This window comes from Curtobacterium sp. PhB136 (assembly GCF_004346855.1).
Classification (GTDB): Bacteria; Actinomycetota; Actinomycetes; order Actinomycetales; family Microbacteriaceae; genus Curtobacterium.
Genome location: NZ_SMGH01000007.1, coordinates 57672 through 288357, shown reverse-complemented (window position 1 = coordinate 288357; position 230686 = coordinate 57672). Strand labels below are relative to the sequence as shown.

Sequence of the window (230686 nt, the reverse complement as noted above, 5' to 3'; positions counted from 1 at the left end):
GCCGTGCCGCTCGCTGAGGATCGGCCGGCCCGGTGTCAGGCGGGCGCGGTCCGAGAGCAGCCGGGCGGCGGAGCCGTGGTCCGGTGCGACGGGCGGCGTCGTGGCTGGCTGGGACTCGCTGGTTGGTGCGGGTCGCTGATCGTTCACGGCAACTCCCTTGTCGACCGATTCGATGACGAGTACGTCTCACGTTGACGACTCTGCTTCCAGCATAGGGCTCGACGTCGCGCGTTCGATGAGTACGCACCGAACCGGTAGGCTCGGTCCTCGTGCACGCCATCGGAATCGACATCGGGGGCACCAAGATCGCGGGAGCGGTCGTCACGGAACTGGGCGAGATCCTCGCCGAGGACCGCGTCGCCACGAACGCTGCGGACCCGAACGCCATGCTGGACGACGTCGTCGCGATGGTCTCGCGACTCCGCGACGGCCACGACGTGGGCGCCGTCGGCGTCGCCGCGCCGGGGTTCATCGACGCGTCGCAGTCGATCGTCTACTACACGCCGAACATCCGGTGGCGGAACGAACCGCTCCGCCAGAAGCTGCAGGAGCGCCTCGGCGACCTGCACATCACGGTGGACAACGACGCCAACGCGGCCGGCTGGGCGGAGTTCCGCTTCGGCGCCGGACGGCTCGTCTCGGACATGACCATGCTGACGATCGGCACCGGCGTCGGTGGTGCGATCGTCACCGAGGACCGCCTGTTCCGCGGCGGCTTCGGCACCGGCGGCGAGATCGGCCACCTCCGCATCGTCCCGAACGGCCTGCCGTGCGGCTGCGGCGCCCGTGGCTGCATCGAGCAGTACGGCTCCGGCCGGGCCCTGCAGCGCATGGCGAACGACGTCGCCGACGCCGGCGGCATCGGTGTCGCCCTGGCCCAGGCCCGCGACGACAACGGCGGCCAGCTGGACGGCGGGCTCATCGGCGACCTCATCCTCGCCGACGACCCCGGTGCCCTCGCGGCGCTCCGTCGGCTCGGTCGGCACCTCGGTGAGGCCTGCGCCTCCCTGTCCGCCGTGCTCGACCCGCAGCTCTTCGTGTTCGGCGGCGGCGTCGCCAGCGCGGGGGAGCGCCTGCTCGACCCGATCCGTCAGGCGTACCTCAACAACCTCCCGGCCCGCGGGTACCACCCGGAGCCGGAGTTCGTGATCGCCGAGCTCGTCAACGACGCCGGTGTCGTCGGCGCGGCGGACCTCGCGCGGATCCACGCCCGCACCGCCTGACGACCGGCGCGCACGCCCCACGCCTCACCCGATACGGAGTCGACGATGCTCTACTGGCTGCTGAAGAACTTCCTGCTCGGCCCGCTCATCCTCACGCTGTTCCGGCCGTGGGTGGTGGGTCGTGAGCACGTGCCGACCTCGGGGCCGGTCATCTTCGCGTCGAACCACGTGTCGTTCATCGACTCGGTGATCCTCCCCGCGGTGCTCGACCGCCGACTGTCCTTCCTGGCGAAGAGCGACTACTTCACCGGACGCGGGCTCAAGGGCTGGGCGACGAAGACGTTCTTCAACGCCATCGGGCAGCTGCCGATCGACCGCTCCGGTGGCAAGGCCTCGGAGGCGTCGCTCCGCACCGGCCTGCAGGTCCTGGCGCGCGGCGAGCAGCTCGGCATCTACCCCGAGGGCACCCGCAGCCCGGACGGCAAGCTCTACCGCGGTCGCACCGGCATCGCGCGGATGATCCTCGAGGGCCGCGTCGTCGTGGTCCCGGTCGCCATGGTCGGCACGCGGGAAGTGCAGCAGATCGGGCAGCGCATCCCGAAGTTCAAGCGCGTCGGCGTCGTCTTCGGCAAGCCCCTCGACTTCTCCCGCTTCCAGGGCTTCGAGACCGACCGCTTCATCCTCCGGAGCGTCACCGACGAGGTCATGCACGCACTCGCCGGCCTCAGCCGCCAGGAGTACGAGGACGTCTACGCGACGAGTGTCAAGGAACGTGCGAGCACGGCACGCGAGAAGGTCATGCGGGAACGCCAGAGCACGCCTGCACGTTAGGCTCTGATGGTCCCGGCACCCCGCCGGGGCAGCCACCATCGCAGAACCAAGAGGTACAGCCTTGTTCGAGTCGACCGACTTCGTCGCCCTGCAGGATCCGGACGTGATCGAGGGCCTCGACTACTGGCGGACGCTCCCGATCAAGCAGCAGCCCAGCTGGCCCGACCAGGCCGCTGCCGAAGCCGCCTCCGCCGAGATCGCGACGCTCCCGCCGCTGGTCTTCGCCGGGGAAGTGGACCAGCTCCGCGACCGCCTCGCCGCGGCCGCGCAGGGCAAGGCCTTCCTGCTGCAGGGCGGTGACTGCGCCGAGACCTTCGCCGGTGCGACCGCCGACTCCATCCGCGACCGCGTCAAGACGATCCTGCAGATGGCCGTCGTGCTGACGTACGGCGCATCGATGCCGATCGTCAAGATGGGCCGGATGGCCGGGCAGTTCGCCAAGCCCCGCTCGAGCGACTTCGAGACCCGCGGCGACGTCACGCTGCCCGCCTACCGCGGCGACATCGTGAACGGCTACGACTTCACGCCGGAGAGCCGCGCCGCCGACCCCCGTCGCCTCGTGCAGGGCTACCACACGGCCGCCTCGACGCTGAACCTCGTCCGGGCCTTCACCCAGGGCGGCTTCGCGGACCTCCGCCAGGTGCACTCGTGGAACAAGGGCTTCGCGTCCAACCCGGCGAACGCCCGGTACGAGCACCTCGCGAAGGAGATCGACCGCGCGATCCGCTTCATGGACGCCTGCGGTGCGGACTTCGACGAGCTGAAGCACGTCGAGTTCTACGCCTCGCACGAGGGGCTGCTCATGGACTACGAGCGCCCGATGACCCGCATCGACTCGCGCTCCGGCCAGGCGTACGACACCTCCGGGCACTTCATCTGGATCGGGGAGCGCACCCGCGACCTGGACGGCGCCCACGTGGACTTCCTCTCGCGCGTCCGGAACCCGATCGGGGTCAAGCTCGGCCCGACCACCAAGGTCGCCGACATGGAAGCCCTCATCGAGAAGCTCGACCCGAACCGCGAGCCCGGCCGTCTGACGTTCATCACCCGCATGGGCGCCGGCAAGATCCGCGACGAGCTCCCGAAGCTCCTCGAGGCCATCAAGGGCATGGACGCGAACCCGCTGTGGGTGACCGACCCGATGCACGGCAACGGCCTCACCACCCCGACGGGCTACAAGACCCGCCGGTTCGACGACGTCGTGGACGAGGTCCTCGGCTTCTTCGAGGTGCACCGCGAAGCCGGCACGTACCCGGGCGGCATGCACGTCGAGCTCACCGGTGACGACGTGACCGAGTGCCTCGGCGGGTCGGAGCAGATCGACGAGGCCACCCTCGCGACCCGCTACGAGTCCCTGTGCGACCCCCGCCTGAACCACATGCAGTCGCTCGAGCTCGCGTTCCTCGTTGCCGAGGAACTGAGCGCACACCCGCACACCGCGCGCTAGCCGCGCGGCACGCCGCACGCTGTCGCTTCCGTCGCCCCGCGCGACGGAAGCGACAGCGTGCGGCCGTCTGCGCCGCGCATCCGCCTGCGCGCTGTCGCGTCGGTCGCAAGTGGTCCGGCAGAGCGACAGTGGTGGTGTGCGCGCCAGCGCCGTACTGTCGCTTTCGCGCACTGGTCGCGACCAGCCACAGCCGGGAGGCCCGGTGCCAGCTGGCACCGGGCCTCCCGTCCGTCTGTGGTCGCGCCCGGCGCCGCACGCGCCGATTGCGACAGTGTGCGGCCGTCTGCGCCGCGCATCCGCCTGCGCGCTGTCGCATCCGTCGCGAGTGCGCCCGGCGCTGCCGCACCCCCGCGTCCGGCGCTGCCGCACCCCCGCGCACGCGCCTACTGGTCGTAGTGCAGCGTGATGGTGTCGCCCTTGTGGACCGTGGCGTTCGCGCCCGGGTCCGTCGCCGTGACGGGCAGCGTCGACTTCCAGTCGTAGAAGCTGCACAGCACGTTCTTGCAGTCCGGGTAGGAGACCTTCAGCCCGAGGTTCTCGAGCGTCGACGTGGCCTGGTTCAGCGTCTTGCCCTGCACGTCCGGCAGCGTGATCGGCGCCGGGCCCTTCGACACGACCAGGTCGATCGCGGTGCCCTTCACGGCGGGGTCGGCCTCGGCCTTCGCGGAGATGACCTGCCCCTCGGGAGCGTCCTCGCTGTACTGCTCGTCCTGGGCGCCGACGGTGAGCCCGACGGCCTCGAGTGCGGCGGTGGCGTCCGCCACGGTCTTGCCGGTGACGTCCGGGACGGCGCCGAGTGACACGGTCAGGGTGACCGGGCCGCGTTCGCCGTAGGTCTTCACCTTGGTCAGGTCCACGGTCTCGCCGTCGGTGTCGCGCCCGGTGGCTGCGATGACGGTGTCCTTCGCGACCTCGGAGGAGAACTGGTACTGCGGGTCCTGCAGGTCGAAGTCGTCGTCGAGGGCGGCTTGCGCGGTGGACACCGACTGCCCGACGATCGCGGGCAGGGTGATCATCTTCGGGCCGTCGGAGACGAGGATCTGCACGGAGGTCCCCTTGCGGACCTCACGCGCGGCGGCGGGGGCGGTCGCGGAGACCTGCCCCTTCGCGACGACGGCGTCGAACCGGGCCCGGGTCTTCGCGGCTGCCTGGAGCCCCTCGGCCTCGAGCATCTGGCGGGCCTGGGACACCGACTTGCCGGCGACCTGGGGGATCCGGACGTTGCCGCCGGGCCCCGGGCCGAAGTACCAGCCGAAGCCGGCTCCGGCCAGGATGAGCACGACGACCACCACGAGGGCGATCCAGCCGCGCTTCCGGCGCTTGGTGGACTTGTCGGCGAGCCGCTGAGCCGCGGGGGAGAGCGCCCCCGGGGCCTGGCCGGTGCGTCGCGGACCCGGGGCGTTTCGTCCGCGGCCGCCGGTCGGGCCGGTGCCACGACCGCCGTCGGGGCCGGCTCCGGACGCCGGGACGTCGGTGCGGGCGCCGATCACCGCGGTGGCGTCGGTGGCGTCCGGGCCTGGAGCGCCGGCGGGGAGGATCGCGGTCGCGTTCTCCGGCCGCAGCACCGCGGTCCGGTACTGGCCGGTCGCCCGCTGCTGGTTGCCGTTGATGTGCTCGAGCATCTCGCGGGCGTCCCGCGGACGGTCGTCGGGGTCGCGGGCGGTCGACCACGCGACGAGCTCGTCGAGCTCCGCCGGCACGCCGGGTGTCGCTGCGCTCGGCATCGGCACGGTGTCGTTGGCGTGCTGGTACGCGATCTGCATCGGCTGCTCGCCCTTGTAGGGCTGCTCGCCGGTGAGCATCTCGTAGAGCATGATGCCGACGGCGTAGATGTCGCTCCGGGAGTCGGCGGCGCCGCGCGTCACGAGCTCGGGGGAGAGGTACGCGATCGTGCCGAGGAGCGCCGCCCCGGTCGCCGTGTTCTGCGTCGAGGCGCGGGCCAGGCCGAAGTCGCCGAGCTTGATGCGGCCGTCGTCGGCGAGCAGGACGTTCTCGGGCTTGAGGTCGCGGTGCACGATGCCCGCACGGTGCGCCGACGCCAGGCCGGCGAGCACGGCGCGGAGGATGTCCGTCGCCTGCTCGGGCGTCAGGGCGCGGTGCTCCTGCAGGAGGTCCCGCAGCGTGATGCCCGGGATGTACTCCATGACGATGTAGGCGGTGTCGCCCTCGGCACCCTGGTCGTAGACGCCGACCAGGTTGGGGTGGGACAGCCGGGCGGCCGAGCGGGCCTCCTGGATGAAGCGCTCACGGAAGGCCTCGTCGTCGGCGAGGTGGCCGTGCATGATCTTGATCGCGACCCGGCGCTCGAGTCTGACGTCGGTCGCGAGGTACACGGTCGCCATGCCTCCACGCGCGATGCGGGAGCGGACGCGGTACCGCTGATCGATCATGCGACCGATCATCGGATCCGTGGCGGCGTTCGTGGTCATCGGCGGCATTCTACGAATCGGGACTGCACGACGACGCATCGGCGCACCGGTCGTGATGCAATCTCGATCTCAGGGATGAGGTCGACCCCGCGACGCGGACGCGTGCGCGCTGCGCTCAGAGCGTCGCCAACCAGGCGGTCGCGGACTTCTCCCACTGGGCGTACGCCTTCGGGTACGCGGAGCGCTGGACGGCCTGTGCGGCATCGGTCACGCTCTTCGTCGACCACCCCGGGACGTCGAGCAACCCGGCCGTCGTCCCCTTGTTCGGGTTGTACCTGCCCCCGAAGAAGAGCTTCGCCGCGTAGGTCGGGTCCTGCAGCTGCGCCGCGGTGCCCCATCCCTGGCTCGGACGCTGCTGGAACAGGCCGACCGAGTCGCGGTCGCCGTGCGGCAGGTTCCGGAGGCTCGACTCCTGCATCGCCGCGGCCAGGGCGATGACGAGCCCGCGGTCCGGGACGCCGAGCGAGCGGCCGACACTGACGATGGTCTCGGCGTTCTGGCGCTGCTCGGCGGACAGGGACGGTCCGGAGGTCGGCAGGACGAGGGTCTTGCCCGCGTAGATCGTGCTCGTGTACGTCAGGCCGTTCGCGGAGAGGAGCGCGGAGACCGACACCCCGTGCGCGGCGGCGATCGTGGCGATGGTCTGCCCGCTGCGGATGGTGACGGACCCCGACGACGACGACGAAGAAGAAGCTGAGGAGGAGGACGAGCTGGTGGTCGCGACGGCGGGCGCCGCCGCGGACGACGAGCCGGCCTTCGGCACCGTCAGCGACTGCCCCGGGTAGATGACGCTCGCGAGCGAGAGCTTGTTCGCCCCGAGGAGCGCCGACGTCGACACGCCGACCCGGGACGCGATGCCCGAGATCGTGTCGCCCGACTTCACGTGGTAGCTCGACGTGGAGGAGCTCGTCGCGCTGGCCGTGGTGACCGCGGGCGTCGACGCCAGGTGCAGCGTCTGCCCGGGGTGGATGATCGTGTTCCAGCCGAGGCCGTTGCGCACCAGGATCTCCTGCGCGGACAGTCCGTACCGGGCGGCGATGCCCGACACGGTGTCGCCCTGCTGCACGGTGTACGTGGTGGGTGCCTTGCGGACCGCGGCGACGGTGGTGACGGTGGTCTGCGCCGGCCGGGCGACCGCGGTGCCGAACACCGAGCGGTGGCCGACGTTGTGGTCCTGGTCGACGTGGCGCTTGTTGTTCGCGCCGTCGTCCTCGTGGCGCGGTTCGGCGTGGGCGACGGGGCCGGTGAGTCCGGCGGTCACGGCGATGGTCCCCGCGAGGACGATCGGCATGGTCGCGAAGCGGGCCGATCGTTGGCGTCGAGCGTGGTCGTCTGCGGCGGTGTCCACGTGGTGCTCCTGTCTCCGGGTGAGCCGTGCGCACGCTGGCGCGCACTCACAGGTGGCACCACGCTGGCATGTCGTGAATCGCAAGTCAACCAGAGAGTCGGATGTGATGTGTGTGACCAATGTGACTCGCGTGTGGATTCCGTTCGGCCGTCCCTCTGGCAACATGGGCGTGTGAGTGCCACACCCACGGATGACATGTCCCTTTCCGAACGCTGGCTGACGGTCCCGGACCTCGTCGACCTCCTCGGCGTGAGCCCCGGCCGCGTCCACCGCCTGTTCGAGCAGCGCACCCTGCTGCCCGCACGCGTCGGTGGCGTGCTGCGGGTCCCGAGCGAGTTCCTCGACGAGGGCGAGCCGCTGCCCGAACTGCGCGGCACGCTCGTCGTGCTCGGCGACAACGGCTTCACCGACGACGAAGCGGTGCGCTGGATGCTCGCGGTCGACGACGTGATCGGCGACTCGCCGATCAACGCGCTGCGCGCCGGCCGCAAGGCCGAGGTGCGCCGCATCGCCCAGTCCCTGCTCTAGGCCCAGTCCCTGCTCTGGCCGGTCCCTGCTCTCGCCGGTCCCGCCCGACGCTCTGGTCGCGGCCGGAGACCGACGGGAGGCCCGGTGCCAGCTGGCACCGGGCCTCCCGTCGGTCTGCGGTTGCGTCTACGCCACGCGACGGCTGACGGTCTCGGCCAGCGACGCGAGCTGCTCGCGCGCCGACGGCGTGAGCGGGGCGGCGTCGAGCGCCGCCTTGGCGCGCTGCACGTGCCGGTCGATCGAGCGCTCCACCGCGGTCACCGCGCCGGACTCGGTGAGGGTGGCCCGGAGCATCTGCACCTGGGCCTCGTCGAGGTCCGGGTCGCCGAGCAGCTCGTCGAGGAGCGCCCGCGAACCACCGGGCAGTGCCTTGCGGGCCGTGGCGATGAGGACGGTGCGCTTGCCTTCGCGGAGGTCGTCACCAGCGGGCTTGCCGGTGACCTCGGGGTCGCCGAACACGCCGAGCATGTCGTCGCGCAGCTGGTAGGCCACGCCGAGGGGGAGGCCGAACGCGCGGAGCCCCTCGAGCTGGGACTCGGACGCGCCGGCGACGAGGGCACCGATGACCAGGGGTGCTTCGACCGAGTACTTCGCCGACTTGAAGACCACGACACGCTGGGCGCGGAGCAGGTGCTCGCTCTCGTCCACGGTCGGCCAGGCCGTCTCCTCGTGGATGTCGAGGTACTGACCGGCGGTGACGTCGAGGCGCATCGCGTGGAACTCCTGGCGGACGATCCGCGCGCGGGCGGGGTCGAGGAGCGCGAGGCCCTCGTCGAAGACCGCGTCGCTCAGCGAGAGCAGCCCGTCGCCGAGGAGCAGTGCGGAGTTGGTCCCGTAGAGGGCACGGTCACCGACCCAGCCGGACTCCTGGTGCTTGGACTCGAAGCGGCGGTGCGCTGCCGGACGCCCGCGGCGGGTGTCCGAGCGGTCCATGATGTCGTCGTGCACGAGGGCTGCCGCGTGGAAGATCTCGAGTGCCGCGGCCACCGTGACGACCGCTTCGGCCGTGGTCTGGCGCGACCCTTCCGCGAGGGGGTCGAACGAGCCCGAACGACCCGCGACGGACTGCCACCCCCAGTAGCAGAACAGGGCCCGGAAGCGCTTGCCGCCGGACAGGAGGTCTCGGGCGAACTCGTCGAACGGAGCCAGGTCCGGACTGATCGCGGCGAGCCGATCGCGCTGCTCGTCGAGCGCCCGATCGATCCGCGCCGAGACGAGGTCCACTAATCGCGTACTCTCAGCCACGATCCCTACCCTAGTGGGTGGCCGAGACATAGAATCGGTCCACCAAATCCACGCGTCGATCCCAGGGACAAGAGGGAATCAAGATGCCACTCTCGGAGCAAGAGCAGCGCCTTCTCGAAGAGATGGAGCGCAGCCTCTATCAGAACGACTCCGACTTCGTGGCGCGCGTCACCCGGCGACAAGGGCGTCCGACGTACACGTCGATCACGCTCGGGGTTCTGGGCGCGCTCGCTGGAGTCGCCGTCGTCATCCTCGGGCTGGTCATCCGCCAGCCCCTGATCGGAGTCCTCGGCTTCGTGGTCATGCTCGCCGGGGTGCTGTTCGCGCTCCGCCCGGGCATGCGCGCGCCGAAGTCCGCCAAGGCACCGCGGGCATCGTCGCCCGGCGGGGCTCGTGGGACCTCCTCCGGTGGCTCGTTCATGGACCGCATGAACGACCGCTGGGACAAGCGGAACGACCCGAGCTAGCTCGCACCACTCCTGAACGGGGTCGGCCCACGCGGGCCGGCCCCGTTCCGCGTGCCCGCCGCGCCGCGCCGCGGCGCGGCGCGCCGCGCCGGCGCCGGCGCCGGCGCCGCGGCCGCGCGCGGGCGCGCGGCCGCCCGCCGCTCGCGTTCCCGTCGGTCGTTTCGCGCGTAGTGAGCTGTTTCGCGCGTAGGGGGTCGGAAGTTTCCACCTCCTACGCGCGAATCGTCTTCTCAGCGCGGGTGTGATGGGAAGGAACGCGCGAGCCGGAGGCTCTGGTCGCGACCGACCGCCGGACTGGAGGCTCGTGGCGGGGTCGCGCCGAGCCTCCAGGCCGGGTGGGGGTTGCGACCGGCGTGTGCTCGTTGCGTCTGCAAGGGGCGACGAGGCCGCTGTCGTACGACAGCGCTTCTGTCGCTGGGCGGCGCTTGCACCTGTTGCGTCTGCAAGGGACGACGAAGTCGTCGTCGTACGACAGCGTGGGTGTCGTTCCGAGTCGTTCCGCCGCGCCCCGCCGCGCACCGCCGCGCAGCAGCCGCGCGCCGCGGCCCCCGCGGCCCCCGCGGCTGCGAAAGTCCTCCACTTTGCTCCACCGCAGCGCTCCGGCCCCGGATCCGCATGGATTCGGGGCTGTTCTGTGTGTGCGGCGCCGTCGGGAGCGCGGGACGCGGCCCCAAAAAGGGTGTCAGGGGCGAATTCGGGTGCGGAACGCTGGGCTGGTGGAGGGAAGTGGAGTACCGTGGGGCTCATCGACAACCGGTGGAGCTGAGGGGAGGCCCCGACGTGCTGCTCGGTACCCATGCCCCGAAGCTCGACGAGAAGGGTCGCGTGATCCTCCCCGCCAAGTTCCGGGACGAACTGTCCGGGGGCCTCGTGATGACCCGCGGGCAGGAACGGTGCGTGGTCGTCTTCAGTGCCCGGACGTTCGAGGAGATCCACGAGCGCATCCGTCAGGCACCGATGACGTCGAAGCGCACCAGGGACTACATGCGCCTGTTCCTCTCGGGGGCCAGCGCAGAGCAGCCCGACAAGCAGAACCGCGTGACGATCCCGCAGAACCTCCGTGAGTACGCGGGGCTCGAGCGGGACCTCACGGTCATCGGCAGCGGTGACCGTGCCGAGATCTGGTCGACCACCGCGTGGGAGGCCTACTACGCCGAAGCCGAAGAGGCATTCGCCGAGAACGACGAGGAGGTGATCCCGGGCATCTTCTGATCCGCGGATCGGGACTCCCAGCCGTCCGCCCTGATGCACCTTCCCCGGTGTCAGGTCGGTATGGATGGGGATCCGGACCCGCGGCCCAGGAGATCGAGGGCTGCACATGGCAGAACAGAACGAACCCCACGAAGAGAACGAACAGCGCGAACCCGAGCGGTTCCCGCACACCCCCGTCATGCTCGAGCGGATCGTGGACCTCTTCACGCCGACGCTCGAGGGCCCGGGCAAGGTCGTGGTCGACGCGACGCTCGGCATGGGCGGCCACTCCGCGGGACTGCTCGAGCGGTTCCCGGAGCTGACGCTCATCGGGCTCGACCGCGACACCGACGCGCTCGGCATCGCGGGGGAGCGGCTCGCCCGCTTCGGTGACCGCGTGCACCTGGTGCACACGGTCTACGACGAGATCGTCGACGCGATCGAGGGTCTGGGCTTCAGCGAGGTCGACGGCGTGCTGTTCGACCTCGGCGTCTCGTCGCTCCAGCTCGACCGGGCCGAGCGCGGCTTCGCCTACAGCCAGGACGCCCCGCTCGACATGCGGATGGACCGGACGCAGGGCATCACCGCGGCCGAGGTCCTCGCCGAGTACGACGAGGGCGAGCTCCGGCGGATCTTCCAGCGCTACGGCGAGGAGAAGCTCGCCGGCCGCTACGCGAAGGCGATCGTCGAGCGTCGGGCGACCACCCCGTTCACGATGTCCGGCGACCTGGTGCAGGTGCTCCACGACGCGACCCCGGTGGCCATCCAGCGCCAGGGCCACCCCGCCAAGCGGGTGTTCCAGGCGCTCCGCATCGAGGTCAACACCGAGCTCAGCGTCCTCGAGCGGGCGATCCCGGCGGCGCTCGACGCCATCGCGGTCGGCGGCCGGATCGTCGTCGAGTCGTACCAGTCGCTCGAGGACCGCATCGTGAAGCGGGCCCTGGTGAAGCGGACCACCTCGAGCGCGCCGGCGGACCTGCCGGTGGAGCTGCCCGAGCACGCCCCCACCTTCTCCCTGGTCGTCAAGGGCGCCGAGCTGGCCGACGAGGCCGAACGCGCCGCGAACCCCCGAGCAACACCCGTGCGACTCCGCGCGGCCGAGCGAATCCGGAAGTGACATGAGCACGAACCTCGCACTCGTCGACCCCGCCGTCGCCCCGTCGCGCGCGCCCCGCCCGTCGCGCGACCGGAACCGCCCGGAGCTCGTCGAGGTCACCCCGACCCGCGCACAGCGCCGCGCACGGCCCCGCATCGCGTACGCCATCGTGGCGGTCGCGGCGCTCGGCCTCCTGCTCCTGGCGCAGCTCGGGATCAGCATGGTGCTCAGCCAGGGCGCGTACCAGCTGAACTCCCTGAGCGCGGAGCAGACGAAGCTCAGCCGCACGCAGCAGTCCCTGTCCGAGGACCTCCGCGTCCTGGACTCGCCGCAAAACCTGGCCCGCAACGCGCAGGCCCTCGGGATGATCGCGAACTCGACGCCGGTGTACCTCGACCCGAAGACCGGCCGCGTGTACGGCACGCCCACCCCGGCGACCCCGGACGAGGCGACGGGCAACACCGCGAACCAGGTCCCGAACTCGCTGCTCGACGACGTCCCCCTGGTCGCGAAGCAGGGTGACACCACCACGAGCAAGGAGAACGGCGCGACGACGGGCACGACGGGCACGGACAAGAGCACGACGAGCACGGACAAGAGCACGACGGACTCGAGCACGTCCACCAAGGACGACTCTGAGAACACGAGCGGGGCCAGCGCGTCGGACACGGGTTCGTCGAAGTCGTCCGTAGAGTCCGACCCGAACCAGCTCCAGGCGCCCTCCACCAGGTGACCTGCGGGTCAGCACTGCCCCCAGCACCACCCGGGAAGGACCGCACCGCGTGACGAGAACGATCCGCAACCGCCGGCTCAGGTACAGCGTCGTGATCATCGCCGTGATCGCCCTCGTGGCGGTCTTCGTGATCCGGCTGGTCGACATCCAGGTCGTGCAGGCCGCGACGCTGAACGAGGCGGCCACCGCCAAGCGCAGCATCCCCGTGACGCTGTACGGCACGCGTGGCTCGATCGTGGACCGGAACGGCACCGAACTGGCCGACAGCGTCACCCGGTACAACATCACGACCGCCCCGCGGCTGGTGAAGGACTTCGAGGGCAAGCTCGGCGGGACCCGCGTCAAGGACGTCACCGTCGAGACCGCCCTCGCCGCGATCGCGAAGGCGTCCGACGGCGACGCGGCAGCGATGCAGAAGGCCATCGAGGCGAACCCGAAGTCCGACTTCGCCTACCTGGTCAAGGGCCTCGACGTGAAGCACTACGAGGCCGTGAAGGCGCTCGACGTCCCGTGGCTCTACCCGCAGCAGCAGTCCGCGCGGACGTACCCGACCGGGGCGACCACGGGCAACCTGACCGGCTTCATGGGCACCGACGGCGCCCAGGCGGGCCTGGAGTACGCGTACGACCAGTGCCTCGCCGGCACGAACGGCTCCGAGACGTACGAGCGCGGTGAGGACGGCGTCCAGCTGCCCGGCAGCACCGTGACGACGAAGGAGGCCAAGGACGGCGGGACGCTGACGACGACGATCGACAGCGACCTGCAGTACATGGCCCAGCAGGACATCGCCGACGCCGCGCAGCAGCTCGGTGCGGTGTCCGCCACGGCGACCGTGACGAAGGTGAAGACCGGCGAGGTCCTCGCGGTCGCGGACTACCCGACGGTGGACCCGAACGACGTCGACGCGACGAAGGACAAGGGGGCGTACGGCTCCCGCGCGCTCGCCGACACGTACGAACCCGGGTCGACGATCAAGGCGGCCATCGCGGCGGCGTTGATCGACCAGGGCAAGGCGACCCCGACCACCGGCGTCGTCGTGCCGTACTCGCGCACGTTCCCCTGGGGCGGCACGATCCACGACTCGGAGTTCCACGCGACCGAGAACCTGACGCTGACCGGCATCCTGCGGGACTCCTCGAACGTCGGCATCACCGAGCTCGGCGCCCGCCTGACCGAGCAGCAGCGCTACGACGTGATGAAGAAGTTCGGGCTGTTCCAGCCGGAGTCGGCGATCGACTACCCGGGGCAGCCGGGCATGCAGTACGGCTCCACGCCGGACTGGGACCAGCAGACGGACATCAACTCGATGTTCGGGCAGGGCATCTCGACGACGGCGATGCAGGTCGCGAGCATCTACCAGACCATCGCGAACGACGGGGTCCGGATCCCGCTGCACTTCGTGAAGGGCTGCACGACGGCCGACGGCAAGACCATCGACGCGCCCGACGTGCAGAGTGAGCGCGTGGTCTCCGCCAGCGCCGCCACGCAGGTCACCGACATGCTCCAGAGCGTCGTCACGGGCGGCACGCTGGTCGGCATGAAGCCGATCTCGGGCTACAACATCGCCGCGAAGACGGGTACCGCCGAGGTCGCGGAGGGCTCGAAGGGCTACGGCTCGGAGCGCATCACCTCGGTGGCCGGAATGGCACCCGCCGAGGACCCCCAGTATGTTGTCACGGTGACGTTCACGAAGCCGCAGACCAACAAGTGGTCGAGCGGAGCGGCTCCGGCGTTCCGCACACTCATGTCCCAGGTGCTCGAGAAGTACCGCGTTGCCCCCTCCACGACCCAGGCGAAGACCTACCCGTCGACGTGGTAGACCAGACCGTCCCCGTGGTGAGGAAGAAGGAGCACTTGTCCGCACGGATCCCCCCGGTCCTCCGGCCCGAACACCCGACCCCGAGGGCCCTCGCCGAACTGGCCAACGCCTTCGGTCTGCGGGTCGTCGGTTCGCTCGACGGCGTCGAGACGACCGGCGTCACGCTGAGCGCGGCCGAGGTCGCGCCGGGTGACGTCTTCGTCGGCGTGCACGGTGCGAACCGGCACGGCGCGGAGTTCGCCGCGGACGCCGCCGAGCGCGGTGCCGTCGCGGTGCTGACCGACGATGCCGGCGTGGCGCTGGCCGAACCGTCCGGCCTGCCGGTGCTCGTCGTCGACGACCCCCGCGCGGCGCTCGGCGACGTGTCGGCATGGGTCTACCGGACGCACCCGGACGAGGCGACCGACCTCCCGCAGCTCTTCGCGGTGACGGGCACGAACGGCAAGACCAGCACGTCGTACATCCTCGAGGGCATCCTCAAGCAGCTCGGCCTGGTCACTGGCCTCAGCTCGACCGCGGAGCGCCACATCGGCTCGCTCAGCGTCACGAGCCGCCTGACCACGCCCGAAGCGAGCGAGATGCACGCGCTCCTGGCCCGGATGCGCGAGAGCGAGGTCCGCGCCGTCGCCGTCGAGGTGAGCGCCCAGGCCCTCAGCCGCCACCGTGTCGACGGCATCGTCTTCGACGTGGTCGCGTTCACGAACCTCAGCCACGACCACCTCGACGACTACGCCGACATGGAGGAGTACTTCCAGGCGAAGCTGCCGCTGTTCCAGCCGGAGCACGGCCGCCGCGGCGTCGTCTCGCTCGACTCCGAGTGGGGTCACCGCGTCGTCGAGGACTCCCGCATCCCGGTGACCACCATCACGGTGCACCCGGACGTCGAGGCGGAGTGGCACGTCGACATCGTCGAGGCCCACGCCGCGTACACCGAGTTCCGGCTCACCGGCCCCGAGGGTCGCGAGCTCACAACCCGTGTGCCGCTCATCGGCTGGCACATGGCCGCGAACGCCGCGCTGGCGATCGTGATGCTGGTGGAGGGCGGCTTCGAGCTCGGCGCCATCGCGCACGCGCTCGAGAGCAACCACCGCCGCTACCCCGACGAGCGGAACGACGAGCAGGACGGCGCGACCGTCTCCGCCATCGAGTGCTACCTCCCCGGCCGCACCGAGCGCGTCTCCGGCGATCGTGGCCCGAGCGTCTACGTCGACTTCGGCCACAGCCCCGACGCCTTCCTCAACACCCTCGCCGCGGTGCGCCAGTTCACCCCCGGCAAGGTCGTGATGCTGTTCGGCGCCGACGGCGACCGTGACAAGACCAAGCGCGGCGACATGGCCCGCGTGGCCGCCGAGGGGTCCGACATCCTCGTCGTCACCGACCACCACCCGCGCTTCGAGGACGCCGCGTCGATCCGGAAGACCCTGGTCGACGCCGCGCGCGACGCCTTCCCCGAGCACGAGATCCACGAGGTCACCCCGCCGGAGGCCGCGATCCGCACCGCCGTCGGACTCGTCGGCGAGGGCGACTCGATCCTCTGGGCCGGCCCCGGCCACCAGGACTACCGCGACATCCAGGGTGTCCGGACCCCGTACTCCGCCCGCGACGAGGCCCGTGCGGCACTCCGCGAGGCCGGCTGGGAGCCGAACGCCGGCCCGGTGGAGGAAGCGCGATGATCGCCCTCTCCCTCGCCGAGATCGCCGCCGCGGTCGACGGCGAGCTCGTCCGCGGTGCCGCCGAGACGGTCGTCGACGGCTCCGTCGAGACCGACTCCCGCCTGGTCGGCCCCGGCAGTGTGTTCTTCGCGCTCCTCGGTGAGGAGACCGACGGGCACCGCTTCGTCCCGGCCGCGGCCGAGTCCGGTGCGGCGCTGGTGATCACCGAGCACGAGACGGACATCTCGGGGGACACCGCGCAGATCGTCGTCGCGGACGGCTACGCGGCGCTCGCTGCCCTGGCCCACGAGGTCGTCGCCCGCGTCCGTGCCTCCAGCGCCGAGCGCACCGCGGCCGACGGCAGCCCGGCACCGCTCCGCGTCGTCGGCATCACCGGCTCGAACGGCAAGACGAGCACGAAGAACATGCTCCGCACGATCCTGTCCGCGCACGGCGAGACCGTCGCGCCGGAGGGCTCGTTCAACAACCACGTCGGCGCCCCGATCTCGATGCTGCGGATCACGCACGACACCCGCTACCTCGTCGTCGAGATGGGCGCGAGCGGCGTCGGCCACATCGCCAAGCTCGTGCGCATCGCCGAGCCCGACACCGGCGTCGTCCTCAAGGTGGGCCTCGCGCACGCCGGCGAGTTCGGCGGCATCGAGGCGACGCAGCGCGCGAAGTCCGAGATGGTCACCGACCTGCCGGCCACCGCGACCGCCCTCCTCAACGTCGACGACGACCGCGTCGCGGCGATGCGCGACCTGACGGCCGCCGAGGTCGTCGGCTTCGGCACGTCCGACCAGGCGGACTACCGCCTGTCCGGTGTGTCCACGGACCGTGACGGCACCCGTTTCACCCTCACCGCGCCTCCCGTCCGGACCGTCGGTGACCACCCGACGGAAAGCGACCGATCTGGGCCCACGCCGCCGGTTCCGGATCGACGCGCCAGCGGCGAGTCGGCCGTGCCGGTGGGGAGAGGCTCGGCAAGCGCACCCGAGACCGTCGACGTCCGCCTCGCCATCCTCGGCGAGCACCACGCGATGAACGCGACGGCCGCGCTGGCCGTCGCGCACCGCTGGGGCGTCCCGCTCGCGGACGGCGCCGCCGCGCTCGCGTCGATGACGCGCGCCGAGCGCTGGCGCATGGAGCTGCTCCAGGGCGGCCCCGAGGGCGTCACCGTCATCAACGACGCGTACAACGCCTCGCCCGACTCGATGTCGGCCGCGCTCCGCACCCTGGCGCAGATCGTGCGTCCGGGGGAGCGGACCATCGCCGTGCTCGGCGAGATGGCCGAGCTCGGGGAGTTCTCCGTCGAGGAGCACGACCGCATCGGTCGTCTCGTCGTCCGTCTCGGTGTCGGTCAGCTCGTGGCCGTCGGCCGCGGCGCGATGCCGATCCACCAGGCCGCCACCCTCGAGGGATCGTGGGACGGCGAGTCCGTGTTCATCGAGGACGTCGACGACGCCGTCCACGCCCTGCAGGAGATGGTCCGCCCCGGCGACGTCGTCCTCGTCAAGTCCTCGAAGTCGGCCGGGCTGCGATTCCTCGGCGACCGCCTCGGAGGTGTCTCCGCATGATCGCCCTGCTCATCGCCGGCGCGGTGTCGCTGGTGTTCACACTGCTGCTCACGCCGTTGTTCATCCGGCTGTTCCACCGGCTCGGCTGGGGACAGTTCATCCGTGACGACGGTCCGCAGTCGCACCACACCAAGCGCGGCACCGCGACCATGGGCGGCATCGTCCTGATCCTCGGCACGGTGATCGGCTACTTCGTCGGGCACCTCGTCGGCGGGGACTCCATCACGCTGTCCGGTGTGCTCGTGCTCTTCCTGATGGTCGGGCTCGGGTTCGTCGGCTTCGTCGACGACTTCCTCAAGGTGCGGCGCCAGCGGAGCCTCGGGCTCGGCGGGTGGGCGAAGATCCTCGGCCAGGTCATCGTCGGCGTGATCTTCGCGACCATCGCCCTCGTCGTGCCGACCTCGACGGGCAAGCCCCCGGCGTCCACGATGATCTCCGCCATCCGGGACATCCCGTGGCTCGACTTCATGGCGCTCGGCACGGTCATCGGGACGATCCTGTTCCTGGCCTGGATCGTGCTGCTGACGGTCTCGACGTCGAACGGCGTGAACGTGGCGGACGGCCTCGACGGCCTCGCGACCGGGTCGAGCATCCTGGCGATCGGCTCCTACGTCATCATCGGCTTCTGGCAGTCGAACCAGATCTGCGGCGGTGCCCGGCTCGACGCCAGCACCGAGCACGCCTGCTACACGGTGACGAACCCGCTCGACCTGGCGGTCGTCGCGGCCGCGGTGTGCGGTGGTCTGATCGGCTTCCTCTGGTACAACACGTCGCCGGCGCAGATCTTCCTCGGTGACACCGGCTCGCTCGGCCTCGGCGGCGCGCTCGCGGGTCTCGCGATCCTCAGCCGCACCGAGCTGCTGCTCGTCCTCATCGGCGGCCTGTTCTTCATCGTCACCGGCTCGGTCATCCTGCAGCGGGCGTACTTCAAGATCACCCACGGCAAGCGCATCTTCCGGATGAGTCCGCTGCACCACCACTTCGAGCTCAAGGGCTGGGCCGAGGTCACCGTCGTCGTGCGGTTCTGGATCATCGCCGGGCTCTGCGTCGCAGCGGGTGTCGGACTCTTCTACCTCGAATGGATCGCGCGCGTTGGCTGATCGTCTGCAGGGCCTCGACAGCTGGTACTCGGACGGCTGGAAGGGCCTCGACGTCGCCGTGCTCGGGCTCGGTGCGACCGGGTTCTCCGTCGCCGACACCCTCGTCGAGCTCGGCAGCAGCGTCACCGTGTACTCCACGGACGCCCCCGCGGACAGTGTCGAGCTCCTCGAGGTCATCGGCGCCCGGTTCGTGCAGACCCCGCTCGACAGCGTCCCCGCGGCGCTGCAGGAGCAGGCGCCCGACGTCGTCATCGTGTCGCCGGGGCTCCCGCCGCACAACGCGACCGTGCAGTGGTCCGTGGCGAACAGCACCGTCTGGGGCGACATCGAGCTCGCCTGGCGCGTGCGCGACAAGGTCGTCCGTGGCCCGGTCGCCGCACCCTGGGTGACGATCACCGGCACGAACGGCAAGACCACCACCACGCAGCTCACCACCGCGATGTACGAGGCCGAGGGGCTCCGCGCCGTGGCATGCGGCAACATCGGCGTGCCGGTGCTCGACGTCGTCCGCGACCCGGACGGCTTCGACGTCCTCGTCGTCGAGCTCTCCAGCCACCAGCTCCACTACATGGCGGACTCCGGCGACGGGGCGGTGCTGCCGCTCGCGTCGGCGTGCCTGAACATCGCCGACGACCACCTCGAGTGGCACGGCTCCGCCGCGGCGTACCGGGCCGCGAAGGCCAAGGTCTACGAGCGCACCGTGCTCGCGTGCGTCTACAACGTCACCGACGAGGTCACCCGCGCCATGGTCGAGGACGCCGACGTCGTCGAGGGCTGCCGCGCCGTCGGCTTCACCCCGGGCATCCCGGGCCCCGGCGAGGTGGGGGTCGTCGAGGACGTCCTCTGCGACCGCGCGTTCACCGAGGACCGCCGGAACTCGGCGCTCGAGCTCGCGACGCACGCCGACCTCGAGCAGGCCGGTCTCGCCAGCCCGCACATGACGATGAACGTGCTCGCCGCGGCCGCCCTCGCGCGTGCCGGCGCCGTCCGACCGAGCTCGATCCAGAGCGCGGTGCAGGCCTTCCGCGCCGACCACCACCGCACCGAACTGGTCGCGACCGGCGTCGACGGCATCACCTGGGTGGACGACTCGAAGGCCACGAACCCGCACGCGGCGACGGCATCGCTGTCCGCGTTCGGGTCCGTCGTGTGGATCGTCGGCGGCCAGTTCAAGGGCGTCGACATCGACGGCCTCGTCGAGCGCTTCGGGCCGACCGCCCGCGGCGTCGTCGTGATCGGCACCGACCGGACCCCCGTCCTGGAGGCATTCGGACGACACGCGCCCGCGGTGCCGGTGCTGCAGGTCGAAGCATCGGACACTGATCAGGTCATGCCCGAGGCGGTCCGGCATGCCGCTTCGGTCGCGAGACCGGGCGACACGGTCCTCCTCGCCCCCGCTGCCGCGTCGTTCGACCAGTTCGGCTCCTACGCGGACCGGGGCGAGCGTTTCGCGGCGGCGGTCCACGAGCACCTGGGAGGCAACGCCGATGGCGACGACACCGACGGACCTTCCGACGAACGCCCGTAGCGCGCGCGTCCAGGGGGCTGCGCGCCGGCCGAACGGTGCGGTCGTCGCGGTGAAGAACGTCTTCGTCGCCGAGTCGAGCACGTTCTACACGATCCTCGGCGTGACGCTGTTCCTCGTCGTCTTCGGCGTCGTGATGGTGCTCTCGTCGTCGAGCGTCGAGCAGTACGCGGCGACGCACGACTTCTTCGGCGCGTTCACGCGTCAGGGGCTGTACGCGATCATCGGCATCCCGCTGATGCTCATCGCGAGCCGCTTCCGGGTCGCGACCTGGCGGAAGTACGCCAGGTGGATCATCGTGATCGGCCTGCTCGTCCAGGCGCTCGTCGTGCTGACGCCGCTCGGCTACTCGATCCAGGGCAACCGGAACTGGATCAAGCTCGGGACGTTCACCGCGCAGCCCTCCGAGATCCTCAAGCTCGCGCTGGTGCTCGGCATCGGCACGATCGTCTACCAGAAGCGCAACAAGCTCGACGACTGGAAGCAGATCCTCATCCCGATCGGCCTCGTCACGGCCGCCTCGATCGGCCTCGTGCTGTTCGGTGGCGACCAGGGCACCGCGATGGTGATGATGATCCTGGTCTTCGGCGCGATGTTCGTCGGCGGCATCCGTCTGCGGCACCTCGGCATCGTGGTCGGCGCGGTCCTCGTGCTGCTGCCGTTCGTGACGATGGCCTCGAGCTCCCGGTCGTCCCGCATCAGCGCCTGGCTCTCCGGCTGCACGGACACCAGCCAGTACCAGGACCTCTGCTGGCAGCCGGTCCACGGCATGTGGGCGCTGGCATCCGGCGGCGTGTTCGGCGTCGGGCTCGGCAACTCGAAGGCGAAGTGGTCGTGGCTGCCCGAGGCGGACAACGACTACATCTTCGCGATCATCGGCGAGGAGCTCGGCCTCATCGGCGCGGTCGTCGTCCTCGCCCTGTTCGTCGTGCTCGCGATCAGCATGGTCCGGATCATCCGCCTCTCCGACGACGCGTTCGTCCGGACGGTCACCGGCGGCGTGCTGGCGTGGATCATCGGCCAGGCGCTCGTGAACATCGGCGTCGTCCTCGGCCTGCTCCCGGTGCTCGGCGTCCCACTCCCACTCATCTCGGCAGGTGGTTCGGCGCTCATCATGACCCTCGTCGCGATCGGCGTGGTGCTGTCCTTCGCCCGCGAACTGCCCGGCAAGGCGGAGCTCTCGAACCGCGACCTGCCCCGAACGAACGGAGCGCTCCGGTGAGCACCTACCTCTTCGCCGGCGGCGGCACCGCCGGCCACGTCAACCCCCTGCTCGCCGTCGCCGACCGGCTGACCGAGCGTTCCCCGGAGGACACCGTCATCGTCCTCGGCACCGCAGAGGGCCTGGAGTCCCGCCTCGTCCCGATGCGCGGGTACGAGCTGCTGACGATCCCGCGCCTGCCGTTCCCGCGGAAGCCGAACGCCGCAGCCCTGCGGTTCCCCGGCGCCTTCTGGCGTGCGGTCAAGCGCACCGAGCAGATCATCCGCGAGCGGGACGTCGACGTCGTCCTCGGCGTCGGCGGGTACGCGTCCGCGCCCGCCTACATCGCGGCGAAGCGCACCGGCACGCCGATCGTCGTGCACGAGCAGAATGCCAAGCCGGGTCTGGCGAACCGGCTCGCCGCGTTCCTGACGAGCCACGTCGGCGTGACGTTCTCGAACACTCGCCTACGGCACTCCCGCGTCGTCGGGATGCCGCTCCGCCGGGAGATCGAGTCGCTCGACCGCCGCGCCAGCCGCGCGGAGGGGCTCGCCGAGTTCGGGCTCGACCCCGCCCGCCCGGTGCTGCTCGTCACGGGCGGGTCGTCCGGTGCGCGGAGCATCAACACCACGATCAACCGCTCGGCGGCGACCATCGTCGGTGCCGGCTGGCAGGTCCTGCACGTCGTGGGCGGCAAGTCCGAGATCGGCCCGAGCGACCTCGACGGCTACACCGTGCTGCCGTACTGCGACCGGATGGACCTGGCGTACGCGGCCTCGGACTTCGTCGTCTCGCGCTCCGGCGCCGGCATGGTCTGCGAGCTCACCGCCGTCGGGCTGCCGAGCGTCCTGGTGCCGTACCCTGTCGGCAACGGCGAGCAGCGGCACAACGCCCGCGACGTCGTCGGCGCCGGGGGAGCGGTCCTCGTCGCGGACCAGGAATTCGACCAGGACTGGGTGACGTTCCAGCTGCTGGGCATCCTGCAGGACCGGGCCCGCATCGCGAGCATGGCGGTCCGTTCCGGCAGCGTCGGCCACCGCGACGGCGCCGACCGGATGACCGACCTGGCCCTCGACGCCGCGCGTGAGCGCGGCACCGGCAGCACCGGCGGCACGAACGGCACCAGCACCGGCAACACCGGCGGAACGAACGGCACCAGCACCAGCAGCACCGGCACCACGGAGGAACCATGACCATCAAGCCGGACCTGACCCAGCCGATCCCGGACGACCTCGGCACGGTCCACTTCGTCGGCATCGGCGGCTCCGGCATGAGCGGCATCGCCCGGATGTTCCTCGCCGCCGGTCACACCGTCACGGGCAGCGACTCCCGCGAGACCGCGACGACCGGCCGGATGCGCGAGCTCGGTGCCGAGGTGCACATCGGCCACGACGCGAGCAACGTCGGCGCCGCGGACACGATCGTCGTCACGAGCGCCCTCTGGCCGGACAACCCCGAACTCCTCGAGGCCCAGCGCCGCGGTCTGCCGGTCCTGCACCGCTCCCAGGCCCTGGCCGCGCTGATCGCCGAGCACCGCCTCGTCGCGGTCGCCGGCGCGCACGGCAAGACCACCTCGACCGGCATGATCGTCACCGCGATGGTCGAGCTCGGCCTCGACCCGAGCTTCGTCAACGGCGGCGTGATCCAGTCGCTCGGCACCAGCTCGGCCCCGGGGAAGAGCGACCTCTTCGTGGTCGAGGCCGACGAGTCCGACGGCTCCTTCCTGCTCTACGACGTCGCCGTCGCGCTCATCACGAACGTCGACGCCGACCACCTCGACCACTACGGCAGCGAGGACGCCTTCATCGACGCCTTCGTCGAGTTCGCCGCGAAGGCGAGCGAGCGCGTGGTCGTCTCGAGCGACGACGCCGGCGCCAAGCGCGTGACGGCGGGCGTCCGAGCCCTCGAGCACGCCCCCGAGATCGTCACGTTCGGGGAGGCCGTCGACGCCGACATCCGCATCGAGCGCATCGTCGAGTCCGCCGGCGTCGAGGTCGACTTCCGCGCTGCGGGCGAGGCGCACCACATCACGCTCCGCGTCCCCGGCCGCCACAACGCGATCAACGCGGTCGGCGCGTTCGCGGTCCTCACCGGACTCGGTGTCGCACCGGCCGACGCGATCCGCGGCATCGAGGCCTTCGGCGGCACCGAGCGCCGCTTCGAGCTGCACGGTGTCGAGCGCGGCGTGTCGGTCTACGACGACTACGCCCACCACCCGACCGAGGTCGCGGCGGCCCTCAAGGCAGCCCGCAACGTCGTCGGCGACGGCCGGATCATCGCGATCCACCAGCCGCACCTGTACTCCCGCACCCGGATGATGGCCGGCGACTTCGCCAAGGTCTACGAGGACCTCGCCGACCACACGGTCGTGCTCGACGTCTACGGCGCACGCGAGGACCCGGAGCCCGGCGTCACCGGCGCCCTCGTCCAGGAGCGCTTCCACGACCAGTCGCACGTCGACTACCTGCCGGACTGGGCCGATGCGTCGGCTCGTGCCGCAGCGGTCGCGCGTGACGGCGACATCATCATGACCCTCAGCTGCGGCGACGTGTACCGGATCATCCCGCAGGTGCTGGCCGCGCTGCAGACCGACGAGGCAACGTCCCGGTGAAGCGTCCCGAGGGCTTCGACGAGCGACCGGCGCAGCCGGCCGCCGGCGTCGAGGGCGAGCGCGCACCGCGTGAGCGACGTGCACCGCGGATCCCGCGGTTGCCCCGCAGGCGCGGGGCCGGGGCGGACGACGGCCGGGAGGCACGGGTCGCCCCGGAGACGCCGGCTGCGGCTCAAGGGCCGGTCGCGTCACCCGTGTCCCGTCCCGCGGGTGGGCTGCCGGACCTGCCCGAGGTCAGCGAGACCGGGTCCGTCCGGACCGACCACGGCCCTGGGACCGACCACGACGCGGCCGCGACCGACGTCGTCGACCTGCTCACCGCCTCCAGGCCGGCCGAGTCGGCGGACGCGACGGACGACCACGAGGCGCCCATCGGTGCCGGGGTCCGCGCCGCGGAGACCGCCCGCGACGCCCGCGTCGCCCGCAAGCGGCGCAAGCTCCTCGAGCGTGCCGAGGTCCGGCGGTTCACCCGCCGCTCCCGGCACCGCCGCGCCGCGTGGGTGACCGCCGGTGGTGTGGTCATCGTGCTCGGCGTGTCGATCCTCGTCGCGGTGTACTCGCCGCTGATGGCGCTCCGGACGATCGAGATCAAGGGCACCAGCCGGGTCGACGACGCCGCGCTCCGCCAGGCGCTCTCCGAGCAGATCGGGACGCCGCTCGCGCGCCTCGACTTCGGTGCGATCAAGAAGGACATCGCCGGCTTCCCGCTCATCGAGAGCTACGTGACCGAGGAAGAGCCGCCGAACACGCTCGTCGTGACCGTCACCGAGCGGACGCCGGTCGTCGCCGTGAAGACCGGGAAGACGTTCGACCTCGTCGACCCCGCGGGGATCGTCGTGCAGTCCGCGCCGAAGCAGCCGGACACGATGCCGCTCGCCGACATCGGGTCGGCGAAGCTCGGGTCCTCCGTGTTCCGGACGATGACCGAGGTGGTGCTGGCGCTGCCCTCCACCGTGCGGGCGCAGGTGTCGGGCGTGTCCGCGTCGACCGCGGACGACGTGACGCTCACCATGAAGGACGGCTCCCGGGTCGTCTGGGGGAGCCCGGACGACTCCGACGCGAAGGCAGCGCTCCTCGACGCCCTCGTGAAGGACCACGCGTCCCGCGACCCGAAGACCGCGGTGGAGTACGACGTCTCCGCCCCGGACAACGGCATCATCCGCGCCCAGTCCTGACGCGCCTCCTCCCGACGCACCCTGCGCCGAGCGGGGGAGAATTGCGGGGCGGGTTCGCGACACGCGGCGTGGCGGGGCGACACCGCGGCGAGCACCCCCGTAGCGTCGATGCAAGCACCACACCTAGCAGCAAAGACCCTGAACTTCAAGTAAAGGTTGAGGGTTCAACCGGAGGCCGGACTGACGTGACCACGAACCACAACTACCTCGCCGTCATCAAGGTCGTCGGTGTCGGCGGCGGCGGCGTGAACGCCGTCAACCGCATGATCGAGCTGGGCCTCCGTGGCGTCGAGTTCATCGCGATCAACACCGACGCGCAGGCACTGCTGCTCAGCGACGCCGACGTCAAGCTCGACGTCGGCCGCGAGATCACCCGCGGCCTCGGCGCCGGCGCGGACCCCGAGGTCGGCCGTCGTGCCGCCGAGGACCACGCCGAGGAGATCGAAGAGGCACTCGCGGGTGCCGACATGGTCTTCGTCACCGCCGGTGAAGGCGGTGGGACCGGCACGGGTGGTGCGCCCGTGGTCGCCCGCATCGCGAAGTCGATCGGCGCGCTCACCATCGGTGTCGTCACGAAGCCGTTCAGCTTCGAGGGCAAGCGCCGCCAGTCGCAGGCCGAGAACGGCGTCGCCGGGCTCAAGGACGAGGTCGACACGCTCATCGTCGTGCCGAACGACCGCCTGCTCGAGATCTCCGACCGTGGCATCTCCATGGTCGAGGCCTTCGCGACCGCCGACCAGGTCCTCCTCGCCGGCGTCCAGGGCATCACCGACCTGATCACGACCCCTGGACTCATCAACCTCGACTTCGCCGACGTCAAGTCCGTCATGCAGGGTGCCGGTTCGGCGCTCATGGGCATCGGCTCCTCGCGGGGTGCCGACCGGGCGATCAAGGCCGCGGAGCTCGCGGTCGCGTCGCCGCTGCTCGAGGCCTCGATCGACGGTGCGCACGGCGTGCTGCTCTCGATCCAGGGTGGCTCGAACCTCGGCATCTTCGAGATCAACGACGCGGCCCGCCTCGTGCAGGAAGCCGTCCACCCCGAGGCGAACATCATCTTCGGTGCGGTCATCGACGACACCCTCGGCGACGAGGTCCGTGTCACGGTCATCGCCGCCGGCTTCGACGGGGGCGAGCCCTCGTCGCAGGTCAAGGAGCGTCGCGCGAGCTGGGTCGACCCCGAGGCCGGCGCGACCGTCCCGGTGTCCGGCGCCGGTTCCTCCGCGATCGAGGACTCCACGAGCGCCTCGCCGTCCTGGGCCTCCTCGGAGCACGAGCCGCCGGCGCAGCGCGCTGCCGACCCGGCATTCGACGGTGACGACGACGAACTCGACGTCCCCGACTTCCTGAAGTAGGGCTCTTGTCGGACGCTCGCACGAGCCTCCAGGACCGGCTGTCCACGGTCCGCGACGGCATCGCCGACGCGGCCAGGGCAGCCGGTCGCGCACCCGACGAGCTCACGCTCGTCGTGGTGACGAAGTACCACCCGGCATCCCTGGTCCGTGACCTCGCCGCGCTCGGCGTGACGGACGTGGGGGAGAACCGCCACCAGGAGGCCCAGGCCAAGGCGACCGAACTCGCCGACCTGGCGCTCACCTGGCACTTCGTCGGGCAGCTGCAGTCGAAGAAGGCCCGCCAGGTGCGCCGGTACGCGCACGTCGTGCAGTCACTCGACCGCGACTCCGTCGTGGACGCGTTCGCGCCGACGGAGCAGGAACCCGAACCACCCGTGATCGACGGGTTCGTGCAGGTGAACCTCACCGACGACCCCGGTCGCGGTGGCGTGCACCCCGACGACATCGACGCCATGGTGGAGCGGATCGCGGCAACGGGCACGATCGCGCTCCGCGGCGTGATGGCCGTCGCGCCCCTGGACGAGGAGCCCCGTCCGGCGTTCGCCCGGCTCCGCGGGATCTCCGAGCGGGTGCGGCTGATCGTGCCCACCGCGACCGACATCTCCGCGGGGATGAGCGGCGACTACGCCGAGGCGATCGCCGAGGGCGCGACACACCTGCGGATCGGGACGGCAATCACCGGAATCCGGCCGAGTGCGCCCTAGCCTCGTGGCAGGGCATCCACGAGCACGCACACCCCTGGAGGAACCATGGCCGGTCCGTTGAAGAAGACGATGGTCTACCTCGGCCTCGCCGACGAGGAACTCGAGTACGAGGACGAGCAGCCGCAGCAGCAGGCACGCGCCCAGCAGCCGCAGCAGCAGCACCACTCCTCGTCCGCCGCGAGCCAGCACGAGGCTCCCGCACCGGCCGCCGCGACGCCCGCCCCGGCGGCTCCAGCCCCCGAGGCCAAGGCCCCGCACACCCACCAGCGCGGCGCCCAGGTCACCCCGCTCCGCCGCTCGCACACGACCGCACAGAAGGCGACCCCGGTCCAGGAAATGAACGAGATCCTCACCGTCCACCCGCGCGAGTACAAGGACGCCCAGTCCATCGCCGAGAGCTTCCGCGACGGGATCCCCGTCATCATCAACCTCTCGCAGATGACCGAGACCGACGCCCGTCGCATGATCGACTTCGCGAGCGGACTGTCCCTCGGCCTCTACGGCAAGATCGAGCGCGTCACCAACAAGGTGTTCCTGCTCTCCCCGGCGCACGTCGCAGTGAGCGGTGAGGCGCCCGAGGTAGAGTCCGACATCGAGGCGTCCTTCTTCGCCCAGTCCTGAGTCGACGCGTCCCGTGGTCAACCCGACCACGGTGCGCCGCCCAGGCCCACCCGCCCCGTGCGCGGTGTCACACGGCACCGTTCACCCGAGACGAGCGAGCCGCACGTGTCCGCGATCTTCACGATCCTGTACTTCCTCCTCCTGCTGTACTTCTTCGTGCTCTGGGGGCGGTTCGCGCTCGACATGGTGCAGGCGTTCAACCGCTCGTGGCGTCCCCGCGGCGGCATGCTCGTCGTCGCCGAGGTCGTCTACTCGACGACCGACCCGCCCATCCGCGCTGTCCGCCGTGCGCTCCCGCCGCTCCGCATGGGAGCCGTGGCGCTCGACTTCGGCTGGTCGATCGTGATGCTCGTCGTCATCATCCTGATGAGCATCGTCCGGGTCATCTCCGCCGCGGTCTGACGTCCCCGCACCCGATCCGGCTGGCCACGACACGCGCCACGCCCGGACACGATCACGGATCGTGCCCTGCGTCGGTGTACGGTGGTCGGGATCGATGCCCGCTCCGGCGGTGCATCCGCACCGGAAGTCGGGCCTGGTACATTCGGGCCCAACGTTTCGGTTCCACACGTTCAGCAGTTCTATTGAGGTGACGGCAATGGCTTTGACGCCGGAAGACGTAGTCAACAAGCGGTTCCAGCCGACCAAGTTCCGCGAGGGCTACGACCAGGACGAGGTCGACGACTTCCTCGACGAGGTCGTGGTCGAGCTGCGCCGTCTGACCCAGGAGAACGAGGAGCTCCGTCAGCGCCTGCAGGCCGCCGAATCGGCGCCCAAGCCGGCCGCTGCCGCAGAAGCCGCTCCCGCTCCGACCCCCGAGCCCGAGCCGGAGCCGGCCCCCGTCGCCGCAGCTCCCGAGCCCGCGCCGGTCGCAGCCGCCGCCCCGACCACCACGGTCCCGGCGGACGAGGACACCGAGGGCACCACGAACCTCCTCACGCTCGCGCGTCGTCTCCACGAGGAGCACGTCCGCGAAGGCATCGAGAAGCGTGACGCGCTCATCGCCGAGGGCCAGGCCCAGGCAGCGCGCCTCGTATCCGAAGCGGAGAGCAAGCAGCGCCAGATCATCGCCGACACCGAGAACACGAACCGTCAGCGTGTCGCGGTGCTCGAGCAGGAGCAGCGCCAGCTCGAGGGCAAGATCGACGAGCTCCGCACGTTCGAGCGCGACTACCGCGCCCAGCTGAAGAGCTACATCCAGGGTCAGCTCAACGAGCTCGACACCTCGTCGGGCACCGAGCAGTCCGGCCTCACCCCCGCGCCGGCCTCGGCGCAGGGCTTCGGCAACTGACGTTGTCCCAGCAAGACCAACGAGCGAAGGTCAGTGTCCGCGCGATCGCGGCACTGGCCTTCGCCGCTGTCGTGGTGGTGGCGGCCGACCAGATCGTGAAGGCGCTGGTCGTCGCGAACCTGCCGTACGGGCAGGTCGTGCCGGTCCTCGGCAACGCGCTGCAGTTCCTCTACGTCCGGAACCCCGGTGCCGCGTTCTCGTTCGCGGTCAACATGACGTGGGTGTTCTCGATCGTCTCCGCTGCGGTCGTCGTCGCGATCATCGTCTTCGCACGGCGCATCCACTCCATGTGGTGGGCGATCGTCCTCGGCATGCTGCTCGGCGGCGCGCTCGGCAACCTCAGCGACCGCCTCTTCCGTGAGCCCGGCTTCGGCCAGGGCCACGTCGTCGACTTCATCTCGACGCCGTGGATGATGCCGGCGATCTACAACATCGCGGACTCGTTCATCTGCGTCAGCATGGTGATCTTCGTGCTGCTGGTGATCTTCGGGGTCAACCTCGACGGAACCAGGACGGTCTCGGACAAGCGCAAGGGCAAGGGCGGCCTGGAGGCCCGTGGGGACTCCGCCACGGACGCTGCGGCGACGGCGACCCCGTCGGTCGCGTCCACCGACGCGGCGGACGCACCCCGAGCCTCCAGTCGACCTCATGGTGACCAGCGCGACTCGCTGGGGCACGACGCGACGTGAGCGAGACGCGTTCCCTGCCCGTCCCGGACGGGCTCGCCGGTGAGCGTGTCGACGCCGCCATCGCGAAGCTCCTCGGGTTCAGCCGGTCGTTCGCGGCCGACGTCGTCGCCGCCGGTGGCGTGCGCGTCGACGGCGTGGTCGTCGACAAGTCCGACCGTCTGCACGCGGACTCCTGGCTCGAGGTCGAGTGGACCCCGAAGGAAGCCCCACGGATCGTGCCCGCGCACGTTCCCGGGATGACGATCGTGCACGACGACGACGACATCGTCGTGGTCGACAAGCCCGTCGGCGTCGCCGCGCACCCCTCGCCGGGGTGGGACGGCCCGACCGTGCCCGGGGGCCTCGCGGCTGCTGGGTTCACCATCGCGACCTCCGGCGCCGCGGAACGCGCGGGGATCGTGCACCGGCTCGATGTCGGGACCTCCGGACTCATGGTGGTCGCGAAGACCGAGCTGGCGTACACGAGCCTGAAGCGGGCGTTCAAGGAGCGCACGGTCGAGAAGGTCTACCACGCGCTCGCGCAGGGGCACCCGGACCCGACCTCCGGCACCGTCGACGCACCGATCGGACGGCACCCCTCGAGCGACTGGAAGTTCGCGGTCACCTCGGACGGCAAGCCGAGCGTGACGCACTACGAGACGCTCGAGGCCTTCCGGTCCGCGACCCTGCTCGAGGTGCACCTGGAGACCGGGCGCACCCACCAGATCCGGGTGCACATGGCGGCCACCCGGCACCCGCTCGTCGGGGACACGATGTACGGGGCCGACCCGGTGCTGGCCGCGGAGCTCGGGCTGACGCGGCAGTGGCTCGATGCGGTGCGGCTCGGGTTCGCGCATCCCCGGACCGGGGAGTGGGTCGAGTTCCAGGCGTCGTACCCAGAGGACCTGCAGGTCGCGCTCGACCGCATCCGGAGCGCGTCGGTCTGAGGCCGGGCCGGCCCGGGGCGGGCCGGGCGTGGGCGGGCCCGGGCCGGGGCTGGCGTCCCCGTGGGCATCGAGTGCGCAGTAGGTGCGCGTCAGCCGCGCTCGGGCCGCATCTGCTGCGCACTCGATCCCTGTGAGGGTGGCAGGTCCGCGCAGGGCCCGGCCCCCGGCTGATCGAGTGCGCAGAAGACGCGGCGTCGGCTGCGCTCGCGCGCCACTCCTGCTCACTCGATCGGGGCTACCTCGTGGACGTGGACGCGGGCACCGGCGTCGGCATCGGCGCTGCCGGTTCGGCCGCGGCCGGCTGACGGCCGGGCAGCAGGAACGCGAGCACCGTCGCGAACGCGGTGATGCCGATCGCCCACCAGAACGCCTGCTGGAACGCCACCGCAGCATCGCCGCCGGCGACCGCACCCGCGAGGACCACGGCGAGCACCGCGGTGCCGAACGCCCCACCGAGCTGCTGCGCGAGCCGGGTGATCGTGCTCGCGTGCGGCATGTCCGGGCGGTCGAGCCCGACGAAGCCGACCGACATGATCGGGATCATCACGGCTCCGAGGCCGAGCCCGCGGACCACCAGGACCAGGGCGATCCACCACTGGTTCGTGCTGCCGTCCGCGAAGGCGAACGGGATCGTGGCCACGAGCACGACGGCGAACCCGACGACGGCGACGACCCGGGCGCCGATCCGGTCGGTCATGCGGCCGGCGAGCGATCGGCTGAGCAGCGAGCCGACGCCCTGGGGGATGAGGAGCAGCCCGGCTCCGAGCGCGTCGGTCCCGCGGAGCTCCTGGAACGACAGCGGCAGGAGCAGCATGCCGCCGTAGAGCGCGGCGCCCATCAGGAACATCAGGGTGGCGGCTGCGGCGAGCGGACGGTGCCGGAGCAGTGCCAGGTCCACCAGGGCTGCGCTCCGTCGGCGGGTGGCCCAGAGCACGAACGCGACGAGCAGGACGAGCCCGGCGCCGAGGGGTGCCCAGACGTCGAACCGGGCGAAGCCGTCCGTCCGGCTGGCGTTGCTCAGGCCGAACAGGATCCCGACGACGGCGGGGGAGAGCAGCACCAGGCCGACGACGTCGAGCCGCGCGGTGCCGACCGGACCGTCGGCGGGCATGAAGAACCACGCGAGGACGAGGCCGGCGACCGCGAACGGCACGTTCACCCAGAACAGCCACTGCCAGTCGGCCGCGCCGAGTATCAGGCCGCCGATGACCGGTCCGAGGATCGGCCCGAGTGCCGTGGGCAGGGAGGCGATCGACATCAGCTTGCCGATGTTCCGCCCGCCCGCTGCCTGCATCAAGAGCGTGGTCAGCAGCGGCATCATCGCGCCGGCGCCGATGCCCTGGACGATCCGGAAGCCGATCAGGCTCGTGGCGTCCCAGGCGAGCGAGCACAGGACGCTGCCGATCAAGAACACGACGAGCGCGCTCATCCAGAGCCGCCGCCCGCCGATGCGGTTCTGCAGCCAGCCGACGATCGGGACGGTGACGCCCATCGCGAGCAGGTAGCCGGTGCTCACCCACTGGATGGTCTCGACGCTCGTGTGCAGGTCGCGGCTGAGGGTGTGCAGCGCGACACTGACGATCGTCGAGTCGAACAGCGGTGCCATCGCGCCGACGATCAGCGCGACGGCCAGTCTGGTCAGGTTCTTGTCCATGATGGAGATACGCTCCCGTTTCTTGTTGGCGTCACCGTACTGCCGCGCGTTAAGATACGCAAGTGGATCTTGCGAAGACGAGACGGCGCGGTGCGGAGCTCGAGGCGGCACTGCTCGACGCTGCGTGGCAGGAGCTCGAACGGAGCGGTTACGCGTCCCTGACGTACGAGGCGGTCGCTGCCCGCGCGGAGACCTCGAAGCCCGTGCTCTACCGGCGGTGGCCCACGAAGGTGGACCTCGTCCTCGCCGCGCTCCAGCACGCCGGGCTGTTCGATCGTCGTACCGTGCCGGACACCGGGACCCTGCGGGGCGACATGCTCGCAGCGCTCCGGGACTTCAACGACGCGCGGTCCGGGTTCATCACCGTGATCAGCCTCTACCTGTCGAGCATCAACGCGGACACCGGGCTGACCCCCGCCGACCTCCGCGCACGCCTGATCGGGGACCGGTCGAGCGTCGGCCGGGTCTTCCTGGAGCGTGCGGCCGCGCGGGGGGAGATCCCCGCACGCGACTGGCCCGACGGGCTCACCACGCTGCCGTCCGACCTGATGCGCCACGACCTCGTGATGACGCTGAAGCGGATCCCGGACACCCGCGTGCTGGAGATCGTCGACGACATCTGGCTGCCGCTCGTGCGGTGAGGAAGCGGTGAGGAAGCGGTGAGGAAGCGCTGAAGGAGCGATGCGGAGGCGCGGTGAGGGAGTGCCGCGGCGTGTCTGTCCGCGGTCGCGGTTAGGCTGTTCGAGTCCCGCAGCAGCTCGTACGAACCGGAGGTTCCGTGGCGGATTCCGACTCCTTCGTCCACCTGCACGTGCACAGCGAGTACTCGATGCTCGACGGCGCGGCCAGGCTCAACGACCTCGTGGCGGAGACCGCCGCGCAGGGCATGCCGGCCGTGGCGGTGACGGACCACGGCAACATGTTCGGCGCGTTCGAGTTCTGGAAGGCCGCCAAGGCCGGCGGCGTCAAGCCGATCATCGGGACAGAGGCGTACATCACGCCGGGCACCCACCGCTCCGACAAGACCCGTGTGCGCTGGGGTGACGGCGGCGGGGACGACGTCTCCGGTGCGGGTTCGTACACGCACATGACGATGTTCGCCGAGAACACCGCCGGCATGCACAACCTGTTCCGGCTGTCGTCGAAGGCCTCGCTCGAGGGCTACTACTTCAAGCCCCGCATGGACCGCGAACTCCTCAGCGAGTACCACGACGGCATCATCGCCACGACGGGCTGCCCCTCCGGTGAAGTCCAGACGCGCCTGCGCCTCGGCCAGTACGACGAAGCGATCAAGGCCGCGGCGGACTTCCGGGACATCTTCGGCAAGGAGAACTACTTCGCCGAGATCATGGACCACGGCCTCGAGATCGAGCGCCGGATCATGACGGACCTGATCCGCCTCGCGAAGGACCTCGGCCTGCCGCTCGTCGGCACGAACGACCTGCACTACACGCACTCCCACGACGCCAAGTCGCACGCGGCACTGCTCTGTGTGCAGTCCGGCTCCACCCTGAACGACCCCAACCGCTTCAAGTTCGACGCCGACGAGTTCTACCTGAAGACCCCGCAGCAGATGCGGCACGTCTTCCGGGACAACCTCGAAGCGTGCGACAACACGCTGCTCATCGCCGAGCGGTGCAACGTCGAGTTCGACACCGCGGCGAACTACATGCCGAAGTTCCCGGTGCCCGAGGGGGAAACCGAGCACAGCTGGTTCGAGAAAGAGGTGGCGAAGGGCCTCGAGTACCGCTACCCCGGCGGCATCTCGCCCGAGGTCCAGGCGCGCGCCGACTACGAGGTCGGCATCATCAACCAGATGAACTTCCCGGGCTACTTCCTCGTGGTCGCCGACTTCATCAACTGGTCGAAGGACCACGGCATCCGCGTCGGCCCCGGTCGTGGTTCCGGTGCCGGCTCGATGGTGGCGTACGCGATGCGCATCACCGACCTCGACCCGATCCGGCACGGCCTGATCTTCGAGCGCTTCCTCAACCCGGACCGCGTCTCGATGCCCGACTTCGACGTCGACTTCGACGACCGGCGCCGCGGTGAGGCGATCAAGTACGTCACCGAGAAGTACGGGTCGGAGCGCGTCGCGCAGATCGTCACGTACGGCACGATCAAGGCGAAGCAGGCGCTGAAGGACTCCTCGCGCGTCCTCGGCTTCCCGTTCGGCATGGGCGAGAAGCTCACGAAGGCGATGCCGCCGCCCGTGATGGGCAAGGACATCCCGCTCACCGGGATCTTCGACAAGGACCACCCGCGCTTCAAGGAAGCCGTCGACGTCCGCACCGTGGTCGAGACCGACCCCGAAGCGAAGACGGTCTTCGACACCGCGCTGGGTCTCGAGGGGCTGAAGCGCCAGTGGGGCGTGCACGCCGCGGGCGTCATCATGTCCAGCGACCCGCTGATCGACATCATCCCGATCATGAAGCGGGAGCAGGACGGCCAGATCGTCACGCAGTTCGACTACCCGGCTTCGGAGTCGCTCGGCCTGATCAAGATGGACTTCCTGGGGCTCCGGAACCTCACGATCATCAGTGACGCCCTCGACAACATCAAGACCAACCGTGGGATCGACCTCGACCTCGAGACCATGGGCCTTGAGGACCCCGAGGCGTACGCGCTCCTGCAGCGCGGTGACACCCTCGGTGTGTTCCAGCTCGACGGCGGCCCGATGCGTGGCCTGCTGCGCCTGATGAAGCCCGACAACTTCGAGGACATCTCCGCGCTCATCGCCCTGTACCGTCCGGGCCCCATGGGTGCGAACTCGCACACGAACTACGCGCTCCGCAAGAACGGCGAGCAGGCGATCACGCCGATCCACCCGGAGCTCGCCGAGCCCCTCAAAGACATCATCGGCACGACCTACGGCCTGATCATCTACCAGGAGCAGGTCATGGCCATCGCGCAGAAGGTGGCCGGGTTCTCGCTCGGTCAGGCGGACATCCTCCGTCGCGCGATGGGCAAGAAGAAGAAGTCCGAGCTGGACAAGCAGTACGCCGGCTTCGAGAAGGGCATGCTCGACAACGGCTACTCGGCCGCGGCGATCAAGACGCTGTGGGACATCCTGCTGCCGTTCTCCGACTACGCGTTCAACAAGGCGCACTCCGCCGCGTACGGCGTGGTGTCCTTCTGGACCGCCTACCTCAAGGCGCACTACCCGGCCGAGTACATGGCGGCGCTGCTGACGTCCGTCGGTGATGCCCGCGACAAGCTCGCCCTGTACCTCAACGAGTGCCGCCGGATGGGCATCAAGGTGATGCCGCCGGACGTCAACGAGTCGATCGGCTTCTTCGCCGCCGTCGGTGAGGACATCCGATTCGGCATGGGCGCGATCCGCAACGTCGGCTTCAACGTCGTCGACGACATCGTGAAGGCCCGCACGGAGAAGGGCGCGTTCGAGTCCTTCCACGACTTCCTCCGGAAGATCCCGATCTCCTCCGCCAACAAGCGGACCGTGGAGTCGCTCATCAAGGCGGGTGCCTTCGACGAGTTCGGGGACAGCCGCCGTGCGCTCGTGGAGATCCACGAGGGCGCGGTCGAAGCCGCGGTGAAGGTCAAGCGCGACGAGGTCCACGGCAACGTCGGCTTCGACTTCGACTCCCTGTTCGCCGAGGTCGCCGAGGAACAGCCGTCGCTGGCGGTCGTCTCGCAGGTGCCGGAGCGTCCGGAGTGGTCCAAGCGCGACAAGCTCGCGTTCGAGCGCGACATGCTCGGTCTCTACGTCTCGGACCACCCGCTCGCGGGGCTCGAGATCGAGCTCGCGAAGCACCAGTCGATCACCATCGCCGACCTCATCGCGGCCGACGACTCGGTCGAGGGGGAGACCGTCACGGTCGCCGGACTGTTGACGAGCGTGCAGCACCGGGTGGCCAAGACGAGCGGCAACCCGTACGGCATCGTCGACATCGAGGACTTCGGCGGCCAGATCGGCGTGATGTTCCTCGGCAAGACGTACCAGGAGTTCGGGCCGTCGCTGGTGGCCGACTCGATCGTCGTCCTCCGCGGTCGCGTGAACGTCCGCGACGACGGCAAGGCGCTGCACGCGGTGAGCATGTTCCAGCCGGCGCTCGGTGACGTGATGGGCTCCGGCCCGCTCACGCTGTCCCTGCCCGAACGACAGGCCACGACGGAGACGGTGACCGAGCTGGCGGCGGTGCTCGGCCGGCACACGGGGGAGACCGAGGTCCGGCTGCGGCTGCTCAAGGACGACGTCGCCCGGACGTTCGAGCTGCCGTTCCCGGTGAACCTGACGCCCGACCTGTTCGGTGAGCTGAAGAGCCTGCTCGGCCCGCGCTGCCTGGTGTAGCGCCCGCGATGGACGACCGTACGATGCCGGACGCCGCTGCCCTGGCGGCGTTCGGCGTCGCGGGGTCGCGGCCCGAACGGCTCGCCGGCGGCCGTGGCCTGACGTGGCGCGCCGGGGACGTGGTCCTGCGGCCGCACGACGGCGCGGAGGAGACCGACTGGCGCGCCGAGGTCCTCGCGACGCTCGGGCACACGGCGGCGTTCCGCACGCCCCGGCCCGTCGCCACCACCGATGGCAGCTGGCGGTCGGGGCGCTGGGAAGCGTGGGAGTGGCTGCCCGGCCGCGCCGACGAGACCCGCGTCGCCGACGTCATCCGCGCGGGCACCGCCTTCCACCGGGCGATCGCGCACCTCGACCGACCTGCCTTCCTCGACCGCAAGGACAACGCCTGGAGTCACGCCGACCGGATGGCCTGGGGCGAGGCCGAGCTCCCGCCGGACACGACGCTCGACCGGCTCGCGGCGGCGTTCCGCCCCGTCGAGTCACCCGCCCAGCTCGTCCACGGCGACCTGCTCGGCAACGTGCTCTTCGCCGAGGGCCAACCGCCCGCGATCATCGACTGGCCGCCCTACTGGCGTCCCGCCGGGTTCGGCGCGGCGGTCGCCGCCGTCGACGCCGTGTGCTGGCACGGGGTGCCGGTCAGCGCGCTCGACGCGCTCGGCGACGGCATCGGCGAGTGGCGCCAGCTGCTCGTCCGCGCCCTCATGTTCCGCATCGCCACCCTGCACCTGCTCGGCTCGTGGGACGCGACCGGCGTCGCGACGCACCGTCCGGTGGTGGACGCGCTGGTCTGACGGCCTGGAGGCCCGGTGCGGGCCCGCCACGGGCCTCCCGTCCGGTGTCCGGTCACGTCTCGTTTGGACCTGGGCTACGAGGCAGGGCGGTAGCGCGCCATCGCGCTCCGCTGCGGGGCGAAGCGTTCTTCGAAGTCGCGCTCGTTCGGGACCCACACGTCTCGCCAGAGCGACTCGTGACGCCTGCCGAGCCGCGCATCGCGCGCCATGCCCCGCTGTGCGGCGACGTCGAGCTCGACGTCACACCAGCCCGTCACGTCGAGGCTCGGGAGCGTGTCCGGATGGAACAGCCCGATCAGGTCCACGACCAGGATGTCGGCGCTGGGGAGCGGCTCAGCGGGACCGAGCGACCTCGTGGTCCAGTCGAAGCGGTGGAACACGCCGGGTTGCGCGGCCCGGTGTGGTGCGAGGACCGTATCGAGCAGTCGTCGTCGGTCGACACCGTCCCAGTCCGTCGACCGCCGATGGGATCGCACCGGGTCCAAGAAGTCGTCACCACGGATCCGCACCGCACCTGCGAGCTCCGCCGCGAGGGTCCTGGCCAGGGTGGACTTGCCGGACCCGCAGTAGCCGGAGATCCCCACCACGAGCGGGTGTCCCAGGTCACGCTGACGCGCCCGGATGAGGTCGACCAGGCCGGTCTGGTCCATCGGCGACTCGACGTCGATCTCGTCGTCCAGCACCAGGTCCTCGGCGTTCACGCCCCGGATGCCCCAGTTCACCTTCGGGGTCTCCGTGATCGTGATCTCGACGCTTTGCGGCGAGATCCCCGCCTCGGACTCGATGCGAGCGAACAGCTCACGCACGAGCGATCGCTTCGTGGCGTCGCTTGGGCCATGACGACACAGTACCGAGGGGGGTTCGCGGAACTTTCGGCGGTCGTCGGCCAGTCGCTCGACCGGGAGGCTCGGTGCGGGCCCACCACGGACGTCCCGTCCGAAGTCCGGGCACCCGATACCGTGGTCCCGTGGCGAGCCAGGACCAGTACGACGCCCTGTGGGCTGAGGGCCGAGCGCGCATGGTCCTTGGCGATCTCCGACCCGACCGGACGCCGACGGATGGGGACCCACGATGGGGGCTCAGCCTCGTCCTGCTCCCGGCCGAGGAGACGGCGCGACGCCTCGCCGGAGTCACGTCCGAGCTGGACGCCGCGTACCGGGGCGGACACCACCTCTACGGGGTGGCGGACCTGCACATGACGATCACGAGCCTCGAGCCGTACCGGGATCGGATCGCGCCGGAGACGGTTCAGCACTACGTCGACGCGATCGATCGTTCGCGCGACCTGCTCGACGTCCGGTGTCGCCTGCTCGGCCTCGGTGGTTCGGCAGCCGGTGTGTTCGTCCAGGGGTTCGACGACGACAGCCTCCTTCCGATCCGCGTGCGGATGCGGCAGGCGGCTGCCGATCTGCACGGTGGGACTGCGCCCCCGATGGCGTTCGTCCGGGACACCGCGCACATATCGCTCAGCGTCCACCGGCAGGCGGGGCCCGAAAACGCAGCCGTCGCCGTCGTGGAGCGATCGCGCCGGCGGGACTTCGGCGACCTCCAAGGCTCTCGGGTCGCGCTGGTGCGGTACCGCCCTCGGGTCGGCTCCATGGGAGTCGAGATGCTGCACACCGTCGGTTAGGGAGCGGACAGGCTCTTGTGCGCAGCCCGTCGGTTGTACAAGGTGGTCGGATGACGGGGATCAGGAACATCGCAGTCGGGTTGCCGGTCAAGAGCAGTCATGTCCTGCTCTCCGAGTCGACGGACACCGTCCGCGGTCTCGTGTTCCACCGTGCCGTGGGTGGCGGCATCGAGTTCGGCGAACGCGCGGACGAAGCGCTCCGGCGTGAGTTCCGGGAAGAACTCGACGTGGCCCTCTCCACCGTGACACTCCTCGGCGTCATCGAGAACATCTTCGAGTTCGAGGGTTCCCCTGGGCACGAGTACGCGCATGTCTTCGCGGTGCAGTCGGAAGAACTGGACCGTGTCCCGCTCAGCGCGGAACTCGTCGTCCTGGACGAGGGCAGTCCGGTGCGGTGGGTTCCGCTCGACACGGAAACACCGGTCTTCCCGGAGGGCATCCTCGAGATGCTCACCGCGGCCGCCGACGCCGACGCCGACGCCGACGCCGGATGACCATCAGCGCTGGAACGATCCTCCCGGAAGCGACCTGATGCCCGGGCCGGCCGTCGAAGTGCCCGAAGGACTCGTCCGCGCGACGACGAACCGCGAAGGATCCGCCGGTACGGCGTGGCTCGCGGAACTGCCGGCGATCATCGGCGGCCTGCTCGACCGGTGGGGGTGCGAGCTCGACGGCGCCCCGATGCACGGTGAGGTCGCGATCGTCCTGCCGGTGCGGCGGGGCGAGACTGCCGCAGCGCTCAAGGTGTCGTTCCCGCACCCCGGCAACCGCAGCGAGCCGGACGCGCTACGCAGCTTCGGAGGGAACGGCGCCGTCCGACTCCTCGATGCCGACGCCGACTCGTTCGCGCTCCTGATGGAACGTGCTGGTCCCGACACGCTCGAGTCGATCGGGACGGCGGAGGAGGCGATCGAGACGGCCGGGTACCTGGCTCGGCGCCTCGCGGTTCCCGCAGGGCCGGCCACACCGGCGCTCGCGGACACGGCCGGAGGGTGGGAAGCGGAGCTCGATCGGCAGGTCGCACTCCTGCCCGGTGTCCTGTCCTCCGCGGTGATCGAGCGGACGAGGAGCACCATCCGGCTGCTCGGGGGCGACACGACCACGACGATGCTCCACGGGGACCTGCACTTCGGGAACGTGCTCAGCGCGGAGCGTGAACCGTGGTTGGCGATCGACCCGAAGGGCTGGCGTGGCAGCGCTGCCTACGACGCGTTCACCGTGGTCGCGGGGAAGCGCGAGGGACTCCGTGACGCTCCCGACCTCGGTCGGGTGTTCCGCGACCGGATCCGCCGGTTCGCGGACACGGCCGGCGTCGACGCTGCGACGGCGCTCGCTTGCGTGCAGGCGCGCGCGACGAGCTCGTACCTGTACCAGCGGCTGCAGCCGGGGGACTGGTTCGAGCTTGAGCTGCTCGAGTTCGCGGTGAACCTGAGCGACTGATCGCCTCGCGTGGAGGGGGTGCGGAGCGGTCAGCCGCGTCCGGTGATCGAGCGGATGCGCGCCACGATCCGGGGGTTCCGTGCGCCGAAGGTGAGGGCGGCGAGGCGGCGCATCGAGACCTGGGCGCGGTGCACGAGGAGGCCGGTCGCCTCTGCGATGTCGGTGACCGCGTGCCAGCGGGCGCGGAGGGCGGTCGGGTCGATCTCGGTCCGCGCGGCCGTCTCGATGGCCTCGACGAGGGACTTGCCGTCCTGCCAGGGCAGGGTCTCGTTCTCGAACCGCCGGAGGATCCGGTCGATGGCGTTCGCGCGGTGGTGCGTGACGGCCTGCGACCACCGGACGTCCTGCGGGATCGGGTCGACGAGGACCCACCGCGGGGCGTTGGCGTTCAGCATCGACAGCTGGCCGAAGGTGGTCAGGGCGCCGAGCGCGACGGCGACGTCGAAGATCTGGCGGGGACGGCCGCCGACGGCGATGAGCGCGCCGGGGAACGCCTGACGCGCTGCGCGGAGCTGCGAACGCGCGACGATGAGCGTGATGACCATGTGCTCGGGCGCGGCGGCGAGGACGGAACGGACGCGGGTCACGACGGCACCGTCGACCTCGGCCGGCAGGTGCAGCGCCGCGCGGACCGCGTCGTCGTCCGGCAGGAACGCGTCCGCGAACACGTCGACGGCGTCCCGGTAGCGGCTGAGGAACAGCGCGATCGCGCCGCCGTAGAACGGGTAGCGCTCGAGCAGGATGCGCTCGTGCTCGAGGCGGAGGGTCGGGCCGCGGTCACCGCTGAAGCTCGTCGACCCGGTGTGCAGGACGAGGGCGTGGTTCGCGAGCGCCGCGGTGTAGCCGTGCTCGTTGATGCGGAGGCAGAAGTCGTTCTCCTCGCCGTAGCCGGGGGAGAAGACCTCGTCGAACAGGCCGAAGCGGTCGATCGTCTCGCGGCGGATGAGGAAGCAGAAGCCCATCGCGACCGGCGCCAGTGAGAAGCGGGGGAGCAGGTACTTCACGCGGCCGTGCAGCTCACGGGTGCGCCGGGGTGCGAGGTTGGCGCGCGGGTTCCGGCGGGCGTAGGGGAACGACGCGATGGTGGCGTTGTCGCTCCGCGCGCAGACCACGCCGATCGAGTCGTCCTCGGCGAGGACCGCGGTCATCTCGTCGAGGAACCCGGGCAGCGGGACGGTGTCGCTGTTCAGGAGCAGGACGTCGTTGCCGGTCCGGTCGAGTTCGAGGACCGCACGGTTGCAGTTGCCGACGAAACCGAGGTTCCGCTCGTTGCGGGTGTACTCGAAGCCGGGGTGGTCGGCGACGAGCTCGAGGAGCCGACGCTCGATGGTGTCCACGTTCGGTCCGACGTCGTTCGCGAGGAGCACCCGGTCCACGGAGAAGTCGACGGTCTCGAGCAGGGCCTCGACGCAGCGTTCGAGCCCCGGCAGGTCGTCGTAGACCGGCACGACGATGGTCACCGGTCGACGGTCAGCGCTCATCGACGTGCCAGCTTCCGCATCACGACGCCCGGACGTGCGAGGACACGACCGACCAGGCCGGAGCGCGACCGGACGCGGCTCGCCAGCAGGCCGACCGCCGCACGGGCGCTCGTCGCACCGAGCGACGCGTAGGCACCGGGCAGCTCGAACCAGTAGCGCGCGACCTGGGGGAGCCGGTAGCCCTCCGTGCCGACCAACGCGACCAGACGTTCGATGGCGGCCGCGTTGTCGCGACCCGCACCGACGACGGTGGCGAGACGGTCCGGAGCAGCCGCACCGTGCCTCCCGGCCGAATCGGGGTCGGCCGCGTACGCGGCGAGAGCGTCGGCGAGACCAGCCGTGTCGTCCGCGTCGAACAGGGCGCCGGTGACACCGGGCTCGACGAGCTCGGCGCTGCCGCCCTGGCGGGAGGCGACGACGGCGCGGCCGAGCGTCATGTACTCGGCCGTGGTGCGGCCGAATGCCTCGATGGTGGAGGGGGTGACGCAGACGTCGGCGGCGTCGATGAAGGGCGCGGTGTCGCGCTGCTCACCCGCGAAGACGACGTGGTCGGCGACGCCGAGCGCGCGTGCGCGGTCGGTGAGGCGCTGGTCCTCGCCGGGGTGCTTCCAGCCGCCGACGAAGCAGACGCTCGCCGTGACGCCGCGCTCGCGCAGCGCTCCGAGCGCGTCGATGACGCGGTGCTGGCCCTTGGACTCCTCCACGCGACCGACGACCGTGATCCGGAGGCCCGGGTCGTTCTCCGGGAACGGCGTGACCGTCGGCGTGTCGGAACGGGTGCGCAGCAGCCGTTCGGCGTCGACGATCGGGTAGGCGACGGAGAGCTTCTCGGCCGGGATGTACTCGGCGAGGTGGTCGCGCATCGCCTCGGAGTTCGTGATGACGGCGCCGGAGAAGAGGCCGATGTCGCCGAGCGTCGCCGCGCGACCGGTCTGGAAGTGCAGCCCGTGGTCGAGGTCGCCGTACTCACGGACGAACCAGGCCTGCGGGATGCCGAGGACCGCGGCAGCGAACGACGCCCACGGTGCGACGAGGGTGTTCGTGACGACCAGGTCGGGGCGGTTCCGCTCGTACTCGGCGATGATCGCGCGGACGGCGGCGTAGTCGACCGTCGCGAACGCGGCTCGTTCCGCCGCCGGAGCCGGCTGCGGACTGGGGAGCGCCCACCCGCGGAACCGCAGCGCCTGGTAGCGCCAGCCGCGCTCGTCGAGGGCTTCGATGAACTTGCCCCTGGGTGCCTTCGTGATGAACGACGGGGTCATCGAGGGGTCGAGTGACTGCCAGTCCTCCACGAACCGGATGAGCGACCGCTCAGCGCCGCCGAGACTCACGGGCGCTGTGGAGTGGTTCGCGAAACTGACGAGCACCCAACTACTCTACAAAGGATTCCCCAATCGTTCTCCAACCAGCCACCCCCAAGTGCGGGGTGGCATACATAGACGGTCGCGAGGCGCTCGACATACGTGTGCGAGAATGTCTCGTCCTGATCCTGATCGGGCCGCCTCGTCCTGATCTGATCGGGCCGCAAGGGCGCGCCCCGGAGGAGCTGTAACCGAAAAGCATGTCCTACCTCAACGAACTCGTGTCGTCCCGCGAGCTCCTCGCGAACCTCACGGCGCGCGAGGTCAAGGGAAAGTACCGCCGTACCGTCTTCGGTCAGCTGTGGTCCCTGATCAACCCGCTCGCGACGATGCTGATCTACACGATCGTGTACTCGTTCATCTTCCGGGCACGGCTCGAGGTGGGCGACCCGAGTGGGCTGAACATCTACCCGCTGTGGCTGATGTGCGGTCTGCTGCCGTGGATCTTCGCGCGCAACGTGATCAACTCCGGGATGACGTCGATCGTCTCCAACGGGTCGCTGATCAAGAAGGTCTACTTCCCGCGGATGACGCTGCCCCTGGCGGCGGTCGGGTCCTTCGGCTTCACGTGGCTCGTGGAGATGGGCGTGCTCCTGATCGTGCTGGCGATCGCCGGCTCGAACTTCTGGCTGTACCTGCCGCTCATCGCGCTGACGATGGTGTTCCTCGCGATGTTCGCCGCCGGGCTCGGCCTGATGCTGTCGATCATCAACGTGCACTTCCGCGACATGCAGCACCTGGTCGGGATCGGCCTGCAGATGTGGATGTACCTGTCGCCGATCATCTATCCGCTCTCGCTGGTGGAGGACGCCGCGAACAAGTCGGGGCACTCGTGGATCATCCACGTCTACAAGCTCAACCCCATCGAGCGGTTCTCCACCGTGTTCCGCAACCTGATGTACGACAACCGGATGCCGAACTGGACCGATCTGGTCGCGTGCGCTCTGGCGGGATGCCTCTCGCTCGCGCTCGGCTACTTCGTGTTCTCCCGCAACGAGAAGAAGCTGGCTGAACTGCTGTGAGCGATGCTGCCGTCACCGTCGACCACGTGTCGAAGCGATTCCGTATGTACAGCGAGCGCAACGACTCGCTGAAGAGCATGGTCATGCGCGGCAAGAAGTCCGTGCACGAGGACTTCTGGGCGCTCAAGGACGTCTCGTTCGAGGTGCCCCACGGCACGACCTTCGGCCTGATCGGCAAGAACGGGTCCGGGAAGTCCACGTTGCTGAAGTGTCTGGCGAAGATCCTCTGGCCGGAGCAGGGCTCCATCACCGCCCGCGGCAAGCAGGCGTCGTTGCTCGAGGTCGGGTCGGGCTTCCACCCGGAGCTCTCCGGGCGCGAGAACGTGTTCCTGAACGGGTCCATCCTCGGCATGAGCCGGAAGGAGGTCACCCGGAAGTTCGACGAGATCGTGTCGTTCTCCGGCGTCGGCCACTTCATCGACCAGCCCGTGAAGAACTACTCGTCCGGCATGTACGTGCGGCTCGGGTTCTCCGTCGCCGTCGCCGTCACGCCGGACATCCTCGTTGTGGACGAGGTACTCGCCGTCGGTGACGCCACGTTCCAGAAGCGCTGCCGTGAGAAGTTCAAGGAGATGAAGGCAGAGGGACGCACGGTCATCCTCGTGTCGCACTCCATGAGCACCGTCAAGGACATGTGCGACGAGGTCGCGTGGTTGAACCGTGGCGATCTCCAGATGATCGGCAAGACCAAGGACGTCGTTGACGCGTACAACAAGACCGTCTGATCCATCCGCACTGCTGCACATGAGCCCCGGCCCGTTCACGGACCGGGGCTCATGTGCATCAAGCGAGCAGTTGATCGAGGTCGGTGCGGTTTGCGTCGAAGTCGAAGTCCCATGCGGAGTTGAAGGCCTCGGATGAGAACTTCCCGGCCGGATGCTCGACGTCCGGCCGGGACCAGAAGTAGTGGATCTCGTCCGCGAGGAGCGATGCGATCAGGTGCTCGTTCCGTCCGGTGTTCGCCTCGTGCGAAAGCACGATGACCTTCTCGAGGTGCTCGGCGAAGATCATGTCGTACATACCGGCCCCGGCGAAGCCGGCGACGACAGCGGCGTTACCGACAACGTGAGCCCTCTCGTCGGCCGCCATCGTGTCCACGTCGACGATCTCGAATCCGTTGTCGGCGAAGTAGCGCTCGACGTCTTCGCGGTTGCGCGGGCCGGGGGTCTCCGGCGTGGACTGACGAGTCACGAACACCTTCCGCCGGTTCTTGCCGTCCGGAGTGACGAGCGCACCGCGGAGGTGCTTCCAGACGTCTCGATTCACGGGGTGGACGTAGTGGCGGCCGCCGTTCTGCCATGCCTGGGAGGCGCTCACGAACCGGTCGACGGTGACGTTGCGGTGCTCCCATTGGATGTCCTCGGGCGCGATCCCGTAGGCCTCGAGGACGGTCCGCTCGAACGACGGGTCCCAGCCGGCACTTGGAGTTCGGTAGAGCGCGCGGAGGGACGGGTCGCGCTCCTTTGCTTCCTTCCATCCCCAGAGCTTCGCGAGTGACTCCGTGATGAAGTGGCCCGCGTCGCCCGGGACAGCGCTGGTCAGGTCGTAGAAGGACCCTTCGAGGTGTGCGCTCTCTTCGTCCCCGGGGATGAGCGCGGCGACGAGGTCGTTGAAGTTCCTGAGTCGATCGTTCCAAGCGCGCCATGGGTGCTTGAAGGAGCTCGGCAAGACGGTTGCGCCGTTGATCGCGAGCATCGCGTCCTTGATCTGTGTCGCTCCCCGGAACTCGCGGAGCGTCAGTTCCGGGTACCGCATGTCCTTCGACGGGATCCGGTGATCCGACATGGTGCCATGGGACATCACGCTGAGTGTGCTCTTGGCCGTGCCCGCGGGGCGAGAGCCGAGCAGACGAACGTTGTTCGCACCAAGGCGCGTCGGGAGGATGCGCATCGCGTCCTCGTCCTTGACCTTGACGAGGTGATCTCGGTTCTTCTCCGTGACCGAGTACCCGTTCGCGTCCTTTGTGACACCGACGGACGCTTGGAGTTCCGCGATCTCAGCGGCGCCGATCCGACGTGAGGTCAGCGACTGGACTGCGGCGTCCCACACCGTCTCGACCGGTACAACTGGGGAGATGAACGAGCCGCCCTCGGCAATGTGGAAGAAGAAGCGCTGCCAGCGCTGCAAGCGGTCCGCGAGCGTCTCAGCCTGCTCGTCGATCACGGCAGCTACCGGACCGACCGACGCGATGTATTCGGTCATCGCGTCGTTCGTGCTGGCCTCGACACTGTTGACGCCTTCGAGGTCCAGCATCGACTCACCGGTGGTGATGACATGGAGGCGGAACTGGAAGGCGGTGCGCCACTCGGCGAGTGACTCGACGGTGCGCTGGCCAGCGATCACGATGACGGGACGCTGGAGGTCCCGCAGTGCTTGTACGTGATCACGGAAGAAACTGTCCGAGTTCGACTGCCGACGACGCCATCCGCGGGCCTTGCCCGCCCCGACTGCAACCATGCACAGAAGGCTATCGGACCGCTGGGACCCGTCTGTCCATCAGAGGATCAATCCCGTTGACGCTTGAGTGCCGAAAGTCGATCGGCGATCTTCGTGATGCGCCTCTCCCGGTACCGCTGTACTTCGGAGCGGAACTGACGTGCGGCAGTCCGCCAATCGTTTCGTTCGCGTTCGGCAACGTCGAGCTGGTTCTGCAACTGAGTACAAACCTCCTGCACGCTCCGGAGCTCTTCGCGGCGCGAATCGAGTTCTGCGCGAACCGATCGGATCTCGCTCTCTCGTTCGACGACGATCTCGTTCGCTGCCGTCAACCGCTGACGTTCCTCCCGGAGCGACTCCGCTGCCGCTCTGTGAGTCGACTCAATCAATTCCTCCTGCCAGAGCAAAACTTCTTCAACTCGTCCCCTTGCCGACGCCTCGTCTCCGATGAAGTGCGAAAGAGACCGCGACGGCGCCGGCGCTCCCGGCCCCTCGGGGTCAGCGAGCGCGACGAAGCGCGTGGGTTCGACCCCGCTCTGGGGCGGTGCCTTGGCATCACCGACGATGCCGTCCCACCAAGAGACTTGATTGGTCTTCCGCTCAGCGCTCGCGGACGTCACCGCTTGTTGGTGAGCACCGGCCTCGATCGTTGTGGAGATGAAGTCAGCAAGCAAGCCAGGGTCCGACAGGAGCGCGGCAGGAAGGATCAGGTCAGCGGCCCCGTACTGGCGAGCTGCACCACGCATCCGATTCCAAGTGTAAGCAGTGTGCGCAAGACCGAACGGAACGAGGCCGATCTGACCGGAGAACACGATTGGGTGATAGCGAGTCGACAGGGAGAACGCCGAAGCGGTCATGACATCTAGCACCGCGCCGGACCGAAGCAGCGGGAGTTCAACGGCGTGCGAGGACCGGGCCGCGATCGAGTTGTGCGAGACGACATCGTCCTTCGAGATCCTGGGGTCGAAGGACCCGGCATGTGGGACGAGGACCGGAGTGCATCCGGTCCTCTCAGCCACCGCATCGAGCGCAGAAGCCACCTCGTCGAAGTAGCGCTCGATGTCGTTGTCGTCGTCGATCCATCCGGGGCGCTCGAAGCTGGCGACGAAGTATCGATCGGGGAGCAACGACCGAACGACGGCCGGCGCATCCTCCCGGGCGAGCAGCAGGGCATCATCGCCCGTGTACGCCACAGTCTCCGGGTGTTCCGTCAACGACAGTGCCGTCTCGAGAGACGTTCGCTCCCGAACTCCGAAGCGGCGAGAGGAATTGATGATCTCCCGGATCACCGGGACATCGGCCGGCCGGTAGGTGGCTCCGAGCGACTGGCTCGTGACGAAAACGGGCCTTCCGAAGTGTCTGGCGACGCGTACGAGCGCGAGTCGCTCGTAGAGCTGATGTACGAAGGTGCTCGTGAGGTTGCCGCCGCCCGCGATGAGCACGAAATCACTGTCGTGTACGGCGTCGTAGACGCTGTCCGCGGGGCCCTCGCCGCGGGCGTATCCGTCGAGGGGAGCGAGCACCTTGTCGAGGTGACTGTCGTGCCAAGCACGCGGCCAGCGGAGTTTGAAGTGGAACCGAGAGACGGCTGAGGTCCCGTGAAGCGCGGAGGCAACGTCGGCGTCAGCTGCGATCAAGGTGACCTCATCGACTCCGCGGAGCCGGAGCTGCGTGATGGCTGCCTCGGTCATTGCTTCGTCGCCGACGTGGTACAGGTCGGGCCAGCCGATGTCGCCCATCACGACCGCGCGGAGTGTCACGACTGGCTCGTCTCGACGCTCGAGCGCGTGACCGACGGTTCAAGTCGAGCCGGATGGGACGAATCCGGAGCGAGGCTCTGACTCAGGACGCGGCGAAGGGCAGGGCCGCCTCGTCGCTCCACGAGGAAGTGGACGCCAAAGGCCAGAAGGAGCGCCACCGCTGTTGCCAAGAACAGCGCAGGTATCCAGCCGAGCTGCTGCGTGTGCTCGATGACCACCCAACCGATCTGTTCATGAAGCAAGTAGAGCGGGTACGTCAATGCCCCGAGGAACGAGAGCCACCTCCAGCCCACTCGCCGGAGTGGACTCATCGTGACTACCGCTACGGCTGCAAAACAAAGCATCACGCACGTGAGCGCGGCCATTGACGGGACGCCGCTGCCCGTCGTCCCGAGGATGCGTTCCGCAGCTTCTGGCGCTGAGGTGGCGAAGGCCATCAGGAGATCTGCGCCCACGGCAAGCCAGCGGAGCGTCGAGTGGCCGTTGCGGACGATGAGGAAGAGCATCATTCCGCCGGCGAACAGTGCAGCGTACTGCCAGACCAAGATGTACGCGACGAAGTCGAAGTGGGTCTTCTCCGCGATGGCTGCCACGACCGGCCATAGGACGGCGAAGGCGACGAGCCGTCGCTCCGTCATCCCGATGAGGATGAAGACTGCCATCAGCGCGTAGAAACGCATCTCTACCCACAAGGTCCAGTAGACCCCGTCGACGTGCGGCACAGCGAAGGCCTCCTGGGCCATCGTCAGGTTGATGAGGACGTCACTCGTCGAGATCCAGTGCGCTCCGTTGATGACGAGGACTCCCGCAGTCACGAGCACACAGGCCCAGTAGGCCGGATAGAGGCGCGAGACTCGAGATGCGACGAACTGGTGCAGGGGACGACCCCAGGCGGTCATGAGGATCACGAAACCGCTGATGACGAAGAACAAATCGACACCGAACACGCCGTACTTCGTGATGTCGAAGACCTCTGGTGCTCGGGAAGCCACGGGCGTTTGCCAAGCATCGGTCTCCCGAGCGGTGAAGTGAAAACCAAGCACGGTGAACGCGGCGACGAAGCGCAGCCCGTCGAGCATCGCGAAGCGCGGTGCTTTGGGTTCGCGTGCGCGACGTCGCGTCATCGCCGGCGGGGAGGGCTCGACCATGCTGTGAAACACCTTCGCTGGAACGTTCAGGGGGTGAGACCCAGCACGGCGCTGCGAACGACAGCAGGTCACCGGATCGGATCCTCGTTGATCCTAGAGGCCGACGGACACCGTCGGTCGCGCACTGCACCGCGAGGATGGCTCGACCTATGCGCGGGTTTGGGTAGAGTGCTAGCGCCCGAACGCCATCTCGATAGGGGAGCACGTGCCCGCCAACCGACGTCCGTTGATCAGCGCTGTGGTCCCCACCTACAACGTCGCGGATTACCTTCCCGCCTTCCTCGATTCGATCGAGGCCCAGACATCCGACATGGCTTCTGTCGAGATCATTGTCGTCATCGACGGTTCGCCTGACGACAGCGCGAGCATCGTCCGCGAGTGGGCATCGCAGCGTTCGCTGAACGTCAACATCATCGAGCAGGAGAACAAGGGACTCTCTGGTGCGCGGAACACGGGTCTCGCCGCAGCACAGGGAGAGTGGGTGACGTTCCCGGATCCGGACGACGAGCTCGACCCCCAGTACTTCGAGGAAGTCGAGAAGTTCCTTCGCCTCCATGGGCGTGCGGATGCACTGCACCCGGTCAACCTGGCCGCGGCGCACCAGCTTCGACTGACGCCCGCTGGTGAGATCGTCGACAACCACCCGCAGCGAACGCGTTTCAAGCTGGGATCGCGAATCGTCGACATGGCGGTGGAGCCGATCATCCAGCTCTCCGTCAACTCGTCCTTCATCCGCGTTGACCTCCTCCGTGAGAAGGGCATCGAATTCGATGGGCGAGTTCGACCGACGTTCGAGGACGGGCACCTGACTGCTCGCTACCTCCTGGAGACCGGGAGCCATCATCTCGGGCTCATGGCCTCAGCGAAGTACCGATACCGCCTGCGGGGAGACGGGAGCTCGCTCGTCGAAGGTGGCTTCAGCAAGCCCGAGAAGTACACGAACCAGGTGGAGTTCGGCTATTTAGATTTGTTGGAGCGCGCCACGGCGCAGCTCGGGCATGCTCCACGCTGGCTCGAGAACACAGTGCTCTACGACCTGCACTGGTACTTCAAGGGTGAGCAGTCTGTGCATTCGACCACCGCGAGCGCACCACCCGAGACTCTCCCGCGCTTCCACGAGCTCGTCGAACGCATACTCAGCCTGCTCTCCGACGACGCCGTGCGGAGCTTTGACGTCACCGGCATGGAGTTCGCCGTGCGTCATGCGCTGATGTACGGGTACGACGACGTTCCGTTGCGCCACGACTGGGTCAAGCTGTCGGACGTCGATGAGCGCCGACAGCAGATGAAGGTCTCGTACTGGTTCACGGGACCTGTGCCGGAAGAGCGGTTCGAACTCGACGCCGAAGACGCCGGGCCCATACACGAGACGGTGCGCGACTACACGTTCTTCGGCCGCGTGCTCATGCGAGAACGGCATCTCTGGTTCCCGCGCGGTCGGCGCTTGGAGATGTGGCTCGACGGGCAGAAGGTGCACTTCACCCGGTGGAACCAGAACGGTCACCCCGACGCGCTGACTCCGGCGCTCATCGACCCGCAGATCCGTGCCATCCGGCGCCGCGTTCGCGCGGACTTCTCTCCGTCCACGGGGCTGAAGGCTCATGCTCGGGCACGAGCCGGCAAGCTCGTTCGAGACCTGCGCAACAAGTGGTCTGACAGAGGGATCACCGACGAGGCCATGCAGTGGCTCGTCCGGAGCCCGAAGATCCGCCGCCAGTTCGAGCACGCCTGGGTGTTCATGGATCGAGACACCGATGCGAACGACAACGCCGAGCACCTGTACCGGTGGGTGCGGAAGAACCGCCCAGAGGTCAACGCCTGGTTCGTACTCCGGCGGGACTCGGCGGACTGGGACCGACTCGAGCGCGAGGGCTTCCGACTTGTCGAGCCGAACACGACGCGTTGGAAGCTCCTGCTCCTCCACGCTGACCACCTTGCGTCGTCCCACGCGGACCACTACGTGACCGATCCCCTCGATCGGCGCCGGTACGGTCGTCATGCCTTCCGCTTCACGTTCCTCCAGCACGGTGTCATCAACTACGACATGTCTCGGTGGCTGAGCTGGAAGGGGTTCGATCGGTTCGTCACAACTACGCGCGCTGAGTTCGATGCGATCGCCGGACACGGTCCGTACTCGTTCTCGTCGCATGAGGTCGTGCTCACGGGCCTGCCCCGGCACGACGCGCTCCAGCAGAAGCGCGAGGAGAGCACGGTCCGCGACCTGATCGTCATCATGCCGACCTGGCGGCAGTGGCTCCTCGGGGACCGTATCGGCACGTCGAACGACCGTAAGCGGATTCCCGACTTCCGATCGACCGAGTACGCGCAGATGTACGAAGCGCTCCTCAATTCGGAAGAACTCGCCGAGCTGGCTCGTGAGACGGGAAAGCGAATCGCGTTCATGCCGCACCCCAACGTGCGTCAGTACCTTTCCGAGTTCGAGCTCCCGGCCCACGTCCAGCTGTTCAGCTTCGCCGACCAGAACGTACAGGACGTGATCGCTCGTGCAGCTGCCTTCGTCACCGACTACTCCTCGCTCGGTTTCGAAGCTGCGTTCGTCGACGTGCCCTTGACGTACTTCCAGTTCGATTCAGAGCGGTTCTTCGACGGAACGCATGTCGGGCGACGCGGATACTTCGACTACGAGCGCGACGGGTTCGGACCGATTGCTCGGGACGTGCCTGCGGTCATCGCCTCGATTCGAGAAGCCGCCGCAAACGACTGGGAGTCGCCGCGTCGCTATCGTGACCGCACGGCCGCAACCTTCCACACTCGCGACGGTGGGTCGTCCGAACGGGTCTTCCAAGCGATGCTCGGCTTGGATCGCCCCGAACACGCTCACGCCGAGGCTCCGCTCGCCGTCACGGTCGAGGAGGACGAATCGGCGACCGAGACGGACCAGCCGGCCGCAACGCAGTCGTGAGTCGCTGAACGAGCGGGGACGGACTCGTGATCTCAGTCGTGGTGCCCGCGCACGACGCCGCTCCCTGGATCGAGCAAACACTCGAGAGCATCCAGGCGCAGGCGGTGCGCGCATGGGAGGTGATCGTCGTCGAGAACGGTTCGGGAGATCGAACGGCTCCTATCGTCAGTGCTCTGGCAGCGAAGGACGATCGAATCCGGCTCGTTCGTTCCAACGCGACGACTGCTGCGGCCGCCCGAAACGAGGGCATTGCGCTCGCTACCGGCGAGTACCTCGTCTTTGCGGACTCCGACGACCTCGTCCCGGACGGCGCCTACAGCGCGATGCTGGCCTCCCTCGAGGCGAGCGGCTCCGACATGGTCATCGGCGACCACCTCAAGTTCTCCCCGACGGCGACGTGGAGTCCCACGAAGCGGTGGTACCCCTTCGACGCCGCGCGCACCGGTCTCGCACCCGACGAGGTCCCCGAATTGCTGTCCGGGCGCGCCTGCTGGAACCGGATGTTCCGGCGCTCGTTCTGGGACCGCGCCGAGCTCCGGTTCCCGGAGATCCCCAGCGTCGACGACATCGAGCCGATGACCCGGGCGTTCGTCGCTGCGGAGACCATCGACGTCATCCCGGACTGCGTCTACCTGTACCGGGATCGCGGGGACACGTCGTCGCTCTCGCTCCGCGATGATGCCGACACCACGATCCGGTACCTCGAACAGGAACTCCGCTGCGCCGAGCTCGTTCAGGACCGTGCAGCCCTCCGCAGAGCACACGCGGAGGTCGTCCTCGACGCCGATGGCTGGGCGCACCTCAGTCGCTTCCTCGCGACGGCCCCGGACGAAGCCGCAATCGGCACCGTGTCCGCGGCGTTCGATGACCTGGTTGCCGTGATCCCCATCGACGGCATCGATGCCGTGGCACCGGTCCGTCGCGCGCTCTGGATGCTCGTCCTCGCCGGGCGTTGGACGGAGGCTGGCGCCTTCGTTCGGGGTTCGCGTTCGGATGACGCTGCCGGGCGTCTGGATACGTGGATCCAGGCCGTGCTCACCGCGGGAACGTCGCAGGCGCACGGAGCAGACGTCGGACTCCTCGTCGAGCAGGGACTCGTTCCGGCGCTCATCAACGACGCCGACGCCGTCCCGGAGGCGTGGCTGGCCGAGCGCGTCGAAGCGCTCGCGTCGCTGCCGTTCGGAGCGCGGGATGCCGCAGAACCGGGCCTCCGCGCTGCGATGGTCGACGCGCTCAGGCGTGGCGACACGAAGTCCGTGGCCGAGGTGTCCCGGCTCCGCCGGTTCGTGCCGCTGGTGGTGAGTCGCGTGGAACCCACTGCCGAAGGGCTCGAACTGAGCGGGACCCTGACCGGGGACGTCGACGTTCCGACCGTGAGCATCGTGCTGCATGCCGGCGGCATCCAGTCCACCGCACCGATCCGGGCGGGGGAGGCCCCGCGCGCTGACGGCAGTCGAGCCTGGTCCGCACGCATCAGTGCGGATGGACTGGACGACGGCCGCTACACCGTGTCGGTCCGGGGAGAGCGCTCCTCGGAGCTGCTGCCCGTCGTGACGGCGAGGATGCCGCTCCCTCCGCTCGACGCGGAGTTCCCGCTGCAGCCGCTCGCGGATCGGAAGAACGGCTGGCGCTTCCTCGTCGACCGACGTCGACCGCCGCGCCGCGGGCTCGCCGGCGTGCTCGGGCGAGTCGGACGCCGACTCCGCTGACCTCAGGCCGCGCCGGCTCCGGCTGCCGTGCGGATGCTGTCGAGCAGGTCGGCATACCGGCGTGAGAGGGCGAACGGAGCGAGACGGCGGCTGAACGCCTCTGCCGCTGCGCCGCTGGCCGGAGATTCAGCGTCCGCCTCCACGATCGCAGCGAGCGAGGACACCGGCTCACGTGTGTCGAACCACCGCAACCAGTCCTCGCCGTCGAACTCGGCTCGCAGGTGCGGCTCGTCCGGGATGACCGCCGGGACCCCGAGGGAAGCCGCCAGGTGGATGCTGCCGGAGTTGAGCACCTGCCGGTACGGGAAGACGGCGAGGTCAGCGGCGCGGAACCACCGCTGGACGTCGGAGTCCGGGACGTAGTCGTACGAGCGGATCGTCCGCACGTCGTCGCCGATCAGGTCGTCGAGTGCCGCACGGTCCTCGTCGCTCGTGCGTCCGGCGAGCAGCAGGACGGGACGGGCGTGGGCGGGGACGCGGGACACCGCCTCGATCAGCACGTCGAGTCCCTTGTACGGCCGGATCTGCCCGAAGAAGAGCACGGCGTGTCGGTCGTCCTCGAGCCCGAAGGACGCCCGGGCGACGGCCCGTGACGACGACGCCGGGTACACCCCCTGGTAGCTCGGGTGCGGGATGTGCACGACCTTCGCCGGGTCGAGCACGTAGTGCTGCTCGGTGACGGAGGCGGTGGCTGCGTTCAGCACGTGGATCACGTCGGCGGATTCTGCGAGCCACTGGTTCAGTTCGAGTTCCAGCGCAACGTGCCGGGCGTCGTGGGGGAGCACGTTGTGGATGGTCCACACCAGACCCGCCCCACGGGAGCGAGCGTCGTCAACCGCGTGGCGGAAGCGCTCGAGCCGCTCCGTCGCCTCGGCGAGCGTGTCGGCCCGCTGCACGATCGGCGCCGTCCAGTGCATGTGGAAGACGTCCCCGTCGCCGAGTCGGCCGAGGTGCTGTTCCAGCTGCTCGAGCCGCAGGCTCTCGAGGACGTTCCAGCCCCGCGCTCTCGGGGCCAGGAGCATGAGGTTCAGGTAGGGGTTGTCGCGGTAGGCGGGGAACACCGCGAGAGATCGAACTGCCACGGCCCGATCCTAGGGCGGAGGAACGGCGGGGTGCCTCGTGAACTGGGGTGGCCGCGGGACTTCCGTTCCCGCGGGTGTGACAGAGAATGGTCTGGTGGGGTGGCTTCGGAACGCGATGATCGGTGCTGTCGTCGTGGTGGCAGCCGGTGCGTCCATGGTCGCCACGCGTCCCCCCGTGGCCGAGGCAACGGCGACTGACGCCAGCCGCACCGACGTGCGTGTCGCCGTGGTCGGGGACTCCCTCAGCGCCGGACGGTCACGCTTCCTGGGCAACGGCCTCGACGACGAGAGCTGGATGACGTACGCGAACGGCGACGGCATCGAGTTCGCGGGCGGCTGGGCGCGTTCGGGGGCGACGCCGGACGAGATGGCGGCCGCCGTGCAGCCGGTGCGGAACGTCGACGTGCTCGTGGTCCTCGCGGGGACGAACGCCGTCCGCGTCGGACGGACGGTCGCTCAGGAAGAGCAGGCGTACCGCACGATCGCGCGCGTCGTCGGCGCTCGCGAGGTGATCGTCTCCGCGCTCCCGCCGTACGACTGGAAGGCCGCCGAGGCACTGCGGTACAACCGGGAGCTGCAACGCTTCGCGACGAACAGCGGGTGGACCTGGGTCGATCCGTGGGTCTTCGCCCGATCGGGGAACGGGTGGGCCGCCGGCGTGAGCGTCGACGGGACGCACCCGGCCGGTCCTGAGCAGTACCAGCGACTCGGGGAGTCGTTCCGGCGGATCATCCTGGAGGACGTCCGCACGAGGGCGCCGTTCCGGGTCGGACGCTGACGCGACCGTCGGAGCGGCGAGGGCGAGCAGGTCAGTCGAGCATCGTCACGGCGTACTCGACCTCGTGCAGCACGGAGCAGAAGTGCTCTCCGTCACGGTCGATCGCGTCGTGCTTCAGCATGACCGTCCCGCACACCGCGCAGTGGGTCGTCCGGGACGACTTGATGGCATCGGTGAGGAGCGACATAGGAGCAGCGTGCTCCGCGCAGATGAACAACGCGCTACAGCAGCCTTGGAACGCGATGAACGTCCCAGCAGCATCGGCCTGGGACGTGACGAAGGGTCAGTGCTGCGCGAGCGCTGCGACGATCGACGACACCGGACTCGCGTGGTCGAACACGACCGCGAACTCCCCGTCCGGAACCGCCTGACCAGCACCCAGCCACACCGCGTTGACCGCGCCGGGCTGCGGCACCCACGGCGCCCCAGCGGCGGCTGAGGACCCGGACCCGACCCACACGGTCACCTCGTCCAGCCCGCTTGATCCTCGGTACCAGGACGACGGCGCGTCGACCTGGACGTCGTGCCCGGCGGACCGGAGCGTCGACGCGAGGTCCGACACGTCGGACGCCCGCGATCCGTCGTGCTTCACCGCCACGCGGAGCGGCGCGGAGTCACCCCGCACGATGACCGGCCGCGACGACCGCACCATCACCCGGTGCCCCTTCGGCAGCCCCGGCTCGACGCCGAGGTACTCCAGCCCCGCGGCGGCGTACCGGGCAGCGGCATCGGCCGCGGGGTAGTGCCCGCGCCACCGCTCGTCGAACAACCGGCGGTTTTCGATCCGGGCATCGTCCCGCCCCGGCGAGCGGCTCTCGTGGTGCACGACGACGGAGGACGGCACGACGACGAACGCCGAGCCGGCAGGGGAGGACGACAGCGCCCGCAGGCACAGGTCCACGTCCTCGAGCCCGTTCGCGTAGACCGGGTCGAACCCGCGCCAGCGCAGCAGGTCGGCGACTCGGAACGCAGCGGCGGCGGCCGTGATCGCCGAGAACCGGCGCGAGGAGGCAGGGGCGGACGGGTCGAGCGCCCGCTCCGCGTCGTACCGCGGGTGGTCGCCGAGGAAGTGCCACGGCAGCACCTTGTCGCCACCGAAGACGGTGCCGGCGGCCTGCACGACTCCGTCCGGGTAGACCAGGAGCGGTTGGGCTCCGAGCACCGACGGGTCGGACAGTGCGTCGACGAGGGGCCGCAGCCACCCGGACGCCACCTCGGTGTCGTTGTTGAGCATCACGACGGTGCCACCGGTGGACCACGCGAGGCCCAGGTCGCTGCCGAGCGCGAAGTTCCGGTTCCGGTCCTCGCGGTGCAGCTGCACGCGCGGCTCGTCGGCGAACCAGGCGCCGAGGATCGCGGACACCGAACGCGGTGACCCGTTGTCCACCACGACGACCTCGACGCGGTCCCCGTCGGCGTCGGCAGCGGTCAGCACGGCCGACACGGCCCGGCGGGTCATCGTCCAGTCCCGGAAGACGGGCATCACGATCGACACGAGCGTGTCGTCGCGGACCGCCCCGGCGAGGGCGTCCCAGTCGATCCGGTGCGGCGCGAGCGCCACTTCCTGCCACGACGCGGGCTGCGCGGAGGACACCCGCCGGGCGTCCCGCACGTTGTCGTAGTCGACCCCGAGAACGGGCACGTAGCGCGGGACACCGAACCGGGTCCCGATGCGGAGCAACCACTCCCAGTCGATCCAGCGGCGCAGCGCCTCGTCGAACGGCCCGACGGCGGCCACCACGGAGCGCCGGACGACGACCGCGTTGAGGTCGATGAAGTTGCCGGCGAGCAGGTCGTCGAGCGTGCCGTCCTCGCCGCGGTACGTCTCCACAGGAGCGGTCGCGTCGTCCGCGTTGTTCGCGCCGACCATCCGCACGCCGGTGTGCACACCGGACACGTCGTCGTCCTGCAGCAGGGCAGCGACGGCGGCCGCCAGGTGGTCCGGCCGCCAGGTGTTGTCGGCGTCGAGGAACGCGACGAACTCGCCGCGGACGGCCGCGAGCCCGGTGTTGCGTGCGGCGCCGGCGCCGCCGTTCTCCCGCTCGACGAGGCGGATCCGCTCGTCGGTGGTGGCGCGGTCGCGGACGAGGTCGGGGGTCGCGTCGCCGGAGCCGTCGTCGACGACGACGAGCTCCCACGACCGGTACTGCTGCGCGAGCACGGAGTCGATCGCGGCACCGAGCACGTCGGCGCGCCGGAACACCGGCATCACCACGGACACGAGCGGCGTCTCGGCGTCACGACGAGCGGCTCCGGTGGCGTACCGGGCGAGCACCTCGTCGGTCGGGGGTCCGTCCCACGTGCTGCGGTAGCGCCGGCGGGTCCGGTGCTGCGCGTCGGCGAACGCGCGGGCAGTGCGGACGGCTGCGTCGCGTGCGGCGGCCCAGGTGGGCGCGTCTCCCGGTCGGCCTGGAGGCACGGGGAGCGTGGTCTCGCCGGTCGCGTTCCGCACGAAGTGCCGGAGTGCGTCGAGGGTGGATGCCGGACGCTCCGCGCTCGGCAGGGTCGCCGCGTAGATCCCCGCATCGAACAGCGGACCGGTCGCGAAGAGCTCCGGCCCTTCCTGGTGCAGGGCGTCGTACCAGGACATCCGGGCGTCGGGCTGGTGCTCGCGCATCCACTCGTGCTCGACGAGCGGGGACAGCGACAGGCCGCGCTGCCCGTCGTTGTGCACGTAGAAGGAGATCGCCTCGTCGTCGGTGGCGAAGCGGCGCCCGGTCTGGGCCTCGAGGTACGCGCGGTCGACGATGCCGAACTCGGCGATCCGGCGAGCCCAGCGATCGAGCCGGTCGGTGACGGTGAGGGGCTTCTCCGGGCCGCGGCCCAGTCGCGCGAGCTTCCGTGCGACGCGGCCGAGCCCGTTCTTGTCGGCCATCAGCGACGACCCGGCAGCCGACCCGCGACCTTCGCGATGGCCTGGCCGGTCCGGAACGACCGGCTCGTGCGGAGCTCGTGGAGTTCGCGCCGGAGCCGGACGACCTCGTCCGCGGCACCGGCGTCCGCGGCCTCGGCAGCGGTGACGTCGAGGGGGAGCAGCGCGGCCCAGCGGCGTTCGACGGCGGCAGCGCGGTCGGCGAGCGGAGCGGTGACCGCCGCGGCGATGGCCGGACCGGCGTCGACGAGTTCGCCGCGCGGCACGACGACGTCGGCATGCGCGTCGACGAGCGGGGCGACGGCATCGGAGCCGGCACGGTGCGCCGCGGAGGACCACGGGGTCCACGGCTCGGGGGACCGGACGACGACGATGTGCAGCGACCTGCGGTTCGCGAGGACGACCGCTGCGGGCGTCGGGTCCACGAGCACGGTGACCGTGACCAGGTCGTCCGCGTTCGGGGCACCGGACGTGAGCGCCCATCCGGCCGGGGCCGGCACGCCGGAGGGGAGCCGGGCCTCCAGGCGGTACCCGTCCCCGAAGGCGGCGTCGAGCGCACCGACCAGGCCGGCCGTCTCCTCGACGTGGCGGAGGTCCACCGCGACCCGGCGGACGGTGCCGGCGGGCACCAGCGCGTCCGCGAAGCGCTCCGTCGCCGTCATGCCGTGCCGCTGGTAGGCGGCGACGGCGTCCGGCAGGAACGGGTAGCGCCGCTCGAGTTCCCGCTGGTGGGCGGCACGGAGGGCGTTCCGGTTGCCGGAGAAGCTCTTGCCGCCCGCGTGCAGGACGAGTGCGCGGTTCGCGATCCGCGACGACCAGCCGTGCGCGGCGATGCGCAGGCAGTAGTCGTTCTCCTCGCCGTAGCCGGGGGCGAACGCGTCGTCGAACAGGCCGTGCTCCGTGATGAGCTCGCGGCGGGTGAGGAAGCAGAAGCCCATCGCGACCGGCATCACCTGGGACACCGGCAGCAGCGGGGCGATCTCGGACCAGACGGCGCGGGTGCGCTCCTCGGTGCGGGCGGCACCCGGCGTGGTCAGGCGGTAGGGGATGCTCGCGATCGTGGCGTTGTCGCTCCGGGCCGTGACGACGCCGGTGTGGTCCTCGTCGAGCACCTCGAGCATCGCCTCGAGGAACCCGGCGGTCGGGACGGCGTCGCTGTTGAGCAGGAGGACCGCGTCGCCGCCGGTGTCGAGTTCGGTCACCGCGAGGTTGCAGGTGCCGACGAAGCCGAGGTTCTGCGCGTTGCGCTCGTACCGGAACGCCTCCATGCCGGCCGTGCGGTCGAGCAGCGCGCGCTCGATGGTGTCGGCGTCGGGGCCGCAGTCGTTCACGAGGAGCACGCGGTGGTGCGTCGTGTCGAGGTGTTCGACGAGGCCGTCGACGCACCGCAGCAGCGACTCGAGGTCGCCGTACACGGGGACGACGACGAGGACGGATCGGGTCATCGGGCGGACTCCTCATCGAGTTCGGTCGCGAGCGCGTGGATCGCGCGCTCCAGGGTGCCGCCGAGCGCGCCGTCGGCGAGCGGGGCGTAGCCGGTCGGTCCCTCGGCGAGGACCCGGCGGACGGCGTCGGCGACGGCGAGGCCGAGCGAGCGGGCGTCGGCGGGGACGGCCGCGAGGTTCGGGTGCAGCGCACCGCGGGTGTCGCGGAACTCGTTCGTCACGACGCGGGCGCCGGAGATCGCCCCGTCGAACGGCGGGTGGCTCGGGTGCGGGCTGTGCTGCAGCGAGAGCACGACGTTCGTCGATGCGATGAAGCGGAAGTAGTCGTCCCAGGGCATCGTGCCGTGCGAGACGAGCTTGACGGCACCGCGACCGCCGTCGAGCTCCACGTCGCCGTGCAGTTCGCCGGCGGAGTGGAACTCCAGGCGGACGTCGTCGTCGGCGAGCTCCTGCACGGCCACGCGGAGCGCCGCGACGCCGAGCCGGAAGAGGTTCCGGTGCTTGCTCGGGCGCCCGTAGAAGAGGACCCGGACCACACGGTCCTCCGCGGGGCGACGGGCGTCGGCCACGCGCTGCAGGAGCTCCTCGTCCAGGTGCGGCGCGAAGGTCAGCGCCTCGGGGACGTCGATGCCCTCGACCTCGGACAGGTAGCGGCGGAGCGGCTCGGAGTTCACGACCATCCGGAAGCCGGCGCGGTACGTGGACGCGGCGACGGCGTACTCGGTCGACCACGGGCTGAAGCCGGGCTCGTAGTCCTGCACGAGGTACACGACCCGGGCGCGGTCGATCACACCGGCCGTGACCGCGACGTCGATCGCGTGCGCGGTCTTCCAGTGCGTGGCCATCCACACGTCCTCGGCGCCGAACACGGTGTCGAGGACGTCCTCGCGGCGGACCACCCGGACGCCGGGGCGCCCGTCGATCCGGGTCTCCGGGAAGCGGTCGGCCACCAGGGCCTCGGCGGCGGCGATGCTGTTGCCCGGCGTCGTCCAGCGGACCATGACGACCCGGACGCGGCGGTCCAGGCGCTGCCCGAGCGCGACCGCGGCGGCGAGGGCGGTCTGTACGCCGGCGAACGCGGCGCCCTCGCGGAGCTCGTCGACGACGAGGACCACCTCGGGCGCGCGGGCCTCGGTGCGGATGCCGGCGATCGCGAGGCTCGTCTCCACGAGCCCCTCGAACGGCTGCGCGGACCGGGGCGCACGGTCGCGTTCGCGTCGGGCGACACCGACGTCGACCCGGGACACGGTGCGCCCGAGTCGCTCACGGATGTCGTTGCGGTAGTGGTCGTCGCGCAGGTACCGCTCATTGACACGGGCCAGGTCGGCGACGAGTCGTCGGGCCTTCTCGAAGTTCATCGATGCTCACGTTACCGGGCGGCACTCCTGCCCTCGGTACGCTGGGGGCCTCATGATGCAGCGAATCGACCTCCGCCGCGGACTGCCCGCCCGCGCCGAACTCCTCCGACTCATGCCGCGCGCCGCCGGGGACGTCTCGCACGCGGTCGACGCCGCACGGGTGCTCGTCGAGGACGTCCGCGCACACGGGGCGGCAGCGCTGCAGGAGCAGGCCGAGCGGTTCGACGGGGGAGCCCCCGAGAACGTGCGGGTGCCGGCCGCCGAGATCGCCGCCGCGGTCGCCGGCCTGACGCCGGAACTGCGCGAAGCACTCGACGAGGCGATCCGCCGCGTCCGGGCAGCGAGCGCCGCGCAGGTGCCGCCCGCATCCGTCACGACCCTGGCCGACGGCGCCGAGGTGCACCAGCGCTGGCAGCCGATGCGCCGCGTCGGGCTCTACGTCCCCGGCGGCAAGGCCGTGTACCCGTCGAGCGTCGTCATGAACGTCGTCCCCGCGCAGGTCGCCGGCGTCGGGTCGATCGCACTCGTGTCCCCGCCGCAGCGGGACCACCGGGGAGCGGTACACCCGACGATCCTCGCCGCCGCCGGGCTCCTCGGCATCGACGAGGTCTACGCGATGGGCGGTGCCGGCGCGATCGGTGCGCTGGCGTACGGCGTGCCGTCGATCGGGCTCGAACCCGTCGACCTGGTCACCGGCCCCGGCAACAACTACGTCGCCGCCGCGAAGCGCCTGGTGCGCGGGGTGGTCGGCATCGACGCCGAAGCCGGCGCGACCGAGATCCTCGTGATCGCCGACGACACCGCCGACCCCGCGTTCGTGGCCGCCGACCTCATCAGCCAGGCCGAACACGACGAGCAGGCCGGCAGCGTGCTGGTGACGACGTCGGCGGCGTTCGCCGATGCGGTGGAAGCCGCCATCCCGGGGCAGACGGCCGTGCTCGGGACCGCCGTGCGCCTCCAGACCGCCCTGGACGGACCGCAGTCCGCCGTCGTCCTCGTCGACTCGCTCGCCGACGCGGCCACCGTGAGCAACGCGTACGGACCGGAGCACCTCGAGATCCAGACCGCCGACGACGACGCGGTGCTCGCCGACATCGACGCCGCGGGTGCGGTGTTCGTCGGACCGAGCACGCCCGTGAGCCTCGGGGACTACCTCGCCGGCTCCAACCACGTGCTGCCGACCGGCGGCCAGGCGCGCTTCGGGTCCGGGCTCTCCGCGTCCACGTTCCTCCGGCCGCAGCAGGTGATCCGCTACACGGCGGACGCCCTCGCCCAGGTCGCGCCGCACATCGTGGCGCTCTCGACCGAGGAACAGCTCCCCGCACACGGGGCCGCCGTGACGGAGCGTGTGAACCGATAGCCTGGGGCCGACATGTTCTGCCCCTTCTGCCGCCACCCGGACTCCCGCGTCGTCGACTCCCGCACCAGCGACGACGGCACCTCCATCCGTCGACGCCGCCAGTGCCCGAACTGCGGTCGACGTTTCTCCACGACCGAGACGGCGTCGCTCAACGTCGTCAAGCGCAACGGGGTGCTCGAGCCGTTCTCGCGGGAGAAGATCATCTCCGGCGTGCGGAAGGCATGCCAGGGGCGACCCGTGACCGACTCCGACCTCGCGGTGCTCGCGCAGCGGGTGGAGGAGATCGTGCGGTCCTCCGGCGCCAGCCAGATCGAGGCGAACGACATCGGGCTCGCGATCCTCGACCCGCTGCGGGAGCTCGACGAGGTCGCCTACCTGCGGTACGCCAGCGTGTACCAGGCGTTCGACTCGCTCGAGGACTTCGAGTCCGCGATCGGGCAGCTGCGGATCGACCACCACGGGGCTGCTGGTTCTGGCGCTTCGGCCGCGTCCGGGTCTGGTTCTTCGGCAGCGTCCGGGGCCCCGTCCGCTTCCGGGGCGTCCGCGTGAGCGGCGTCGCCGAGCGGCTCGTCCGCGGCGGGTACGCCGTCGTCTTCCGGTCCGTCTTCGCGAACATGGACCCCGAGCGCGCCCACCACGTCGCCTTCGCCGTGATCCGCTGGCTGCCGCACGTGCCCTTCCTCTCCGGTGTCGTCGAGCGCTACTCCCGCCCCGCGGCCGCCGACGGCGTCACCACGATGGGCATCCACTTCCCCTCCCGCTTCGGCCTCGCCGCCGGGTTCGACAAGGACGCCCGCGGCATCGCCGGCCTGGGGCTCCTCGGCTTCGGCCACGTCGAGGTCGGCACGATCACCGCGAAGCCGCAGCCGGGCAACGAGAAGCCCCGGCTCTTCCGGCTCATCGAGGACCGCGCCCTGATCAACCGGATGGGCTTCAACAACCGCGGCGCCGCAGCCGCCGCCCGCCGCCTGGAACGTGCACGCCGGAACCCCGGCCGCCCGGTCATCGGCGTGAACATCGGCAAGAGCCGCGTGGTCGACGTCGCCGACGCCGTCGAGGACTACCTCGAGTCGACCCGGCTCCTCGCCCCCTTCGCGGACTACCTCGCGGTGAACGTCAGCTCACCGAACACCCCGGGGCTCCGCGGCCTGCAGGAACTCGACCAGCTCCGGCCGCTGCTCTCCGCCGTGAAGGCCGCCGCCGGACGCGTGCCCGTGCTCGTGAAGATCGCGCCGGACCTCACCGACGAACAGATCGACGCGATCGCCGGGCTCGCGGTGGACCTCGGGCTCGCCGGGGTCATCGCCAACAACACCACGATCGACCGGTCCGGGCTCCGGACCCCTGCTGACGCCGTCGCGGCGATGGGAGCCGGGGGACTCTCCGGAGCGCCGCTGGCCGGGCGTTCGCTCGACGTGCTCCGGCGCGTGCGGGCTGCGGTGCCGTCGGACTTCTGCGTGATCGCGGTCGGGGGCGTCACCTCGGAGGCCGACGTCCAGGCCCGGATCGACGCCGGCGCGACCCTGGTGCAGGGCTACACGGCGTTCCTCTACGAGGGGCCCACCTGGGCCACGCGGATCAACCGGCTGCGCCGGCGCCGCTTGCGGCGCGCCGCGCGCTGACGCGGGCTGCCGCGCGGGGCGCTGGGGCGGGGCGCCCCCGCGCGGGCGGGGCGCGCGCGCCCGCGCGGGGCGCGGCGCGCACGCGCGGGGCGCGGCGCGCCCCGCGCGTGCGTGAGATCGCACTTTGTGTCGCCTCGACGTGAGCAAGGCGACACCAACTGCGATCTCGCGGCCTCGTCGGTCGTCACCACCCACAGGCCGGGAGGCTCGTCGTGGCCCGGCACCGAGCCTCCCGTCCGGCGCCGCGCCACCGCGCGGGCGTGAGATCGCAGTTGGTGTCGCCTCGACGTGAGCAAGGCGACACGAAGTGCGATCTCGCGGCCTCGTCGGTCGTCACCACCCACAGGCCGGGAGGCTCGTTGCGGCCCGGCACCGAGCCTCCCGTCCGGCGCCGCGCCACGCGCGGGCGTGAGATCGCACTTCGTGTCGCCTCGACGTGAGCAAGGCGACACGAAGTGCGATCTCGCGGCCTCGTCGGTCGTCACCACCTGGCGGCCGGGAGGCTCGTTGCGGCCCGGCACCGAGCCTCCCGTCCGGCGGGTGGCCCGCACGCCACCGGGGTGACGCCGCCGCGCGCCGGGCCACTTCGGATGGCGACCGCGAGCGGTCGCGACACCCCGCTCACGTCCGCCGAGCGGTCGCAGATCGTCGCGTGATCGCTCGCCGGGTGACGGTTCGTGACCGGTCGGCGTCCCGCACACGGGGTGTCATGACCGCGCGAGGAACCGCCGGGGACCACGGGGCGCGCACGAAGCACGGACGACGAAGCGCGGACGACGAAGCGCGGACGACGAAGCGCCGCCGGCCCGGGGGCCGACGGCGCTTCGCGCGGAGCAGGAGGGGTCAGGCGGGGTACTGGCCGCGCTTGACCTGGGGCTTGGGGAGGCGGAGGAACCGCAGCTGCCACGCCCGCGTCAGGATGTAGAGGAACGAGCCCTTCTGGAACTCGCCGAACTTCGCGGTGAGCTTGCGGCGCAGCACGAACCAGAGCACCAGGCAGTCGATGATGAACAGCGCGACGAACGCCCACACGAGGAGCAGCGCGTACGAGGCCGCCGCGGTCTGCGACGCCACGAACCCGACGATCAGGAAGATCACCAGGATGGGCATCATCACTTCGCCCACGTTCCAGCGCGCGTCGATGTAGTCGCGCACGAACTTGCGCTGCTCGCCCTTGTCCTTCGCGGGGAGGTAGCGCTCCTCACCGTTGGCCATGCCGACCCGGGCCTTCTCGCGCTCGTTGGTGAGACGCGCGCGGGCGGCCTTCTTGTCGACGGGGGTGTTGCCGACGAGCGGGCGGCGGTTGGCGGCTTCGCGCTCACGGCGCGACGGCGTCGGACGACCCTTGCCCTGTTCGAGCAGTTCCTCTTCCGAGGGGTTGACTGTCGTGTTGGTCTTCGGTGCTGCCTTCGCCACGGTGATTCCTGCTGTCGGTGAGCGGTGCACCGAGGAGCGCCCCGGTGCCGGTGTCCTCTAGATTACCGGGCATGACCGACACCGCACAGTCCGCACCCGCGACCGACCCCCGGCTCCTCGACGCCCTCCGCGAACAGGTGCAGGGTGACCTGCCCCGGACGATCGCCGATCTCGCAGGCCTGGTGCGGATCCCGTCGGTGTCGTGGTCGGCGTTCGACGCGGCGAACGTGCGCCGGAGCGCCGAGGCGGTGGCGGAGCTCGCGCGGGACACCGGTGTGTTCGAGGAGGTCCGGATCGTCCGCAGCGCGGTGAGCGGCGACACGCCCGCGGGCGCGAACGGCGCCGAAAGCGCGGACAGCGCCGAGAGCGCCGAGAGCGCCGACGGCACCGAGCACGACGGCGTCGAGCTCGGCCAGCCGGCGATCCTCGCGGTCCGCCCGGCCCGGAACGGCAAGCCGACCGTGATGCTCTACGCCCACCACGACGTCCAGCCGCAGGGCGACGACGCGCTCTGGGAGACCCCGCCGTTCGAGCCGACGCTCCGCGGGGACCGTCTGTACGGCCGCGGCGCCTCGGACGACAAGGCCGGCGTGATGACCCACATCGCTTCGCTCCGTGCCCTGCACGCGCAGTTCGGCGACGACCTCGACCTCGGCATCGTGCTGTTCGTGGAGGGGGAGGAGGAGTTCGGCTCCCGCTCGTTCCGCACCTTCCTCCGCGAGCAGAAGGAGCACCTCGCCGCCGACGTCATCGTGGTGGCCGACAGCGACAACTGGTCGACCGAGGTCCCGGCGATCACGGTCTCCCTCCGCGGCAACGTCACGTTCAAGCTGACCCTCACGACGCTCGAGCACGCCAGCCACAGCGGCATGTTCGGGGGAGCGGCCCCCGACGCGATGCTCCCGATGGTCCGGCTCCTCGCCTCGCTGCACGACGACGCGGGTTCGGTCGCGGTCGACGGCCTCACCGCGTACGACGCGCCGGTCCCGGCCCGCTCCGAGGACGAGCTCGCCGCCGACGCCGCGCTGGTCCCGGGCGCGAAGCCGGTCGGCACGGGCGACGTGCTGTCCCGGATGTGGTTCCAGCCGTCGATCACGGTCACGGGCATGGACGTCCCGAGCGTCGCGAACGCCTCGAACACGCTGCTGCCGACCGTGTCCGCGCGGGTCTCGGTGCGCGTCGCGCCGGGCCAGGCGGCCACGGACGCGTACGCCGCGGTCGAGCGGCACATCCACGCGCACACGCCGTTCGGTGCCCGCGTGGAGATCAGCGAGCCGGACGCCGGCGACGGCTTCCTGGTGGACACCAGCGGCTGGGCGGTGCAGGAAGCGCGGACCGCGATGGCCGAGGGCTGGGGCGCTGCGCCCGTCGAGCAGGGCATCGGCGGCTCGATCCCGTTCGTGTCCGACCTGGCCGCGGAGTTCCCGGAGGCGCAGATCCTGGTGACCGGCGTCGAGGACCCGGACACCCGTGCGCACAGCCCGAACGAGTCCCAGCACCTCGGTGTCCTGCACCGTGCGATCGCCTCCGAGGCGATCCTGCTGGCTCGCCTGGCGACGCGCTGACGACACGACCCAGCCTGGAGGCCCGGTGCACGTTCTCCACAACGGCTCACTTCGGTCGGTGGGCGTGCTTACAATCGGACCAGGCGCGGTGAACCGCACCGCTGCGAGAGGGAGGCGCGCATGAGCGACACCATCACGAACGAAGCCGTCGTCACGGACGTGGCTGCCACGGCGACGCCGTCGCACGGCGTCCTGCTCAGTGACGCCGCCGCGGGCAAGGTCGCGAGCCTCCTCGAGCAGGAAGGGCGCGACGACCTCCGCCTCCGCCTCGCCGTGCAGCCGGGTGGTTGCTCGGGTCTGATCTACCAGCTGTACTTCGACGAGCGCCTGCTCGACGGGGACACCACGGCGGAGTTCGACGGGGTCGAGGTCGTCGTCGACAAGATGAGCGTCCCGTACCTCGACGGCGCCACGATCGACTTCGAGGACACGATCCAGAAGCAGGGCTTCACGATCGACAACCCGAACGCCCAGGGCAGCTGCGCCTGCGGAGACAGCTTCCACTGATCCGCAGCCACTGACGCGCGAACGCGGGTGGGGAGCGACCGACACGGTCGCTCCCCACCCGCGTTTCTGCATGCCGGACTTCTCACACTCGACGACACCTGCGGTTGACCAGGGAAAACCCCTGTCCGACCCGCGCCGATCCGGCCCGAGGGCGTGTCGGGTGTGCACGAGGCGTCACCAGCTGCGAGTAAGCTAGGAGTGTCCCAACCAAGCTGGGAGCCAGCCATGGGTCACCTCTGTGACCCGACGTCGGTCTCGACGGGCTGAGCCCGCGGCTTCAGTCTTTCCGAGAGGTAACAGTGCGTTCGAATCGCCGTATACGTTGGGCGGCCGTCCCGGTGGCCGTCGGTCTGGTCATCGCACTGGCGGGCTGCTCGCAGCAGCAGCTCAACGGATGGCTCCCCGGCACCGATGAGACGAAGGACGTCACGAACCACACGAGCCGCATCGTCGGCCTGTGGACCACCAGCTGGGTCGTGCTCCTCGCCGTCGGTCTCATCGTGTGGGGCCTGATCATCTGGGCAGCGATCGTCTACCGCCGTCGGAAGGGCCAGACCGGCCTCCCGGTGCAGATGCGCTACAACATGCCGCTCGAGATCTTCTACACGATCGTGCCGCTGATCCTCGTGCTCGGCTTCTTCGCCTTCACCGCGAAGGACCAGGCCGCCATCGAGAAGCCCTTCGCGCAGCCGGACACCACGGTGCACGTCTACGGCAAGCGCTGGGCGTGGGACTTCAACTACATCGACCAGAGCGACCCGTCGAAGAGCGTCTACTACCAGGGCATCCAGGCCCAGGAAGAAGAGAACGCGAACGGCGCGATCGACGAGTCGCAGCTCCCGACCCTCTACCTGCCGGTCGGCAAGAAGGTCAAGATCGAGCTCGACTCCCGCGACGTGGACCACTCCTTCTGGATCATCGACTTCCTCTACAAGAAGGACATGCTCCCGGGGAAGACGAACTACGAGTACTTCATCCCGGAGAAGGTCGGCACCTACCAGGGCAAGTGCGCCGAGCTCTGCGGCGAGTACCACTCGCTGATGCTCTTCCAGGTGAAGGTCGTGTCGCCCGCGAAGTACCAGGCGTACCTCGACACGCTCAAGGACCAGGGCAAGGTGGGCCTGCTCGGCGACGAGTACAACACCAACACGAACCAGCCTGACAACAAGGCGCCCGTCACGGCGTCAGACGACAAGTAGGGGCTCGCCAGATGACAACGTCATTCGTCGGCCAACCGACTGCCACCTCGACGCCGGACTTCCAGGCGTCGAAGGTCGGTCGGAAGGGCAACATCATCGTCCGGTGGATCACCTCCACGGACCACAAGACGATCGGGTACATGTACCTGATCACGTCGTTCCTGTACTTCCTGCTCGCCGGCGTGATGGCCCTGGTCATCCGCGCACAGCTCTTCGAGCCCGGCCTGCAGCTGGTGGCGACGAAGGAGCAGTACAACCAGCTGTTCACGATGCACGGCACGATCATGCTGCTGCTCTTCGCGACGCCGCTGTTCTCGGGCTTCGCGAACGCGATCATGCCGCTGCAGATCGGTGCCCCGGACGTCGCGTTCCCGCGACTGAACGGGTTCGCCTTCTGGCTGTACTTCTTCGGTGGCCTCATCGCCGTCGGTGGCTTCCTCACCCCGCAGGGCGCCGCGTCCTTCGGCTGGTTCGCCTACGCGCCACTCAGTGACACGACGTTCACACCAGGGCTCGGTGGCACCCTCTGGGTGTTCGGCCTCGGCCTGACGGGCTTCTCGACGATCCTCGGCGCGGTGAACTTCATCACGACGATCATCACGATGCGTGCCCCGGGCATGACGATGTTCCGCATGTCGATCTTCACGTGGAACACCCTCGTGACCTCGCTGCTCGTGCTGATGGCCTTCCCGGTCCTCGCCGCCGCGCTCTTCGGCCTCGGTCTCGACCGCGTGTTCGACGCCCAGATCTTCAACCCGGCCAACGGCGGAGCGCTGCTCTGGCAGCACCTCTTCTGGTTCTTCGGCCACCCCGAGGTCTACATCATCGCGCTGCCGTTCTTCGGCATCGTCTCCGAGGTCTTCCCGGTCTTCAGCCGCAAGCCGATCTTCGGGTACAAGACCCTCGTCTACGCGACCATCGCCATCGCGGCCCTGTCGGTCACGGTGTGGGCGCACCACATGTACGTCACCGGTTCGGTGCTGCTCCCGTGGTTCTCGCTCATGACGATGCTCATCGCGGTCCCGACCGGCGTGAAGATCTTCAACTGGGTCGGCACGATGTGGCGTGGCTCGGTGACCTTCGAGACCCCGATCCTCTGGGCGATCGGCTTCCTGATCACCTTCACGTTCGGTGGTCTGACGGGTGTCATCCTGGCGTCCCCGCCGCTCGACTTCCACGTCTCGGACTCGTACTTCGTCGTCGCGCACTTCCACTACGTGGTCTTCGGCACCGTCGTCTTCGCGATGTTCTCCGGCTTCTACTTCTGGTGGCCGAAGTGGACGGGTCGGATGCTCAACGAGCGCCTCGGCAAGATCCACTTCTGGCTCCTGTTCATCGGCTTCCACACGACGTTCCTCATCCAGCACTGGCTGGGCGTCATCGGCATGCCGCGTCGTTACGCGACGTACCTGCCGAACGACGGCTTCACCTGGATGAACCAGCTGTCGACCATCGGCGCGATGATCCTCGGCATCTCGTTCCTGCCGTTCATCTTCAACGTCTACGTCACCGCGCGGAACGCCCCGAAGGTGGCCGTGAACGACCCGTGGGGCTACGGCCGCTCGCTCGAGTGGGCGACCTCCTGCCCGCCGCCGCGGCACAACTTCACGTCGATCCCGCGCATCCGCTCGGAGTCCCCGGCATTCGACCTGAACCACCCCGAAGCGGGTGTGCCGATCGGTGTGGGTCCCGCGAAGGACGCGCCCGATGCCCCGACCTACGACGCCGCGAAGGGCGAGGTGAAGTAAGGCGATGCGCGCCAACGTCAACCTGTTCTGGATCCTCTTCGGGTTCTTCATCCTCGCGGACGCCGCGTACACGGTTTGGTTCGCCCTCGCCCACAACGGTGGCTGGGAGCCGGTCGGCACGGTCGGCATCGGCCTGGTCGGCATCATGTCCGCGTTCATCGCGTTCTACCTCGGGCGGGTGCTGTCCGCACAGGGCGGCGACCTGCCGGAAGACCGCCAGGACGCCAACATCGAGGACGGCGACGCCGAGCTCGGGCACTTCAGCCCGTGGTCGTGGTGGCCGATCCTCCTCGCCGGCGCCGTCGCGATCACCTTCCTCGGTGTCGCGGCCGGCCTCTGGATCGTCCCGATCGGCCTCGTGCTCATCACGGTCACGCTGGTGGGCTGGGTCTTCGAGTACTACCGCGGCAACTTCGGTCACTGATGTCAGCAGCACTGACATCGTCTTGACCCGCACTTGACGCTTCGGGCGGCACCTCCACCGGTGCCGCCCGAACTGCGTCCAGACGACCTTCCCGGACACGGCGCGCGAGAGCGTTCCTGCCAGGGGAATCATCCGGCCCGTGTACGGCTTGAGCCATGCGGACCCCACCACCACGCGAAAGGAGTCACCTCCGGTGACCGACAAGCGCACCCTCATCATCTTCGGCGCGACGGGCGACCTCGCCTCCCGTCTGCTCCTGCCGGGCCTCGGCACGTTCCTGCAGAGCGGCCGTGCCGTCCCCGTGCAGCTGATCGGCACGGGCCGCAGCGAGCGTTCCCCCGAGCAGTGGAAGGACATCGTCACGAAGTCCTTCGCTACGCAGGACGTCAAGGGCCCGGAGGTGGACGCGACCATCGAGTCGACCGAGTTCATCCAGGGCGACCCGACGGACCCGAAGCACCTCGAGGCGCTCCTCGCGGCCGCCGAGAACGAGCCGATCCTGTACTTCGCGCTCCCGCCGCAGATCGCCTCGGACATCTGCGAGGCGCTCGAGCAGGTCGAGCTCCCCGAGGGCACCACGCTCGCGTTCGAGAAGCCGTTCGGCACCGACGTCGCCAGCGCGAAGGCCCTCAACGAGACCGTCCTGAAGCTCGTCCCGGAAGAGCGCGTGCACCGCACCGACCACTTCCTCGGACGCACCACGGTCCTGAACATCATCGGTCTGCGCTTCGCGAACCGTCTGTTCGAGCCGATCTGGAACGCGGACAACATCGAGAAGGTCGACATCTTCTACGACGAGACCCTCGGTCTCGAGAACCGCGCCCAGTACTACGACGAGGCCGGTGCGATGGTCGACATGATCCAGTCGCACCTGCTGCAGATCCTCGGGCTCGTCACGATGGACGCCCCGGCTGCGATCGACGCCGTCGAGTTCCGTTCGTCGCTCGCGCGTGCGCTCCGCTCCACGCAGCTCAAGGGTGACGACCCGAAGATCGCCTCGCGCCGCGCCGTCTACACGGCCGGCACGATCGACGGCAAGGACCTGCCGTCGTACCAGGACGAGGACGGCGTCGAGCCCTCCCGCAAGACCGAGACCCTCGCGGAGATCTCGGTCGAGGTGGACACGGCCCGCTGGAAGGGCGTCCCCTTCACGCTCCGTTCCGGCAAGGCACTCGGTGCCAGCCGCAAGGAAGTCCTGATCACGTTCAAGCCGGTGCCGCGTCTGCCCTCCGGCCTCAGCGGTCGCCCGAAGACGGACACGCTCCGCATCGTCCTGAACCCGGACGAGATCGAGCTGACCGTGTCGGCGAACGGCGGCGGCAACCCGTTCGAGATGGGCCAGGTCACCCTGTCCTCCTCGTTCAGCGACGGCGAGCTGACCCCCTACGGCGAGGTCCTCAACGGCATCTTCCACGACGATCCGCTGCTCTCGATCCGCGGCGACGTCGCGGAGCGCTGCTGGGAGATCGTCGAGCCGGTCGTCGCCGCCTGGAAGGCGAACGACGTCCCGCTCGAGGAGTACCGCGCGGGCTCGCGCGGCCCGGCGGACTGGGAGTCGTCTTCCTGACGACTGCGATCCTGCGGATCTGACGGACGGGAGGCCCGGTGCCAGCTGGCACCGGGCCTCCCGTCCGTCGTGGTCGTGCGTTTCTTCCCATCGCGGCCGCGGTGGGATGTCGAATCGCGCGTGGGTGGTCGGAACTTCTGACCGCCTACGCGCGTTTCAACTTCCTACGCGGGTTTCGACCGCCTGCCGTGGGGCGAGGCGGGCGCGGCGCCGGGGCGGGGCCGCGCCGGGGCGGCGCGGCCGCGCCGGGGCGGCGCGGCGCCGGGGCCGCGCAGCGGTCAGGCGGGGGTGCCCGCGCGCTCGCCCTCGCCGGTCCAGGAGCGGGTGCCGCCGTCGCGCTGGGGGATGCGCGTGCGGTGGCCGGAGGCCTTGCCCCGTGCGCGGTTGATCGCGTCCGCGGCGGCGACGAGCGTCAGGTGCGACAGCGCCTGCGGCGTGTTGCCGATGTGGTGGCCGGTCGCGACGTCGACCTCTTCCGAGAGCATGCCGACGTCGTTGGCGTAGCCGACGAGGACGTCCATCAGGCGCTCGGCGTCCTCGATCCGGCCGGACGCGGCGTACTGCTCGACGAGCCAGAACGAGCACGCGAGGAACGGGTGCTCGCTCCCGCTGAGCCCGTCGAACCCGGCGGACGTGCGGTAGCGGAGCACGAGGCCGTCGGAGCCGACGCGGAGGTCGTCCTCGATCGCCTTGACCGTGCCGAGCATCCGCGGGTCGTCCGCCTTGCAGAAGCCGATCTGCGGGAGGACGAGCAGGCTCGCGTCGACCTCGTCGGTGTCGTAGTGCTGCCGGAACGCACCGCGGACCCTGTCGTACCCGTGCTCGTCGATCTCGGCGCGCACGGCGTCGCGGAGGCTCCGCCAGCGGTCGACCGGTCCTTCGAGCCCGAACTCCTCCACCGCGGCGACCCCGCGGTCGAACGCCGCCCAGATCATCGCGCGCGAGTGGGTGAAGTGCCGACGGGGGCCGCGCATCTCCCAGATGCCGTTGTCGGGTTCCTGCCAGTGCTCCTCGACGTAGCCGAGCAGTGCGCGCTGCAGGGCCCAGGAGTCGGCGTTCTCCTCGACCCCGAGCTCGCGGGCGTCGTGGAGCGCGGCGAGCACCTCGCCGAAGACGTCGCCCTGGTACTGCGTGTACGCACCGTTGCCGACGCGCACCGGCTTCGAGCCGGCGTACCCGCCCAGGTGGTCGAGCTCCCACTCGGGGAGCTCCCGCTCCCCGGCGATGCCGTACATGATCTGCACGTCGGCCGGGTCACCGGCGATCGCCCGGAGGAGCCAGCCACGCCAGTGCTTCGCCTCGTCCTGGTAGCCGTGCGCGATGAGCGACGCGAGTGCGAGGGAGGCGTCGCGGAGCCAGACGTAGCGGTAGTCCCAGTTGCGTTCGCCGCCCGGGTCCTCGGGGAGGCTCGTGGTTGCGGCCGCCACGACCCCGCCGGTCTCGGCGTGGGTCATCGCCCGGAGGAACAGCAGCGACTGCCGGGTCTCCGCCGCGTACCGGCCCTCGACCCGGGTCTTGCCGGTCCACGCGTGCCACCAGTCCTTCGTGTGGGCGAGGGCCGCGTCGACGTCGATCGGCACCGGCGGTTCGCGGTGCGAGGGGTACCAGGTCAGCACGGTGTCGAGGACGTCGCCGTCCCGCACGGTGGCGACGGCGAGGTGCCGGTGGTCGTCGGCGTGGAAGCGGATGCCCCGGACGATCACCGACGCGGGGCCGGCCGTGGCGAGGAGCGCGGGGTCGTCGTCGTCCCCGATCTGCCGGACCCAGGGGAGCGCTCGGGCGTAGTCGAACCGGATCCGCAGCGTCTGCCGCATCTCCACCGATCCACGGAGTCCCCGCACCCGGCGGACGATGGTCGCCCGGTGCGCGTCGATCGGCATGAACTCGGTGACCTCGACGATGCCGGAGTCGGTGGTCCAGACGGTGGTCAGGACGAGAGTGTCCGGGTCGTAGCGCCGTTCGGCCGTGGCGTGCTGGTCGGACGGGCGGAGCGACCAGTGCCCGGCGTGCTCGTCACCGAGGAGCGCGGCGAAGGTCGACGGTGCGTCGAACCGGGGGAGACACGCCCAATCGATGGTGCCGGCCCGGTCGACCAGGGCAGCCGTGTAGCAGTCCCCGATGATCGCGTGGTCTTCGATGCGCTGTGCCATGACCCGATCGAACCACCGCCCACCGGTGTTCCACCGGCGTCGTGACGGCGGGGCTGATGTTCCGTACAGTCCTGGTGCCGCTCAGTCGATGTCGGCGAGCCCGATCCGGCCGAGTTCGGTCCAGAGTCCGGCGCCGTCGGGCGCGTAGACCCACGGCGCCGTGGACTCCTTCGAGCGCTCCTGCGCGCGGGAGCGTCCACCGGCGAGGACCGCTTCACTCGTCGACAGCTGGCGGATCGCGACGCCGGCGACGTTCTCCGGGTGTTCGCGCGCGAAGTCGCCGTACAGGGTCTCGTCGTGCTGGCCGTCGTCGCCGACCAGGAGCCACTGCACGTCCGGGAAGTCCCGGGCGAGGCGCCGCAGGTTCTCGTGCTTGTGCATCTGCCCGCTCCGGAAGAAGCGGTCGTGGGTGGGACCCCAGTCGGTGAGGAGCAGGGTGCCGGACGGGTACATGTTCCGGGTCAGGAAGCGCTGCAGCGTCGGCGCGACGTTCCACGCGCCGGTGGACAGGTATACGGTCGGCGCGCCCGGGTGCTGCGCGAGGACGCGTTCGTAGAGCACCGACATCCCGGGGACCGGGCGGCGTCCGTGCTCGGTGAGCACGAAGGAGTTCCACGCCGCGAGCATCGGTCGGGGGAGCGAGGTGACCATCACGGTGTCGTCGATGTCGGAGAGCAGCCCGAACCGGGTGTCCGGGTGGACGATGAAGACGTCGGCTTCGACGTCGCGCTGTCCGCCGGCGGACAGGCGGATCGTCTGCCACCCCGGTTCGAGGTCGATCGGCACGATGGTGTCGACGACCCCGCCGCGGTCGGACTGCACGGTGTGGGTGGTCCCGCCGGCCGTGATCGTGACCTCCGCGTGGTCGACGGCGACGCTCGTGAAGGTCTTCCAGCCGCGGACGCCCTCGAACGAGGCGTCGGATGCCAGGCCGCGCCGGGTCAGCAGCACGCGGCAGAGCACCCGGATCCACCCCGGCGCGCCGTAGCCCGTGTACGGGATGACGGTGGGGACGAGACCGCGGCGTCGGGCACGCTGTTCGCGGAACTCCTGCACGGCGTCCTCGATGCGGGCGGCCCGGTGCAGGATCGGCTCGGCCAGCGACGGTTCGTGGGACGTCGGGTCGGGCATCGCCCCATCATTCCACGCACTGGACGCAAGATGTCCACGACGGCAGAAGACACCCCGAGAATCGCAGCGATGTTCCAGCCGTCCTCTGCGAGAGTTGGCCCCGTCGGTCGGCCCCGCCGCTCCGTCCCGTCACACCAACAGCCCGCGGCCACCGCGAGAAGGAGAACACGTGCTCGTCACCGAGGTTTCGAACGCACTGCCGGGGGGATCATCACTGCTCAGGAACGAGCCGGTCCAAGCCCGCAGTTCGGCGCGCCTCGCCGGACTCCTGGACGCCGCAGCCGCGGTGATCGACGAGATCGGGTTCGAGCGGCTCACCACAGCCATGGTCGCCGAGCGGGCGGGGGCGTCCATCGGCACGGTGTACCGGTACTTCCCGGACCGCATCGCCGTGGTCGAGGCGCTCGCGATCCGCTGCACGCAGCGACTCGCCTCCCGCTTCGTCGAGGCGCTCGACGCGAGCGGCGCGACGACGTGGCAGGACGCCTGCGACGCGCTCATCGACATGACGAGCGACATGTACCGCACCGAGCCGGGCTTCCGCGCGATCCGCTTCGGCGACGCAGCGGACTCCGGCGTGGGTGACGCCGAGGACCGCATGGCGGCGCTCGGGGGTGCCGTCGGCACGATCATGGGCGAGCGCTTCGGGCTGCCGGCGAACGACACGGTCACGCGCGCCTGGGTCGTCCTCACCGAATCCGGCCACGCTGTGCTCGCCCGGGCCCACCAGGACCGCAGCGCACCGGACGCCGCCCTGATCGAGGCGTACCGGGCCATGGTCAAGACGTACATGGAATCGGTCGTCGCCACCGCCTGACCCGCCACACCAATCCGACGAGCGCCCGCTCTCCGAACCGGAGGTGCGGGCGCTCGGCTGTCCGGAAGTCGTCACGGATCGTCACGCTGGCGAACCGCTGTCGGTGCTGACGGGTACTCTCACTCGGAGTCGGGCTACCTCCTACCAGAAGGGCACCCATGATCGAGTTCCGCTCGGTGCGCAAGACGTACCCGGACGGCACCAATGCCGTCGAGCGGTTCGACCTCGTCATCCCATCGCGCACCACGACGGTCTTCGTCGGGTCCAGCGGTTGTGGCAAGACGACGTTGCTCCGCATGATCAACCGCATGGTCGACCCCTCGTCGGGTTCCGTGGCGATCGACGGCGAAGACGTCGCGGGGGTTGACCCCGTGAAGCTCCGCCGCAGCATCGGCTACGTGATGCAGAACGCCGGGCTGCTGCCGCACCGCAAGGTCGCGGACAACATCGCCACGGTGCCGCTGCTCACCGGCGTGTCCAAGCAGGACGCGCGGGCGCACGCCCTCGAGCTGATGGACACCGTCGGCCTCGACCGTGCCTTCGCCGACCGCTACCCGTCGCAGCTGTCCGGTGGGCAGCAGCAGCGCGTCGGTGTCGCTCGCGGGCTCGCCGTCGACCCGAACATCCTGCTCATGGACGAGCCCTTCGGCGCGGTGGACCCGCTGGTCCGCAACGACCTGCAGGACGAGCTCATCCGGTTGCAGCGTGAACTCGGCAAGACGGTGGTGTTCGTCACGCACGACATCGACGAGGCCTTCAAGCTCGGCGACCAGGTCGTCATCCTGAAGAAGGGCGGCGAGATCGCCCAGCTCGGCACGCCGGCGGAGATCCTCGCGGAGCCCGCCGACGACTTCGTCGCGAACTTCATCGGCGCCGGCCGTGGTCGCCGTGCGCTCCGCGTCGAGCAGACGCCGACCGGGCCGATCGTGGTGGACGGCGACGGCCGTGCCGCTGGTGTGCTCACCGGGCCGGTGCAGGTGGTGGACGCGGCGTCCGCCGTGCCGCAGCCGACCCGGGACACCGCGTGAACTGGGTCACCGGCAACCTCGACACGATCACGTCGAACCTGATCGCGCACGTCTGGTTGTCGGTCCCGCCGATCGTGATCAGCTTCGTGCTGTCGGTCCCGATCGGTCTGCTCGTGAACCGGCTGCGCAAGGGGCGCCGTGGTGCCCGCGCGACCGGCTCGACGATCGTCGTGGTGGCGAGCCTGCTCTACGCGATCCCGTCGTTCCCGCTGTTCCTCGCGCTGCCGCCGCTGCTCGGGACGAACATCCTCGACCCGCTCAACGTCGTGATCGCGCTGACGATCTACGGCGTCGCGCTGATGGCCCGCTCGGCCGCGGACGCGCTCGACGCCGTCGACCCCGCCGTCGTCAACGCGGCAGAGGCCATGGGCTACTCGCCCACGCAGCGGTTCTTCCGCGTGGAGCTCCCGCTCGCCGGCCCGGTCCTCCTCGCCGGCATCCGGGTCGTCGCCGTGAGCACGGTGAGCCTCGTCACGGTCGGTGCGCTCCTCGGGATCCCGAACCTCGGCTTCCTGCTCACCGACGGCCTGAAGCGCGGCATCAGCGTCGAGATCCTGACGGGCATCGTCCTGACGATCGTGCTCGCACTCGTCATCGACGCGCTGCTCGTGCTCATCGGACGCATCGTGATGCCCTGGACCCGGGGGAGCGGCCGCGCCGCCCGCAGTGTCCGGCGCCGTGCCGCGGCCGACGTCCGCACCGGGGAGGTCTCCGCGTGAACCTCTTCGCCGGCGCCATCGCCTGGATCTTCGACCCCGCGAACTCGACCGGACCGAACGGCATCCCCGTCCGCCTGGTCGAACACATCTGGATCACCCTGCTCTCCGTCGTCATCGCGTGTGCGATCGCGGTGCCGCTCGGGCTGGTCATCGGCCACACCGGCAAGGGCAAGAGCCTGGCCGTCGGGTTCTCCGGCGGTGTCCGCGCGCTCCCGACCCTCGGCCTCCTGACGATCCTCGCCCTGTGGATCGGCCTCGGCATCCAGGCGCCGCTGATCTCCCTCGTGATCCTCGCGATCCCCTCGATCCTGGCCGGCACGTACTCCGGGCTCGAGGCGATCGACCGTGTGACGATCGACGCCGCACGCGCCCAGGGCATGACGACGTGGCAGCTGCTGACGAAGGTGGAGATCCCGCTCGGGCTCCCGCTCATCGTCGGTGGCATCCGCGCCGCGGTGCTCCAGGTCATCGCCACCGCCACCCTGGCCGCGTACATCAACGCGGGCGGTCTCGGCGGGTACGCGTTCTCCGGGCTCGCGAACCAGGACTACGAAGAGGTCCTCGGCGGTTCGCTCCTGGTGATCGCACTCGCCATCGTCTTCGAGATCGTGTTCGCCGTCCTGCAGCGGCTCGCGGTGCCGGCGGGACTCACCGCCGCCTCCGCGAGTGATGGACGGCGTGACGCTGACAGCTCGGAAAGTCGAGCATCAACCCCCTTGGAAGGAACCCTCCAGTGATCACAGCACGTACCAAGCGCCTCGGCGCGACCATCGCCGTCGCCACCGCGGCAGCGATCGCCCTCGCGGGCTGCTCCTCGGGCGACCCGCTGTCCTCCGGTGGGGGCTCGAGCGACTCGAAGACCATCACCGTCGGCTCGCAGGCCTACCCGTCGAACGAGATCATCGCGGAGCTCTACGCGCAGGAGCTCGAGCACGCCGGCTTCGACGTCACGAAGAAGCTCAACATCGGTCAGCGAAAGGCCTACTGGCCCGAGGTCGCCAAGGGGAACATCGACGTCTTCCCCGAGTACAACGGCAACCTGCTGAACTACCTGCTCCAGACCGACAAGAAGGACACCACGACGGAGACCACGACGGACGGCATCAACGCCGCCCTGAAGGACGAGCTCCCCTCCGGTGTCAAGGCGCTCACCTCGGCCGCCGCGTCCGACTCGGACACCTACACGGTGACCCAGGACCTCGCGGACAAGTACGACCTCAAGTCGATCGCCGACCTGTCCAAGATCGGCGGGACCATCTCGATCGCCGCGAACCCCGAGTTCGCGACGGCCGCGTACGGTCCGACCGGCCTCAAGGCCAAGTACGGCATCACCGCCGAGGTCAACCAGCAGAACGACTCCGGTGGCCCGCTGACGGTCAAGGCGATCAAGGACGGCGACTCGCAGGTCGCGGACATCTACTCGGCCAGCGCGTCGATCGCGACCGAGAAGCTCGTCACCCTCGAGGACCCGAAGAGCCTCGTCCCGGTGAACAACGTCACGCCGATCGTGTCCTCGAAGCTGTCGTCCAAGGCGACCGCGGCGATCGACAAGGTCAACAAGGTGCTGACCACCGAGGCGCTCATCGAGCTGGACCGTCAGAACTCCGTGGACCAGAAGTCCGCGGCGTCGGTCGCGAAGGCGTTCCTCCAGAAGCAGGGCCTGCTGTAAGCACCCCGCTGCAGAAATAAACGACAGGTGTCGGGCGCTCGCCCGGCACCTGTCGTCGTTCGTGGGAGCGCGCGGGAACGAGTGTCCGAGCACAGAAGTTCCGCACGGTTGTGCCGTGCATGCCTGCTGCACGTTCGTGCAGAGGGTTCTTCTACAAGTTGTCGAAACGGCCGTCCTGCCGGTAGCGTGGGGGTGTCCCAACGGTTGTGACACACCAGAAGTAGCCCTTCCACAGGAAGCAACTGACGTGCACCAGCAGCGCGCGGCGTTCCCGATCGGTTCCGCCGCATGAACGACATCCTCGATCCCCTGATCCTGTCGCGGTGGCAGTTCGGTCTGACGACGATCTACCACTTCCTCTTCGTCCCGCTGACGATCGGCATGGCCGTCGTCGTCGCGACGTTCCAGACCGCCTGGTACCGGACCGGCCGCGCGCACTACCTGCAGCTCACCCGGTTCTTCGGTCGGATCTTCCTGATCAACTTCGCGATGGGTGTCGTCACCGGCATCGTGCAGGAGTTCCAGTTCGGGATGAACTGGTCGAACTACTCCCGGTTCGTCGGTGACGTGTTCGGCGCTCCGCTCGCGCTCGAGGGCATCCTCGCCTTCTTCTTCGAGGCGGCGTTCATCGGGGTGTGGATCTTCGGCTGGGACCGCCTGCCGAAGGGCGTGCACCTCGCGAGCATGTGGTGCGTCAGCGCCGGCACGATCATGTCGGCGTACTTCATCATCGCGGCGAACGCGTTCATGCAGCACCCGGTCGGCTACGTCATCAACGAGGCCAAGGGCCGTGCGGAACTCACCGACATCTGGGCTGTCCTGACGAACAAGGTCGCGCTGGCGGCGTTCCCGCACACGCTGTTCGCCTGCTTCATGGTGGCTGCCGGCGTGATCATCTCCGTCGCGGCCTACCACCTGGCGCGCAACCAGAACCTCGAGACGATGATGCCGGCGCTGAAGTTCGGCCTGTGGACGATGGTCGCGGCCGGGGCGCTCACGGTGCTCACCGGCGACCAGCTCGGCCTGACGATGGTCGACACGCAGCCGATGAAGATGGCCGCCGCGGAAGCGCTGTACAACACCGCGACCGGCAAGGACGCCTCGTTCTCGATCTTCACGCTCGGCACGCCGGACGGGGTGCACGAGCTCTTCTCGATCCGCGTGCCCTACCTGCTCTCCTTCCTCTCCACCCACACCTTCACCGGCACCGTCGAGGGCATCAACAACCTCCAGGCCGAGTACACGCAGGTGTACGGCCCCGGCGACTACAAGCCGATCATCTGGGTGACCTACTGGTCCTTCCGCTGGATGATCGCCCTCGGCGTCGGCGCCGTGATGGTCTCGCTCGCCGGCCTCTGGCTGACCCGCAAGGGCCGTTTCCCGCGCCAGCGCTGGGTGTGGCGGATCGCGACGTGGGCCGTGCCGCTGCCGATGGCGGCGATGATCGTCGGCTGGATCTTCACCGAGATGGGCCGGCAACCGTGGCTCGTGTTCGGGTTGCTGAAGACCGCGGACGGGGTCTCGCCGAACGTCACGGGGCTCGAGGTCCTCATCTCGCTGGTCGTCTTCACGCTGATCTACGGGTCGCTCGCGGTGGTGGAGTTCCGGCTGATCAAGAAGGTCGCGCAAGAGGGCCCTGCCGCTCCGGCAGCGGTCGACGAGGAGACCGGTGAGGTCAAGCACGAAGTGACGGTCTACTGATGGATCTCCCCGTTCTCTGGTTCGCCATCGTCGGCCTGTTCTTCGTCGGCTACTTCGTCCTCGACGGCTTCGACTTCGGCGTCGGCATGGCGCTGCCGTTCCTCGGCAAGGACGACACCGACCGGCGCGTGATGATCAACACGATCGGCCCGGTCTGGGACCTCAACGAGACCTGGGTCATCGTCGCCGGCGCCTGCCTGTTCGCAGCGTTCCCGGAGTGGTACGCCACGATGTTCTCCGGCTTCTACCTGGCGCTGCTGCTCATCCTGGCGGCGCTGATCGCCCGCGGCGTCTCGTTCGAGTACCGGCACCAGAACAAGCAGCTGCAGTGGAAGCGCTCGTTCGACCTGATGATCATCGTCGGCAGCGCGGTGCCGTCGTTCCTCTGGGGCGTCGCGTTCGGCAACGTGGTCCGCGGCATCCCGATGGACTCCGGCCACAACTACACGGGCACGCTGTTCGACCTGCTGAGCCCGTTCGCGCTGCTGACCGGCCTCGCCACGCTGCTGGTGTTCTTCACGCACGGTGTCGTCTTCATCGCGCTGAAGACCGAGGGGGACATCCGGGTGCGGGCGAAGCGCCTGGCGACCCGCGCGGGCATCGTGACGATCGTCGTCGCCGCCGCGTTCCTGGTGTCGATGGCCTTCGTCCGGGCGACCCCGACGTCACTCGTCCTGTCGGTCGTCGCCGCGCTGGCGCTCGTCCTCGCCGTGCTCTGCAACGCGTGGGGCCGGGAGGGCCGGGCGTTCACGCTCATGGCCGTGACCATCGCCGCCGTGGTGCTCGCGATGTTCACCGCGGTCTTCCCGGACGTGATGCCCGCGACGAACGACGCGGCGAACAGCCTGAACGTGTACAACGCCTCGAGTGGGACGTACACGCTGACGGTGATGAGCTGGGTGGCGTTGATCTTCGTGCCGCTCGTGCTCGCCTACCAGGCGTTCACGTACTGGGTGTTCCGCAAGCGCGTCACGCGGGCCCAGGTCACCGCGGCAGTGCACTGAGACCAGGAGGCACCACGATGAAGCCGCTCGACCCGCGCCTGCTCCGCCTGTCGCGGTCCGCGCGCGGCTCCATCGCCGCCGCGGCCGGCACCGGCGTCCTCCGCACGATCGCCACCATCGGGATCGCGTGGGGGATCGCCGCCGCCGTGACCCAGGTCATCGACGCGCGGGGCGGGATGCCGGACACGTTCGTCCCGACGCTCGCGCTGCTCGGCGCGGCGTTCGCCCTCCGGGCGGTCGCGGCCTGGGCCACGGACGACCTCGCCGCCCGGGCCGCCGCGACGGTGAAGAGCGAGATGCGCTCCACGGTGCTGGCGCGGGCCGCCGAGCGGGGTCCGGCGTGGCTCGCGGAACGGTCCAGCGCGGGGTTCGCGACCACGCTCGGGCCGGGGCTCGACGCCCTCGACGCGTACTTCGGCCGGTACCTGCCGCAGCTCGCGCTCACCGCGATCGCGACACCGGTGCTCCTCGTCGCGATCGGATTCGGCGACCTGACCAGCGGGCTGATCATCCTCTGCGCGCTGCCGGTCATCCCGGTGTTCATGATCCTGATCGGCATGGCCACGCAGTCGCTGCAGCAGCGCCAGTCCGACGCGCTCGCCCGGCTCGGCGGCGCCTTCCTCGAGGCGGTCGAGGGCCTCGCGACGCTCAAGGTGTTCGGGCGCGCCCGACGCCAGGTCGGCCGTATCGGCACGGTGACCGACGAGTACCGCCGTGGGACGCTCGGGGTCCTCCGGCTCTCCTTCATGAGCGGGTTCGCCCTCGAACTCGCCGCCAGCCTCTCCGTCGCCCTGGTCGCGGTGTCGATCGGCATCCGGCTCGTGGACGGGTCGCTCGGGCTCGGCGCGGCGATGTTCGTCCTGGTCCTCGCCCCGGAGGCGTTCGCGCCCCTCCGCCAGGTCGGCGCGGACTTCCACGCGGCCCAGGACGGCGTCGAGGCGTCCAGCGCGGTGCTCGACGTCCTGGCCGACGACCGCACCCCCGCCGTCCGACCGGAGACGGCACCGGCCGCGACGGACCTCGTGCTCCGCGGCGTCACGGTGCGCCGACCCGACGTGGTGATCGGTCCCGTGGACCTCGACGCGCGTCCGGGCACCGTCGTGGTGCTCGCCGGCCCGAGCGGTTCCGGCAAGTCGAGCCTCATCGCGGCGATCCGCGGCGTGCTGCCGCACGACGGCGCGATCACCGTGCCCGGGGCCGCGGGGACGACGCGAGCGGACCGCATCGCGTGGGCCGACCAGCGGCCCCGACTCGTCCGCGGGACCATCGCGGAGAACGTCGCGCTCAGCGCGACCCCCGTGCCGTCGACGGCCGCGTCCGCCCTGGGCGAGGCGGGGCTGGGACTCGACCCGGGCCTCCAGGTCGGTGCCGGCGGGACCGGTCTGTCGGGCGGCCAGGCGCAGCGCGTCGCCGTCGCCCGCGCCCTGTACCGACACACCCGGGCCGACACGCCGCTCGTCCTGCTCGACGAACCGACGTCGGCGCTCGATGCCGACGCCGAGGCGCACGTCGTCGCCGCGATCCGTCGACTCGCCGACGACGGCGCGGTCGTCGTCGTCGCCAGCCACCGACCGGCGGTCGTCGCGGCCGCCGACCTCCTGGTCGCCATCGGCGACACCGGATCCGTCACCACGCACGTCGCGGGAGCACACGCATGAGCAGCACCGACCTGGAGGCCCGTGGCGGCTCCGTCCTGCGCCTCGCGATGCCGCGTGGGCCCGGTTGGGGGCGTGCGGTCACCGCCGGCGCGCTCAGTGCGCTGTGCGCGGTCGCGCTGCTCGCCGCGAGCGGCTACCTGATCACGCGCGCGGCGGAGCACCCGCCGATCCTGTACCTGACGCTCGTGATGGTCGGCGTCCGGGCGTTCGCGCTCGGGCGGGCCGCGCTCCGGTACGTGGACCGCCTCGCCGGGCACGATGCCTCGTTCCGGCAGCTCGCCGTGGTGCGGACGGAGATGTACCGACGGCTGGCCTCGATCGCGCCGGCGGGGCTCGGGGCGACCGGTCGCGGCGACCTGATGACCCGGCTCGTCACCGACACCGACCGGCTGCAGGACCTGCCGATCCGGGTGGTCGGTCCGCTCGTGTCCGCGGGTGTGGCTGCCGTGGCCGCCGTCGTCGCGGTCGCCCTGGTGTCGCTGCCGGCCGCCCTCGTGCTGTTCCTCGCGCTCGTCGTGGCCGCCCTGCTCGGGTCCGTCGTCACCGCCGCGATCGCCCGACGGAGCGACGAGACCACCGCCGCCGAACGGGGTCGGGTCGCCGACCTGGTGCTCGACACCGTCCGCACGCTCGACGTGTTCGCCGCCTACGGCACCCTCGACGAGCGGCTGGCGCACATCGCGACGCTCGACGACCGGGTGACCCGCGCGGTGCGACGTCGGGCCACGGTCGAGGCGCTCGTCGGCGCGCTCGTCGGGCTCGTCGGCGGTGCCGCCGTGATCGGGATCCTGGCGGTCGGCGCACCCGCGGTCGTCACGGGGGCGCTCGACGGGCCGCTCTGGGCGCTGGCCGTGTTCGTGCCGCTCGCCCTGTTCGAGGTCGTCGGCGGGGTGCCCCTCGCGGTGCTGACGTTCCGGCGGGTCCGGGCAGCGGCCGACCGCGTCGAGCAGGTCGTCCCGGCGACCCTGCCGGCGGGCATCGTGCCCGAGCCGGACGCCGACGCCCCGGCGTCCGACCTCGTCGTGGAAGGGCCGGTCACCGTCGCCGTCGCGGGGATGACCGTCCGGTGGCCCGGATCGGCGGTGCCCGCGGTGGACGACGTGTCGTTCGCGCTGGCCCCCGGCGAGGTCGTCGTGATCGCGGGGCCGAGCGGCGCCGGCAAGTCGACGCTCGTGGACGCGCTCGTGCGGTTCGTCGACCACGAGGGCAGCTACGCGCTCGACGGCGTCGAGGCGCGGTCGATGCACCCGGACGCCGTGCGCGCCCGGGTCGGGCTCATCGAGCAGGACCCCTTCGTGTTCGACCAGTCGATCCGGCAGAACCTGCTCTTCGCCCGGGACACCGCGACCGACGACGAGCTCCTCGCGGTGCTCGAGCGCGTCGGTCTCGGGTCCTGGGTGGCGCGCCGCGGTGGGCTCGACGCGGGCGTCGGGGAGCGTGGCGCGCTCGTGTCCGGCGGGCAGGCGCACCGACTGGCGCTGGCCCGGGCGCTCCTGCACGCGTTCCCGGTGCTGGTGCTCGACGAGCCGACGGCCGACATCGACCCGGACCTCGGCGAGTCGGTGCTCCGGGACCTCGTCGGGACCGCGCGGGCCGCGGGCAACACCGTCGTGGTCGTGTCGCACGTGCCGGTGCCGCCGGACCTGGTCACCAGGACCCTCCGGATGCGGGACGGCCGCCTCGTGGCGTGAGCCGCATGCCCTGGGCGCATATCCTTGATGACCGGAGCACGTCCGACGGACGTTCCCCGCGCCTCCAGACCGATTGAGAGTTCCGTGACCATCGAGCAGCCCGTCGAGGACCCGCACGCCTACGACTTCCGTCGTATCCAGGACAAGTGGCAGAGCCGCTGGGAAGAGCTCGGCCTCTTCACCATCGACCCCGAGGACCGCCGTCCGCGGAAGTACATCCTCGAGATGTTCCCGTACCCCTCCGGCGACCTGCACATGGGCCACGCCGAGAACTGGGCGCTCGGGGACTTCGTCGCGCGCTACTGGCGGCAGCAGGGCTTCAACGTGCTGCACCCGATCGGCTGGGACTCCTTCGGGCTGCCCGCCGAGAACGCGGCGATCAAGCGCGGCGTGGACCCGAAGGACTGGACCTACGCGAACATCGCGCAGCAGAAGGCCTCGTTCAAGCGGTACGCGCCGTCCTTCGACTGGACGACCGAGATCCACACCTCGGACCCCGAGTACTACAAGTGGAACCAGTGGCTGTTCCTCAAGATGTACGAGAAGGGCCTGGCGTACCGCAAGGACAGCTGGGTCAACTGGGACCCGGTGGACCAGACCGTGCTCGCCAACGAGCAGGTCCTGCCCGACGGCACCTCCGACCGCTCCGGTGCCGTCGTCGTCAAGAAGAAGCTGACGCAGTGGTACTTCAAGATCACCGACTACGCGGACCGGCTGCTCGACGACCTCAACCAGCTCGAGGGCCGGTGGCCGTCGAAGGTCCTCGCCATGCAGCGCAACTGGATCGGCCGCTCGGTCGGTGCTGACGTCGACTTCGTGATCGAGGGCCACGACGAGCCCGTGACCGTGTTCACGACGCGCCCGGACACCATCCACGGTGTGACGTTCCTCGTGGTCGCACCGGACTCCGACCTCGCTGCCGCCCTGGTCGCTCCCGCGTCGCCGTCCGTCCGCTCCGCGTTCGAGGACTACCTGACCGCGACGCAGAAGACATCGGAGATCGACCGGCAGAACGCCGACCGCCCGAAGACCGGCGTGCCGCTCGACCGGTTCGCGATCCACCCCCTCACCGGTGAGCGCCTGCCGATCTGGGCCGCCGACTACGTGCTCGCCGACTACGGCCACGGCGCGGTCATGGCCGTGCCGGCGCACGACCAGCGCGACCTCGACTTCGCGCGCGCGTTCGACCTGCCGGTGAAGGTCGTCGTGGACACGAACGCCGCCGTCACCGGGGCGATCCCCGTGATCACACCCGACATGTCGCTGGCCGACCTGCCGTCGCTCGACCCGGCGACGACCGGTGAAGCGCTGACGGGCCAGGGCCGGATGATGAACTCCGGGCCGCTCGACGGGATGTCGAAGCAGCACGCGATCACCGCCGCCATCAAGCTCCTCGAGGAGCGCGGCACCGGCCGTGCCGCCAAGACGTACCGCCTCCGCGACTGGCTGATCTCCCGCCAGCGCTTCTGGGGCACCCCGATCCCGATCATCCACGGCGCCGACGGCACCGAGCACCCGGTGCCGCTCGACCAGCTGCCCGTCGTGCTGCCCTCGACCGAGGGCCTCGACCTGAAGCCGAAGGGCACCTCGCCGCTCGGCGGGGCGACCGACTGGGTGAACGTGCCGAACCCCGTCGACGGCACGCCCGCGAAGCGTGACGCCGACACGATGGACACGTTCGTGGACTCGTCCTGGTACTTCCTGCGCTTCCTGTCGCCGAACGACGACACCAAGGCGTTCGACCCCGAGATGGCACGCAAGTGGGCGCCCGTCGACCAGTACGTCGGCGGCGTCGAGCACGCGATCCTGCACCTGCTCTACGCCCGGTTCGTCACGAAGGTCCTGTTCGACCTCGGCTACCTCGACTTCACCGAGCCGTTCTCGGCGCTGCTCAACCAGGGCATGGTGCTCTCCGGCGGCTCGAAGATGTCGAAGTCCAAGGGCGGTGTCTCCCTCGGCGACGAGCTCGACGCGCACGGCGTCGACGCGATCCGCCTGGTGATGGGCTTCGCCGGCCCTCCGGAGGACGACATCAACTGGGAGGACGTCTCCCCGGCGGCCTCCGCCCGCTTCCTCGCCCGCGCCTACCGCCTGGCGACCGACGTCACCTCGACGCCGGACGCCGTGTGGGCCGAGGGCGACCGGGCGCTCCGCCAGGTCACCCACCGGTTCCTGGCCGACGCACCGGGGATGATGGAGTCGTTCAAGTTCAACGTCGTGATCGCACGGCTCATGGACCTGGTGAACGTCACCCGGAAGGCGATCGACAACGGCCCCGGTGCCGGCGACCCCGCCGTCCGCGAAGCCGTCGAGACCATCGCCCTCGGGCTCAGCGTCTTCGCGCCGTACACCGGCGAGGAGATGTGGGAGCGCCTCGGGTACACGTCCTCGGTGGCGACGTACGGGTGGCGGAAGGCCGACCCGACGCTGCTGGTGCAGGAGACCCTCACCGCGGTGGTGCAGGTCAACGGCAAGGTGCGTGACTCGTTCGAGGTCTCGAAGTCCATCGAGGCGGACGAGCTCGAGCGGCTCGCCCGCGGCTCGGCGAACGTGCAGCGGTACATCGGGGAGCGGGAGATCGTGAAGGTGATCGTCCGTGCGCCGAAGCTCGTGAACATCGCCATCAAGGGGTAGCGCGCTCCTCCGGTTCTTCCTGCACAGGGCGGAACCAGCAGCTGCTGTCCACAGTGTCTCGTCGCGGAGCCCGGCCGAACGGTCGGGCTCCGTAGCGTTTCCGCCATGTCCCGGTTCACCCTGACGCCCCGTGCGGCGCTCGTGCTCGCTGCGATCGTCGTCGTGGTGGCGCTGGTCGTGATCGTGCTCGGCGCGCGGGGTGGGGGTGCGGGCGGGACGGTGTCGGTGGACGGGGCGTCCGCGGTCCCTGCTGCCGGTGCGCCTGGTCCTGGTGTGCCTGCTTCCGGCGGTCCTGGTGGTCCTGCTGCTGCGTCGTCTTCTGCGTCGTCCTCTGCGGGGGCGGTCGTCGTGGTGCACGTGCTCGGGGCCGTGGGCCGGGCGGGGGTCGTCTCGCTCCCTGCGGGGAGTCGGGTCACCGACGCCCTTGCCGCGGCGGGGGAAGCCGCTGGCGATGCCGACCTCGCCCGGCTGAACCTCGCGCGGCCCCTCGTCGACGGGGAGCGCCTCTACGTGCCGAAGGTGGGGGAGGCCGAGCTGCCCGCCGCGCTGGACGCTGGTGTCGGCGGTGCTGGTGGTGCTGCGGGTGGTGCGTCGGCAGGCGTTCCCGGGGCGGGTGGGCCGTCGGACGTGATCGACCTGAACACGGCGGACCAGACCGCGCTCGAGACCCTGCCGGGCATCGGGCCGGCCCTCGCCGGGCGCATCCTGGCGTGGCGTGACGAACACGGGCGGTTCGCCGCGGTCGAGGACCTGCTCGACGTCGCGGGCATCGGGGACGTCCGGTTCGCCGAGCTGCAGGACCGGGTGCGGGTGTGAACGTCGCGCCGGACCGGACCGACCTGCGCATCGCTGTGCCGGCTGCTGTCGCGTGGGTCGCGGCCGCGGTGCTCGTCGGGGTGCCGGACCGGGGCTGGTGGGTTGCCGGTGGGGCGGGCTGCGTGGTCCTCGTGGGGGTGGTCGTCGTGTGCTCGGGTGCAGGGCGTTCGGGTGCCGGGCGTTCGTCTGTGGCGCTCCGCGTCGCTGCTGCGTTCGTGGTCACGTCGGTGGCCTTCGTCGGAGTGGTCGGGGTCGCGGTGGCCGTCGCGGAGCCGGGTCGTTCGCCGGCGGTGCTCACCGCGGTCCTCGGCCGGACGGTACGGGTCGAGGCGGTGCTCGATCGTGACCTCGGCGCCGGGGACCGGTCCGTGGTCGGGACACTGTCGGGGGTCGACGGGATGGATGAGGTCCTCGGTGCGCGTGGCCTTTCCGGGCTCGACGTGCCGGTCCGGCTCGTCCCGTCGCGGGACACCGACGCGCCGTCCGTGCTCGGTGCCGGGACGCGGGTCTCCGGCTCCGGGGTGCTCGAAGCGGACGGACCGGGATCGGCCACCGCGTTCGTCGTGTTCCTCCGCGGCACCCCGGCCGCGTCGCCACCGACCGGGTTCCTCGCCGGGACGAACACCGCGCGGTCGGCGTTCGCTGACGTGACCTCGCAGCTGCCGCAGCCGGGCGGGTCACTGCTCCGTGGTCTCGCGATCGGGGACCGGAGCGGGCTGGACCCGGCGACGGAGACCGCGATGGAGACCAGTGCGCTCACCCACCTCACCGCCGTCTCGGGATCGAACTGCGCGGTGATCGTCGCGCTCGTCGTCGTGCTCGGGAAGGCGGCCGGGCTCGGGCGGGTGACACGAGCGGCGTGTGCGGTCACCCTGCTGCTCGGGTTCGTCGTGCTGGTGCGTCCGGACCCGTCGATCCTCCGGGCGACCGTGATGGCCGTCGTCGTCCTGGTCGTGCACCTCGCGGGGCGTCCGGTGCGGGGCGTCCCGCTGATCTGCCTCGCCGTGCTCGGGATGCTCGTCGTCGACCCCTGGTTCTCGCGTTCCTTCGCGTTCGGGTTGTCGGTCCTCGCCACGAGCGGCATCGTCGTGCTCGGACCGCCCCTGACCGCGGTGCTGGCTCGACGGTGCTGGACGCCGATCGCCGCGGCCTTGGCCGTGCCGATCGCCGCGCAGGTAGCGTGCTGGCCGCTGACGATCCCACTCTCCGCCGCGCTCCCGACGTATGCGGTGCCCGCGAACCTCGTCACCGAGCCGCTCGCGCCGGTGGTCACCGTGCTCGGGCTCGGCGCGTGCCTGCTCGCACCCGTGTGGCCGGCGGGAGCGGCGGTCGTCGCGGCGGTCGCCTGGGCGCCGGCCGCGGCCATCGGTGCCGTCGCCCACGGTGCCGCTGCACTGCCGTTCGCCGCGGTGCCGTGGCCCACCGGGCTGCTCGGCGTCGGAGCGGCCGCGACGGTCAGCTCGGGGCTCGTCGCCGCGGTGCTCGTACCCGCAGCACTCCGGACGCGGGTGCTGCTGATCGCGGCGGTGGTCGGGGTGATCGGCATCGCGTCGACGCTCGTCCCGCGGGCGATCGTCCGGGCCGGGCTCCCCGGCGACTGGGCGATCGCGGCGTGCGACGTCGGCCAGGGGGACGCGGTCCTCATCCGCAACGGGGCGAGCACCGCGCTGGTGGACGTCGGGGACGACCCGGAGCGACTGCGCGCGTGCCTGGACCTGCTCGGCGTCGACCGGATCGACCTGCTCGTGCTGACGCACTTCGACCGCGACCACGTCGGCGCCGTGGACGAGGTCGCTGCCGACGTCGACATCGCGCTGACCGGGTCGACCGGACGACCGGCGGACGATGCCGTTGTCCGTGACCTGCAGCGGGCAGGAGTGGACGTGCGACGGGGCGACGACGGCGTCGCGGGGCTGCTCGGTGCCCTCCCGTGGCGCGTGCTCTGGCCGCGGGCGAGCGACTCCGCGAACGGCAACGACGCGAGCATCGTGCTCGCGGTCGGTCCCTCGGCACCGTCGTGCACGTCGTGTCTGTCGGGCGTGTTCCTCGGGGACCTCGATGCCACCGCGCAACGCCGGCTGCGGGGGAGCGCCGGCATCGAACCGGTCGACGTCGTCAAGGTGTCGCACCACGGTTCGGCGGACCAGGACCCGGTGCTCTACCGGGAGCTCGCGGCGCCGGTCGGGCTGATCGGCGTCGGCGCGGACAACACCTACGGACACCCCACCGACCGGGCGCTGTCGATGCTGGCGGCAGCGGGGACGACACCCTTCCGTACCGATCTGCAGGGCACCGTCGTGGTGCGCCGGGGGACCGAGGGCCCAGAGGTGTGGACCGAGCGGGCGTCCGCCGACCCCGTGCCGTCCGCGTCGGGGGTGGCCCGTAGACTCGGAGCCGCACCGTCGGAAGGAACGCATGCCCGCCAAGAAGCCCGCGCGCGCCGCCGCGAAGATCGACCAGGTCCCGTGGTCGGGCATCCGTCCCGCGCCCGTGATCCTCGTGACCGGGCCGGAGACGTTCCTCGCAGAGCGGGCGACCGGCATGCTGCGCGACCTGCTGGTCGGCGAGGATCCTGCGCTCGAGGTCCACGACCTCGAAGCGGACCAGTACGCCCCCGGCCTGCTCGCGACCCTCGCCAGCCCGTCCCTGTTCGGCGAACCCCGGCTCGTGCGGGTGACCAACGTCGAGAAGTGCACGGACGCCTTCATCACCGAGACGATCTCCTACCTCGGCAACCCCGCCGACGACGTCACCCTGGTGCTCCGACACGGCGGCGGGGTCCGGGGCAAGAAGCTCCTCGACACGATCCGCAGCGGTGTCGGCGGCGGGATCGAAGTCCAGTGCGACGAGCTCAAGCGGGAGACCGACCGCATCGACTTCGTGAACGCGGAGTTCCGCGCCGCCCGACGGAAGATCGCGCCCTCCGCCGTCCGCACCCTGGTCGCGGCGTTCGCGGACGACCTCGCCGAGCTCGCGGCCGCGTGCCGGCAGCTGCTCGCCGACGAAGCGCAGGAGATCACGGACAAGGTCGTCGACAAGTACTACGGCGGCCGCGTCGAGACCAACGCGTTCAAGGTCGCCGACATCGCGCTCGCGGGCCGGTCGGCTCCGGCGATCGTCGAGCTGCGGCACGCCCTGTCGACGGGTGAAGCGCCCGTGCCGATCGTCGCGGCGTTCGCGAGCAAGATCCGCACGATGGCCAAGGTCAGTGCCTTCCGGGGCTCCAGCGGCCAGGCGGCTTCCGCGCTCGGCATGGCGCCGTGGCAGGTGCAGCGTGCCCAGCGCGACGTCGCCGGGTGGAGCGAGGCCGGCCTCGCGAACGCGATCATCAGCATCGCCGAGGCGGACACCGCGGTGAAGGGTGGCTCGCGCGACGCGCACTACGCGCTCGAGGTCATGGTCCGCACCATCGCCCGTCGCGGCGAGGACCGCTGAGTCGACCCGAGCCTCCCGTCGGTCCGCGCACGCGCGCGCGCCCGCACGCGCGCGCCCGCCCGTCGCGGCCCGGCGCCCGGCGGTCGGCGGTCGGCGGTCGGCGGCGCGAGCGGGCGCCGCACAACGCAAACCACTTCGCACCACGGAAACGCGTGGTGCGAAGTGTTTTCGGTTGTGCGGAGCCGAGCCGAGCCCCGCGCGTCACCAGGTGGCGGCATCGGCGCCGGCGCCGCGACCCGGCTGCTGTCCGTCCGCGGCGCGAGCGGGCGCCGCACAACGCAAAACACTTCGCACCACGGAACCACGTGGTGCGAAGTGTTTTCGGTTGTGCGGTGCCGAGCCGAGCCGCGCGCCCGCCGTCAGCGAGACCCGCGCCACCCCGCCCCGCCCCGCCCTGCCCCGCCCCGCGCCGTCCCACCCACCCCCCGGAACGACGAAGGCCCCGCACCATTCGGTGCGGGGCCCTCAAGCGTCAGCGGCTCAGAGCGCGCTGACCTTCTTCGCGATGGCCGACTTGCGGTTCGCGGCCTGGTTCTTGTGGATGACGCCCTTGCTCACGGCCTTGTCGAGCTTCTTCGACGCGACGGCGAGAGCGGCGGTGGCCTTCTCCTTGTCGCCGGCGACGATCGCCTCGTTGGTGTGACGGATGAACGTCTTGAGCTCGGACTTGTAGGCCTTGTTGCGCTCCGTGGCCTTGAGGTTGGTCTTGATGCGCTTGATCTGCGACTTGATGTTCGCCATGTGGTGCTCCTGCTTCGTCTCGTACGGGTGAATGCGACCGCTGGGTAGAGGGGCCCTTGGTCGTCTCGCGTTCCACCCGTGGGCGGGGAACGCGCAAGCCAGCAAGCAACACTACCAGGCACGGAACAGCGGTTCAATGCGCGCGACACGCGTCACCGCGCGGAAACACGCGGGCGTTACCGTGTTGGGCATGCCGTCCCTCGCACCTCGGATCGACACCGTCCCCGCCTCCGGCATCCGCCGGGTCTTCGAACAGGCCGCCCTGCTGCAGGCCGAGGGCGATGACGTCACGATGCTCGTCATCGGCGAGCCGGACGTCCCGGTCGCGGCGCACATCGCCGACGCCGCCAAGCGGGCGTGGACCGAGGACCGCACCGACTACACGCCGAACGGCGGCATCGCACCGCTCCGGAGGGCCATCCAGGAGAAGCTGCTCCGCGAGAACCGCATCGAGGCGGACCTCGAGCAGATCTGGGTGACGGTCGGGGCGACGCAGGCCCTGTTCCAGGCGATGACGCTGGTGCTGAGCCCGGGCGACGAGCTCCTCGTGCCGGACCCCGGCTACACGACGTTCACGATGAACGCGCACATCATCGGGGCGACGCCGGTGCCGTACCGGCTGGAGCCGCAGCACGGGTTCGAGCCGGACCTCGACGCGCTCGAGGCGAGCATCACCGAGCACACCCGGGCGATCGTGGTGAACTCGCCGTCGAACCCGCTCGGCTCGGTGTTCGGCGAGGACACCCTCCGGAGCATCCTGGCGCTGGCGAAGCGGCACGACCTGTGGGTGATCAGCGACGAGGTCTACGAGTACTTCACCTACGACACCCGGCACGTGAGCCTGGCGGCGCTCGACGACGACGACCGGGTGTTCACGGCGTTCTCGCTGAGCAAGACGTACGCGATGACGGGCGTCCGTGTCGGGTGCCTCGTGACGCCGAAGGGCCTCGGTGCGACGATGCGGACCACGCAGGAGGCGATGATCAGCTGCGTCGCCGAGCCGGACCAGTACGCGGCCCTCGCGGCGATCGTGGGGGACCACTCCGCGGTGCGCGACGCCCGGGAGCACTACCGCGCCAACCTCGCGGTCGCGACCGAGGTCCTCGACGCCGCCGGCATCCGCTACAACGACCCGCGCGGCGCGTTCTACCTGTGGATCGACATGGCGCACGCCGCCCAGGGTGACGTCGCGGAGTGGGCGCTCGCGTTCCTGCAGCACGAGAAGGTCGCGGTCGCACCTGGCAGCGCGTTCGGCCGGACGGGCGAGGGCTGGATCCGGATCTGCCTGGCGGCGACCCCGGAGGACCTCCGGCGCGGCCTGGGCGCGCTGCCGGCTCCGGCGCACGCCACCGTCTGAGCGGACGGCCGGCCGGGACCCCGGACGGGAGGCTCGGTGCACGCCCGCCACGCCCCGCACCGTGCGAGGGGCGCACCACACCCCACACCCCGCACCGCAAGCGCGCCCAACCGTGGGACAATCGTTCGACCGTCCGACCCACCTGAGGAACCGTGAGCCCACAAGCAGCAACTCCGCTCGAGCCCGCCGCGACTCCGGCCGACGCGATCCGCAACTTCTGCATCATCGCGCACATCGACCACGGCAAGTCGACGTTGGCCGACCGCATGCTCTCGATCACCGGCATCGTCGAGGACCGTGCGATGCGCGCCCAGTACCTCGACCGCATGGACATCGAGCGTGAGCGCGGCATCACGATCAAGTCGCAGGCCGTCCGCATGCCGTGGGAGCTGGACGGCCAGACCTACGCGCTGAACATGATCGACACACCCGGGCACGTCGACTTCTCGTACGAGGTCTCCCGGTCGCTCGCCGCGTGCGAGGGCGCCATCCTGCTCGTCGACGCTGCCCAGGGCATCGAGGCCCAGACGCTCGCGAACCTCTACCTGGCGCTCGAGAACGACCTGCAGATCATCCCGGTCCTCAACAAGATCGACCTGCCCGCCGCCGACCCCGACAAGTACGCGGCCGAGCTCGCGCAGCTCATCGGCGGCAAGCCCGAGGACGTCCTCCGCGTCTCCGGCAAGACCGGCGTCGGCGTGCCGGAGCTCCTCGACCTGGTCGTCCGGACGGTCCCCGCCCCGGTCGGCACGGTCGACGCCGCGCCCCGCGCGATGATCTTCGACTCGGTCTACGACAGCTACCGCGGTGTCGTGACGTACATCCGCATGATCGACGGCTCGATCGCCCCGCGCGAGAAGGTCCAGATGATGTCGACCAAGTCGACGCACGAGATCCTGGAGATCGGGGTGTCGAGCCCGGAGCCGATCCCGACGAAGGGCCTGTCCGTCGGCGAGGTCGGCTACCTCATCACCGGCGTGAAGGACGTCCGCCTGTCGAAGGTCGGCGACACCGTCACGAGCGCTCAGCGTCCGGCGACCGAAGCCCTGCCCGGCTACACGGACCCGAAGCCGATGGTGTTCTCGGGCCTGTACCCGATCGACGGCTCGGACTACCCGGACCTCCGCGAGGCGCTCGACAAGCTCAAGCTCTCGGACGCGGCGCTCGTGTACGAACCCGAGACCTCCGTCGCGCTCGGCTTCGGCTTCCGCTGCGGGTTCCTCGGGCTGCTGCACCTCGAGATCATCACCGAGCGGCTCTCCCGCGAGTTCGGCCTCGACCTCATCACGACCGCGCCGAGCGTCATCTACGAGGTCACGAACGAGGACAACACCGTGACCGAGGTCACGAACCCGTCCGAGTTCCCGACCGGGCGCATCGTCGAGGTCCGCGAGCCCATGGTCCGCGCCGCGATCCTCGCCCCGAAGGACTACGTCGGCGCGATCATGGAGCTCTGCCAGCAGCGCCGCGGCTCCCTGCTCGGCATGGAGTACCTCGGTGAGGACCGCGTCGAGATCCGCTACCAGATCCCGCTCGGCGAGATCGTGTTCGACTTCTTCGACCAGCTGAAGAGCAAGACGCAGGGCTACGCCAGCCTCGACTACGAGCCGATCGGCGACCAGGCGGCCGACCTCGTCAAGGTCGACATCCTGCTGCAGGGCGACCAGGTCGACGCGTTCAGCGCGATCGTGCACCGCGACAAGGCGTACGCGTACGGCACGCTGATGACCGAGCGGCTCCGCAAGCTCATCCCGCGTCAGCAGTTCGAGGTCCCGATCCAGGCGGCGATCGGCGCCCGCATCATCGCCCGCGAGAGCATCCGCGCGATGCGCAAGGACGTCCTCGCGAAGTGCTACGGCGGTGACATCACCCGCAAGCGCAAGCTCCTCGAGAAGCAGAAGGAGGGCAAGAAGCGCATGAAGACCATCGGTCGGGTCGAGGTCCCGCAGGAAGCCTTCATCGCGGCGCTCTCCGGCGACGTCGAAGAGAAGAAGAAGTAGCGCGAAGCGACAGTGCTCGGCCGGGATCCGGCCGAGCACTGTCGCTTTCCGGGACTACTCGCGGGGGAGCTGGCGGACTAGCGCTGGCTGCGGGATCGCAGGGCCGCCAGGCAGACCGCCGGGAGGCTCGCAGCAGCCAGTCCCGCCAGCGCGGTCCGCACGATGGTCGCGTTCGACGCCGCCCCCACATCCGGCGCAGTCGTCGCCACCACCGCGGCTGCCACGGCACCGAGCGCCAGGAGCGCCGTCACCCCGCCGAGCACCAGCGGCAGCCGACGGCCCCGGTGGTGCTGCACGGCGAGCACGAGCGTCGCCCCGAAGAGCAGCACCCCGAGCCCGGCGGCCGACGCCCCGACGGCGGCGATGGTGTTCAGCGTCTCGAAGCCGGCGGCCACCCGGTCGACCGCGATCCGGCACGCCGCGGCCACCGCGAAGCTCCCGAGCGCGAGCACGCCAGATGCCCGGACGCGCGCGTCAACGGACCGTCGGCGAGCGGGGGCTGGCGTGAGCACGAGCCAACGATAGGGGCGTGGCGGAGGTGGGCACGGCCTCCAGTTCGGGGTGCACGGGAAGTGGACGACGGACCGCGCGCCGTCGGTTCGACCCGGCCACGCACCCCCAGTACGATGGCCAGATGAGCAGCCGCGGAGGGTACCTGACCGCCCTGACCTACGGAGCAGTCGGTGCCACGCAGGCGCCCGACCTGATGACCTACCCGCCAGAGGGGTTCGTCCCCGCGGAGTCGCGCTCCCGCATCGGCCACGGTGACCAGCGCTTCGAGACCGCGGTGACCCAGGCGTTGACGTGGCAGATCCAGGAGCGCAGCGGCATCGCGGTGCGCGTGGACGAAGCACCCGACGACGACGAGGTCCGGTACAACCCGGTGACCTTCGACGAGCAGGGTGTGCCGATCGCGCCGGCCTCGATCGGGACGCCGCGGGTGGAGCAGTTCTCGCCGGACGGCACCCCGCTGGTGACCGCCGGGACGAGCGCGGTGCTGACGATGCACGCGTTCGGGCAGACGGTGCAGGCGCCGGTGCGGGTCGTGTCGATCATCGACGAGCCGGACCGCAAGGGCTTCGCGTACGGCACGCTCGAGGGGCACCCGCTCTCGGGTGAGGAGTCGTTCGTCATCGAGCGCACCGCGGACGGCTCGGTGTGGCTGCAGATCCGGCAGTTCTCGCAGCCCGCGAGCGCGAAGTGGCGTTTCGTCGCGCCGCTGCTCCGTCGGCAGCAGCGCGTGATGGCGGAGAAGTACCTCGAGGCCCTGCGCGGCGACTAGTCCGCGCTACCCCTCGTGCCGCAGCGGCGGCAGCGCGGCGATCGCGTCCTCGATGAGTGCCGCGTCCGAGACGCAGTCGCGCGCGATCGCGACGGCGTTCGTGTGCCGGAGCGCGTCGACGTCGTAGACGCCGGTCGCGACCGCGAGGAACGGGATGCCGACGGCGTCCGCCGCTTCGCCGTCGCGCGGGGTGTCGCCGACGATGACGGCGCGGGTGCCGGCGAGTGCGTCCGCGGCGAGGGCGGTGACCCCGGCGCGCTCCACCTCCTCGTCGCCGAAGTAGGAGTGTTCCCAGTCGAACGCGTCGACGTCGAACCCGGCACCGGCGAGCTTGACCCGTGCGCGGTAGGCGGAGTTGCCGGTGAGCAGGCCGTTCCGCCAGCCGAGCTCGGCGAAGCGGGTGACGAGTGCGACAGCCCCCGGTGCGGCGGTGCGGTGCTCGCCCGCGCGGTGCCGTTCTTCGGAGAGGTCGCGGAGGTGGCGGGTCACGGTGGGGATCAGGTCGTCGCCGAGGTCGTGGGCGCGGACGTGCTCGGCGATGATGCCGGCGTCGGTCCGGCCGTGCTGGTGCCCGACGAGGAGGGGGAGGTCGCGGCCCGTCGCCCGTTCGAGCGCGAGGTGGTACAGGTTGCCGGGCGATGTGGCGTTCCGGACGAGGGTGCCGTCGATGTCCCACAGCACCGTGGTCGGGACGGGGTGGTGCTCCATGACTCCATCATGGCGGACAATGGACTCCATGCCGAGTGCCCTCCCGATCGCTGACCCGGCACCCGCGGACGGTCTGATCACCCCCGGCGCCGGATCGGGCGACGTGCCCTTCGGCGTCTACGTGCACGTGCCCTTCTGCCGGGTGCGCTGCGGCTACTGCGACTTCAACACGTACACCGCGTCCGAGCTCCGCGGTGTCCGCCGCGACGACTACGCCGGACACGCCGTCCGCGAGATCGCCTGGGCCGCTTCGGTCCTGGACCGCTCCGGCGTGCCGCGACGTCCGGTGTCCACCGTGTTCTTCGGCGGCGGCACCCCGACGATGCTCCCCGCGAGCGACCTGGCAATGATCCTCAGGGCGATCGACGACACGTGGGGGATCCTCCCCGGGGCCGAGGTCACCACCGAGGCGAACCCGGACTCCGTCGACGCGGAGTCCATCGCGACCCTGCGGCGCGCGGGCTTCACGCGGATGAGCTACGGCATGCAGTCCGCGGTCCCGCACGTGCTCGCGACGCTCGACCGCACCCACGACCCGCTCCGGGTGCCGGACGTCGTCGACCTCGCGAAGCAGCAGGGGCTCGACGTCTCGCTCGACCTGATCTACTCCACGCCGGGGGAGTCCCTGGACGACTGGCGCACCTCGCTCGACGCCGCGATCGCCTGCGAGCCCGACCACGTGTCCGCGTACTCGCTCATCGTGGAGGACGGCACGGCAATGGGCCGCGCCGTCTCGCGCGGGGAGCTGCCGGCGCCCGACGACGACCTCGCCGCGGACATGTACGAGCTCGCGGACCAGGTCCTCGGCGACGCCGGGTACGGCTGGTACGAGGTCTCGAACTGGGCCCGCGGCGACGAGCACGTCAGCCGGCACAACCTGTCCTACTGGAAGGGCCACGACTGGTGGGGCGTCGGCCCCGGCGCGCACTCGAGCGTCGCCGGCACCCGGTGGTGGAACGTCAAGCACCCGGCCGCGTACGCGAACCGGGTGCTCGCCGACGAGTCGCCGGCCGCGGGTCGGGAGACCATCGACGCGGAGACCCGGTACGTGGAGCGGCTGCTCCTGGCGGCGCGGGTCCGTGGGGAGCTGCGGACGGACGAGATCCGACAGGAGGCCCGTGGCCGGGTCGCCGGGCTCATCGCACGCGGTCTCGTCGACGGGCGGAGCGCCCTGGGGACGCCCGGCACGCCGGGTCGCCTCGACCTCACGCTGCAGGGCCGGCTGCTCGCGGACGCGGTGGTGCGGGAGCTGCTCGACTAGGTGCTCGTGCTCAGTTCTTGATGAACTCGATCGAGAGCGGGTAGCGGTAGAACCGGCCCTGGTTCGCGGCGACGGCGGCCATGATGCCGAAGATGATCGTCACGACCCAGACAGCGAAGAGGATCAGCAGGCCGATGCCGAGCCAGACCGTGACGACCCCGACGGCGTACGCGATGGCCATCGTGATGTGGAAGTTCAGCGCGACGCGGGTGTGCTCGCGGACGAAGCCGCCGCGGTCGCGGAACAGCAGGTACGCGACGAGCGGGGCGATGAAGTTGAAGAAGATCCCGCCGATGTGCGTGAGCGTCGACCAGAGGCGCTGGTCCTCGGGGGTCATCGGCTGGGGTGGCTGGTACTGCTGACCGCCGGGCTGCTGTCCGTAGCCCTGGGGTCCGTTCGGCGGCTGTCCGTAGCTCATGCCGAGAGCGTATCGACACCGGTGCGCAAAGTGTCGGGACGTCGGTGGTCGGGCGTAGGATCAGCACTCGTCACGTCCGAGTGCCAGCGCGAGCGGAAGGGGTCCTGGTGGTCAGTGAACGGTCCCTCGAGGTCCTCAAGGCCATCGTGCGCGACTACGTCGCCTCCCGCGAACCCGTCGGCTCGAAGTCGATCGTGGAGCGCCACGCGTTCGGCGTCAGCGCGGCCACGATCCGCAACGACATGGCCCTGCTCGAGGACGAGCAGCTCATCATCGCCCCGCACACCTCCTCCGGTCGGGTGCCCACGGACAAGGGGTACCGCCTCTTCGTCGACCACCTCGCCGCCGCGCGCCCGCTGACCAGTGCCCAGCGCCAGGCCATCGAGACCTTCCTCGGCGCGTCGAACGACCTCGACGACGTCCTCAGCCGCACGGTTCGCCTGCTCAGTCAGCTGACGAACCAGGTCGCCCTCGTGCAGTACCCGTCGATGGTGCGCGCCCGGGTGCAGCACGTCGAACTCGTCCGGCTCGGGGACACCCGCCTGATGGTGGTGCTCATCACCGACACCGCCCGGGTCGAGCAACGCGTCGTCGAGACGGACGTCACCCTCGACGAGACCGCGCTCGTCGAACTCCGCTCCGTCGTCAACGGTTCGTCCGTCGGGCTCCTGCTCCACGACGTCCCGACGGCACTCCGGGCGATCCCCGCGCAGATCCGGCCGGAGTCCCAGACCCTCGCCGGCGTGGTCGTCGCGACCCTCATCGAGCAGGTCGCCGCCAACCGCCAGGACCGGCTGCTGATGGCCGGCGCCGCGAACCTCGCGAAGAGCGAACAGGACTTCTCCGGCGGCCTGTTCCCGGTCCTCGAAGCGATCGAGGAACAAGTGACCCTGCTCCGGTTGTTCGGGGAGATGCAGCTCGACGACGTCTCCGTGACCGCACGGATCGGCGTCGAGAACGCCGAGTACGGCCTCGACGCGACGAGCATCGTCGCCGGCGGGTACGTCGCGGCGGGCGGCGAGGTCGCCCGGCTCGGCGTCCTCGGCCCCACCCGGATGGACTACGGCTCCAACATGGCCGCGGTCCGCGCGGTCGCGCGGTACCTGTCCAGACTGCTCGGAGAGAATTGACGACCGACCACCCCGGGGACGCGCGCTGAGCGCGCGAGCCGACCCGGGCCTCCAGACCGATCCACCAGCAAGACCGACGAAACCTACCTGAGGAACACGTGGCAGACCACTACGACGTCCTCGGTGTCCCGCGCGACGCGGCCGACGCCGACATCAAGAAGGCGTACCGCCGCCTCGCCCGCGAACTGCACCCGGACGTGAACCCGAGCCCGGACGCCGCCGAGCGCTTCAAGGACGTGACGCACGCGTACGACGTGCTGAGCGACCCCGAGCAGCGTCGTCGGTACGACGCCGGCCCCCAGGCCGACAACCCGTTCGGCGGCGGCGCCGGCGGCTTCAGCGACATCTTCGACGCCTTCTTCGGCGGCGGGGGCGGTGGCGGCCGTGGCAACGGTCCGCGCAGCCGCGCCGAGCGCGGGCAGGACGCCCTGCTCCGCATCGACGTCGACCTCGACGAGGTCGTGTTCGGCACCCACAAGGACGTCGAGGTGGACACCGCGGTGCTCTGCGAGACGTGCGGCGGCTCCTGCTGCGCGCCCGGCACGAGCCCGCGCACCTGCGACATCTGCGGCGGTACCGGCCACATCCAGCGCCAGGTCCGCTCGCTCCTCGGCAACGTCGTGACGAGCGCGCCGTGCGGCACCTGCCGCGGACACGGCACCGTCATCCCGAACCCGTGCCCCACCTGCCAGGGCCAGGGCCGCGTGCGCGCACGCCGGACCATCCCCGTGGACGTCCCGGCCGGCGTCGACTCCGGACTCCGCCTGCAGATGCCCGGCCAGGGTGAGGTCGGCCCCGCCGGCGGCCCCTCCGGTGACCTCTACCTCGAGATCCGCGTGCGCCACCACGACGTCTTCAGCCGTGACGGGGACGACCTCCTCGCCACGCTCGAGGTGTCGATGACCGACGCGGTCCTCGGCACGAAGACCACGATCGACGGCCTCGACGGCCCGGTCGAGCTCGAGCTCCGCCCCGGTGTGCAGAGCGCCGACGTCCTCGTCCTCAAGGACCGCGGCGTCACGAAGCTCCGCGGGAACGGCCGCGGCGACCTCCGGGTCGGCGTGCAGGTCGTCACCCCGACGAAGCTCTCGCACAAGGAACGCCAGCTCGTCGAGCAGCTCGCGAAGTCGCACAAGGCGGCGCCGCCCCAGCTCGCGAAGTTCCAGCAGGGCATGTTCGGCAAGCTCCGCGACCGCTTCTTCAACTTCTGATGGCATCGCTCTACCTGGTGGACTCGCTCGACGGCGTGAGGGTCGGCGCGTCCGTCGCGCTCGACGGACCAGAGGGGCGGCACGCCGTGACCGTCGCGCGGGTCCGGGTCGGCGAGACGCTGCGGCTCTCGGACGGCCGGGGGACCGTCGCCCTCGGCTCGGTGGCGTCGCTCGACCGTGACGCCCTGGTGCTGACCGTGTCGTCGCTGACCACGTCACCAGCGCCGGTCCCGTCGTTGACGCTCGTGCAGGCGCTCGCGAAGGGCGGCCGCGACGAGATGGCGGTGCAGGCGGCGACCGAGATCGGTGTCGACCACGTCGTCCCGTGGTCGGCCGCGCGGAGCGTCTCCCGGTGGGAGGGCGCGAAGGTCGCGAAGGGGCAGGCCCGGTGGGCGGCCATCGCGCAGGAAGCCGCGAAGCAGGCGATCCGGTCGCGGGTGCCGTCCGTGTCGGCGCCGGTGACGACGGCGGCGTTGGCTGCCGGGGTCGGTTCCGGCGGTGCCGGCGGTGCCGGCGATTCCGGCCTGGAGGCTCGGGTCGCGTTGGTCGTGCTGGACCCGACCGCCACGGTGCGGCTCGCGACCTGGGAACCGCCGTCCGACGCCACCGAGATCGTCCTGGTCGTCGGCCCGGAAGGCGGGATCGACGGCTCCGAGTTCGACCGCCTCACCGCCGCCGGCGCCGTCCGGGTGCGGCTCGGCGACAGCGTGCTGCGGACCTCCACCGCCGGCCCCGCGGCACTCGCCGTGCTGCAGGCCAAGCTCGGACGCTGGTGAACCCGGTGTCGCGGTCGGTGGCGCGTTCTACGATGGGGTCATGAGCAGCGTCTTCTCGAAGATCATCGCGCGGGAGATCCCGGCCACCATCGTGACCGAGGACGACCGCGTCATCGCGTTCGAGGACATCGCGCCCAAGGCCCCCGTGCACGTGCTCGTCGTCCCCAAGACCGAGGACTACGCCAACGTGACCGAACTCGCCGCGGGTGACCCGGACCTCCTCGCCCACATCGTGACCACCGCGCAGCGCATCGCCGACGAGCGCTCCGGCGGGCAGTACCGTCTCGTCTTCAACACCGGCGAGACCGTCGGACAGACCGTGTTCCACGTGCACGCGCACGTACTCGCAGGCGACCTGCAGGAAGGCACCCTTGCCAGCTGACGACACCGCACACCCCGAGCCCGAAGCCGTCTCGGAACTCAGCGTCGACGGGATCGCGATGGTCCAGCTCCTCGGCCCCCAGGACCGGCTGCTGAAGACCGTCGAACGCCAGTACCCGGGCGTCCGGGTCCTGGTCCGTGGCAACGAGGTCACCCTCACCGGGCCGGAGCGCGACGTCGCCCGTGCCCGCGCGCTCGTCGACGAGCTCGTCGGCATGGTCAAGCGCGGCCAGGACATCGGTCAGGGCGACATCCCGACCTCCGCCCGGATCATCGACGAGGAACGTAGTCCTTCCGACGTGTTCGGCACGCCCATCGTCTCGAGCCGCGGCAAGTCCGTGCGCCCGAAGACCGACGGACAGCGGCGCTACGTCGACGCCATCGACGAGAACACCATCACGTTCGGCATCGGTCCCGCCGGCACCGGCAAGACGTACCTGGCGATGGCGAAGGCCGTGCAGGCACTGCAGCGGCGCGAGGTCACCCGGATCATCCTGACCCGCCCCGCGGTCGAAGCGGGGGAGCGCCTCGGGTTCCTGCCCGGCACGCTCACCGACAAGATCGACCCGTACCTGCGGCCGCTGTACGACGCGCTCAACGAGATGATGGACCCGGAGCTGGTCCCGAAGCTCCTCGCCGCCGGCACGGTCGAGGTGGCACCGCTCGCGTACATGCGCGGCCGGACGCTCAACGACTCGTTCGTGGTCCTCGACGAAGCGCAGAACACCACGCCCGAGCAGATGAAGATGTTCCTGACGCGTCTGGGCTTCGGCTCGAAGATGGTCGTCACGGGCGACATCACCCAGGTCGACCTGCCCGGCAACGTCTCCGGCCTGCGGATCGTCACCCAGATCCTGTCCGAGGTGGACGACATCCACTTCGCCCGCCTGGGCAGCGAGGACGTCGTGCGGCACACGCTCGTCGGCCGCATCGTCGACGCGTACACGGTGTACGACGAACAGCGGCTCGCCGAGCAGGCCGGGCACCGCCCCGGTGGTCGCGGCACCGCCCCGACGCCGAACCCCGCCGGCGCGAACCGTGCCGAGCGTCGTGGTCGCCCGCCGCAGGACCGCCAGCACAGCCCGTACCCCCAGAACGACCCCCGAGGAGGAACCCGGTGAGCATCGAGCTCAACAACGAGTCCGGTGTGGACATCGACGACGACGCCGTGCAGCGGCTCGCGGCCTTCGCGCTCGACGCGATGCACGTGCACGCGGACGCCGAGCTCGCGATCGTCCTCGTCGACGAGGGTGCGATGGAGCAGCTGCACGTCCGGTGGATGGACGAGCCCGGCCCCACGGACGTGCTGAGCTTCCCGATGGACGAGCTCCGCCCCGGGACCGAGGACGAGCCGACGCCCGCCGGGCTCCTCGGCGACATCGTGCTCTGCCCGCAGGTCGCCGAGGCCCAGGCGAAGACCGCCGGGCACTCCACGACCGACGAGCTCCTGCTGCTCACCTGCCACGGCATCCTCCACCTCCTCGGCTTCGACCACGCCGAGCCGGAGGAGAAGGCCGAGATGTTCGGGCTGCAGGGGGAGATCCTGACAGCCTTCGCCGCGCAGCGCCGGGGGCGGTGACCGCAGTGCTGCTCGTCGCCGTCCTGCTCGCGGTGGCGTTCGTGCTCGTCGTCCTCGGCGGGCTCCTCGCCGCGTCGGACGCCGCGCTCGGGGTGCTCTCGCGCGCGGACCTCGACGACATCGCCCGCGGCAGCAAGCGCCGCCGGGCCATCGAGGCGATCGCTGACGACGTCGGCGCCCACGTCAACGCGCTGAACTTCTTCCGCGTGCTCGCCGAGACCGCGGCGGCCGTGCTCGTCACGATCGCGCTCTTCTCGGTGCTCGACACCTGGTGGCTGGCGCTGATCGTCTCCGCCGCGATCATGACCGCCGTCTCGTTCGTGCTCGTCGGGTCCAGCCCGCGGAGCGTCGGGCGCGCGCACGCCGACCGGCTGGTCGCGGTCACCGGCGGGCTCGTGCACGCCGTCCGCATCGTGCTGGGGCCGCTCGCCGGGCTCCTGGTGCTCATCGGCGACCGGGTCACCCCCGGCCGGAACGGCAGCACGTCGAGCGTCTCCAGCGAGGAGCAGCTGCTCTCCCTGGTCGACGAGGCAACCGAGAGCAACGTGCTCGAGGACGAGGACCGAGAGCTCATCCACTCGGTGTTCGAGTTCAGCGACACCCTGGTGCGCGAGGTCATGGTGCCCCGGACCGACATGGTCACCGCGGACGCCACCGACACCCTCGCCGCGGTGATGGAGCAGTTCCTCGCCGCCGGTGTCTCCCGCATGCCGGTCACCGGGCGGGACAGCGATGACGTCCTCGGCGTCGTGTACCTCCGCGACCTCGCCAGGGCGCTCTACGAGAGCACCGACGCCGGCGGCCGCCCCGTCACCTCGTTGCTCCGCGTCGCCGAGTTCGTCCCGGAGTCCAAGCACGCCGACGATACCCTCCGGCACATGCAGGCCGCGAAGAACCACCTCGTCCTGGTCGTCGACGAGTACGGCGGGGTCGCCGGGCTCGTCACCATGGAAGACCTCATCGAAGAACTCGTCGGCGACATCTCCGACGAGTACGACCGCACCGTCATCGACCGCGTCGACCTCGGCGGCGGTGTCTGGCGGATCTCCGCCCGGATGCCGATCGACGACCTCGGCGACCTGTTCGGCATCGACCTCGACGACGACGACGTCGACACCGCCGGGGGCCTCCTCACGAAGGAACTCGGCCACCTGGCCACCGCGGGCGAGTCCGTGACCGTGTCCGGCGTCGTGCTGACGGCCGACCGCGTCGAGGGCAAGCGCCGCCACCTCATCTCCGTGCTCGCCGAACGTACCGACGCCCTCGCCGGCGCGGAGCAGGCGTTCGACGACACCGCATCCACCACGACGGGAACCACGCACCCATGACCGACACCTCCGCCACACCGTTCCGAGCCGGGTTCGTCTCGTTCGTCGGCCGCCCGAACGTCGGCAAGTCGACGCTCACCAACGCGCTGGTCGGCGAGAAGGTCGCGATCACCTCGTCGAAGCCGCAGACCACCCGCCGCGCGATCCGCGGCATCGTGCACCGCCCCGACGGGCAGGTCATCATCGTCGACACCCCCGGTGTGCACCGACCGCGTACGTTGCTCGGCGAGCGGCTCAACGACCTCGTCCAGTCCACCCTGGGCGACGTCGACGTGATCGGCTTCTGCGTCCCGGCGAACGAGCCGATCGGGCCGGGCGACCGGTTCATCAACGAGACGCTCGACCACTTCCCGCGCGCGAAGAAGATCGCGATCGTCACGAAGGTCGACCGTGCCGGCAAGGAGAAGATCGCCGAACAGCTCCTCGCAGTGTCCGCGCTCCGCGAGTGGGACGCGATCGTGCCGACGTCAGGGACGCAGGGCACGCAGCTGGAGGCCCTGCTCACGGAGATCACCGCGCTCCTGCCCGAGTCGCCCGCGCTCTACGGCGCCGAGGCCGTCACCGAGGAGACGAACGAGGAGCGGATCTCCGAGCTGATCCGCGAGGCCGCGCTCGAGGGTGTGCGCGACGAGCTCCCGCACTCGCTCGCCGTCACGATCGAGGACATGGTCGAGCCGGACCCCGACGACGACCCGAACGGGCCGCTGCGGATCTTCGCGAACCTGTTCGTCGAGCGTGACAGCCAGAAGTCGATCGTGATCGGGCACAAGGGCGAGCGTCTCAAGGACGTCGGTACCCGGGCGCGCGCCGAGATCGAGGCGCTGCTCGGCGGCCGGCACGTCTACCTGAACATCCGGGTCAAGGTCGCGAAGGAGTGGCAGCGCGACCCGAAGCAGCTCGGGCGGCTCGGGTTCTGACCGAACGGGCCGGGTCATTCCGCGGACTGACGCGCTCGTGACCCGGCGGTCGTACCGTGGACGGGTGTTCCGTCCAATGCTGCGCAGTCAGGTCACCGTCGACGTCGTCGTCGCCGGTGTCCTCGGCGCCCTCGTCGCGATCACGTCCACGCGCGGCATCGACGGCCCGGTCGCCTACCTGACCGTCCTCGGCATGACCGTCGCGCTGGCCTTCCGGCGACTCTCACCGGGCCTGGCCCTCGCGATCGCCTGGGCGGCCGCCGTCTTCCAGATGGCGACGATGCAGCAGCCGGACCTGTCCGACGTGTTCATCGCCGGGGTCCTGTACACGACGAGCGCGTACGGCAGCCGGCGGATCCGGATCGCCGGGCTCGTCTCGGCGATCGGCGGTGCCGTCGTCGCCGCTGCGTACGTCGGCCTGCAGGACTACGCCACCCGGTCCCACGAACAGACGATCTCCGGCCCGGTGGTCGAGTCCTCGCAGCTCGCGCTCGGGTCGCTCGTCGTCATCCTGGCGATCCTGCTCCTGCCCTGGCTCGGCGGGGTCGTCGCACGGACCCGGCAGACCGCGCGGATGAGCCGGGAAGCCCAGCTGCTCGCCGAGCGTGACGCCGCCCGCGCCGACCGCGCGGTGGCCGTCGAGCAGGAGCGCGTCCGGATCGCCCGGGACATGCACGACATCGTGGCGCACTCGCTCGCCGTCGTCATCGCCCAGGCCGACGGCGCCCGGTACGCGCTCCGGGCCGACCCGGCCGTCGCCGACCAGGCGCTCGGCACGATCTCGACCACCGCCCGCCGCGCCCTCGGTGACGTCCGGGAACTCCTCGGTGCGCTCCGCCACGAGCAGGGCACCGCGCCGACGCCCGACATCGACGACATCGAGCAGCTCGTCGGGGAGATGCGCGACGTCGGGCTCGACGTGCAGGTCGAGCGTCGCGGAGACGCGTCGGGACTGCCGACGACCACGCAGCTCGCCGTGTACCGGATCGTGCAGGAGAGCCTGACGAACGCGTACAAGCACGGCGAGCACGGCACTCCGGTGCGCACCACCCTCACCTACCGCCCGGACACCGTCGAGATCGACGTGGTCAACCGGCGCGCCGACCACGGTCGTTCCGGGCCGGGTACCGGGCACGGGCTCGTCGGCATGCGGGAGCGTGCCACGATCTCCGGTGGGAGCATGACCGCCGGCCCCCGCGGCGCCGACTTCGCCGTCGCCGTCCGGATCCCGGCACACCCGGCCAGCGGGCAGATGCCCCGCGGGCTCGTCACCTCGACCGACCAGGAGCGCACCGCACGATGACCGAGAACCCCATCCGCGTCGCACTCGTGGACGACCAGGCACTGTTCCGGACCGGCATCCGGATGCTCATCGACTCGCAGCCGGACCTGCGCTTCGTGGGTGAGGCCGGCAACGGCGCCGAAGGGGTCGAACTCGTCCGCCGGGGCCGACCCGACGTCGTGCTCATGGACGTCCGGATGCCCGTGATGGACGGGATCACCGCGACGGCGCAGATCGTCGAGGACGCCGGGACCGACGGGGCGAAGGTGCTCGTGCTCACCACGTTCGACTTCGACGAGGCGGCGGCGAAGGCCATCCGCGCCGGTGCGAGCGGCTTCGTGCTGAAGGACGCCGACCCGGAGTTCCTGCTCGCGGCGATCCGGACCGTGCACGCGGGCACCGCCGTGTTCGCGGCGTCGGCGACGCGCGAGCTCCTCCGTCGGTACGACGACTCCGCCGAGCGTGCCGCGAACGTGCCCGCGGCCGTCGACGACCTGACGCCGCGGGAGCGGGAGATCTTCGACCTGGCGGCGCGGGGGTTCAGCAACAGCGAGATCGCGCAGCACGAGTACGTCAGCGAGGCCACGGTGAAGACCCACATCTCCCGGGTGCTCACCAAGCTCGGGCTGCGGGACCGGGTGCGGCTCGTCGTGTTCGCACACGAGCACGGGCTCGTCACGCGGGACTGAACTGCTCTCCGGGGTCATCCTGCCGGATGACGTGACCGCCGGCATGTGAGCCGATCGATCCATCCACAGGAGCCGACGGACCGACGCGGGACGTGCCTCCCGAGCGTCATGGTGGACACATGACCACCAGCCACGCTCCGATCATCCGACTCGACCACGTGTCCAAGCACTACGGCGACGCCGCGCGCCGGGTCACGGCGCTCGACGACGTCAGCGTCGACATCGGCGCCGGCGAGTTCACCGCGGTGATGGGGCCGTCCGGCTCGGGCAAGTCAACGCTCATGCACGTCGCCGCCGGGCTCGATGCGGTCTCCGCCGGACGGATCCAGATCGACGGGGTCGACATCACCCAGCTCGGCGACAAGGACCTCACCGAGCTCCGTCGCCGGCGGCTCGGGTTCGTGTTCCAGTCGTTCAACCTCGTGCCGACGCTCGACGTCAGCGAGAACATCCGGCTGCCGTTCCTGCTCGGCGGGCACAAGCCCTCGCGGGAAGAATCGGCGTGGATCGACCGGCTCGTCGACATGCTCGGTCTCGGGAACCGCCTCGGGCACCGGCCGCACCAGCTCTCCGGTGGCCAGCAGCAGCGGGTCGCGATCGCCCGCGCGCTGGCGTCCCGGCCGGCGGTCGTCGTGGCCGACGAGCCGACCGGCGCGCTCGACTCCCGGACCGGCCGTGACGTGCTCGCGATCCTCCGCGGGGCCGTGGCCGAGTGGGGCCAGAGCGTCGTGATGGTCACGCACGACCCGGTCGCCGCTGCCAACGCCGACCGCATCCTGTTCCTCGCCGACGGGCGGATCGTGGGGGACCGCCCGGCGATGAGCGCGGCGGACATCTCCACCACGATGCTGGGGATGGAGGCAGCAGCGTGAACACCGTCAAGGAGTTCAGCCCGACGATCCTGGTCGCGGCGCTCGGCACCACCTTCGGATCGGCACTCGTCATCGCGCCAGGCATCGCGACCGAAGCGCTCACCGCCGCCGGGTTTGCGGACCTCGGGCCGGTGAAGTCGATCCTCGACGTCATCGGCTGGCTGTTCCTCGGCATCGCGCTCTACGTCGGGGCGATCGTCACGGCGAACACCTGCGCGACGCTCATCGCCGGGCAGACGCGGATCATCGCGCTGCAGCGGCTGGTCGGGGCCACCGGCGCGACCCTCCGTGCCCGCATCGTCCGGGCGGGGCTCGTCGTCGGGGTCCTCGGCGGGCTGGTCGGGGCCGTCGTCGGCACCGGGCTGACCGCGCTCTTCGTCGCGGTGCTCCGGGGCAACGGGTTCCTGCCGGACACCACCTACACGCTCGTGCCGTGGCAGCTCGTGCTCCCGGTCGTCGCGGTCGTCCTCGCCACCTGGGGTGCGTTCGGCGTCGGCTCACGCCGGGTGCTGACGGTCACCCCGCTCGAGGCGCTGTCCTCCAGCGTCGAGCCGAGCCACGACGACGTCCGCTCCGGCACCGCGCGGAAGGTCTGGGCGATCGTCCTCATGGCCGGCGGCGGCGCGCTCATGCTCCTCGGGCTGGTGCTCAGCGCCGTCACCCCGATCGCCGTGCTGCCGGCAGCGCTCGGCGGCTTCGTGTCCTTCGCCGGGGTCTCCGTCGGCGCCACGATCGTGATGCCGCCCGTGCTCGCGCTGATCGGGCGGATCGGCGCGAAGGACCCGGTCGTGCTGCTCGCGGGCCGCAACGCGATGCGGGCGCCGGGGCGCTCGTCGCGAGCGACCATCGGGCTCGTCATCGGCGTCACACTGCTCGTCACCTTCGCTGTCGCGCTCGGGATGATGCAGCATGTGCTCGAAGCACAGCTGCGCGGGCAGCTCCAGGGCGGCAGCCCCGAGCAGCTCCAGGGGATGCGGGACTTCTTCGTGCAGGTCAACGGCGTCGTCAGCGTGATCGTCGGGTTCTCCGCCGTGATCGCCGCCGTGGGGGTCGTGAACGCGCTGGCGCTCGGGGTGCTCCAGCGCCGGCGGGAGCTCGGGCTGCTCCGGGTCCTCGGACTCACCGGTGCACAGGTCCGACGGATGATCATCACCGAGGCCGTCCAGATGGTCGTCGCGGCGGTGCTCACCGGACTCGTCCTCGGTACGTTCTACGGCTGGGTCGGTGGGCAGACGCTCCTCGGGTCGCTCGGCTCGCCAGGCGCACCGGTGCTGCCGCCGATGACGATCGTCATCGTGGTGGCCGGCGCGCTGCTGCTCGCCGTGGCCGCGACGGTCGCTCCCGTGCGGCGCGCGATGCGCGTGCCCCCGACGGAGGCGCTCGCGGTCGACTGACCCGCGGCCCTGTTGCGGGGCGGCCCGCGGCCACGGTCGCGACCACGTCCGGACGGGAGGTCCGGTGCCAGCTGGCACCGGGCCTCCCGTCCGTCGTCCGTCCGCTGTCCGCCCGTCGTCCGTCCGCCCGTCGGCCGTCCGCCGGGTCGCTCGCGGTCGCGAGCGTCCGCTGTCCGCCCGTCGTCCGTCCGTCGGCTGTCCGTCCGTCGTCCGCCCGTTGTCCGTCGGCCGGGTCGCTCGCGGTCGCGACACCCCGTCCGCGGACGCCGACCGGTCACGTTCCGTCGCTGAGGCGCGACCCGGGTGACGGAACGCGACCGGTCGGCGCGTGACTCGCGGGATGTCGTGACCGCTCGCGCGCGTCCGCCCGTCCGCCCGCCCGCATCATCCGGTGAGATCGCGTTCTGTGTCGCCTGAGACCCGGAGGTCCGACACGAAGTGCGATCTCACCGGTACCGGCACCGGCACCGGCACCGCCACCGGCGCCGGCGCGGGCGCCGGGACCGCCACCGGCGCGGGCGCGGGCGCCGGGACCGGCGCGGGCGCCGGCGCGACGGGGCCCCGCCTGTCACACGGGCGGGGAGCGGTGCTACCGTTGGCAGCGATGTACTCGGCGCTCCTCCTCCTTCGCTGCCGCGACGAGGCCTGACACAACGGCCCACCTCGTCGCGGAGTCCGTCGTGGCCGCACACTCCACCACACGACGAAAGTGCGACACCATGCAGAACACCCAGCGCCCCTCCGGGATGCCGATCCACAAGTACGTCCCCTTCCACGAGCAGATCTCGGTCGAGCTGCCGGACCGCACCTGGCCGACGAAGCGCATCGACAAGGCGCCGCGCTGGTGCGCCGTGGACCTCCGCGACGGCAACCAGGCCCTCATCGACCCGATGGACGCCGAGCGCAAGCGCGCGATGTTCGACCTCCTCGTGCGGATGGGCTACAAGGAGATCGAGGTCGGATTCCCGAGCGCCTCGCAGACCGACTTCGACTTCGTCCGGAGCCTCATCGACGAGGGCGCCATCCCCGACGACGTCACCATCCAGGTCCTGACCCAGGCGCGTGAGCACCTCATCCAGCGCACCTACGAGGCGATCGACGGCGCGAAGCAGGCCATCGTCCACCTGTACAACTCGACGTCGATCGTCCAGCGCGAGGTCGTGTTCCGCACCGACGTGCAGGGCGTCGTCGACATCGCGGTGGCCGGAGCGAAGCTGTGCAAGGCGGCGGAGGCGACGCTGCAGCACGACACGACGGTCTACTACGAGTACTCGCCGGAGTCCTACACGGGCACCGAGCTCGAGGTCGCGCTGCAGATCTGCAACGCCGTGCTCGAGGTGTTCGAGCCCACCCCGGAGCGCAAGGTCATCATCAACCTGCCGGCCACGGTCGAGATGGCGACGCCGAACGTCTACGCCGACTCGATCGAGTGGATGTCCCGGAACCTGGCGCACCGGCAGGACGTGATCCTGTCGCTGCACCCGCACAACGACCGCGGCACCGCCGTCGCCGCGGCGGAGCTCGGCTACATGGCCGGCGCCGACCGCATCGAGGGCTGCCTGTTCGGCAACGGTGAGCGCACCGGCAACGTGGACCTGGTCGCACTCGGCATGAACCTCTTCACGCAGGGCATCGACCCGGAGATCTCCTTCGCGGACATCGACCAGATCAAGCGCACGGTCGAGTACTGCAACCAGCTGCCGGTCCCGGAGCGTCAGCCGTGGGCGGGCGACCTCGTCTACACGGCGTTCAGCGGTTCCCACCAGGACGCGATCAACAAGGGCTTCGACGCGATGAAGGCCAAGGCGGCCGCCGCGGGCAAGACCGTCGACGAGGTCGAGTGGGCCGTGCCGTACCTGCCCGTCGACCCGAAGGACATCGGCCGCTCGTACGAGGCCGTCATCCGCGTCAACTCCCAGTCGGGCAAGGGCGGCGTCGCGTACCTCCTCAAGACCGACCACGCGATCGACCTGCCGCGCAAGCTGCAGATCGAGTTCTCCGGAGTCGTGCAGCAGCGCACCGACACCGAGGGCGGCGAGTTCAGCTCCGACAAGATCTGGGACCTGTTCCGCGACGAGTACCTGCCGTCCCCGGTCGACGAGGACAAGTGGGGCCGCTACGAGATCACGAAGACGGCGACCTCGAGCGACTTCGAGGGCACCACGAACCTGTCGGTCGCGATGCGCGTCGACGAGGGTGCCGTCACCGCCGAAGCCGTCGGCACGGGCCCGATCGACGCGTTCCTCTCGGTGATGCGCGAGCAGGGCGTCGACGTCACGCTGTACGACTACTCGGAGCACACGATGAGCGCCTCGGGTGACGCCAAGGCCGCGTCCTACGTCGAGCTCGACGTGGACGGTGTGCGGCTCTGGGGCGTCGGGATCGACGCCGACATCGCGACGGCGTCGCTCAAGGCGATCGTCTCCGCGGTGAACCGTGCGGTGCGCGCCGGGGCCGCCTCCGGCGCGTCCCCGGAGCTCGTCTCCGCGTAGCCAGCTGCTCGGTCGCGTGCACCGAACGCGACCACGGCCGGGAGGCTCGGTGCGCGTCCGACGCGCGCCGAGCCTCCCGGCGGGGTTGCGTTCCCACCTCCCAGCGTCGCGTTGGTGGGTGGTTTCGTGCGTAGGGGGTCGGAACTTCCGACCCCTACGCCCGATTCGACTGCCCACGCGCGAAACAGCCCACCAGCCACCACCCACCCACCGCCCAGCCCACCGACACCCCACCGCCCGCGCGCGCGGCACGCGGTGTCGGGGGACCGGGGGATACTGGGGGGATGCCGCTCTACCGGGACGAATGTGTCGTGCTCCGCACCCACAAGCTCGGGGAAGCCGACCGCATCGTCACGATGCTCAGCCGGCAGCACGGCAAGATCCGCGCCGTCGCGAAGGGGGTCCGGCGCACCGCGTCGAAGTTCGGCTCCCGGCTCGAGCCGTTCATGGTCGTGGACGCCCAGTTCTACGAGGGCCGCTCGCTCGACATCGTCACGCAGGCCGAGTCCCTCGGGTCGTACGGGGCGCAGATCGTCGCGGACTACAGCGCGTACACCGCCGCGAGCGCCATGGTCGAGACCGCGGACCGCCTGAGCGAGGCGGACGCGGGGCTCCAGCAGTACCTGCTGCTCGTCGGCGCGCTCCGCTCCCTGTCCCGCAGCGAGCACGTCCCCTCCGCCACGCTCGACTCGTACCTGCTGCGCGCGATGAGCATCGCGGGCTGGGCGCCCTCGTTCTCGGACTGCGCGGTGACCGGGGAGCCCGGGCCGCACTCGGCGTTCGTCGTGCAGCTCGGTGGGGTCGTGGCGGACGGTGCAGCGCCTCCCGGCTCGCCGCGGCTCGACTTCGCGACGCTCTCGATCCTCGGGTCGCTGCTCGCCGGCGACTGGGCCACGGTCGACTCGGCGGACGAACGCACCAGGTCGCGTGCCTCCGGCGTGGTCGCGGCCTACGCCCAGTGGCACCTGGAACGATCGCTGAAGTCGCTGCCGCACGTCGACCGTACGGAACACCCGGCGGCGGTGCCGACGCACGGCCCCGGGCACGACCCGGTCGCGGCGACGGCCCGCGCGGTCGCGGCGACTCCAGCACCACCCCTCCCGGACCACGACCTCGAGCCGGGCAGAGCCGAAGGAACGCCCACCGCATGAGCCCCCGCCGATCCGACGCCGCCGAGCCGTTCCGGCCGATCGACTGGACCGGCGAGACGCCGCCGGCGATCCCGCAGCGGTTCGTGCCCGAACACGTCGCGATCGTGATGGACGGCAACGGCCGGTGGGCGAACGGCCGCGGTCTGACGCGCATCGAGGGGCACAAGGCGGGCGAGGCATCGCTCCTCGACGTCGTCGCCGGTGCGATCCAGATCGGCGTGAAGCACGTGTCCGCGTACGCGTTCTCGACGGAGAACTGGAAGCGCTCCCCGGAAGAAGTGCGGTTCCTGATGGGCTTCAACCGCGACGTGATCCGTCGTCGGCGTGACCAGCTGAACGAGTGGGGCGTGCGGGTGCGGTGGGCCGGGCGGCGTCCGCGGCTGTGGCGGAGCGTCATCGAGGAACTCGAGGTCGCCGAGCGGATGACGGCGGGCAACGACGTCCTGACCCTGACGATGTGCGTCAACTACGGCGGCCGGAACGAGATCGCCGACGCGGTGCGCTCGCTGGCCGAGGACGTCGCCGCGGGGAAGCTCAAGCCGAGCCAGGTGACCGAGAAGGCCATCGCGAAGCGGCTCTACGTGCCCGAGATGCCGGACGTCGACCTGTTCCTCAGGAGCTCGGGGGAGCAGCGGACCAGCAACTTCCTGCTGTGGCAGTCGGCGTACGCGGAGATGGTGTTCCTCGACCGGCTGTGGCCGGACTTCCGGCGCACCGACCTCTGGGGCGCGGTGGAGCAGTACGCCCGGCGCGACCGGCGCTTCGGCGGTGCGGTCGACACGCCGACCGCGTAGCGCACGGGCACGTCGCCGCCCCTGACCGGGCGGACGGCGAGCCGCGCGTCAGGCGAGCAGGGCGGCGGCGGCGCGCACGGCGTCCAGCGTCGCGCGGACGCTCGGGACGCGCTCGGCTCCGCGGGCGACGACGACCTCGACGCGGCGGGCCAGGTCCTCGTCGACCGGGTCGATCGACACGCCCGCCGGGATGACCGTCGTCGCGAGCGCCAACCGGGGGAGCAGCGCCACCCCGAGCCCGGCGGCGACGAGTCCCACGACGGCGGCGGCGTTGTCGGTCTCGAGCACGATGTCCGGCGTGAACCCGGCGGTTGCGCACGAGGCGAGGAGGTGCCCACGGCAGCGCGGGCACCCGCCGATCCAGCGCGCGCCACGCTGGGACGCGAGGTCGACGACCGTGGTGCCGGCCACGGAGGAAGCCGGACCGGCGGCGCGGACGTGATCCGGGCCTCCAGGCCGAACGGACGCGACGGACGCGACGGACGCACCGGACGCGACGGACGCGACGGACGCCCCGGACGCACCGGACGCGACGGACCCACCGGACGGCACCGCCGCGACGGGCGTGACCAGCGCGAGCGGGTCCCGACCGAGCGCCCGCGTCACGAGCGCCGGGTCCGGCACCGCCGCCACCTCGTCCCCGACGTAGGTGAACGTCAGCGCCACGTCGACCTCCCCGCGCCGCAGCAGGTCGAGCGCCTCGGGCGGCTCGACCTCGACGTAGGAGGTGCTGAGCCCCGGCACCGACACCGCGAGCGACGCCAGCACGGCGGGCACGAGCGTCGAGGAGGCGCTCGGGAACCCGGCGATCCGCACCCGCCCCCGGGTGAGCCCGCCGATCGCGTCGAGGTCCTCGCGCGCTGCCGTCAACGCGGCGTGCACGTGCAGGGCGTGGTCGGCGAGGACGACCCCCGCCTCGGTGAGCGTCACGCCGCGCGCCCCGCGGAGCACGAGCGTGTGCCCGAGTCGTTGTTCGGCGCGCTGCAGCAGCTGGCTGACGGCGGGCTGGCTGTAGCCGAGCGCCGCGGCGGCCCCGGTGATCGACCCGGCGTCGGCCACGGCGCGGAGCACGCGGAGGAGTTGCGGGTCGAGGTCGGACACAACGCGATGTTATGGCACTGCGAACCAAGCTGTCCTGGTGTGATGGTCGCGAGCGGAACACCATGGCCGCATGGACTCCTACGTCGACGGCCACGGGTACCTCGCCGCCTGCACCGCCGGGCTCCCGACGCACGGCACGCTCGCCGCGATGCGCGCCGACCTCGACGAGTGGGGCGGCGCGGCGTCGAGCCCGACCCGGTACGGCGCCCTGGTCGAGGAGGGCCGCGCCCTCTTCGCCCGGATCGTCGGCGTCCCGGCCGAGCTCGTCGCGACGGGCTCGCAGACCTCCGCGATGACCGCCGTCGTCGCCGCGGCACTGCCGGACGGCGCGGAGGTCCTCGTGCCGGACGGCGACTTCAGCTCGATCGTGTTCCCGTTCCTCGCCCAGGCGCACCGCGGGATCCGCGTGCGGAGCGTCCCGCTCGACGCCCTGGCCGGCAGCGTGCACGCCGACACGGCACTCGTCGCCTGGTCCGCCGTGCAGTCCGCCACCGGAGCGGTCGCCGACTCCGCCGCGATCGTCACGGCGGCGCGCGCGGCCGGGGCCCGCACGCTCTGCGACCTGACCCAGGCCGCCGGCGTCCTGCCGGTCTCCGCGGCTCCCTTCGACGTCACGGTCACGCACGCGTACAAGTGGCTGTGCGCCCCGCGCGGCGTCGCCTTCATGACGGTCTCCCCGTCGGCGCTCGCCTGGCTCCGGCCGGTGCAGGCCGGCTGGTACGCCGGCGAGGACGTCTGGTCCTCCTGCTACGGCCCCGCGATGCGACTCGCCGAGGACGCCCGCCGGTTCGACGTCTCCCCGGCCTGGCAGGCCTGGCCCGGCGCGGTCGCCGCCCTGCGGCACGTCGCGTCCCTCGACACGGCATCGGCCTGGAGGCACGCCACGCGTCTCGCGGACCGGCTCGCCGTCGCGATGGGGTCGCCCCCGCGGGCCCAGGCCATCGTGACCTTCCCGGACGCGTCCGGTGCGGGGCTGGCGGCGCTCGGCGCTGCCGGGATCACGGCGTCGGGGCGGGCGGGGCGGCTGCGGCTCGCGTTCCACCACTGGAACGACGAGTCCGACGTGGACGCCGTCGTCGCCGTGCTCTCCCGTTAGTCTGGCCGGGTACGTTTTTCGCACCGGGCATCCAGCTCGGCGACCTGATGGAGTTCTCCTTGGCTCAGCCCTCCCGTCTCGACTCGGTCATCGCCCTCGCCAAAGGCCGTGGGTTCGTCTTCCAGTCGGGTGAGATCTACGGCGGTTCCCGGTCCGCCTGGGACTACGGGCCCCTCGGTGTGGAGCTGAAGGAGAACATCAAGCGGCAGTGGTGGCAGCGGTTCGTCCGCGGCCGTGGCGACATGGTCGGCCTCGACTCCGCCGTGATCCTGCCCCGCAAGGTGTGGGAGGCCTCCGGCCACGTCGCGACCTTCACCGACCCACTGGTCGAGTGCCTGCACTGCCACCACCGCTTCCGCGAGGACCACCTCATCGACGCCTTCGTGGCGAAGAAGGGCCGCCAGCCCGAGGGCGGCATGGCGGAGATCGCCTGCTCGAACTGCGGTACCCGCGGCCAGTGGACCGAGCCCCGCGAGTTCTCCGGGATGCTCAAGACCTACCTCGGCCCGGTCGAGTCCGAAGAGGGCCTGAACTTCCTCCGTCCGGAGACCGCACAGGGCATCTTCGTCGACTTCGCGCAGGTCGTCACGACGAGCCGGATGAAGCCCCCGTTCGGCATCGGCCAGGTCGGCAAGGCGTTCCGCAACGAGATCACGCCCGGCAACTTCATCTTCCGCACGCGCGAGTTCGAGCAGATGGAGATCGAGTACTTCGTGCCGCCGGCCTCGGCCGAGGAACACTACGAGCAGTGGATCGCCGACTCGGTCGCCTGGTACACGGACCTCGGCATCGACCCGGAGAACCTCCGCCGCTTCGACGTCCCGGACGGGGAGCGCGCGCACTACTCCGACGCCACCGCCGACATCGAGTACCGCTTCGGCTTCCAGGGCTCCGAGTGGGGCGAGCTCATGGGTGTCGCGAACCGCACCGACTTCGACCTCAACAACCACATCGAGGCGTCCGGCAAGGACCTCCGGTTCTTCGACCAGGCCGCCAACGAGAAGTACGTGCCGTACGTCATCGAGCCGTCGTTCGGCCTGACCCGTGCGCTGATGGCGTTCCTGCTCGACGCGTACCACGAGGACGAGGCCCCGAACGCGAAGGGCGGCGTCGACAAGCGCACCGTTCTGCGCCTCGACCCGCGTCTGGCCCCGGTCAAGGCCGCGGTGCTGCCGCTGTCCCGCAACGAGCAGCTCTCGCCCGTCGCCCGCGGTCTCGCCGACGACCTCCGGAAGACCTGGAACGTCGACTTCGACGACGCCGGCGCGATCGGCCGTCGCTACCGTCGCCACGACGAGATCGGCACGCCGTTCTGCATCACGGTGGACTTCGACACGCTCGAGGACAAGGCCGTGACGGTGCGCGAGCGCGACACGATGAGCCAGGAGCGCGTGTCGCTCGACCAGCTGCAGGGCTACCTCGCCGCCCGACTCATCGGCGCGTAGTCACGCCAGTCCGACGCGGCCGTGTCCCCGGGAATGCCGGGGGCACGGCCGCGTTGTCGTTGAGCATGAGCGACAGCGTCATCAACGACAGCGGCAGCAACGACAGCGTGAAGGTCGATGTCTGGTCCGACATCGCCTGTCCCTGGTGCTACATCGGCAAGCGGAAGTTCGAGGCCGGCGTCGCCGCGTTCGGCGGGCCCGTCGAGGTCGAGTACCACTCCTTCGAGCTGAGCCCGGACACACCCGTCGACTTCGAGGGCACCGAGGCGGAGTTCCTCTCCGGCCACAAGGGCATGCCCGTCGACCAGGCGCAGCAGATGCTCGACCAGGTCACCGCGATCGCCGCATCGGTCGGTCTCGACTACGACTTCGAGTCGATGCACCACACCAACACCGTGCAGGCACACCAGGTCATCCACCTCGCGAAGGAGCACGGCAGGCAGCTCGAGATGGTCGAGCGGCTGTTCGCGGCGTACTTCGAGCGCGGTGAGCACGTCGGGCAGGAGTCCTCGCTGGCGGACCTGGCTGCGGAGATCGGGCTCGACCGCGACGAGGTGCTCGCCACCCTGCGCGACGACGCGAAGCTCGCGGATGTCCGGGCCGACCAGGCGCAGGCGCAGGCGTACGGCATCAACGGCGTGCCGTTCTTCGTGATCGACGGCAAGTACGGCGTCTCCGGCGCGCAGGACCCGGCCGCGTTCGAGCAGGTGCTGCGCCAGGTCGTCGAACTGCGGGAGCAGCCCGCGGACGTGGAGGCGACCCGATGACGGACCTCGACGTGCGTGGCGGGGCCACGCCGGGCCTCCAGGCGGTACAGCCCGGCACCGGTCTGGAGGCTGTCCCGGGCCTGGTCCCGCTGCTCACCGGGGGTGCAGCACCGGTCTGCGAGGGCGACTCGTGCTTCGTGCCGGGCGCCGAGGGTGACTGGTCCGAGGTCCCGGACTAGGTCACTCGCCTAGGCGCGCGCGGGTTCCTCGTCTAGGCGCGCGCGGGTTCCTCGTCGGTGATGTCGGCGACCGTCGCGCCGTAGGCGGCGATGAGGTCGTCGGCGTCGACGAAGGCGCTCGCGCCGTGCCGGCCGGCGCCGAGGGCGACCCGGCGGCCGACGATGCGCTCGTCGGCGAAGACCGGCAGGTCGCCGGTCGCGCCGATCGGGGTGATCGTGCCGCGTTCGTAGCCGGAGGCCTCGAGCGCGGTGGCGGCGTCGGGCATCGAGAGCTTGTTGACACCGACCAGGGTGCGGAGCTTCTTCCACGCGATGCTGCGGCCGCCAGGCACCAGCGCGAGGACGAAGTCGCCGTCGTGGCGCTTCACGACGAGCGTCTTCACGATGTCGCCCGGGCTGATCCCGAGGAGGTCCGCCGCCTCGGCGAGGGAGTTCGCGGCGGGACGTTCGACCACCTCGACGCGCAGTCCTCGGGCTGCGGCGTCGGCGTCGAACCGGGCGATGGGGTCGGTCGTCATGTGGAGAACGCTACCGGCGCGTGCCGACGTGGGAGAATGGAGACCGTATGACCATCACACAAGCCCCCCGGAAGCCCCTGCGCATCGGCCCGATCGAGGTCGATGTGCCGGTCGTGCTCGCGCCGATGGCGGGCATCACGAACATGGCGTACCGCCGGCTCTGCCGCGAGTACGGCGCCGGTCTGTACGTCTGCGAGATGATCACCTCGCGCGCGCTCGTCGAACGGACGCCCGTGTCGATGCAGCTCATCCAGCACCACGAGTCCGAGACCCCGCGCTCCATCCAGCTCTACGGCGTCGAGCCGAACACCGTGGCCGAAGCGGCGACGATCCTCGTCGGCGAAGACCGTGCCGACCACATCGACCTGAACTTCGGGTGCCCGGTGCCGAAGGTGACGCGGAAGGGCGGGGGAGCGGCACTGCCGTGGAAGCTCGACCTCTTCAAGGACCTCGTCGAGAAGACGGTCCGCGCCGCCGGTGACGTCCCGGTCACGGTGAAGATGCGCAAGGGCATCGACGCCGACCACCTCACCTACCTCGACGCCGCCCGCATCGCGCGGGACGCCGGCGTCGCCGCGGTCTCGCTGCACGCCCGCACCGCGAACGAGCACTACTCGGGGCAGGCCGACTGGTCCGCCATCGCCACGCTGAAGGAAGCCGTCACCGACATCCCGGTGCTCGGCAACGGCGACATCTGGTCGGCGGCCGACGCACTCCGGATGGTCGACGAGACCGGCTGCGACGGTGTCGTCGTCGGGCGTGGATGCCTCGGACGGCCCTGGCTGTTCGGCGACCTCGCGGCGGCGTTCCGCGGTGAGGGCCTCCGCTACATGCCCTCGCTCGGCGAAGTGGCGGACGGGTTCCGTCGGCACGCCGAGCTGCTCGTCGAGTTCTTCGGGTCCGAAGAGCACGGCTGCCGCGACATCCGGAAGCACGTGGCCTGGTACTTCAAGGGGTACCCGATCGGCGGCGACGTCCGCTCCGGGCTCTCCATGGCCTCCTCGCTGCAGGAGATCGACGACCTGCTCGGCCAGCTCGACGCGGACGCCCCGTACCCGGGCGCCGACGCCGAGGGTCCCCGTGGCCGAGCCGGTCACCCGAAGCGGACGGCGCTGCCTGACCGCTGGCTCGAGACCCGCGACGTCGACGCCGAGTTCCGCAAGGTCCTCGCCGCCGCCGAACTGCACCACAGCGGCGGATGAGCGCCCTGTCGTCCTACGGCCCAGCCGACGCCGAACGCTGGCTCCCCGAAGAACACGGCAACCGCCGTTCGGACTTCGCGCGCGACCGTGCCCGGCTGCTGCACTCCAGTGCGCTCCGGCGCCTCGCCGCGAAGACCCAGGTGCTCAGCCCGACGACCGGGCTCGACTTCGCCCGGAACCGGCTCACCCACTCGCTCGAGGTGGCGCAGGTCGGCCGTGAACTCGCGGACTCGCTCGGGCTCGACCCCGACGTCGTCGACACGGCGTGCCTGGCGCACGACATCGGGCACCCGCCGTTCGGGCACAACGGCGAGACCGCGGTGAACGCCTGGGCCAGGGACATCGGCGGGTTCGAGGGGAACGCGCAGACGCTGCGGCTCCTCACCCGGCTCGAGCCGAAGGTGTACGGCGCCGGGGACCGCCCCTATGGCTTGAACCTCACCAGGGCGTCGCTCGACGCGTCGTGCAAGTACCCGTGGCCGGCGGCCCAGGGCGTGGCCGAGTCGTCGTCCGGACGCACCAAGTTCGGCTTCTACGACGACGACCACGCCGCGTTCGAGTGGCTCCGCGCCGGCGCTCCCCGACGGCAGCGCTGCATCGAGGCCCAGGTGATGGACCTCTCCGACGACATCGCCTACTCCGTCCACGACTTCGAAGACGCCGTCGTCGCCGGGTTCATCGACGTCGCCGCCCTCGGGGACCGCGTCGGTGAGAACGACATCGTGTCGGCCATGCACGCCTGGGTCGGGGACGACCTCAGCCGCGACGAACTGCTCGAGGCGTTCGACCGGCTCCGCGCCCTGCCGCTGTGGATGACCTCGTACGACGGCTCCCGTCGTGACGCCGCGCGGCTGAAGAACCTCACCTCGCAGCTCATCGGCCGCTTCGCCCGCACGGCGACCGCCGCCACCCGCCAGGCGTACGCATCCGGGTCACTCGTCCGGTTCGCCGCGTCGGTCGTCACCCCGCCGGAGATCATCGGCGAGATCGCGGTGCTCAAGGGCATCGTCGCGGCGTTCGTGATGACCCAGGGCGACCGGCAGCCCGTGTACGAAGAGCAGCGGCGCATCCTCACCGAGCTGCTCGACGCACTCGCGCACGGCGGGGACGCCGCGCTCGAGCCCGGGTTCGCCGCGGACTGGCGACAGGCGCAGGACGACACCGGGCGGCTCCGCGCCGTCGTCGACCAGGTCGCGAGCCTCACGGACCAGGGCGCCCTCGCATGGCACCGGCGGCTCGTGGTGGGGGAGCGGGAGACCGTCCACATCCCCGTCTGAGCGGTCGGCGGCGTCCCCGGTCCGAACTAAGATCGTGGGGTGGCTGGACTCATCGCGCGGAACGACATCGACGAGGTCCGCGCGCGCGTGAACATCGCCGACGTCGTCGGCGACTACGTCACGCTGAAGTCCGCCGGGGTGGGGTCCTTGAAGGGCCTGTGCCCGTTCCACGACGAGCGCTCCCCGTCCTTCCACGTCCGTCCCCAGGTCGGCCGGTACCACTGCTTCGGCTGCGGTGAAGACGGCGACGTCTTCAGTTTCATCATGAAGCAGGACCACACCACCTTCTCCGAAGCGGTGGAGCGGATGGCCGCGAAGATCGGCTTCACGCTCCACTACGAAGAAGGCGACGGGCCGCGCACCGACTACAACACCCGCGCCCGGCTGATCGCCGCGAACGAAGCCGCGCTGCAGTTCTACATCGCGCAGCTCACCACGCCGGCGGCCGATCCGGCACGACGCTTCCTCGGCGAACGCGGCTTCGACCCGTCGGCCGCGCAGCACTTCGGCGTCGGCTTCGCGCCGAAGTCGTTCGACGCGCTGAAGGACCACCTCAAGGGCCGCGGCTTCACGATGGAAGAACTCACGTCCGCGGGGCTCGTCAGCCAGGGGGACCGCTCCCCGTACGACCGCTTCCGCGGCCGCCTGATGTGGCCCATCCGCGACGTCACGGGTGCCACGATCGGCTTCGGCGCACGTCGTCTGCTCGAGGACGACAAGGGCCCGAAGTACCTGAACACCCCGGACACGCCGATCTACCACAAGAGCCAGGTGCTCTACGGCATCGACCTCGCCCGCCGCGACATCTCGAAGCAGAAGCAGGTCGTCATCGTCGAGGGGTACACCGACGTGATGGCGTGCCACCTCGCCGGGATCACGACCGCGGTGGCCACGTGCGGCACCTCGTTCGGCGTCGACCACATCAAGGTCCTCCGGCCGATGCTCGGCGACGTCGGTGGCGGCGACCCGAACGCCAACGGTGAGGTCGTCTTCACGTTCGACCCCGACGAAGCCGGGCAGCGTGCCGCTTCCCGCGCCTTCGCGGAAGAGCAGCGGTTCGCCGCGCAGACCTACGTGGCCGTGGCACCGGGTGGGCTCGACCCGTGCGACCTCCGGCTCGCCCGGGGCGACGACGCGATCCGGCGGCTGGTCACGAACAAGCGGCCGATGTTCGAGTTCATGATCCGGCGAACGCTCGACGGCCACGACCTCGAGACCGTCGAAGGGCGTGTCGCCGCGCTGCGGTCCGCCGCGCCGGTGCTCGCCGGGATCCGCGACCGCTCACTCACGCAGGGGTACGTCCGCGAACTCGCGGGGTGGCTCGGCATGGAGATGGCCGAGGTCCGACGGGCCGTCGACGGTGCGCGCCGTGCGTCCTCGTCGTCGGGGTCGTCGGGGTCGGGGTCGTCCTCCGGCGGTGGGCGCGGAGTCCCCGTCGGGCAGGCCGGACCCGGCGGGCAGATGGCCGCACCGCTCGACGAGCCCGTCGCGGGCATCCGATCGCTGCCGAACGACCCGATCACCCGGATGGAACGCGACGCCGTGATGGCGATGGTGCAGCAGCCGACCTCGGTCGGGGCGCCGCTCCTCGGGCTCGCCGCCGCGGCGACGTTCTCCGCGCCGATGCTCGCCGTCGTGCGGGACGCCGTGGTCGCCAACGTCGACGCGCTCGGACGGTCGGACTGGCTCGACCGCCTGACCTCGGACGTGCCGGCGCCGGTCCGTGGCCTCGTGTCGGAGCTCGCGCTCGCGCCGATCCCCGCGCGCAACGACGAGGACCTCGCGATCTACTGCCGGGGCATCGTCGTGGCGCTGGTCGAGCGGGACCTGCTCGCACGCAAGGCCTCGCTCCTCGGGCAGCTGCAGCGCGCGGACCCGAACGAGCACGCCGATCGTCGGGCGGACCTCCAGCGCCAGCTCGTCGACATCGACGCCCAGCGCATGCGCTTGCGCGCCGACGCCCAGGCGTCGTAGGCGCTGCGCTGCGCTGCCGCGCGCGGCCGCGCGGCCGCGCTCTGCGCGCTGCGCTGCGCTGCGCGCTGCCGCGCGCCGGAGTCGCACCGTGCGAGGTTCCGTACACCGTGGGAGCCGCCGGGCGCCGCACCGAGTACGGAACCTCGCACGCTGCGTGCGCCGGACCCGCGGCCTCGCACGGTGCGGGGCACGCGCCCCCTGCGCTCTGGACGTGTCCCCACGGCGGGCCGGGCGGGCGTGGCGGAGGTGGGTCGAGCCTCCAGGCCGCTGGAGGAGGGATCCGACGGCCCGGGCGCCGGTGAGATCGCACCTGGTGTCGCTTCGGCCGGCGGGACCCGACACGAAGTGCGATCTCACCGCACGGTCCGGCCTGCCCGCCGGCCTGCCCGCCGGCCGCCGGCCCGCCGGCCCGCCCGCCTGCCCGCCCGCCCGCCCGCCTGCCCGCCCGCCGGCCCGCCCGCCTGCCCGCCCGCCGGCCCGCCCGCCGGCCCGCCGGCCCGCCGGCCCGCGTGCGGCCGCGTTGCGGGACGCAACAAGCGTGCGCGGAGCGCCGCGCGTCGAGGCGGAATCATGCGTCACGCGCGGGACTCGTGCGTTACAGCGGTGTAACAAAACCGTCCCCGCCGAAGAAAGTTCCGTGGCAGGGTGTCTCTCAATGAGTGTCCCGGCCGGGCACACAGCAGTTCCACCGTCCGGCCCGGGGCTCCTGCAACCATGACCAGAGAGGCATCGGATATGGCATCCGTGACCAAGTGGGGCAAGCGCACGATCGCGCTCGGCGCCGGAGCAGCAGCGACGGCGCTGGTGCTCACCGGCTGCGCGGGCGGCAGCGGCTCGTCCACCACCGACCTGAACGGCCTGATCATCGGCACGACCGACTCGATCACGTCGCTCGACCCGGCCGGCTCGTACGACAACGGCTCGTTCGCCGTGCAGAACCAGGTGTTCCCCTTCCTGATGAACACCCCGGTCGGCAGCCCGGACGTCAAGCCGGACATCGCGACCAAGGGCGAGTTCACGAACCCGACGACCTACACGGTCACGCTCAAGAAGGGGCTCGAGTTCGCGAACGGCAACAAGCTCACCTCGAGCGACGTGAAGTTCTCGTTCAACCGTGAACTGAAGATCAACAACGAGAACGGCCCGCAGTCGCTGCTCGCCAACCTCAAGAGCATCGACACGCCGGACGCCACCACCGTGGTGTTCAACCTCGACCACGCGGACCAGACCTGGCCGCAGGTGCTGTCGAGCCCGGCCGGCCCGATCGTCGACGAGGACGTCTTCTCCGCCACGAAGCTCACCCCCGCGGCGGACATCGTCAAGGGCAACGCGTTCGCCGGTCAGTACGAGATCACCTCGTACAAGGAGAACCAGCTCATCCAGTACAAGGCGAACAGCAAGTACGACGGGCTGCTCGGCAAGGCGAAGACGAGCGAGGTGACGGCCAACTACTACACGAAGGAGACCGACCTCAAGCTCGCGGTCCAGAAGGGCGACGTCGACGTGGCGTACCGCTCCCTGACCCCGACGGACATCGCGTCGCTCCGCAAGGACGACAAGCTGACGGTCACGGACGGCCCCGGCGGCGAGATCCGCTACCTGGTCTTCAACTTCAAGTCCCAGCCCTTCGGCACCGGCCAGTCCGACGCCGACGCGAAGAAGGCCCTCGCGGTGCGCTCGGCCGTCGCGGACGTCGTCGACCGTGACGCGCTCGCGAAGGAGGTCTACAACAACACGTACACGCCGCTGTACTCGATGGTGCCGGACGGCCTCACGGGTGCCGCGACGCCGTTCAAGTCGCTCTACGGCGACGGCAACGGCGCCCCGGACGTCGACAAGGCCAAGAAGGCCCTCAGCGACGCCGGTGTCTCCGGCAAGGTCCAGCTCGACATCCAGTACGCACCGGACCACTACGGTTCGGCGTCGGACGACGAGTACGCGCTCCTCAAGACGCAGCTCGAGAAGTCGGGCCTGTTCACCGTGAACATCCAGTCGACGGTCTACACGACCTACGCCCAGGAGCGCACGAAGGACTCGTACCCGGAGTACCAGCTCGGTTGGTTCCCGGACTTCTCGGACGCGGACAACTACCTGTCGCCGTTCTTCACGAAGGAGAACTTCGTGCAGAACCACTACGACGACAGCGTGATCCAGGACCTCATCGCCCAGGAGCAGGCGGAGTCCGACCCGACCAAGCGTGCGGACCTCATCGAGCAGGCCCAGCAGCGTGAGGCGACGCAGATCTCCACGCTGCCGCTGCTGCAGGGCAAGTCCGTGGCGGTCGCGAGCAAGGACGTCAAGGGCCTCAAGCTCGACGCCTCGTTCAAGTTCCGGTACGCGACGCTCAGCAAGTAACCCGACGAACGACAGGGGGCGCTCCCACGAGGGGCGCCCCCTGTCGGCGTCATCCGAAAGGCACCCATCCCGTGACCCTCACGAACCCCGAGGCGATCGACACGGAGCCCACGAAGCCACAGGCACAGCGACGTGCCAACGGCGGCGGCGGCATCGGTCGGTACATCCTCATCCGCTTCCTCCTCATCTTCCCGACCGTCTTCATCCTGGTGACGCTCGTGTTCTTCCTGATGCGCATCATCGGGAACCCGATCGTCGCCTCGGTCGGCGGTCGGCTCACCCAGGCGCAGCTGCAGGAACGCCTGCACGCCGCCGGGTACGACCGGCCGGTCATCGTCCAGTACCTGGAGTACCTCGGCAACATCGCCCGCGGTGACTTCGGGACGACGGCGACGGACCACCGCCCGATCACCGAGATCATCGTCACGTACGGCGGTGCCACGGCGGAGCTCGTCTTCTACGCGCTCATCGTCGCGCTCGTGCTCGGCATCCCGCTCGGCATGCTCGCCGCGTACCTGCGCGACAAGTGGCCGGACGTGCTCCTCCGCGCGCTGGCGATCCTGACCTACGCGACCCCGGTGTTCTTCGGCGGTCTGCTCATGAAGCTCGTGTTCTCGGTGTGGCTCGGGTGGCTGCCGCTCGGCGACCGGGCATCGACGCGTGTGGAGCTGGCGCTCGACCAGGTCCCCGGCGCGACGGGCATCTACATCATCGACGCGCTCCGCACGGGCAACGGCCAGATCATCGGCGACGTCCTGCTGCACGCGGTGCTGCCCGCGCTGACGCTGGGCCTGCTGACCGCCGGCATCTTCCTGCGCCTGGTGCGCGCCAACATGATCGGCTCGCTCGGCTCGGAGTACGTCGACGCCGCCCGGTCCCGCGGCGTCCGCGAGTCCCGGCTGGTCCGGACCCACGCGTTCCGTCCGGCGCTCGTCCCGATCATCACGGTGATGGGGCTCCAGATCGCCATGCTGCTCGGCGGCTCGGTCCTCACCGAGACCACGTTCGGCTGGCGCGGGCTCGGCTTCGAGCTCAACCAGTACCTGTCGGCCCGTGACTTCGTCGCGGTCCAGGGCATCGTCGCGATGCTCGCGGTGATCGTGGCGGTGACGAACTTCGTCGTCGACGTGGTCGCGGCCCTGATCGACCCGAGAGTGAGGTTCTGAACATGTCCGACACCACACTCGTCGACCGTCACGAGCCGCTGTGGAAGCGCCTGCCCGTCGTCGTCCAGCTGCGCCGGAGCACCGGGTGGCAGCGCGCGATGCTCATCGTCGGCGTGGTCATCTGCGCCGTCTACCTCATCGTCGCGGTGTTCGCTCCGCTCATCGCCCCGTACGGCTTCGGCCAGCTGCAGGGTGACGACGGCGTGAGCTTCCCGCGCACCGGCGCCCCGAGTCCCGAGCACATCTGGGGCACGACCGTCGGCGGCTTCGACGTGTTCAGCCGCGTCGTGTTCGGTACCCGGACCGCCGTCCTCGTCGTCATCGTGGCGGTCATCGTCTCGATCATCATCGGCGTGCTGCTCGGCATGGTCTCCGGCTACATCGGCGGGTGGCTCGACCGGGTCCTCGTCGTGGTCGCGGACGCGATCTACGCGTTCCCGTCGCTGCTCCTGGCGATCGTCGTCTCGATCGTCGTCTCCGGCGGCAACTCGAGCTACTACGGCGGCATCACGGCGGCGGCGATCTCGATCACCGTGGTCTACGTGCCGCAGTACTTCCGCGTGGTCCGTGCCGAGGCGGTCCGGCTGAAGAACGACGCGTTCGTCGAGTCGGCTCGCGTGATGGGCACGAACCCGTGGCGGATCATGACGCGGCACGTGCTCCGGAACTCGACCCGTTCGCTGCCGCTCATCCTGACGCTCAACGCCTCGGACGCGATCCTGACCCTGGCCGGCCTCGGCTTCCTCGGGTTCGGCATCGGCCCGACAGCGGGTGCCGAGTGGGGCTACGACCTCAGCCGCGCGCTGTCCGACGTCGCGTCCGGCGTCTGGTGGACCGGTGTCTACCCGGGTGTCGCGATCGTGGTCCTGGTCCTCGGGGTCACGTTCATCGGCGAGAGCCTCAACGACATCTCCGATCCCCGCCTGCGTGCGCGCCGGCGGCTGAAGCAGCTCGTGAGCACCCGCGACAAGCGTGGCACCACCGGAACGGAAGGGGCCGCAGCATGAGCACCCCCAGCAGCATGAGCACCCCCAGCAGCAAGAGCACCGCCAACACCACCGAGCCCGTCGTCGTCGTCGACGACCTCACCGTCACCTTCGCGACCGACGGCGGCGCCGTCGACGCGGTCAAGGGCGTCAGCCTCGACGTCCGCCCCGGCGAGGTCCTCGCCCTGGTCGGCGAGTCGGGCTCCGGCAAGTCGGTCACGGCCAGGAGCATGCTCCGCCTGATGCCGGAGACGGCGACCCTCGGCGGCGCGGTGCTCCTCGACGGCACCGACGTCGTCACGGTCGGCTCGCAGAAGCTCCGGGAGCTCCGCGGAACCGCGGGCGCGATGGTCTTCCAGGAACCCTCGACGGCCCTCAACCCGGTGTTCACCGTCGGGTGGCAGATCGCCGAGGGGCTCCGCGCCCACGGCGGCGTCTCGAGGAAGGAGGCCCGGGCGAAGGCGATCGACTACCTCGGCCGGGTCGGCATCCCCGACCCCGAGGTCCGCGTCGACCACTACCCGCACCAGTTCTCCGGCGGGCAGAAGCAGCGCGTCGTGATCGCCAGCGCGCTCGCGCTCGAGCCGAGCGTGATCATCGCCGACGAGCCGACCACGGCCCTCGACGTGACGGTGCAGGCGGAGATCCTCGACCTGCTGCGTCGGTGTCGTGACGAGTTCGGCACGGCGATCGTCATCATCACGCACAACATGGGCGTCGTCGCCGACCTGGCCGACCGCGTCGCCGTGATGTACCAGGGCGAGGTCGTCGAGGAAGCCCCCGTCGCCGAGCTCTTCGGGAACCCGCAGGCCGACTACACGAAGCGCCTGCTGGCGGCGGTGCCCCGGCTCGAGTCGTCGACGGGGGTCGCCCGGCGGGCCATCATCGCCGAGGACGTCGAACCCGTCGTCGAGGCCCGGGCGCTCGAGATCGAGTACCCCGGCCGGCTCGGCGCGCACGCGTTCAAGGCCGTCAAGGGCGTCGACCTGGCGATCCGTCCCGGCGAGGTCCTCGGCCTGGTGGGGGAGTCCGGCTCCGGCAAGACCACCATCGGCCGTGCCATCGCGGGGCTGACGCGGGTCACCGGCGGTTCCCTCCGCGTCCTCGGCACCGAGATGCTCGGCTACCGCGAGCGGGACTTCAAGCGGCTCCGGAAGGACATCGGGTTCGTCTTCCAGGACCCGGCGACGTCCTTCAACCCGCTGCTCACGATCGCGGAGTGCGTCGCCGAGCCGCTCGTCGTGCACGGCGTGGCGTCCTCGCCGCGTGCGGCGCGCAAGCAGGTCGACGAGCTCATGGAGGCGGTCCAGCTCCCCGCGGCGTACGGCGATCGGTACCCGCACGAGCTGTCCGGCGGGCAGCGCCAGCGCGCGTCGCTCGCCCGGTCGCTCGCGCTCCGGCCGAAGCTCCTCATCGCCGACGAGCCGACGAGCGCGCTCGACGTGTCGGTGCAGGCGCGCGTGCTGGAGCTCTTCCTCGAGCTGCAGCAGGACTTCGGATTCGCCTCGTTGTTCATCAGCCACGACCTCGCGGTCGTCGGTGCGCTCTCCGACCGGATCGCGGTGCTGTACCGCGGCGACCTGGTCGAGACGGGCACCACCGCAGAGGTCCTCGGCTCGCCGCAGCACCCCTACACGCAGCGACTCCTGGCGTCGCTGCCGGTGCCGGACCCGGCGGAGCAGGCCGAGCGACGGCGTACGCTGGAGCGACTGGAGCAGGCAGGGGCCTGATCGCCGTCTGTGGTTCAGCAGACGGGCCCTGATCAGGTCCAGCCGGGAGGCGCGACGCACGTCGACGACGCGAGTCGCGCCTCCAGGCTGTCGGCCCCAGAGCACCACGTACGTCGCGCGGACCGGCCTCCGTCTCCGCGCTGCGCCGCCAGGGGCGGTGCGGAAGGGGTTCCATGATCGGGGTCAACGACCCGGCCGTCGTCGCGGACGACGTCTCCATCGAGTACCGGGTGCCGGGAGCGCGCCCGATCCGGGCGGTGGACGGCGTCAGCCTGACCGTCCGCAGCGGGGAGATCCTCGCGGTGCTGGGGGAGTCCGGCTCCGGCAAGTCCAGCTTCGCCGCCGCGGTCGCCGGTCAGCTCGGTGCCCGCGGTGAGGGGGAGGGCGCGCATCGTCGCCACATCGTCGGTGGTGAGCTGAGCGTCCTCGGGCAGAAGATGCGCGGGCTCCGGGCGTCGTCCCGTCGGCTCGCCCGACTCACCGGACGGATCGGGTACCTCTCGCAGGACGCCGCCGACCGGCTGAGCCCCGACCTGACCGTCGGTGAGGCGATCGCGGAGCCGATCTACGCCCGTGACCGCCGCTTCGACCGGAAAGAGGCCGGGCTCATCGTCGCCCGGCTCGTCGACGCGGTGCACCTGCCGCTCGGCGTGATGCGCCTCAACACGTGGGAGCTCTCGAGCGGGCAGCGGCAGCGGGTGGCCCTCGCCCAGGCGCTCGTCCTCGAACCGCAGCTGCTCGTCGCCGACGAACCCGCCCGCGGCGTCGACGTCCTCGTCCGCCAGTCCGTGCTCGAGGCCCTCGCCGGACTGCAGCGGAACCGGCAGTTCTCCGCCGTCGTGGTCTCGAGCGACCTCCGCGAAGCCCGTGCGCTCGCGGACCGCGTCGCCGTCATGAACGAGGGTCGACTCGTCGGCCTCGGCACCTTCGACGACGTGCTCGACAGCCCCGTCGACCCCTACGTCCGGACGCTCGCCTCGACGGCGGCGCGCCCGGTGAAGCGTCCCGCCTGGGCCGGCGGGTCCGGCCCCCGCACGTCCCGACAGGAGCAGTCATGACCGACACCGACGTCCAGCCCCGCGGCCACCGCGCCGTCGTGACCGATGCCGGTGCGCCGCTGCCGGTCCCGCCGCCCGCCGCCGGGCCGATCGCGATCCTGCCGTCGCCCGCCGAGCTGCACGTCTCCGCGGTGGAGGCCGCTGGCGGCACCGTCGCAGCGCTCGGGCCCGACACGCGCGGCATCGTCTGGCTCGACCCGCGTGACCCGTCCGGGCTCGCCGCCGCACTCGACTCGGCACCGTCCGTGTCCTGGGTGCAGCTGCCGTTCGCCGGCGTGGACGCCTTCGCGTCCCTGATCGCGTCGCACGGGGACTCGGTGCTGTTCACCTCGGCGAAGGGCGCCTACGCGGAGCCGGTCGCCGAGCACGCCCTCGCGCTGACGCTCGCGACGCTGCGGGTCCTGCCCGCACGCGCCCGTGCGACGTCCTGGGCGACGAAGCCCGAGGGTGTGTCGCTCTACGGCCGCTCCGTCGTCGTGATCGGCGCCGGTGGCATCGCGCTCGAGTACCTCCGGCTCCTCGCGCCGTTCGACGTCGACGTCACCGTGGTGCGGCGCTCGTCCGCGCCGGTGCCCGGTGCTGCCCGCACCGTGACCACCGACCAGCTCGACGAGGTCCTGCCCACCGCGGACGTCGTGATGATCGCGGCCGCGATGACCTCGGGCACGTCGAAGCTCTTCGGCGCGCACCAGTTCTCCATCATGCGGCCGTCCGCGCGCCTGGTGAACATCGCCCGTGGCGGGCTCGTCGACACCGACGCGCTCGTCGATGCGCTGCACGCGGGGGAGATCGCCGGCGCCGGGGTCGACGTGACCGACCCGGAGCCGCTGCCCGACGGGCACCCGCTGTGGGACGCCCCCGGCGCGATCATCACGCCGCACCAGGCCGACACGCCGGAGATGGTGGCGCCGCTGCTCGCCGAGCGCGTGCGGGTGAACGTCGCCGCGTTCCTCGGCGGCGCGGGCGAGGGCTTCGTCGGCGTCGTGGACCCCGTCGCCGGGTACTGAGGCGCGCAGCGCGGCGCGGCACGCCCGGGGTGCGTGCCCGATGCGCGGGGCGCGGCCGATGTCCTGCTATGCTGTTACCCGTTGTTCAGACCGGCTCGACCGGCAGCGCAACTGATCCTCGATAGCTCAATTGGCAGAGCAGCCGGCTGTTAACCGGCAGGTTGTTGGTTCGAGTCCAACTCGGGGAGCATCAGACCCCCACCGTTCGCGGTGGGGGTCTTCGTGTTTCCGAGGACGTGTTCTCCAGGACGTGTTCTCCAGGACGTGTTCTCCGTTGCGCGCCGCTCGGGGCGTCCGGGTTCTCGGTCGTCTCATGGCTCGTCCACGGCCGGGCCACCGGGACAAGCTGTTAGCGTTCACAGGTGCACCCCCTCCGCCGAACCGCCGCAGCAGCGCTCTGTGCGGCTGCGCTCGCGGTCCTCGTCAGCGGGTGCACGTCCGGCGCCGAGTCGGAACCGGACGACTCCGTGGACCGCACGCCGTCGTCGGAGATCGCCGCGTCGGGGACCTCGCCGATCGTGTTCGCGTTCGTGTGCGACGTCGACGGCTCGGACCGCACCGAGACCTACACGACGTACTCGGCGGTGTGGCAGGACGAGCGCACCGAGTGCCGAGCCGAACGGATCACCGGGACCGAGGCGTCGGCGCAGCAGCAGGCAGCGCTCGACGCGGCGGCGGGGGAGTCCACGCTCGAGCAGCTCGCCAGTGGCTGCGCGGTCACCGGGGTGTCGCCGTGGACCTCGACGATCCAGTCCGCGTCCGCCGCCGACACGGCGGCCGGCCTGGCGCTCTACTGCCCCGGGCATCCGCAGATGGACCACCTGCAGGACGCGATGGCCGCCTACCGGGGCTGAGCCGAGCCTCCTGGCCGGTGCCCGTCGTCGGTCGGCGTGCGGACCGGCGTCAGCCCTCGGGGTGGTCCCGGCCGGGGAGCCAGGACTTGCCGGGGCCGCCCCAACTGTTCTTCTTGACGGCCTTCTGGACCTGCTTCGGGTACGGGTGGCCGAGTCGGTCGGCGTAGAGCAGGCCGTCGAGGTGGTCGTACTCGTGCTGGAAGATCCGCGCGAGCCAGCCGTGCGCCTCGATCTCGAACGGTTCGCCGTGCTCGTCGAACGCGCGGAGGAGCGCGCCCTCGGAGCGGCGCAGCGGGAAGCGGAGGCCCGGGATGGAGAGGCAGCCCTCGGACTCCTCGTCCTCGTCGAGTTCCTCCACAGCCTCGGGTTCGGCCGGAGTGATCCACAGGACGGGGTTGATCGCCGCGCCGCGCCACTGCACCTCGTCATCATCGACGAATGAGTACACGAAGAGCCGCTTGCCCACCCCGACCTGCGGGCCGGCCAGCCCGACACCCGGTGCCAGGTCCATGGTCTCGAACATGTCCGCCACCAGGGTGCGGAGTCCGTCGTCGAAGGCGGTGACCTCCGCGGCGCGTTCGTGCAGGACGGGTTCACCGGTGATCCGGATCGGGAGGACGGCCATTCACCCAGGTTATCGGGAGGAGTCGGATAGCCTCGACGCGTGACGAGCGACCTGCAGATCCCGGACGCCGTGAGCAACCTCACCCCGTTCCAGGCCCTCATGATCCCCGTCGCGTTGATCGGGGCGGTGTTCCTCTCGCTCGGGGCGCAGTTCCAGAGCCGCGGGGTCAAGCGGGTCGAGGCCCGGCTGGGCAAGCAGTCCAAGGGGCTCAGCGTCCGACACATCGTCGGGCTGGTCTCGAGCGGCTACTGGGTGCTGGGCACCCTGATGCTCGGCATCGCGGTCGTCCTGCAGCTGATCAGCATCACGTTCGCACCGCTCATCGTCGTGCAGCCCCTCGGCGCGGTCGCACTGGTCATCACGACGTGGTTCTCCTCACGGTCCTCCGGGGTCCCGCTCGGCCGGCGTGCCCGCCGTGCGGTGTGGACGTGCATCATCGGCGTCGGGATCTTCGTCGGCATCGCGGCGTTCGTCGGGCACGAGAGCCCGATCACCCGCTCGCAGCTGATCACGGTCCTGGTGATCCTGGCGGTCGTGCTGATCCTGGTGCTGGTGTCGTTCCGGGTCGTGGCCAAGCACAAGAGCGCGCTGTACTACATCATCGGCGCCGGGGTCCTCTACGGGTTCGTGGCGACCCTGGCCAAGGTCACGCTGAACCGGTTCGTGAACCACACCTTCGACTGGTTGACCGTCCTGGCGATCATCGGCGTCGTCGTGGCGGCGTCGCTCGGTGGGTACTTCGTGCAGAACGCGTACTCGGCGGGCTCAGCGGACCTCGTCATCGCCGGGCTCACCGTGGTCGACCCGATCGTCGCCGTCGGCATCGGGGTGATCGTCCTCGGAGAAGCGGACGGGGCACCACCGATCGCGGTGTTCGGGTTCGTGGTCGCTGCCGCGATCGCGGTCACCGGGGTGTTCCTCCTCGCCAAACACCACCCAGAGGCACAGCGGTAACCACTGCGCCGCGCTGTCGGGTGCCGTCCTCCTCTGGCAGGGGGCACCGTCAGCCGCGCGGCGGACGTGCTCGCGCATCGGCGTACGGTAGCGTTTCAGACCCAGACCAGCCCGGTACCAGCACCACCACCGGTACCGGACGAAGGCCCAGGAGAGGACGACGCCCGCCGTGTCAGGAGACGCCACCCCCGTTCCGCTCGACCACCCGACGGACCACCGGCCCTTGCGGGTGCTGATGGCCGCGGACACCTTCGCCCCGGACGTCAACGGTGCCGCCACGTTCACCGAGCAGCTCGCCGTCGGCCTCGCCGAGCGTGGGCACGAGGTCCACATCATCGCCCCGGCAGCGGGCCGGAACCACGGCACCTACGACGAAGAGCTCCACGGCGTGACGCTCGTCGTGCACCGCCTCCCGTCGTACAAGTGGCCGCTGCACGCGTGGCTGCGGTTCGCGTGGCCGTGGACGGTCCGCAAGCACGTCGCGCCGATCATCGACGCCTTCAAGCCCGACGTCGTGCACATCCAGTCGCACATCATCGTCGGCCGTGGTGTCGCTCGTGAAGCCCACGACCGCGGCATCCGCATCATCGCCACGAACCACTTCATGCCCGAGAACCTGCTCGAGTACACGCCGTTCGGGCGCTTCACGCTGCCGATCGCGCTGAAGATCGCGTGGAACGACGCCGCGCACACGTACCGGCTCGCGGACGTGATCTCGACGCCGACCAACCTGGCGGCGGACTACCTCCGCAAGGCCATCGCCGGCCAGCGCGTCCTCGCGATCTCCTGCGGCATCGACGCCTCGCGCTACCTCGCACGAGAAGGCCGCCCGGCGAACAACGACATCACCTTCGTCGGCCGCATCGCGCCGGAGAAGAACCTCGACGTGCTCTTCCGGGCGCTCCCGCTGCTGCCCGCCGAGCTGAACGCGACCATCACGATCGTCGGTGACGGCGAGATGATCCCGAAGCTCACCGCGCTGTCGAAGGAGCTCGGCATCGAGGACCGCGTGACGTTCCTCGGGTTCGTCTCCGACGAGGTCAAGTTCCGCGCGCTCACCAACTCGACCGTGTTCGCGATGCCCTCGACGGCCGAACTGCAGAGCATCGCTTCGCTGGAGGCGATGGCGTCCGGCCTGCCGGTCGTCGCCGCGAACTCGATGGCGCTGCCGCACCTGGTCGACGGCAACGGGTACCTGTTCGAGCCGGGGGACGAGCGTGACCTCGCCGACAAGCTCACGACGGTGCTGACGGCCTCGGACGAGGACTACGTGGCGATGCGGACGCGCAGTCTGGCCATGATCGAGGCGCACGACATCAACCGCACCCTCGCGACGTTCGAGGCGCTGTATCGTGGGGAACCGGTGGCCTAGGCCTGCCGACGAGGGGCGGTAGCCAAGCTGGTCAAGGCAGTCTGCTCATAACGGAACGATTCGCGGGTTCGAGTCCCGCCCGCCCCACGTGCAACTCCGTAAGAAGACCGCCAGCCACGACGCTGACGCCCCCGGCCCGACCCCGAACGTGACGTTCGAGGCGTCCAAGGGCGGCACCGGCGTGCGCGTCAACGCGTTCCGGATCGGGTTCATGGGCGGCATCGGCGTGCTCGTCGCCCTGCTCGCCGGAGCCCTCATCGGGCAGCTGTCGACCGTGCTGGTCTACATCGGCGTCGCGCTGTTCATCGCGCTCGGCCTCGACCCCCTGGTGACCTTCCTCGAGCGGTACATCCCGCGGTGGTCGGCGATCCTCGCGGTCGTCGTCACGGTGCTGCTCGCGTTCGGGGGCGTGGTGTTCGCCGTCGTCCCGATCCTCATCAACCAGGCGACGAACCTGGTGCAGAACTTCCCGGACATCGTCCAGGACCTCTCCCAGCAGGACTGGGTGCAGAACCTGTCGAAGCAGCTCAACGGGTCGTTCGACGTCGACCACTCGCTGCAGCAGCTCCAGAAGTTCGTCGAGGACCCGGGCAACCTGCTGAGCCTCGGCGGCGGCATCCTGGCCGTGGGTACCGGGATCCTGTCGGGCCTGACCGGCGCGCTCATCGTCCTCATCCTCATGCTCTACTTCCTCGCCTCGATGCGGAGCATGAAGAGCATGATGTACCGCTTCGTGCCGGCGTCCCGTCGGCAGAACTACATCGACGTCAGCGAGGAGGTCACGTCCTCCGTCGGCCGCTACGTCGTCGGGCAGATCACGCAGGCGGGCATCAACGGCGTGCTGAGCCTGGTGTTCCTGCTCATCATCGGTGCTCCGCTTCCGGTGCTCCTCGCGACGTTCGCGTTCATGGGCTCGCTCATCCCGCTCGTGGGGACCCTCGGCGCGGCGATCGTGATCTCGCTGCTGTGCTTCTTCGCGTCGCCCGCGACCGCCCTCGCCGCCGCGATCTACTACCTCGTCTACATGCAGGTCGAGTCGTACGTGATCTCGCCGCGCATCATGTCCCGCGCGGTGCAGGTCCCCGGTGCGCTCGTCGTGATCGCGGCCGTCGCGGGGGCCACCATCGGCGGCGTCCTCGGTGCGCTCGTCGCGGTGCCGGTCGCCGCGTCGGTGATCATCATCGTGCAGAAGGTCATCTACCCGCGCCAGGAGCAGGCGTGACCGACCCTGCGGACGGCGACGCCGCTGCCGCTGCCGCTGCCGCTGCCGCTGCGCGCGACCGGTGGGCCCGCAGCCCACGTGGACCGCTCGCCCTGGTGAACGCGCAGCGCGTCGACCACGCGCAGCCCGTCTGGCCGGTCCCCGGCACGTGGGCGCCGGCCGTGGGCGGGCTCACGGTGACCGCTGACGCCGCCGACGGGGTCGTCGTGGACGGCGTCCCGGTCGACGGGACCGTCCTCGTCGCCGGCGACGAGGCCGTCGTGCCGTCCACCGTCGCCTTCCCGGACGGCTTCGCGGGCACCGTGTCCGGCTCGACGCTCCGCGTCTGGGACCCCGCGTCCGATGCGATCGCACGGTTCGCGCGGATCGACCGCTTCCCGTACGCGGCCGATCTGGTCCGTCCAGGCCGGTACACACCGGTCGACGACAGCCTGGAGGCCCCTGGTCACGTCCTCGACGCCGCCGGCGATCCGCTCGTGGTCGCGGGCACCGTCGAGACCACCGTCGGTGGGGTGGTCGCGTCCCTGCTCGCGGTGCGGTCGGCACCGTTCGGCGGGGTCGCGCGGCTGCAGCTCATCGTCCAGGACGGCACGAGTGCGCTGCCCGAGGACGACGCGGCGAGCTCCTACTCGATGGGCCGCTTCCTCTTCGTCGACGACCCGGGCGGCCCCGCGGACGTCGCGGTCGACTGGAACGGCCTGGTGCTCCCGCCGTGCGCGTTCTCGTACCAGTACGCGTGCCCGATCCCGCCGCCGCAGAACCGCCTGGTGATCCCGATCCCGGCGGGCGAGCGGCACCCGATCGACCACGACGGCGCCGTCCTGCACTGATCGGGCCGGTGTCCTTGCCGTTCCCAGCGCCGACGCTGCATAATGGGCGTGTCCGCCAGGACATCACAATCGGATATCGATGGTTCCACGGTGCTCTCGAGCACTGGTCCGGATCCTCCAGCACAGGTCGATGGGGAAGTCGCACCTGATGATCGGAGGAACCATGACCGGGACTGCGTCTGGAGTGCTCTACGTGCACTCCTCCCCACGCGCGCTCTGCCCCCATGTCGAATGGGCAGCAGGTCGCGCGATGAGTCGCGCCGTCAACTTCTCCTGGCTGGACCAGCCGGCGCAGGACGGCTCGCGTCGTACCGAGTACACCTGGACCGGCGCGGTCGGCACCGGTGCGGCCATCGCCTCCGCACTGCGCGGGTGGGAGCACCTCCGCTACGAGGTCACCGAGGAACCCACCGAGGTCTCGGACGGCGGCCGGTGGATGCACACGCCCGATCTCGGCGTCTTCTACGCGCAGACCGACGTCACCGGGAACATGGTCATCCCCGAGGACCGTGTCCGCTACGCGATGGAGGTCGCGGGCAGCAACGCCCTCGAGCTCCACCGTGAGCTCCGGCTGGCGCTCGGGCAGGCCTGGGACGACGAGCTCGAGCCGTTCCGCCACGCGGCCGAGGGCAACCCGGTCGTCTGGCTGCACCGCGTCGGCTGACGCCCGCTGCTCGCGCTGCCGGAGCTCGCGCTGCCGGCGCTGACGCTCCTCCTGCGACGAAACACCTCCGAACACACGAAACGCCGCCGATCCCGGCGGCGTTTCGTGGTGTCAGCGGTGTTTCGACGTGCGGGCGGTGCCACACGGGGCGGAGGCGAGCCGAGCCTCCGGACCGAAGGCGGTGGTCAGGCCGTGCGGAACGCGACGACGGCGTTGTGGCCGCCGAAGCCGAACGAGTTGCTCACGGCGAGCAGGTCGCCCGCCGGGAGCTCGCGCGGCGAGGTCGCGACGTCCATCACGATCTCCGGGTCCTGCTCGGTGAGGTTGATCGTCGGCGGAGCGACGCGGTTGTGCAGCGCGAGGACGGTGAACGCCGCCTCGATCGCACCGGCACCACCGAGGAGGTGCCCGGTCGACGCCTTGGTGGCCGACACGACGACGGAGTCGAGGTGGTCGCCGAAGACGCGGCGCATCGCGTGGTACTCGGCGATGTCGCCCACCGGCGTCGACGTGGCGTGCGCGTTGACGTGCACGACGTCTTCGCGCGACGCACCGGCGTGCTCGAGCGCCATGAGCACCGCACGGGCGGCCGCGCTGCCCTCGGGGTCGGGGGCGGTGATGTGGAACGCGTCCGAGGTGATGCCGGCACCGGCGACCTCGGCGTAGATCTTGGCGCCGCGGGCTTCCGCGTGCTCCTTCGTCTCGAGGATCAGCGCAGCAGCGCCGTCCGCGAGCACGAAGCCGTCACGCGTGACGTCGTACGGACGCGAGGCGGTCTCGGGGGAGTCGTTGCGGCGCGACAGGGCCTGCATCGCGGCGAACGACGCGAGGGGCATCGGGTGCAGCGCGGCTTCGGCGCCACCGGCGATGACGATGTCGGCTTCACCGGTCGCGACGTGGCGGTACGCCTCGGCGAGGGACTCGGTGGAGGACGCGCACGCCGAGAGGTAGGTGCGGGCGCCACCACGGGCGCCGAACTCCATCTCGATGGCGGCGGCGGGGCCGTTCGCCATGAGCATCGGGACCGTCATCGGCAGGACGCGGCGCGGGCCCTTCTCGCGCAGGGTGTCCCAGGCGTCGAGCAGCGTGTTCACGCCGCCGATGCCGGTCGCCCAGTCGACGATGAGGCGCTCGGGCACGACGGTCTCGTTGTCGATGCCCGCGTCGGCCCATGCTTCACGCGCGGCGATGAGCGAGAGCTGCGACGACGGATCGAAGCGCTTGGTCTCGGGGCGGGTGAGCTGGTCGGTGATGAAGCGGCGCGCCTGCCCGGCGAACTCGACGGGGATGTTGAGTTCGGCGTAGCGCGGGTCTTCGAGCCTGGTGATCCCGGACTTGCCCTCGAGCAGGGCGTCCCAGGTCTCCGAGGCAGTCGCGGCGAGAGGGGTGATCGCACCGATCCCGGTGACGACGACGGTCTTGTTGGTCATGGAACGACTTGTTTCTGCTGAGGTGGACATGACGAGCGCCGCGGCCCGTGACCGGAAGGGTCGAGCCGGACCACGGCGCTCAGGAAGTTCGTGTCAGGCCTGGGCCTTGACGATGAAGTCGACGGCGTCACCGACGGTCTTGAGGTTCTTGACCTCTTCGTCCGGGATCTTCACGTCGAACTTCTCTTCGGCGTTGACGACGATGGTCATCATCGAGATGGAGTCGATGTCGAGGTCGTCCGTGAACGACTTGTCCGACTGCACCGTGTCGGTGGCGATGCCGGTCTCGTCGTTGATGAGCTCGGCCAGGCCGGCGAGGACTTCTTCGTTGGACAGGGCCATGATGGTGTCTCCTTGAGGGGGGTGTCGTTTGACCGTGGACCAGCCTAGGGCACGGGGTGGTCCCGTGCCCGCAGCCTGGCGGGACTGTGGAAAGTCTTGCTGCGCTCCGGTGTCCCGGAGCACCGGGCGTCCTACGGGAGGACGACCACCTGGGCGCCGAACACGAGTCCGGCGCCGAACCCGATCTGCAGGGCGAGGCCGCCCGACAGCTCCGGGTGCTCGTCGAGCAGGCGGTGGGTGGCGAGCGGGATGCTCGCGGCGGAGGTGTTGCCGGTGGTCGTGATGTCGCGGGCGATCACCACGGACTCGGGGATGCCGAGCTGCTTGGCGAACTCGTCGATGATGCGGATGTTCGCCTGGTGGGGCACGAACGCGGCGAGCTGGTCGGGGCGGACCCCGGCGGTCTCCAGCGCTTCACGGGCGACCTTGACCATCTCCCAGACGGCCCAGCGGAACACGGTCTGACCGGCCTGCCGTATCGTCGGCCGCGCGGCCCCCGCTTCCCACTCGTTGAACGTGGCGGTCATGCCGATCGCGTCCCACTTGGAGCCGTCGGAGCCCCAGATGGTCGGCGCGATGCCGGGGAAGTCGCTCGGGCCGACGATCGCGGCGCCGGCGCCGTCGCCGAGCAGGAACGAGATCGAACGGTCGGTCGGGTCGACGATGTCGCTGAGCTTCTCGGCCCCGACGACGAGCACGTGGTCGGCGATGCCGGACTTCACGAACGAGTCGGCCTGGGCGATGCCGTAGGCGTACCCGGCACACGCGGCGCTGATGTCGTACGCCGCCGCGGGGGCCGCGCCGATGCGCTCGGCGAGGAGCGACGCCATCGACGGAGTGGCCACGGTGTGCGTGACGGTGCTGACGAGCACGACACCGATCTGGTCGGGCGTGATGCCGGCCTTGGCGATGGCCTCGAGCGAGGCGGCCTCGGCGAGGTCGACCGCTTCGACGTCGGCACCGGCGCGCATCCGGGTGACGATCCCGGTGCGCTGGCGGATCCACTCGTCGGAGGAGTCGATCGGGCCGACGAGGTCGTCGTTCGGCACGGTGTTCTCGCCGCGGGCGGCGCCGAGCGCGAGGATGCGGCTGAACTCGTGGCCGCGGCGCTGCGCGAGGACGGGTCGAGCCGCGTCGGCTGCGGTGGGGGTGGTGCTGTCGGTCATGCGGATGCCTCTGCGGTGTTCAGGAGCTCGATCGCGGCCGGCAGGTCCTCGGGGGACTTGACCGCGACGGTGGGCGTGCCCCGGAGGCCGCGCTTGGCGAGCCCCACGAGGGCGCCGGCGGGGGCGAGCTCGATGATGCCGGTGACCCCTGCCTGCTGGAAGGACTCCATCACGGAGTCCCAGTGCACGGGGTTCGCGATCTGGGCGACCATGAGGTCGACGAACCGGCGGCCGTCGTCGACGCGGGAGCCGTCCGCGTTGGTCCAGATCGGGAGCGTCGGGTCGGTGACGGCGGTCGCGGCGGCCACCGGGGCGACGCGCTCGACGGCGGGGGCCATGTACCGGGTGTGGAACGCACCGGCCACCGCGAGGGGGATCACGCGGGCCTTGGCCGGCGGGTTCTCGGCGAGGGCCGCGATCGCTGCGGCAGCGCCCGCGACGACGGTCTGGCCGCCGCCGTTGTGGTTCGCGGCCACGAGCCCGTTGGCTTCGAGTGCCTGCGCGACCTCGTCCGGGTCGCCGCCGAGGACGGCTGCCATCGAGGTGGGCTCGAGGGCCGCGGCGTCGGCCATCGCACGGCCGCGCTCAGCGACCAGCGCGACGGCGTCGGTCGGCGTGAGGATCCCGGCGACCGCGGCGGCGGTGAACTCCCCGACGGAGTGCCCGGCGACGCCACCGACGAGGGCGCGACGGCCTTCGGCGAGGAGGGCGTCCGCGGTGATGATGCCCGCGGCGACGATGAGCGGCTGGGCGAGCGCGGTGTCCTTGATGGTGTCCGCGTCGGACTCGGTGCCGTGCAGCGCCAGGTCGACGCCGATCGCCTCGGACCACTGCCCGACACGGTCACGGACGGCGGCGTCCTCGAGCCACGGGGCGAGGAAGCCTGGGGTCTGGGAGCCCTGTCCGGGCGCGACGACGACGATCACCGGACAATCCTGTCTGCCGTCGGGCGTGCGGCCCGTGTGGACTCCCGACACGAATCCGCGCGAGACATTGTGGGACCCCTACCGACGGCGGTCCCGCGGTCGCCCGTCACCGTCGTCCGACGCGCCGACGGCTGGAGGCCGATTCGGACATCGCACCGAGGATCAGCGCGGACTGCACGATCAGGGCGTCACGGGCGTGGGTGGCGTCCCAGCCGATGATGTCCGCCACACGGCGCAGGCGGTACCGCACGGTGTTCGGGTGCACGAAGAGCTCGCGCGCCGTCGCCTCGAGCGAACGACCGGTGTCGAGGTAGCACCAGAGCGTCTGCAGGAGCTCGGTGGACTGGTCCTTCAGCGGCACGTAGATGCGCTGCACGAGCGCGGACCGGGCCAGGGGGTCACCGGCGAGGGCCCGCTCGGGCAGCAGGTCGTCCGCCAGCGCGGGACGGGGAGCACCGCGCCAGGCCCGTGCGACGGCGAACCCGGCGAGGGCGGCCTTCGCGGAGGTGGAGGCGTCGACGACCCCGGGGACCTCGTTGCCGAGGACCAGGTGGCCCTCCCCGAACATCGGCTCGAGGGCCTGCGCGATCGCCATGAACGAGACCGGCTCCTCGCCTTCCGGGACGTCGTCCCGCGGGGTGGAGCGGCCGATGACGACCACGAGGCGCGAGCCCTGGACCCCGATGAGCACGTCCGCGTCCATGTGGCGGGCGGAGCGCCGGACCTGGTCGACCTCGAGCTGCTTCGGTGCGGTGCCGACGAGCACCGCCACCTCGCCGTGGCCGTGCCAGCCGAGCGCCGCGATGCGGGAGGGGAGCTCGTCGTCGTACTCCCCGGAGAGGATCGAGTCGACCACGAGCGCCTCGAGCCGGGCGTCCCAGAGCCCGCGCGCCTCGGCGGCACGGGCGTAGACGTCAGCGGCCGCGAAGGCGATGTCCCGGGAGTACTTGAGGATCGCCTCCTGCAGCATCTCGTCGTCCTTGGCGCGTTCCTCCACCACGGTCACGACCACGCGGATGAGCTGCAGGGTCTGCTGCAGGCTCACCGAGCGCAGGAGTTCCCGCGGCGCGGAGCCGAACACATCGGCGGCCGCGATCCACGGTGTCGACGCGCTGCCCTCGAGCCAGGAGATGAACGAGGTGATGCCGGCCTGGGCGACCATGCCGACCGCGGACCGACGCCCAGGGGGCATCTCGCTGTACCAGGGGAGCGTGTCCTCGAGCCGCTTGATGGTGGCGGTCGAGAGTTCGCCCGACACCTGCCGGAGCCAGGAGAGCGCCCGTTCACGGTCGTTCTCCCGGCCCACGGCGGGGTCGGTGCGGGGTGTCGTCACCGGGTGATCAGCTCTCGCCGCCGGCGCTGCCCGTGGTGCCGGCGGTCACGTCGTGCAGGCGGTACTTGTCGATCGCCTGCTGGACGAGCGCCCCGTCGATCTTGCCCTGGCGGGCGAGCTGCTGCAGCGTCCGCACGACGACCGAGGGGCCGTCGATGTGGAAGAAGCGGCGGGCGGCCGGACGGGTGTCCGAGAAGCCGAAGCCGTCGGCGCCGAGCGTGGCGTAGTCGGTCGGCACGAACGGGCGGATCTGCTCCTGGACCTGGTGCATGAAGTCGCTGACCGCGACGACCGGGCCCTCGGTGGCGAGCAGACGCTCGGTGACGTACGGCGTGCGGGGCTGCTCGTTCGGGTTGAGGAACGCGTGCTGCTCCGCGGCGAGACCGTCGCGGTACAGCTCACCCCAGCTCGTGACGCTCCACACGTCGGCGGAGACGCCCCAGTCCTCGGCGAGGAGCTGCTGCGCCTCGAGGATCCACGGCACCGCGACACCGGACGCGAGCAGCTGGGCCTTGGGGCCGTCGTGCTCGCTGCCCTTGAGCAGGTACATGCCCTTGACGATGCCGTCCACGTCGACGCCCTCGGGCTCGACGGGCTGCACGATCGGCTCGTTGTAGACCGTCAGGTAGTACATGACGTTCGGGTCGTCGTGCTTCGGCGAGCCGTCCTCGTTCGTGCCGTACATCCGGTCGAGGCCGGACTGGACGATGTGCCCGATCTCGTAGCCGTACGCCGGGTCGTAGGACACGACCGCGGGGTTCGACGCCGCGAGGAGCAGCGAGTGGCCGTCGGCGTGCTGCAGGCCCTCACCGGTCAGGGTCGTGCGACCGGCGGTGGCGCCGATCATGAAGCCGCGTGTCATCTGGTCACCGGCGGCCCAGATCGCGTCACCGGTGCGCTGGAACCCGAACATCGAGTAGAAGACGTAGACCGGGATGAGCGGCTCGCCCTGCGTCGAGTACGAGGTGCCGACGGCGGTGAACGCCGCGAGGGCGCCCGCCTCGTTGATGCCGACGTGGATGATCTGGCCCTGCGGGCTCTCCTTGTAGGCCAGGAGGAGCTCACGGTCGACCGACGTGTAGTGCTGGCCGTTCGGGTTGTAGATCTTCGCCGTCGGGAAGTACGCGTCCATGCCGAACGTGCGCGCTTCGTCCGGGATGATCGGGACCACACGGTCACCGAAGTCCGGGGAGCGGAGCAGGTCCTTCAGCAGACGGGCGAACGCCATGGTGGTGGCGATCTCCTGCTTGCCGGAGCCCTTCTTGACGACCTGGTACTTCGCGTCGTCGGGAAGCGTGATGGACGTGTACTTGGTACGACGCTCCGGCACGTACCCGCCGAGCGCGTGACGGCGCTCGTGCATGTACTGGATCGCCTCGTCGTCGTTGCCCGGGTGGTAGTACGGCGGCGTGTAGGGATTCTCCTCGAGCTGCGCGTCGGAGATCGGGATGCGCATCTCGTCGCGGAACTGCTTGAGGTTGTCGAGCGTGAGCTTCTTCATCTGGTGCGTCGCGTTGCGCCCCTCGAAGCTCGGGCCGAGGCCGTAGCCCTTGACCGTCTTCGCGAGGATGACGGTCGGCTGGCCCTTGTGCTCGGTCGCCGCCTTGAACGCCGCGTAGACCTTGCGGTAGTCGTGGCCACCGCGCTTGAGGTTCCAGACCTGGTCGTCGCTGTAGCCGTCGATCAGCTGGAGCGCCTTCGGGTCGCGCCCGAAGAAGTTCTCCCGGACGTAGGCACCGTTCTCGGCCTTGTACGTCTGGTAGTCACCGTCGGGGGTGACGTTCATCAGGTTGAGGAGCGCGCCCTCGGTGTCGCGGGCGAGCAGGTCGTCCCACTCGCGGCCCCAGATCACCTTGATGACGTTCCAGCCGGCACCGCGGAAGTAGCTCTCGAGCTCCTGGATGATCTTGCCGTTGCCGCGCACCGGGCCGTCGAGACGCTGCAGGTTGCAGTTGATCACGAAGTTCAGGTTGTCGAGGCCGTCGTTCGCGGCGACCTGGAGCTGGCCGCGGGACTCGACCTCGTCCATCTCGCCGTCGCCGAGGAAGGCCCAGACCTGCTGCTCCGAGGCGTCCTTGATGCCGCGGTTGGACAGGTACTTGGCCTGCTGCGCCTGGTAGATCGCGTTGATCGGGCCGATGCCCATCGACACGGTCGGGAACTGCCAGAAGTGCGGCATGAGCCGGGGGTGCGGGTAGGAGGACAGCCCGCCACCTGCGTGCGACTTCTCCTGACGGAACCCGTCGAGCTGGTTCTCGTCGAGGCGGCCCTCCATGTAGGCGCGGGCGTACATGCCGGGGGAGGCGTGGCCCTGGAAGAACACCTGGTCGCCGCCGGAGGGGTGGTCCTGCGCGCGGAAGAAGTGGTTGTAGCCGACCTCGTACAGGGCGGCGCTCGACGCGTAGGTCGAGATGTGCCCACCCACCGAGATGCCGGGACGCTGCGCGCGGTGCACCGTGATGGCCGCGTTCCAGCGGATCCACCGGCGGTAGCGGCGCTCGAGCTCCTCGTCGCCGGGGAACTCCGGCTCGTTCTCCGGCGCGATCGTGTTGACGTAGTCCGTCGTCGGGACCATCGGCACGCCGAGGTGCAGTTCCTTGGACCGCTTGAGCAGGCTGAGCATGATCTCGCGGGCACGCTCGTGCCCGTGTGCCGCGACCAGTCCGTCGAGGGACTCACGCCATTCAGCGGTCTCCTCCGGGTCCTGGTCCTCGTGCCCTGCGCTGTACGGGTCCTGGTCGTTCACCGTCACCCTTGACCTCGGTTCGTTCTCGTGGTGGTGGACATGGTCGGTCCACCGATCGATCGGGTCGCGACCGGCGGTGGGAGCCGCCGTCCACTCTAGGCCCCACTGCCGACCGGTTGGCTGTGGGAGCCACCACCACACAGTGCAGACGTCCGGGCCCCACCACCGACCGCCTGCCTGATGGTGGCGTGTGTCCGCACCCTGTGCACAGGTGCTTGCATTCGCGGATCGTCGGCGTACGATTGCCGATCGTGCCCACGCGAACCTGCGAGGGCGTGGATGGACGGGCACACCCGCAGCCCGAGGAAGAAGCACACGTACCGATGGCACTGGAGACTGGGTCGCTCGCGCCGGACTTCGAACTCCCGAACCAGTTCGGGGAGCACGTCCGCCTCAGCGACTTCCGCGGGTCCCGCCCGGTCGCACTCGTCTTCTTCCCCCTCGCGTTCTCGTCGACGTGCACGAGCGAGCTCTGCGCACTCCGGGACAACATCGCGATGTTCCAGGACAACCGCATCGAGCTGATCGGCATCTCGGTCGACTCGAAGGCGACGCTCCGCTCGTTCGCCGATGCGAACGGCTACGACTTCGAGCTCCTGGCGGACTTCTGGCCGCACGGTGCCGTCTCCAAGGAGTACGGCGTCTTCCTCGAGAACAAGGGCTTCGCGAACCGCGCGACCTTCGTCATCGACGTCCAGGGCCGCATCCGCGCCTCGATCATCTCGGAGCCCGGCGTCGCCCGCGACGTCGCCGAGTACCGCGCGGCCCTCGACCGGCTCGCCGCCTGCACGGCGCCGGTCCCCGTCGGCTAGGCAACCGGCAGCCGGTCCCGTTCCGAACACCCCAGGGGTGCTCAGGCACCGGACTGGAGGCACGGTGCACCACATCGACACGGCGACGCGACCCGACGTGGTCGGCTCCACCGGCTACGCCCCGTACCCGGTGACGACCGACCCCGCCCCGTGGTCGCTGACGCGCTCCGTGGTCGACACCGCCGTCGGACCGGTCGTGGTGCACGCCCGACGGGGCCCGCGACCGCTGCTCCTGCTGCACGGGGTCGCCGGCTCGTGGACGACGTGGACGCCCCTGCTCCGTGCCGCGGACGGGTTCGACGGCCGAGGACTCGTCCTGGTCGACCTGCCCGGCTGGGGTTCGTCGCCCGCGCCCGCACGACGACTCGACGTCGACGACGCCGTCGCCGTGCTCCGGTCGGTGCTCGGTGCCGTCGGAGTCGACACGGTCGACGTCCTCGGGCACTCGATGGGCGCGTTCATCGGCATGCACCTCGCCGTGGCCGCGCCGGAACGGGTCCGCTCGACGACCCTGGTCTCCGGGACGACGTTCGCGGCGATCGGCGCCGCCCGGCACCCGGTGCGCGGGGTCCTGACCCTGCCGTCCTTCGCACTGCTCCGCGCCGGGCTCGCGGTCACCAGGAGCGCTGCGGTCCCGCTGCTCCGCGGCCTCGCGCGCGTCGGGCTGCTCCGCCTGCTCGCCGCGCCGGTGTTCACCCACGTGCGCGCACTCGACCGCAGCGTGCTCGACGCGTTCGTCGAGGAACTCCGGCCCGACGGCTTCCTCGGCGCGGCACGGACCGGCGCCGGGTACGACACCGACCGGTGGCGGAGCATCACCTGCCCGGTCACGGCGATCGCCGGCCGCGACGACGTCTTCGCGCGGGTGCGGGACCTCGGCGACCTCGCACGGGTGGTGCCGCAGACCCGGACGGTGCTGCTCGACGACTGCGGCCACTTCGCGCACGTCGAGCACCCGGCCGCGGTACTGCGGGCCCTCGGCGACGAAGCGCTCGGTGGTGACGACGGGGTCGATGGCGACGACGGGGTCAGTGGTACTGCGGTGGCCAGTCGAACGCCGGCGGGCGGTGCGGCACCTCCCCGATCGTCGTGACGACGAGGTCGACCTGCTCGAGGTCGCGCAGCTCGATCGACCGCGGGTTCGCGTAGTACCGGCGCCCGTCGACCCACACGGTCAGGTCCCCGTGCAGCCCGCCGACGTGCGCGGGGCCGAGGGAGACGTCCCACTCGTCGAAGAACTGTCCGAGGGTGAAGGTCCGGCGCTCGGGGGACTCGACGTGCACGATGCCCGAGGTGTCGTGCGTGTGGATCTCCGCTGCGAACCGCTGTTTCGCCGAGTGCCCGATGTTGCCGGGGACGACGACAGGTTCGCCTCCGTCGGTGATCGTCACGTGCGTGTGGATGTGCTCCGCGAGGCGCTGACCCCACACGTCGTGCAGCCCCGCGGCCTCGGCTCGTGCGGCGAGGTCCGTCGGCCTCGGCCACGGCGGCGCTCCCGGGGGCGTGGCGCACCCGCTCGCGAGCACCACGACGGCCAGCCCCACCGCCGCTGCCCGCATCGCTCGTCGCACCCGTCCATGCCTACTCGCGTACGTCCCCGCCCGCCCCGAGTCGAGCGGGCGAAACACCCGGGTGGCACGTTCCCCGACCGGGATGTTTCGCCCGTTCGACGTGCACGCGGCGGGCATGAGCGAGCGTGCGAGTGGTCGAGCGGGCGAAATACCCGGGTCGGGCGTGCTCGGACGGGGATGTTTCGCCCGTTCGACGTGTGGGCTCGCTGGTGGTGAGCGGACAGCGTCGGGGAGAACCGCCGACAACGCCGTTGTCGTACGACAGCGGTGTTGTCGGTGGGCTGCGTGCGCAACAGTTGCGGGCGCGTGCGGACGACAGGGGCGATGTCGTACAACTGCGAGGTCGTCGTTCCGCGGCGCGGGGGTGCGGGGTGCGCGGGCGCACGGGGCGCGCGCGGCGCGCGGCGCGCGGCGCGGGACGCGGGGAGCTGGGCGCGGGACATGGGTGCGCCGCGGTCAGGCGTGGACGGGGAAAGCGGCGGCGACGCGGGAACGGACCTCGGCGAGGACCGCGGCGCGCATGGTCGGGGAGAAGAGGGAGTGGTCGCCGCCGGGGACGTGCACCAGGGCGACCGACCCGCCCGGGCCGCCCGGAGCCCAACGCCGGAGCGCGGTGCCGCCGCCGAGGCGATGGAAGAGCTCGGCGTCCTCGTCCGCCGTGATCAGCACGACGTCGGTGCCGTTCGTCACGAGGGGCCGGACGTGCTCGACGACGCCTCCGGCGCGGTCCCGGCGGGCGATGCGGGCGCGGAGCTCCTCCGGCACGAGCGCGTTGTACCGCTCGCGGAGCCACAGCCGTGCCGGCGAGGGGGAGTCCACCGCGCGGACGGCGTCGCTGTAGCTCCCCGGTGCGGCAGGACGGCGCCGGTAGTCGTTCGGGCTGATCTGGACGACGAGCCTCGGCGCCTCGGCACGGGCACGCCCCGCCACCCAGGCGCCGGCGCACATCCCGACGAGGGCGAGCCGGTCCGCCGGGACGCCGAGTGCGGCCACGATCTCGGACTGGTCGTCGATCCACTCCTGCGCGAACAGGTGGTCGCGTTCCTGGCCGCAGACCACGGAGCTCTCGCCGGTACCGCGGCGGTCGACCCGGACGACCCGCGCACCCTCCCGAGCGAGTGCCCGAGCGAGGGTGACCTGGTAATCGGTCGCGCCGACGCGGTGCTCGGCGGCCCCGTTGTGCAGCACGACCACGGGCCCGTCGTCGGCCGACCGCGCGGGAGCGGTCTCGACGGCGAAGAGTGCTTCGGGACCGAGGTGCACGATCCGCTCGGCCACGCCGTGGTCGAGGTCGACGACGGTGTCCAGCACGGGCGGGCGCGTCCGGACCGTGGCAGCCGGGACGTGCTCGTCGATCCAGGACACGACCCGGTCGACGGCATCGGACGGGATGCGCGCGTGGATGCTCGTGCCGTCGAGGAGTTCGGCGGTCCCGGGGACCTCGACGGGCTGCACGTCGCCGAGGGCCTTCGGCGGCCGGCCACCCGGACGGACGAACACGGCGGTCGCGGCGGTCCGCGGTGCGAACCGGAGCGCCGACAGCACCGCCGCCTCCGCCGGGTCGACGTCGATGCCGATGAGGCTCTGGACGTCGTCGACCACCCGCGACGGGCCGATCGTGATGGACGCGAGGGCACGCTGCCGGCGGAGCCACGCCCGCCCGGACTCCGGTGCGTCCCAGAGCACGAGGGCGTCCTCGTCCCGGGCGGCCGCGGCAGCGACGAAGGCCGATGAGGCGAGCCCCACGAAGACGATCCGGGACACACCGGTCGTGCGCAGCACGGCCGCCGCCCGCACGGCGGACCGGACCTGCGCGTCGGGGTCGGCATCGGGACCGGAGTCCCCACGTCCGGACGGGTCGTAGCGCACCGAGCCCACGCCACGAGCCTCCAGGCGGTCTGCCAGCAGGCGCAGCGTGCGGTACGCGATCACGCCCTCCTGTCCGAGTGGCGGACAGATGACGACACCGGCGCGTGCCGACGGCGGCACCTGCACGGCCGCACGGATCGCCGGCAAACCGGACCAGCCGTGGTGGGTGGTCACAGTGCCAGCGCGCGACGGACGTCCGTCGGCCAGGCCGCCGGGTCGGTGCCGTGCGCGGCGAACAGGGCGATCGTGATGCGCTCCAGGCCGAAGGCGAGGCAGGCGCTGTGTGCGACCTCGCCGTCCGCCGTGCGGATCGCGAACGAGCTTCCGAAGTGGTCCTCGTGCAGGTTCGCCGAGCTGATCGCCGTCGGCTCGCCGGCATCGCCGTAGACCGGCGCGACGAACTCGAACTTCAGCGACTGCTCGACCTGGTTGCGCGCCAGGATCTTGCCCACCCGACCGAAGAACGGATCGTTCGCGGGGACGACGTCGATCTCGAGCCCGAAGCCACCGAGGAGGTCCCGCATCACCGGGATCCGGCCGTCACGGTGCTGCTTCGCCGAGGCGGGCGTGCCGATGTGCACGAACTCGTGCATGTGGAAGGCCTGCAGGCGCATCGGGTCGAGGGAGGGCTCGCGGCGGAAGGAGTCGCCGACGATGTCGAAGGTCCGGCCCTCCTGCGGGACCGTCCCCGTGACGAGGCCGTAGACGGGGTGGCAGACGGCCGGCGCGAGCATCAGGTCGGCCGGTTCGAGGAACGACTCCCAGCGCTCGCCGCGTTCCCGTGCCGCGAGGAGCTCGCGGTGCTTCCGATCGTCGCCCGTGAACCCGGAGATCGACGCGGCGAGGTCGGGGAACGACGCGATGTAGTCGGTGCGTTCGAACGCGGCGAGGGGCTCGACGGGCGGGAACCGGAGGACCTCCGCGTCGAGGTCGGCCATCGAGCGGACGGCCGCGGCGTCGACGGCGGTGTACACGCGGTCGAACACGCCCGTGCGGCCGTAGAGGCCGGGGGAGCCGAGGTCGATGAGGACGCCGTCGGTGAGGAGGCGCGTGCGGAGGGCGGCGCGGGCGCGGTCGAGCGGGGACGTGTCGATCGTGGTGGTCGGGTCCGTGGTGGTCACAGGATCACTCCGGTCATGATGGCCAGTCCGGCGTCGTTCTGGAGGAGACGGTCGTTGCTCACCATGACGGCGGCACCGTGGGCGTCCCGGAGGTGTCGGGCGATGCTCATCGGTCCGGTCGCCGCGTACCCGGCGATCCCGACGATGCGCATCGCCTTCGTGACGAGGTCGGTGACCCGTTCGGAGGCTCCGATCTTCAGGGCGTTCGCGGCCAGTGCGTGGGCACTCGACTCCAGGGCCTCCGGGTCGTCCGCGATGCCGTCGTACCGCTCGGCGGCGTGCCGGACGGTGTCCGCGAGGGCCTGCAGGTCGACGAGGAGCTCCGCGAGCCGGAGCGCTCCCGGCGGGGTGCTCCCGACTGAGGCGCGTGCCTGCTTCCGGACCGCGGCACGTGCGCGTTCGGCGGCCGACGCGGCGATGCCGAGCCAGACGGATGCCCAGAGCACGTGCGAGACGGGGAGGACGGTGTGCGCGGAGATCATCGCGTAGTCGTCCCGGAACACCGCGTCCACGGTGGTGGAGGCGTCGAGGACCCAGCCGTTGCTGCACGTGCCGCGGAGGCCCATGGTGTCCCAGGTCGACGTCTGCGACAGCACGGTGTCCGCCGTCCAGCAGACGACGAGGCGCTGGTCGGACGCCGGGGCATCGGGATCGCGGCGGGCGGTCACGAAGACGGCGTCGGCCTCGGTCGCGTAGGAGATCACCGGGGCGTCCTTGCGGAGGCGGATGCGTCCGGCGCGTCTGTCGTTGGTGTCGCCCTCGTCGTCCTGCTCGTTCGCTTCGGGCTCGGTCGCTTCGGGCTCGATCGCGCAGGTGGACCGGCGGGCGTCGCCGCCGACGCCCTTCTCGGTCGTCGCGGACGCCACGAGCGCGCCGTTCCGCACGGCCTCGGTCATCGCCAGGACCCCAGCGCCGTCACCGCCGTGTCGCCACAGGGCCATCGCCTGACCGTGGTGCATCGCGAAGACCATGCCGGTCGCCGCACACGCACGGCCGAGTTCGGTCGCGATGGCGGAGAGTTCCGACACCGTCGCACCCTCCCCGCCGAGGTCGGCGGGGACCGCTGCGGCGAGGAGGCCGTACTCCCGCATCGCGGCGATCGCCTCACGCGGGGGCCGTGCGTCCCAGTCGACCTCGTCCGCGAACTGCGCGGCGATCGCGGCGACCGCGGCCGCGCGTTCGGCGAAGCGGTCACGGGTCGTGGTGCCGACCGTGTCAGCGGTGCGGTGGGCGTTCGTCTGCAGGAGCGTCACGAGGCCGTCGCCAGGGCCGCGGCGGCGACGATCGACTCGACCGAGCCGAAGGTCGCCCGGTTGAGGACCGCGTCCGGGAACTCCGCGTCGAGCTCGTTCTCGACCGCGAGCATCACGTTCACCGTGGCGTGCGACGTGAGCCCGAGTGCGTAGAGATCGGCGATCGGTGCCACGTCCCACGCGTCGACGGTGAGCCGTCCGTGGTCAGCGAGGGCCTGCCGCACGGCCTGTTCCGCCGCGGGGTCAGCGAGGGCGACGGTGGTCGCTCCGGTGTTCGGGTCCTGGTGCATGCGAGCCACGATAAGGAGCGCTCGGCGCCGGGAAACCGCCGTGCGGGTGCGGGATCCCGCAGGACGGTTTCGGAACTGAACGCGGGTACAGCCTGCAGCGTTGTAACGCCCGTCACCGCTCCGAGAGAGCCACCGCGGTCGCCATCGCAAGCCCCCGTTCGTGGGACAACGAGACAGATACCGTCGTGATCCCGAGGTCCGCGGCGAGCGCCTCCGCGGCCCCGGACAGGACCACGGTCGGGGCACCGTGCTCGTCGAGGACGATGGCGACGTCGTGCGGCCCGATCGCGTCCGTGCGGGTCGGACGGAGCAGTTTGATCACCGCTTCCTTGCCGGCGAACCGGGCGGCGAGGCGGTCGGGTGCGTCGCCGGCGTCGGCACGCTCGCGTTCGGTGAACACGCGGGCGAGGTAGCGCTCGCCGTGCGCCTGGATGCCGGCGGTGACGTCCTCGACGGCGGCGAGGTCGCAGCCGGTGCGGATGGCGGTCATGACGGAAGCGTAGGGCCGTCGTGATCGGGCGTCGGGGCTTCGTTCGTGCTGCCCGTCCCGCGCCGGAGCGTCCGGGCCACCAGGCTCCTGAGCCACGCGTGTCCGCGGTCCGTGGTGAACCGGCGGTGCCACGTCAGCACGACGGCGACCGACGGCAGGTCGACCGGCGGCGTGAAGACCTCCACGGTGTCCCCGGCGGAGGCCGCCCGCGTCGCCACGGACGCGGGGACGACCACCACGGCGTCGGTCGCGCGCACGATCTCGATCGCGGCGCTCGTCGACGCCACCGATGCGATCACCGAACGGGTGTCACCGGTGGCGCGGTCCACCCGATCGCGGAGGCGTCCTCGGCGGGACACGACGACGTGCGGTGTCGCCAGCCACGCGGCGAGGGTGATCTCGTCGTCGAACAGCGGGTGGCCACGGCGAGCCAGTCCGACGAGGGCGTCGTCGGTGACCGTCTCGTGGTCGATGGCCGGTGCCGTGTGGACCTCCGACCCGATCTCGAGGTCGACGACACCCCGCTGCAGGTCCGTCGTGTCGTCGGGCGCCTCGCCGAGGAAGCGCAGGACGACCCCGGGGGCGTCGGCGGCGACGCGCTGCACGAGCGCCGGGGCGAGGACGGTGACGAGGGCGTCGTGGGCGCGGATCGTGAAGGTCCGCTCCAGCGTCGCGAGGTCGAGGCCGGTCTCCGGGGCGAGGACGTCGCGGCTCCGGAGGACGAGCGAGCGGACCTCTTCCCGCATGGCGATCGCACGGGGCGTCGGGCGCATCTCCCGCCCGGCGCGGACCAGGATCTCGTCGCCGGTGGCCCGTCGGATCCGGCCGAGGGTGCGGCTCATCGCGGGTGCCGAGAGGTGCAGGCGGTCCGCTGCCCCGGTGACGCTCTCCGCTTCGAGCAGAGCCTCGAGCGCGGTGAGGAGGTTCAGGTCGAGTTGCACGGGACGCAATCTACACGTGCACGGAATGTCCTTGTGTGCATCCTGTCGCCTTCCTAGCGTTGCTCCCGGATCGACCACGGGGTCGACCGGACGCAGGAGACGAACCATGGACGACGACGGACTGCTCGACGACGGACTGCTCGACGGGGTGACCCGTGCCGTGTCCGATGCCGGACGGGTGCTGCTCGAGCGGTTCTCCACCGCGAACCGTGTGGACGACGCGGCATCGCTGCTCGCCGCCATCGACGCGAACGACGCCGCGTCGGCCGCGGTGCTCCGGCCGGCGCTCGAACGCCTCGCCCCCGACGTGCGGTGGGACGACGACGAAGAGGGCCACGGCGTGCTCGGGCCGGGCGCGTGGTGGGTCACGGACGCCGCCGAGGGCAACGTCAACCACGTCCACGGTTCGCCGGACTGGGGTGTCACCGCGACGCTCGTGCGGGACGACGTCCCCGTGCTCACCGTCGTGGCGCTGCCCGCGCTCGGACAGGTGTTCACGGCGGTGCGCGGCACGGGTGCACGGCTGAACGGCGAGCCCGTCACCGTCTCCGCGAAGTCCGAGCTGTCGGCAGCGCTCGTCGGGACCGGGCAGGCGAAGCCCGGCGAGGACCCGGCGGTCCGTCGGCGGATGAGCGCGTCGATCGACCGGATGCTCGACGCCGCACTGCTGGTGTCCGCCACCGTCCCGGCCACCCTGCAGCTCGTGCAGGTCGCCGCCGGGCACACCGACGCGTTCTGGCAGGAGGGGCAGGTGCGGTCCGGCCTCGTCGCCGGGGCGCTCCTCGTCGCCGAGGCCGGCGGCGCCGTCATCGACTCGACCGGTGCGCCGTGGACCCTCGCGAGCGCCGACTTCATCGCCACCACCCACGGGCTCGGACCGGCCGTCGCGGCCGTCCTCGCCCGATGACCACCAGCACGACGACCACGAAGGACAGCACCATGACCACCACGAACGACGCCACCACGAACGACGCCATCACCATCGCCGTCCTCGGCTCGGGACGGGTCGGCGGCACGCTCGCCCGCGGGTTCGCCACCGCCGGGTACCCGGTCACCCTCGGGGTCCGCGACCCGTCGGCACACGGCGACGGTCCCATGCCCGTGACCGACACGGTGACCGCGATCAGCACCGCGGCACTGGTCGTGAACGCGACGCCGGGTGACTCGTCCCTGGAACGGTTGTCGGGCCTCCGTTCCGAACTCGCCGGGCGGATCCTGCTCGACGTGTCCAATGCGACCGTGCGGACCGCCGACGGGCTGCCCGGCGGGTTGCAGTACACGGACGGGAGCCTGGGGGAGCGGCTGCAGCGGGCGCTGCCGGAGACGCGGGTCGTGAAGAGCCTCAACACGATGCTGTTCTCCGTGATGACGGATCCGGGGGCGCTGGACGTGCCGCCGACCGTGTTCGTGTCCGGTGACGACGGGGGCGCCAAGGGCATCGTCCGGCAGGCGTTGCACGGGCTCGGGTGGCGGGACGAGTGGATCGTGGACCTCGGGGCGATCGCGACCGCGGCCGGACCCGAGGCGATGGCGGTGATGGTGCCGAGCCTGCTCGGGGCGATCGGGTTCGCGCCGTTCGCGCTCTCCGTGGCGCGCTGACGCGGCCGCGGGTGCTGCGGCCGCTCCGGTCCTAGGATGGCGGGGAAGGGCCTTTAGCTCAGCTGGTAGAGCGCCACGTTTACACCGTGGATGTCGTCGGTTCGATCCCGGCAGGGCCCACCTCGCAGACCCTCGCGGTCTCGTACGCGAGGAGCCCGTCGGTCTCCGTCGCATCGAGCGCCGAGCGCACCCGATCCAACCGAGCCAGTGCTGACCGTCGACGCGGCGGCAGGGTGCATGACGCTTCGGGCGCTGGAGAAACGGTCAGTCACTGTCACGTTCGCCAGGAGAGCGTGGACGAGCTCGTCGCGCTGCTCGCCCTCGGCGGTCCGGGATGTGCTGGCGCCGACGCCGGTGAATGAAAACAACGTGTTACAAGGTCAATGTGACGAATAAATTGCGTTGACGCCGGTCCAACGACCGATTACGTTCACTGCATGACCACCACGGACACCCACGCAGCGGGAGCGGACGACGTCGACCGCGCCGTGCTCCGCGCACTCGCCCACGACGGCCGTGCATCGTGGGCGACGATCGGGGAGCTCGCGGGCTGCTCGACCTCCACGGCCCAGCGCCGGGTCACCCGACTCGTCGAGGACGGTGCCGTCCGGATCATCGCCGCGTCGGACGTCCTCGCATCGGGGTTCGGCGTCTCGACGAAGGTCCGGGTCCGCTCCGGCGCCGCCCGAGCGGACGCGCTGGCCGATGCGCTCGCCCGCCGGCCGGAGGTGCGGTTCGTCTCGACGCTGACGGGGTCCGCGGACTGTACGGCCGAGGTCGTCCTGCCACGGGTCGGCGACCTGACCGCGTTCCTCAGCACGATCGAGGTGGACGGCCGACCCGTCGAGACCGAGGCGCTGCCGATCGTCCGGACGTTCACCGCACCCTTCACGGTCTTCCCCGGCGACGCGCTCGCGCCGACAGCGGAACGGTCCACGACCGCGAACGCGCCGGCGCCGGACCCGTCGACGGGCCAGGGCGTCACCCCGGTGCATGCCGACGCGACCCCGGAGGAGCGAGCGGTCTTCGCCGCGCTCGTCCGCGACGGCCGGAAGCCGCTCACCGACCTCGCGCGTGAGGTCGGCCGCTCGGAGGCAGCCACCCGCCGCACCCTCGAGGACCTCGTGCAGAGCGGCCGGCTCCGCATCGGGCCGCTCGTGGCCCCGTCGCTGCTCGGCCGGGCGACCGAGCTCGAGGTCTGGATCTCCGTCGCGCCCGACCGGCTGTCGGCCGCAGCGGCGCAGCTCGCCGGGCATCCGTCGGTGCACTACGCCGCGGCGTCCCTCGGCCGGTTCAACCTGATCGGACAGGCGTTCCTGCCGGACTTCGCCTCCGTCTACACGTTCAGCACCGACGTGCTCGGGGCGCTGCCCGGCGTCCGCGAGGTCGACGTGACGGTGCAGCTCCGCACCGTGAAACGGATGTGGAGCCGCATCGAGGACGGACGCTTCGTCCCGACGAGCGCCACCTCGGTTCCGGCGATCCCATGACCAGCAGCGCACGCATCGCATGACCAGCAGCGCACGAGAGGACGACATGGACGACATCGCAAGCCAGCAGCCGTGGCAGTGGGACGAGGCCACCTGGCGCGGCCACGTGGAAGAGGTCCGCGCGGGTCGCACCCTGCTGCCGCCCGAGGGACCCGAGCGGTGGCCGGGCGGTGCGCGCGTGGCGGTCGCGATCTCCTTCGACTCCGACCACGAGACCCCGTCCCTCCGCGACGGGGAGACGTCACCGGGCCGGATGGCGATGGGGGAGTACGGCGCCCGCGCAGCGGTCCCGCGCATCCTGCGCCTGCTCGACCGCTACGAGGCACCGTCCTCCTTCTACATGCCGGCCGTGTGCGCACTGCTCCGACCGGACGAAGCACCGTCCTACGTCGAGCACGGGCACGAGGTTGCGGTGCACGGCTGGATCCACGAGCGGAACACGCAGCTCGGCCACGACGACGAGCTCGACCTGCTGAGCCGCGCCGTGGACGTGCTGACGAGCCAGACCGGCGTGCGGCCGACCGGCATCCGGACGCCGTCGTGGGACTTCAGCGACTCCACCCTCGACGTCGCCCGGGAACTCGGGTTCCGGTACGACTCCTCGCTGATGGCGGACGACGACCCGTACGAGATCCTGCACCGCGGCGCCCCGACCGGGATCGTGGAGATCCCGGTGGACTGGATCCGCGACGACGCCCCCTACCTGATGATGGAACGCTTCCAGTCGCTGCGGCCGTACACGCCGCCGCACGAGGTCGGCCGCATCTGGCGCGACGAGTTCGACGTCGCACGCGCCGAGGGCGGCGTGTTCCAGCTCACCATGCACCCGCACTTCATCGGGCACCGGTCCCGCCTCGTGGTCCTCGAGGCGCTCCTCGCCCACATCCGCTCGTTCGACGACGTCTGGTTCACCACCCACGCCGGCCTCGCCGAGCACGTCGCGACCGTCAGCGGTCTCGACCCGGTGGTCACGCCCGCCACGGACGTCACCACCTGACGGACGGGAGGCTCGGTGCCAGCCCGCGCCGAGCCTCCAGTCCGCTGCTCCACCCGTTCCGCACCCCCGTTCCTCCCACCAGGAAGTCGACGCAACGATGACAGCAGAAGCACCCAACACCACGATCGGCGCCACCGGCGCCGGATCGACGGCCGTCCACGAGACACGACTCTCGGCCCGCGGCCGCAAGGCGATCCTGGCCGGCGGCATCGGCAACGTCGTCGAGTGGATCGACTGGGCCGTCTACACCACGTTCTCCTCGGTGTTCGGCCACCACTTCTTCCCGCCGGGGAACGACGCGGCGGCGCTCCTCGCGACGCTCGCGGTCTTCGCGGTCGGCTTCGTCATGCGCCCCGTCGGTGCGGCGGTGCTCGGCGTGTACGCGGACCGGCACGGCCGCAAGAAGGGGCTGATGCTCACCATCGGGCTGATGGCCGCAGCGTCCCTCCTCATCGGCATCACGCCCGACTACGGGACGATCGGGATCGCAGCACCGATCATCCTGCTCCTGGCACGACTCGTGCAGGGCTTCTCGGCCGGTGGCGAGTTCGGGTCGTCCTCGGCGTTCCTCGTGGAGTCGGCGGCCCCGAAACGACGGGCGTTCGCCGGCTCGTGGCAGCAGGTGTCGGTCGGCGCGGGCGTCCTGATCGCCTCCGGGATCGGCGCGATCATCACGTCGGTGCTCTCGCCGGCAGCACTCGACGCGTGGGGCTGGCGCGTGGCCTTCGTGTTCTGCGCCCTCATCGGGCTCGTCGGCATCTGGCTGCGGACGTCCGTCCAGGAGACCGAGTCGTTCACCGCCCAGCGGGCGCGTGACGAGGAGTCCGCCGCCCCGAAGCGCAACCCGGTCGCCGCGATGTTCCGCGACCACCCGGGCGCGACCGCACGGGTGTTCGGCATCACCATCGCCGGCACGCTGCTCTACTACATGTGGGTCTCGTACATGCCGACCTACGCGCACGTGACCACCGGGCTCCCGCTGAACCAGGCCCTCATCGCGAACGTCATCGCCATGGTCGTGTTCCTGGTGCTGCTGCCCTTCGCGGGGATCCTGTCGGACCGGATCGGTCGCAAGCCGACGATGTCGATCTTCGCCGGCGGGTTCCTGCTGTTCGCGTGGCCCGCGTTCACGTTCCTCAACGGCACGTTCTGGTCGCTGCTCATCATCCAGGTGATCGGCATCCTGTTCCTGCTCGGCTACTCGGCGAACTGCGCGGTGATCATGGCCGAGCAGTTCCCGCCGGAGGTGCGTGCGACCGGCATCGGACTGCCGTACGCCCTCGCCGTCGCGATCTTCGGTGGCACCGCCCCGTACATCACGACCTGGATGAGCGGCGCGGGCTTCGGGAACCTGGTGTGGGTGTACTGCGCAGTCGCCGCCGCGATCGGCCTCGTCGTCTACCTGACCATGCCGGAGACGAAGGGCAAGGTGCTCCGATGACGCGGCACGTGCTCGTCACCGGGGCTGCGAGCGGGATCGGTCTCGCCGTCGCACAGCGGTTCGCCTCGCTCGGCGATCGCCTGACCCTCGTCGACCACCGTGCGGATGCGCTCGCCGCGGCCGCCGGGTCGATCGGTCCCACTCCCGTCGGCACGGTCGTGGCGGACCTCCGTGACCCCGACGCACCGACCCGAGCCGTGTCCACGGCTTGGGAGCAGGCACCGGTCGACGTCCTCGTGAACGCCGCCGGCGTCTACCCCGCGACACCGTTCCTCGAGCTCGACGCCGCAACGTGGGACTCGGTCCAGGACGTCAACGTCCGGGCGCCACTGCTGGCCACCGTCGCGCTCGCCCAGCTCGCCACGGCGGCGGGCCGGACGCCCACCGTCGTGAACATCACCTCGGGAGCAGCGCTCCGCGCCCGACCGGGCGCCGCGCCGTACAGCACCTCGAAGGCCGCACTCGAGATGGTCACCCGGGCCAGCGCCCTCGAGCTCGGCGCCGCCGGGATCCGGGTGAACGCCGTGTCCCCGGGGTTCGTCGTCGTCGACAGCGCGGTGAACCGCGTCAGCGACGAGTACGCGGCCGCCGTCTCCCCGAACCCGCTCGGTCGTCCAGGGGAACCGTCCGACATCGCGAAGGCCGTGGTGTGGCTCGCCGACCCGGAGCAGTCCGGCTGGGTCACCGGGACGGTGCTCCGCGTCGACGGGGGATCGTCGACCGGAGCGCACACCCTGCCGCTCAGCACCGCACGAGAGGAAGTCACCGCATGACCGACACCACCCCGTACACGATCGTCGGCGCCGGCGCCATCGGGGGCACGCTCGCCGTGCACCTCCACGCCGCCGGCGTGCCCGTCCAGCTGGTCGATGCCGACCCCGACCACGTCGCAGCCGTCCGGGCCGACGGGCTCCGGCTCCGCACGGCGGACGGCGAACGGGTCGCGCGGTTGCCGATCTGGCACCTCGACGACGCCGACGCGCCGACGGTCCTCGGACCGGTGCTCCTCGCCGTCAAGGCACTCGCCACCGACGCCGCATCGGCCTGGATCGCACCCCGACTCGCGCCGGACGGGTGGGTCGCGTCGCTGCAGAACGGGCTCAACGAAGCGACCATCGCGCGGCACGTCGGGGCGGACCGCACGGTGATCGCGTTCGTCGACCTGTTCGCGGACGTCGTCGCCCCCGGCGTCGTGCAGGACGGCGGACTCGGCGCGATGGCGCTCGGCGAGTACGCCGGGGGCACGAGCGACCGGAACCGCCGACTCGCCGAGGACCTGCGGCTGTGGGGATCGCCGGTGGTCACCGACAACGTCGCCGGGTTCCTCTGGTCGAAGCTCGCGTTCGGCGCGATGCTCACGGCCACCGCGCTCGCGGACGAGGACATGAGCGTCCTCATCGACCGGAACCGTGACGTCATGGCGTCACTGGCCCGGGAAGTGCTCGCGGTCACCGAGGCGCAGGACATCGTCGCGGAGCCGTTCGACGCGTTCGAACCCGCAGCGTTCGCTCCCGGCGCGGACCCGACCGCGACGTCGGCGGCGCTCGACGGCCTCGTTGCGTGGCTCGCCACGCAGGCGAAGACCCGTTCCGGCATCTGGCGGGACATCGCCGTCCGGCACCGGAAGACCGAGGTGCCGCTGCACTACGGACCCGTCATCGAGGCGGGGACGTCGCTCGGCGTCGCGACCCCCGGCATCCGCGCGCTCGTCGCCGAGATCGTCGCCGTCGAGGAGGGCGCGCCGATGGACGAGGACCGGATCCGCGGCCTGGTCGCTGCGGCGGAGGCAACCCGGTGACGGGGACGACCGTGCACAGCCCCCTGCTCGACGCCGCGGAGTCCCGGCGCGCCCGGATGGTCGACGACCTCGTGGCGTACGTCGAGACCGAGACCCCCTCGGACGACCTGGTGCTGCTCCGGGCCGGTCTCGCACACGTCGAGCGGTTCCTGGCAGAGACCGTCGGGCCGTTCACCGAGCGGACGCTGCACGAACCCGAGCGCCACGGGGCCGTCGTGGTCGGTGACCTGGCGGCGCCCCGCCCCACCGACTCCTGGGTCGTGGTGCTCTCCCACTACGACACCGTCTGGGCAGCCGGAACGCTCGAGGGCTGGCCGGTTCGCATCGACGGTTCCCGGCTCACCGGCCCCGGTGCCTACGACATGAAGGCGGGGCTCGTGCAGTTCGCCCACGCCGTCGCCCTCCTGGACTCCCTCGACCTCGATCGGCCGAACATCCGCCTCGTGCTGAACGGCGACGAGGAGGTCGGCAGCGTCGGCTCCCGCCCGGTCATCGAGGACGTGGTCCGGCGTACCCCGGGACCGGTGCTCGTCTTCGAGGCCTCGGCCGGAGCAGACGGCGCGCTGAAGACCGCACGGAAGGGCGTCGGGCTGTTCGATGTGGACATCCGCGGCGTCGAGGTGCACGCAGGTCTCGACCCGGCCGGCGGAGCCAGCGCCGTGGACGAACTCGCCCGGGTGGTCCTCGCCCTGCACGGTGCGGCGGATCACAGCGCCGGCACCTCGCTCAATGTCGGGGTCGTCACGGGTGGGACACGGCCCAACGTCCGAGCCGGCGCGGCGACCGCCGCGCTCGACGTCAGGGTGTCGTCCGACAGTGAGGCCGCGCGGATCGACGACGTCCTCGCCGGGCTCGTGCCAGCGGCGTCCGCTGCCTCGATCACGGTCACGGGCGGGTGGAACCGTCCCGTCATGGCACGGACCGACCGGAACGTGGAGCTCTTCCGGACGGCCGAGGCCGCGGCGGCCGCGATCGGTCTCGTGGTCACCGAGACGAGCGTCGGCGGCGCCAGCGACGGGAACTTCGCGGCAGCGCTCGGCGCGGCCGTGCTCGACGGTCTCGGGGCGGTCGGGGACGGAGCCCACGCGCGGCACGAGTGGGTCGACCTCGACGCGATGGTCGAGCGGACGGCGTTGGCGGCGGAGGTGCTCCGGCGGCTCGCCTGAGGCGGGCGGTCGGCACGCTCCACGGCGGGTACCTGCTGCCGACCGTCGCGGGGTCGCTGCTCGCCGCGCAGTCGCTCGCCACGATCGGTGCGATGACGCTGGCGATCGGGTACTTCGCCGTCGGGATCCTGTTCTGGCTGCTGATCGGCGCGATGCTCATCGCGCGTCTTGCGACCGGCCCGGCGATCGCGCCGGCGTTGCTGCCGACCCTGGCGATCCTGTCCGCGCCACCCGCGGTCGCGGGCAACGCGTTCTGGGTGATCACGGGAGGAGCGCCGTCGGTCGTGCACACCGTGCTCGCCGGCACGATGGTCGCCCTGCTCCTCCCGCACCTCTTCCTCGTCCGCCGTTACGTCGCGACAGGCTTCGCGATCGGGTTCTGGGCGATGACGTTCACGGCCGCAGCGAGCGCGACCTACGGTGTCCGCCTCCTGGCCACGGGTGATCTCGGGTTGCTCGGGAACGTCGCCGCGTGGACGGTCGTCGGTGTGGCCACTGCGCTCGTCGGCACCATCGCGATCCGCTCGCTGGGTCTGATCCGAGCCGCGCATTCGCGAACTCTGCGTTAACTCTTCTTCAGATGTGACGGATGTTCGCCACACTGACGGTGGGCACGGCGCGCAGCCCCGAGTCCACTCCCATCCAGAGCCGCCAGCGCTGGCGGCGAAGCGAACGAAGGAACGTCCATGGGCACGATCACCACGACAGACGGCACCGAGATCTTCTTCAAGGACTGGGGCTCGGGACAGCCCATCGTGTTCAGCCACGGCTGGCCGCTGTCCGCCGATGACTGGGACACGCAGATGCTGTTCTTCCTGGCTCAGGGCTACCGGGTCATCGCGCACGACCGACGCGGCCACGGCCGTTCGACCCAGACGTCGGACGGGCACGACATGGACCACTACGCGGCCGACCTCGCGGCGCTCACGGAACACCTCGACCTGCACGATGCCATCCACATCGGCCACTCCACCGGCGGCGGTGAGGTCGCCCACTACATCGCCCAGTACGGCGAGGAGCGGGTCGCCCGGGCCGTCCTGATCAGCGCCGTGCCGCCGATCATGGTGCAGACCGACGCGAACCCCGGAGGCCTTCCGAAGAGCGTCTTCGACGACCTGCAGGCGCAGCTCGCCGCGAACCGGTCGAACTTCTACCGCGCGCTGCCCTCCGGCCCGTTCTACGGCTACAACCGTCCGGGCGTCGAACCGTCGGAGGCGATCATCCAGAACTGGTGGCGCCAGGGGATGATGGGCGGCGCGAAGGCGCACTACGACGGGATCGTGGCGTTCTCGCAGACCGACTTCACCGAGGACCTGAAGAAGATCAGCGTTCCCACCCTCGTCATGCACGGTGAGGACGACCAGATCGTCCCGTTCGCGGACGCCGGCCCGCTCTCGGCGGAGCTCGTCCAGAACGGCACGCTGAAGGCCTACCCGGGCTTCCCGCACGGGATGCCGACGACGGAGGCCGACACGATCAACGCCGACATCCTGGCCTGGCTGCGCTGACCCGGAGTGCGGCGGCCGGTCGACGGCCGCCGCACCTCGGCGCGGCGCTCAGCACGCGTCGTTGCAGAACCTCCCGACGAGCGTGAAGCTGCTCGTCGTCCCGAGCTGGACGTCCAGGTGCACTGTCGACCCGGCGGGCAGGGGGATCTGGTAGTCGCTCGTGTCGTCCAGCCCGGAGCAGGTTCCCTGCTCGAAGACCCGCGGATCCTCCTGCAGCGTGTAGCCGCCGGTGCCGGTCGAGCAGGCGAACTCCGCCATCAGGTACCGGGGGTGGGATGCGGGGACTCGGACGGTGACGTCCTCCGGTCCGGTACCGGATGCGTCCACGCCCGCAGGTGCGGCCGCCGTCGTCGGGGAGGCAGTGTGGGCTGGGGCCGTGCGGGCTGCGGCCGTGGTCGTGCCGGCGCTGGCACATCCGGTCAGCGCCGCGACGACGAGGACGGCGGTGATCGCAGCACCGACCTTGGTGGACCGTCCGTGCATGGGTGGCTCTCCGATTCCTGATCCGGCACCGTCCTCGGTGCCCCGCACCGAAGAGCATCCCGGAAGTCGGGGCGCGGTGACAAGCCTCGACGGCTCCTGGAGAACCGGTCAGTCACTGTCATGATCGCCAGGAGGTCAGGAACAAGCGCGCCGAGCCGCGCAGCCCGGCCCCCGCCGCGGCCCCGCCCGACGGTCACGGCCCCGGGCCCCGCCCCACGGCCCCGCCCGGCCCCGCCCGGCCCCGGCCGCAGCGTCGGCGGTTCAGGCCACCGTCGCCCGCTCCACGTCCAACGCCCGGTCCGCAACCCGTTGCGCGAGGATCCGGACCTCCCCGATCGCCGTGGTCTCCCACAGTGCCCCACGGAGCGCGTGCCCGATCCCGAGCAGCCGCCCGTCGGCCACACCGTGCACGTCGCGGAGGGCCCCGCTCGCATCGGCGTCCGGCCCGAGCCCGACGGGCTCCGGCACGATCCGCCCCGCCGCCAGGAGCGCGTCCACCACCGAGCTCCACCCCGGCGTGGTGACCGCGGCCGGCCCCGTGCAGAACACCACGACGTCGTACGCCGCCGGGTCCGCGTCGCGCTCGTACCGCAGGGTGCCGGCATCGACGAGCGCGGTGAGTTCGGCGTGTACGGACGGTGCCATCCGGTGCCGGTGCACGTCCCACCGTCGTGCGAAGTGCGACAGGAACCGTCGCCGCTCCGGCTCGCTGAGTCCGAGCCAGTGGTCCATCAGCCGAGGGCGGATCCCGTCGATGACCGGCTGCCAGGGCGCGCCGTCGGCGTCGGCCGCGACGAGCTGTGCCCGCAGGTCCGATGCGAGCGAACCGAGGGAGCGCGCGTCCGGGGAGAGTCCCGGTCCGGGTGCGGCGGGGGAGTCGAGGTGCACGGCCGGCACGAGCAGGTGCCGGCTGGTCGCGATGAGGCGGATGCCGTCGTCGCGACGGGCGAGCGACGTGGCGACGTCGACCATGGTGAGTCCGGTCCCGATCAACAGGACGGAGGCTCCTGCCGTGATCCCGGCGATCGCCCCCGGCGCCCACGGGTCGTCGATCTGCACCGCAGCTCCGGTCTGCCAGGTGGCGGGCGGCGGGTTGCCGATGGCGAGGACGGCGACGTCGGCATCGATGGTGGTGCCGTCGGCGAGGGTGACCGACGCCCCGGCGTCGTCCACGCGGAGGTCGACGGCGTCGCCCTGGACGGCGCGCACGCGGCCGTCGGACCGGGCGACGAGTCGCGCCCAGACGTCCTCGAGGTAGTCGCCGAAGAACCGGCGTTCGACGAAGTCCCCGGGGGCGAGTTCGCGACCGTGCTCGGCGGCCCAGCGCAGGAAGTGGGTGTCGTCCTCGGCGCTGACGCTCATCTTGCCCGCCGGGCTGTTCAGCCGGTGGTGCTCGTCGGCGCGGCCGTACGCCACGCCCCGTCCGATCGTCGGCTCCGCGGCGACCACGGTGATCGTGGGGGACTCGGCACCGCGGGCGAGTGACCGTTCCTCGAGCGCGACCGCGACGTACACCGCGCTCGCTCCACCACCGACGATGACGATCGACGTCCCGGTCACGTGTTCCTCCGCCTCCCGCGTGCCCTCCGGCACGCGTCTCCTCCGACGCTAGTGGCTCACCCGTGGCCGCGCGGCGACGATGCGGTCCGCGCCGACCCGGATCGCCTGGACCAGCTCGGTCATCGCGACACTCGGCGGGCCGGTCCGCGACACCAGGGTGAACTCGGTGGGGCCGGGGTCGGGGAGCCCGACGAGGGGGACGAGTCCCGGCGGCAGGATGGCGCCGGCGTGCACCGTGACGCCGAGGCCCGCTGCGACCGCGGCGCGGATGCCCTGCTGGCTCGCCGAGACGCACGTGATCCGGTAGTGCAGCCCGGCGCGCTCGAGCGCGCCGATCGCGGCCTCCCGCGTGACGCTCGGCCCCGGGTAGGTCACCAGGCGGACCGGTTCTCCGGGGACGACCCGGTCGTCCGGACGCCCGGCCCAGACCAGGTCGTCGCGGAACACCAGGTCCCCGACGTCCTCGGTCGGGCGGCGCTTCACGAGCGCGAGGTCGAGCCGGTTGTTCCGCACCTCGTCGCGGAGCTCACCGGTCAGCCCGACGCGGAGCTCGAGGTCGACCGCCGGGAACGCCGTCCGGAAGTCGAGCAGGATGTCCGGCAGCCCGGTGGCGACGATGTCCTCGGACGCGCCGAACCGGATGTGGCCGGCGAGCCCGGTGTCGGTGAAGTAGGCGGCCGCCTGACCCTGGGCGGCCAGGATCTCGCGGGCGAAGCGGACCATCGCGACGCCGTCCGGGGTGAGCTCGACCGTCTGCGTGCCGCGGCGGAACAGCTGCCGACCGGTCTGCTGCTCCAACCGGGCGACGTGCCCGCTCACGGTGGACTGGCGGATCCCGAGGTCCTTCGCGGCGGCGGTGAACCCGCCGGTGCGCTCGATCGCCAGGAACGTCTGCAGCAGTGTCGTCTCGAACACCGGGCCGTCCTCTCATCGTGGATCGTGATGACCCTACCCGGCCTGCGCGGGGGATCCGATGGGCTCCCGGTCCTCCCTCGGGTGCTCGTCGTCCTGCGCGCTGAGGTACAGGCGGTGGCTCGTGATGATCAGGGACAGCCAGCCCGCGCCGGTGACCCAGCCCACCGCGACGTCGGTGAACCAGTGCGCGCCGAGCAGCACCCGGGACAGACCGACCGTGACGGCCGTGCCAGCCGCTGCCCCGATCACCGCCGCCTGCGGGCCGTCGTCCCGTTGCCGGAGCGCGAACAGGTAGGCCAGGACGCCGAGGATCGTCGTCGCGTTCAGGGTGTGCCCGGACGGGAACGACGGGGACTTCTCGAACGGCGGGATGGCGTCGCGGCGGTGCGGCCGGTTCCGCTTGATGAGGTCCTTGCCGACGAGGGTCATGGCGAGCGAACCGGCTCCCGCGGCGACGAGGAGCACCACGGGGCTCGCGCGGCGCTCCCGGACCGCGAACGCGACCGCCGACCCGATGGTCAACGCCGGCATCGCGACGGGGCCGAAGACGTGCGCGATGCCCGCGGCGGCACCGTCGACGACCGGGGAACGGAGCCGCTTGGCCCGCTCGAGCACCGGACGGTCGAGGCTCGCGATGCCGTCCTTGCCGGTGACCCCGTCGTAGATGTACGCCGCACCGGCCGTCGCCGCGACGGCGATGCTGCCGCCGACGGCGAGGGTCGCGACGAGGGCACGGCGGGCGCCGATCCGGTCGGCGACCCGCTGGTGTCGCGACGCCAGCCGCCTGCCGGCGCGGCTGCGCCACTCGGTGAGGTCGCGGCGGCCGATCCGCCGGTCGTGGGGGGTCGGGCTGGTGGACGCGGCGTCGGTCATCCCACCACCATGGCCCGACCCGAGGTCGCGCGTGCTCACGCGACGCTGCGCAGCGCGGCCGCCGGACGCAGTCGGGATGCGCGCCACCCACCGAAGGCGCCGGCGAGTGATCCGCCGAGGACGGAGAGTCCGACGGCGACGAGGACGATCCCCGCCGTGATCGGGATCTGCAGGACGATGTCGCTCGCCACGGTCGACGACGCGGCTGCCCCCGGACCACCGGCACCGGCACCGCCGCCCGCCGTCGTGGAGGCGGTGGAGAGCGTCGGGGCGATGACGTTGACGACGATGATCCCGATGATCCCCGCCGCCGCACCGATCGCGCCGCCGATGAGTCCGGTCACCATCGACTCGCCGGCGACCTGCCGGACGATCCGGCCGTTCGACCAGCCGATCGCCTTCAGCGTGCCGAACTCCCGCGTGCGCCGGGTGACACCTGACACGGTGAACAGGATCGCGATCGCGAACGCCGCCGCGAGGACGAGCAGGGACAACCAGGTCCCGAGGTTCGACAGCAGGTTCGACACCGTCGCCAGCGACCCGGAGATGCTCGACGCGAGGTCGGCCTGCGTGGAGACCGTCGCCTTCGGCAGGGCCTTCTCGATGGCGGCCTTGACGGTGCTGACATCGGACGCGGAGGTCGCGGCGACGGAGATGTCGCTGATCTTCCCCGTCAGACCGGAGAGCGCCTGGGCGGTGTCGAGCGGGATGTACGTGTCGGTCGCGGTGGCGGAGTCCGACGACGTCGATGCCACGATGCCGACGACGCTGAACGTGGTGCCGCCGATGTCGAGCGTGTCACCCACGTCGAGGTCGGCACCGGTGGCGTAGGTGCTGTCGAGCACGACCACGTCCTCGCCGTCGTCGCTCGACTTCAGGTACCGGCCACCGGAGAGCTCCGTCGAGGACATCGGACCGACCGTCGTCGCGGCGGTGGAGATGCCCGTCACCGTGAAGGAGTCGACGCTGAAGGAGCTGTCCCCGGTCCCGGACGCCGACGGAGCCGCGGTCGACCCAGACGACGGTGCGGCCGTCGAGCCGGACGTCGGCGCCTTCCCGATCGACCCGGAGAACGCGCTGTTCTGCAGCGACAGCGTCGCGGTCGCCGCGCTGACCCCGTCGATCGCCTCGACCTTCGTCAGCGCACTCGCGCTGTACGTCGCGGTGCCCATCGCCGCGGAGAGCGTGCTCTTCGCCACGCTCGTGTCCCCGCTGGAGTCGTCGGTCGTCCCGTCGCCGGACCCGAAGTCGAACTGCTGCGGCCCGCCGGAACCGGCCGTCGCCGCCTGCGTGACGGTGATGTCGGTCCCGACGCCGTACACGGACTCGAGCGCGGTGGACTGGGCCTTCGCAACGCCGGCGGAGAACCCGCTGACGACGATGACGAGCGCGATCGCGAGGGCCATGCCCAGTGCGATGACGACGCTCTGCTTCTTCCTGTTGACGAGTTCTCGTCGGAGGTACGCGAGGAACATCTGGACTCCCGGTTCGGTGGGTCGGCGGATGCCCGACGCTACGAACGGGGACGTGCAGCGACCCGGCAGCCGCCGGAGGACCGCCTAAGAGCGACCGAGCGTCGGGTCGACCAGCACCTTGGTCTCCTTGCTCGTCCCGCTCCCGAGGTCCCGGAGCACGGCCTCGAGCCCGTCCAGTCCGACGGTGGCGGTGTGCAGCACGTCGACGTCGACCGCGCCCGACGCGATCGCCGCCATCGCCCCGACGAAGTCCTCGTGGGTGTAGGCGAGCGAGCCGATCACGGTCAGCTGCCGGCTCTGCCAGTCGCCGTAGCTGACCTCGGAGGTCGTCATCGGGTACCCGAGCAGCGCGAGCGTGCCGCCCCGACGAACCAGCTCCGCGGACGCCTGGAACAGCGTCGGCGCTCCGGTGCACTCGTAGAGGACGTCGGCCCCGAGCCCGTCGCTGACGCGCTGCAGGTGCGCGCGGAAGTCGTCGCCGGGCGCGAAGACCGCATCGAAGCCGAGCGCCGTCGCGGTGGCGCGGCGCGCTGCGTTCGGCTCGACGACGATCACGGTGCGGGCCCCGGCGTGCCGCGCGTGCTGGGCGGTGAGCAGACCGATCGGACCGGCGCCCTGCACGACCACGACGGCACCGAGTCGCTGTCCCGCGCGGCGGACGGCGTGGAACGTGACGGTGGTCGGCTCGACGAGGCCGGCCTGCTCGTCCGTGAGCCCGTCGAGCAGCGGCTGCACGCGGCGCTCCGAGACGACGACCTCGGTCGCGAACGCCCCGTGTGCCGGAGCGTCCGGGTCGATGCCGTTCGCCTCCTGGTACACGAGCTCGCACTGGTCCGTCTGGCCGGCGCGGCAGTACGCGCAGCGCCCGCACGCGGGACCGACGCTCGCGACGACGCGCTGCCCGACCTGGATGGTCGAGACGCCCTCACCGACGGCGGTGACCGTGCCGGTCCACTCGTGCCCGAAGACCGCGGGCGGCAGGAACTCCGGCGCCTGGAAACCGTGCACGTCCGTCCCGCAGACGCCGACGTAGCGCACCCGGACGACGACCCGGCCGGCTGGGGGAGCAGCGACCTCTTCGTGGTCGACGGTCAGGGTGTCGGGTTCGACGACGTGGGCGTACGTGGCGGTCATACCGCCACAGTAATCCGACAGGCGTCGTGTAGTCCGCGGACGGCGACGGCGGACGGGAGGCACGGGGCGGGCCCGACCCGTGCCTCCCGTCCGGTTGATGGCTAGGTTCAGGGCCATGGATGCAACGCAGCAGACCGTCACCACCCCCGACGGCACCGCGATCGCGGTGACCCGCCGCCACGGCGGCGGCCAGGCCGTCGTGTTCCTGCACGCCGGGGTCGCCGACCGCAGGTCGTGGGACGCGGTCGCCGCGCTCCTCAACGACGACGACGACGACGACCTCGACCTGGTCGCCTACGACCGCCGTGGGTACGGCGAGACATCCGCCGCTGCTGACCCGGCCTCGTTCACGCACGCGGCGGACCTGCTCACGGTCCTCGACGCACTCGGGCTCGACCGGGTGTTCCTGGTCGGGAACTCGATGGGCGGGGCGCTCGCGCTCGACGCGGCGCTGCTCCTGCCCGAGCGGGTCACCGGGCTGCTGCTCATCGGCGCCGGGGTGTCCGGCATGACCGACGACGACACACCGTTCGACTGGGAGCTCGACCCCGCGACGGAGCCCCTGCTCGACCGTGCCGAGGACGCCTCCGCGGACGTCGAGACGCGGATCGCCGCCCTCGCGCACCTGTGGCTCGACGGGCCCGTGGCACCCGAGGGACGCGTCGGCGGCGCGCCCAGGGAGTTGTTCGCGGACATGAACCGGCGGATCCTCGAGGTGGGCGCGCCGGACTCCGCGGGGGACAACGGCATCGAGGCCTGGACGCGGCTCGGCGAGGTGTCCGCCCCCGTGACGTGCACGTGGGGCGACCTCGACATCCCCGCGGACCTGCCGTTCTACGCGGAGATCGCGCGGCGGCTCGACCAAGGGCCGGCGCGGGTGCTCCCCGGCGTGGCGCACCTACCGGGGCTCGAGCAGCCCGACCTCGTCGCGGGCCTGGTGCGGGACACGCTGCCGCGCTGACGCGACGACGACCCACGCCGCGGCGCGGGCCGTAGGGTCGTGGGCGTGACTGTGACGATCGCGGGCTGCGGCGACCTCGGCATCGAGACGGGGCTGCGGTTCGCGGCGGCGGGGCACCGGGTGGTGGGGCTGCGGCGTCGCGCCGAGCTGGTCCCGGCGCCGATCGAGGGCCGTACTGCGGATCTCCGGGGTTCCGTCCCGCCGATCGACGCGGACACCTCGGTGCTCGTCGTGGCGCTCGCCGCGGGGTCGCGCGACGTCGAGGAGTACCGCGCGACCTACGTCGACGGGCTCCGGAACGTGCTCGACGGGGTCGATGCGGCCGGAGCGTCGCCGCGGGTGCTCCTCGTCTCGTCCACCTCGGCGACCGGCGGCAGTGGGACCGGGGACGTGCTGCTCGAGGCCGAAGCGTTGCTGCGCTCGCGAGTGCCGGGTGGCACCGTCGTGCGCCTGTCCGGGATCTACGGACCTGGTCGCACCCGACTCGTCGACCAGGTGCGGACCGGGACCGCGGTGCTCGCGCCGACACCGGACGGCTCGGCGTCGGACGGCTCCCGGATGACCAGCCGGATCCACCGCGACGACGCTGCTGCCGCGCTCGTGCACCTCGCGTCGCTGGACGACCTGCCGCCGCTCGTGATCGGCACGGACGACCAGCCCGTCCGGCTCGACGAGGTGTACCGGTTCCTGGCCGCCTCGCTCGGGGTGTCGCTCGACGTCGCACCAGCAGCGGGCGTGGGTGGCGGTGTGCCCCTGTCGAACGCGGTGCTGCGGTCGACCGGGTTCACGTTCACGTACCCGACGTACCGCGAGGGCTACCGTGCCGTGCTCGCCGGGGAGGGTGTCCGCCACCGGTGATGAGCGCCGCGGCGACCGCGCGGGCGACCGCCGTGTCGTAGCCGGGGTCGCGCAGGCGCATCGCCAGCGTGCCCGAGACGACGAGCGTCAGCTGCTCGCCGACCGCGGCGGCCCGGTCACCGACCAGCGGCGAGGCGAGCGTGGTCAGGCGGGTCCGGAGCCCCGACGTCTCGGTGTCGAGCACCGCGCGGATCTCGGCGGGAGCGTCGGCGTACTCCGAGGCCGTGCCGAGGAACGCGCACCACCGCGAGGCGTCGGACCGCGTGCGGAAGGCGTCGAGCGCGTCGAAGACGGCCAGCAGCCGCTCGAGCGGGTCGGTCCGGTGCGCGACCACGGCGGCCCAGGTGTCCTCCCAGTCCCGGTGCCGGCGCGCCAGTGTCGCGGCCACCAGGGACTCCTTGCTCGCGTACCCCCGGTACAGCGTCGCCGAGGAGACCCCGGCGCGCTCGAGGACGGCGTCCACGGAGGTCGCCGCGATGCCGTGGGCGAAGAAGAGCTCCTCCGCGGCGTCGAGCAGCTTCTGCTCCGTCCCTGAACGCATGGCCATGCCAGCACCCTAGACTCCGAAAAGTGAAACGATCGTTTTTGTTCGTGCCGGCCGCCACCGCGCTCATCGCCGTGACGTACGGACTCGTCCGCCTCGCGTACGGCCTGGTGCTGCCGGACGTGCAGGCGGATCTGGCCCTCGGCTCGACCGGGGCCGGGTGGATCTCCGCCGGCGCCTCGGTCATGTACTGCGTCGGTGCGGTCGCGGGGTTCCTCCTGGCGTCCCGGCACCCGCGATCGCTCGTGGTGCTCGCGGCGGCCACGGCGGGCATCGGGTCGGCCGGGGTCGCCGCGAGCGGGAACAGCGCCGTGTTCGGGGCAGCCGCGGTGCTCGCGTCCGCGGGTGCCGGGCTCGCCTCGCCGGCACTCGTCCGCCTCGTCGTCCGCAACACCCGCGCCGATGCGGTCGCCCGGACGCAGTCGATCGTCAACGCGGGGACCGGGCCGGGGCTCGTCGTGGCGGGCGTCCTCGCGCTCGTGCTGCTGCCGGAGTGGCGGACCGCGTGGGTGATCAGCGCCGTGTGCGCGTTCCTGGCCGGCGCGGCGGTGCTGTGGTCGGACCGCGCAGCGCCGGGCGCGCCGAGCGAGCGGCCGTCCCTGCCGTCCGGCGACTGGTGGTCGCGGCACCGCGGACTCCTCCTCGGGGCGCTCCTGCTCGGCGCCGGGTCCGCCGCCGTCTGGAACTCCGGCCGCGCGGTGCTGATCGCGAGCGGTGCCGACCGCACCACCTCGGTGCTGGCATGGATCGCGCTGGGTCTCGGCGGCGCCGCCGTGATCGTGACGGAGCGGTGGATCGGTCGGCGGTCGCCGTCGCGAGCGTGGGCCGTCACCGCGCTCGGTGTGGTGGTCGGCACCCTCGCGCTCGGCGTCGCACCCGCGGTGGTCCCCGTCGCGCTCGTGGCGTGCGTGCTGTTCGGCTGGGGCTACACGGCCGCCACCGGGGCGTTGATCGCCTGGACGAGCGAACTCGATCCGGAGCACGCGCCGTCGGGCACCTCGATGCTGTTCGTCACCCTCGTGCTCGGGCAGGCACTGGGCGCCGCCGCTGCCGGCGTCGTCGTGGACACCGCGGGCTACGGGGTGATGTTCGTCCTCGCCGCGGCGGTCACCGCGGCGGGAGTGGTGGTCCCGACCCTCGCCACGCGCCGGGCACACCCGACGCGACGAGCGGTACGGCAGGATGGTCTCCCGTGAACGGACAACCCCAGCAGCCGAAGTGGCGGACCACGTGGTCGACGATCCAGGTCGGCGTGCTGTCCGCCGCCGTGATCACCTGCATCGTGCTGCTCGTCGTCGGCGACCGCACGCTGGCCCGCGTGTGGGCGGTCGCGCTCGTCTTCTTCGGGATCGCGCTCCTCGGGCACATCGCGTTCCTGCTGTACACCCGGCACACGGAACGCGACCGGCCCTGAACCAGGACCGGCCGCGCTCGGACGTGGTTCGCGGTCAGGGTGTGACCATGCCGCCGTTCACGTTCAGCGTCTCACCGGCGACGTAGCTCGACTCCTGCGACGCCAGGAAGACGTACGCCGGTGCGAGCTCCGCCGGCTGCCCGGCGCGGCCCATCGGCGACTCGCTGCTGCCGAACTCGGGCAGCGACTCCGGGTCGACGCCGCCGGTGACCTGCAGCACCGACCAGGTCGGTCCCGGGGCGACGACGTTCACGCGGATGCCGCGCTCGACGAGCAGCTGTGAGAGCCCCTTCGAGAGGTTGTTGATCGCGCCCTTCGTCGCCGCGTAGTCGAGGCGGTCGGGGGCGGGCTTGTACGCCTCCATCGACGCGGTCGTGGTGATCGTCGCCCCCGGGTGCAGGTGGGGCAGTGCCGCCTTCACGAGTCGGAACAGGGCGAACACGTTGACGTCGAACGTCTCCTCGAACTGCTCGTCGGTGACGTCGACCACGTCCGGTTGCCAGCGCTGCTTGCCGGCGACGCTGACCAGGGCGTCGATCCCGCCGAGCCCGGCCACGGCCTCCTCGACGAGCCGTCCCGCGTAGGAGCGGTCCCGCAGGTCGCCGGGGATCGCGACCGCCGTGCGTCCGGCCGCGCGGATCTGTTCGATGACGTGGTCGGCGTCCTCCTGCTCGTCCGGCAGGTAGGCGAGCGCCACGTCGGCGCCCTCACGGGCGAACGCGATGGCGACGGCGCCGCCGATCCCGGAGTCCGCCCCGGTGATCAGGGCCTTCCGGCCGGCGAGCCGGCCGGTCCCGCGGTAGCTCGACTCGCCGAGGTCCGGAACCGGCGTCATCCTGGACTGGAGGCCCGGCTCGGCCTGCGTCTGCGGCTGCGGGCTGACATCGGGGTAGCGCGAGCGGGGGTCGCCGAACTCGTACTGGTCGGTGGGCATCAGTTGGCCTCCAATTCGTTCGACGCCCAGCGAACCCGGGTGGCCCTCGGAACACGTCCAGCGAGGTCGGCGCCGCGGGGGAGTACGCAAAAGCGACAGTGCTCGGCGCTGGACCGACGAGCACTGTCGCTTTCGTGGACCTGATCAGCCAGAACCGGGGTCGTCCGGAACCGGGGTCAGGCGGAGACGGGGTCGACCTGCAGCACCGAGGCGATGCTGCCCGCGCGGGCGCCCTCGTACGCGGCGAGGATCATGCCGAGCACGGCGATGCCCTCACGCTCGGTGTGGATCGGTCGGGTGCCGTCCCGGAGGCACGCCCCGAACGCGCCGATCTCCGCCGCGAAGGTGTCGACCTCCTCGAACGTGACGGTCTCGCTGGTGCCGTCGAGCAGGTCCCACCGCAGGGTGGTGCCGTCGCTCGTCAGTGACCCGAGCTCGCCGACGACGCTGAACCGTTCCGTCCCGGCGGCCGGTTCGTACGCCCAGCTCGTGACGAGCTGGCCGACGGCGCCGTTGTCGAAGCGGAACAGCGCCTGCGCGGAGTCCTCGCCCTCCATGAACGTCAGACGGTGCGTGGAGAGCATCGCGGTGGCCTGCACCGGGACGCCGCCGGCGAGGTGCATCATCAGGTAGCTGGGGTGGTAGCCGGTGTCGATGAGCTCCCCGCCGCCGCTCGTCGACGCGTGTGCACGCCAGCCCATGTTCGACGGGTCGAAGTGGTTGCGGAAGCTGTCCGTGGTGCGGACCTCGTACACGGTGCCGAGCGCGCCGCTGTCGATGAGTTCCTTGGCGCGGGCGACGGCGGGCATGAACAGCTGGTTGTGGGCGCACATCAGGGTGACGCCCGCCTCGGCGATCGCGGCCTGCACGTCGCGTGCTTCCTCCGGGGTGAGGCAGAGGGGCTTCTCGCAGAGGACGTGCTTGCCGGCCTGCGCCGCGGCGACGATGGCGTCACGGTGCAGGTGGTGCGGCAGGCAGATGTCGACGGCGTCGATGTCGGAGCGCTCGAGCATCTCCCGGTAGTCGGTGAAGGACGGTACGCCGAGCTCCTCGCCGCGTGCGGACGCGGTGGCCTCGAAGGCGTCCGCCACCGCGGTGATGCGGATCAGGTCCGGGTGCTGGGCGTACCCGTTGATGTGGACGGTGGCGATCCCGCCGCCGCCGATGAGTCCGACGCGGATGGTGTCGGTGGACATGGTGACTCCTGTTGGTGCTGGGGGGCGTACTGGTGGTCGGTCAGGCGGCGACGGGGGTCCGAGCCGCATCGTTCGCGGCGACGACGAGCCTCGTGAGCTCGACGGCGCGCGCGATGTTGTCGTCGGCACGTGTGCCGGCGGTGATGTGGTCCACCCACTGGCCGAAGGCGTCCTGCGCGTCCTCGGGGACCGGGATGGTGACCGGCTCGTCGCCGTAGGCCGACCCGCCGGCGGTGAGCCGGGCCTCCAGGTCGGAGAACGAGAGCCAGCCAGCGGTCCCGGCCACGTCGATCGTGAACGGGGTGCCCGCGACGAAGCCGGCCTCGATGATGCCGATGGCCTGCGAGGGGTAGCCGACGGTGACGACGGCGTGGTCCTCGACGGCACGGCCGGTGACGGAGCGGTAGACGGCCTCGACCGTGTCGGGGCGGGCGCCGAGGAAGAGCTGCGTCAGGTACACGGGGTGGCAGCCGAGGTCGGTGAGTGCGCCGCCGATCGCGGTCGACGGGTCGAAGAAGCGCTCCGGGAGCCACGGCCGGACGGCGCCGTCGTGGGAGAGCCGGACGCGGGCGTGGTTGACCTCGCCGAGGCGGCCCGACGCGATCTCGTCGAGGATCGCCTGCGTGTACCCGTGGTACAGGCGGGGGAGCGAGACGATGAGCTTGACCCCGGCGGCGTCGCAGGTGGCGACGATCTCCTCGCACTCCTCCACCGTCGGGGCGAGGAGCTTCTCGGTGAAGACGTGCTTGCCGGCGCGGGCCGCGCGGGTGATGACGTCGCGGTGCACGTCGGTGGACGTGGTGATCGTGACCGCGTCGACGTCGTCGCGGGCGAGCAGGGCGTCGAGGTCGTCGGTGAACTCGACGCCGAACTGCGCTGCTCCCTCCTGCCCGCGGGCGATGTCGTCGTCCCACACGGCGACGAGCTCGGTGCCGGGGTGCTCGACGGTCTGGCGGGCGTAGTCGCCGGCGTGGACGTGCCAGAAGCCGAGGACGGCGACGCGGATCGGTGTGGTGGTGCTGGGCATGGTTGCCTTTCGCGGCTCCGGGTCAGACCCGGACCTTGTCGTAGTCCTTGGGCAGGGTGAACGGGCAGTAGGTCTGCATCATCGGGTCGACACGCGCCTGGGCACGCTCGACCGCCTCCTGTGGCGACGCGGTGCCGAGCAGGACGCTCGAGCGGGCGTCGGCGAGGGAGTCCCACCACGCGCCACCGACGGGCAGCGGCGGGCGGCAGGTGGAGGTGGGCATGGCCTCGACGAAGTACTCGATCGACTTCGCCGAGCCCTTCGGGTCCTTCAGCGCCGCGATGTTCGAGGGCACCGTGGTCGCCGGCGGCATGTAGATCTCCTGGCCGCGCTTGCTCGTGTAGTACTTCATGAACTCCCACACGGCGCGGTTCTTCTTCGACCCCTTCGGCAGGCACAGCGCGAAGCCGCCGGACCACGTGTACGGGTCGTCGCCCTGCTCCATGGTGGGCAGGTAGGTGACGCCCCACTCGAGGTCCTTGACGTAGTTGTCGAAGGTCTGGATGGTCGACGGGACGCTCACCATGAACGCCAGGCGGTTGTTCTGGAACGAGGTCTGCGCGGGCGGATGTCCGGTCGGCTCGTACGTGGCCTGGAACGTGTCCGTGGCCTTGTAGTTCAACTGCTTCGCCCAGTCGTCGTAGAACTCGAAGATCTTCCGGACCTTCGGGTCGTTCATCGTCATGCCGCACTGCTGCTGGTCGAAGTACGTCGCGCCGAAGCCGAGGCCCCACGTGAACGGCCAGCCTTCGCCGTACCAGGGGATGAAGCCCATGTGCGTGTAGTCGGCGCCGTCCTTCTTCGACAGCTGGTCGTTCAGCTCCGCCATCCGGGCCATCGTGACCGGGCCGTTCTGCTTCCAGTCGAACTCGTCCTGGTCGATGCCGGCGTCGCGGAGCATCTTCCGGTTCACGAAGAGCCCGCGGGCGTCGGTGTCGAACGGCAGCCCGTACGTGTTGCCCTGGTAGGTGAGCTCCCCGACGGTGAAGCCGAGCCAGTCGGCGAGGAACTCCTCCTTGGACTTGTCCTCGAACTCGTCGATGAGTCCGTCGATCGGTTCGATCAGCCCGATCGCGGCGTACTGGGCCGCGCTGAACCGGTCGAGCAGCCAGAGGTCGGGGGCGGTCCCACCGCGGACGGCCGTGATGACGCTCGTGGCGTCACCGGTGCCCTGGGAGGGAACCTGGTTCACGTCGACCTTGATGTCCGGGTGCAGCTTGTTGAAGTCCCGGATCATCTTCGTCTGGTACGGGACGAACGTGCCCGTGACGCCCCACAGTGAGACGGTGTTCGGGTCGCTCTTGGCCCCGGAACCCGCAGCGCACGACGCGGCGAGGAGGGCGAGGGCTCCGGCACCGCCGGCGGCTGCGGCGCTCCGGATGAACGTGCGGCGGTCGAATGCGTTGCTCACTTGAAGCTCCCGATCTGGATGCCCTTGAGGAAGGTCCGCTGGAAGAAGAAGAAGAGGATCACGAGCGGCAGGATGATGAGGACCGAGGCCGCCATCAGCTGGTTGAACTGGAAGTCCCCGGCGTTGTTGAGGCGGAACACCTGCAGACCGATGGACAGCGTCTGCACGCTCTGGTCCTGCAGGTAGATCAGCGGCCCGAGGAAGTCGTTCCACGCGCCGACCGCGGCGAAGATGCCGACGGTGACCAGCGCGGCACGGGCCTGCGGGAACACGATCCGCCAGAGGATGCGCCACTCCGATGCGCCGTCCATGCGGGCGGCGTCGAGCAGGTCCTTCGGGATCTGCAACAGGAACTGCCGGAGCAGGAACACGTAGAACGCGGACCCGAACAGGCTCGGGACGACGAGCGGCAGGAACGTGTTGATCCAGCCGAGCCGCGCGTAGAGGTCGAACATCGGGATGAGCGTCACCGGGAACGGGATGAACAGCGTCGCCAGGACGACGTAGAACAACCGGTCACGGCCACGCCACTGGATGCACGAGAACCCGTACGCGATGACCAGGTTCGACACCATCGAGAACACCGTCACGAGCACCGTGATGATCAGCGTGTTCCGGAAGAACGTGAAGAACGGCATCGCGTTCACGGCGTCCGCGAAGTTCGACCAGTCCAGCCACTTCGGGAACCAGGTGGGCGGGAAGGCGCCGAGTTCCGCGTTCCCCTTCAGCGCGGAGATGATCATCCAGTAGATCGGGATGAGGAACAGCAGGCTCATCGCGATGAGGACCACACGGGCCCCGATCGACGACCACGGGGACCGGATCGACCCGTCGGCGTTCCGGGAGCGTTCGCCCTTCCGACCGGCCCGGCCCTTCGGCCGGACCGTCTCCAGCGACGAGGTCACCGTCTCGTCCTTCGTTGCGTGCAGCGTCATCGCCTACTCCCCGCTCACGTCGTAGTTCACGAACCGCTTGGACAGCCAGTACACGAGCCCGGAGAGGAGCATGCCGGCGATGAACAGCAGGACCGCCATCGCGCTCGCGAACCCGAGTTGCGCGTAGCTGAAGGCGTTCTTGTAGAGGTAGAGCATGTAGAACAACGTCCCGTTGTCCGGTGACCCGAGACCACCGGTCCCGGACGAGATCACGTACGCCTCGGTGAACACCTGCAGGCCGTTGCTGATCCCGGTGATCAGGTTGAACAGGATCGCCGGGGAGATCAGCGGCAGCGTCAGTGCGAAGAACTGCCGCATCGGGCCGGCACCGTCGACACGGGCTGCCTCGTACAGGGTCTTCGGGATGCCGCGCATGCCGGCCAGGAACACCAGCGCCGCGTTGCCGGCACCCATCTGCGCCAGCGCGACGATGACGAGCTTCGCCGTCGTCGGGTCGCCGAGCAGGTTCGTCGCCGGGACCCCGACGAGCTTCAGCGCCTGGTTCACGATGCCCGTCTGCGGGTTCACCAGCACGACGAAGATGAACGCGAGCGCGAACGTCGGGATGAGCGACGGGATGTAGAGCGCCGTCCGGTACCAGCTGATCTCCTTGACGTCCTGGTTCATCGCCAGGGCGATCACGATCGCGACGACGATCCCCACCGGGACGGCGATGACCGCGTAGAACAGGGTGTTCTCCACCGCGGTGTGCACCAGCGGGTCGATCACCGCCGCCACGTAGTTGCCGAACCCGACGAACGTCGCCGCGTTCATGCCCGAGTAGCGGGTGAGGCTGATCACGAAGGAGTAGATCAGCGGGTACGCGATGAAGACCAGCACCCCGAAGATCCACGGGGAGATGAACGCGATCCCGATGCGGAGTCGTCGTTTCTCCGCCGCGGTCCAGGGGTGTTTCTTCCCCGCGCGTCGACCGGTGCTGCTGGTCGAGGTCGCGGGTCGCACTGCGGTGTCCGGGCGAGCGGTCGTCGTCACGGGCGTCCCTTCGGGTTCCCCTCGGCCACCTCACTGTGACCGCGGGCGCCGCCACCTCGGTGTGGCTGCTGACGAGATTGTTCAATCCAATTGATTGACAAATTCGCTTGGAGAGTGATGCTAGGGAGCATGACCGGAACTCGTCAAGCAGCAACGCCCTGAGATGTCTGCAGGGCAGAACCACACGTCCATCGGGGCGCACAACCGCGCCGTGGTGCTCGACATCGTGCGCCGGAACGGACTCGTCACGCGCACCGACCTCCGCGACCGGACCGGCCTCACCGCACAGACCGTGTCGAACATCGCCGCACGCCTGGTCGCCGACGGGCTCGTCCGCGAGGACGGCCGCGCGCTGACGCTCGACCCCGACGGCCGCTTCGGCATCGGCATCCACCTCGACCCCGCGCAGGTCACGGTCGTCCTCGTCGACCTGGCCGGAGGACTCGTCGAGGAACGGTCCCTCGGCGCAGCCGACACCGACGATCCGACGTCCACCATCGACGCGATGGCCGACGCCGTCGACGACCTGCTGACCCGCACCGACCGCAGCCGCACCCGCGCCGACCGCGCCCGCACCGACCGCACCCGCACCCGCACCGCCGGCATCGGCGTCGCCGTCCCCGGCCCGATCCACCCCGGCGGCAGCACCCTCGGCCGCCCCGCACAGCTCACCGCATGGGCCGGCATCCCGATCGCCGCCGAACTCACCGCACGTACCGCCCTCCCCGTCCTCGTCGAGAAGGACGTCGTCGCCAGCGCGCTCGCCGAGTGGTGGACCGCATCGAGCACCGACGACCTGGTGTCCGTGTACCTCGGCCACGGCGTCGGCGCCGGCATCGTCACCGGCGGCGAGGTCGTCCGCGGCAGCACCGGCAACGCCGGCGAGTTCGGCGGGATGCCCGTGCACGCACACGGCGGGTGGACCGAGCTCTGGGAGGCGTGCCAGCCCCTCCAGCAGGTCCGACGCGCGATCACCGCCGGACTGCTCGACCCCACCGACGACGAGAGCCCGGCCGCCGTCCGCCTGGCCTTCGAACGGCTCTGCGCCATGCCGGGCGCGCGCCCGCTCCTCACCGAGGCCGGCACCGCACTCGGCTCGGCACTCGCCCACGTCGTGGAACTCCTCGACCTCCCCAGGGTCGTCATCGGCGGGAGCGCGGCGCTCGCCGGGGGACCGACCCTGCTCGACGCGCTCGGTGCACGGCTCGTCGAGCGTCTGCCCACCGGGACGGCACCGTCGGTCGCCTTCACCACGCTCGGTGAGGACGTGGTCGCCCGGGGAGCCGCGTGCGCCGTGCTCAGCGGCGAGCCGGCGTCGTCGGCGTCCGTCCCGCGGGCGGTGCGGATGGTCCGGACGGGAGGCCCGGCTCGCCCCCGCGACATCGCGCACCCCTGGTAGGTGGTCGCGCTGGGCTCACCCGGGCGCGGTGCGTGGTCGCGGTCGGCTCACTCGGCCGCGATGCGCAGGAGCAGCGGGCCGAGCAGCCCGATCACCCAGACCGCGACGAGGGCCGCCGCACCGACGGCGAGCATCCGCCGCTTCCAGCGTCGACGGGGTGTCGGCGGGGTCTCGCCCCACATCTGGGTGCGCACCAGGATCCGGTTCGCCTCACCCACGAGCTTGCGGATCTCCGGGTCGTCGAGTTGCAGGCGACCTTCGCGGGCGTGCTCGGCGATCGCGGTGGCCTCCTCCAGCGAGAGCCCGTCGCTCGTGCCGTCGCGACCTGTCATGCCGCCATCGTCCCACGCGGGACGGCCCGCCGACCGGGGGACGCCGCGCACGGGCGAGCCCCAGCGCCGACGGCGTAGCAGGGACGCATGGCACATCGTTTCCGTGGACAGGTCGTCGTCGTCACCGGGGCATCGAGCGGCATCGGACGCGCCGCCGCCCACGAGTTCGCCCGGCAGGGCGCGACGGTGGTGCTCGCCGCCCGCAGCCACGACAGCCTCGAGGCCGCGGCCGCCGAGTGCCGGGCGCTCGGCGCCGAGGCGCTCGCGATCCCGACCGACGTCGCCGAGGAGCACCAGGTCAAGGACCTCATCGGGACCGTCACGAGCCGGTACGGGCACATCGACGTCTTCGTCGGCAACGCGGCGCTGTTCGTCTACGGTCTGTTCGAGCAGACCCCCACGAAGGCGTTCAAGCGTGTCGTGGACACGAACCTCTACGGCCACCTCAACGCCATCACGCACCTGCTCCCGCACTGGAAGCAGCGCGGGCGTGGCACGTACGTGCTGGTCGGCAGCATCCAGTCGCTGCTCTCCGCGCCGTACCAGTCGGCCTACGTCACGAGCAAGCACGCGGCGCTCGGCCTCGTCGACGTGCTCGGCGACGAGTTCGCCCACACCGGCATCCACTTCACCACGCTGATGCCGTCGACGATCGACACCCCGATCTACCAGAACGGCGCGAACTACACCGAGAAGAACTCGCACCCGCTGCCGCCGACGGTCTCCGTCGAGCGTGCGGGGAAGGCCGTCGTGACCGCGGCACTGCACCCGAAGCGCTACCGGTTCGTCGGACGCATCCAGGCATCGCTCGTGCCGCTGCAGTACGTGTTCCCCGGTCTGTTCCACATGATCACGAAGCCGATGGTCGAGACCTTCGCGCTCCGCGGGCGGCAGGCGCCGACCGACGGGAACCTCTACGAGCCCGCCGACGCGGGCAACGCGACGGACGGCGGGTGGGTCGCGAAGCGACGGCGGGTCACGCGCCCCCTGCTCTGGATCGGTGCCGCCGCTGCGGTGGCGACCGTGGCCCTCGGCCGACGCCGGTGACGGACGGGAGGCCCGGTGCCAGCTGGCACCGGGCCTCCCGTCGGTCCGTGTCGAGCGAGCAGACGATGTCGGGTCAGCGCCCTGCACCCGACGTCGTCTGCTCGCTCGATCGCGTCAGAAGAGCTTCGCGGACGCGCGACGGGCGCCCTCGCCGAGCGTCTCCAGCTTCGCCGCGGCGATCTGCGGGTGGATGCGGCCGCCGAGGCCGCAGTCCGTGCCCGCGATGACGCGCTCGCGCCCGACGACCGAGGCGAAGCGCTCGATGCGCTGCGCGACCAGGTCAGGGTGCTCGACGACGTTCGTGGCGTGCCCGACGACACCGGGGACGATGACCTTGCCGTCCGGCAGGGTGACGTCCTGCCAGACGGTCCACTCGTGCTCGTGCCGGGCGTTGGCGGCTTCGAACGAGTACGCGCCGGCGTCGATGTCGAGCATCAGGTCGACGATGTGGCGGAGCTCGATGTCGGTGGTGTGCGGGCCGTGCCAGGAGCCCCAGCAGAGGTGGAAGCGCACGCGGGACGTGTCCAGCCCCTGGAGCGCGTGGTTCAGCGCCTCGACGCGGATCCGGGTGAAGGCGCGGTAGTCCTCGATGCTCGGCTCCGGGTTGATCTGGTCCCAGTTCTCCGCGATCGACGGGTCGTCGATCTGCAGCACGAGGCCGGCGTCGAGGATGGTCTTGTACTCCTCGTGGAGGGCGTCGGCCCATGCCCAGATGTGCTCCTCCTCGGTCGCGTAGTACTCGTTCGCGACGCGGGCGGCCGAGCCGGGGGAGAGTGCGGTGATGAAGCCGTTGTCGGCGCCGGCGGCCTCGACCGCGTGCTTCAGGTTCGCGGCGTCCGTGGCGGCGGCCTGGTGACCGGTGTACGTGATCGGGCCGGTCGTCGTCGGGAAGGCCGTGGCGTTCTTGCCGGTGCCGATGCCCGACTCCGGGTCGGTGTACGCCTCGCGGAAGATCGTCCAGTCGCGGCGGTCCGGGAAGCTCGTCAGCTGCACGTTGCCCGGGGAGGAGCGGACCGGCTCCTGCGAGAAGATGTTCGCGTCCGTCAGGCTCAGGCCGCTGACGCGCTGGAACGAGTAGCCCCACCAGGCGCCGTAGTCGACGGAGTTCGACATCGCCTTGCCGAACTCGCCGTCGCCGGGCTGCGTGATGCCGAGGCGGGTCTGCCGGGCGACGACGTCGTCGACGGCCTTGCTCGTGAGCTCGCGGACCTCGTCGGTGGTCTCCAGCGTGAAGCCGTCCGCAGCGAGGGGCCGTGCGGCGTTCGCGGCGATGAGCTCCGGCGTGCGGGGGAGCGAGCCGGCCGTGGTGGCCTGGATGTGGTCGGTGTTCTCGAAGGTCATGCGGGTGCCTTTGCAGATCGGGGTGGATCGGTGTCTGCGCGCGAGGCTTCGCGGTGCGCTGCTGCGTCCAGCGTGCCACGCGGGGTCGCGGTGCGCGGGGTCGCGTTACGGGATGCGTCCGCGCGCCGCTGCTGGTGCTGACTCGGATCGACAGGGTCGCTGTCGTACGACAGCGCGGGTGTCGTCACTTGCGCGCGCGGACTGTTGCGGACGCCGGGCAACGACATCCTCCGTGTCGTACGACAGCGCGGATGTCGTACCGCGGCACTCTTCCGACACGGCGGGCGTCGTTCGACTTCTGCGGTGTCGAAGCATGCGCACGCAGCGATGGCGAGGGGTGCGGGCCGCGCGTGGCGCTGGCCCGACTGCTCGTGCAGGCGCCGACGGTCGTCCTCGCCGACGAGCCGACGGGTGCGCTCGACCACGACAACGCCGAGGTGGTGCTCGGCGTGCTGCGCGAGTTCGCGCAACAGGGCAGCGCGCTGCTCATCGCGACCCACTCGGACGCGGTGCGGGCGACCTGCGACCGAGCGTTCGCGCTGCCCGGCGTCGTGGGCTCGGGCGGTCAGTCGACGACGGCGGCGACCGCCTCGACCTCGACGAGCTGGTCGTCGTAGCCGAGCACCGTCACACCGAGGAGGGTGCTCGGGACGTCGTGGTCGCCGAAGGCATCGCGGACGACCTCCCACGCGGCGACGAGGTCCGCCTGCCGCGAGGACGCCACGAGCACCCGGGTCGAGACCACGTCGGTCAGGGTGGCTCCGGCGTCCGCGAGCGCCTGGCGGAGGTTCGCCACGCACGCAGCCGCCTGCCCGGCGTGGTCACCGACCGCCACGGTGCGCCCGTCGGCGTCGAGCGGACACGACCCGGCGAGGAACACCAGCCGGGCCTCGGCCGGGGCCGTCGCGGCGTAGGCGTACTCGGCGACCGAGCTGAGCGACGAGGACCGGATGAGCTGCACTGCGCTGACCATGGCCCCATCCTGGCGTGCCGCGACGAACGACCGCGACGAACGACCGCGACGAGCCGGAGCGACGAGGTCGCTGTTGGACGACAGGGACTGTGTCGTTCCGAGTCGACCACGCCACCACCGCCCGCCCGGACGACGTACCGTCGGAGCATGACCACGACGACCGACGGCACCGCGTTCGCAGCCGACTGGCAGACCTGGCACGACGAGCACGAGGCAGCCCGGGCGAGCGAGCACGGCTTCCTCGCGATCACGAGCATCCGGTGGCTGACCGCGACGCCCGAGCGGTTCGAGGACGCCCCCGGCACGTGGTCGACCGACGCGGACGGGCCCGTCGTCGAACTCGCGGACGGGGAGTCCCTCGAGATCGACGGCGCGACCGTCACGGGCACGCACCGCTTCGGCCCGCTCCCGGAACGTTCGTCCACGAACGTCGTCTGGCACGCCCCCGACGGGGTCGTCGTCATCGAGGTCGCGCGCCGCGGCGGCAGCGACGTCATCCGCCCGCGGCACCCGGCGAACCCGACCCGGGTCGAGTACACCGGCACGCCGTCGTACGCACCCGACGAGCGCTTCGTCGTCGACGCCCGGTTCGCGCCGTTCGACGAGCCGCGTGCAGTCACGGTCGGGTCCGTCGTCGACGGACTCCAGCACGTGTACACCGCTCCCGGAACGCTGTCGTTCGACCTCGACGGCCCGCGGACGCTCCTGGCGTTCAACGGGCACGGCGACGGGCTGCACGTGCTGTTCACCGACCGGACCAGCGGCGTGACGACGTACGCCGCGAACCGGAGCCTGGACATCGCGGCTCCGGACGCCGAGGGGCGCACGACGATCGACTTCAACCGCGCCACGAACCTGCCGTGCGCCTACACGGAGCACGCGACGTGCCCGCTGCCGCCGGCGGAGAACCGGCTCGACGTCGCGGTCGAGGCGGGGGAGCGCCTCCCCGCCTGACGAGCGCCCGCGGATGGGTCCCGGGACACATCCCCGAGCGCCGACGCGCGAGGACCAGCCGCGCCCGCCCTAGGCTGCCGGTCGTGGACACGGGGGAATCGATCGCCGACCGCTCCGAGCGGGCGGCGCGGGTCCGACCAGTCGTCCCGATCGCCGCCGTCGCCGGCGCGGTCGTGTGGCTGCTGGTCGGACTCGCCGGCGCCGGACTCTCCTGGTCCGCCGGGACGTCGCGGTACTCGTCGGTGATCGACCTCGTCCTCCCGCCGACCGCGCCGCCGGTGGTCTGGGCGCAGGTCGCACCCTGGAACGTCGTGCAACCGGTCCTCGTGGCCGTGCTGTTCGGCGCGCTGCTCGGACTCGGACTCGCCCTCGTCGCGGGCCGACCAGGATGGGCCACGTCCTCCCGGCTGCTCCGCATCGGCGCCGCGTGGCTCGTCGCCGTGTTCGCGGCAGACCTCACCGCCCTGCTCTGGACCGTCGGCACCGCGGTCGTCGACCCCGGCCCGAACGGGTACATGTGGGTGCTCCGCGACGCGATCCCGACCGCGGTGGCGACCGGGTGGTTCGGGACCGTGTGGGGCTGGGTGCCGGCGGTCATCGTGGGAGCCGCACCGCGCCTCCCGGCCGGGTCGACGTCGAGGACGCGAGCCGGTCGCCGGACCGCCGCCGTCGCCGGAGCCGCCGCGCTCGTGGTCGCGGTCGTGCTGATCGCCGTCCAGCCGACCATCGCTCGCGACGCGCGGGTCGCCGCCGGGGGCACGCCGGACGGGCTGCCGACCGAGACCGTGACCCCGACGCCACGGCCGGCGGCGCCGGCGCCCGTTGCTGCCGATCCCGTCACGCCGGGCGCGGGCTGGTGTTCCGCCGAGGACGTGCAGCTGTCGCTGTCCGGGGTCGACGGCGCGCTCGGACACCGGGCGATGTCGGTCGTGCTGGTGAACCGGTCGTCCTCGGCGTGCATCGTCGACGGGTTCCCGGACGTCGCGTTCGCGGCCGACGACGGGGCGACCGTCGCCGTGCCGCTCGAGCACGGGGCCTCGTACATGGGCGGCGCGGCGACGCCCGCTCCGGTGACGGTGGCGCCCGGAGCGACCGCGGTCGCCGCGCTGTCGTGGGGTGCCGGCGGGACCGGCGAGGCCGTCTCGACGTTCTGGCTCGCGCCCTACGCCGGGGCGTCCCGGACGCCGCTCACCGCGGACACGGACCTGGCCGCGGACGCGACGGTCACCGTCAGCGCCTGGGCGGCGCCGACCACGGGCAGCGACTGAGCGGTCAGGGCGTGACGCGCGACCACCGGGAGCGGGCGCTCCAGGTGCGCGGGTCGAACGTCAACACGCTGCCCATGCCGGGCTGGTCGAGCGCGCGCGAGATCGGCTCACCGAGCAGGTCTGCCAGGAGCAGCGCCCCGACGGCACCGTGCGACACGATCGTGACGTCGGACCCGTCCGCGGTGTGTGCCCGGACCGCGGCGACGATGCGCGCCTGGGCGTCGACCGCCCGTTCCCACCCGCGCACCGACTCGGTGGGGCGGGCGAAGAACGCGTCGACGACGGGCTCGAACTCGGCGAGCGGCAGGTAGCCCGTCGCGCTCCGGTCGATCTCGCCGAGCAGCGGGTCCGTCGCCGGGGTGATGGACACGGCCCCGCCGAGGAGCGCGGCGGTCTCGACGGCCTTGCGCTCCTCGCTCGAGACGATGCGGGCGATGGCCGGGTCCCAGGCGGTCCGGTGCGCTGCCCCGGCACGGATGCGTCCGGTGGCGGACAGCCTCCACGACTCGATCGGTTCGGCGGGGTCCACGTCCACTTCGGCGTGGGTCAGGAAGTACGAGGGCACTCGTCGATCCTGGCAGGTGCGCGGGTCACGTTGCCCGGTTCGCGCTCGCGCGTGGTCGATCCGCGCGTAGGGGGTTGGATCGCGCGTAGGGAGTCGATTCGCGCGTAGGGGGTCGAATCGCGCGTAGGAGGTCGATTCTTTTGCCCCCGTAAGCGCGTTCCCACTTCCCAGCGCGAGCGTCATGGGAAGGAACGCGCGGCGTCGGGCGATCTGCGCGGGCCCGGCAGGGGCGGTTGCGCCGACCAGCTGACGGACGGGAGGCTCGGATCGGGCCGGTCACGAGCCTCCCGTCCGGTGGTTGCCGGGTGGTGTTCCGGGTGACGGGTCACGGGCCTCCCGTCCGGCGGTTGCCGGGTGCAGCCCGCGGTGACGGGCCGCGACGTCGTTGCGGGGAACGACCCTGCCTCACTCCAGGTCGTCGGCGACCGTGGGGTCGACCACGCGGACGCCCTCGACCTCGCCGAGGCGCGCCAGCAGCACGTCGGGCTCCCGAGCGCCGGTGACCTCGAGGCGCACCGCCGTCGCGCCGTCGCGGTCGCTCTCCTGCTGCACGAGCCGGCCCACGTGCCACCCGCCGGCGGTGACGAGCGCGAGGACCCGGGGGAGCACCCCGCGACCGGCGTCGTACACGACGTCGAGCGTCAGGGACGTGTCGGAGGACCGCGGGAGCGCGCGGATCAGCGCGGTGTAGCCGAAGACGACGACGAAGTGCAGCGCGGTGACCACGAGGGCGAGGAGCCACAGCCCGGCGCCGGCGGCCATGCCGATCGCCGCGGTCTCCCACACCGAGGCCGCGGTCGTCAGTCCCCGGACGGCTCCGCGCCGGGTGAGGATCAGGCCGGCACCGAGGAACCCGACGCCGGAGACGATCTGCGCGGCGACGCGGGACGGGTCGAGCACGACGTGGCCCTCGACGAGGACGTCGCTGAAGCCGTACTTGCTGACGAGGAGCATCAGGGCGGACGCGGTGCCGACGATCGTCTGGGTGCGCATGCCGGCGCTCTTCGACCGGAGCTGCCGTTCGAGTCCGATGAGGGACGCGAGCACGAAGGCGAGGAGCACCTCGCCGATCTGGAGCAGCCCCTGTCCGGCGAACGGCGCGGTCAGGTCCTGGATGCTCATCGGGTCGACGGTACGCCTGTGACGCCGTGTTGCGTCCGGTTCCGTCCCGTTGCGGCAGGGCTCCCGCGGGCGTGAGCGCGTCGGTAGCGTGCGCCGCATGTGTCCGAGCGAGATCCCCGCAGATGACCGGTACGACGACCTCATCGCACCGCTCCGGCCCGTGATCGAGCGGATCGGCGCGGACGCCCTCGAGCGCGAGCAGGCGGAGCGGCCGGCGACCGAGCAGCTCGGGTGGTTGGTGGACGCCGGGTTCTCCCGGTGGCTGACCCCGACGGCGTGGGGCGGTGCCGGTGCGCGGCTGTCGGACCTGTTCCGGGCGATCGCCGAGATCGCCGAGGTGGACCCGAACCTGGCGCACGTGTGGCGGAACCACTTCTCGTTCGTCGAGGACCGGGTGCACGCCGAGGGGACCGCGTTCGACCGGCACGTCGTGGAGCGGCTCGGGAACGGGGAGATCGTCGGGGGCGGCTGGAGCGAGACGCCGAACGCCGCGGGGGAACGCATCACGACGACGGCGCGACGGGACCCCGACGGCGGGTGGCGGGTGAGCGGCGCGAAGTTCTACTCGACGGGCAGCATCTACGCCAGGTGGATCACGGTGATGGCGCTCGACGAGACCGGCGACCAGGTCGTCGCTCTGGTCGATGCCGAGGACCCCGGTGTCACGATCGGGGACGACTGGGACGGCTTCGGGCAGCGCATCACCGGCAGCGGGAGCGTCCGGTACACCGACGTGCACGTCCCCGACGAGCGGGTGCTGCCGTTCGCCACCCGGTACCCGTACCAGGAGCAGTACTACCAGACCTTCATGCACGCGATCCTGGTCGGGATCGGTCGTGCGGCCCTCCGCGACGGCGTCGACGCACTCCGTGCCCGCGCGCGTGGACACCACAACGGCACCGAGGTCCGGCCGACCGACGACCCGGAGCTGCTCGCCGCGATCGGGACCGTCGCGGCGCGGGTGTACGCGGCGGACGCGGCGTTCGTCGCGAGCCTCGGCTCGATCGACGCGGTGGTGTCCCGGCACGCGGAACTCCGTGCGGCCGGGGCCGACCCGACGTCGGACGAGCTCCTCCGCGCCGGACTCGAGCGGAGCTGGATCACGGTCGCCCAGGCGCAGACCGTCGTCACGGACGCGGTGCTCGACGCGACGACGCTCGTCTTCGACGCCCTCGGTTCGTCGGGCACCTTCCGGTCGCTCGGACTCGACCGGCACTGGCGGAACGCCAGGACCCTGTCCTCGCACAACCCCCGGGTGCACAAGCGGCGCATCGTCGGGGACCACCTGGTGAACGGCGCGAGCCCGCTCGACCGCTCCGAGCCGCGCGCGCGCACGACGCCCCGCGAGACCGCCGACCCCGGCGCGCGCACGACGCCCCGCGAGACCGCCGACCCCGTCACACCGGGCAGCGCTGCGACGACGTCGTCGTAACGTCCCGTCATCGCGGGCAACCCGGTGACACCTCGGCGCACCGGAGCGCGCCGAGCCCGTACGGTCGTCGGCATCGGCCCGTCACCGACGCTGGGGAGGCGGAGATGACGGGCCGTTCCACACCCGGGAGGCCCACGTGCACGCACCCACCGCCATCGACCGCCACGTCGGCGTGCCGGACGCCGACCTCACCGCCGCGGTCACGCGGCCGGGCGGGGTCGCGCTGCTCGCCGACCGGATCCGCGCTTCCGGCGCCGACACGGTCGTGATCGGTGCCGACCGCTTCGACCCGCAGCGCGGCCGCGGGTACCGACTCGACCCGACCTCGGCAGCGCTGGCGCTCGGTCGGGCCCTGCCGGAGCACCGCTTCCTGATCGCCGTGGCGCCCACCCGCGAGCACCCGTACAACGTCGCACGCCGGATCCTCTCCCTCGACCACGTGCTCGGCGGCCGGGTCGGGATCCTCGTCGGCGCCCGGGACCACGGCGTGCCCCCGTCGGACGAGGAGCACGACCCCGCCGAGTTCGCCCGGGTGGTGTCCGGCCTCTGGACGACCTGGCCGCTCGAGAGCATCGTCGGGGACCGGGACACCGGGGTCTTCGCCGACACCGGGCTCGTCCGACAGCTCGACCACGACGGCGGACCCGGTGGCTACCGGGTCCGCGGTCCCCTCACGACGCCGTCGAGCGTGCAGGGGTCTCCGGTCCTCGCGGTGTGGGACGACGTCGACCTGCCGGAAGCGGACCTCGTCCTGTCCGCGACGACCGTGCCCGACCTGGGGCCGGGGCCGGGGCCGGCATGAGCGGGCGGGACGCGGACGCGGGGCTCGTCCTCGGCGTCAACCTGCAGGGCTTCGGGCAGCGGCCAGCGGCCTGGCGGACCCAGGACGTCCAGCCGACCGACCTGCTCGGCGCCGCGTTCTGGGAGGACCTCGGTCGCACCGCCGAACGCGGGCTGCTCGACATGGTCTTCCTCGCCGACCACCCGTCGTACAGCGACCCGAACGTCCGCGCCTACGGGCTCCTCGAACCGTTCGTGGCCCTCGGCGTGATCGCCGGCGCCACGACGCACCTCGGCCTCGTCGGGACCGCGTCGACCACCTACAACGACCCCGTCGAACTCGCCGAACGGACCCTCTCGCTCGACACGATCTCCGGTGGCCGGTCCGCCTGGAACGCCGTGACGACCTACGACCGCTCGGTGTCCGCGAACTTCGGCGTGGACCAGAACCCGGACCGGCCCGAGCGCTATGCCAGGGCGGGGGAGTTCGTCGACCTGGTCCAGGCGCTCTGGCGTTCGGCGGAGACCGGCGAGGACGTGCGGTTCCGCGGCGAGTTCCTGTCGCACGACGGTGCAGCGCTCCGTGTCCCGCCCTCGGCGCAGGGCCACCCCGTCGTGTTCCAGGCGGGCGGGTCCCCGCACGGCCGTGACCTCGCGGCCCGGGTCGCGGAGGGGGTCTTCGCCGTCGAGCTGACCCCGGAGCCTGCGCGCGAGCACCTCCGGGCGGTGAAACTCGCGGCGGAGACGCACGGGAGGCGGTCCTCTGACGTGACGATCGTCCCCGGACTGTCGCTCGTCCTCGGCAGCACCGAGGCCGAGGCCCGCGCCCGTTTCGACCACCTGGAGTCGCTCGCCCCCGACGGCTACGCACTCCGGGCGCTCGGCACCCACCTGGACGCCGACCTCACCGACTTGCCGTTGGACGCCCCGATCCCGGCGCGGATCCTCGACCGCGAGGTCGATCCGGTCACCTACGGACCGTCCCTCGGGTACCACGAGACCGTCGTGCGGTGGGTCCGCGCGAACAACACCTCGTTACGGGACGTGCTCCGTGGGTTCGGTGGCTACGGGGCCCGGATCGTGGTCGGCACCCCCGAGCAGGCAGCCGACACGATCGAGGACTGGTACCGGAGCCGTGCGGCCGACGGCATCAACCTCATGATCGACGAGTTCCCGCGGGGGCTCGAGACCGTCGTGGACCACCTCGTCCCCATCCTGCAGGAGCGGGGCGTCTTCCACCGCGAGTACGAGCACGCGACGCTGCGCGGCCGCCTGGCAGCACGAGCGCGCCCCGCGTGACGCGCAGCGCGCCCCGCGTGACGCGCAGCGCGCCCGCATGACGCTGTGTGACGAGCGGCCGCCGGGCCGAGTCACATGACGAAACCCCCGGTCACGGGCCGCAACACCTGTCGTGGGACGGCCCCTCCGGCCGTACCGTCGGCGCATGACCGACTTCCTCGACCGTGAGCACGACAAGACCTTCACCGCCGTCTACAAGCGCGAGACCCCGGACATCCTCAGCGCATTCGCCCGGTTCGACGACGCGGTGTTCCAGGCCGACGAGCGCGCGATCCCGCTGAAGTACCGGGAGCTCATCGCGGTCGCGGTCGGCATCACCACGCAGTGCGTCTACTGCATCGACGCCCACTCGCAACGGGCGGTCACCGCCGGCGCGACCGAGGCCGAGCTCGCCGAGGCCGCCTGGGTCGCGACCGCGATCCGCGCCGGCGGCGGCTTCGCCCACGGCCGCCTCGGCTTCAAGTTCGGCGCCGAAGCCGCAGCACCCGCCGACGCCGCAGCGCACACCCACTGACACCCAGGACCGAGGACCCCATGCCCGATCGCATCACCCTGGTCACCGCGCTGCAGGGCGCCGGCTGGCACCCCGCCGCCTGGCGCGCGGCCGACTCCGACGCCGAGCGGCTCACGACGCTCCGGCACTGGCGCGACGTCATCGTCGAGCAGGACCGCCTCGGCGTCGACGCCGTCACCATCGAGGACTCGTTCACCGCCGGCCCGACCGCGCGCGACGGTGCCGGCCCGACCGCGCGCGACGGCGCCGGCCCGACCACGAGCACCACCGGCGACCTGGACACCCGCACCGTCGTCGGCCGCCTCGACGCCCTCCTCATCGCCGCGGCAGTGGCCCCGGCCACCCGCCAGATCGGCCTGGTCCCGACCGTCAGCGTCACCCACACCGAGCCGTTCCACGTCGCCACCGCCCTGCAGACCCTCGACCACGTGTCCCTCGGCCGCGCCGGCTGGCGCCTGCAGGCCAGCCCGACCCAGCGCGAGGCGGACCTCTTCGGCCGCCGCACCCTCCCGACCGCATCCGGTGTCCCCGTCCCCGCACCCGAGCAGATCGCGGACCTGTTCGCCGAAGCCCGCGAGGTCGCCGAGGTCGTCGACCGCCTCTGGGACAGCTGGGACGACGACGCCGTCATCCGCGACATCACGACCGGCCGCTTCATCGACCGGGACCGGATCCACAACGCCGAGTTCACCGGCGAGCACGTCTCGGTCCACGGCGCGTCGATCGTCCCCCGGTCGCCGCAGGGCCGGCCGCCGGTGTTCTCGCTGGCGCACCGCACGGACGCGGCCGCGCTGGCCGTGGACGTCGCGGACGTCGTGCTGGTCACGCCCGGCATCGACGGCCGGGAGGCCCGTGCCTGGGTCGACGAGGTCCGTCAGCTGGAGCAGGCAGCCGGGTCCACGGCCCCGCGTCCGGTCCTCGCGGACTTCGCGGTGCTCATCGGGTCCACCTCGGCGGAGGCGACCGACGCCCTCGCCGCGCTCGACGCCGCCGCGGGAGCCCCGTACGCGGTGGGGTCCGGTTCGGACGCCGCGGTGCTCGCGACGACGGTCCCCGACCTGGTCGAGCGCATCGCCGATCTCCGTGCGGTCGGGTACGCCGGCGTCCGGCTCCGGCCGCTCCGCATCCCGGAGGACAGCACCGCCATCGCGCGTCGGCTCGTCCCCGCGCTCGTCACGGCCGGCCTCCGCGCCGACGTGGCATCCCGTCCCGCGGCCGACCTGCGCACCCGGCTCGGCATCGCGCCAGCCGTCAGCCGGTACGCGACCGCCGCCAGCACCGCCCTGACCGGAGGAGTCCCCGCATGAGCACCCAGCGCCAGGTCCACCTCGCCGCGCACTTCCCCGGCGTCAACAACACCACCGTGTGGAGCGACGACCGAGCGGAGAGCCAGATCGCGTTCTCGTCGTTCGAGCACTTCGCCCGGAACGCCGAGCGCGGGCTGTTCGACTACCTGTTCCTCGCCGAGGGGCTCCGGCTCCGCGAGCAGAAGGGCCGGATCCACGACCTGGACGTCGTCGGACGGCCGAACACGCTCGCGATCCTCGCCGCCCTCGCCGGCGTGACGGAGCACATCGGACTCGTCGGCACCCTGCAGACGACGTTCAACGAGCCGGTCGAGCTCGCGAAGCAGCTCGCCACGCTCGACCACCTGACGGGCGGCCGTGCCGGCTGGAACGTCGTGACGAGCTCGGACGCGTTCCACGGTGCGAACTTCCGCCGCGGCGGCTTCCTCGACCCGTCCGAGCGCTACACCCGGGCCGCCGAGTTCATCGACGTCGCCCGTGCGCTGTGGGACTCGTGGCAGGCCGACGCGATCGTCGCCGACCGGCGCACGGGCGTGTTCGCCGACCGCTCCCGGATCCGGGACGTCGACCACCACGGCGCACAGTTCGACGTCACCGGGACCTTCGCGGTACCGCGGAGCCCGCAGGGGCACCCGGTGATCGTGCAGGCCGGCGACTCCGACGAGGGCCGGGACCTGGCGGCGACCCGCGCCGAGGTGGTCTTCTCGCTGCACACCGAGTTCGCCGACGCCCAGCAGTTCTACGCCGACGTCACGACCCGGCTCGAGCGCGTCGGACGGTCGAAGGACGAGCTGCACATCCTCCCCGGCGCGACGTTCGTGATCGGGGACACCACGGCCGACGCCGAGGAGCGCGCCCGCGCCATCCGCCGCGGCCAGGTGAGCCCGGCGACCGCGATCGCGTTCCTCGAGCAGGTCTGGAACCGCGACCTGTCCGGGTACGACGTCGACGGTCCGTTGCCGGAGGTCGAACCGGACCTCGACGGCGCCGCGATCACCCGGGGGCGTGCACGGCACGTCCGGGACGTCCCGGCCCTCGTGCAGGGCTGGCGCGACCGGGCGGCCGCCGAGCGCCTGTCGATCCGGGACCTGGTGATCGAGGTCTCGACCCGCGGCGGCTTCGTCGGCACGGCGTCGCACATCGCCGCCGAGATCGACCGGTACGTGCAGGAGCGGGCGACCGACGGGTTCGTCGTCGTCCCGCACACGAACCCGTACGGCCTCGACGAGTTCGTCGACACCGTCGTCCCGATCCTCCAGGAGCGCGGCGTGTACCGGCGCTCCTACGACGAGGGCGCGACGCTCCGCCAGACGCTCGGGCTGCCGGGCGTCTCCACCAGCCAGGAGGTGTTCGCGTGAGCATCGACAGCCTCGCCGTCCTCGTGCCGGGGAACTTCGACGACGACGCACCGGCGGCCGGCCTCGAGTCCACGCTCGACCTCTTCGCCACCGCGGAACGGCTCGGCGTCGACGGCGCCTGGGTCCGGCACCGCCACCTCGAGCACGGCATCGGGTCCGCGGCGGTGTTCCTCGCCGCGGCGTCGCAGCGCACGACGCGCATCGAACTCGGCGTCGCGGTGGTCCCGATCGGGTGGGAGAGCCCGTTCCGCCTCGCCGAGGACTTCTCGCTCGCCGACGTCCTGTCGCACGGCCGCGTCCAGGTCGGACTCTCGACCGGCACCCCGCACGCGGACCTCCTCGGTGACCGGGTGTTCGACGGCGACTGGCGCTCCTTCGACCTCGGGTACGGCCGGGTGTCCCGCTTCCTGGAGAACCTCCACGGGACGTTCCTCGGCGACGCGGACACCGTCATCGCCAGCCCGGGCAACGTGCAGCGCCCGCGGCTGCAGCCGTACGCGCCGGGGCTCGTCGACCGCGTCTGGTACGGCGCCGGGTCGCTCCGCTCGGCCGCGTTCGCCGGCAGCGCCGGGCTCAACCTGCTCCTCGGGAACCTCACCTCGGGCGAGGACACCGACGACTACGGGACCGCGCAGCGGAACCAGCTCGCCGCGTACCGCGCCGCGCTCCCCGAGGGCCACCGGCCCCGCTTGGCCTGGGGTCGCTGCCTGGTGCCGACCGACTCCGCCGACCGGGTCTCCCGCGACCGCTACACCGCGTGGCGGGACTCCCGGCTGGAGCGGCAGACCGCGCCGCAGGGCCCGCGCCGGACCCTGTTCTCGGCGGACCTCGTCGGGACGAGCGAGCAGATCGTCGAGCAGCTCGTGCACGACGCCACGTTCGCCGAGGTCGACGAGTTCCGTGTCGAGCTGCCGTACGAGTTCGCTGCCGACGAGTACGAGCAGATCGTCGAGGACGTCGTGACGAAGGTCGCCCCGGAGCTCGGCTGGACCCCGGCGATCCACCGCGCCGAGGCGGTTCCGGCATGACCCGGTACGTGCTCTCCCGGATCGGTCAGGCGGTCCTCGTGCTCTGGGCCGCCTGGACGATCTCGTTCTTCGTCCTCTACGTGCTGCCGAGCGACCCCGCCCGGATCCTCGTCGGCCCGGACGCGACCGACGTCACGGCCGCCCAGCTCGATGCCCTCCGGCACCAGTACGGCCTCGACCAGCCGGTGCTCGTCCAGTACGTCCAGCACCTCGGCGCGCTGTTCACCGGCGACCTCGGCCGCTCCATCGGCAGTGGTCGTCCGGTCGCCGACGTGATCGGCGAGGCGGTCCTGCCCACGGCGCAGATCGCGGTCGCCGGACTCGTCCTCGCGGTCCTCGTCGGCGGTGGCCTGGCGGTCCTCGCGACCTGGACGCGCAACCGGGCGCTCGGACAGTTCCTCCTGCAGCTGCCCCCGATCGGCGTCGCCGTGCCGGGCTTCTGGTTCGCCCTGCTCCTGGTGCAGTGGTTCTCGTTCGGCCTGCACCTGTTCCCGGCGTTCGGCGGTGCGGGCGCGGCGTCGATCGTGCTGCCCGCGATCACGCTGGCGCTGCCGACCGGTGCCACGATCGCGCAGCTGCTCTCGAAGTCGCTCGTGCAGACGCTCCGCGAGCCGTACGTCGACACCGCCTACGCCAAGGGCGCCGGCCGGTGGCGGGTGCAGCTCCGGCACGCGCTGAAGAACGCCGCCCTGCCGGCGCTCACCGTCACCGGGCTCATCGTCGGGCAGCTGTTCTCCGGCACCGTCGTCACCGAGACCGTGTTCTCCCGACCGGGCCTCGGCCGGGTGACCGCGACGGCCGTGCAGCAGCAGGACATCCCGGTCGTGCAGGGGATCGTGCTCCTGGCCGCGGCGATCTTCGTCGTCGTGAACCTCATCGTCGACCTCGTGTACCCGCTCCTCGACCCGCGTGTGGTCGTCGCCGGCAGCCGCCGGAGGCTCCGCGAGCCGGACAGGTCGTCGAGCAACGGTCCGACCGGCGGACCGACCAACGAGCCGACCGGACCGACGCCCCAGGGGGTACCCGCATGACCGAGACGACCGGACTCGCGCTCGGCGCCGGCCTGACGACACGGCGGAGCACCGGCCGCAGCGGCACCCTCGCCGGCGCTCTCGTCGCCCGCCCGACCCTGACGATCGCCGTGGTCTGGCTCGCGCTCGTGGTCCTCGCGGCACTGCTCCCCGGAGCCCTGACGCACCACGACCCACTCGCCGCCGACCCTGCCGCGAAGCTCACCGCACCCGACGCCGCGCACTGGTTCGGCACCGACCAGCTCGGCCGCGACCTCTACGCCCGCGTCGTGCACGGCACCGCGCTCACGCTGCAGGCCGCCGTCCTCGCGATCGCCATCGGTCTGGTCGGCGGCTCGCTCGTCGGGCTCGTCGCCGGGTTCGTCGGCGGGGTCGTCGACGCCGTGCTGATGCGCGTCGCCGACGTCCTCCTCGCGATCCCGAGCCTCCTGCTCAGCCTGACGATCGTCACCGTCCTCGGCTTCGGCACGGTCAACGTCGCGGTGGCGGTCGGCGTCGCGAGCATCGCCACGATCGCCAGGATCATGCGCTCCGAGGTGGTCCGCGTGCGCACGGCGCAGTACGTCGAGGCGGCGTCCGCGAACGGCAACCGCTGGTGGCGGGTCCTGCTCGTGCACGTGCTGCCGAACGCCGCAGGACCGGTGCTCGTGCTCGCCGCGCTCGAGTTCGGCACCGCGATCCTCGCCGTGTCGAGCCTGAGCTTCCTCGGCTACGGCGCCCAGCCACCGCAGCCGGAGTGGGGCTCGCTCGTCGCCACCGGCCGCGACTTCATCGCCACCTCGTGGTGGCTCACCACGATCCCGGGTCTCGTCATCGCGGTGACGGTCCTCGCCGGCAACCGGCTCGCTCGGGCACTCGACACCGAACGGCGGGCGATCCGATGAGCCTCCTCACCATCCGCGACCTGACGGTCGACCACGGACACGGCGCGTCCCGCCGCACCACGCTGCACGGCATCTCGTTCGACATCGGGCGCGGCGAGCGCGTCGCGATCGTCGGCGAGTCCGGTTCGGGCAAGTCGACGACGGCCCACGCCGTCCTCCGGCTCCTGCCCGCAGCGGCGACCCTGACGGGAGGCTCGGCGAACCTCGCCGGGGCGGGCACCGGTACCGCGGACCTCGACCTGGTCACCGCCACGGACGCGGAGGTCCGCGCGGTCCGCGGCGTCCGCATCGGCTTCGTGCCGCAGGACCCCACGGTCTCGCTCAACCCGGTCACGAGGATCGGCACGCAGGTCGCCGAGGTCCTCCGGATCCACGGCATCGCCACCGGCGCCCAGGCCGCGGCGCGCGCCGTCGAGGAGCTCCGTCGCGCCGGCATCGACCGCCCGGAGCTCCGCGCCCGGCAGTACCCGCACGAGCTCTCCGGCGGGATGCGGCAGCGCGTGCTCATCGCGATCGCGCTCATCGGCGACCCGGAGCTCCTCGTCGCCGACGAGCCGACGAGCGCGCTCGACGTCACCGTGCAGCGGACGATCCTCGACCACCTCGACCGCCTCGTCGCGGAGCGGGGCACGAGCGTGCTCTTCATCACGCACGACCTCGGGGTCGCCGCCGACCGGGCCGACCGGATCGTGGTGCTCTCCGAGGGGCGGATCGTCGAGCAGGGCACCCCGGACGAGGTGCTCGGCTCCCCGCGCGAGGCGTACACCCGTGCCCTCATCGCAGCCGCGCCCAGTCTCGACGACGTGACCGGTGTCGTCGGGGCCGAGCCGAGCCTTCCGTCCGGATCCGGTGACCCGCTCGTCGTCGCGACCGGACTGCGGAAGTCCTTCGGCCACGTGACCGCCGTCGACGGGGTGGACGTGACCGTCCCGCGCGGCCGCACGCTCGCGCTGGTGGGGGAGTCGGGGTCGGGGAAGTCGACCACCGCGCGGCTCGTGCTCGGCCTGGAACGCGCCGACGCCGGCACGGTGCTGTTCGACGGCAGCCCCGTCGGCCACCGGGGTGCAGCACTCCGTGCGTTCCGGCGACGGGCGCAGATCGTGCAGCAGAACCCGTACGCGGCGCTGCACCCGAAGCTCGCGATCGAGTCCGTGATCGCGGACCCGCTCGCCGCGTTCGGCATCGGTTCCCGCCGGTCCCGGGCCGCCCGCGCCAGGGAACTCGTCGACCTGGTCGCGCTGCCGGCGTCCGTGCTGCGACGCCGCGCGGACGAGCTCTCCGGCGGGCAGCGGCAGCGTGTCGCGATCGCCCGGGCGCTGGCGCTCGACCCGTCCTTCGTCGTGCTCGACGAACCCGTCTCGGCGCTCGACGTGTCGGTGCAGGCGCAGATCCTCGACCTGCTCGCCGAGCTGCAGGAGCGGCTCGGTGTGTCCTACCTCTTCATCTCGCACGACCTGGCCGTCGTCCGCCGCATCGCGCACGAGGTGTCCGTCCTCCGGGGCGGCCGCGTCGTCGAGCACGGCGACGTCGCCCAGGTCCTGCACGACCCGCAGCACGAGTACACCCGTGCGCTGCTCGATGCGATCCCGGGACGATCCCGGCGCGTCGCACCCGATGCCGGCCCCTCGGGCCGCGTCGCACCCGATGCCGGCCCCTGGGGCCGGGTCGCACCCGATCTCGGCGTCGTCGACATCGTCACCCCCGAAGGAGCATCATGACCACCGCACGAACCCCGTACCGACTGGTGGCCGCGATCGCGGCCGGCGCCGCGGCGGCCCTCGTCATGGCCGGCTGCTCCTCGGGCGGGACGGCCGCGTCGGCCGGGTCCGGCTCGTCGAAGCCGGTCGACGGTGGCGACCTGACCTACGCGATCGCCAACGACCCCATCTCGCTCAACCCGTCCGGGATCGGCGCGGGCAACGACACGCTCGCCATCACCCGGCAGCTCGTCGACTCGCTGCTCTGGCAGGACCCGTCCGACGGGTCGCTGAAGCCCTGGCTCGCGACGGGGTACACCGCGAACAGCGACGCCACGGCGTTCACGTTCGACCTGCGGTCCGGCGTGACGTTCTCGGACGGCACCGCGTTCGACGCGACCGCGGTCAAGGACACCTTCGACGACATCGCGGCCGCCGGTGCCGCGAGCACCGCGGCCTCGTCCTTCTCCGGGTACCGCGGGACGAAGGTCGTGGACGACGACACCGTCGAGGTGGACTTCTCGAGCGCGAACGCGGCGTTCCCGAACGCGGCGTCCTCGGTCGCACTCGGCATCGTCTCTCCCGGGACGACGAAGGCGCCCTTCGCCGACCGGGCCACCGGCGCCGACGTCGTGGGCACCGGGCCGTTCACCCTGTCGTCGTACACGAAGAACACGTCGACCGTGATCACGAAGCGGAAGGACTACGACTGGGGGCCCGCCGCACGGTCGAACGCCGGCGCCGCCCACCTGTCGAAGGTCACGTTCCAGGTCGTCCCGGAGGCGAGCGTCCGCTCCGGCAGCCTGCAGTCCGGACAGCTCGACGCGATCAGCAGCGTGCAGCCGAGCGACACCGACTCCCTGCAGTCGCAGTTCGCCCTCGTCACCCGCGCGAACCCCGGCCAGGTCTTCGGCCTGACCTTCAACCAGGAGCGGCCGCTCGTCGCCGACCTGGCGGTGCGGAAGGCGATCGCGCAGGCCGTCTCCCCGAAGGCGGTACGGGACACGTCGCTGAACTCGCTGTTCAAGGTCGGCAAGTCCGTCCTCGGGTCGACGACGCCCGGGTTCACCGACACCTCCTCCACGCTCGCGTACGACCCCGCGGCGGCGTCCGCCGCGCTGACGAAGGCCGGCTGGGTGAAGGGTGCCGACGGGATCCGTGCTCGTGCGGGGGAGAAGCTCCAGCTCAAGCTGGTCTGGATCACGAACTTCGGCCCGAACCAGACCTCGCTCGAGCTCATCCAGCAGGAGCTCAAGAAGGTCGGCGTCGGCCTCACCCTCGAGAGCGGCACCGTCCCGCAGTACCTCGCCAACCTCGCGAGCGGGAACTGGGACGTCTCGTGGGACAACAACTCCCGCGCCGACGGGGACGTGCTCCGCTCCAAGTTCACCAGCACCGGGGCGCAGAGCATCGGCGCGGACGACCCGACCCTCGACGCGCTGTTCACGAAGGAGCTGTCGCAGTCGTCCGTGGCCGAGCGCCAGGCGACCTTCCACCAGATCCAGGAGCGCATCGCGGCGCAGGCCGACTTCGTCCCGGTGCACGAGCTCACGAGCATCATCGCCACCGCGAAGGACGTGCACGGCATCGCGTACGGCGCCGACACACGCCTCGACCAGCTCACCGGCGCCTGGAAGGACGCCTCGTGACGACGCCGCTCGCCGTCCTCGACCTCGTCCCCGTCAGCGCCGGGTCGACCTCCGCCGAGGCGCTCCGGAACGCGGTCGACCTCGCGCAGCACGCCGAGCAGGCCGGGTACTCCCGGTACTGGCTCGCCGAGCACCACCTCAACCCCGGGGTGGCCGGCAGCGCGCCGAACATCGTGATCGGGGCGATCGCGGCGGCAACGTCGTCGATCCGCGTCGGCAGCGCGGCGACGCTCGTCGGGAACCAGCGGGCGCTGCAGATCGCCGAGACCTTCGGCACGCTGACCGGGCTGTACGGCCCGCGGTTCGACCTCGGACTGGGGCGCTCCGGTGCCCCGGCGCCCGGGGCGGCTCGTGCGCCGTCGCTCACCCCGCGTGCCGACGAGGTCGTCGACGGCCTGCTCATCCCCGCGCCGTTCGACTTCACCATCGCGCCGAACAGTCGCTTCGCGCTGCAGGGTGCGCTCCTCGGACGCGTCCCCGGCGACGTCGATGGGTTCGCCGGCGAGGTCGACCTGATCCGCGACTTCCTCGCCGGCACCTTCACCCGCGACGGCGAGGTCGTCGAGGCCACCCCGGCCGACGGCGCCGACGTCGAACTGTGGGTCCACGGCTCCACCGGGGGCGAGAGCGCGCGGATCGCCGGCGCGCTCGGGCTGCCCTACGGTGCGAACTACCACACGTCGCCGGGCACCGTGCTGGCGTCCGTTGCGGCGTACCGCTCGGCCTTCCGACCGGGGGTCCTCGCGGCGCCGCACGTCATCGTGTCCGCGGACGTCGTCGTCGCGGACACCGCAGCGGAGGCCGCACGGATCGGCGCCGGGTACGACACCTGGGTGTACTCGATCCGGTCCGGCGTCGGCGCGGTCCCGTACCCGTCGCCCGAGGACGCGGCAGCGCACCCGCTCGAGGCGCCCGCCGCTGCGTCGGTGGCCGATCGTGTCGCCACGCGGTTCGTGGGCGCGCCGGAGCAGGTCGTCGCCGGGCTGGAGACCCTCCGCCGGGCGACGGGCGCCGACGAGCTCCTGGTGACGACGATCACCCACGCCCACGAGGCCCGCGTCCGCTCCTACGAGCTGCTCGCGGCCGCGTGGGCCGCGCGCGCCGCGGCCGCGCCGGCGGCGCACGCACACGCCTGACCCGCCCGCGCGCGCGGCGCCGCCCTGACCCCGAACGACGAGGTCGCTGTCGTACGACAGCGACCTCGTCGTTCTCCCGCGCCCGCAACACCCCGCGCGTGCAAGGAACGACAGCGGCGCTGTCGTACGACAGCGCCGCTGTCGTTCCGGCTCGGGGGGGGGGGGCCGGCTCGGGCAGCGTTCCGGCGCGGGTCGGCGTCCCAGCGCGGGTCGACGGCGGCGACCCGACACCCACCGGACGGGAGGCTCGTGGCGGCCCGGCACCGAGCCTCCCGTCCGGTGCCGGGCCGGCCACACTGCCCGCGACCCGTTGCAAGCGCATGTTCCGACAGCGCACGTGTCGATCGACCGGCGCCGTGTCGGAACTTGCGGACGCATCGAGGGACACCGCCGATGTCGTACGACATCGAGCCTGTCGTAGCCACGCGTCCGCACCAGGTGCAGGCGCGCGACGACGACGAGGTCGCTGTCGTACGACAGCGACCTCGTCGTTCGGGCGCGCGGCCCGGCGGCTATCGTGACCGCATGACAGCGCACCGCGTGACCGCGCCGGAGCCCCCGGCGGACGGATCGAAGGCGAAGGGGCCGGCGTCGTACTTCCCGAGCATCGAGACGACCTACGGCCGTCCCGTGCAGGAGTGGCTCGACCTCGTCGCGGACCGGCTCGACACCGAGCGGCACATGGAGGTCGTCACGTGGCTGAAGACGGAGCACGGATGGGGCACGGACACGCCAACGCCCTCGTCGGCTACGTGAAGAACGCGCTCGCGTCCTAGAGCGCCCTCAGGAGCGGACGAGTCGCGCGATCGCCTCCGACGCTTCCTTGACCTTCGCCGAGGGGTCCCCGCCGTCGGCCATCGCGTCGGCGACGCAGTGGCTGAGGTGGTCCTCGACGAGTCCGAGCGCGACGGACTGCAGGGCCTTCGTCATCGCGGACACCTGCGTGAGGATGTCGATGCAGTACTGCTCGTCCTCGACCATGCGCTGGAGCCCGCGTGCCTGACCCTCGATGCGCTTGAGCCGCTTGAGGTAGGCGTCCTTGGACGAGATGTAGCCGTGCTCGTGGTGCTGCTCGTGTTCGCTCATGAGGCCTCCCTGGACCGGTACCCCTCCAGGGTATGCCATCGGACACAACTGGTTGACGTGGTTGACGCGCCGGTCGTAGTCTTGGTTGACACGGTTGCAGGAAGGCGGACGCGGTGACACCGACAGAACGTGCAATGGCGGGGCGGACGACGACGGCACGAGCAGCGACGGCCCGGGCGACGGCGGACACCGCGGAGACCGCACTCCTCTCCGCCATCCGCGACCGACTCCGCGCCGGGCGCTACGACGACGCGATCGCCGCGACGTCCGACGTCGGGGCGCTGGCGGACCGGATGGTCGCCGCGCTGCCGTCGGTCAAGCACGAGGCCGACGAGCTCATCGGCCCGTTCTACGACTCCTCGTCGCTCGCCGCCTGGCGCGGGGTGTCGCGGCAGGCCATCAGCAAGGCGAGCGCCAAGGGCGACCTGCTCGGGCTGAAGATCGGTGACGGCACCCGGATCTTCCCCTCGTTCCAGTTCGGGCCGGCCGGCGCACCGCTGCCCCGGCTGCGCGAGGTCCTCGCGCTCCTCGACCCCGACCGGATCGACCCGTGGGGCAGTGCGCTCTGGCTGAACACCGTCGCCGACGAGTTCGGCGGCACCACCGCGGCCGCGGCACTCCGCGACGGTCGTCACGACGCCGTGCTCGCAGCAGCCCGACGTGCGGCGAACGCCTGGCTGGCGGACGCGTGACGGAACGCCGGACCGACGTCGCCCAGCGCGCCCCGGGTCCCGACGCCGACCTGCCCGGGTTCCCGACGGTCGAGTCACGGGGCACGACGTTCTACCGCGCGAAGCGGCACGACCGTGGTGCCTGGTGGTTCGCGAGCACCCCGGCGGACGCGGACGGCGTCGACGGCGGGCGGTTCGACCTCGCCGAACCCCGCGGCACCTGCTACTGGGCGGACTCGGTGGAGGTCGCGGTGCGTGAACGCCTGGCGCACCACACCCTGCACACGAACACCGTGTTCGTCGGCCGTGCGCGGGAGATCGTCGTCGTCGCCGCGCGGGCGTCACGGGGTCGCCGGTTCGCGGACGTCACCGCACCGGATGCTGTCCGGCACGGCGTCGGGGCCGAGCTGCAGACGATGGGGGACTACCGCGTGCCGCAGGCGTGGGCGCGGGGCTTCGACGCCGCGGGGTTCGCGGGCGTCCGGTACAGCACCCGGTTCACGAGCGATGCCGCGCCGAACGCGTGGGCGGTGTTCGGGGACGCCGGGGTCCCGCGGCGGCCCCGCCCCGAGCGGGTGCACCGCGACGGGGTGACCGCGTGCCGGGAGTCCGGCATCCGCGTGCTCGAGGACGGGTCCGCGGCGGGGCCCGAGCGCTTCACGATCGTCCCGCCCCCGGGCGACTGACGGGCTCCCGGGGGCGCCGTGTGTCGGTGGCCCGTCGTACCGTCGTGGCGTGGTGGAACCCGTCGACGCATGGTGGCGCCGCCGGCAGTGGTCGCGCGGCGTGCCGATGCCGTACGCCGTGGGGGAGTTCCGCGACGCCTGGCAGTCCTACCCGGTGCTCATCCGGCAGTACCACCCGGAGTGGAACGCCGGCATCGTCCTGACCCAGATCCCGCCCGCCGCCGACGTGCTGCTCACCTGGGAGTGCGACGTCGGCCACGTCTTCGTCGCGACCCCCGCCGAACAGCGCGGCCGCCCCGGGCGTGAGCGTCGCCGGTCGGTGTGGTGCCCCGAGTGCCAGGTGATGGCGAAGCCGCAGCGGTGGCCCGTCCTGCCGGAGGACTGGCCGGCCGTGGTCCCCGTGCCGCAACGCGCGGTGCGGACGACGGGCCGCCAGACGCTCCCGGCAGCGGGTCGGGGGTCGTCCCTCCCCACGGGTGCCGTCGCGTCCTCGCGTGCCCGGGGAGCGGGCTGGCGTCCCTCGGGGCAGCGCGCGCCGCGTGCTCCGCGGACGATCTGCCCGAAGACCCCGCGGCTCCCCTCGGGGGACGCGTTCATCAGCGTGTGTGCCCCGGCCACGGCCTCCGCGGTGGAGGCCGAACTGCGCCAGGCGCTCTCCGACCGCTTCGACTTCACGTTCGACCGCACCGCGATCCGCCTCGACCGGCCCTTCCACGACCACGTCGAGGCCTGGCCGGACATCATCCTGCCGGAGCTCCGCGTCGCGATCGAGTACGACTCCACCGGGCGACACGGACTCGAGCACGTGGGCCCGCGCGAGGAGTCCGACCGCCGGAAGGACCGGGCGCTCCGCGGTGTCGGCTGGGAAGTGGTGCGCATCCGGACCGGACGGCTGCCGGCGCTCGGGCCGCACGACCTCCAGGTGTCCGGCGTCTCCGGGCGCACGATCGAGCGGCTCGTGGACACGCTGCGCGACGTGCGCGGCGCCCTCTTCGTCGACGCGTACGCGCGCTGACGCGCCGGGCGTCACCCGCGCAGCGCCAGCGCCTCGCTCAGCCACCGCGCGTGCAGCGCCCACGGGTCCGGCACCCCGGCGCCGACGACCGCGACGTGCTCGAGCAGCGCGGGCGTCACCCGGAACCACTCGGTGCCCGGGTACCGCGACGCGGCGAACTGCGCGTGCCGATGCCGTTCGAGCGTCCGGTCGCCGCGCTCGAACGCCAGCAGGTCCTGGTGCGCGATCCGGGCCAGCCGCTGCCGCGGGTTCGCGGTCGTGCCGATCTTGATGCGGTCCCCGACGCCGTCCTGCTGCCGGAGGTAGTACACGACGTCGACCCGCGGGGGAGCGAGGTCCTGGTCGGGGACGTCCCCGTACGGCCACTCGCAGACCGCGCAGAGCATCCCCGAGGCGAACCGCACCCCCACGCGGGACCCGCAGACCAGGCACGGTCCGGGCAGGGCGTCCTCGGTGCCGTGGTGCGCCGCGCCGAAGTCGCTGACGACCAGCACGTGCGACGAGCACAGCGGGACCGGCGCGCCGGGCGCGCTCGCGCCGGCGCAGCCCGGGACGCAGCACGACTCGACCATGCGCCGAACGCTACCGGCGACCGCCGACGCTCAGGCGTCGACCGTGTGGTGCCTGCGCGCTGCGGGTCCGAGTGCGCCGAGGAACAGCGATGCCCGCGGAGCTGATCCGCGGGCATCGCTGTTCGGACGGTCTGCTGTCTAGCGCTTCGGTCCGTTCAGGTGGAGGGTGAGGGGGTTCTGGCCGGAGTCGGTGGTGAAGGTGACGGTGTAGTCGGCGGTGGGGCCGAGGTCGCGGTCGAAGGTCCACGTGCCGGTGGCGTTGGTCTTCGCCGAGCCCATCGGGGTGCCCCACTGGTTCTTCGCCGTGACGAGGCTTCCTGCCGTCGCGGTGCCGGTGAAGGTGTTCTTCCCGGCGGTGTAGGTCTGCCCGTTGGTGTGGCTGGTCACCGCGAACGGGGCGTTCGACTTCGGTCCGTTCAGGTGGAGGGTGAGGGGGTTCTGGCCGGAGTCGGTGGTGAAGGTGACGGTGTAGTCGGCGGTGGGGCCGAGGTCGCGGTCGAAGGTCCACGTGCCGGTGGCGTTGGTCTTCGCCGAGCCCATCGGGGTGCCCCACTGGTTCTTCGCCGTGACGAGGCTTCCTGCCGTCGCGGTGCCGGTGAAGGTGTTCTTCCCAGCGGTGTAGGTCTGCCCGTTGGTGTGGCTGGTCACCGCGAACGGACGGGTGTCAGCCTCCGCGACGAATGCCACGTGCTCCATCACGCTCACCCCACCGGTCGGCGTGGTCTGTGTGAAGGACACGTCGTAGCCATCCGGCTTCGCGAGTTCAGCGACGGCCGACCACGTCCCGGAGGCCGACCGGCTCGCGCCGACCGTCGTCCGGAAGAGTTCTCCTGCGCCCGCGTCGCGGGCGACGATCACGGAACCCGGTGTCGCGGTGCCGGTGAAGGTGCGCGGGCCGGGCGTGTAGCGGTTCGAATTCGCGATGCCGTCCACGCTCAGCTGCCCGGGCACGACGACCGGGGCGGAACGATGTGCACCGTCGAACGCGACGATGGTGTACTCCTCGTCCGCTGCTTCGGCGGCGATGTCCCAGACCGTCACGACGGACGAGCCCCGTTCGACGAGCGCGGCCCGGACGACCTGGCGTCGGCCGTCCATCAGCCAGACGACCTCGGGTTCGTCGCCCGACGGCACCGGTCGGAAGCTGCGTGTGCCGTCCACGTGCTCGAAGAAGCGCGAAGCAACCGGCGCTCCGACCTCGGCGCTCTCGCTCGGCAGCTCGAGCGTGGTGGTCGTGGTCGCCGACCGCGATCCGTCGTCACCGATCCCCGTGAGGCCGATCGAACGGCCGATGACCTCGGAGGGCAACTCGACGGAGAACCTGCCTTCGGAGACGCGTGCGAACACGTAGTGGGAGCCGTCGATGGTCGCGCTCACCGAGACCGCTCCGGTCGCTGTGCCGATGAGCACGAGCTTCCCGGTCGCAGTCGCGATGGTCCGCGAAACGGAGGGAGCACCGACGCTCGTCGCGTCGGGGATCGTGACGGTGAGTGCGCCGGAGGTCGACGACCCCGCGTGCGACGCGATCGACACCCGCGTGCCGAGGGTCGCAGCCGGCACCGTCACGGTGAACGTCCCGTCGATGATCGGTGCGCTCACCTCGGTACGCCCGGTACCGGTGAGGCCGACCCGGTCGCCACTCGCAGCGCCGGTGATCCTGACGTCTGCGCCGTCACGAACCACCGCTGCGCCGCTCGGGTCGGACACGTGCGCCGCGCCGAGCGGGACCGTGACCTCGGGTGAGAACGCTCCCGAGGTATCCCGCGCCAGGAGGCGCACGCCGCCGTTGTCGTTCGTGACCTCGCCGGACCACGAGCCGTCCCTGGACGTCGTCAGGTCTCGGTCGCCATCGGTGGTCCTGATGACGATCGTCGTGCCCGGGTCGGCGTCGCCGGCGAGGACGGTCACCCCCTTCGACGGTGCGATGATCCGGACGTTCGGCGTCGACGGTCCGCCCCGTCCGTCGTCGGGTACCCGAACCTGGGTGACTGCGGTCCGCCATCCGGCGAGCTGTGCGCCGACACCGATCGTCCGACCTGCGAGCGACGCGGGCACCTCGACGGCGAAGCGTCCGTCGGTCACGGGGACGGTGCCGAGCGGGAAGCGGAGTGCACCGCTGGCCTGGCCGAACACGTTCACGACGTCGAGACCAGACGCACCACTGAGCCGGAAGCCAGCGGCCGTCGGGGTGACGGTGATGTCGCGCGGTTCTGGCGACACCCGGTCCGCGTCGGAGGTCGGGACGGGGATCTGCAGCGGACGCGACTGCCCGGAACCGTCCTCGGTGACGATGCGAATCGTGCCGACGAGGCCGCGCGGGATCGTCGAGACCAGCGTGCCGTCGGCTCCGGTCTTGCCGAAACGGCCGGCGAAGGCGCCGTCCTCGCCGACGCGGATGACCCCGGTGTTCGGCCTCCCGTGGAAGACGACCTCCCACTCACCGAGTGCTCCGGGCGCCAATCGGACGATCGTCGGCGGTGTCAGGTCAGCGGAGTTCGTCGTGCCGTGCGACCGGACCGATCCAGCTGCAGCTGCAGCGGGAGAGGCTGCGAGCGCCGCCGAACCGGAGGTGAGGGCTCCGGTGAGACCGATCGTGAGCGCGAGTCCCGTTGCGAGCAGGGGACAGCGGGGATGAGTTGCCATGAGTACAACCGTTCTGTGGGGGAGCACTCAGCATATCCGTAATATGAAATGTCACAGACCACTCGGCGGTGGCGCTCAGGCGTCGAAGATGACGCCGATCGGTTCGCGCTTCTCCTCCTGGAACTTGTCCTCGGCGCGCCCGAGCGCCCAGTACGCGGAGAGCGACATGTCCGACTTCTCGAGCTCCCACTCGTCCTGCAGCAGCCGACGGATCGCCTTGATCGCGGTCCGCTCACCATGGGCGAACACCTGGACCGGCCGGGAGGCACGGGGCAGTTCCCGGGTCTCGGCCAGCAGGAGCGTGCCCGGCTCGGCGCCGGCGGCGTCGCGGTGCAGCCACCGCAGTGCGATGCCGGCCGGGTGCGCGATGTCCTGTTCGTCGTCGGGGCCGGCCACCTCGACCAGGGCGACGCCCGTGGCGGAGTCGTCCATGGCCTCCAGGGCGGATGCGATCGCCGGGAGCGCGCTGTCGTCGCCGAGGAGGACGTGGACGACCGCGGGGTCGGTGCTCGGCGCGTAGCCGCCGCCGGGGCCGGAGAGGGCGAGCCGGTCGCCGGGCTCCGCCGCAGCGGCCCAGGGGCCGGCGAGTCCCTCGTCGCCGTGCACGACGAAGTCGATGGCGATCGTGTGGGCGTCGAGGTCGATGGCACGCACCGTGTAGGTGCGGCGGGCCGGCCGGTCGTGCTTCGGGAGGGTCTCGCGGAGCGCCTCGAGGTCGTACGGGGGCTCGAGCCCGAGCTCTGGCTTGGCGACCAGGAGCTTCACGTACTTGTCGGTGCTCCCGAGTCGCTCCGGGTCCGCCGCCGCGATGAAGTCATCGAACGCGGGGCCGCCGAGGTGGACGCGGACCATGTGCGGCGACAGCTGTTCGGTGCGGTCGACGACGAACACGTGCTGGGTGCGGTTCTTCGAGCTCATCTGAGGAGCTTCCTCTCGGTGCTTCTGCGTCGCCTGGATTCCGTGGTTCGTGCTTGACGTGCGCGTCACTAAGGTTAGCCTTACCTCATGGACACGACCGTCATCCCGTTCTCCGAGCTGCTGCGCAAGCGCACCCGCCGCTCGCACGGCTCCGCGGCCGGGAACGACTTCATGCACGACCTGCTCGGGGGTGCGTGCGACGTCGCCGACTACGCCGCCCTGCTCGGACAGTACTCGTTCGTGTACGACGCCCTCGAGCGCGCCGCAGCCCGGATGGCCGACCACCCGGTGGCAGCGCCGTTCGTCACCGCGCAGCTCACCCGGATGCCGGCGATCCGCGCGGACCTCGAGTACCTGATCGGGCCGGACTGGTCCGAGCTGGTGTGCCCGTCGCCCGCCACCACGGCGTACGTCCGACGCCTCAACGAGGTCGCGGCCGAGTGGCCCGGCGGCTTCGTGGCGCACCACTACACGCGCTACCTCGGCGACCTCTCCGGCGGTCAGGCGATCGGCCGGGTGCTCGCCGACCAGTTCGGGTTCGACACGAACGGCGTCCTCTTCTACATCTTCGACCAGGTCGCCGACCCGACCGCGTTCCGGGACACCTACCGGGCGCAGCTCGATGCGGCGCCGTGGGACGACGACGAGCGCGAGCGGGTCATCGCCGAGGTGGAGCTGGCGTACGCGCTCAACAGCGGGCTGCTCGCCGAGCTCGACGTGGCGCGGCGCACGGACGGCGACGCGGCGCGCCGCACGGACGGCGACGTGGCGCGTCGCACGGACGGCGACGTGGCGGTGATCGCGTGACCGACGAGCAGCCGCCCTTCGACGCCGAGGCCCGGCGCGCGATCCTCCGGCACATGAACACCGACCACGCGCTCGACAACCTGGTGATCGCGCGGGCGAACGGCGCAGCGACCGCAGTGGCCGCGACCATGACCGAGATCGACGCGATCGCGGGTGTGTGGCTCGCGCAGCTCGACGACGGGGACGTGGAGCACGTCATCGTGCCGTGGACGTCCCCGCTGACCGATCGCCGGTCGGCCCGCGTGCAGATCGTCGAGGTGCACGCGGCCGCGCAGGCCCAGCTCGCCGAGCCGAGCTAGCCGCCCCCAGACCCGCCGGGAACGCGGTCGCTCCGCCACAGCAGGGGTGCTTCCGCTGGACGCCGTGTTCCCGGCGACACTCCATCAGCGGCGGATGCGCCGCGCGAGCTTCGCGATCGGCCCCGTGCGGGGCGCCCGCTCCGCAGGATCGACGACCTCCTGCTGGTAGAACTCGGCGAAGTCGGCCATCGCCGCCCGCCGTTCCGCGCGGAGGTACGCGCGCCGCTCACGGGTGAACGCCACCACGGTGGACCAGCACATCAGCACCATCACGACGCTGAACGGCAGCGCCGTGGTGATCGCGGCCGTCTTCAGTGCGTTCAGGCCGCCGGCGAGCAGCAGCGCGACGGCGACGAGCGCGGTGACGACGGCGAAGAAGACCCGGATCCAGTTCTTCGGTTCGAGCTGCCCGCCCGTCGCGATCATCCCCATCACGAGCGCGCCGGAGTCGGCCGAGGTCACGAAGAACACACCGATGAGCACGATCGCCCCGATCACGAGCGCCGGACCTGCCGGCAGTGCTCCGAGCATCTGGAAGAGGACACGCTCGACGTTCACGCTGCCGTCGGCGCCGACCAGGTCGCCGTGTCCGTGCAGCTGGTCCCAGAGCGCCGTGCCGCCCATCACCCCGAACCAGAGGAAGGTCAGGAGCGTCGGGACGAACAGCACGCCGAGCACGAACTGGCGGACGGTCCGGCCCCGGGAGATCCGCGCGATGAAGATGCCGACGAACGGCGCCCACGACATCCACCAGCCCCAGTAGAACGTGGTCCAGGCGCCCTGCCACTGCTGGCCGGCCTTGCCCGCGAACGCACTCGTGTCGAACGCGGCCCCGACGAAGCCCTGCGCGTACAGCCCGATGGACTGCACGAACTCGCCGAGCAGGAACTGGGTGGGCCCGAAGACCAGCACGACCAGGAGCAGCGCGGCCGCGAGCAGCAGGTTCGTGTTCGAGAGGTACTTCATGCCCTTGCCGACACCGCTCAGGAGCGAGCCGATCGCGATCAGCGTGACGACGGCGATGAGCACGATCTGCAGGCCGCGGGAGTCCTCGGCGATGTCCGTGTAGTCGAGCCCGGCTCCGATCTGCAGCACGCCGAGCCCGAGCGACGTGGCGACGCCGAAGAGCGTGCCGACGAGGGCCACGACGTCGATGAGGTTGCCCCACCCGCCGGTCACCCGACGGCCGAGCAGCGGCTCGAGCGCCCATCGGATCGAGACCGGCCGACCGCGCCGGTGGATCGCGTAGGCGAGGGCGAGCCCGACCACGACGTAGATCGCCCACGCGTGGAGGCCCCAGTGCAGGAACGTCTGCGTCATCGCCCGCTGCGCGAGTTCGTCGTCGCTGCCGGTGACCCCGGGTCGCGGCGACGCGAAGTGGCTGAGCGGTTCGGCCACCCCGTAGAACACCAGCCCGATGCCCATGCCCGCCGCGAAGAGCAGCGAGAGCCACGACATCGTGGAGAACTCCGGCTCCTCGTCGTCCTTGCCGAGGACGATGTCGCCGAAGCGGCTGAAGCCGATCCAGATCGCGAACAGGACGAACCCCGCGGCGACGAGTACGTAGTACCAGCCGAAGTCGCGGACGATGGTGTCCTGCACCGTCGCGAACACGGCCTCGGTGCCTTTCGGGGCGATCAGCGCCACGACGACGAAGGCCAGGACGAGGCCGGCGGCCGGCCAGAAGACCCAGCGCTCGACCGGGGGTCGCTTCCGCAGGTCGGGGACCGGGCCACCGGATGGTCCCGTGGTGTCGGATGATCCCGTCGTGCCAGCTGGTTCCGTCGTGTCGGCTGGTTCCGTCGTGTCGCTCACGTCCGCGCTCCGCCCTGCGAGGGCGGTCTGTCCCCGTACCGCGGAGTCTACGAAGGCCGCGCGCCCGCGTCCGGCCGTCCGGACGGTCGTCGTCACGTGCGCCCGCCTGCCGATACGCTGCTGGGGTCCCGGAAGCGGTGTGCCGGGCGACCCGAGAGGACGAGATGACGGCGATCGACGGATCGACGCGCTTCGGCAGCGCACGAGACGATGTCAGCGGAGCGGTCGACAGCGACCTGCGCGCGGACGTCCGCTACCTCGGGAGCCTGCTCGGGCGCGTGCTGCGCGAGAGCGGCGGCGACGAGCTCCTGCGTGACGTCGAAGCGCTGCGTGCCGCGGTCATCGAGGCGTACGAGGGATCGGACACCGACGGTGCTGCACGGGCCGAAGCGGTCGTCGCGGGGCTCTCGGCCGAGCGTGCCGAAGAGGTCGCACGGGCCTTCACCACCTACTTCCACCTGACGAACCTGGCCGAGGAGCACCACCGCGTGCGCGTCCTCCGGCTGCGGGGCGACGACGGCGGCGTCGGGGGCGACTCGTTCCCGGCCACCTACGCCGAGCTCGTGGGCGAGGTCGGCGCGGACGAAGCCGCCGCCCGGCTCGACGCCCTCCGGTTCCACCCGGTGCTCACGGCGCACCCGACCGAGGCCCGCCGCCGCGCGGTGACCACGGCCGTGCGGCGCATCACCGACCTCATCGACGAACGGGACCGCGCGAAGAACGCGACAGCCCGTGCCGAGAACGAGCGACGCCTGCTCGAGGAGATCACGAACCTCCTCCGCACCTCGCCCCTCCGCACCACCCGCCCGACCCCGCTCGACGAGGTCCGCACCGCGATGAGCGTGTTCGACCAGACGCTGTTCGAGATCGTCCCGCAGGTGTACCGCCTCCTCGACGACCGGCTCCTCGGCGAGGACGCCGGCAGCGTGCCCGTGCAGGCCCCGGCGTTCGTGCGCTTCGGCACGTGGATCGGTGGCGACCGCGACGGCAACCCGTTCGTGACGTCCGACATCACGCGGCAGGCGGCGGAGATCGCGGCGGAGCACATCCTGCTCGGTCTCGCCCGTGCCGCCACCCGCATCGGCAGCACCCTGACCCTCGACCACAGCGAGACGCCGGCCGACGCCGGGCTGACCGCGCTCGTGGCGTCGCAGGAGTCCCTCGACCCGGACATCGCCGAGCGCATCGGCATCCGGGCGCCGAACGAGACCCATCGCCGCGCACTCCTCTTCACGGCGGCGCGCATCGACGCCACCCGACGTGGCGACGCCCCGCTGGCCTACCCCGGCCCGGAGTCGCTCCTCACCGACCTCCGCACGATCCAGGCCTCGCTCGTCGCCGCCGGGGCGTCGCGCCCCGCGTACGGCGAGCTGCAGAACCTCGTCTGGCAGGTCGAGACGTTCGGCTTCCACCTCGCCGAGCTCGAGATCCGGCAGCACTCGCAGGTGCACCGGAACGCGCTCGCGGAGATCCGCGCCGGCGGCGAGCTGAGCGAGACCACCGAAGAGGTCCTCGCCGTCTTCCGCACCATCGCCGAGCTCCAGCAGCGCTACGGCGTCCGGGCCTCGAACCGCTACATCGTCTCGTTCACGCAGTCCGCTGCGGACCTGGCGAACGTGCACGAGCTGGCGGTCGCCGCGCTCGGGTCCGCCGAGGCGGCACCGGTGCTCGACGTCATCCCGCTGTTCGAGACCTTCGCCGACCTGCACGCCAGCGTCGAGATCCTCGACGAGGCCGTCCGGACCGAGGCGTTCCAGCGCCGACTCGCCGCGACCGGCCGGAAGCTCGAGGTCATGCTCGGGTACTCCGACTCGTCGAAGGACGTCGGCCCGGTGTCGGCGAACCTGGCGCTGTACGACGCCCAGGCGAAGATCGCGCAGTGGGCGAAGGTCAACGACATCGAGCTCACGCTCTTCCACGGCCGCGGCGGTTCGCTCGGTCGCGGCGGCGGTCCCGCGAACGAGGCCGTGCTCGCCCAGCCGCCGGGGTCGATCGACGGCCGGCTGAAGCTCACCGAGCAGGGCGAGGTCATCTTCGCCCAGTACGGCGACCAGGACATCGCCGCCCGGCACCTCGAGCAGATGGCCTCAGCCACGCTGTTCGCGTCCTCGCCCTCGAACGAGGCCCGCATCGAGGCCGCAGCCACCCGGTTCGCCGACCTGGCCCAGCAGCTCGACGACGTCTCCCGCGACGCCTTCTACGGGCTCGTGAAGGCGGACGGGTTCGCGCCGTGGTTCGCCCGCGTGACCCCGATGGAGGAGATCGGGTTGCTCCCGCTCGGCTCCCGCCCGGCCCGTCGTGGCCTGTCGGTGGAGTCCCTCGAGGACCTCCGCGCGATCCCGTGGGTGTTCTCGTGGACGCAGGCGCGGATCAACCTCGCCGGCTGGTACGGCCTCGGCTCCGCGCTCGAGGCGGTCGGCGACGTCGACCTGCTCCGCACCGCGTACGCCGAGTGGCCGCTGTTCGGCGCGATGATCAAGAACGTCGAGATGTCCCTGGCGAAGACCGACGAGCACATCGCCCGCCGGTACCTCGAACTGGCGGACCGGGACGACCTGGCCGCCCGCGTCCTCGACGAGATGATCCGGACGCGCGACTGGGTGCTCAAGGTCTCCGGTGGTGCCGACGTCCTCGAGGACCGGCCGGTGCTCGCCCGCGCCGTCCGGCTCCGGAGCCCCTACGTCGACGCCCTGTCGCACCTCCAGCTCCGCGCGCTGCGTGCCATCCGGACGAGCGGCAGCACCGACCCGACGGACACCGACCACCGCCTGCTCCTGCTGACGGTGAACGGCATCGCCGCCGGCCTGCAGAACACCGGCTGAGCCCCGCTCCAGGCTCGAGACGCCGCTGTGCGGACGAGACGCCCCGGTCCACGGCGGCGTTTCGGCCGGACAGCGGCGTCTCGCCGTTCGCGAGGCGCGCCGCGCCGGCCCGCGCCGCCGCCCCGCGCCGCCGCCCCGCGCCGCCGCGCCGCGCCGCCCCTGTCGAATCGATTCGGGGCGGCGTAGCGTTGCCCGGGTGACGACGGAGCGCACCCTGACCCAGGCCACCCTCCCGCCGATCGTGCCCCTGGCACTCATCGTCGGCGTGTCGCCGTTCGCGACGGACATGTACATCCCGGCGCTGCCCGCGATCGCCCGGGACCTCGCGACGAGCCCGAGTGCCGTGCAGCTCTCCCTGACGGCGTTCCTCGTCGCGTTCGCGGTCGGGCAGCTGCTCGCGGGCCCCGTCAGCGACGGCATCGGTCGTCGGCCGATGATGCTCGGCGGGACGGCCCTGTTCGCGCTCGCGTCCCTCGGCTGTGCCCTGGCGCCGGACGTCGGGACGCTCATCGCCGCCCGGGTGGTCGAGGGGCTGGCGGGTGCCGCAGCGGCGGTCGCCGGCCGGGCGATGGTCTCCGACGTGATGGCGGGCCCGCCGATGGCGAAGGTGTTCGGCACCCTGGCCGCGATCAACGCGATCGGCCCGGTCGTCGCGCCGCTGGCCGGGGGAGCGGTGCTGTCCTTCGCCACCTGGCGCGTGATGTTCGTCGTGCTCGCCGTGCTCGGTGCGGTGTTCTTCGCGATGGTCGTCCCGTACTTCCACGAGACGCTCCGCACCCGGGGCAGTGTGGGCCTCGCGGCGAACTGGCAGCGGATCCGGCAGCTCGTCGCGATCCCGCGGTTCCGGGCGTACCTGCTGACCGGGGTGCTGTCGACGATCGGCTTCTTCGCCTACATCGCGACGAGCTCGTTCGTGTTCCAGACCGAGTTCGGCTTCTCCGAAGGGCTGTACACGCTCGTCTTCGCCACGAACGCGACGATGATGATCATCACGACCCTGGTGTTCCGCCGCGTCGTGGGGCGGTTCTCCGAGGACGGGCTGCTCACCTTCGGGCTCGCCGTCGGGACGATCGGCGGGGCCGGGGTGCTCGTCGCCGCGCTGCTCGGCCTCGGGCCGGTGCCGGTCTGGTGCTCGCTGGCGGTCGTCACCGGGGCGTGGGGCTTCGTGCTGCCGGCCGCGATGACCCGCACACAGCACGTCGGCGCGGCGCACCCCGGGACGGCGGCGGCGCTGCAGGGCGGGCTGTCGTTCGGGCTCGGTGGGCTCGGGACGCCGCTCGCGGGGCTCCTCGGTGGGACTGCGCTGGCGATGGGGTCCGTGATGGTGGTGCTGATGGCCGCCGCGGTCCTCGTCCAGGCGTCGGCGACGCGCCGCACACGCTGACCGCGGCGCACACGCTGACCGCGCCGCGGATCGGAAGAAGCCGCGGCGCGCACCGAACGAAGCCACGGCGCGAACCGATAGGGTCCGTTGAGCAAGGGGCACCGACCGGAGGAGGCATCCCGCATGGACATCGTCGTACACGAGGCGCAGACGGACGCGGCGGTCCTGGAGTGCAAGGGGCGGCTGAACATGGTGTCGGCCCCGGCGTTCCGGGAGACCGTCGCCAAGGTCGTGGGGGACGGCCGGCACCGCGTCGTCGTCGAGCTCTCCGGGGTCGAGTTCATGGACTCCTCCGGACTGGGCGCGCTCGTCGGCTGCCTGAAGACCGCGCGCCAGGCCGGTGGGGACCTCCGCATCGCGGCCCCCTCGGACCAGGTCTCGATGGTCCTCAAGCTCTCGAACATCGACAAGATCCTGCGGACGTACCCCGACGGGGACGCCGCGGTCACCAACTGGGGATGAGCGGCAGCGCCGTGAGCGAGCACCGTCTCGACTTCGCGTCCCCGCCGGACGACGTCTCCGCCGTGCACGACTTCCTCGCCGGCGTGTGGGGCACGGAACCCACCGTCGGACCGGAAGACCGGATGGCCTTCGAGCTCGCGCTGATCGAGCTCGCCTCGAACGTGGTCGAGCACGCGGGCGGTGGCGCGCGGGTCGCGTGCTCGCTCGACCTCGCGGTCACGGGCGACGGTCTGGAGGCACGACTCACCGACGACGGTCGGCCCACCTCCGTCGATCCGTCGGCTGCAGCACTCCCCGACGCGTCCGCCGAGAGCGGTCGCGGTCTCGCCCTGGTCGGCATGGTCGTCGACGAACTGCGGTACGAGCGGGACGGCGACCGGAACCGGTGGACGGTCCGGCGTGGACGGGCGGCGGACGGCGCCGCGCACTGATCCGGGAGCCGGCTGCGCAATGATCCGCGAGCAGGCCGCGCACTGACGCGAGCAGTGTGACGCCCTGATCCACAATGCGCAGCCAGGAGGCCGGAACCCGCAAGACGGCTCGCCGGATTGCGGACGCGGAGGGGGATCGTGTCACGATGCGCGCGATGACAGTCGAGCCCGACCCCCGCATGAGCTTCGAGACGTCGGGCGATGACCTCGACGACGCTCGGCGCATGTACGAGGACGCCTACGAGGGCGCCGGGTTCGTCGCGCGCCGCACGGCCCGCCCGTTCTCCTACCGGTTCCGGGTGGTCGGCGACGAGTCGATGTCGTTCCGGTCGAGCCGCTTCGACGCGGCCATCCGGGGCGAGGTGGAGTCCCGCGACGAGTACGTCGTGATGTGGACCGTCGACGGCGGCGGACGGGTCGACATCGGCCGGGACGAAGTGCCGTTCGCGCCGGGGTCGCCGATGATGTTCCCGACCGGCCGTCCGTTCGCCTTCGAGCTCGCCGACGTGCGGCAGAGCCTCGTGCAGTTCGACCGGACGTACCTCGAGGGGATCGCCGCCGAGGTGCACGGCGCACAGCCCGGGCCGCTCGTGTTCGACCACGCCACCGCACCGTCGCCCGACGACGTGCGGGAGTGGCACCGGCAGGTCCAGGACGCCGCAGCGGTCGTCCTCGGCACCACGCCGGTGTCGCCGCTCGCGATGGCCGAGACGGCGCGGGCGACCGCGACGACGCTCCTCCGGACGTTCCCGCACCGGCTGCTCGCGGCCGAGGTGCACCTGCCGCAGGGCGCGACCGGTCGCGTCCGGGAGGCCGTGGAGTACATGTCCGCGTTCGCGCACACACCGATCTCGACCACGGACGTCGCCGCACACGTCGGGCTGAGCGTCCGTGGGCTGCAGCAGGCCTTCCAGCGGCAGGTCGGGTCCGCGCCGAACGCGATGCTCCGCGGGATCCGCCTGGACCGCATCCGCGAGGAACTCCGTCGCGGCACGCCCGGTGAGTTCACGGTGGCCTCCGTCGCCATGCGCTGGGGCTTCGCGCACCTCGGCCGGTTCTCGGCCGCCTACGCCTCCCGGTTCGGCGAGTACCCGCGGGACACGCTGCAGGGCTGAGTCCCGGAGCGCGGGCGCGCCCTCTACGCTCGGACCGTGAGTCGAGAACGACCGTGGGTGATCGTCCCCGGGATCTGGAACTCCGACCCTGAGCACTGGCAGTCGCGCTGGCAGGCCGAACGGGCCGGTGCCGCGGTGCGCATCGCGCCGACGTCCTGGTCCGAGCCGGACCCGGATGACTGGTCCGCCGCCATCGACCGCGCGATCGCCGCGGTGGACGCTCCGCCGGTGCTCGTCGCGCACAGTCTCGGCGTCCTGGCGGTCGCCGGGTGGCTCGGAGCGGACGACGGGCGGAACGACGACGGCCGCATCGCGGGCGCGTTCCTCGTCGCCCCGCCGGACCCGGAGGCACCGGGGTTCCCCGTCGCCGCCGCGGGCTTCGCGGTGCCCGACCGCGCGGTCGCCACGCCCACCCTGGTGGTCGTGAGCGACGACGACCCGTACTGCACGTCCGAACGTGCCGAGGAGATGGCCGGCCGGCTCGGTGCCGACGTCCGTCGGATCGGCTCGCACGGGCACGTCAACATCGCCAGCGGGGTGGGGGACTGGCCGGACGGCAGGGCGCTCCTCGAGGAGTTTTCGCGGGGCCTCTGAGGCAGATGTGACGGAAGTACATCGCGCCGCGCGACACGCCGTTCACCTTCGACGCGATATGGCAGGCGATCCCGCGACACACCGGGGATGAGCGACAGCATCCACTCCGCGATATTTATCCTTCGGAACATGGAAACGCAGTCCGGTGCACGCACCCCTCTCGTCGACCCCTTCGGTCGCGAGCTCGAGGAGTGGCTCCGTGACGCCCCGGCCACCCGAGCCCCGTACGTGTCGGACCTCGTGGTCCCGCCCGTCACCGGCCCGGTGCAGCGACCGGACGCCACCACGGCAGCCGCGCCCCTGCTCGAGCAGGCCGAGTCCGAACAGCCCGCGCCCGTCCCCTCGGACGACAGCGCCTTCCGGCGCCCCCGCGACCGTGGCCGCCACGCCTCGGTCTGCGCCCCGTCCTTCCCCGAGCCGCCCGAGCGACTCGCCCTCCGGATCGAGGAGCTCGCCGTCGAGGTGTCCGCGCAGAGCGGCCGCGCGACGATCGAGCGCATCGTGATCCTCGAGGACGAGGTCCGCCGCCGCGACGAGGACCTCGCACGGCTCGCCGCGTGGGAAGCCGTCGTCGCCGACCTCAGCGACCCGGAGATCGACGCCGCGCGTGCCTACGCCCGCTCCGTCTTCGACGACCTGCTCGCGGACGCCGCCGACGAGGCGGACCGTCGCGACCGCGCCGCCGCCCGTCGTGCTGCGGCCACCGGTGCCGTCGCCGTCGTCACATCCGCCGCGGTCGTCGAGCCCGCCCCCGCACTCGTGCTGCCTGCGGTCGCCGCGCCCGTCGTGGTCAGCGCGAACCCGGCCCTGGACGACGCCGCCGCGGACCGCGACGAGCCCGCCCGACTGGTGCCGAGCCTCCAGGCCGTGACACCGGTGTCGGCGAACACGCGACCCACCCCGCTCATCCAGCCCGTCACCGGGCCGACCGTCGTCGACCGCGACACGTTCGCGGCCGTGCTCCGTGCACACCGCGCGGAGACCGCGGGCACGCCGGTCGTGTTCCCCGAGGAGCACGCCGCCGCGCTGCCGGACGCGGTTGCCGCGCCGGTCGCACCGACCGAGTCCGCCGACGCGGTGGACGCTGCCGAGTCGGCTCGTCCCGGCTGGTGGTCCCGCGTCGTCGCCGCCGTCCTCCGGGTCCTCGGCCGCCGGTGACCTCGCGGCGCCGGCCCAGCCGGTCCCCTCGGTAGACTGTCCGGATGCCGACGCTGCGCGATCTCCAGGCCGTGATCGAGTCCCTGTGGCCGGTCGCGGGAACCGAGTCGTGGGACTCCGTCGGCCTCGTCTCGGGGAGCCCGGACGCGGTCGTCGAGCACGTCCACCTCGCCGTCGACGCCGTGCCGGACACCGCACGTGAAGCGGTCGCACTCGGTGCCGACCTGCTGTTGACCCACCACCCGCTGCTGCTCCGCGGCGTGACGACCATCGCCGAGGACACCTACAAGGGTGCGGTGCTCGCGACGCTCGTCCGTGGCGGGTGCGCACTCGTCGCCGCCCACACGAACGCCGACGTCGTCGCCACCGGGACCTCCGCGGTGCTCGCCGACCGCATCGGACTGCGCGACCAGCGCCCGCTCGACCCGGGCGACGCGCCCGACACCGGGATCGGACGCGTCGGCGTCCTGCCGGAAGCGGTGCCCCTCGGCGTCCTCGCCCGGCGCATCGTCGACGTGCTCCCGCCGACCGCCTCGGGCGTCCGCGTGTCCGGGGACTACGACCGGCCCGTCCGCACCGTGGCGCTCTGCGCCGGCGCCGGGGACTCCCTGCTCGGCAACGCCCTGGTGCGCGACGCCGACGTCTACGTCACCAGCGACCTCCGCCACCACCCCGCGTCGGAGTTCCGCGAACAGGCGCTGCTCACCGACGGACCCGCACTGATCGACACGTCGCACTGGGCCACCGAGTGGCTCTGGCTCGACGTCGCCGCGGAACAGCTCCGGCAGGCCGCCGGGGTCCGCGTGACCGTGAGCGACCTCCGGACCGACCCGTGGGACTTCGCCGTCCTGCCGAGCGCGGCCGCCCCCACCCCCACCACCGAACAAGGAGCCTGACCATGAAGGCAGCACCCGAGGACCAGGTCATCCTGCTCGACGTCCAGCGACTCGACAACGACATCACGCGCATCGCGCACCGGATCAGCTCCCTGCAGAAGGGGGACCGGCTCACCGAGCTCAGCGCCACCGCCTCCGGGCTCCGCAGCCGGCTCGCCGCGGCGACCGGTGACGTCGAGGACGCGGAGCGGGACCTCGCCCGGCTCGAGTCGGACACCGCGACAGCGCAGGCCCGCGTGACCCGCGACACGACGATGCTCGCGAACGTGTCGAGCGCGAAGGACGCCGCCGGGCTGCAGAGCGAGCTCGACTCGCTGCAGCGCCGCATCGGCGACCTCGAGACCTCCGAGCTCGAGATCATGGAGAAGCTCGACGGGCTGCGCGCCCGGGTCGGCGACATCGAGGCGGAGCTCGCCGACGTCGAGGCCGCCCGCGCCGGACTCGCCACGGAACGTGACACCGAGATCGCCCGGCTCGAGGCGGACCGCTCGTCCGCGGTGCAGAGCCGCGCCGACGTCGCCGCGAAGGTGCCGGACGACCTCCTCGCGCTGTACGAGCGTCAGCGTGCCCGGTACGGCTTCGGGGCGTCGCTGCTGCAGGGCGGCGTGTCGACCGCGTCGGGCGTGACGCTCACCGGCGCCGACCTGCAGGCGATCCGTGCGGCTGCGCCGGACGACGTCGTGCTCTGCCCGGACAGCGAGGCGGTCCTCGTCCGGACGGCCGAGTCCGGGCTGTAGCCGCGCCGCTGCGCTGCGCTGCCGCTGCGCTGCGCTGCCGCTGCGCTGCCGCGCTCCGCGCCGCGCGCGGTTCGGATGTACTTCGCACAACCAAAAGCACCCCGAACCACGGACTTCCGTGGTGCGGGGTGTTCTCGGTTGTGCGACGGCACGCGGTGCCGCGCGATGCGTGGGGTGCGAACGGGCCGGCCGTACGCCGGGTTCTGTCCCGCCTTGCAGCGGTGACGGCCATCTCTCTCGGACCGACGTTGCCGTCGGCCTCCAGCGGTCTACCCGAGGACTCGGCGAGCAGCCTCGACGTCCTCTGTCTGACCTTGCTCCGGGCGAGGTTTACCGAGCGGATCCGGTCACCCGGATCCCTGGTGGTCTCTTACACCACCGTTTCACCCTTACCGGTGTCGCCACCGGCGGTCTGCTTTCTGTGGCACTGTCTCGCGGATTGCTCCGGGTGGGTGTTACCCACCGCCCTGCTCTGTGGAGCCCGGACGTTCCTCGGCACTCCCGGGGGAGTGACGCGACCGTCTCACCGACCCGTTCGCGATCGAGAGTCTACCGCCCGCGCCGGCGCCGGCGCTCGCGCGCACCCGCCCCCCCCGCTGAGATCGCAGTTCGTGTCGGGTCCGGCGCGCCGATCCGACACGAAGTGCGATCTCAGCGCCCGGGGACGTGCCCGGGGAGGCGCCCGGGGACGCGCCCGGCGCCCGGCGCCCGCGCGGCGCCCGCGGCCCCCGCGCGGCCCGCGCGGCGCCCGGGCCCGCGCGGCCCTACTTCGAGGTGAACGCTAGGGTCGCCGCGCCGATGATGCCCGCGTTGTTGCGGAGCGTCGCGGGGATGATGTCCGCCTGCAGGTCGAGCAGCGGGAGGAACTCCTCGTACTGCTTCGAGACCCCGCCACCGACGACGAAGAGCTCCGGGGAGAGCAGCGCCTCGAGCCGCGAGTAGTACTTCTGCAGCCGCTTCGCCCAGTGCTTCCAGGTGAGGTCGTCGCGCTCCTTCGCCGCGAAGGACGCCTTCGTCTCGTAGTCGACCCCGTCGATCTCCAGGTGCCCGAGCTCCGCGTTCACGATGAGCACGCCGTCGTTGATGAGCGCCGTGCCGATGCCCGTGCCGAGCGTCGTCATGATGACGAGCCCGTCGCGGCCCTTCGCCGCGCCGAACTGCTGCTCGGCGAACCCGGCGGCGTCCGCGTCGTTGACGAAGTGGATGGAGCGGCCGAGCTCCTTCTCGAAGAGCGCCTCGGCCTCGAAGCCGATCCACTTCTTCGACACGTTGGCGGCCGACATGGTCTTGCCGTCGCGGACGATCGCGGGGAAGCAGACGCCGACCGGGACGTCGGCGGCGGGGGACAGCTCGTCGAGGATCGCCTTCGCGACCTCCACGATGTCGTGCGGCTTGCCGCCCTCGGGGGTGGCCTTCTTGATGCGCTCGGTCGTCAGTTCACCGGTCGTCGTGTCGACGATCGCGCCCTTGATGCCCGTACCGCCGATGTCGACGCCGACTGCGAGTGAGGTCATGAGGAGCGGTGCCTTTCAGGAGACGGTCAGGAGCTCGGCGCCACGTTCCGTGACGACGAGGGTCTGTTCGAACTGTGCGGTCCAGGACTTGTCACGTGTGCTGACGGTCCAGTCATCGGCCCAGATGTCGGCCTCGATGCCGCCGAGGGTGAGCATCGGTTCGATCGTGAACACCATGCCGGGTTCGATCACGGTGTCGAAGTGGGGGGCGTCGTGGTGGGGGATGATCAGCCCGGAGTGGAACGCCCGACCGACGCCGTGGCCGGTGTAGTCACGGACGACGCCGTAGCCGAAGCGCTTGGCGTAGGACTCGATGGCGCGGCCGATGACGTTCACCTGGCGGCCGGGAGCGACCGCGCGGATGCCGCGGTTCATTGCTTCCTCGGTCCGGGTGACCAGGTCGACGACCTCGGGTGCCGCCTGTCCGACGACGAACGTGCGGTTCGTGTCGCCGTGCATGCCGCTCTTGTAGGCGGTGATGTCGATGTTGACGATGTCGCCGTCCTGCAGCACGGTGTCGTCCGGGATGCCGTGGCAGATCACCTCGTTCACCGAGGAGCACAGCGACTTCGGGTACCCGCGGTAGCCGAGCGTGGAGGGGTACGCCCCGTGCGCGACGATGTACTCGTGGCCGATGCGGTCGAGCTCGTCGGTGGTGACGCCCGGCCGGATCGCGGCACCGACGGCGTCGATCGCGCGGGAGGCGATCTGCCCGGCCGCACGGATCAGCGCGACTTCGTCGGGCGAGTACGTGTCACCGAGGCCGTGCTCGTGCGGCTCCACCCGGCCGACGTACTCCGGCCGCTCGATGTCCTTCGGGACGGGCCGCTGCGGGGAGATGCGGCCGGCGGTCAGGTGTCCGTGTTCGTCCCGGGGCATGCGCTCCACTCTAGCCGCGCCGCGAGGGTACGTTTGGCGGCATGAGCGACGAGCGCATCGAGTCCCAGTGGTGGTTCAACGAGAAGACCCACGCGGTCGAGCAGGGGCCGCAGTCCCCGCAGCGTGACC

206 protein-coding genes, 3 tRNA genes, 1 other RNA gene and 1 pseudogene (2 of these 211 only partly in view) are annotated in these 230686 nt (G+C 71.2%); 146 read left to right on the top strand and 65 right to left on the bottom strand.

Annotated elements, in window-relative coordinates; genetic code table 11:
• On the bottom strand, positions 1 to 147 hold the 5' portion of the coding sequence (locus tag EDF27_RS13335) for a long-chain fatty acid--CoA ligase (RefSeq protein WP_207909628.1). The gene continues 1722 nt to the left of window position 1, outside the view; the window shows 147 of its 1869 coding nt (coding positions 1-147); it begins with the start codon at positions 145 to 147; its stop codon lies beyond the left edge, outside the window.
• 122 nt (positions 148 to 269) lie between these two features.
• Between EDF27_RS13335 and EDF27_RS13330 the strand changes: the two genes are divergently transcribed.
• The 3 genes from EDF27_RS13330 (at position 270) to EDF27_RS13320 (ending at position 3441) form a co-directional block, all read left to right on the top strand.
• Complete coding sequence (locus tag EDF27_RS13330; RefSeq protein WP_123653064.1) at positions 270 to 1223, top strand: ROK family glucokinase; 954 nt, start codon at positions 270 to 272, stop codon at positions 1221 to 1223.
• A 45-nt stretch (positions 1224 to 1268) separates the two neighbouring features.
• The gene (locus EDF27_RS13325) at positions 1269 to 1994 is read left to right on the top strand and encodes a lysophospholipid acyltransferase family protein (RefSeq protein WP_123653065.1); all 726 of its coding nucleotides are present in this window, start codon (positions 1269 to 1271) and stop codon (positions 1992 to 1994) included.
• A 103-nt stretch (positions 1995 to 2097) separates the two neighbouring features.
• A complete protein-coding gene (locus EDF27_RS13320; protein ID WP_123653801.1) occupies positions 2098 to 3441 on the top strand; it encodes a 3-deoxy-7-phosphoheptulonate synthase class II in 1344 nt (447 codons plus the stop codon).
• Positions 3442 to 3824: 383 nt separating this feature from the next.
• Here EDF27_RS13320 and pknB read toward each other — a convergent pair whose 3' ends face one another.
• Together pknB and EDF27_RS13310 are read right to left on the bottom strand one after the other, a co-directional pair.
• Positions 3825 to 5870, bottom strand: a complete 2046-nt coding sequence (gene pknB / locus EDF27_RS13315) for a Stk1 family PASTA domain-containing Ser/Thr kinase (protein WP_123653066.1) — start codon at positions 5868 to 5870, stop codon at positions 3825 to 3827.
• A 115-nt stretch (positions 5871 to 5985) separates the two neighbouring features.
• Positions 5986 to 7218 (bottom strand): LysM peptidoglycan-binding domain-containing protein, encoded by a 1233-nt coding sequence (locus EDF27_RS13310; protein WP_243698349.1) that lies wholly within the window; start codon positions 7216 to 7218, stop codon positions 5986 to 5988.
• A 195-nt stretch (positions 7219 to 7413) separates the two neighbouring features.
• Here EDF27_RS13310 and EDF27_RS13305 point away from each other — a divergent pair, with 195 nt between their 5' ends.
• Positions 7414 to 7746 (top strand): Rv2175c family DNA-binding protein, encoded by a 333-nt coding sequence (locus EDF27_RS13305; RefSeq protein ID WP_123653067.1) that lies wholly within the window; start codon positions 7414 to 7416, stop codon positions 7744 to 7746.
• A 126-nt stretch (positions 7747 to 7872) separates the two neighbouring features.
• Here EDF27_RS13305 and EDF27_RS13300 read toward each other — a convergent pair whose 3' ends face one another.
• Positions 7873 to 8991: a polyprenyl synthetase family protein gene (locus tag EDF27_RS13300; RefSeq protein ID WP_123653068.1), complete on the bottom strand. Its 1119-nt coding sequence runs from the start codon at positions 8989 to 8991 to the stop codon at positions 7873 to 7875.
• A gap of 83 nt (positions 8992 to 9074) precedes the next feature.
• Between EDF27_RS13300 and EDF27_RS13295 the strand changes: the two genes are divergently transcribed.
• From EDF27_RS13295 to EDF27_RS13200, 20 genes are all read left to right on the top strand, one after another.
• Positions 9075 to 9458: a DUF3040 domain-containing protein gene (locus EDF27_RS13295; protein WP_123653069.1), complete on the top strand. Its 384-nt coding sequence runs from the start codon at positions 9075 to 9077 to the stop codon at positions 9456 to 9458.
• 780 nt (positions 9459 to 10238) lie between these two features.
• On the top strand, positions 10239 to 10670 hold the full coding sequence (gene mraZ, locus EDF27_RS13290; RefSeq protein ID WP_123653803.1) for a division/cell wall cluster transcriptional repressor MraZ: 432 nt from the start codon (positions 10239 to 10241) through the stop codon (positions 10668 to 10670).
• Between the two features lie 106 nt (positions 10671 to 10776).
• Positions 10777 to 11766, top strand: coding sequence for a 16S rRNA (cytosine(1402)-N(4))-methyltransferase RsmH (gene rsmH / locus EDF27_RS13285; RefSeq protein WP_123653070.1), 990 nt, complete (start codon positions 10777 to 10779; stop codon positions 11764 to 11766).
• 1 nt (position 11767) lies between these two features.
• Positions 11768 to 12478 carry a hypothetical protein gene (locus EDF27_RS13280; protein ID WP_132049259.1) on the top strand — a complete coding sequence of 237 codons (711 nt, stop codon included), beginning with the start codon at positions 11768 to 11770 and terminating at the stop codon, positions 12476 to 12478.
• A gap of 49 nt (positions 12479 to 12527) precedes the next feature.
• Entirely contained in the window at positions 12528 to 14297 is a 1770-nt protein-coding gene (locus EDF27_RS13275; protein ID WP_243698348.1) for a penicillin-binding protein 2, read from the top strand.
• Between the two features lie 35 nt (positions 14298 to 14332).
• Positions 14333 to 15970: a UDP-N-acetylmuramoyl-L-alanyl-D-glutamate--2,6-diaminopimelate ligase gene (locus tag EDF27_RS13270; RefSeq protein WP_132049257.1), complete on the top strand. Its 1638-nt coding sequence runs from the start codon at positions 14333 to 14335 to the stop codon at positions 15968 to 15970.
• A complete protein-coding gene (murF, locus tag EDF27_RS13265; RefSeq protein WP_132049255.1) occupies positions 15967 to 17529 on the top strand; it encodes a UDP-N-acetylmuramoyl-tripeptide--D-alanyl-D-alanine ligase in 1563 nt (520 codons plus the stop codon). The genes EDF27_RS13270 and murF overlap by 4 nt, the downstream gene beginning before the upstream one ends.
• Positions 17526 to 18629 (top strand): phospho-N-acetylmuramoyl-pentapeptide-transferase, encoded by a 1104-nt coding sequence (mraY, locus tag EDF27_RS13260; RefSeq protein ID WP_123653074.1) that lies wholly within the window; start codon positions 17526 to 17528, stop codon positions 18627 to 18629. Before murF ends, mraY begins: the two co-directional genes overlap by 4 nt.
• Positions 18622 to 20157 carry a UDP-N-acetylmuramoyl-L-alanine--D-glutamate ligase gene (murD, locus tag EDF27_RS13255; protein ID WP_243698347.1) on the top strand — a complete coding sequence of 512 codons (1536 nt, stop codon included), beginning with the start codon at positions 18622 to 18624 and terminating at the stop codon, positions 20155 to 20157. Before mraY ends, murD begins: the two co-directional genes overlap by 8 nt.
• A complete protein-coding gene (gene ftsW, locus EDF27_RS13250) occupies positions 20117 to 21376 on the top strand; it encodes a putative lipid II flippase FtsW (protein WP_123653076.1) in 1260 nt (419 codons plus the stop codon). The genes murD and ftsW overlap by 41 nt, the downstream gene beginning before the upstream one ends.
• Entirely contained in the window at positions 21373 to 22548 is a 1176-nt protein-coding gene (locus EDF27_RS13245; protein ID WP_132049251.1) for a UDP-N-acetylglucosamine--N-acetylmuramyl-(pentapeptide) pyrophosphoryl-undecaprenol N-acetylglucosamine transferase, read from the top strand. The genes ftsW and EDF27_RS13245 overlap by 4 nt, the downstream gene beginning before the upstream one ends.
• Positions 22545 to 23966 (top strand): UDP-N-acetylmuramate--L-alanine ligase, encoded by a 1422-nt coding sequence (murC, locus tag EDF27_RS13240; protein ID WP_132049249.1) that lies wholly within the window; start codon positions 22545 to 22547, stop codon positions 23964 to 23966. Before EDF27_RS13245 ends, murC begins: the two co-directional genes overlap by 4 nt.
• Positions 23963 to 25141 carry an FtsQ-type POTRA domain-containing protein gene (locus EDF27_RS13235; RefSeq protein ID WP_132049246.1) on the top strand — a complete coding sequence of 393 codons (1179 nt, stop codon included), beginning with the start codon at positions 23963 to 23965 and terminating at the stop codon, positions 25139 to 25141. The genes murC and EDF27_RS13235 overlap by 4 nt, the downstream gene beginning before the upstream one ends.
• Before the next feature lie 185 nt (positions 25142 to 25326).
• A complete protein-coding gene (gene ftsZ / locus EDF27_RS13230; RefSeq protein ID WP_132049244.1) occupies positions 25327 to 26493 on the top strand; it encodes a cell division protein FtsZ in 1167 nt (388 codons plus the stop codon).
• 5 nt (positions 26494 to 26498) lie between these two features.
• Positions 26499 to 27197: a YggS family pyridoxal phosphate-dependent enzyme gene (locus EDF27_RS13225; RefSeq protein ID WP_132049242.1), complete on the top strand. Its 699-nt coding sequence runs from the start codon at positions 26499 to 26501 to the stop codon at positions 27195 to 27197.
• Between the two features lie 45 nt (positions 27198 to 27242).
• Complete coding sequence (gene sepF, locus EDF27_RS13220) at positions 27243 to 27818, top strand: cell division protein SepF (protein ID WP_132049240.1); 576 nt, start codon at positions 27243 to 27245, stop codon at positions 27816 to 27818.
• A gap of 105 nt (positions 27819 to 27923) precedes the next feature.
• Entirely contained in the window at positions 27924 to 28220 is a 297-nt protein-coding gene (locus EDF27_RS13215; RefSeq protein WP_123653083.1) for a YggT family protein, read from the top strand.
• A 196-nt stretch (positions 28221 to 28416) separates the two neighbouring features.
• Entirely contained in the window at positions 28417 to 29109 is a 693-nt protein-coding gene (locus EDF27_RS13210; RefSeq protein ID WP_165931492.1) for a DivIVA domain-containing protein, read from the top strand.
• 2 nt (positions 29110 to 29111) lie between these two features.
• Entirely contained in the window at positions 29112 to 29798 is a 687-nt protein-coding gene (gene lspA / locus EDF27_RS13205; RefSeq protein ID WP_243698346.1) for a signal peptidase II, read from the top strand.
• Entirely contained in the window at positions 29795 to 30724 is a 930-nt protein-coding gene (locus EDF27_RS13200; protein ID WP_132049238.1) for an RluA family pseudouridine synthase, read from the top strand. Before lspA ends, EDF27_RS13200 begins: the two co-directional genes overlap by 4 nt.
• A gap of 235 nt (positions 30725 to 30959) precedes the next feature.
• Here EDF27_RS13200 and EDF27_RS13195 read toward each other — a convergent pair whose 3' ends face one another.
• A complete protein-coding gene (locus tag EDF27_RS13195; RefSeq protein ID WP_132049236.1) occupies positions 30960 to 32378 on the bottom strand; it encodes an MDR family MFS transporter in 1419 nt (472 codons plus the stop codon).
• Between the two features lie 62 nt (positions 32379 to 32440).
• On the opposite strand from EDF27_RS13195, the gene EDF27_RS13190 reads away from it, so the two are divergent.
• The 3 genes from EDF27_RS13190 to EDF27_RS13180 all read left to right on the top strand — a co-directional run bounded on the left by EDF27_RS13190 (position 32441) and on the right by EDF27_RS13180 (position 37484).
• Entirely contained in the window at positions 32441 to 33019 is a 579-nt protein-coding gene (locus EDF27_RS13190; protein WP_123704591.1) for a TetR/AcrR family transcriptional regulator, read from the top strand.
• 137 nt (positions 33020 to 33156) lie between these two features.
• Positions 33157 to 36690: a DNA polymerase III subunit alpha gene (dnaE, locus tag EDF27_RS13185; protein WP_123704593.1), complete on the top strand. Its 3534-nt coding sequence runs from the start codon at positions 33157 to 33159 to the stop codon at positions 36688 to 36690.
• A gap of 8 nt (positions 36691 to 36698) precedes the next feature.
• The gene (locus tag EDF27_RS13180; protein WP_243698345.1) at positions 36699 to 37484 is read left to right on the top strand and encodes a hypothetical protein; all 786 of its coding nucleotides are present in this window, start codon (positions 36699 to 36701) and stop codon (positions 37482 to 37484) included.
• A 74-nt stretch (positions 37485 to 37558) separates the two neighbouring features.
• Here the strand turns inward: EDF27_RS13180 and EDF27_RS19950 are convergent, their stop codons facing one another.
• On the bottom strand, positions 37559 to 38554 hold the full coding sequence (locus EDF27_RS19950; protein WP_207909627.1) for a tautomerase family protein: 996 nt from the start codon (positions 38552 to 38554) through the stop codon (positions 37559 to 37561).
• Between EDF27_RS19950 and EDF27_RS13165 the strand changes: the two genes are divergently transcribed.
• From EDF27_RS13165 to EDF27_RS13155, 3 genes are read left to right on the top strand one after another with little or no spacing between them, the layout of a single operon-like run.
• Positions 38452 to 39114 (top strand): hypothetical protein, encoded by a 663-nt coding sequence (locus EDF27_RS13165; protein ID WP_165931473.1) that lies wholly within the window; start codon positions 38452 to 38454, stop codon positions 39112 to 39114. The two genes, EDF27_RS19950 and EDF27_RS13165, sit on opposite strands and share 103 nt — an antisense overlap.
• A gap of 50 nt (positions 39115 to 39164) precedes the next feature.
• Positions 39165 to 39608, top strand: a complete 444-nt coding sequence (locus tag EDF27_RS13160; RefSeq protein WP_123704599.1) for an NUDIX domain-containing protein — start codon at positions 39165 to 39167, stop codon at positions 39606 to 39608.
• 37 nt (positions 39609 to 39645) lie between these two features.
• Positions 39646 to 40554: an aminoglycoside phosphotransferase family protein gene (locus tag EDF27_RS13155; protein ID WP_165931491.1), complete on the top strand. Its 909-nt coding sequence runs from the start codon at positions 39646 to 39648 to the stop codon at positions 40552 to 40554.
• 29 nt (positions 40555 to 40583) lie between these two features.
• On the opposite strand, the gene EDF27_RS13150 is transcribed toward EDF27_RS13155, so the two are convergent.
• Positions 40584 to 42014 carry a glycosyltransferase family 2 protein gene (locus EDF27_RS13150; RefSeq protein ID WP_165931490.1) on the bottom strand — a complete coding sequence of 477 codons (1431 nt, stop codon included), beginning with the start codon at positions 42012 to 42014 and terminating at the stop codon, positions 40584 to 40586.
• Positions 42015 to 42031: 17 nt separating this feature from the next.
• A complete protein-coding gene (locus EDF27_RS13145) occupies positions 42032 to 43402 on the bottom strand; it encodes a glycosyltransferase family 4 protein (protein WP_132049228.1) in 1371 nt (456 codons plus the stop codon).
• A gap of 194 nt (positions 43403 to 43596) precedes the next feature.
• On the opposite strand from EDF27_RS13145, the gene EDF27_RS13140 reads away from it, so the two are divergent.
• Both EDF27_RS13140 and EDF27_RS13135 read left to right on the top strand, forming a co-directional pair.
• Positions 43597 to 44418, top strand: coding sequence for an ABC transporter permease (locus EDF27_RS13140; protein ID WP_132049226.1), 822 nt, complete (start codon positions 43597 to 43599; stop codon positions 44416 to 44418).
• Positions 44419 to 44444: 26 nt separating this feature from the next.
• Positions 44445 to 45143 carry an ABC transporter ATP-binding protein gene (locus EDF27_RS13135; protein ID WP_243698343.1) on the top strand — a complete coding sequence of 233 codons (699 nt, stop codon included), beginning with the start codon at positions 44445 to 44447 and terminating at the stop codon, positions 45141 to 45143.
• A 58-nt stretch (positions 45144 to 45201) separates the two neighbouring features.
• On the opposite strand, the gene EDF27_RS13130 is transcribed toward EDF27_RS13135, so the two are convergent.
• The 3 genes from EDF27_RS13130 to EDF27_RS13120 are packed head-to-tail and all read right to left on the bottom strand — an operon-like array spanning position 45202 to position 49762.
• A complete protein-coding gene (locus EDF27_RS13130; RefSeq protein WP_132049224.1) occupies positions 45202 to 46875 on the bottom strand; it encodes a glycosyltransferase 61 family protein in 1674 nt (557 codons plus the stop codon).
• A 47-nt stretch (positions 46876 to 46922) separates the two neighbouring features.
• Entirely contained in the window at positions 46923 to 48614 is a 1692-nt protein-coding gene (locus EDF27_RS13125) for a polysaccharide pyruvyl transferase family protein (protein ID WP_132049222.1), read from the bottom strand.
• Positions 48611 to 49762, bottom strand: coding sequence for an acyltransferase (locus EDF27_RS13120; protein WP_132049220.1), 1152 nt, complete (start codon positions 49760 to 49762; stop codon positions 48611 to 48613). Before EDF27_RS13120 ends, EDF27_RS13125 begins: the two co-directional genes overlap by 4 nt.
• A 238-nt stretch (positions 49763 to 50000) precedes the next feature.
• Here EDF27_RS13120 and EDF27_RS13115 point away from each other — a divergent pair, with 238 nt between their 5' ends.
• Positions 50001 to 52685 carry a CDP-glycerol glycerophosphotransferase family protein gene (locus EDF27_RS13115; protein ID WP_132049218.1) on the top strand — a complete coding sequence of 895 codons (2685 nt, stop codon included), beginning with the start codon at positions 50001 to 50003 and terminating at the stop codon, positions 52683 to 52685.
• A 26-nt stretch (positions 52686 to 52711) separates the two neighbouring features.
• Positions 52712 to 54394, top strand: a complete 1683-nt coding sequence (locus EDF27_RS13110; protein ID WP_132049216.1) for a glycosyltransferase family 2 protein — start codon at positions 52712 to 52714, stop codon at positions 54392 to 54394.
• A gap of 2 nt (positions 54395 to 54396) precedes the next feature.
• On the opposite strand, the gene EDF27_RS13105 is transcribed toward EDF27_RS13110, so the two are convergent.
• Entirely contained in the window at positions 54397 to 55476 is a 1080-nt protein-coding gene (locus EDF27_RS13105; RefSeq protein WP_132049214.1) for a glycosyltransferase, read from the bottom strand.
• A 94-nt stretch (positions 55477 to 55570) separates the two neighbouring features.
• On the opposite strand from EDF27_RS13105, the gene EDF27_RS13100 reads away from it, so the two are divergent.
• The gene (locus EDF27_RS13100) at positions 55571 to 56254 is read left to right on the top strand and encodes an SGNH/GDSL hydrolase family protein (protein ID WP_165931489.1); all 684 of its coding nucleotides are present in this window, start codon (positions 55571 to 55573) and stop codon (positions 56252 to 56254) included.
• 31 nt (positions 56255 to 56285) lie between these two features.
• Here EDF27_RS13100 and EDF27_RS19735 read toward each other — a convergent pair whose 3' ends face one another.
• The 4 genes from EDF27_RS19735 to EDF27_RS13085 form a co-directional block, all read right to left on the bottom strand.
• The gene (locus EDF27_RS19735; RefSeq protein ID WP_165931488.1) at positions 56286 to 56441 is read right to left on the bottom strand and encodes a hypothetical protein; all 156 of its coding nucleotides are present in this window, start codon (positions 56439 to 56441) and stop codon (positions 56286 to 56288) included.
• Between the two features lie 96 nt (positions 56442 to 56537).
• Positions 56538 to 59129, bottom strand: coding sequence for a glycosyltransferase family 2 protein (locus EDF27_RS13095; RefSeq protein WP_165931487.1), 2592 nt, complete (start codon positions 59127 to 59129; stop codon positions 56538 to 56540).
• Positions 59129 to 60571, bottom strand: coding sequence for a glycosyltransferase family 2 protein (locus tag EDF27_RS13090; RefSeq protein WP_132049208.1), 1443 nt, complete (start codon positions 60569 to 60571; stop codon positions 59129 to 59131). The genes EDF27_RS13095 and EDF27_RS13090 overlap by 1 nt, the downstream gene beginning before the upstream one ends.
• A complete protein-coding gene (locus EDF27_RS13085) occupies positions 60568 to 61929 on the bottom strand; it encodes a hypothetical protein (protein ID WP_132049206.1) in 1362 nt (453 codons plus the stop codon). Before EDF27_RS13085 ends, EDF27_RS13090 begins: the two co-directional genes overlap by 4 nt.
• A gap of 52 nt (positions 61930 to 61981) precedes the next feature.
• Between EDF27_RS13085 and hisD the strand changes: the two genes are divergently transcribed.
• The 3 genes from hisD (at position 61982) to EDF27_RS13070 (ending at position 64911) form a co-directional block, all read left to right on the top strand.
• Positions 61982 to 63289 carry a histidinol dehydrogenase gene (hisD, locus tag EDF27_RS13080; protein ID WP_132049204.1) on the top strand — a complete coding sequence of 436 codons (1308 nt, stop codon included), beginning with the start codon at positions 61982 to 61984 and terminating at the stop codon, positions 63287 to 63289.
• Positions 63290 to 63301: 12 nt separating this feature from the next.
• Positions 63302 to 63838, top strand: a complete 537-nt coding sequence (gene nrdR / locus EDF27_RS13075; RefSeq protein WP_123653105.1) for a transcriptional regulator NrdR — start codon at positions 63302 to 63304, stop codon at positions 63836 to 63838.
• A 65-nt stretch (positions 63839 to 63903) separates the two neighbouring features.
• A complete protein-coding gene (locus EDF27_RS13070; RefSeq protein ID WP_243698361.1) occupies positions 63904 to 64911 on the top strand; it encodes a quinone-dependent dihydroorotate dehydrogenase in 1008 nt (335 codons plus the stop codon).
• 843 nt (positions 64912 to 65754) lie between these two features.
• Here the strand turns inward: EDF27_RS13070 and EDF27_RS13065 are convergent.
• Positions 65755 to 66327 carry a DUF3043 domain-containing protein gene (locus EDF27_RS13065; protein ID WP_243698342.1) on the bottom strand — a complete coding sequence of 191 codons (573 nt, stop codon included), beginning with the start codon at positions 66325 to 66327 and terminating at the stop codon, positions 65755 to 65757.
• Between the two features lie 71 nt (positions 66328 to 66398).
• Here EDF27_RS13065 and EDF27_RS13060 point away from each other — a divergent pair, with 71 nt between their 5' ends.
• The 6 genes from EDF27_RS13060 (at position 66399) to EDF27_RS13035 (ending at position 73337) form a co-directional block, all read left to right on the top strand.
• Positions 66399 to 67892: a dipeptidase gene (locus EDF27_RS13060; protein WP_132049202.1), complete on the top strand. Its 1494-nt coding sequence runs from the start codon at positions 66399 to 66401 to the stop codon at positions 67890 to 67892.
• Positions 67893 to 68012: 120 nt separating this feature from the next.
• Positions 68013 to 68399, top strand: coding sequence for an iron-sulfur cluster assembly accessory protein (locus EDF27_RS13055; RefSeq protein WP_123653108.1), 387 nt, complete (start codon positions 68013 to 68015; stop codon positions 68397 to 68399).
• A gap of 299 nt (positions 68400 to 68698) precedes the next feature.
• Positions 68699 to 69598, top strand: coding sequence for a cytochrome c oxidase subunit II (gene coxB / locus EDF27_RS13050; RefSeq protein WP_132049200.1), 900 nt, complete (start codon positions 68699 to 68701; stop codon positions 69596 to 69598).
• An 11-nt stretch (positions 69599 to 69609) separates the two neighbouring features.
• Entirely contained in the window at positions 69610 to 71346 is a 1737-nt protein-coding gene (gene ctaD, locus EDF27_RS13045) for a cytochrome c oxidase subunit I (protein WP_243698341.1), read from the top strand.
• Positions 71347 to 71350: 4 nt separating this feature from the next.
• Entirely contained in the window at positions 71351 to 71770 is a 420-nt protein-coding gene (locus EDF27_RS13040) for a cytochrome c oxidase subunit 4 (protein WP_123653110.1), read from the top strand.
• Positions 71771 to 71963: 193 nt separating this feature from the next.
• Positions 71964 to 73337 (top strand): glucose-6-phosphate dehydrogenase, encoded by a 1374-nt coding sequence (locus EDF27_RS13035; RefSeq protein ID WP_123653111.1) that lies wholly within the window; start codon positions 71964 to 71966, stop codon positions 73335 to 73337.
• A gap of 278 nt (positions 73338 to 73615) precedes the next feature.
• Here EDF27_RS13035 and EDF27_RS13030 read toward each other — a convergent pair whose 3' ends face one another.
• Positions 73616 to 75556, bottom strand: a complete 1941-nt coding sequence (locus EDF27_RS13030) for a glycoside hydrolase family 15 protein (protein ID WP_279433193.1) — start codon at positions 75554 to 75556, stop codon at positions 73616 to 73618.
• Between the two features lie 12 nt (positions 75557 to 75568).
• Positions 75569 to 76618 carry a phosphatase domain-containing protein gene (locus tag EDF27_RS13025; protein ID WP_123653113.1) on the bottom strand — a complete coding sequence of 350 codons (1050 nt, stop codon included), beginning with the start codon at positions 76616 to 76618 and terminating at the stop codon, positions 75569 to 75571.
• 169 nt (positions 76619 to 76787) lie between these two features.
• On the opposite strand from EDF27_RS13025, the gene EDF27_RS13020 reads away from it, so the two are divergent.
• The 12 genes from EDF27_RS13020 (at position 76788) to holA (ending at position 93790) form a co-directional block, all read left to right on the top strand.
• Positions 76788 to 77435, top strand: a complete 648-nt coding sequence (locus EDF27_RS13020) for a TetR/AcrR family transcriptional regulator (RefSeq protein WP_165931486.1) — start codon at positions 76788 to 76790, stop codon at positions 77433 to 77435.
• A 158-nt stretch (positions 77436 to 77593) separates the two neighbouring features.
• Positions 77594 to 78463, top strand: a complete 870-nt coding sequence (locus tag EDF27_RS13015; protein WP_123653115.1) for an ATP-binding cassette domain-containing protein — start codon at positions 77594 to 77596, stop codon at positions 78461 to 78463.
• Complete coding sequence (locus EDF27_RS13010) at positions 78460 to 79182, top strand: ABC transporter permease subunit (protein WP_123653116.1); 723 nt, start codon at positions 78460 to 78462, stop codon at positions 79180 to 79182. The genes EDF27_RS13015 and EDF27_RS13010 overlap by 4 nt, the downstream gene beginning before the upstream one ends.
• Positions 79179 to 79919 carry an ABC transporter permease gene (locus EDF27_RS13005; protein WP_123653117.1) on the top strand — a complete coding sequence of 247 codons (741 nt, stop codon included), beginning with the start codon at positions 79179 to 79181 and terminating at the stop codon, positions 79917 to 79919. Before EDF27_RS13010 ends, EDF27_RS13005 begins: the two co-directional genes overlap by 4 nt.
• A complete protein-coding gene (locus EDF27_RS13000) occupies positions 79916 to 80851 on the top strand; it encodes an ABC transporter substrate-binding protein (protein WP_243698340.1) in 936 nt (311 codons plus the stop codon). Before EDF27_RS13005 ends, EDF27_RS13000 begins: the two co-directional genes overlap by 4 nt.
• Positions 80852 to 81139: 288 nt before the next feature.
• Positions 81140 to 82552, top strand: coding sequence for a cytochrome ubiquinol oxidase subunit I (locus EDF27_RS12995; protein ID WP_123653118.1), 1413 nt, complete (start codon positions 81140 to 81142; stop codon positions 82550 to 82552).
• The gene (gene cydB, locus EDF27_RS12990; protein WP_132049194.1) at positions 82552 to 83556 is read left to right on the top strand and encodes a cytochrome d ubiquinol oxidase subunit II; all 1005 of its coding nucleotides are present in this window, start codon (positions 82552 to 82554) and stop codon (positions 83554 to 83556) included. The genes EDF27_RS12995 and cydB overlap by 1 nt, the downstream gene beginning before the upstream one ends.
• Before the next feature lie 17 nt (positions 83557 to 83573).
• The gene (gene cydD, locus EDF27_RS12985) at positions 83574 to 85214 is read left to right on the top strand and encodes a thiol reductant ABC exporter subunit CydD (RefSeq protein ID WP_132049192.1); all 1641 of its coding nucleotides are present in this window, start codon (positions 83574 to 83576) and stop codon (positions 85212 to 85214) included.
• Positions 85211 to 86905 carry a thiol reductant ABC exporter subunit CydC gene (cydC, locus tag EDF27_RS12980; protein ID WP_132049190.1) on the top strand — a complete coding sequence of 565 codons (1695 nt, stop codon included), beginning with the start codon at positions 85211 to 85213 and terminating at the stop codon, positions 86903 to 86905. Before cydD ends, cydC begins: the two co-directional genes overlap by 4 nt.
• An 84-nt stretch (positions 86906 to 86989) precedes the next feature.
• Complete coding sequence (gene leuS, locus EDF27_RS12975; RefSeq protein ID WP_132049188.1) at positions 86990 to 89539, top strand: leucine--tRNA ligase; 2550 nt, start codon at positions 86990 to 86992, stop codon at positions 89537 to 89539.
• A gap of 105 nt (positions 89540 to 89644) precedes the next feature.
• On the top strand, positions 89645 to 90355 hold the full coding sequence (locus EDF27_RS12970) for a ComEA family DNA-binding protein (RefSeq protein WP_132049186.1): 711 nt from the start codon (positions 89645 to 89647) through the stop codon (positions 90353 to 90355).
• Between the two features lie 2415 nt (positions 90356 to 92770).
• A complete protein-coding gene (holA, locus tag EDF27_RS12955) occupies positions 92771 to 93790 on the top strand; it encodes a DNA polymerase III subunit delta (RefSeq protein WP_123653124.1) in 1020 nt (339 codons plus the stop codon).
• A gap of 480 nt (positions 93791 to 94270) precedes the next feature.
• On the opposite strand, the gene rpsT is transcribed toward holA, so the two are convergent.
• Positions 94271 to 94531 carry a 30S ribosomal protein S20 gene (gene rpsT / locus EDF27_RS12950; protein WP_123653125.1) on the bottom strand — a complete coding sequence of 87 codons (261 nt, stop codon included), beginning with the start codon at positions 94529 to 94531 and terminating at the stop codon, positions 94271 to 94273.
• Positions 94532 to 94721: 190 nt separating this feature from the next.
• Between rpsT and EDF27_RS12945 the strand changes: the two genes are divergently transcribed.
• Complete coding sequence (locus EDF27_RS12945; protein WP_132049181.1) at positions 94722 to 95888, top strand: aminotransferase class I/II-fold pyridoxal phosphate-dependent enzyme; 1167 nt, start codon at positions 94722 to 94724, stop codon at positions 95886 to 95888.
• Positions 95889 to 96040: 152 nt separating this feature from the next.
• Entirely contained in the window at positions 96041 to 97888 is a 1848-nt protein-coding gene (gene lepA / locus EDF27_RS12940) for a translation elongation factor 4 (protein ID WP_132049179.1), read from the top strand.
• A gap of 77 nt (positions 97889 to 97965) precedes the next feature.
• On the opposite strand, the gene EDF27_RS12935 is transcribed toward lepA, so the two are convergent.
• Positions 97966 to 98400 carry a hypothetical protein gene (locus tag EDF27_RS12935; protein WP_132049177.1) on the bottom strand — a complete coding sequence of 145 codons (435 nt, stop codon included), beginning with the start codon at positions 98398 to 98400 and terminating at the stop codon, positions 97966 to 97968.
• Between the two features lie 122 nt (positions 98401 to 98522).
• On the opposite strand from EDF27_RS12935, the gene EDF27_RS12930 reads away from it, so the two are divergent.
• On the top strand, positions 98523 to 99170 hold the full coding sequence (locus EDF27_RS12930; protein ID WP_123653129.1) for a DUF1990 domain-containing protein: 648 nt from the start codon (positions 98523 to 98525) through the stop codon (positions 99168 to 99170).
• 6 nt (positions 99171 to 99176) lie between these two features.
• Here the strand turns inward: EDF27_RS12930 and EDF27_RS12925 are convergent, their stop codons facing one another.
• Positions 99177 to 99878 carry an HAD family hydrolase gene (locus tag EDF27_RS12925; RefSeq protein WP_165931485.1) on the bottom strand — a complete coding sequence of 234 codons (702 nt, stop codon included), beginning with the start codon at positions 99876 to 99878 and terminating at the stop codon, positions 99177 to 99179.
• A gap of 28 nt (positions 99879 to 99906) precedes the next feature.
• Between EDF27_RS12925 and hemW the strand changes: the two genes are divergently transcribed.
• Positions 99907 to 101139, top strand: coding sequence for a radical SAM family heme chaperone HemW (gene hemW / locus EDF27_RS12920; RefSeq protein ID WP_132049175.1), 1233 nt, complete (start codon positions 99907 to 99909; stop codon positions 101137 to 101139).
• A gap of 10 nt (positions 101140 to 101149) precedes the next feature.
• Here hemW and EDF27_RS12915 read toward each other — a convergent pair whose 3' ends face one another.
• Positions 101150 to 101557, bottom strand: coding sequence for a DUF4870 domain-containing protein (locus EDF27_RS12915; RefSeq protein WP_243698339.1), 408 nt, complete (start codon positions 101555 to 101557; stop codon positions 101150 to 101152).
• 107 nt (positions 101558 to 101664) lie between these two features.
• Between EDF27_RS12915 and hrcA the strand changes: the two genes are divergently transcribed.
• The 15 genes from hrcA (at position 101665) to EDF27_RS12830 (ending at position 117553) form a co-directional block, all read left to right on the top strand.
• A complete protein-coding gene (gene hrcA, locus EDF27_RS12910; protein WP_123653132.1) occupies positions 101665 to 102687 on the top strand; it encodes a heat-inducible transcriptional repressor HrcA in 1023 nt (340 codons plus the stop codon).
• A 98-nt stretch (positions 102688 to 102785) separates the two neighbouring features.
• Positions 102786 to 103898, top strand: a complete 1113-nt coding sequence (dnaJ, locus tag EDF27_RS12905; RefSeq protein WP_123653133.1) for a molecular chaperone DnaJ — start codon at positions 102786 to 102788, stop codon at positions 103896 to 103898.
• Positions 103898 to 104674 carry a 16S rRNA (uracil(1498)-N(3))-methyltransferase gene (locus EDF27_RS12900; RefSeq protein ID WP_132049173.1) on the top strand — a complete coding sequence of 259 codons (777 nt, stop codon included), beginning with the start codon at positions 103898 to 103900 and terminating at the stop codon, positions 104672 to 104674. The genes dnaJ and EDF27_RS12900 overlap by 1 nt, the downstream gene beginning before the upstream one ends.
• Positions 104675 to 104714: 40 nt before the next feature.
• The gene (locus tag EDF27_RS12895) at positions 104715 to 105056 is read left to right on the top strand and encodes a histidine triad nucleotide-binding protein (RefSeq protein ID WP_123653135.1); all 342 of its coding nucleotides are present in this window, start codon (positions 104715 to 104717) and stop codon (positions 105054 to 105056) included.
• Between the two features lie 58 nt (positions 105057 to 105114).
• Complete coding sequence (locus EDF27_RS12890; RefSeq protein ID WP_243698360.1) at positions 105115 to 106176, top strand: PhoH family protein; 1062 nt, start codon at positions 105115 to 105117, stop codon at positions 106174 to 106176.
• The gene (gene ybeY / locus EDF27_RS12885) at positions 106173 to 106634 is read left to right on the top strand and encodes an rRNA maturation RNase YbeY (RefSeq protein WP_123653137.1); all 462 of its coding nucleotides are present in this window, start codon (positions 106173 to 106175) and stop codon (positions 106632 to 106634) included. The genes EDF27_RS12890 and ybeY overlap by 4 nt, the downstream gene beginning before the upstream one ends.
• A complete protein-coding gene (locus EDF27_RS12880; RefSeq protein ID WP_243698338.1) occupies positions 106631 to 107962 on the top strand; it encodes a hemolysin family protein in 1332 nt (443 codons plus the stop codon). Before ybeY ends, EDF27_RS12880 begins: the two co-directional genes overlap by 4 nt.
• Positions 107959 to 108879, top strand: coding sequence for a GTPase Era (gene era, locus EDF27_RS12875; RefSeq protein WP_123653138.1), 921 nt, complete (start codon positions 107959 to 107961; stop codon positions 108877 to 108879). The genes EDF27_RS12880 and era overlap by 4 nt, the downstream gene beginning before the upstream one ends.
• A 64-nt stretch (positions 108880 to 108943) precedes the next feature.
• A complete protein-coding gene (locus tag EDF27_RS12870) occupies positions 108944 to 110182 on the top strand; it encodes a histidine kinase (RefSeq protein ID WP_243698337.1) in 1239 nt (412 codons plus the stop codon).
• On the top strand, positions 110179 to 110850 hold the full coding sequence (locus EDF27_RS12865) for a response regulator transcription factor (protein WP_123653139.1): 672 nt from the start codon (positions 110179 to 110181) through the stop codon (positions 110848 to 110850). The genes EDF27_RS12870 and EDF27_RS12865 overlap by 4 nt, the downstream gene beginning before the upstream one ends.
• Positions 110851 to 110969: 119 nt before the next feature.
• The gene (locus EDF27_RS12860; RefSeq protein WP_132049171.1) at positions 110970 to 111722 is read left to right on the top strand and encodes an ABC transporter ATP-binding protein; all 753 of its coding nucleotides are present in this window, start codon (positions 110970 to 110972) and stop codon (positions 111720 to 111722) included.
• Positions 111719 to 113116 (top strand): ABC transporter permease, encoded by a 1398-nt coding sequence (locus tag EDF27_RS12855; RefSeq protein ID WP_132049169.1) that lies wholly within the window; start codon positions 111719 to 111721, stop codon positions 113114 to 113116. Before EDF27_RS12860 ends, EDF27_RS12855 begins: the two co-directional genes overlap by 4 nt.
• Before the next feature lie 719 nt (positions 113117 to 113835).
• Positions 113836 to 115608 carry a 2-isopropylmalate synthase gene (gene leuA, locus EDF27_RS12840; RefSeq protein WP_123653143.1) on the top strand — a complete coding sequence of 591 codons (1773 nt, stop codon included), beginning with the start codon at positions 113836 to 113838 and terminating at the stop codon, positions 115606 to 115608.
• A gap of 284 nt (positions 115609 to 115892) precedes the next feature.
• The gene (gene recO, locus EDF27_RS12835) at positions 115893 to 116759 is read left to right on the top strand and encodes a DNA repair protein RecO (RefSeq protein WP_123653144.1); all 867 of its coding nucleotides are present in this window, start codon (positions 115893 to 115895) and stop codon (positions 116757 to 116759) included.
• Positions 116756 to 117553: an isoprenyl transferase gene (locus tag EDF27_RS12830; protein ID WP_123653145.1), complete on the top strand. Its 798-nt coding sequence runs from the start codon at positions 116756 to 116758 to the stop codon at positions 117551 to 117553. The genes recO and EDF27_RS12830 overlap by 4 nt, the downstream gene beginning before the upstream one ends.
• A gap of 48 nt (positions 117554 to 117601) precedes the next feature.
• Here EDF27_RS12830 and EDF27_RS12825 read toward each other — a convergent pair whose 3' ends face one another.
• On the bottom strand, positions 117602 to 118654 hold the full coding sequence (locus EDF27_RS12825; RefSeq protein ID WP_132049165.1) for a LysR substrate-binding domain-containing protein: 1053 nt from the start codon (positions 118652 to 118654) through the stop codon (positions 117602 to 117604).
• A 70-nt stretch (positions 118655 to 118724) separates the two neighbouring features.
• Between EDF27_RS12825 and EDF27_RS12820 the strand changes: the two genes are divergently transcribed.
• The 4 genes from EDF27_RS12820 (at position 118725) to EDF27_RS12805 (ending at position 122141) form a co-directional block, all read left to right on the top strand.
• Positions 118725 to 119750, top strand: coding sequence for an aminotransferase class V-fold PLP-dependent enzyme (locus EDF27_RS12820; protein WP_132049163.1), 1026 nt, complete (start codon positions 118725 to 118727; stop codon positions 119748 to 119750).
• A gap of 59 nt (positions 119751 to 119809) precedes the next feature.
• On the top strand, positions 119810 to 121195 hold the full coding sequence (locus tag EDF27_RS12815) for a glycine--tRNA ligase (protein WP_123653148.1): 1386 nt from the start codon (positions 119810 to 119812) through the stop codon (positions 121193 to 121195).
• A gap of 65 nt (positions 121196 to 121260) precedes the next feature.
• Positions 121261 to 121962, top strand: coding sequence for a DsbA family oxidoreductase (locus EDF27_RS12810; RefSeq protein WP_132049161.1), 702 nt, complete (start codon positions 121261 to 121263; stop codon positions 121960 to 121962).
• Positions 121959 to 122141: a hypothetical protein gene (locus EDF27_RS12805; protein WP_132049159.1), complete on the top strand. Its 183-nt coding sequence runs from the start codon at positions 121959 to 121961 to the stop codon at positions 122139 to 122141. The genes EDF27_RS12810 and EDF27_RS12805 overlap by 4 nt, the downstream gene beginning before the upstream one ends.
• 32 nt (positions 122142 to 122173) lie before the next feature.
• Here the strand turns inward: EDF27_RS12805 and EDF27_RS12800 are convergent, their stop codons facing one another.
• Positions 122174 to 122659, bottom strand: a complete 486-nt coding sequence (locus tag EDF27_RS12800) for a YbaK/EbsC family protein (protein WP_123653152.1) — start codon at positions 122657 to 122659, stop codon at positions 122174 to 122176.
• Between the two features lie 47 nt (positions 122660 to 122706).
• Between EDF27_RS12800 and dusB the strand changes: the two genes are divergently transcribed.
• From dusB to EDF27_RS12745, 11 genes are all read left to right on the top strand, one after another.
• Complete coding sequence (dusB, locus tag EDF27_RS12795) at positions 122707 to 123861, top strand: tRNA dihydrouridine synthase DusB (protein WP_123653153.1); 1155 nt, start codon at positions 122707 to 122709, stop codon at positions 123859 to 123861.
• The gene (locus tag EDF27_RS12790) at positions 123858 to 125138 is read left to right on the top strand and encodes a deoxyguanosinetriphosphate triphosphohydrolase (RefSeq protein ID WP_123653154.1); all 1281 of its coding nucleotides are present in this window, start codon (positions 123858 to 123860) and stop codon (positions 125136 to 125138) included. The genes dusB and EDF27_RS12790 overlap by 4 nt, the downstream gene beginning before the upstream one ends.
• A gap of 39 nt (positions 125139 to 125177) precedes the next feature.
• Positions 125178 to 127112 (top strand): DNA primase, encoded by a 1935-nt coding sequence (gene dnaG / locus EDF27_RS12785; protein WP_132049157.1) that lies wholly within the window; start codon positions 125178 to 125180, stop codon positions 127110 to 127112.
• 735 nt (positions 127113 to 127847) lie between these two features.
• The gene (locus EDF27_RS12780) at positions 127848 to 129467 is read left to right on the top strand and encodes an ABC transporter substrate-binding protein (protein ID WP_123703992.1); all 1620 of its coding nucleotides are present in this window, start codon (positions 127848 to 127850) and stop codon (positions 129465 to 129467) included.
• A 95-nt stretch (positions 129468 to 129562) separates the two neighbouring features.
• Positions 129563 to 130633, top strand: coding sequence for an ABC transporter permease (locus tag EDF27_RS12775; RefSeq protein WP_243698359.1), 1071 nt, complete (start codon positions 129563 to 129565; stop codon positions 130631 to 130633).
• A gap of 2 nt (positions 130634 to 130635) precedes the next feature.
• Positions 130636 to 131640, top strand: a complete 1005-nt coding sequence (locus tag EDF27_RS12770; RefSeq protein WP_123653158.1) for an ABC transporter permease — start codon at positions 130636 to 130638, stop codon at positions 131638 to 131640.
• Between the two features lie 14 nt (positions 131641 to 131654).
• On the top strand, positions 131655 to 133349 hold the full coding sequence (locus EDF27_RS12765) for an ABC transporter ATP-binding protein (protein WP_123653814.1): 1695 nt from the start codon (positions 131655 to 131657) through the stop codon (positions 133347 to 133349).
• A 173-nt stretch (positions 133350 to 133522) separates the two neighbouring features.
• Entirely contained in the window at positions 133523 to 134407 is an 885-nt protein-coding gene (locus EDF27_RS12760) for an ATP-binding cassette domain-containing protein (RefSeq protein WP_132049155.1), read from the top strand.
• Positions 134404 to 135414: a D-isomer specific 2-hydroxyacid dehydrogenase family protein gene (locus EDF27_RS12755; RefSeq protein WP_123653160.1), complete on the top strand. Its 1011-nt coding sequence runs from the start codon at positions 134404 to 134406 to the stop codon at positions 135412 to 135414. Before EDF27_RS12760 ends, EDF27_RS12755 begins: the two co-directional genes overlap by 4 nt.
• Positions 135415 to 135529: 115 nt before the next feature.
• Positions 135530 to 135602: transfer RNA gene (locus EDF27_RS12750), tRNA-Asn, on the top strand.
• 174 nt (positions 135603 to 135776) lie between these two features.
• Entirely contained in the window at positions 135777 to 136268 is a 492-nt protein-coding gene (locus EDF27_RS12745; RefSeq protein ID WP_132049153.1) for a hypothetical protein, read from the top strand.
• A 49-nt stretch (positions 136269 to 136317) separates the two neighbouring features.
• On the opposite strand, the gene def is transcribed toward EDF27_RS12745, so the two are convergent.
• Positions 136318 to 136893: a peptide deformylase gene (def, locus tag EDF27_RS12740; protein WP_123703986.1), complete on the bottom strand. Its 576-nt coding sequence runs from the start codon at positions 136891 to 136893 to the stop codon at positions 136318 to 136320.
• 39 nt (positions 136894 to 136932) lie between these two features.
• Here def and EDF27_RS12735 point away from each other — a divergent pair, with 39 nt between their 5' ends.
• From EDF27_RS12735 to EDF27_RS12710, 6 genes are all read left to right on the top strand, one after another.
• Positions 136933 to 137847 (top strand): DMT family transporter, encoded by a 915-nt coding sequence (locus EDF27_RS12735; protein WP_185021687.1) that lies wholly within the window; start codon positions 136933 to 136935, stop codon positions 137845 to 137847.
• 169 nt (positions 137848 to 138016) lie between these two features.
• Entirely contained in the window at positions 138017 to 139219 is a 1203-nt protein-coding gene (locus EDF27_RS12730) for a glycosyltransferase (protein ID WP_243698336.1), read from the top strand.
• Between the two features lie 12 nt (positions 139220 to 139231).
• Positions 139232 to 139306: transfer RNA gene (locus EDF27_RS12725), tRNA-Ile, on the top strand.
• A 1-nt stretch (position 139307) separates the two neighbouring features.
• Entirely contained in the window at positions 139308 to 140441 is a 1134-nt protein-coding gene (locus tag EDF27_RS12720) for an AI-2E family transporter (RefSeq protein WP_132049151.1), read from the top strand.
• Positions 140438 to 141271 carry a DUF1684 domain-containing protein gene (locus EDF27_RS12715; RefSeq protein ID WP_132049149.1) on the top strand — a complete coding sequence of 278 codons (834 nt, stop codon included), beginning with the start codon at positions 140438 to 140440 and terminating at the stop codon, positions 141269 to 141271. The genes EDF27_RS12720 and EDF27_RS12715 overlap by 4 nt, the downstream gene beginning before the upstream one ends.
• Positions 141272 to 141434: 163 nt before the next feature.
• Positions 141435 to 141935 (top strand): DUF3145 domain-containing protein, encoded by a 501-nt coding sequence (locus EDF27_RS12710; RefSeq protein WP_123653165.1) that lies wholly within the window; start codon positions 141435 to 141437, stop codon positions 141933 to 141935.
• A gap of 185 nt (positions 141936 to 142120) precedes the next feature.
• Here EDF27_RS12710 and EDF27_RS12705 read toward each other — a convergent pair whose 3' ends face one another.
• From EDF27_RS12705 to aceE, 6 genes are all read right to left on the bottom strand, one after another.
• Positions 142121 to 143365, bottom strand: a complete 1245-nt coding sequence (locus EDF27_RS12705; protein ID WP_123653166.1) for a beta-ketoacyl-[acyl-carrier-protein] synthase family protein — start codon at positions 143363 to 143365, stop codon at positions 142121 to 142123.
• Positions 143366 to 143458: 93 nt separating this feature from the next.
• Positions 143459 to 143707 (bottom strand): acyl carrier protein, encoded by a 249-nt coding sequence (locus tag EDF27_RS12700; RefSeq protein WP_071275967.1) that lies wholly within the window; start codon positions 143705 to 143707, stop codon positions 143459 to 143461.
• A 131-nt stretch (positions 143708 to 143838) separates the two neighbouring features.
• A complete protein-coding gene (locus tag EDF27_RS12695) occupies positions 143839 to 144873 on the bottom strand; it encodes a beta-ketoacyl-ACP synthase III (RefSeq protein ID WP_132049147.1) in 1035 nt (344 codons plus the stop codon).
• The gene (locus EDF27_RS12690; protein WP_132049145.1) at positions 144870 to 145799 is read right to left on the bottom strand and encodes an ACP S-malonyltransferase; all 930 of its coding nucleotides are present in this window, start codon (positions 145797 to 145799) and stop codon (positions 144870 to 144872) included. The genes EDF27_RS12695 and EDF27_RS12690 overlap by 4 nt, the downstream gene beginning before the upstream one ends.
• A 106-nt stretch (positions 145800 to 145905) precedes the next feature.
• Positions 145906 to 147132, bottom strand: coding sequence for a PucR family transcriptional regulator (locus EDF27_RS12685; RefSeq protein WP_123653169.1), 1227 nt, complete (start codon positions 147130 to 147132; stop codon positions 145906 to 145908).
• 7 nt (positions 147133 to 147139) lie between these two features.
• A complete protein-coding gene (gene aceE, locus EDF27_RS12680; RefSeq protein ID WP_123703963.1) occupies positions 147140 to 149884 on the bottom strand; it encodes a pyruvate dehydrogenase (acetyl-transferring), homodimeric type in 2745 nt (914 codons plus the stop codon).
• A 317-nt stretch (positions 149885 to 150201) separates the two neighbouring features.
• On the opposite strand from aceE, the gene EDF27_RS12675 reads away from it, so the two are divergent.
• Positions 150202 to 150690: a peroxiredoxin gene (locus tag EDF27_RS12675; protein WP_123703961.1), complete on the top strand. Its 489-nt coding sequence runs from the start codon at positions 150202 to 150204 to the stop codon at positions 150688 to 150690.
• A 64-nt stretch (positions 150691 to 150754) separates the two neighbouring features.
• On the top strand, positions 150755 to 151783 hold the full coding sequence (locus EDF27_RS12670; RefSeq protein ID WP_165931484.1) for an alpha/beta hydrolase: 1029 nt from the start codon (positions 150755 to 150757) through the stop codon (positions 151781 to 151783).
• Here the strand turns inward: EDF27_RS12670 and EDF27_RS12665 are convergent.
• The 7 genes from EDF27_RS12665 to EDF27_RS12635 form a co-directional block, all read right to left on the bottom strand.
• Positions 151719 to 152261, bottom strand: coding sequence for a hypothetical protein (locus tag EDF27_RS12665; RefSeq protein WP_132049141.1), 543 nt, complete (start codon positions 152259 to 152261; stop codon positions 151719 to 151721). The two genes, EDF27_RS12670 and EDF27_RS12665, sit on opposite strands and share 65 nt — an antisense overlap.
• Positions 152262 to 152717: 456 nt before the next feature.
• Positions 152718 to 154304, bottom strand: coding sequence for an alpha/beta fold hydrolase (locus EDF27_RS12660; protein ID WP_165931483.1), 1587 nt, complete (start codon positions 154302 to 154304; stop codon positions 152718 to 152720).
• The gene (locus EDF27_RS12655; protein WP_207909626.1) at positions 154301 to 155251 is read right to left on the bottom strand and encodes an amino acid--[acyl-carrier-protein] ligase; all 951 of its coding nucleotides are present in this window, start codon (positions 155249 to 155251) and stop codon (positions 154301 to 154303) included. The genes EDF27_RS12660 and EDF27_RS12655 overlap by 4 nt, the downstream gene beginning before the upstream one ends.
• Positions 155248 to 156504, bottom strand: coding sequence for an acyl-CoA dehydrogenase family protein (locus EDF27_RS12650; RefSeq protein WP_207909625.1), 1257 nt, complete (start codon positions 156502 to 156504; stop codon positions 155248 to 155250). Before EDF27_RS12650 ends, EDF27_RS12655 begins: the two co-directional genes overlap by 4 nt.
• Positions 156501 to 156794 carry an acyl carrier protein gene (locus EDF27_RS12645; protein WP_123653175.1) on the bottom strand — a complete coding sequence of 98 codons (294 nt, stop codon included), beginning with the start codon at positions 156792 to 156794 and terminating at the stop codon, positions 156501 to 156503. Before EDF27_RS12645 ends, EDF27_RS12650 begins: the two co-directional genes overlap by 4 nt.
• Before the next feature lie 112 nt (positions 156795 to 156906).
• The gene (locus tag EDF27_RS12640) at positions 156907 to 157284 is read right to left on the bottom strand and encodes a holo-ACP synthase (protein ID WP_123653176.1); all 378 of its coding nucleotides are present in this window, start codon (positions 157282 to 157284) and stop codon (positions 156907 to 156909) included.
• Complete coding sequence (locus tag EDF27_RS12635) at positions 157281 to 158225, bottom strand: LysR family transcriptional regulator (protein WP_207909624.1); 945 nt, start codon at positions 158223 to 158225, stop codon at positions 157281 to 157283. Before EDF27_RS12635 ends, EDF27_RS12640 begins: the two co-directional genes overlap by 4 nt.
• 106 nt (positions 158226 to 158331) lie before the next feature.
• Between EDF27_RS12635 and EDF27_RS12630 the strand changes: the two genes are divergently transcribed.
• The 11 genes from EDF27_RS12630 to EDF27_RS12585 all read left to right on the top strand — a co-directional run bounded on the left by EDF27_RS12630 (position 158332) and on the right by EDF27_RS12585 (position 168224).
• Positions 158332 to 159132 carry an inositol monophosphatase family protein gene (locus EDF27_RS12630; RefSeq protein WP_132049135.1) on the top strand — a complete coding sequence of 267 codons (801 nt, stop codon included), beginning with the start codon at positions 158332 to 158334 and terminating at the stop codon, positions 159130 to 159132.
• Entirely contained in the window at positions 159129 to 159824 is a 696-nt protein-coding gene (locus tag EDF27_RS12625) for an NAD(P)-binding domain-containing protein (protein ID WP_207909623.1), read from the top strand. Before EDF27_RS12630 ends, EDF27_RS12625 begins: the two co-directional genes overlap by 4 nt.
• A gap of 47 nt (positions 159825 to 159871) precedes the next feature.
• Positions 159872 to 159944 (top strand) — tRNA-Val (locus tag EDF27_RS12620).
• 317 nt (positions 159945 to 160261) lie between these two features.
• The gene (locus tag EDF27_RS12615) at positions 160262 to 161314 is read left to right on the top strand and encodes an Lrp/AsnC family transcriptional regulator (RefSeq protein WP_123653179.1); all 1053 of its coding nucleotides are present in this window, start codon (positions 160262 to 160264) and stop codon (positions 161312 to 161314) included.
• A 46-nt stretch (positions 161315 to 161360) separates the two neighbouring features.
• The gene (locus EDF27_RS12610) at positions 161361 to 162311 is read left to right on the top strand and encodes a polysaccharide deacetylase (RefSeq protein WP_123653180.1); all 951 of its coding nucleotides are present in this window, start codon (positions 161361 to 161363) and stop codon (positions 162309 to 162311) included.
• A gap of 97 nt (positions 162312 to 162408) precedes the next feature.
• On the top strand, positions 162409 to 163752 hold the full coding sequence (locus EDF27_RS12605; protein WP_123703945.1) for an MFS transporter: 1344 nt from the start codon (positions 162409 to 162411) through the stop codon (positions 163750 to 163752).
• On the top strand, positions 163749 to 164525 hold the full coding sequence (locus EDF27_RS12600) for an SDR family oxidoreductase (RefSeq protein ID WP_132049133.1): 777 nt from the start codon (positions 163749 to 163751) through the stop codon (positions 164523 to 164525). The genes EDF27_RS12605 and EDF27_RS12600 overlap by 4 nt, the downstream gene beginning before the upstream one ends.
• Positions 164522 to 165550 (top strand): 2-dehydropantoate 2-reductase, encoded by a 1029-nt coding sequence (locus EDF27_RS19945; RefSeq protein ID WP_207909622.1) that lies wholly within the window; start codon positions 164522 to 164524, stop codon positions 165548 to 165550. Before EDF27_RS12600 ends, EDF27_RS19945 begins: the two co-directional genes overlap by 4 nt.
• Positions 165547 to 166716 carry a M20/M25/M40 family metallo-hydrolase gene (locus EDF27_RS19940; RefSeq protein WP_207909621.1) on the top strand — a complete coding sequence of 390 codons (1170 nt, stop codon included), beginning with the start codon at positions 165547 to 165549 and terminating at the stop codon, positions 166714 to 166716. The genes EDF27_RS19945 and EDF27_RS19940 overlap by 4 nt, the downstream gene beginning before the upstream one ends.
• Positions 166647 to 167285, top strand: a complete 639-nt coding sequence (locus tag EDF27_RS12590) for a transporter (protein WP_123703943.1) — start codon at positions 166647 to 166649, stop codon at positions 167283 to 167285. Before EDF27_RS19940 ends, EDF27_RS12590 begins: the two co-directional genes overlap by 70 nt.
• 117 nt (positions 167286 to 167402) lie before the next feature.
• Entirely contained in the window at positions 167403 to 168224 is an 822-nt protein-coding gene (locus EDF27_RS12585) for an alpha/beta hydrolase (protein ID WP_123653184.1), read from the top strand.
• 48 nt (positions 168225 to 168272) lie between these two features.
• Here EDF27_RS12585 and EDF27_RS12580 read toward each other — a convergent pair whose 3' ends face one another.
• The 6 genes from EDF27_RS12580 to EDF27_RS12555 form a co-directional block, all read right to left on the bottom strand.
• Positions 168273 to 168707, bottom strand: coding sequence for a hypothetical protein (locus EDF27_RS12580; RefSeq protein ID WP_132049131.1), 435 nt, complete (start codon positions 168705 to 168707; stop codon positions 168273 to 168275).
• A gap of 261 nt (positions 168708 to 168968) precedes the next feature.
• Entirely contained in the window at positions 168969 to 170300 is a 1332-nt protein-coding gene (locus EDF27_RS12575) for an FAD/NAD(P)-binding protein (RefSeq protein WP_132049129.1), read from the bottom strand.
• Positions 170301 to 170315: 15 nt separating this feature from the next.
• The gene (locus EDF27_RS12570; protein ID WP_123653187.1) at positions 170316 to 171182 is read right to left on the bottom strand and encodes a LysR substrate-binding domain-containing protein; all 867 of its coding nucleotides are present in this window, start codon (positions 171180 to 171182) and stop codon (positions 170316 to 170318) included.
• A gap of 33 nt (positions 171183 to 171215) precedes the next feature.
• A complete protein-coding gene (locus EDF27_RS12565) occupies positions 171216 to 172055 on the bottom strand; it encodes a phosphatase PAP2 family protein (RefSeq protein WP_132049127.1) in 840 nt (279 codons plus the stop codon).
• A gap of 35 nt (positions 172056 to 172090) precedes the next feature.
• Positions 172091 to 173530, bottom strand: coding sequence for an ABC transporter permease (locus EDF27_RS12560; protein ID WP_132049125.1), 1440 nt, complete (start codon positions 173528 to 173530; stop codon positions 172091 to 172093).
• An 84-nt stretch (positions 173531 to 173614) separates the two neighbouring features.
• Positions 173615 to 174664, bottom strand: coding sequence for a zinc-binding dehydrogenase (locus tag EDF27_RS12555; RefSeq protein ID WP_132049123.1), 1050 nt, complete (start codon positions 174662 to 174664; stop codon positions 173615 to 173617).
• A 115-nt stretch (positions 174665 to 174779) separates the two neighbouring features.
• Here EDF27_RS12555 and EDF27_RS12550 point away from each other — a divergent pair, with 115 nt between their 5' ends.
• The gene (locus EDF27_RS12550; RefSeq protein WP_165931482.1) at positions 174780 to 175625 is read left to right on the top strand and encodes an alpha/beta hydrolase; all 846 of its coding nucleotides are present in this window, start codon (positions 174780 to 174782) and stop codon (positions 175623 to 175625) included.
• 45 nt (positions 175626 to 175670) lie between these two features.
• Complete coding sequence (locus EDF27_RS12545; RefSeq protein ID WP_132049119.1) at positions 175671 to 176483, top strand: SDR family NAD(P)-dependent oxidoreductase; 813 nt, start codon at positions 175671 to 175673, stop codon at positions 176481 to 176483.
• Here the strand turns inward: EDF27_RS12545 and EDF27_RS12540 are convergent.
• Positions 176416 to 177030, bottom strand: a complete 615-nt coding sequence (locus tag EDF27_RS12540) for a TetR/AcrR family transcriptional regulator (protein ID WP_132049117.1) — start codon at positions 177028 to 177030, stop codon at positions 176416 to 176418. The genes EDF27_RS12545 and EDF27_RS12540 overlap by 68 nt on opposite strands.
• Before the next feature lie 23 nt (positions 177031 to 177053).
• Here EDF27_RS12540 and EDF27_RS12535 point away from each other — a divergent pair, with 23 nt between their 5' ends.
• Both EDF27_RS12535 and EDF27_RS12530 read left to right on the top strand, forming a co-directional pair.
• Positions 177054 to 178223: an MFS transporter gene (locus EDF27_RS12535; RefSeq protein WP_165931481.1), complete on the top strand. Its 1170-nt coding sequence runs from the start codon at positions 177054 to 177056 to the stop codon at positions 178221 to 178223.
• Positions 178220 to 178441, top strand: coding sequence for a hypothetical protein (locus tag EDF27_RS12530; protein WP_123653195.1), 222 nt, complete (start codon positions 178220 to 178222; stop codon positions 178439 to 178441). The genes EDF27_RS12535 and EDF27_RS12530 overlap by 4 nt, the downstream gene beginning before the upstream one ends.
• Positions 178442 to 178475: 34 nt before the next feature.
• Here EDF27_RS12530 and EDF27_RS12525 read toward each other — a convergent pair whose 3' ends face one another.
• The 6 genes from EDF27_RS12525 to EDF27_RS12500 form a co-directional block, all read right to left on the bottom strand.
• Entirely contained in the window at positions 178476 to 179375 is a 900-nt protein-coding gene (locus EDF27_RS12525; RefSeq protein WP_132049113.1) for an SDR family oxidoreductase, read from the bottom strand.
• A gap of 176 nt (positions 179376 to 179551) precedes the next feature.
• A complete protein-coding gene (locus EDF27_RS12520) occupies positions 179552 to 180571 on the bottom strand; it encodes a Gfo/Idh/MocA family oxidoreductase (protein ID WP_132049111.1) in 1020 nt (339 codons plus the stop codon).
• A gap of 40 nt (positions 180572 to 180611) precedes the next feature.
• Entirely contained in the window at positions 180612 to 181598 is a 987-nt protein-coding gene (locus EDF27_RS12515; protein WP_132049109.1) for a Gfo/Idh/MocA family oxidoreductase, read from the bottom strand.
• A 22-nt stretch (positions 181599 to 181620) separates the two neighbouring features.
• Positions 181621 to 183009, bottom strand: a complete 1389-nt coding sequence (locus EDF27_RS12510) for an ABC transporter substrate-binding protein (RefSeq protein WP_123653199.1) — start codon at positions 183007 to 183009, stop codon at positions 181621 to 181623.
• Positions 183006 to 183944 carry a carbohydrate ABC transporter permease gene (locus EDF27_RS12505; RefSeq protein ID WP_123653200.1) on the bottom strand — a complete coding sequence of 313 codons (939 nt, stop codon included), beginning with the start codon at positions 183942 to 183944 and terminating at the stop codon, positions 183006 to 183008. The genes EDF27_RS12510 and EDF27_RS12505 overlap by 4 nt, the downstream gene beginning before the upstream one ends.
• Positions 183945 to 183947: 3 nt before the next feature.
• On the bottom strand, positions 183948 to 184937 hold the full coding sequence (locus EDF27_RS12500) for a sugar ABC transporter permease (protein ID WP_243698335.1): 990 nt from the start codon (positions 184935 to 184937) through the stop codon (positions 183948 to 183950).
• A gap of 163 nt (positions 184938 to 185100) precedes the next feature.
• On the opposite strand from EDF27_RS12500, the gene EDF27_RS12495 reads away from it, so the two are divergent.
• The gene (locus tag EDF27_RS12495; RefSeq protein ID WP_132049107.1) at positions 185101 to 186336 is read left to right on the top strand and encodes an ROK family transcriptional regulator; all 1236 of its coding nucleotides are present in this window, start codon (positions 185101 to 185103) and stop codon (positions 186334 to 186336) included.
• Positions 186337 to 186383: 47 nt separating this feature from the next.
• On the opposite strand, the gene EDF27_RS12490 is transcribed toward EDF27_RS12495, so the two are convergent.
• Positions 186384 to 186668 (bottom strand): hypothetical protein, encoded by a 285-nt coding sequence (locus EDF27_RS12490; RefSeq protein WP_123653202.1) that lies wholly within the window; start codon positions 186666 to 186668, stop codon positions 186384 to 186386.
• A gap of 87 nt (positions 186669 to 186755) precedes the next feature.
• On the opposite strand from EDF27_RS12490, the gene EDF27_RS12485 reads away from it, so the two are divergent.
• Positions 186756 to 187715: an SDR family NAD(P)-dependent oxidoreductase gene (locus EDF27_RS12485; protein ID WP_123653203.1), complete on the top strand. Its 960-nt coding sequence runs from the start codon at positions 186756 to 186758 to the stop codon at positions 187713 to 187715.
• Positions 187716 to 187829: 114 nt separating this feature from the next.
• Here EDF27_RS12485 and EDF27_RS12480 read toward each other — a convergent pair whose 3' ends face one another.
• Entirely contained in the window at positions 187830 to 189056 is a 1227-nt protein-coding gene (locus tag EDF27_RS12480) for a cobalamin-independent methionine synthase II family protein (RefSeq protein WP_132049105.1), read from the bottom strand.
• 350 nt (positions 189057 to 189406) lie between these two features.
• Between EDF27_RS12480 and EDF27_RS12475 the strand changes: the two genes are divergently transcribed.
• The gene (locus tag EDF27_RS12475; protein WP_132049103.1) at positions 189407 to 189673 is read left to right on the top strand and encodes a hypothetical protein; all 267 of its coding nucleotides are present in this window, start codon (positions 189407 to 189409) and stop codon (positions 189671 to 189673) included.
• On the opposite strand, the gene EDF27_RS12470 is transcribed toward EDF27_RS12475, so the two are convergent.
• Complete coding sequence (locus EDF27_RS12470; RefSeq protein ID WP_132049101.1) at positions 189622 to 190029, bottom strand: Rid family hydrolase; 408 nt, start codon at positions 190027 to 190029, stop codon at positions 189622 to 189624. The two genes, EDF27_RS12475 and EDF27_RS12470, sit on opposite strands and share 52 nt — an antisense overlap.
• A 147-nt stretch (positions 190030 to 190176) precedes the next feature.
• On the opposite strand from EDF27_RS12470, the gene EDF27_RS12465 reads away from it, so the two are divergent.
• Both EDF27_RS12465 and EDF27_RS12460 read left to right on the top strand, forming a co-directional pair.
• Positions 190177 to 190983: a DUF1684 domain-containing protein gene (locus EDF27_RS12465; protein WP_132049099.1), complete on the top strand. Its 807-nt coding sequence runs from the start codon at positions 190177 to 190179 to the stop codon at positions 190981 to 190983.
• Between the two features lie 83 nt (positions 190984 to 191066).
• The gene (locus EDF27_RS12460; RefSeq protein ID WP_132049097.1) at positions 191067 to 192251 is read left to right on the top strand and encodes a DUF4232 domain-containing protein; all 1185 of its coding nucleotides are present in this window, start codon (positions 191067 to 191069) and stop codon (positions 192249 to 192251) included.
• 4 nt (positions 192252 to 192255) lie between these two features.
• On the opposite strand, the gene EDF27_RS12455 is transcribed toward EDF27_RS12460, so the two are convergent.
• Together EDF27_RS12455 and EDF27_RS12450 are read right to left on the bottom strand one after the other, a co-directional pair.
• Positions 192256 to 192816: a histidine phosphatase family protein gene (locus EDF27_RS12455; protein WP_207909620.1), complete on the bottom strand. Its 561-nt coding sequence runs from the start codon at positions 192814 to 192816 to the stop codon at positions 192256 to 192258.
• 405 nt (positions 192817 to 193221) lie between these two features.
• Entirely contained in the window at positions 193222 to 193938 is a 717-nt protein-coding gene (locus tag EDF27_RS12450; RefSeq protein ID WP_132049093.1) for an MgtC/SapB family protein, read from the bottom strand.
• Positions 193939 to 194035: 97 nt separating this feature from the next.
• Between EDF27_RS12450 and EDF27_RS12445 the strand changes: the two genes are divergently transcribed.
• The 13 genes and pseudogenes from EDF27_RS12445 (at position 194036) to EDF27_RS12385 (ending at position 208829) form a co-directional block, all read left to right on the top strand.
• Positions 194036 to 195370 (top strand): acyl-CoA dehydrogenase family protein, encoded by a 1335-nt coding sequence (locus EDF27_RS12445; RefSeq protein WP_132049090.1) that lies wholly within the window; start codon positions 194036 to 194038, stop codon positions 195368 to 195370.
• A gap of 136 nt (positions 195371 to 195506) precedes the next feature.
• On the top strand, positions 195507 to 196172 hold the full coding sequence (locus EDF27_RS12440) for an LLM class flavin-dependent oxidoreductase (RefSeq protein WP_132049088.1): 666 nt from the start codon (positions 195507 to 195509) through the stop codon (positions 196170 to 196172).
• On the top strand, positions 196169 to 197449 hold the full coding sequence (locus EDF27_RS12435; protein WP_132049086.1) for an NtaA/DmoA family FMN-dependent monooxygenase: 1281 nt from the start codon (positions 196169 to 196171) through the stop codon (positions 197447 to 197449). The genes EDF27_RS12440 and EDF27_RS12435 overlap by 4 nt, the downstream gene beginning before the upstream one ends.
• 145 nt (positions 197450 to 197594) lie before the next feature.
• Entirely contained in the window at positions 197595 to 197963 is a 369-nt protein-coding gene (locus EDF27_RS12430) for a carboxymuconolactone decarboxylase family protein (RefSeq protein WP_132049084.1), read from the top strand.
• A 20-nt stretch (positions 197964 to 197983) separates the two neighbouring features.
• Positions 197984 to 199270 carry an LLM class flavin-dependent oxidoreductase gene (locus EDF27_RS12425; RefSeq protein WP_132049082.1) on the top strand — a complete coding sequence of 429 codons (1287 nt, stop codon included), beginning with the start codon at positions 197984 to 197986 and terminating at the stop codon, positions 199268 to 199270.
• The gene (locus EDF27_RS12420) at positions 199267 to 200628 is read left to right on the top strand and encodes an NtaA/DmoA family FMN-dependent monooxygenase (protein WP_132049080.1); all 1362 of its coding nucleotides are present in this window, start codon (positions 199267 to 199269) and stop codon (positions 200626 to 200628) included. Before EDF27_RS12425 ends, EDF27_RS12420 begins: the two co-directional genes overlap by 4 nt.
• On the top strand, positions 200625 to 201656 hold the full coding sequence (locus EDF27_RS12415; protein ID WP_123703886.1) for an LLM class flavin-dependent oxidoreductase: 1032 nt from the start codon (positions 200625 to 200627) through the stop codon (positions 201654 to 201656). Before EDF27_RS12420 ends, EDF27_RS12415 begins: the two co-directional genes overlap by 4 nt.
• Entirely contained in the window at positions 201653 to 202687 is a 1035-nt protein-coding gene (locus tag EDF27_RS12410; protein ID WP_132049078.1) for an ABC transporter permease, read from the top strand. Before EDF27_RS12415 ends, EDF27_RS12410 begins: the two co-directional genes overlap by 4 nt.
• Positions 202684 to 203571 (top strand): ABC transporter permease, encoded by an 888-nt coding sequence (locus EDF27_RS12405; protein WP_123703882.1) that lies wholly within the window; start codon positions 202684 to 202686, stop codon positions 203569 to 203571. The genes EDF27_RS12410 and EDF27_RS12405 overlap by 4 nt, the downstream gene beginning before the upstream one ends.
• Positions 203568 to 205289, top strand: a complete 1722-nt coding sequence (locus EDF27_RS12400; RefSeq protein WP_132049076.1) for an ABC transporter ATP-binding protein — start codon at positions 203568 to 203570, stop codon at positions 205287 to 205289. Before EDF27_RS12405 ends, EDF27_RS12400 begins: the two co-directional genes overlap by 4 nt.
• Positions 205286 to 206917 (top strand): ABC transporter substrate-binding protein, encoded by a 1632-nt coding sequence (locus EDF27_RS12395; protein ID WP_132049074.1) that lies wholly within the window; start codon positions 205286 to 205288, stop codon positions 206915 to 206917. The genes EDF27_RS12400 and EDF27_RS12395 overlap by 4 nt, the downstream gene beginning before the upstream one ends.
• Complete coding sequence (locus EDF27_RS12390; protein WP_243698334.1) at positions 206914 to 208053, top strand: LLM class flavin-dependent oxidoreductase; 1140 nt, start codon at positions 206914 to 206916, stop codon at positions 208051 to 208053. Before EDF27_RS12395 ends, EDF27_RS12390 begins: the two co-directional genes overlap by 4 nt.
• 525 nt (positions 208054 to 208578) lie before the next feature.
• A pseudogene (locus tag EDF27_RS12385) lies at positions 208579 to 208829 on the top strand (DUF4287 domain-containing protein).
• Between the two features lie 7 nt (positions 208830 to 208836).
• Here EDF27_RS12385 and EDF27_RS12380 read toward each other — a convergent pair.
• Complete coding sequence (locus tag EDF27_RS12380) at positions 208837 to 209139, bottom strand: metal-sensitive transcriptional regulator (RefSeq protein ID WP_123653225.1); 303 nt, start codon at positions 209137 to 209139, stop codon at positions 208837 to 208839.
• Between the two features lie 113 nt (positions 209140 to 209252).
• On the opposite strand from EDF27_RS12380, the gene EDF27_RS19725 reads away from it, so the two are divergent.
• The 3 genes from EDF27_RS19725 to EDF27_RS12370 are packed head-to-tail and all read left to right on the top strand — an operon-like array spanning position 209253 to position 211511.
• Complete coding sequence (locus tag EDF27_RS19725; RefSeq protein ID WP_165931479.1) at positions 209253 to 209831, top strand: hypothetical protein; 579 nt, start codon at positions 209253 to 209255, stop codon at positions 209829 to 209831.
• Positions 209828 to 210496: an RES family NAD+ phosphorylase gene (locus tag EDF27_RS12375; RefSeq protein ID WP_165931478.1), complete on the top strand. Its 669-nt coding sequence runs from the start codon at positions 209828 to 209830 to the stop codon at positions 210494 to 210496. The genes EDF27_RS19725 and EDF27_RS12375 overlap by 4 nt, the downstream gene beginning before the upstream one ends.
• Before the next feature lie 49 nt (positions 210497 to 210545).
• Positions 210546 to 211511 carry a hypothetical protein gene (locus tag EDF27_RS12370; protein WP_132049072.1) on the top strand — a complete coding sequence of 322 codons (966 nt, stop codon included), beginning with the start codon at positions 210546 to 210548 and terminating at the stop codon, positions 211509 to 211511.
• 11 nt (positions 211512 to 211522) lie between these two features.
• Here the strand turns inward: EDF27_RS12370 and EDF27_RS12365 are convergent, their stop codons facing one another.
• The 3 genes from EDF27_RS12365 to EDF27_RS12355 form a co-directional block, all read right to left on the bottom strand.
• The gene (locus tag EDF27_RS12365) at positions 211523 to 212083 is read right to left on the bottom strand and encodes a GIY-YIG nuclease family protein (protein ID WP_132049070.1); all 561 of its coding nucleotides are present in this window, start codon (positions 212081 to 212083) and stop codon (positions 211523 to 211525) included.
• 138 nt (positions 212084 to 212221) lie between these two features.
• Entirely contained in the window at positions 212222 to 214726 is a 2505-nt protein-coding gene (locus tag EDF27_RS19720) for a hypothetical protein (RefSeq protein WP_165931477.1), read from the bottom strand.
• Between the two features lie 75 nt (positions 214727 to 214801).
• Positions 214802 to 215644, bottom strand: coding sequence for a siderophore-interacting protein (locus EDF27_RS12355; RefSeq protein ID WP_123653229.1), 843 nt, complete (start codon positions 215642 to 215644; stop codon positions 214802 to 214804).
• An 87-nt stretch (positions 215645 to 215731) separates the two neighbouring features.
• On the opposite strand from EDF27_RS12355, the gene EDF27_RS12350 reads away from it, so the two are divergent.
• Both EDF27_RS12350 and EDF27_RS12345 read left to right on the top strand, forming a co-directional pair.
• Positions 215732 to 216451, top strand: a complete 720-nt coding sequence (locus EDF27_RS12350) for a biliverdin-producing heme oxygenase (RefSeq protein WP_132049068.1) — start codon at positions 215732 to 215734, stop codon at positions 216449 to 216451.
• Positions 216448 to 216750 carry a DUF2470 domain-containing protein gene (locus EDF27_RS12345; RefSeq protein ID WP_243698333.1) on the top strand — a complete coding sequence of 101 codons (303 nt, stop codon included), beginning with the start codon at positions 216448 to 216450 and terminating at the stop codon, positions 216748 to 216750. Before EDF27_RS12350 ends, EDF27_RS12345 begins: the two co-directional genes overlap by 4 nt.
• Positions 216751 to 216834: 84 nt before the next feature.
• Here EDF27_RS12345 and EDF27_RS12340 read toward each other — a convergent pair whose 3' ends face one another.
• Entirely contained in the window at positions 216835 to 218469 is a 1635-nt protein-coding gene (locus EDF27_RS12340) for a BCCT family transporter (RefSeq protein ID WP_132049454.1), read from the bottom strand.
• Positions 218470 to 218729: 260 nt separating this feature from the next.
• Here EDF27_RS12340 and EDF27_RS12335 point away from each other — a divergent pair, with 260 nt between their 5' ends.
• The 9 genes from EDF27_RS12335 to EDF27_RS12295 all read left to right on the top strand — a co-directional run bounded on the left by EDF27_RS12335 (position 218730) and on the right by EDF27_RS12295 (position 228164).
• The gene (locus tag EDF27_RS12335) at positions 218730 to 221387 is read left to right on the top strand and encodes a phosphoenolpyruvate carboxylase (RefSeq protein WP_132049066.1); all 2658 of its coding nucleotides are present in this window, start codon (positions 218730 to 218732) and stop codon (positions 221385 to 221387) included.
• A gap of 196 nt (positions 221388 to 221583) precedes the next feature.
• Positions 221584 to 222771, top strand: a complete 1188-nt coding sequence (locus EDF27_RS12330) for a multidrug effflux MFS transporter (protein WP_123653232.1) — start codon at positions 221584 to 221586, stop codon at positions 222769 to 222771.
• A 123-nt stretch (positions 222772 to 222894) separates the two neighbouring features.
• Positions 222895 to 223233 carry an STAS domain-containing protein gene (locus EDF27_RS12325; protein WP_123653233.1) on the top strand — a complete coding sequence of 113 codons (339 nt, stop codon included), beginning with the start codon at positions 222895 to 222897 and terminating at the stop codon, positions 223231 to 223233.
• Positions 223230 to 223664, top strand: coding sequence for an ATP-binding protein (locus tag EDF27_RS12320; RefSeq protein ID WP_123653234.1), 435 nt, complete (start codon positions 223230 to 223232; stop codon positions 223662 to 223664). Before EDF27_RS12325 ends, EDF27_RS12320 begins: the two co-directional genes overlap by 4 nt.
• Positions 223665 to 223819: 155 nt before the next feature.
• Entirely contained in the window at positions 223820 to 224779 is a 960-nt protein-coding gene (locus EDF27_RS12315) for an AraC family transcriptional regulator (RefSeq protein ID WP_165931476.1), read from the top strand.
• A 36-nt stretch (positions 224780 to 224815) separates the two neighbouring features.
• Positions 224816 to 225373, top strand: coding sequence for an alpha/beta fold hydrolase (locus EDF27_RS12310; RefSeq protein WP_132049064.1), 558 nt, complete (start codon positions 224816 to 224818; stop codon positions 225371 to 225373).
• 87 nt (positions 225374 to 225460) lie between these two features.
• Entirely contained in the window at positions 225461 to 226531 is a 1071-nt protein-coding gene (locus EDF27_RS12305) for a hypothetical protein (protein ID WP_132049062.1), read from the top strand.
• Positions 226532 to 226575: 44 nt separating this feature from the next.
• Complete coding sequence (locus EDF27_RS12300; RefSeq protein ID WP_132049060.1) at positions 226576 to 227427, top strand: Nif3-like dinuclear metal center hexameric protein; 852 nt, start codon at positions 226576 to 226578, stop codon at positions 227425 to 227427.
• Positions 227428 to 227429: 2 nt separating this feature from the next.
• Positions 227430 to 228164: a hypothetical protein gene (locus tag EDF27_RS12295; protein ID WP_123653239.1), complete on the top strand. Its 735-nt coding sequence runs from the start codon at positions 227430 to 227432 to the stop codon at positions 228162 to 228164.
• 177 nt (positions 228165 to 228341) lie between these two features.
• On the opposite strand, the gene rnpB is transcribed toward EDF27_RS12295, so the two are convergent.
• The 3 genes from rnpB to map form a co-directional block, all read right to left on the bottom strand.
• Positions 228342 to 228698: RNase P RNA component class A (gene rnpB, locus EDF27_RS12290), an RNA gene on the bottom strand.
• 230 nt (positions 228699 to 228928) lie between these two features.
• Positions 228929 to 229678, bottom strand: a complete 750-nt coding sequence (ppgK, locus tag EDF27_RS12285) for a polyphosphate--glucose phosphotransferase (RefSeq protein ID WP_123653240.1) — start codon at positions 229676 to 229678, stop codon at positions 228929 to 228931.
• A 15-nt stretch (positions 229679 to 229693) separates the two neighbouring features.
• Entirely contained in the window at positions 229694 to 230557 is an 864-nt protein-coding gene (gene map / locus EDF27_RS12280) for a type I methionyl aminopeptidase (RefSeq protein WP_132049058.1), read from the bottom strand.
• 41 nt (positions 230558 to 230598) lie between these two features.
• On the opposite strand from map, the gene EDF27_RS12275 reads away from it, so the two are divergent.
• Positions 230599 to 230686 carry the 5' end (the start) of an SPOR domain-containing protein gene (locus EDF27_RS12275; protein WP_123653242.1) on the top strand. 89 nt of this gene lie beyond the right edge of the window, so only the first 88 of its 177 coding nucleotides appear in the window; its start codon is at positions 230599 to 230601; the stop codon falls past the right edge of the window.

Bases quoted from the DNA above. Each gene is read 5' to 3' on its own strand.
- nrdR (WP_123653105.1), top strand. From the start codon at position 63,302: ATGTTCTGCCCCTTCTGCCGCCACCCGGACTCCCGCGTCGTCGACTCC.
- EDF27_RS12890 (WP_243698360.1), top strand. From the start codon at position 105,115: ATGGTCCAGCTCCTCGGCCCCCAGGACCGGCTGCTGAAGACCGTCGAA.
- mraY (WP_123653074.1), top strand. From the start codon at position 17,526: ATGATCGCCCTGCTCATCGCCGGCGCGGTGTCGCTGGTGTTCACACTG.
- sepF (WP_132049240.1), top strand. From the start codon at position 27,243: ATGGCCGGTCCGTTGAAGAAGACGATGGTCTACCTCGGCCTCGCCGAC.
- EDF27_RS12610 (WP_123653180.1), top strand. From the start codon at position 161,361: ATGGACGACATCGCAAGCCAGCAGCCGTGGCAGTGGGACGAGGCCACC.
- EDF27_RS13085 (WP_132049206.1), bottom strand. From the start codon at position 61,929: ATGAACTTCGAGAAGGCCCGACGACTCGTCGCCGACCTGGCCCGTGTC.
- EDF27_RS13305 (WP_123653067.1), top strand. From the start codon at position 7,414: ATGTCCCTTTCCGAACGCTGGCTGACGGTCCCGGACCTCGTCGACCTC.
- rsmH (WP_123653070.1), top strand. From the start codon at position 10,777: ATGGCAGAACAGAACGAACCCCACGAAGAGAACGAACAGCGCGAACCC.
- EDF27_RS13015 (WP_123653115.1), top strand. From the start codon at position 77,594: ATGATCGAGTTCCGCTCGGTGCGCAAGACGTACCCGGACGGCACCAAT.
- EDF27_RS12925 (WP_165931485.1), bottom strand. From the start codon at position 99,878: ATGGAGCACCACCCCGTCCCGACCACGGTGCTGTGGGACATCGACGGC.
- EDF27_RS12350 (WP_132049068.1), top strand. From the start codon at position 215,732: ATGGACACGACCGTCATCCCGTTCTCCGAGCTGCTGCGCAAGCGCACC.
- cydC (WP_132049190.1), top strand. From the start codon at position 85,211: ATGAGCAGCACCGACCTGGAGGCCCGTGGCGGCTCCGTCCTGCGCCTC.
- EDF27_RS12420 (WP_132049080.1), top strand. From the start codon at position 199,267: ATGAGCACCCAGCGCCAGGTCCACCTCGCCGCGCACTTCCCCGGCGTC.
- EDF27_RS12305 (WP_132049062.1), top strand. From the start codon at position 225,461: ATGAGCGACAGCATCCACTCCGCGATATTTATCCTTCGGAACATGGAA.
- EDF27_RS12445 (WP_132049090.1), top strand. From the start codon at position 194,036: ATGTGTCCGAGCGAGATCCCCGCAGATGACCGGTACGACGACCTCATC.
- EDF27_RS19720 (WP_165931477.1), bottom strand. From the start codon at position 214,726: ATGGCAACTCATCCCCGCTGTCCCCTGCTCGCAACGGGACTCGCGCTC.
- EDF27_RS12810 (WP_132049161.1), top strand. From the start codon at position 121,261: ATGAGCGACAGCGTCATCAACGACAGCGGCAGCAACGACAGCGTGAAG.
- leuA (WP_123653143.1), top strand. From the start codon at position 113,836: ATGCAGAACACCCAGCGCCCCTCCGGGATGCCGATCCACAAGTACGTC.
- EDF27_RS13090 (WP_132049208.1), bottom strand. From the start codon at position 60,571: ATGACCCGATCCGTCCTCGTCGTCGTCCCCGTGTACGGCGACCTCGAG.
- EDF27_RS12755 (WP_123653160.1), top strand. From the start codon at position 134,404: ATGACCGACACCGACGTCCAGCCCCGCGGCCACCGCGCCGTCGTGACC.
- dusB (WP_123653153.1), top strand. From the start codon at position 122,707: ATGACCATCACACAAGCCCCCCGGAAGCCCCTGCGCATCGGCCCGATC.
- EDF27_RS12860 (WP_132049171.1), top strand. From the start codon at position 110,970: ATGACCACCAGCCACGCTCCGATCATCCGACTCGACCACGTGTCCAAG.
- EDF27_RS13055 (WP_123653108.1), top strand. From the start codon at position 68,013: ATGAGCGACACCATCACGAACGAAGCCGTCGTCACGGACGTGGCTGCC.
- EDF27_RS12945 (WP_132049181.1), top strand. From the start codon at position 94,722: ATGCCGTCCCTCGCACCTCGGATCGACACCGTCCCCGCCTCCGGCATC.
- EDF27_RS13180 (WP_243698345.1), top strand. From the start codon at position 36,699: ATGGACGACCGTACGATGCCGGACGCCGCTGCCCTGGCGGCGTTCGGC.
- EDF27_RS12625 (WP_207909623.1), top strand. From the start codon at position 159,129: ATGACCACCAGCACGACGACCACGAAGGACAGCACCATGACCACCACG.
- EDF27_RS12555 (WP_132049123.1), bottom strand. From the start codon at position 174,664: ATGACCGCCACGTACGCCCACGTCGTCGAACCCGACACCCTGACCGTC.
- EDF27_RS13325 (WP_123653065.1), top strand. From the start codon at position 1,269: ATGCTCTACTGGCTGCTGAAGAACTTCCTGCTCGGCCCGCTCATCCTC.
- EDF27_RS12615 (WP_123653179.1), top strand. From the start codon at position 160,262: ATGACCACCACGGACACCCACGCAGCGGGAGCGGACGACGTCGACCGC.
- EDF27_RS12700 (WP_071275967.1), bottom strand. From the start codon at position 143,707: ATGGCCCTGTCCAACGAAGAAGTCCTCGCCGGCCTGGCCGAGCTCATC.
- EDF27_RS12295 (WP_123653239.1), top strand. From the start codon at position 227,430: ATGAAGGCAGCACCCGAGGACCAGGTCATCCTGCTCGACGTCCAGCGA.
- EDF27_RS12765 (WP_123653814.1), top strand. From the start codon at position 131,655: ATGAGCACCCCCAGCAGCAAGAGCACCGCCAACACCACCGAGCCCGTC.
- EDF27_RS19945 (WP_207909622.1), top strand. From the start codon at position 164,522: ATGACCGACACCACCCCGTACACGATCGTCGGCGCCGGCGCCATCGGG.
- EDF27_RS12640 (WP_123653176.1), bottom strand. From the start codon at position 157,284: ATGACCGCCATCCGCACCGGCTGCGACCTCGCCGCCGTCGAGGACGTC.
- EDF27_RS12705 (WP_123653166.1), bottom strand. From the start codon at position 143,365: ATGACCAACAAGACCGTCGTCGTCACCGGGATCGGTGCGATCACCCCT.
- EDF27_RS12970 (WP_132049186.1), top strand. From the start codon at position 89,645: ATGTCCCGGTTCACCCTGACGCCCCGTGCGGCGCTCGTGCTCGCTGCG.
- EDF27_RS12405 (WP_123703882.1), top strand. From the start codon at position 202,684: ATGACCGAGACGACCGGACTCGCGCTCGGCGCCGGCCTGACGACACGG.
- EDF27_RS12895 (WP_123653135.1), top strand. From the start codon at position 104,715: ATGAGCAGCGTCTTCTCGAAGATCATCGCGCGGGAGATCCCGGCCACC.
- EDF27_RS12915 (WP_243698339.1), bottom strand. From the start codon at position 101,557: ATGAGCTACGGACAGCCGCCGAACGGACCCCAGGGCTACGGACAGCAG.
- EDF27_RS13025 (WP_123653113.1), bottom strand. From the start codon at position 76,618: ATGCCCGACCCGACGTCCCACGAACCGTCGCTGGCCGAGCCGATCCTG.
- EDF27_RS12395 (WP_132049074.1), top strand. From the start codon at position 205,286: ATGACCACCGCACGAACCCCGTACCGACTGGTGGCCGCGATCGCGGCC.
- EDF27_RS12490 (WP_123653202.1), bottom strand. From the start codon at position 186,668: ATGACAGGTCGCGACGGCACGAGCGACGGGCTCTCGCTGGAGGAGGCC.
- EDF27_RS13195 (WP_132049236.1), bottom strand. From the start codon at position 32,378: ATGGACAAGAACCTGACCAGACTGGCCGTCGCGCTGATCGTCGGCGCG.
- era (WP_123653138.1), top strand. From the start codon at position 107,959: ATGACCGACACCTCCGCCACACCGTTCCGAGCCGGGTTCGTCTCGTTC.
- EDF27_RS12560 (WP_132049125.1), bottom strand. From the start codon at position 173,530: ATGTTCCTCGCGTACCTCCGACGAGAACTCGTCAACAGGAAGAAGCAG.
- EDF27_RS12780 (WP_123703992.1), top strand. From the start codon at position 127,848: ATGGCATCCGTGACCAAGTGGGGCAAGCGCACGATCGCGCTCGGCGCC.
- EDF27_RS12900 (WP_132049173.1), top strand. From the start codon at position 103,898: ATGGCATCGCTCTACCTGGTGGACTCGCTCGACGGCGTGAGGGTCGGC.
- EDF27_RS12695 (WP_132049147.1), bottom strand. From the start codon at position 144,873: ATGACCGACAGCACCACCCCCACCGCAGCCGACGCGGCTCGACCCGTC.
- recO (WP_123653144.1), top strand. From the start codon at position 115,893: ATGCCGCTCTACCGGGACGAATGTGTCGTGCTCCGCACCCACAAGCTC.
- EDF27_RS13140 (WP_132049226.1), top strand. From the start codon at position 43,597: ATGTCCTACCTCAACGAACTCGTGTCGTCCCGCGAGCTCCTCGCGAAC.
- EDF27_RS12355 (WP_123653229.1), bottom strand. From the start codon at position 215,644: ATGAGCTCGAAGAACCGCACCCAGCACGTGTTCGTCGTCGACCGCACC.
- def (WP_123703986.1), bottom strand. From the start codon at position 136,893: ATGGCCGTCCTCCCGATCCGGATCACCGGTGAACCCGTCCTGCACGAA.
- EDF27_RS12425 (WP_132049082.1), top strand. From the start codon at position 197,984: ATGCCCGATCGCATCACCCTGGTCACCGCGCTGCAGGGCGCCGGCTGG.
- murF (WP_132049255.1), top strand. From the start codon at position 15,967: ATGATCGCCCTCTCCCTCGCCGAGATCGCCGCCGCGGTCGACGGCGAG.
- hisD (WP_132049204.1), top strand. From the start codon at position 61,982: ATGATGCAGCGAATCGACCTCCGCCGCGGACTGCCCGCCCGCGCCGAA.
- EDF27_RS13060 (WP_132049202.1), top strand. From the start codon at position 66,399: ATGACCGACACCGCACAGTCCGCACCCGCGACCGACCCCCGGCTCCTC.
- EDF27_RS12450 (WP_132049093.1), bottom strand. From the start codon at position 193,938: ATGAGCATCCAGGACCTGACCGCGCCGTTCGCCGGACAGGGGCTGCTC.
- EDF27_RS13095 (WP_165931487.1), bottom strand. From the start codon at position 59,129: ATGGCCGACAAGAACGGGCTCGGCCGCGTCGCACGGAAGCTCGCGCGA.
- EDF27_RS12480 (WP_132049105.1), bottom strand. From the start codon at position 189,056: ATGACCTTCGAGAACACCGACCACATCCAGGCCACCACGGCCGGCTCG.
- hemW (WP_132049175.1), top strand. From the start codon at position 99,907: ATGCCGAGTGCCCTCCCGATCGCTGACCCGGCACCCGCGGACGGTCTG.
- EDF27_RS12465 (WP_132049099.1), top strand. From the start codon at position 190,177: ATGACCACGACGACCGACGGCACCGCGTTCGCAGCCGACTGGCAGACC.
- EDF27_RS13130 (WP_132049224.1), bottom strand. From the start codon at position 46,875: ATGGTTGCAGTCGGGGCGGGCAAGGCCCGCGGATGGCGTCGTCGGCAG.
- EDF27_RS12520 (WP_132049111.1), bottom strand. From the start codon at position 180,571: ATGTCCACCGACACCATCCGCGTCGGACTCATCGGCGGCGGCGGGATC.
- cydB (WP_132049194.1), top strand. From the start codon at position 82,552: ATGGATCTCCCCGTTCTCTGGTTCGCCATCGTCGGCCTGTTCTTCGTC.
- EDF27_RS13040 (WP_123653110.1), top strand. From the start codon at position 71,351: ATGCGCGCCAACGTCAACCTGTTCTGGATCCTCTTCGGGTTCTTCATC.
- EDF27_RS12930 (WP_123653129.1), top strand. From the start codon at position 98,523: ATGAGCAGCCGCGGAGGGTACCTGACCGCCCTGACCTACGGAGCAGTC.
- EDF27_RS12325 (WP_123653233.1), top strand. From the start codon at position 222,895: ATGGACATCGTCGTACACGAGGCGCAGACGGACGCGGCGGTCCTGGAG.
- EDF27_RS12605 (WP_123703945.1), top strand. From the start codon at position 162,409: ATGACAGCAGAAGCACCCAACACCACGATCGGCGCCACCGGCGCCGGA.
- EDF27_RS12710 (WP_123653165.1), top strand. From the start codon at position 141,435: ATGACCGGGACTGCGTCTGGAGTGCTCTACGTGCACTCCTCCCCACGC.
- EDF27_RS12630 (WP_132049135.1), top strand. From the start codon at position 158,332: ATGGACGACGACGGACTGCTCGACGACGGACTGCTCGACGGGGTGACC.
- ppgK (WP_123653240.1), bottom strand. From the start codon at position 229,678: ATGACCTCACTCGCAGTCGGCGTCGACATCGGCGGTACGGGCATCAAG.
- cydD (WP_132049192.1), top strand. From the start codon at position 83,574: ATGAAGCCGCTCGACCCGCGCCTGCTCCGCCTGTCGCGGTCCGCGCGC.
- EDF27_RS12675 (WP_123703961.1), top strand. From the start codon at position 150,202: ATGGCACTGGAGACTGGGTCGCTCGCGCCGGACTTCGAACTCCCGAAC.
- EDF27_RS13280 (WP_132049259.1), top strand. From the start codon at position 11,768: ATGAGCACGAACCTCGCACTCGTCGACCCCGCCGTCGCCCCGTCGCGC.
- EDF27_RS12790 (WP_123653154.1), top strand. From the start codon at position 123,858: ATGAGCGCCCTGTCGTCCTACGGCCCAGCCGACGCCGAACGCTGGCTC.
- EDF27_RS12430 (WP_132049084.1), top strand. From the start codon at position 197,595: ATGACCGACTTCCTCGACCGTGAGCACGACAAGACCTTCACCGCCGTC.
- EDF27_RS12525 (WP_132049113.1), bottom strand. From the start codon at position 179,375: ATGCCCACCGACCAGTACGAGTTCGGCGACCCCCGCTCGCGCTACCCC.
- EDF27_RS12515 (WP_132049109.1), bottom strand. From the start codon at position 181,598: ATGCCCAGCACCACCACACCGATCCGCGTCGCCGTCCTCGGCTTCTGG.
- EDF27_RS12770 (WP_123653158.1), top strand. From the start codon at position 130,636: ATGTCCGACACCACACTCGTCGACCGTCACGAGCCGCTGTGGAAGCGC.
- map (WP_132049058.1), bottom strand. From the start codon at position 230,557: ATGCCCCGGGACGAACACGGACACCTGACCGCCGGCCGCATCTCCCCG.
- pknB (WP_123653066.1), bottom strand. From the start codon at position 5,870: ATGACCACGAACGCCGCCACGGATCCGATGATCGGTCGCATGATCGAT.
- EDF27_RS12485 (WP_123653203.1), top strand. From the start codon at position 186,756: ATGGCACATCGTTTCCGTGGACAGGTCGTCGTCGTCACCGGGGCATCG.
- EDF27_RS12495 (WP_132049107.1), top strand. From the start codon at position 185,101: ATGTCTGCAGGGCAGAACCACACGTCCATCGGGGCGCACAACCGCGCC.
- EDF27_RS12400 (WP_132049076.1), top strand. From the start codon at position 203,568: ATGAGCCTCCTCACCATCCGCGACCTGACGGTCGACCACGGACACGGC.
- EDF27_RS12505 (WP_123653200.1), bottom strand. From the start codon at position 183,944: ATGACGCTGCACGCAACGAAGGACGAGACGGTGACCTCGTCGCTGGAG.
- EDF27_RS12760 (WP_132049155.1), top strand. From the start codon at position 133,523: ATGATCGGGGTCAACGACCCGGCCGTCGTCGCGGACGACGTCTCCATC.
- EDF27_RS12320 (WP_123653234.1), top strand. From the start codon at position 223,230: ATGAGCGGCAGCGCCGTGAGCGAGCACCGTCTCGACTTCGCGTCCCCG.
- EDF27_RS13070 (WP_243698361.1), top strand. From the start codon at position 63,904: ATGGACCCCGAGCGCGCCCACCACGTCGCCTTCGCCGTGATCCGCTGG.
- EDF27_RS12580 (WP_132049131.1), bottom strand. From the start codon at position 168,707: ATGCACGGACGGTCCACCAAGGTCGGTGCTGCGATCACCGCCGTCCTC.
- EDF27_RS13155 (WP_165931491.1), top strand. From the start codon at position 39,646: ATGCCCGGGCCGGCCGTCGAAGTGCCCGAAGGACTCGTCCGCGCGACG.
- EDF27_RS12380 (WP_123653225.1), bottom strand. From the start codon at position 209,139: ATGAGCGAACACGAGCAGCACCACGAGCACGGCTACATCTCGTCCAAG.
- murC (WP_132049249.1), top strand. From the start codon at position 22,545: ATGACCATCAAGCCGGACCTGACCCAGCCGATCCCGGACGACCTCGGC.
- EDF27_RS19735 (WP_165931488.1), bottom strand. From the start codon at position 56,441: ATGTCGCTCCTCACCGATGCCATCAAGTCGTCCCGGACGACCCACTGC.
- EDF27_RS12470 (WP_132049101.1), bottom strand. From the start codon at position 190,029: ATGGTCAGCGCAGTGCAGCTCATCCGGTCCTCGTCGCTCAGCTCGGTC.
- EDF27_RS12540 (WP_132049117.1), bottom strand. From the start codon at position 177,030: ATGGCCATGCGTTCAGGGACGGAGCAGAAGCTGCTCGACGCCGCGGAG.
- EDF27_RS12435 (WP_132049086.1), top strand. From the start codon at position 196,169: ATGAGCGGGCGGGACGCGGACGCGGGGCTCGTCCTCGGCGTCAACCTG.
- EDF27_RS13160 (WP_123704599.1), top strand. From the start codon at position 39,165: ATGACGGGGATCAGGAACATCGCAGTCGGGTTGCCGGTCAAGAGCAGT.
- EDF27_RS12410 (WP_132049078.1), top strand. From the start codon at position 201,653: ATGACCCGGTACGTGCTCTCCCGGATCGGTCAGGCGGTCCTCGTGCTC.
- EDF27_RS12585 (WP_123653184.1), top strand. From the start codon at position 167,403: ATGGGCACGATCACCACGACAGACGGCACCGAGATCTTCTTCAAGGAC.
- holA (WP_123653124.1), top strand. From the start codon at position 92,771: ATGCCCGCCAAGAAGCCCGCGCGCGCCGCCGCGAAGATCGACCAGGTC.
- EDF27_RS12800 (WP_123653152.1), bottom strand. From the start codon at position 122,659: ATGACGACCGACCCCATCGCCCGGTTCGACGCCGACGCCGCAGCCCGA.
- EDF27_RS13295 (WP_123653069.1), top strand. From the start codon at position 9,075: ATGCCACTCTCGGAGCAAGAGCAGCGCCTTCTCGAAGAGATGGAGCGC.
- EDF27_RS12365 (WP_132049070.1), bottom strand. From the start codon at position 212,083: ATGGTCGAGTCGTGCTGCGTCCCGGGCTGCGCCGGCGCGAGCGCGCCC.
- EDF27_RS12805 (WP_132049159.1), top strand. From the start codon at position 121,959: ATGACGGACCTCGACGTGCGTGGCGGGGCCACGCCGGGCCTCCAGGCG.
- EDF27_RS13120 (WP_132049220.1), bottom strand. From the start codon at position 49,762: ATGGTCGAGCCCTCCCCGCCGGCGATGACGCGACGTCGCGCACGCGAA.
- ctaD (WP_243698341.1), top strand. From the start codon at position 69,610: ATGACAACGTCATTCGTCGGCCAACCGACTGCCACCTCGACGCCGGAC.
- EDF27_RS12550 (WP_165931482.1), top strand. From the start codon at position 174,780: ATGGATGCAACGCAGCAGACCGTCACCACCCCCGACGGCACCGCGATC.
- EDF27_RS12865 (WP_123653139.1), top strand. From the start codon at position 110,179: ATGACCGAGAACCCCATCCGCGTCGCACTCGTGGACGACCAGGCACTG.
- EDF27_RS12830 (WP_123653145.1), top strand. From the start codon at position 116,756: ATGAGCCCCCGCCGATCCGACGCCGCCGAGCCGTTCCGGCCGATCGAC.
- EDF27_RS12995 (WP_123653118.1), top strand. From the start codon at position 81,140: ATGAACGACATCCTCGATCCCCTGATCCTGTCGCGGTGGCAGTTCGGT.
- EDF27_RS12645 (WP_123653175.1), bottom strand. From the start codon at position 156,794: ATGCACCAGGACCCGAACACCGGAGCGACCACCGTCGCCCTCGCTGAC.
- EDF27_RS12300 (WP_132049060.1), top strand. From the start codon at position 226,576: ATGCCGACGCTGCGCGATCTCCAGGCCGTGATCGAGTCCCTGTGGCCG.
- EDF27_RS12335 (WP_132049066.1), top strand. From the start codon at position 218,730: ATGACGGCGATCGACGGATCGACGCGCTTCGGCAGCGCACGAGACGAT.
- EDF27_RS12820 (WP_132049163.1), top strand. From the start codon at position 118,725: ATGGACTCCTACGTCGACGGCCACGGGTACCTCGCCGCCTGCACCGCC.
- EDF27_RS12565 (WP_132049127.1), bottom strand. From the start codon at position 172,055: ATGACCGACGCCGCGTCCACCAGCCCGACCCCCCACGACCGGCGGATC.
- EDF27_RS12600 (WP_132049133.1), top strand. From the start codon at position 163,749: ATGACGCGGCACGTGCTCGTCACCGGGGCTGCGAGCGGGATCGGTCTC.
- rpsT (WP_123653125.1), bottom strand. From the start codon at position 94,531: ATGGCGAACATCAAGTCGCAGATCAAGCGCATCAAGACCAACCTCAAG.
- EDF27_RS12315 (WP_165931476.1), top strand. From the start codon at position 223,820: ATGACAGTCGAGCCCGACCCCCGCATGAGCTTCGAGACGTCGGGCGAT.
- ftsW (WP_123653076.1), top strand. From the start codon at position 20,117: ATGGCGACGACACCGACGGACCTTCCGACGAACGCCCGTAGCGCGCGC.
- EDF27_RS13210 (WP_165931492.1), top strand. From the start codon at position 28,417: ATGGCTTTGACGCCGGAAGACGTAGTCAACAAGCGGTTCCAGCCGACC.